The sequence below is a fragment of the Gillisia lutea genome, assembly GCF_021568705.1.
In the GTDB taxonomy this organism is placed as follows: domain Bacteria; phylum Bacteroidota; class Bacteroidia; order Flavobacteriales; family Flavobacteriaceae; genus Gillisia; species Gillisia lutea.
The window spans coordinates 115,344-346,029 of sequence record NZ_JAKGTH010000009.1; the positions used below are offsets into that span (position 1 = coordinate 115,344).

212 protein-coding genes, 1 tRNA gene and 1 riboswitch (2 of these 214 only partly in view) are annotated in these 230,686 nt (G+C 35.4%); of the genes, 163 read left to right on the forward strand and 50 right to left on the reverse strand.

The features are described from left to right. From L1I30_RS09950 to L1I30_RS09995, 10 genes are all read left to right on the forward strand, one after another. Positions 1 to 437, forward strand: the final stretch of a protein-coding gene (locus tag L1I30_RS09950) for a ferredoxin-like domain-containing protein (protein ID WP_236134138.1). The gene continues 1,657 nt to the left of window position 1, outside the view; the window shows 437 of its 2,094 coding nt (coding positions 1,658–2,094); its start codon lies beyond the left edge, outside the window; it ends in the stop codon at positions 435 to 437. Continuing rightward, on the forward strand, positions 430 to 1,227 hold the full coding sequence (gene cobA / locus L1I30_RS09955) for a uroporphyrinogen-III C-methyltransferase (RefSeq protein ID WP_236134139.1): 798 nt from the start codon (positions 430 to 432) through the stop codon (positions 1,225 to 1,227). Before L1I30_RS09950 ends, cobA begins: the two co-directional genes overlap by 8 nt. 2 nt (positions 1,228 to 1,229) lie before the next feature. Next, the gene (locus L1I30_RS09960) at positions 1,230 to 1,823 is read left to right on the forward strand and encodes a precorrin-2 dehydrogenase/sirohydrochlorin ferrochelatase family protein (RefSeq protein ID WP_236134140.1); all 594 of its coding nucleotides are present in this window, start codon (positions 1,230 to 1,232) and stop codon (positions 1,821 to 1,823) included. Next, positions 1,816 to 2,880, forward strand: a complete 1,065-nt coding sequence (locus tag L1I30_RS09965; protein ID WP_236134141.1) for an NAD(P)/FAD-dependent oxidoreductase — start codon at positions 1,816 to 1,818, stop codon at positions 2,878 to 2,880. Before L1I30_RS09960 ends, L1I30_RS09965 begins: the two co-directional genes overlap by 8 nt. A gap of 129 nt (positions 2,881 to 3,009) precedes the next feature. Further along, positions 3,010 to 3,432 (forward strand): OsmC family protein, encoded by a 423-nt coding sequence (locus L1I30_RS09970; protein ID WP_236134142.1) that lies wholly within the window; start codon positions 3,010 to 3,012, stop codon positions 3,430 to 3,432. Positions 3,433 to 3,511: 79 nt separating this feature from the next. Continuing rightward, a riboswitch (SAM riboswitch) is annotated at positions 3,512 to 3,616 on the forward strand. 47 nt (positions 3,617 to 3,663) lie between these two features. Beyond that, a complete protein-coding gene (locus L1I30_RS09975; protein ID WP_236134143.1) occupies positions 3,664 to 4,680 on the forward strand; it encodes a homocysteine S-methyltransferase family protein in 1,017 nt (338 codons plus the stop codon). A 4-nt stretch (positions 4,681 to 4,684) separates the two neighbouring features. Then, entirely contained in the window at positions 4,685 to 7,372 is a 2,688-nt protein-coding gene (gene metH, locus L1I30_RS09980; RefSeq protein ID WP_236134144.1) for a methionine synthase, read from the forward strand. Between the two features lie 7 nt (positions 7,373 to 7,379). After that, positions 7,380 to 8,336 carry a methylenetetrahydrofolate reductase [NAD(P)H] gene (gene metF / locus L1I30_RS09985; protein ID WP_236134145.1) on the forward strand — a complete coding sequence of 319 codons (957 nt, stop codon included), beginning with the start codon at positions 7,380 to 7,382 and terminating at the stop codon, positions 8,334 to 8,336. Between the two features lie 24 nt (positions 8,337 to 8,360). Next, the gene (locus tag L1I30_RS09990; RefSeq protein WP_236134146.1) at positions 8,361 to 9,464 is read left to right on the forward strand and encodes an acyloxyacyl hydrolase; all 1,104 of its coding nucleotides are present in this window, start codon (positions 8,361 to 8,363) and stop codon (positions 9,462 to 9,464) included. Between the two features lie 51 nt (positions 9,465 to 9,515). Continuing rightward, entirely contained in the window at positions 9,516 to 10,274 is a 759-nt protein-coding gene (locus tag L1I30_RS09995; RefSeq protein ID WP_236134147.1) for a head GIN domain-containing protein, read from the forward strand. 41 nt (positions 10,275 to 10,315) lie between these two features. On the opposite strand, the gene gldA is transcribed toward L1I30_RS09995, so the two are convergent. Continuing rightward, positions 10,316 to 11,215: a gliding motility-associated ABC transporter ATP-binding subunit GldA gene (gene gldA / locus L1I30_RS10000; protein WP_236134148.1), complete on the reverse strand. Its 900-nt coding sequence runs from the start codon at positions 11,213 to 11,215 to the stop codon at positions 10,316 to 10,318. Between the two features lie 334 nt (positions 11,216 to 11,549). Here gldA and L1I30_RS10005 point away from each other — a divergent pair, with 334 nt between their 5' ends. From L1I30_RS10005 to L1I30_RS10020, 4 genes are read left to right on the forward strand one after another with little or no spacing between them, the layout of a single operon-like run. Next, entirely contained in the window at positions 11,550 to 12,374 is an 825-nt protein-coding gene (locus L1I30_RS10005; RefSeq protein WP_236134149.1) for a prephenate dehydratase, read from the forward strand. Further along, positions 12,374 to 13,519: a pyridoxal phosphate-dependent aminotransferase gene (locus L1I30_RS10010; RefSeq protein WP_236134150.1), complete on the forward strand. Its 1,146-nt coding sequence runs from the start codon at positions 12,374 to 12,376 to the stop codon at positions 13,517 to 13,519. Before L1I30_RS10005 ends, L1I30_RS10010 begins: the two co-directional genes overlap by 1 nt. Next, complete coding sequence (locus L1I30_RS10015; RefSeq protein WP_236134151.1) at positions 13,516 to 14,364, forward strand: prephenate dehydrogenase; 849 nt, start codon at positions 13,516 to 13,518, stop codon at positions 14,362 to 14,364. Before L1I30_RS10010 ends, L1I30_RS10015 begins: the two co-directional genes overlap by 4 nt. Positions 14,365 to 14,390: 26 nt before the next feature. Continuing rightward, positions 14,391 to 15,473, forward strand: coding sequence for a bifunctional 3-deoxy-7-phosphoheptulonate synthase/chorismate mutase type II (locus L1I30_RS10020; protein ID WP_236134152.1), 1,083 nt, complete (start codon positions 14,391 to 14,393; stop codon positions 15,471 to 15,473). A 79-nt stretch (positions 15,474 to 15,552) separates the two neighbouring features. On the opposite strand, the gene L1I30_RS10025 is transcribed toward L1I30_RS10020, so the two are convergent. Further along, on the reverse strand, positions 15,553 to 16,200 hold the full coding sequence (locus tag L1I30_RS10025) for a hypothetical protein (RefSeq protein ID WP_236134153.1): 648 nt from the start codon (positions 16,198 to 16,200) through the stop codon (positions 15,553 to 15,555). An 87-nt stretch (positions 16,201 to 16,287) separates the two neighbouring features. On the opposite strand from L1I30_RS10025, the gene rsgA reads away from it, so the two are divergent. The 14 genes from rsgA (at position 16,288) to dnaG (ending at position 31,639) form a co-directional block, all read left to right on the forward strand. Further along, complete coding sequence (gene rsgA / locus L1I30_RS10030) at positions 16,288 to 17,241, forward strand: ribosome small subunit-dependent GTPase A (protein ID WP_236134154.1); 954 nt, start codon at positions 16,288 to 16,290, stop codon at positions 17,239 to 17,241. 2 nt (positions 17,242 to 17,243) lie between these two features. Continuing rightward, entirely contained in the window at positions 17,244 to 17,696 is a 453-nt protein-coding gene (dtd, locus tag L1I30_RS10035; protein WP_236134155.1) for a D-aminoacyl-tRNA deacylase, read from the forward strand. 50 nt (positions 17,697 to 17,746) lie between these two features. Next, positions 17,747 to 19,657, forward strand: a complete 1,911-nt coding sequence (locus tag L1I30_RS10040; protein WP_236134156.1) for a DUF3858 domain-containing protein — start codon at positions 17,747 to 17,749, stop codon at positions 19,655 to 19,657. Between the two features lie 6 nt (positions 19,658 to 19,663). Next, positions 19,664 to 21,712: a DUF3858 domain-containing protein gene (locus L1I30_RS10045; protein WP_236134157.1), complete on the forward strand. Its 2,049-nt coding sequence runs from the start codon at positions 19,664 to 19,666 to the stop codon at positions 21,710 to 21,712. Further along, complete coding sequence (locus L1I30_RS10050; protein WP_236134158.1) at positions 21,678 to 22,004, forward strand: nucleotide pyrophosphohydrolase; 327 nt, start codon at positions 21,678 to 21,680, stop codon at positions 22,002 to 22,004. The genes L1I30_RS10045 and L1I30_RS10050 overlap by 35 nt, the downstream gene beginning before the upstream one ends. A 3-nt stretch (positions 22,005 to 22,007) precedes the next feature. Beyond that, positions 22,008 to 22,268: a hypothetical protein gene (locus L1I30_RS10055; protein ID WP_236134159.1), complete on the forward strand. Its 261-nt coding sequence runs from the start codon at positions 22,008 to 22,010 to the stop codon at positions 22,266 to 22,268. Between the two features lie 44 nt (positions 22,269 to 22,312). After that, positions 22,313 to 23,542: a 3-phosphoshikimate 1-carboxyvinyltransferase gene (gene aroA, locus L1I30_RS10060; RefSeq protein WP_236134160.1), complete on the forward strand. Its 1,230-nt coding sequence runs from the start codon at positions 22,313 to 22,315 to the stop codon at positions 23,540 to 23,542. Positions 23,543 to 23,621: 79 nt separating this feature from the next. Continuing rightward, positions 23,622 to 24,677 (forward strand): tRNA preQ1(34) S-adenosylmethionine ribosyltransferase-isomerase QueA, encoded by a 1,056-nt coding sequence (queA, locus tag L1I30_RS10065; protein WP_236134161.1) that lies wholly within the window; start codon positions 23,622 to 23,624, stop codon positions 24,675 to 24,677. Positions 24,678 to 24,827: 150 nt separating this feature from the next. Beyond that, positions 24,828 to 25,871: a dual-specificity RNA methyltransferase RlmN gene (gene rlmN, locus L1I30_RS10070; protein ID WP_236134162.1), complete on the forward strand. Its 1,044-nt coding sequence runs from the start codon at positions 24,828 to 24,830 to the stop codon at positions 25,869 to 25,871. Between the two features lie 50 nt (positions 25,872 to 25,921). After that, a complete protein-coding gene (locus tag L1I30_RS10075) occupies positions 25,922 to 26,899 on the forward strand; it encodes a polyprenyl synthetase family protein (protein ID WP_236134163.1) in 978 nt (325 codons plus the stop codon). A 182-nt stretch (positions 26,900 to 27,081) separates the two neighbouring features. Then, positions 27,082 to 27,645, forward strand: coding sequence for an RNA polymerase sigma factor (locus tag L1I30_RS10080; protein ID WP_236134164.1), 564 nt, complete (start codon positions 27,082 to 27,084; stop codon positions 27,643 to 27,645). Beyond that, the gene (locus L1I30_RS10085) at positions 27,632 to 28,387 is read left to right on the forward strand and encodes a hypothetical protein (RefSeq protein WP_236134165.1); all 756 of its coding nucleotides are present in this window, start codon (positions 27,632 to 27,634) and stop codon (positions 28,385 to 28,387) included. Before L1I30_RS10080 ends, L1I30_RS10085 begins: the two co-directional genes overlap by 14 nt. A gap of 142 nt (positions 28,388 to 28,529) precedes the next feature. Further along, on the forward strand, positions 28,530 to 29,567 hold the full coding sequence (locus tag L1I30_RS10090; RefSeq protein ID WP_236134166.1) for a coiled-coil domain-containing protein: 1,038 nt from the start codon (positions 28,530 to 28,532) through the stop codon (positions 29,565 to 29,567). Positions 29,568 to 29,680: 113 nt separating this feature from the next. After that, positions 29,681 to 31,639: a DNA primase gene (gene dnaG / locus L1I30_RS10095; protein WP_236134167.1), complete on the forward strand. Its 1,959-nt coding sequence runs from the start codon at positions 29,681 to 29,683 to the stop codon at positions 31,637 to 31,639. Here dnaG and L1I30_RS10100 read toward each other — a convergent pair. Both L1I30_RS10100 and nadE read right to left on the reverse strand, forming a co-directional pair. Then, positions 31,632 to 32,270 carry a response regulator gene (locus tag L1I30_RS10100; protein ID WP_236134168.1) on the reverse strand — a complete coding sequence of 213 codons (639 nt, stop codon included), beginning with the start codon at positions 32,268 to 32,270 and terminating at the stop codon, positions 31,632 to 31,634. The two genes, dnaG and L1I30_RS10100, sit on opposite strands and share 8 nt — an antisense overlap. Before the next feature lie 132 nt (positions 32,271 to 32,402). After that, a complete protein-coding gene (gene nadE / locus L1I30_RS10105; RefSeq protein ID WP_236134169.1) occupies positions 32,403 to 33,194 on the reverse strand; it encodes an NAD(+) synthase in 792 nt (263 codons plus the stop codon). Positions 33,195 to 33,298: 104 nt separating this feature from the next. On the opposite strand from nadE, the gene gldB reads away from it, so the two are divergent. Together gldB and gldC are read left to right on the forward strand one after the other, a co-directional pair. After that, positions 33,299 to 34,258, forward strand: coding sequence for a gliding motility lipoprotein GldB (gene gldB / locus L1I30_RS10110; protein ID WP_236134170.1), 960 nt, complete (start codon positions 33,299 to 33,301; stop codon positions 34,256 to 34,258). Next, positions 34,258 to 34,593, forward strand: coding sequence for a gliding motility protein GldC (gldC, locus tag L1I30_RS10115; RefSeq protein WP_236134171.1), 336 nt, complete (start codon positions 34,258 to 34,260; stop codon positions 34,591 to 34,593). Before gldB ends, gldC begins: the two co-directional genes overlap by 1 nt. Before the next feature lie 71 nt (positions 34,594 to 34,664). Here the strand turns inward: gldC and rho are convergent, their stop codons facing one another. Then, positions 34,665 to 36,410 carry a transcription termination factor Rho gene (gene rho, locus L1I30_RS10120; protein WP_236134172.1) on the reverse strand — a complete coding sequence of 582 codons (1,746 nt, stop codon included), beginning with the start codon at positions 36,408 to 36,410 and terminating at the stop codon, positions 34,665 to 34,667. A 196-nt stretch (positions 36,411 to 36,606) separates the two neighbouring features. Between rho and L1I30_RS10125 the strand changes: the two genes are divergently transcribed. Beyond that, positions 36,607 to 37,017, forward strand: a complete 411-nt coding sequence (locus L1I30_RS10125; RefSeq protein WP_236134173.1) for a DUF4293 domain-containing protein — start codon at positions 36,607 to 36,609, stop codon at positions 37,015 to 37,017. 93 nt (positions 37,018 to 37,110) lie between these two features. On the opposite strand, the gene L1I30_RS10130 is transcribed toward L1I30_RS10125, so the two are convergent. Beyond that, entirely contained in the window at positions 37,111 to 37,599 is a 489-nt protein-coding gene (locus L1I30_RS10130) for a metallophosphoesterase family protein (protein ID WP_236134174.1), read from the reverse strand. Positions 37,600 to 37,712: 113 nt separating this feature from the next. Between L1I30_RS10130 and truA the strand changes: the two genes are divergently transcribed. From truA to L1I30_RS10145, 3 genes are all read left to right on the forward strand, one after another. Next, positions 37,713 to 38,459 carry a tRNA pseudouridine(38-40) synthase TruA gene (gene truA / locus L1I30_RS10135; protein WP_236134175.1) on the forward strand — a complete coding sequence of 249 codons (747 nt, stop codon included), beginning with the start codon at positions 37,713 to 37,715 and terminating at the stop codon, positions 38,457 to 38,459. Further along, positions 38,460 to 40,229, forward strand: coding sequence for an ABC transporter ATP-binding protein (locus L1I30_RS10140; RefSeq protein WP_236134176.1), 1,770 nt, complete (start codon positions 38,460 to 38,462; stop codon positions 40,227 to 40,229). It begins immediately after the preceding gene. A 299-nt stretch (positions 40,230 to 40,528) separates the two neighbouring features. After that, positions 40,529 to 41,842, forward strand: a complete 1,314-nt coding sequence (locus L1I30_RS10145; protein ID WP_236134177.1) for an OmpP1/FadL family transporter — start codon at positions 40,529 to 40,531, stop codon at positions 41,840 to 41,842. A 120-nt stretch (positions 41,843 to 41,962) separates the two neighbouring features. Here L1I30_RS10145 and cdaA read toward each other — a convergent pair whose 3' ends face one another. Next, positions 41,963 to 42,736, reverse strand: a complete 774-nt coding sequence (cdaA, locus tag L1I30_RS10150; RefSeq protein ID WP_236134178.1) for a diadenylate cyclase CdaA — start codon at positions 42,734 to 42,736, stop codon at positions 41,963 to 41,965. A 36-nt stretch (positions 42,737 to 42,772) separates the two neighbouring features. Continuing rightward, positions 42,773 to 43,597 carry a dihydropteroate synthase gene (folP, locus tag L1I30_RS10155; protein WP_236134179.1) on the reverse strand — a complete coding sequence of 275 codons (825 nt, stop codon included), beginning with the start codon at positions 43,595 to 43,597 and terminating at the stop codon, positions 42,773 to 42,775. A 97-nt stretch (positions 43,598 to 43,694) separates the two neighbouring features. On the opposite strand from folP, the gene L1I30_RS10160 reads away from it, so the two are divergent. The 7 genes from L1I30_RS10160 (at position 43,695) to L1I30_RS10190 (ending at position 48,610) form a co-directional block, all read left to right on the forward strand. Then, the gene (locus tag L1I30_RS10160) at positions 43,695 to 44,240 is read left to right on the forward strand and encodes a DUF1599 domain-containing protein (protein WP_236134180.1); all 546 of its coding nucleotides are present in this window, start codon (positions 43,695 to 43,697) and stop codon (positions 44,238 to 44,240) included. Positions 44,241 to 44,252: 12 nt separating this feature from the next. After that, positions 44,253 to 45,347, forward strand: a complete 1,095-nt coding sequence (locus L1I30_RS10165; protein WP_236134181.1) for a BT_3928 family protein — start codon at positions 44,253 to 44,255, stop codon at positions 45,345 to 45,347. Between the two features lie 164 nt (positions 45,348 to 45,511). Then, complete coding sequence (gene tpiA, locus L1I30_RS10170; protein WP_236134182.1) at positions 45,512 to 46,267, forward strand: triose-phosphate isomerase; 756 nt, start codon at positions 45,512 to 45,514, stop codon at positions 46,265 to 46,267. Beyond that, positions 46,267 to 47,103 (forward strand): 50S ribosomal protein L11 methyltransferase, encoded by an 837-nt coding sequence (prmA, locus tag L1I30_RS10175; RefSeq protein WP_236134183.1) that lies wholly within the window; start codon positions 46,267 to 46,269, stop codon positions 47,101 to 47,103. The genes tpiA and prmA overlap by 1 nt, the downstream gene beginning before the upstream one ends. A gap of 54 nt (positions 47,104 to 47,157) precedes the next feature. Then, on the forward strand, positions 47,158 to 47,436 hold the full coding sequence (locus L1I30_RS10180) for an ATP-dependent Clp protease adaptor ClpS (protein ID WP_236134184.1): 279 nt from the start codon (positions 47,158 to 47,160) through the stop codon (positions 47,434 to 47,436). Between the two features lie 139 nt (positions 47,437 to 47,575). Beyond that, the gene (locus tag L1I30_RS10185) at positions 47,576 to 48,412 is read left to right on the forward strand and encodes a M57 family metalloprotease (RefSeq protein WP_236134185.1); all 837 of its coding nucleotides are present in this window, start codon (positions 47,576 to 47,578) and stop codon (positions 48,410 to 48,412) included. Between the two features lie 124 nt (positions 48,413 to 48,536). Beyond that, positions 48,537 to 48,610 (forward strand) — tRNA-Arg (locus tag L1I30_RS10190). Positions 48,611 to 48,700: 90 nt separating this feature from the next. Here the strand turns inward: L1I30_RS10190 and L1I30_RS10195 are convergent. Beyond that, positions 48,701 to 49,861, reverse strand: coding sequence for a saccharopine dehydrogenase family protein (locus L1I30_RS10195; RefSeq protein WP_236134186.1), 1,161 nt, complete (start codon positions 49,859 to 49,861; stop codon positions 48,701 to 48,703). A 281-nt stretch (positions 49,862 to 50,142) separates the two neighbouring features. Between L1I30_RS10195 and L1I30_RS10200 the strand changes: the two genes are divergently transcribed. Further along, positions 50,143 to 51,219 carry an anhydro-N-acetylmuramic acid kinase gene (locus L1I30_RS10200; RefSeq protein ID WP_236134187.1) on the forward strand — a complete coding sequence of 359 codons (1,077 nt, stop codon included), beginning with the start codon at positions 50,143 to 50,145 and terminating at the stop codon, positions 51,217 to 51,219. A 65-nt stretch (positions 51,220 to 51,284) separates the two neighbouring features. Further along, a complete protein-coding gene (locus L1I30_RS10205; protein ID WP_236134188.1) occupies positions 51,285 to 52,670 on the forward strand; it encodes an alanine/glycine:cation symporter family protein in 1,386 nt (461 codons plus the stop codon). A gap of 60 nt (positions 52,671 to 52,730) precedes the next feature. On the opposite strand, the gene L1I30_RS10210 is transcribed toward L1I30_RS10205, so the two are convergent. Continuing rightward, positions 52,731 to 55,100 (reverse strand): S9 family peptidase, encoded by a 2,370-nt coding sequence (locus L1I30_RS10210; RefSeq protein ID WP_236134189.1) that lies wholly within the window; start codon positions 55,098 to 55,100, stop codon positions 52,731 to 52,733. A 154-nt stretch (positions 55,101 to 55,254) separates the two neighbouring features. Here L1I30_RS10210 and L1I30_RS10215 point away from each other — a divergent pair, with 154 nt between their 5' ends. Next, positions 55,255 to 55,770 carry an adenine phosphoribosyltransferase gene (locus tag L1I30_RS10215; RefSeq protein WP_236134190.1) on the forward strand — a complete coding sequence of 172 codons (516 nt, stop codon included), beginning with the start codon at positions 55,255 to 55,257 and terminating at the stop codon, positions 55,768 to 55,770. On the opposite strand, the gene L1I30_RS10220 is transcribed toward L1I30_RS10215, so the two are convergent. The 3 genes from L1I30_RS10220 to L1I30_RS10230 form a co-directional block, all read right to left on the reverse strand. After that, positions 55,767 to 55,919, reverse strand: coding sequence for an SsrA-binding protein (locus tag L1I30_RS10220; protein WP_236134191.1), 153 nt, complete (start codon positions 55,917 to 55,919; stop codon positions 55,767 to 55,769). The genes L1I30_RS10215 and L1I30_RS10220 overlap by 4 nt on opposite strands. A 112-nt stretch (positions 55,920 to 56,031) precedes the next feature. Continuing rightward, positions 56,032 to 57,813: a M56 family metallopeptidase gene (locus L1I30_RS10225; RefSeq protein WP_236134192.1), complete on the reverse strand. Its 1,782-nt coding sequence runs from the start codon at positions 57,811 to 57,813 to the stop codon at positions 56,032 to 56,034. Then, on the reverse strand, positions 57,806 to 58,174 hold the full coding sequence (locus tag L1I30_RS10230; RefSeq protein WP_236134193.1) for a BlaI/MecI/CopY family transcriptional regulator: 369 nt from the start codon (positions 58,172 to 58,174) through the stop codon (positions 57,806 to 57,808). The genes L1I30_RS10225 and L1I30_RS10230 overlap by 8 nt, the downstream gene beginning before the upstream one ends. A gap of 133 nt (positions 58,175 to 58,307) precedes the next feature. Here L1I30_RS10230 and L1I30_RS10235 point away from each other — a divergent pair, with 133 nt between their 5' ends. From L1I30_RS10235 to L1I30_RS10290, 12 genes are all read left to right on the forward strand, one after another. After that, the gene (locus L1I30_RS10235) at positions 58,308 to 59,252 is read left to right on the forward strand and encodes a calcium/sodium antiporter (RefSeq protein WP_236134194.1); all 945 of its coding nucleotides are present in this window, start codon (positions 58,308 to 58,310) and stop codon (positions 59,250 to 59,252) included. A gap of 122 nt (positions 59,253 to 59,374) precedes the next feature. Next, positions 59,375 to 61,561 carry a glutamine synthetase III family protein gene (locus L1I30_RS10240; RefSeq protein WP_236134195.1) on the forward strand — a complete coding sequence of 729 codons (2,187 nt, stop codon included), beginning with the start codon at positions 59,375 to 59,377 and terminating at the stop codon, positions 61,559 to 61,561. Between the two features lie 311 nt (positions 61,562 to 61,872). After that, positions 61,873 to 62,637: a hypothetical protein gene (locus L1I30_RS10245; protein ID WP_236134196.1), complete on the forward strand. Its 765-nt coding sequence runs from the start codon at positions 61,873 to 61,875 to the stop codon at positions 62,635 to 62,637. An 89-nt stretch (positions 62,638 to 62,726) separates the two neighbouring features. After that, a complete protein-coding gene (locus L1I30_RS10250) occupies positions 62,727 to 63,248 on the forward strand; it encodes a hypothetical protein (RefSeq protein ID WP_236134197.1) in 522 nt (173 codons plus the stop codon). A 48-nt stretch (positions 63,249 to 63,296) separates the two neighbouring features. After that, a complete protein-coding gene (locus tag L1I30_RS14340; RefSeq protein WP_236134198.1) occupies positions 63,297 to 64,019 on the forward strand; it encodes a CsgE family curli-type amyloid fiber assembly protein in 723 nt (240 codons plus the stop codon). Between the two features lie 12 nt (positions 64,020 to 64,031). Further along, positions 64,032 to 64,439, forward strand: coding sequence for a curli production assembly/transport component CsgF (locus L1I30_RS10260; RefSeq protein ID WP_236134199.1), 408 nt, complete (start codon positions 64,032 to 64,034; stop codon positions 64,437 to 64,439). Between the two features lie 8 nt (positions 64,440 to 64,447). Beyond that, positions 64,448 to 65,845 (forward strand): CsgG/HfaB family protein, encoded by a 1,398-nt coding sequence (locus L1I30_RS10265; RefSeq protein WP_236134200.1) that lies wholly within the window; start codon positions 64,448 to 64,450, stop codon positions 65,843 to 65,845. Positions 65,846 to 65,863: 18 nt separating this feature from the next. Beyond that, positions 65,864 to 67,351, forward strand: coding sequence for a carboxypeptidase regulatory-like domain-containing protein (locus L1I30_RS10270; protein ID WP_236134201.1), 1,488 nt, complete (start codon positions 65,864 to 65,866; stop codon positions 67,349 to 67,351). Between the two features lie 117 nt (positions 67,352 to 67,468). After that, on the forward strand, positions 67,469 to 68,647 hold the full coding sequence (locus L1I30_RS10275) for an AIR synthase related protein (RefSeq protein ID WP_236134202.1): 1,179 nt from the start codon (positions 67,469 to 67,471) through the stop codon (positions 68,645 to 68,647). A gap of 1,243 nt (positions 68,648 to 69,890) precedes the next feature. After that, positions 69,891 to 70,967, forward strand: coding sequence for a peptide chain release factor 1 (gene prfA / locus L1I30_RS10280; RefSeq protein ID WP_236134203.1), 1,077 nt, complete (start codon positions 69,891 to 69,893; stop codon positions 70,965 to 70,967). 78 nt (positions 70,968 to 71,045) lie between these two features. Then, positions 71,046 to 71,864, forward strand: a complete 819-nt coding sequence (gene pyrF / locus L1I30_RS10285; protein WP_236134204.1) for an orotidine-5'-phosphate decarboxylase — start codon at positions 71,046 to 71,048, stop codon at positions 71,862 to 71,864. A gap of 3 nt (positions 71,865 to 71,867) precedes the next feature. Beyond that, complete coding sequence (locus L1I30_RS10290) at positions 71,868 to 72,665, forward strand: ABC transporter substrate-binding protein (RefSeq protein WP_236134205.1); 798 nt, start codon at positions 71,868 to 71,870, stop codon at positions 72,663 to 72,665. On the opposite strand, the gene L1I30_RS10295 is transcribed toward L1I30_RS10290, so the two are convergent. After that, positions 72,638 to 72,826 (reverse strand): Lacal_2735 family protein, encoded by a 189-nt coding sequence (locus tag L1I30_RS10295; RefSeq protein WP_236134206.1) that lies wholly within the window; start codon positions 72,824 to 72,826, stop codon positions 72,638 to 72,640. The two genes, L1I30_RS10290 and L1I30_RS10295, sit on opposite strands and share 28 nt — an antisense overlap. A gap of 105 nt (positions 72,827 to 72,931) precedes the next feature. After that, positions 72,932 to 73,636: a DUF4197 domain-containing protein gene (locus L1I30_RS10300; protein ID WP_236134207.1), complete on the reverse strand. Its 705-nt coding sequence runs from the start codon at positions 73,634 to 73,636 to the stop codon at positions 72,932 to 72,934. A 130-nt stretch (positions 73,637 to 73,766) separates the two neighbouring features. On the opposite strand from L1I30_RS10300, the gene L1I30_RS10305 reads away from it, so the two are divergent. From L1I30_RS10305 to L1I30_RS10315, 3 genes are all read left to right on the forward strand, one after another. Then, entirely contained in the window at positions 73,767 to 75,254 is a 1,488-nt protein-coding gene (locus L1I30_RS10305) for a catalase (RefSeq protein ID WP_236134208.1), read from the forward strand. 139 nt (positions 75,255 to 75,393) lie between these two features. Next, a complete protein-coding gene (locus L1I30_RS10310) occupies positions 75,394 to 78,825 on the forward strand; it encodes a methylmalonyl-CoA mutase family protein (RefSeq protein WP_236134209.1) in 3,432 nt (1,143 codons plus the stop codon). Between the two features lie 134 nt (positions 78,826 to 78,959). Further along, positions 78,960 to 79,589, forward strand: a complete 630-nt coding sequence (locus L1I30_RS10315; protein ID WP_236134210.1) for a MarC family protein — start codon at positions 78,960 to 78,962, stop codon at positions 79,587 to 79,589. Positions 79,590 to 79,591: 2 nt separating this feature from the next. Here the strand turns inward: L1I30_RS10315 and L1I30_RS10320 are convergent, their stop codons facing one another. Continuing rightward, complete coding sequence (locus tag L1I30_RS10320) at positions 79,592 to 80,005, reverse strand: hypothetical protein (RefSeq protein ID WP_236134211.1); 414 nt, start codon at positions 80,003 to 80,005, stop codon at positions 79,592 to 79,594. 122 nt (positions 80,006 to 80,127) lie between these two features. Here L1I30_RS10320 and L1I30_RS10325 point away from each other — a divergent pair, with 122 nt between their 5' ends. Then, positions 80,128 to 80,571 carry an Lrp/AsnC family transcriptional regulator gene (locus L1I30_RS10325; RefSeq protein ID WP_236134212.1) on the forward strand — a complete coding sequence of 148 codons (444 nt, stop codon included), beginning with the start codon at positions 80,128 to 80,130 and terminating at the stop codon, positions 80,569 to 80,571. 55 nt (positions 80,572 to 80,626) lie between these two features. On the opposite strand, the gene L1I30_RS10330 is transcribed toward L1I30_RS10325, so the two are convergent. Next, positions 80,627 to 81,535, reverse strand: coding sequence for a class I SAM-dependent methyltransferase (locus L1I30_RS10330; protein ID WP_236134213.1), 909 nt, complete (start codon positions 81,533 to 81,535; stop codon positions 80,627 to 80,629). Further along, a complete protein-coding gene (locus L1I30_RS10335; RefSeq protein ID WP_236134214.1) occupies positions 81,513 to 82,784 on the reverse strand; it encodes a DEAD/DEAH box helicase in 1,272 nt (423 codons plus the stop codon). Before L1I30_RS10335 ends, L1I30_RS10330 begins: the two co-directional genes overlap by 23 nt. A gap of 289 nt (positions 82,785 to 83,073) precedes the next feature. On the opposite strand from L1I30_RS10335, the gene L1I30_RS10340 reads away from it, so the two are divergent. Both L1I30_RS10340 and L1I30_RS10345 read left to right on the forward strand, forming a co-directional pair. Next, positions 83,074 to 83,271, forward strand: a complete 198-nt coding sequence (locus L1I30_RS10340; protein ID WP_236134215.1) for a DUF1328 domain-containing protein — start codon at positions 83,074 to 83,076, stop codon at positions 83,269 to 83,271. Positions 83,272 to 83,371: 100 nt separating this feature from the next. Further along, entirely contained in the window at positions 83,372 to 84,787 is a 1,416-nt protein-coding gene (locus L1I30_RS10345) for a hypothetical protein (protein ID WP_236134216.1), read from the forward strand. Here L1I30_RS10345 and L1I30_RS10350 read toward each other — a convergent pair. Then, complete coding sequence (locus L1I30_RS10350) at positions 84,763 to 85,995, reverse strand: MDR family MFS transporter (protein ID WP_236134217.1); 1,233 nt, start codon at positions 85,993 to 85,995, stop codon at positions 84,763 to 84,765. The genes L1I30_RS10345 and L1I30_RS10350 overlap by 25 nt on opposite strands. Positions 85,996 to 86,161: 166 nt before the next feature. On the opposite strand from L1I30_RS10350, the gene L1I30_RS14345 reads away from it, so the two are divergent. Both L1I30_RS14345 and L1I30_RS10355 read left to right on the forward strand, forming a co-directional pair. Beyond that, the gene (locus L1I30_RS14345; protein WP_308444059.1) at positions 86,162 to 86,356 is read left to right on the forward strand and encodes a hypothetical protein; all 195 of its coding nucleotides are present in this window, start codon (positions 86,162 to 86,164) and stop codon (positions 86,354 to 86,356) included. Next, entirely contained in the window at positions 86,338 to 86,778 is a 441-nt protein-coding gene (locus L1I30_RS10355; protein ID WP_308444060.1) for a DUF1684 domain-containing protein, read from the forward strand. Before L1I30_RS14345 ends, L1I30_RS10355 begins: the two co-directional genes overlap by 19 nt. Here L1I30_RS10355 and crcB read toward each other — a convergent pair. After that, complete coding sequence (gene crcB / locus L1I30_RS10360) at positions 86,775 to 87,146, reverse strand: fluoride efflux transporter CrcB (protein WP_236134218.1); 372 nt, start codon at positions 87,144 to 87,146, stop codon at positions 86,775 to 86,777. The genes L1I30_RS10355 and crcB overlap by 4 nt on opposite strands. Position 87,147: 1 nt before the next feature. Beyond that, positions 87,148 to 88,206: an SRPBCC family protein gene (locus L1I30_RS10365; RefSeq protein ID WP_236134219.1), complete on the reverse strand. Its 1,059-nt coding sequence runs from the start codon at positions 88,204 to 88,206 to the stop codon at positions 87,148 to 87,150. A gap of 87 nt (positions 88,207 to 88,293) precedes the next feature. On the opposite strand from L1I30_RS10365, the gene L1I30_RS10370 reads away from it, so the two are divergent. Together L1I30_RS10370 and L1I30_RS10380 are read left to right on the forward strand one after the other, a co-directional pair. Further along, entirely contained in the window at positions 88,294 to 90,351 is a 2,058-nt protein-coding gene (locus tag L1I30_RS10370) for a dipeptidyl-peptidase 3 family protein (RefSeq protein ID WP_236134220.1), read from the forward strand. A gap of 308 nt (positions 90,352 to 90,659) precedes the next feature. Further along, on the forward strand, positions 90,660 to 91,046 hold the full coding sequence (locus tag L1I30_RS10380; protein ID WP_236134222.1) for a pyrophosphohydrolase domain-containing protein: 387 nt from the start codon (positions 90,660 to 90,662) through the stop codon (positions 91,044 to 91,046). Positions 91,047 to 91,100: 54 nt separating this feature from the next. Here the strand turns inward: L1I30_RS10380 and L1I30_RS10385 are convergent, their stop codons facing one another. Next, positions 91,101 to 92,171 carry a branched-chain amino acid aminotransferase gene (locus L1I30_RS10385; RefSeq protein ID WP_236134223.1) on the reverse strand — a complete coding sequence of 357 codons (1,071 nt, stop codon included), beginning with the start codon at positions 92,169 to 92,171 and terminating at the stop codon, positions 91,101 to 91,103. Between the two features lie 104 nt (positions 92,172 to 92,275). On the opposite strand from L1I30_RS10385, the gene L1I30_RS10390 reads away from it, so the two are divergent. From L1I30_RS10390 to L1I30_RS10400, 3 genes are all read left to right on the forward strand, one after another. Continuing rightward, positions 92,276 to 92,779 (forward strand): DUF4920 domain-containing protein, encoded by a 504-nt coding sequence (locus L1I30_RS10390; protein WP_236134224.1) that lies wholly within the window; start codon positions 92,276 to 92,278, stop codon positions 92,777 to 92,779. Continuing rightward, positions 92,779 to 93,453 (forward strand): tRNA (5-methylaminomethyl-2-thiouridine)(34)-methyltransferase MnmC2, encoded by a 675-nt coding sequence (gene mnmC2 / locus L1I30_RS10395; RefSeq protein ID WP_236134225.1) that lies wholly within the window; start codon positions 92,779 to 92,781, stop codon positions 93,451 to 93,453. Before L1I30_RS10390 ends, mnmC2 begins: the two co-directional genes overlap by 1 nt. Positions 93,454 to 93,525: 72 nt before the next feature. After that, entirely contained in the window at positions 93,526 to 94,428 is a 903-nt protein-coding gene (locus L1I30_RS10400; RefSeq protein WP_236134226.1) for a TIGR01777 family oxidoreductase, read from the forward strand. Between the two features lie 50 nt (positions 94,429 to 94,478). Here L1I30_RS10400 and L1I30_RS10405 read toward each other — a convergent pair whose 3' ends face one another. Continuing rightward, positions 94,479 to 95,147, reverse strand: coding sequence for a YceI family protein (locus L1I30_RS10405; RefSeq protein ID WP_236134227.1), 669 nt, complete (start codon positions 95,145 to 95,147; stop codon positions 94,479 to 94,481). A 156-nt stretch (positions 95,148 to 95,303) separates the two neighbouring features. Between L1I30_RS10405 and L1I30_RS10410 the strand changes: the two genes are divergently transcribed. From L1I30_RS10410 to L1I30_RS10435, 6 genes are all read left to right on the forward strand, one after another. Further along, positions 95,304 to 95,891 carry a nucleotide exchange factor GrpE gene (locus L1I30_RS10410; RefSeq protein WP_236134228.1) on the forward strand — a complete coding sequence of 196 codons (588 nt, stop codon included), beginning with the start codon at positions 95,304 to 95,306 and terminating at the stop codon, positions 95,889 to 95,891. Between the two features lie 36 nt (positions 95,892 to 95,927). Next, complete coding sequence (gene dnaJ, locus L1I30_RS10415; protein WP_236134229.1) at positions 95,928 to 97,049, forward strand: molecular chaperone DnaJ; 1,122 nt, start codon at positions 95,928 to 95,930, stop codon at positions 97,047 to 97,049. 227 nt (positions 97,050 to 97,276) lie between these two features. Then, positions 97,277 to 98,206: an ABC transporter ATP-binding protein gene (locus L1I30_RS10420; protein WP_236134230.1), complete on the forward strand. Its 930-nt coding sequence runs from the start codon at positions 97,277 to 97,279 to the stop codon at positions 98,204 to 98,206. After that, positions 98,199 to 99,497, forward strand: a complete 1,299-nt coding sequence (locus L1I30_RS10425) for an ABC transporter permease (protein ID WP_236134231.1) — start codon at positions 98,199 to 98,201, stop codon at positions 99,495 to 99,497. Before L1I30_RS10420 ends, L1I30_RS10425 begins: the two co-directional genes overlap by 8 nt. 3 nt (positions 99,498 to 99,500) lie before the next feature. Next, entirely contained in the window at positions 99,501 to 100,415 is a 915-nt protein-coding gene (locus L1I30_RS10430) for a mechanosensitive ion channel family protein (protein WP_236134232.1), read from the forward strand. A gap of 145 nt (positions 100,416 to 100,560) precedes the next feature. Continuing rightward, entirely contained in the window at positions 100,561 to 101,727 is a 1,167-nt protein-coding gene (locus L1I30_RS10435) for a sigma-54-dependent transcriptional regulator (RefSeq protein WP_236134233.1), read from the forward strand. A gap of 37 nt (positions 101,728 to 101,764) precedes the next feature. On the opposite strand, the gene L1I30_RS10440 is transcribed toward L1I30_RS10435, so the two are convergent. Continuing rightward, on the reverse strand, positions 101,765 to 102,352 hold the full coding sequence (locus tag L1I30_RS10440; RefSeq protein WP_236134234.1) for a hypothetical protein: 588 nt from the start codon (positions 102,350 to 102,352) through the stop codon (positions 101,765 to 101,767). Positions 102,353 to 102,429: 77 nt separating this feature from the next. Between L1I30_RS10440 and L1I30_RS10445 the strand changes: the two genes are divergently transcribed. From L1I30_RS10445 to L1I30_RS10465, 5 genes are all read left to right on the forward strand, one after another. Continuing rightward, the gene (locus L1I30_RS10445; protein ID WP_236134235.1) at positions 102,430 to 103,311 is read left to right on the forward strand and encodes a PPK2 family polyphosphate kinase; all 882 of its coding nucleotides are present in this window, start codon (positions 102,430 to 102,432) and stop codon (positions 103,309 to 103,311) included. A 41-nt stretch (positions 103,312 to 103,352) separates the two neighbouring features. Further along, the gene (locus L1I30_RS10450; RefSeq protein WP_236134236.1) at positions 103,353 to 104,744 is read left to right on the forward strand and encodes a M20/M25/M40 family metallo-hydrolase; all 1,392 of its coding nucleotides are present in this window, start codon (positions 103,353 to 103,355) and stop codon (positions 104,742 to 104,744) included. A gap of 93 nt (positions 104,745 to 104,837) precedes the next feature. Beyond that, positions 104,838 to 106,187 (forward strand): MATE family efflux transporter, encoded by a 1,350-nt coding sequence (locus tag L1I30_RS10455; protein WP_236134237.1) that lies wholly within the window; start codon positions 104,838 to 104,840, stop codon positions 106,185 to 106,187. Positions 106,188 to 106,220: 33 nt separating this feature from the next. Then, the gene (locus tag L1I30_RS10460) at positions 106,221 to 106,448 is read left to right on the forward strand and encodes a DUF8828 family protein (protein ID WP_236134238.1); all 228 of its coding nucleotides are present in this window, start codon (positions 106,221 to 106,223) and stop codon (positions 106,446 to 106,448) included. Positions 106,449 to 106,453: 5 nt separating this feature from the next. Further along, positions 106,454 to 107,026, forward strand: coding sequence for a phosphatase PAP2 family protein (locus tag L1I30_RS10465; protein ID WP_236134239.1), 573 nt, complete (start codon positions 106,454 to 106,456; stop codon positions 107,024 to 107,026). Here L1I30_RS10465 and L1I30_RS10470 read toward each other — a convergent pair. Together L1I30_RS10470 and L1I30_RS10475 are read right to left on the reverse strand one after the other, a co-directional pair. After that, positions 107,010 to 108,662, reverse strand: coding sequence for an ArnT family glycosyltransferase (locus L1I30_RS10470; RefSeq protein WP_236134240.1), 1,653 nt, complete (start codon positions 108,660 to 108,662; stop codon positions 107,010 to 107,012). The two genes, L1I30_RS10465 and L1I30_RS10470, sit on opposite strands and share 17 nt — an antisense overlap. Positions 108,663 to 108,717: 55 nt before the next feature. Then, the gene (locus L1I30_RS10475; RefSeq protein WP_236134241.1) at positions 108,718 to 109,437 is read right to left on the reverse strand and encodes a glycosyltransferase family 2 protein; all 720 of its coding nucleotides are present in this window, start codon (positions 109,435 to 109,437) and stop codon (positions 108,718 to 108,720) included. Between the two features lie 164 nt (positions 109,438 to 109,601). On the opposite strand from L1I30_RS10475, the gene L1I30_RS10480 reads away from it, so the two are divergent. Continuing rightward, positions 109,602 to 110,543, forward strand: a complete 942-nt coding sequence (locus L1I30_RS10480; RefSeq protein ID WP_236134242.1) for an NAD-dependent epimerase/dehydratase family protein — start codon at positions 109,602 to 109,604, stop codon at positions 110,541 to 110,543. Here L1I30_RS10480 and meaB read toward each other — a convergent pair. Continuing rightward, complete coding sequence (gene meaB, locus L1I30_RS10485; RefSeq protein WP_236134243.1) at positions 110,538 to 111,623, reverse strand: methylmalonyl Co-A mutase-associated GTPase MeaB; 1,086 nt, start codon at positions 111,621 to 111,623, stop codon at positions 110,538 to 110,540. The genes L1I30_RS10480 and meaB overlap by 6 nt on opposite strands. A gap of 101 nt (positions 111,624 to 111,724) precedes the next feature. Here meaB and L1I30_RS10490 point away from each other — a divergent pair, with 101 nt between their 5' ends. Then, a complete protein-coding gene (locus tag L1I30_RS10490; protein ID WP_236134244.1) occupies positions 111,725 to 112,153 on the forward strand; it encodes an organic hydroperoxide resistance protein in 429 nt (142 codons plus the stop codon). Between the two features lie 19 nt (positions 112,154 to 112,172). Here the strand turns inward: L1I30_RS10490 and L1I30_RS10495 are convergent, their stop codons facing one another. Next, complete coding sequence (locus L1I30_RS10495; RefSeq protein WP_236134245.1) at positions 112,173 to 112,766, reverse strand: DUF2911 domain-containing protein; 594 nt, start codon at positions 112,764 to 112,766, stop codon at positions 112,173 to 112,175. Between the two features lie 183 nt (positions 112,767 to 112,949). Between L1I30_RS10495 and L1I30_RS10500 the strand changes: the two genes are divergently transcribed. Genes L1I30_RS10500 through L1I30_RS10515 form a run of 4 tightly spaced genes read left to right on the forward strand, consistent with a single transcriptional unit; the run spans position 112,950 to position 116,189 of the window. Further along, positions 112,950 to 113,501 (forward strand): RNA polymerase sigma factor, encoded by a 552-nt coding sequence (locus tag L1I30_RS10500; protein ID WP_236134246.1) that lies wholly within the window; start codon positions 112,950 to 112,952, stop codon positions 113,499 to 113,501. Further along, a complete protein-coding gene (locus tag L1I30_RS10505) occupies positions 113,485 to 114,099 on the forward strand; it encodes a hypothetical protein (RefSeq protein WP_236134247.1) in 615 nt (204 codons plus the stop codon). The genes L1I30_RS10500 and L1I30_RS10505 overlap by 17 nt, the downstream gene beginning before the upstream one ends. After that, positions 114,080 to 115,474: a hypothetical protein gene (locus L1I30_RS10510; RefSeq protein ID WP_236134248.1), complete on the forward strand. Its 1,395-nt coding sequence runs from the start codon at positions 114,080 to 114,082 to the stop codon at positions 115,472 to 115,474. Before L1I30_RS10505 ends, L1I30_RS10510 begins: the two co-directional genes overlap by 20 nt. A gap of 7 nt (positions 115,475 to 115,481) precedes the next feature. Next, a complete protein-coding gene (locus L1I30_RS10515) occupies positions 115,482 to 116,189 on the forward strand; it encodes a peptidoglycan DD-metalloendopeptidase family protein (protein WP_236134249.1) in 708 nt (235 codons plus the stop codon). A 23-nt stretch (positions 116,190 to 116,212) separates the two neighbouring features. Here L1I30_RS10515 and L1I30_RS10520 read toward each other — a convergent pair whose 3' ends face one another. The 8 genes from L1I30_RS10520 to L1I30_RS10555 all read right to left on the reverse strand — a co-directional run bounded on the left by L1I30_RS10520 (position 116,213) and on the right by L1I30_RS10555 (position 125,107). Further along, entirely contained in the window at positions 116,213 to 116,695 is a 483-nt protein-coding gene (locus L1I30_RS10520; protein WP_236134250.1) for a DUF4199 domain-containing protein, read from the reverse strand. Between the two features lie 109 nt (positions 116,696 to 116,804). Continuing rightward, the gene (gene secA, locus L1I30_RS10525; RefSeq protein WP_236134251.1) at positions 116,805 to 120,170 is read right to left on the reverse strand and encodes a preprotein translocase subunit SecA; all 3,366 of its coding nucleotides are present in this window, start codon (positions 120,168 to 120,170) and stop codon (positions 116,805 to 116,807) included. 87 nt (positions 120,171 to 120,257) lie between these two features. Continuing rightward, positions 120,258 to 120,479 carry a DUF2795 domain-containing protein gene (locus L1I30_RS10530; protein ID WP_006989959.1) on the reverse strand — a complete coding sequence of 74 codons (222 nt, stop codon included), beginning with the start codon at positions 120,477 to 120,479 and terminating at the stop codon, positions 120,258 to 120,260. A gap of 153 nt (positions 120,480 to 120,632) precedes the next feature. Then, entirely contained in the window at positions 120,633 to 121,208 is a 576-nt protein-coding gene (locus L1I30_RS10535; RefSeq protein ID WP_236134252.1) for a cob(I)yrinic acid a,c-diamide adenosyltransferase, read from the reverse strand. 100 nt (positions 121,209 to 121,308) lie between these two features. Further along, complete coding sequence (locus L1I30_RS10540; protein WP_236134253.1) at positions 121,309 to 121,494, reverse strand: hypothetical protein; 186 nt, start codon at positions 121,492 to 121,494, stop codon at positions 121,309 to 121,311. Between the two features lie 105 nt (positions 121,495 to 121,599). Then, positions 121,600 to 122,313, reverse strand: coding sequence for an ABC transporter ATP-binding protein (locus L1I30_RS10545; RefSeq protein ID WP_236134254.1), 714 nt, complete (start codon positions 122,311 to 122,313; stop codon positions 121,600 to 121,602). A gap of 53 nt (positions 122,314 to 122,366) precedes the next feature. Beyond that, positions 122,367 to 123,083: an O-methyltransferase gene (locus L1I30_RS10550; RefSeq protein WP_308444061.1), complete on the reverse strand. Its 717-nt coding sequence runs from the start codon at positions 123,081 to 123,083 to the stop codon at positions 122,367 to 122,369. 152 nt (positions 123,084 to 123,235) lie between these two features. Then, positions 123,236 to 125,107, reverse strand: coding sequence for an ABC-F family ATP-binding cassette domain-containing protein (locus tag L1I30_RS10555; protein WP_236134256.1), 1,872 nt, complete (start codon positions 125,105 to 125,107; stop codon positions 123,236 to 123,238). 246 nt (positions 125,108 to 125,353) lie between these two features. Here L1I30_RS10555 and L1I30_RS10560 point away from each other — a divergent pair, with 246 nt between their 5' ends. The 33 genes from L1I30_RS10560 to L1I30_RS10720 all read left to right on the forward strand — a co-directional run bounded on the left by L1I30_RS10560 (position 125,354) and on the right by L1I30_RS10720 (position 161,955). Then, complete coding sequence (locus tag L1I30_RS10560) at positions 125,354 to 126,142, forward strand: polysaccharide biosynthesis/export family protein (protein WP_236134257.1); 789 nt, start codon at positions 125,354 to 125,356, stop codon at positions 126,140 to 126,142. 4 nt (positions 126,143 to 126,146) lie between these two features. Beyond that, a complete protein-coding gene (locus L1I30_RS10565) occupies positions 126,147 to 128,624 on the forward strand; it encodes a polysaccharide biosynthesis tyrosine autokinase (protein ID WP_236134258.1) in 2,478 nt (825 codons plus the stop codon). An 18-nt stretch (positions 128,625 to 128,642) separates the two neighbouring features. Then, positions 128,643 to 129,512 carry an ABC transporter permease gene (locus L1I30_RS10570; protein WP_236134356.1) on the forward strand — a complete coding sequence of 290 codons (870 nt, stop codon included), beginning with the start codon at positions 128,643 to 128,645 and terminating at the stop codon, positions 129,510 to 129,512. A gap of 425 nt (positions 129,513 to 129,937) precedes the next feature. After that, on the forward strand, positions 129,938 to 131,851 hold the full coding sequence (locus L1I30_RS10575; RefSeq protein ID WP_236134259.1) for a sulfatase-like hydrolase/transferase: 1,914 nt from the start codon (positions 129,938 to 129,940) through the stop codon (positions 131,849 to 131,851). A 64-nt stretch (positions 131,852 to 131,915) separates the two neighbouring features. Further along, positions 131,916 to 133,187, forward strand: a complete 1,272-nt coding sequence (locus tag L1I30_RS10580; protein WP_236134260.1) for an ABC transporter ATP-binding protein — start codon at positions 131,916 to 131,918, stop codon at positions 133,185 to 133,187. Beyond that, the gene (locus L1I30_RS10585; protein WP_236134261.1) at positions 133,180 to 133,929 is read left to right on the forward strand and encodes an O-methyltransferase; all 750 of its coding nucleotides are present in this window, start codon (positions 133,180 to 133,182) and stop codon (positions 133,927 to 133,929) included. Before L1I30_RS10580 ends, L1I30_RS10585 begins: the two co-directional genes overlap by 8 nt. 21 nt (positions 133,930 to 133,950) lie before the next feature. Next, positions 133,951 to 134,901: a glycosyltransferase family 2 protein gene (locus tag L1I30_RS10590; protein WP_236134262.1), complete on the forward strand. Its 951-nt coding sequence runs from the start codon at positions 133,951 to 133,953 to the stop codon at positions 134,899 to 134,901. A 6-nt stretch (positions 134,902 to 134,907) separates the two neighbouring features. Further along, positions 134,908 to 135,816 (forward strand): glycosyltransferase family 2 protein, encoded by a 909-nt coding sequence (locus L1I30_RS10595; protein WP_236134263.1) that lies wholly within the window; start codon positions 134,908 to 134,910, stop codon positions 135,814 to 135,816. After that, positions 135,813 to 136,649, forward strand: a complete 837-nt coding sequence (locus L1I30_RS10600) for a glycosyltransferase family 2 protein (RefSeq protein ID WP_236134264.1) — start codon at positions 135,813 to 135,815, stop codon at positions 136,647 to 136,649. Before L1I30_RS10595 ends, L1I30_RS10600 begins: the two co-directional genes overlap by 4 nt. Beyond that, entirely contained in the window at positions 136,642 to 137,775 is a 1,134-nt protein-coding gene (locus L1I30_RS10605) for a glycosyltransferase WbsX family protein (RefSeq protein WP_236134265.1), read from the forward strand. The genes L1I30_RS10600 and L1I30_RS10605 overlap by 8 nt, the downstream gene beginning before the upstream one ends. Positions 137,776 to 137,798: 23 nt before the next feature. Beyond that, the gene (locus L1I30_RS10610) at positions 137,799 to 138,653 is read left to right on the forward strand and encodes a glycosyltransferase family 2 protein (protein ID WP_236134266.1); all 855 of its coding nucleotides are present in this window, start codon (positions 137,799 to 137,801) and stop codon (positions 138,651 to 138,653) included. After that, positions 138,653 to 139,555, forward strand: coding sequence for a glycosyltransferase family 2 protein (locus L1I30_RS10615; protein WP_236134267.1), 903 nt, complete (start codon positions 138,653 to 138,655; stop codon positions 139,553 to 139,555). The genes L1I30_RS10610 and L1I30_RS10615 overlap by 1 nt, the downstream gene beginning before the upstream one ends. A 9-nt stretch (positions 139,556 to 139,564) precedes the next feature. Further along, a complete protein-coding gene (locus L1I30_RS10620; protein WP_236134268.1) occupies positions 139,565 to 140,785 on the forward strand; it encodes a glycosyltransferase family protein in 1,221 nt (406 codons plus the stop codon). 63 nt (positions 140,786 to 140,848) lie between these two features. Then, positions 140,849 to 141,868 (forward strand): glycosyltransferase, encoded by a 1,020-nt coding sequence (locus tag L1I30_RS10625; protein ID WP_262911049.1) that lies wholly within the window; start codon positions 140,849 to 140,851, stop codon positions 141,866 to 141,868. A 2-nt stretch (positions 141,869 to 141,870) separates the two neighbouring features. Then, on the forward strand, positions 141,871 to 142,767 hold the full coding sequence (locus tag L1I30_RS10630) for a glycosyltransferase family 2 protein (protein WP_236134270.1): 897 nt from the start codon (positions 141,871 to 141,873) through the stop codon (positions 142,765 to 142,767). Positions 142,768 to 142,882: 115 nt separating this feature from the next. After that, entirely contained in the window at positions 142,883 to 143,545 is a 663-nt protein-coding gene (locus L1I30_RS10635) for a class I SAM-dependent methyltransferase (protein WP_236134271.1), read from the forward strand. 2 nt (positions 143,546 to 143,547) lie between these two features. Beyond that, a complete protein-coding gene (locus L1I30_RS10640; protein ID WP_236134272.1) occupies positions 143,548 to 144,348 on the forward strand; it encodes a hypothetical protein in 801 nt (266 codons plus the stop codon). 12 nt (positions 144,349 to 144,360) lie between these two features. Then, on the forward strand, positions 144,361 to 145,041 hold the full coding sequence (locus tag L1I30_RS10645; protein WP_236134273.1) for an acylneuraminate cytidylyltransferase family protein: 681 nt from the start codon (positions 144,361 to 144,363) through the stop codon (positions 145,039 to 145,041). A gap of 17 nt (positions 145,042 to 145,058) precedes the next feature. Then, positions 145,059 to 146,102: an N-acetylneuraminate synthase gene (gene neuB / locus L1I30_RS10650; protein WP_236134274.1), complete on the forward strand. Its 1,044-nt coding sequence runs from the start codon at positions 145,059 to 145,061 to the stop codon at positions 146,100 to 146,102. A 13-nt stretch (positions 146,103 to 146,115) separates the two neighbouring features. Next, positions 146,116 to 147,246, forward strand: coding sequence for a UDP-N-acetylglucosamine 2-epimerase (gene neuC, locus L1I30_RS10655; protein ID WP_236134275.1), 1,131 nt, complete (start codon positions 146,116 to 146,118; stop codon positions 147,244 to 147,246). Continuing rightward, positions 147,243 to 148,652, forward strand: a complete 1,410-nt coding sequence (locus L1I30_RS10660) for a hypothetical protein (protein WP_236134276.1) — start codon at positions 147,243 to 147,245, stop codon at positions 148,650 to 148,652. Before neuC ends, L1I30_RS10660 begins: the two co-directional genes overlap by 4 nt. Continuing rightward, the gene (locus L1I30_RS10665; protein ID WP_236134277.1) at positions 148,639 to 149,709 is read left to right on the forward strand and encodes a glycosyltransferase family 4 protein; all 1,071 of its coding nucleotides are present in this window, start codon (positions 148,639 to 148,641) and stop codon (positions 149,707 to 149,709) included. The genes L1I30_RS10660 and L1I30_RS10665 overlap by 14 nt, the downstream gene beginning before the upstream one ends. Then, on the forward strand, positions 149,700 to 150,842 hold the full coding sequence (locus L1I30_RS10670) for a glycosyltransferase family 4 protein (RefSeq protein WP_236134278.1): 1,143 nt from the start codon (positions 149,700 to 149,702) through the stop codon (positions 150,840 to 150,842). Before L1I30_RS10665 ends, L1I30_RS10670 begins: the two co-directional genes overlap by 10 nt. After that, positions 150,839 to 152,374: a glycosyltransferase family 2 protein gene (locus L1I30_RS10675; RefSeq protein ID WP_236134279.1), complete on the forward strand. Its 1,536-nt coding sequence runs from the start codon at positions 150,839 to 150,841 to the stop codon at positions 152,372 to 152,374. The genes L1I30_RS10670 and L1I30_RS10675 overlap by 4 nt, the downstream gene beginning before the upstream one ends. A 10-nt stretch (positions 152,375 to 152,384) precedes the next feature. Next, positions 152,385 to 153,380 (forward strand): glycosyltransferase family 2 protein, encoded by a 996-nt coding sequence (locus L1I30_RS10680; RefSeq protein WP_236134280.1) that lies wholly within the window; start codon positions 152,385 to 152,387, stop codon positions 153,378 to 153,380. Between the two features lie 4 nt (positions 153,381 to 153,384). Further along, the gene (locus tag L1I30_RS10685) at positions 153,385 to 154,377 is read left to right on the forward strand and encodes a glucosamine inositolphosphorylceramide transferase family protein (RefSeq protein ID WP_236134281.1); all 993 of its coding nucleotides are present in this window, start codon (positions 153,385 to 153,387) and stop codon (positions 154,375 to 154,377) included. Positions 154,378 to 154,421: 44 nt separating this feature from the next. Further along, entirely contained in the window at positions 154,422 to 154,973 is a 552-nt protein-coding gene (locus L1I30_RS10690) for a serine O-acetyltransferase (protein WP_236134282.1), read from the forward strand. Then, positions 154,973 to 156,079 carry a glycosyltransferase family 4 protein gene (locus L1I30_RS10695; protein ID WP_236134283.1) on the forward strand — a complete coding sequence of 369 codons (1,107 nt, stop codon included), beginning with the start codon at positions 154,973 to 154,975 and terminating at the stop codon, positions 156,077 to 156,079. The genes L1I30_RS10690 and L1I30_RS10695 overlap by 1 nt, the downstream gene beginning before the upstream one ends. Then, entirely contained in the window at positions 156,076 to 157,158 is a 1,083-nt protein-coding gene (locus L1I30_RS10700; protein WP_236134284.1) for a glycosyltransferase, read from the forward strand. The genes L1I30_RS10695 and L1I30_RS10700 overlap by 4 nt, the downstream gene beginning before the upstream one ends. A gap of 190 nt (positions 157,159 to 157,348) precedes the next feature. Beyond that, entirely contained in the window at positions 157,349 to 158,539 is a 1,191-nt protein-coding gene (locus tag L1I30_RS10705) for an O-antigen ligase family protein (RefSeq protein WP_236134285.1), read from the forward strand. After that, the gene (locus L1I30_RS10710; protein WP_236134286.1) at positions 158,496 to 159,509 is read left to right on the forward strand and encodes a glycosyltransferase family 4 protein; all 1,014 of its coding nucleotides are present in this window, start codon (positions 158,496 to 158,498) and stop codon (positions 159,507 to 159,509) included. The genes L1I30_RS10705 and L1I30_RS10710 overlap by 44 nt, the downstream gene beginning before the upstream one ends. Then, positions 159,509 to 160,522, forward strand: coding sequence for a glycosyltransferase family 4 protein (locus L1I30_RS10715; protein ID WP_236134287.1), 1,014 nt, complete (start codon positions 159,509 to 159,511; stop codon positions 160,520 to 160,522). Before L1I30_RS10710 ends, L1I30_RS10715 begins: the two co-directional genes overlap by 1 nt. Positions 160,523 to 160,557: 35 nt before the next feature. After that, positions 160,558 to 161,955 (forward strand): exopolysaccharide biosynthesis polyprenyl glycosylphosphotransferase, encoded by a 1,398-nt coding sequence (locus L1I30_RS10720; protein WP_236134288.1) that lies wholly within the window; start codon positions 160,558 to 160,560, stop codon positions 161,953 to 161,955. A gap of 6 nt (positions 161,956 to 161,961) precedes the next feature. On the opposite strand, the gene lnt is transcribed toward L1I30_RS10720, so the two are convergent. Further along, a complete protein-coding gene (lnt, locus tag L1I30_RS10725; RefSeq protein ID WP_236134289.1) occupies positions 161,962 to 163,551 on the reverse strand; it encodes an apolipoprotein N-acyltransferase in 1,590 nt (529 codons plus the stop codon). A gap of 177 nt (positions 163,552 to 163,728) precedes the next feature. Between lnt and L1I30_RS10730 the strand changes: the two genes are divergently transcribed. Further along, on the forward strand, positions 163,729 to 164,493 hold the full coding sequence (locus tag L1I30_RS10730; RefSeq protein WP_236134290.1) for a CDP-alcohol phosphatidyltransferase family protein: 765 nt from the start codon (positions 163,729 to 163,731) through the stop codon (positions 164,491 to 164,493). Between the two features lie 73 nt (positions 164,494 to 164,566). Here the strand turns inward: L1I30_RS10730 and lptB are convergent, their stop codons facing one another. The 4 genes from lptB to L1I30_RS10750 form a co-directional block, all read right to left on the reverse strand. Continuing rightward, the gene (lptB, locus tag L1I30_RS10735) at positions 164,567 to 165,307 is read right to left on the reverse strand and encodes an LPS export ABC transporter ATP-binding protein (protein ID WP_236134291.1); all 741 of its coding nucleotides are present in this window, start codon (positions 165,305 to 165,307) and stop codon (positions 164,567 to 164,569) included. A 69-nt stretch (positions 165,308 to 165,376) separates the two neighbouring features. Further along, complete coding sequence (locus tag L1I30_RS10740) at positions 165,377 to 165,724, reverse strand: carboxymuconolactone decarboxylase family protein (protein WP_236134292.1); 348 nt, start codon at positions 165,722 to 165,724, stop codon at positions 165,377 to 165,379. A 4-nt stretch (positions 165,725 to 165,728) separates the two neighbouring features. Further along, positions 165,729 to 166,553 carry a twin-arginine translocase subunit TatC gene (gene tatC, locus L1I30_RS10745; RefSeq protein WP_236134293.1) on the reverse strand — a complete coding sequence of 275 codons (825 nt, stop codon included), beginning with the start codon at positions 166,551 to 166,553 and terminating at the stop codon, positions 165,729 to 165,731. Next, complete coding sequence (locus tag L1I30_RS10750) at positions 166,553 to 167,518, reverse strand: KpsF/GutQ family sugar-phosphate isomerase (protein ID WP_236134294.1); 966 nt, start codon at positions 167,516 to 167,518, stop codon at positions 166,553 to 166,555. The genes tatC and L1I30_RS10750 overlap by 1 nt, the downstream gene beginning before the upstream one ends. Before the next feature lie 82 nt (positions 167,519 to 167,600). Between L1I30_RS10750 and recQ the strand changes: the two genes are divergently transcribed. Together recQ and L1I30_RS10760 are read left to right on the forward strand one after the other, a co-directional pair. After that, a complete protein-coding gene (gene recQ, locus L1I30_RS10755; protein WP_236134295.1) occupies positions 167,601 to 169,799 on the forward strand; it encodes a DNA helicase RecQ in 2,199 nt (732 codons plus the stop codon). A 167-nt stretch (positions 169,800 to 169,966) separates the two neighbouring features. Beyond that, positions 169,967 to 170,899, forward strand: coding sequence for a peptidylprolyl isomerase (locus L1I30_RS10760; protein WP_236134296.1), 933 nt, complete (start codon positions 169,967 to 169,969; stop codon positions 170,897 to 170,899). A 77-nt stretch (positions 170,900 to 170,976) separates the two neighbouring features. Here the strand turns inward: L1I30_RS10760 and L1I30_RS10765 are convergent, their stop codons facing one another. Then, positions 170,977 to 171,618, reverse strand: a complete 642-nt coding sequence (locus L1I30_RS10765; RefSeq protein WP_236134297.1) for a peroxiredoxin — start codon at positions 171,616 to 171,618, stop codon at positions 170,977 to 170,979. A gap of 98 nt (positions 171,619 to 171,716) precedes the next feature. After that, entirely contained in the window at positions 171,717 to 172,274 is a 558-nt protein-coding gene (locus L1I30_RS10770; protein WP_236134298.1) for a thioredoxin family protein, read from the reverse strand. Between the two features lie 193 nt (positions 172,275 to 172,467). Between L1I30_RS10770 and L1I30_RS10775 the strand changes: the two genes are divergently transcribed. Then, complete coding sequence (locus L1I30_RS10775; RefSeq protein WP_236134299.1) at positions 172,468 to 172,803, forward strand: tRNA-binding protein; 336 nt, start codon at positions 172,468 to 172,470, stop codon at positions 172,801 to 172,803. A 98-nt stretch (positions 172,804 to 172,901) separates the two neighbouring features. On the opposite strand, the gene L1I30_RS10780 is transcribed toward L1I30_RS10775, so the two are convergent. Together L1I30_RS10780 and L1I30_RS10785 are read right to left on the reverse strand one after the other, a co-directional pair. After that, the gene (locus tag L1I30_RS10780; protein ID WP_236134300.1) at positions 172,902 to 173,285 is read right to left on the reverse strand and encodes a PUR family DNA/RNA-binding protein; all 384 of its coding nucleotides are present in this window, start codon (positions 173,283 to 173,285) and stop codon (positions 172,902 to 172,904) included. A 75-nt stretch (positions 173,286 to 173,360) separates the two neighbouring features. Beyond that, positions 173,361 to 175,118 (reverse strand): ABC transporter ATP-binding protein, encoded by a 1,758-nt coding sequence (locus L1I30_RS10785; protein ID WP_236134301.1) that lies wholly within the window; start codon positions 175,116 to 175,118, stop codon positions 173,361 to 173,363. Between the two features lie 131 nt (positions 175,119 to 175,249). Here L1I30_RS10785 and L1I30_RS10790 point away from each other — a divergent pair, with 131 nt between their 5' ends. The 4 genes from L1I30_RS10790 to yajC all read left to right on the forward strand — a co-directional run bounded on the left by L1I30_RS10790 (position 175,250) and on the right by yajC (position 178,203). Beyond that, positions 175,250 to 176,350 carry a Glu/Leu/Phe/Val family dehydrogenase gene (locus L1I30_RS10790; RefSeq protein WP_236134302.1) on the forward strand — a complete coding sequence of 367 codons (1,101 nt, stop codon included), beginning with the start codon at positions 175,250 to 175,252 and terminating at the stop codon, positions 176,348 to 176,350. Between the two features lie 81 nt (positions 176,351 to 176,431). Then, a complete protein-coding gene (gene nusB, locus L1I30_RS10795; RefSeq protein ID WP_236134303.1) occupies positions 176,432 to 177,376 on the forward strand; it encodes a transcription antitermination factor NusB in 945 nt (314 codons plus the stop codon). Between the two features lie 50 nt (positions 177,377 to 177,426). Next, positions 177,427 to 177,888 carry a DUF1573 domain-containing protein gene (locus L1I30_RS10800; protein ID WP_236134304.1) on the forward strand — a complete coding sequence of 154 codons (462 nt, stop codon included), beginning with the start codon at positions 177,427 to 177,429 and terminating at the stop codon, positions 177,886 to 177,888. Between the two features lie 21 nt (positions 177,889 to 177,909). Then, the gene (yajC, locus tag L1I30_RS10805) at positions 177,910 to 178,203 is read left to right on the forward strand and encodes a preprotein translocase subunit YajC (RefSeq protein ID WP_236134305.1); all 294 of its coding nucleotides are present in this window, start codon (positions 177,910 to 177,912) and stop codon (positions 178,201 to 178,203) included. Positions 178,204 to 178,288: 85 nt separating this feature from the next. Here yajC and L1I30_RS10810 read toward each other — a convergent pair whose 3' ends face one another. From L1I30_RS10810 to sqr, 3 genes are read right to left on the reverse strand one after another with little or no spacing between them, the layout of a single operon-like run. Then, positions 178,289 to 178,765, reverse strand: a complete 477-nt coding sequence (locus L1I30_RS10810) for a DsrE/DsrF/DrsH-like family protein (protein ID WP_236134306.1) — start codon at positions 178,763 to 178,765, stop codon at positions 178,289 to 178,291. Positions 178,766 to 178,784: 19 nt separating this feature from the next. Beyond that, positions 178,785 to 179,093 carry a TusE/DsrC/DsvC family sulfur relay protein gene (locus tag L1I30_RS10815; protein WP_236134307.1) on the reverse strand — a complete coding sequence of 103 codons (309 nt, stop codon included), beginning with the start codon at positions 179,091 to 179,093 and terminating at the stop codon, positions 178,785 to 178,787. A gap of 19 nt (positions 179,094 to 179,112) precedes the next feature. Continuing rightward, complete coding sequence (gene sqr, locus L1I30_RS10820) at positions 179,113 to 180,345, reverse strand: type III sulfide quinone reductase, selenoprotein subtype (protein WP_236134308.1); 1,233 nt, start codon at positions 180,343 to 180,345, stop codon at positions 179,113 to 179,115. A 1,114-nt stretch (positions 180,346 to 181,459) separates the two neighbouring features. Between sqr and L1I30_RS10825 the strand changes: the two genes are divergently transcribed. The 36 genes from L1I30_RS10825 to L1I30_RS11000 all read left to right on the forward strand — a co-directional run bounded on the left by L1I30_RS10825 (position 181,460) and on the right by L1I30_RS11000 (position 228,825). Then, the gene (locus L1I30_RS10825; RefSeq protein WP_236134309.1) at positions 181,460 to 181,933 is read left to right on the forward strand and encodes a UpxY family transcription antiterminator; all 474 of its coding nucleotides are present in this window, start codon (positions 181,460 to 181,462) and stop codon (positions 181,931 to 181,933) included. A gap of 449 nt (positions 181,934 to 182,382) precedes the next feature. Further along, positions 182,383 to 183,495, forward strand: a complete 1,113-nt coding sequence (gmd, locus tag L1I30_RS10830) for a GDP-mannose 4,6-dehydratase (protein WP_236134310.1) — start codon at positions 182,383 to 182,385, stop codon at positions 183,493 to 183,495. Between the two features lie 38 nt (positions 183,496 to 183,533). Continuing rightward, on the forward strand, positions 183,534 to 184,772 hold the full coding sequence (lhgD, locus tag L1I30_RS10835; protein WP_236134311.1) for an L-2-hydroxyglutarate dehydrogenase: 1,239 nt from the start codon (positions 183,534 to 183,536) through the stop codon (positions 184,770 to 184,772). Between the two features lie 60 nt (positions 184,773 to 184,832). Beyond that, complete coding sequence (locus L1I30_RS10840; RefSeq protein WP_236134312.1) at positions 184,833 to 185,945, forward strand: GDP-L-fucose synthase family protein; 1,113 nt, start codon at positions 184,833 to 184,835, stop codon at positions 185,943 to 185,945. Positions 185,946 to 185,992: 47 nt separating this feature from the next. Beyond that, positions 185,993 to 187,636: a hypothetical protein gene (locus L1I30_RS10845; protein WP_236134313.1), complete on the forward strand. Its 1,644-nt coding sequence runs from the start codon at positions 185,993 to 185,995 to the stop codon at positions 187,634 to 187,636. A gap of 17 nt (positions 187,637 to 187,653) precedes the next feature. Then, a complete protein-coding gene (locus tag L1I30_RS10850) occupies positions 187,654 to 189,210 on the forward strand; it encodes an ArnT family glycosyltransferase (protein ID WP_236134314.1) in 1,557 nt (518 codons plus the stop codon). A gap of 84 nt (positions 189,211 to 189,294) precedes the next feature. Further along, positions 189,295 to 190,335 (forward strand): Gfo/Idh/MocA family protein, encoded by a 1,041-nt coding sequence (locus tag L1I30_RS10855; protein ID WP_236134315.1) that lies wholly within the window; start codon positions 189,295 to 189,297, stop codon positions 190,333 to 190,335. A 16-nt stretch (positions 190,336 to 190,351) separates the two neighbouring features. Further along, positions 190,352 to 190,855, forward strand: coding sequence for an acyltransferase (locus L1I30_RS10860; RefSeq protein WP_236134316.1), 504 nt, complete (start codon positions 190,352 to 190,354; stop codon positions 190,853 to 190,855). 1 nt (position 190,856) lies between these two features. After that, positions 190,857 to 191,981: a DegT/DnrJ/EryC1/StrS family aminotransferase gene (locus L1I30_RS10865; protein ID WP_236134317.1), complete on the forward strand. Its 1,125-nt coding sequence runs from the start codon at positions 190,857 to 190,859 to the stop codon at positions 191,979 to 191,981. Next, positions 191,974 to 192,618, forward strand: coding sequence for an acetyltransferase (locus L1I30_RS10870; protein WP_236134318.1), 645 nt, complete (start codon positions 191,974 to 191,976; stop codon positions 192,616 to 192,618). The genes L1I30_RS10865 and L1I30_RS10870 overlap by 8 nt, the downstream gene beginning before the upstream one ends. A gap of 3 nt (positions 192,619 to 192,621) precedes the next feature. Continuing rightward, entirely contained in the window at positions 192,622 to 193,596 is a 975-nt protein-coding gene (locus tag L1I30_RS10875; RefSeq protein WP_236134319.1) for a glycosyltransferase, read from the forward strand. Continuing rightward, the gene (locus tag L1I30_RS10880) at positions 193,597 to 193,965 is read left to right on the forward strand and encodes a hypothetical protein (RefSeq protein WP_236134320.1); all 369 of its coding nucleotides are present in this window, start codon (positions 193,597 to 193,599) and stop codon (positions 193,963 to 193,965) included. Continuing rightward, positions 193,958 to 194,941: an NAD-dependent epimerase/dehydratase family protein gene (locus L1I30_RS10885; protein ID WP_236134321.1), complete on the forward strand. Its 984-nt coding sequence runs from the start codon at positions 193,958 to 193,960 to the stop codon at positions 194,939 to 194,941. Before L1I30_RS10880 ends, L1I30_RS10885 begins: the two co-directional genes overlap by 8 nt. After that, positions 194,938 to 196,083, forward strand: a complete 1,146-nt coding sequence (locus tag L1I30_RS10890; RefSeq protein WP_236134322.1) for a DegT/DnrJ/EryC1/StrS family aminotransferase — start codon at positions 194,938 to 194,940, stop codon at positions 196,081 to 196,083. Before L1I30_RS10885 ends, L1I30_RS10890 begins: the two co-directional genes overlap by 4 nt. A gap of 92 nt (positions 196,084 to 196,175) precedes the next feature. After that, a complete protein-coding gene (locus L1I30_RS10895; protein WP_236134323.1) occupies positions 196,176 to 197,768 on the forward strand; it encodes an ArnT family glycosyltransferase in 1,593 nt (530 codons plus the stop codon). Positions 197,769 to 197,860: 92 nt separating this feature from the next. Then, positions 197,861 to 199,165, forward strand: coding sequence for an MATE family efflux transporter (locus L1I30_RS10900; RefSeq protein WP_236134324.1), 1,305 nt, complete (start codon positions 197,861 to 197,863; stop codon positions 199,163 to 199,165). 17 nt (positions 199,166 to 199,182) lie between these two features. Beyond that, positions 199,183 to 200,160 (forward strand): hypothetical protein, encoded by a 978-nt coding sequence (locus L1I30_RS10905; RefSeq protein ID WP_236134325.1) that lies wholly within the window; start codon positions 199,183 to 199,185, stop codon positions 200,158 to 200,160. A gap of 73 nt (positions 200,161 to 200,233) precedes the next feature. Beyond that, on the forward strand, positions 200,234 to 201,238 hold the full coding sequence (locus L1I30_RS10910) for a glycosyltransferase family 2 protein (protein WP_236134326.1): 1,005 nt from the start codon (positions 200,234 to 200,236) through the stop codon (positions 201,236 to 201,238). A gap of 67 nt (positions 201,239 to 201,305) precedes the next feature. Next, positions 201,306 to 202,418, forward strand: coding sequence for a glycosyltransferase family protein (locus L1I30_RS10915; protein ID WP_236134327.1), 1,113 nt, complete (start codon positions 201,306 to 201,308; stop codon positions 202,416 to 202,418). Continuing rightward, positions 202,415 to 203,719 (forward strand): glycosyltransferase family 4 protein, encoded by a 1,305-nt coding sequence (locus tag L1I30_RS10920; protein WP_236134328.1) that lies wholly within the window; start codon positions 202,415 to 202,417, stop codon positions 203,717 to 203,719. The genes L1I30_RS10915 and L1I30_RS10920 overlap by 4 nt, the downstream gene beginning before the upstream one ends. Continuing rightward, a complete protein-coding gene (locus tag L1I30_RS10925) occupies positions 203,716 to 205,020 on the forward strand; it encodes a hypothetical protein (protein ID WP_236134329.1) in 1,305 nt (434 codons plus the stop codon). Before L1I30_RS10920 ends, L1I30_RS10925 begins: the two co-directional genes overlap by 4 nt. Before the next feature lie 5 nt (positions 205,021 to 205,025). Beyond that, positions 205,026 to 206,243: a glycosyltransferase gene (locus L1I30_RS10930; RefSeq protein ID WP_236134330.1), complete on the forward strand. Its 1,218-nt coding sequence runs from the start codon at positions 205,026 to 205,028 to the stop codon at positions 206,241 to 206,243. Further along, entirely contained in the window at positions 206,240 to 207,340 is a 1,101-nt protein-coding gene (locus L1I30_RS10935; RefSeq protein ID WP_236134331.1) for a glycosyltransferase, read from the forward strand. The genes L1I30_RS10930 and L1I30_RS10935 overlap by 4 nt, the downstream gene beginning before the upstream one ends. A gap of 13 nt (positions 207,341 to 207,353) precedes the next feature. Continuing rightward, entirely contained in the window at positions 207,354 to 208,316 is a 963-nt protein-coding gene (locus tag L1I30_RS10940) for a glycosyltransferase family 2 protein (RefSeq protein ID WP_236134332.1), read from the forward strand. A gap of 4 nt (positions 208,317 to 208,320) precedes the next feature. Beyond that, entirely contained in the window at positions 208,321 to 208,893 is a 573-nt protein-coding gene (locus L1I30_RS10945) for an LbetaH domain-containing protein (protein WP_236134333.1), read from the forward strand. Continuing rightward, positions 208,893 to 209,711 (forward strand): glycosyltransferase family 2 protein, encoded by an 819-nt coding sequence (locus L1I30_RS10950; protein ID WP_236134334.1) that lies wholly within the window; start codon positions 208,893 to 208,895, stop codon positions 209,709 to 209,711. The genes L1I30_RS10945 and L1I30_RS10950 overlap by 1 nt, the downstream gene beginning before the upstream one ends. After that, positions 209,708 to 210,679, forward strand: a complete 972-nt coding sequence (locus tag L1I30_RS10955) for a UDP-glucuronic acid decarboxylase family protein (protein WP_236134335.1) — start codon at positions 209,708 to 209,710, stop codon at positions 210,677 to 210,679. The genes L1I30_RS10950 and L1I30_RS10955 overlap by 4 nt, the downstream gene beginning before the upstream one ends. A 466-nt stretch (positions 210,680 to 211,145) precedes the next feature. Next, a complete protein-coding gene (locus L1I30_RS10960) occupies positions 211,146 to 211,331 on the forward strand; it encodes a hypothetical protein (RefSeq protein ID WP_236134336.1) in 186 nt (61 codons plus the stop codon). 42 nt (positions 211,332 to 211,373) lie between these two features. Then, on the forward strand, positions 211,374 to 212,144 hold the full coding sequence (locus tag L1I30_RS10965) for a glycosyltransferase family 2 protein (RefSeq protein ID WP_236134337.1): 771 nt from the start codon (positions 211,374 to 211,376) through the stop codon (positions 212,142 to 212,144). Between the two features lie 38 nt (positions 212,145 to 212,182). Then, complete coding sequence (locus L1I30_RS10970; RefSeq protein WP_236134338.1) at positions 212,183 to 213,526, forward strand: exopolysaccharide biosynthesis polyprenyl glycosylphosphotransferase; 1,344 nt, start codon at positions 212,183 to 212,185, stop codon at positions 213,524 to 213,526. A 98-nt stretch (positions 213,527 to 213,624) separates the two neighbouring features. Then, positions 213,625 to 216,018, forward strand: coding sequence for a GumC family protein (locus L1I30_RS10975; RefSeq protein WP_236134339.1), 2,394 nt, complete (start codon positions 213,625 to 213,627; stop codon positions 216,016 to 216,018). 175 nt (positions 216,019 to 216,193) lie between these two features. Further along, positions 216,194 to 221,104, forward strand: a complete 4,911-nt coding sequence (locus L1I30_RS10980; protein WP_236134340.1) for a DUF4082 domain-containing protein — start codon at positions 216,194 to 216,196, stop codon at positions 221,102 to 221,104. Between the two features lie 69 nt (positions 221,105 to 221,173). Beyond that, on the forward strand, positions 221,174 to 225,910 hold the full coding sequence (locus L1I30_RS10985) for a DUF4082 domain-containing protein (protein WP_236134341.1): 4,737 nt from the start codon (positions 221,174 to 221,176) through the stop codon (positions 225,908 to 225,910). 520 nt (positions 225,911 to 226,430) lie between these two features. Continuing rightward, complete coding sequence (locus L1I30_RS10990) at positions 226,431 to 227,381, forward strand: SDR family oxidoreductase (protein ID WP_236134342.1); 951 nt, start codon at positions 226,431 to 226,433, stop codon at positions 227,379 to 227,381. Positions 227,382 to 227,390: 9 nt separating this feature from the next. Then, entirely contained in the window at positions 227,391 to 228,302 is a 912-nt protein-coding gene (locus tag L1I30_RS10995) for a helix-turn-helix domain-containing protein (protein ID WP_236134343.1), read from the forward strand. Between the two features lie 4 nt (positions 228,303 to 228,306). Then, positions 228,307 to 228,825: a hypothetical protein gene (locus L1I30_RS11000; RefSeq protein ID WP_236134344.1), complete on the forward strand. Its 519-nt coding sequence runs from the start codon at positions 228,307 to 228,309 to the stop codon at positions 228,823 to 228,825. Between the two features lie 190 nt (positions 228,826 to 229,015). Here L1I30_RS11000 and L1I30_RS11005 read toward each other — a convergent pair whose 3' ends face one another. Both L1I30_RS11005 and L1I30_RS11010 read right to left on the reverse strand, forming a co-directional pair. Continuing rightward, positions 229,016 to 229,945, reverse strand: a complete 930-nt coding sequence (locus L1I30_RS11005) for an alpha/beta hydrolase (protein WP_236134345.1) — start codon at positions 229,943 to 229,945, stop codon at positions 229,016 to 229,018. Positions 229,946 to 230,283: 338 nt separating this feature from the next. Next, on the reverse strand, positions 230,284 to 230,686 hold the final stretch of the coding sequence (locus tag L1I30_RS11010; protein WP_236134346.1) for an SDR family NAD(P)-dependent oxidoreductase. It continues 416 nt past the right edge of the window; only the last 403 of its 819 coding nucleotides appear in the window; its start codon lies off the right edge, out of view — the gene reads right to left on this strand; the stop codon is at positions 230,284 to 230,286.

Consider the following 230,686-nt stretch of genomic DNA (forward strand, 5'->3'; position numbering starts at 1 on the left):
AGTTTGTAGACTGGGGACATGAAAAACCTTATATACAAGCCGTTGGAGTAGGAGAATGTGCGGGAGTGGTTATAGATCTTATTGCTACGCTTCTTTTTGAAAGTGAGGAGAAAATTGATAATGCCAAAAGTGCATTAGATAGAAAATCCTGGGCAGATAGTATTTACCATTCTTATACTTCTATAGTAAATTCAGCTAAAGCTTTATTGCTAGCCGATAATGTTTCAACCAATACACAAGCCGGCATCATTGCTCAGTTTGATGAACTATTTGTGCAAACTGAAAAGATCTCTCTTTCAACTTCTTTCAAAGAATTTGCATATCAGCTAAATGAAAGAGCGCCTAGTGAGGCATTTGCAATAAAATATTTAGAAGATGCGCATCTGTTCCTTAAAAAGGTAGATGCTTATAGAACAAAGGAGGTGCAAAATGTTTAGTATTCCAAAATTGAGCGTTGTTGGTGCTGGACCGGGAGATCCTGAACTAATAACTATTAAAGCTGTAAAAACTCTACAAGCCGCTCAGGTGGTGTTGTACGATGCACTAATAAATCGAGAATTATTAGAATATGCCCCACAGGCCAAACATATTTTTGTAGGAAAACGTAAAGATAAGCATAGATATAGTCAGGATGAGATTAATAAACTTATAGTGAAATATGCCTTAGAAGAAGGTCATGTAGTAAGATTGAAGGGAGGAGATCCATTCATTTTTGGAAGAGGATCTGAAGAAATTGACTATGCCAGAAGTCAGGGGTTGGAAACTGCAGTGGTTTCGGGTATTACTTCTTCAATAGCCGTTCCTGCCAATGTGGGAATTCCTTTGACAAAACGCGGAATTTCAGAAAGTTTTTGGGTGATCACGGGAACAACATCTCAGCGGAAACTTTCTGCCGACGTAAAACTAGCAGCCCAATCTACAGCTACGGTGGTGATATTAATGGGAATGGCAAAGCTTGCAGAAATCGTAGCGATATTTTCTGAGCTCGGAAAGCAGGATATGCCGGTGGGGATCATTCAAAATGGGACAACCTTAAATGAAACATCCGGTTTTGGCAGTATAAAAGATATCGAGAAAGTGGTAGCACATAAACGATTAACCGCTCCTGCTATTATTGTGATTGGTGATGTAGTTAGAGAAAGTCATCAGCTGCAAGAAGTTGTTCAGAACCTTCAAGCTTTGCCAAAGACTTCTGAAGTTAAAATATCTCAAACCGATGCCGCGTAGTTATGGAAGAACGAAATGAATTATATCCCATATTCCTGAAAGTAAATAAACTCAATGTGCTTATTGTAGGAGGCGGTAACGTAGGGCTTGAAAAATTACATTTTCTGTTGAAATCAAGTCCGAATGCAAATGTAGAAATACTCGCAAAATGGTTTAAACCAGAAACGATAGCATTGGCAAAAAAACATCAGGTAAAACTTACAAAGAAAAGTTATAAACGCAAGTGTCTAAAGGGTCGACATCTGGTAATTGCTACTACCGATAATCCTAAGTTGAACAAGAAAATATACGTACAGGCAAGAAAACGACATCTCTTGGCGAATATAGCAGACACCCCGGAATTATGTGATTTTTATATGGGAGGAATTGTAAATAAAGGTCATGTGAAGATCGCTATTTCAACTAACGGGAAATCGCCTACCACTGCAAAAAGATTACGTCAGTTATTTGAAGAAATCATTCCCGATGATATTAATTTAATGGTAGAAAATTTAAATGAATTCAGAAAGACCATAAAGGGTGATTTTGAAAGTAAAGTGGCACAAATGAATAAGATAACAGAAACATTAATTGAAAAGAAAGTTAAGAATGATTAAAACAGATATTTTAATAATAGGTGCAGGGCCAACCGGGCTCTTTACAGTTTTTGAAGCAGGATTACTAAAGTTGAAAACACATTTGATAGACGCGCTACCCCAACCAGGTGGACAATGCTCAGAGATCTATCCTAAAAAACCAATCTATGATATTCCGGCATTTCCCGAGATTCTAGCGGGTGATCTTGTAAGTAATCTAATGGAACAGATAAAACCCTTTGAGCCTGGGTTTACCTTAGGAGAACGTGCAGAGACCATTGAAAAATTGGAGGATAATACGTTTGTAGTAACCACTAATAAAGGCACTAAGCATCATGCTCCGGTAGTAGCAATTGCCGGAGGTTTAGGCTCTTTTGAACCAAGAAAACCACCCATTTCCAATATAGCAGATTATGAAGATAAAGGGATTAATTATTTTATTAAGGATCCTGAAATCTATCGAGACAAAAAAGTGATTATTGCCGGCGGAGGAGACTCTGCGTTAGACTGGGCAATATTTCTTGCAGATGTGGCATCAGAGGTTTCACTAGTGCACCGCCGAAATGAATTTAGAGGAGCTTTAGATTCAGTTGAAAAAGTTTCAGAATTGGCAGACTTAGGAAAGATCAATCTAATAACTAATGCGGAGATTGTTGGACTTACAGGGGAAGATCAACTTGAAAAAGTAGTAATTCGACATAAAGATGAGGCTAGAGGTGAGGAATTCAAGGATGTAGACGCATTCATACCTTTATTTGGTCTTTCTCCTAAGTTGGGGCCTATGGCAAATTGGGGCTTAGAAATCGAGAAGAACGCTATAAAGGTAGATAATTCATACGATTATCAAACCAACATTCCCGGCATTTATGCCATAGGCGATGTAAACACTTACAAAGGAAAATTAAAATTGATCCTTTCTGGGTTTCATGAAGCAGCAATTATGTGTCAGAGCGCCTACCAAAGGATAAATCCTGGTAAAAAGTACGTCTTGAAGTATACCACCGTGGGCGGTGTGGAAGGATTTGATGGCACCAAAAAAGAAGCTAAGAAGGAAGTGGTGCAAAGTATAGGAGTTTAAATCCTTCAGAATTATTAAAAAAAAGGCTGCATTATATTTCAATTAAAAATTGAATGTATAGTGCAGCTTTTTCAGTTAATGTTTTTCTGTATAAATTGTTTGACTAACTTTGTGGGAAACATATTTATAATGAAGATCAATTTAAAAAGGCTGAACAATAACTATCATTTTGAAACTAAAAATGAACGTGGCGATGTGGTGCATTTGGATAATAAATCTGAGCCAGATCCTCAAGGTGCAAGTCCGATGGAGCTATTGCTTATGGGTATTGCCGGGTGTAGCAGCATTGATATAGTTATGATCCTTAAAAAACAGCAGGTAGAGCTGGAAGATCTTCAGGTGGAAGTAGAAGGAACACGCGTAGATGGAGCTATTCCCAATGTTTTTACAGGCATTCATTTAAACATTTTTCTTAAAGGAGATGTTTCTGCAGCTAAAGCAAAACGCGCAGTAGACTTGTCTTTAGATAAATACTGTTCGGTTGCTAAAATGTTAGAAAAAACAGCTACAATAACCTATGGAATCACTTTAAATGAAGAAGTGATTAACTAATCAAATTTTTTAGGTATTCCTTGCAAATGCGTAAACTAAGCGTATATTTACAAGACTTAAGTTCATTTTTTATTTAAAATCGTTATCAAGAAAGGTTGAGGGATTAGACCCAATGACGCCTTGGCAACCCTCCGTTTGGAGAAGGTGCTACATTCTACTGCACTTTGTTGCAGATAGATAACAAAAGAATTCTTTTCCCGCTTCTTTTTTGATAATTATATAGTATATATCATGTCAAAATTAGAAGATTTACTCTCAAAAAAAATACTAATATTAGATGGTGCCATGGGCACGATGCTTCAGGAATATAAATTCTCAGAAGAAGATTTCCGTGGAAGGAGGTTTGCAGATTGGCATTTATATTTAAAAGGAAATAACGATCTACTGTCTATCACTCAACCACATGCCATTGCCGAAATTCATCGTAAATATTTTTTGGCGGGGGCAGATATTGTAGAAACCAATACTTTCTCTGCTAATACTATTGCCATGGCCGATTATGGCATGGAGGAGCTGGTGTATGAACTCAATTATGAGTCGGCTAAAATAGCCAAACAAGTGGCTCTAGAATTAACATTAGAAACTCCGGAAAAACCCAGATTTGTGGCAGGAGCTATGGGTCCTACCAATAAAACAGCGAGCATGTCGCCAGATGTGAATGATCCTGGCTATAGAGCTATTTCCTTTAAGCAACTTTTTACCGCATACAAGCAACAGGCAAAAGCGCTTATAGACGGAGGAGTTGATATATTACTTGTAGAAACAGTTTTCGACACCTTAAATGCAAAGGCTGCACTTTTTGCCATTGATGAATTGAAGGAGGAACTCAATTCTAATATTCCTGTCATGATAAGTGGAACAATTACCGATGCTTCCGGGAGAACCCTTTCCGGGCAAACGGCTGAGGCATTTCTTATTTCTATATCACATATTCCTTTACTAAGTGTGGGCTTCAATTGTGCGCTGGGAGCAAAACAACTTACTCCGCATCTAGAAGTGCTGGCACGTAAAAGTAATTTTGGAGTTTCGGCTTATCCAAATGCCGGGCTACCTAATGCCTTTGGGGAATATGATGAAACTCCGCAGGAAATGGCAGAACAAATTCGGGAATATCTTGAAAAAAGTTTGGTCAATATTTTAGGGGGCTGTTGCGGCACTACCCCGGCACATATTAAAGCCATTGCCAAAATAGCTGAAGATTACAAGCCTAGAATTCTTAAAGATCAACTTAATCCTGAAACAGTTTAGTAAAATGACAGAATTTAAAGCACTAAAACTTTCGGGCTTAGAACCACTCATTATAACGCCGGAAAGTAATTTCGTGAATGTGGGAGAACGCACAAATATGTCCGGCTCCAAAAAATTTCTCCGACTTATAAAGGAAGAAAAATATGAAGAAGCCTTAGATATCGCCAGAAATCAGGTTGAGGAAGGAGCCCAGATTATCGATGTGAATATGGATGATGGATTGGTAGATGGAAAAGAAGCTATGGTAAAATTTCTAAATCTAATAGTATCTGAGCCTGATATTGCAAGAGTTCCAATAATGATCGATAGTTCTAAATGGGAGATTATCGAGGCCGGATTACAGGTGGTTCAGGGAAAATGCGTTGTGAATTCTATCAGTTTAAAGGAAGGAGAAGAAGAATTTATCAAACATGCCAAAAAAGTAAAGCGCTATGGAGCAGCTGTGATAGTGATGGCTTTTGATGAAATAGGACAAGCCGATTCTTATGATCGAAGAATAGAAATTGCAAAGCGTTCTTACCAGATCCTTGTCGATAAAGTGAAATTTCCACCCGAAGACATAATTTTTGATCTCAATATTTTTCCGGTGGCTACGGGAATGGAAGAGCACCGCAAAAATGCGTTAGATTTCATTGAAGCTACCAAGTGGGTGAAAGCAAATTTACCGCATTGCAGTATAAGCGGTGGGGTGAGTAATGTATCTTTTTCATTTAGAGGAAATAATCCTGTGCGAGAGGCCATGCATTCCGTATTTCTTTATCATGCTATTAAAGCAGGTATGAATATCGGGATTGTAAACCCGGCGATGCTTGAAGTTTACGATAATATTCCAAAGGATTTATTAGAACATGTGGAAGATGTAATCCTGGATAGAAGAGATGATGCTACCGAGCGATTACTAACTTTTGCAGAAACCGTTACCGGTAGTATCAAGGAAAATAAAATAGATCTTTCCTGGCGTGAAAAAAGTTTGCAAGAACGCATAACCCATGCCATGGTGAAAGGTGTTGATGCATATATTATTGAAGATGTTGAAGCAGCTAGATTAGAAGTAGCTAAACCTATTGAAGTGATTGAAGGACCGTTAATGACAGGTATGAATGTGGTAGGCGATCTTTTTGGAAGCGGTAAGATGTTCCTGCCACAGGTGGTAAAATCGGCTAGAGTAATGAAAAAAGCAGTTGCTTATTTACTGCCTTTTATAGAAGCAGCGAAAGATGGAACTACTCAAAGCAGAGCAGCGGGTAAAATTTTAATGGCCACCGTAAAAGGGGATGTTCACGATATTGGAAAAAATATCGTGAGCGTGGTATTGGGCTGTAATAATTATGAGATCATCGATCTTGGAGTAATGGTTCCTCCCGAGAAGATCATCGAGGTTGCCAAAACTGAAAATGTTGATGCAATTGGCTTAAGCGGACTCATAACTCCCTCCTTAGATGAAATGGTGTATCTGGCAAAGGAGATGCAACGACAAAATTTTACGGTTCCTTTATTAATTGGTGGCGCAACAACCTCTAAGGCACATACCGCGGTAAAGATCGATCCTCACTATAAAAATGCCGTAATTCATGTGAATGATGCATCTCGAGCGGTAAATGTGGTGAATGATCTTTTAAAAGAAAGCTCTTCAAAGAAGTACCTGGAAGCTATTAAATTAGACTATGATATTTTTAGAACCAACTTTTTAAAGCGCAGTAAAGTGAAGGATTTTCTTCCCATAGATGTTGCGAGAGAGAATAAATATCAGATCAACTGGAAGACTTCAGAAATTATAAGACCTAATAAATTGGGAATTCAGGTAATTGAAGATTTTGATCTGAAGAAATTGGAAGATTTTATAGATTGGACGCCTTTCTTTAGAAGCTGGGATCTGCATGGGAAATATCCTGCAATACTTTCAGATGAGATAGTGGGCGAACAGGCCAGTATATTATTTGCCGACGGCCGGGAATTATTACATAAAATTTTTGATCAAAAATTGCTCAAAGCTAAGGCTGTCTTCGGATTGTTTGAAGCAAATGCAATAAATAATGATGATATAGAACTTGAGTATTTAAAAGAGGGCAAAGCAAAGAAAGCAGTATTTCGAACGCTTAGACAACAGCTGAAAAAGCATGAAGGCAAACCAAATTTTGCTCTATCAGACTTTATAGCGCCAAAAGAATCGGGAATTCAGGATTATATAGGGTGTTTTTGTGTGAGTGCCGGTTTTGGAACTCAGGAACTGGCTGCTAAATTTGAGGCCGAACATGACGATTACAACTCCATAATGGTAAAAGCACTAGCAGATAGACTTGCAGAGGCTTTTGCCGAATTCCTTCATAAACAAGTAAGAACGGAAGATTGGGGATATGCGGGTGATGAGCATCTTAGTAATGAAGATCTTATAAAAGAAAGTTATAAAGGAATTCGCCCGGCGCCGGGGTATCCGGCATGTCCAGATCATTTAGAAAAATTGACAATTTGGGAAGTTTTAGGAGTGGAAGAAACAATATCAGTAAAACTTACCGACAGTCTGGCCATGTGGCCTGCTGCGAGCGTTAGTGGGTATTATTTCGGAAATCCTGAAGCTAGATATTTCGGCTTAGGAAAGATCAAATCCGATCAGGTGAAGGATTTCGCCAACAGAAAAGAAATAAGTGTAGAAACCGCCGAAAAGTGGTTAAATCCTGCAATTGCAGATCAATAAGAAATAAATGAAAATTACCGAGCATATAAAAGCAGCTAAAGGAAAGACCCTATTTTCCTTTGAAATTTTACCTCCCTTAAAAGGGCAACATATTCAATCTATTTTTGACGGCATAGATCCCCTTATGGAATTTAATCCCCCTTTTATTGATGTTACTTACCATCGGGAAGAATATGTATATATAGAACAACCTAATGGGTTTCTAGAGAAGCGGGTAGTTAGAAAACGGCCGGGAACGGTAGGGATTTGTGCAGCCATTCAAAATAAATATGGAATCGATGCGGTACCACATATTTTATGCGGAGGTTTTACAAAAGAAGATACCGAGAACTTTTTAATAGATCTGGATTTCTTAGGTATTAAAAATGTCATGGCCTTACGAGGGGATGCTGTAAAAAGTGAAACTTATTTTAAGCCTGAGCCGAAGGGGAATAATTTTGCATCTGATTTGGTGATACAAATCTCGCAAATGAATGATGGAAAATACCTCGACACTCCTTTAGAGAAAAACCATACCACCGATTTTTGCGTAGGTGTTGCAGGATATCCTGAAAAACACATGGAAGCACCAAGTTTGGATAATGATATTGAAAAACTAAAAGCGAAGGTTGCAGCCGGAGCAGAATATGTTGTAACCCAAATGTTCTTCGACAATAAGAAGTATTTTGAATTTGTTGAAAAATGCAGGTTAAGCGGGATTACAGTTCCTATTATTCCCGGTTTAAAGCCTTTGGCTACAAAAAGACAGCTTACAAATATTCCGCATAGATTTCATGTGGATATGCCAGAAGCTCTTATTTCAGAAGTTACTAAATGTCACAATAATGAAGAAGTAAGAGAAGTGGGAGTAGAATGGTGTATCGCTCAAAGCAAAGAGCTCATAGCGTCTGGAGTAGATGTATTGCATTATTATTCAATGGGTAAAAGCACAAATATTCATAAAATAGCTTCCTCTGTTTTTTGATTAATAGGTTACATTTGCCCCCGTATGAAAAAAATTACCCTTTGGTTATTGCTTGTTTCCTGCTCTGTGGCTTTTAGTCAGAATGAGGTTAAAAAGTATTTTTCTTTGGAAGCCAATTATTTCTACGGAACGATAGTGGAGCATAATCCGGATATTGCGCATTTAATAACAGGGCATCCCACGGGTTTCATTTTGGGTATAAATAGAAAGACCTATGGTTTAGAAGCCTGGGAGAGAAGATATAACTATCCCGATTTTGGCTATTCATTCTCTTATCAGAATATGAAAAATCAATATCTAGGAGAGAATTATGCGCTATATGCTCATTTTAACTTCTATTTCTTGAAGCGCAATCTCATGTTCAGGATTGGTCAGGGAATTGCGTATGCTACTCAACCATATGATCCTGAGACTAATTACATCAATAATGCTTACGGTTCTAGATTATTAAGTTCCACGTATTTGATGGCCAATTATCAAAAGCAAAATATTTATAAGGGTTTAGGTGTGCAGGGCGGAGTTTCACTCATTCATTATTCTAATGCCGATTTTAAATCTCCCAATAACAGCACAAATACTTTTACATTCAACCTTGGGGTGAACTATCTCTTAGAACATGAAAATATTCCGCAGTATATTCCAAAGGATCCGGCAGAGAAAAGATATACTGAACCGATTCATTACAACTTTGTGCTTAGGAGTGGAGTGAATACCACCGGGGTTATTGGCTCTAAGCAATATCCTTTTTTAACTATATCGACTTATGCTGATAAGGTGATCAATAAAAAGAGCACGTTGCAGGCGGGAGCTGAGGTATTCTTTTCGAAAGCTTTAGAAGAATTCATTTATTATCAGTCGGTAGCCTTTCCACAGGGAAAAACAGAAGGAGATGAAGATGCGAAGCGAGTGGGTGTATTTGTAGGACATAAGCTAACCTTCAATAAAATGTCGCTTATTACTCAACTGGGATATTATGCGTACTATCCTTATGATAATTATGTGGAAAGAGTTTATAACAGATTAGGACTGGAGCGAAAAATATCTGAGCATTTATGGGCATCGGTAACAGTTCGTTCTCATGCTGCCAATGCTGAAGCAGTAGAATTTTCTCTCGGGTATAGATTATAGATCATGAGAAATAGCAAAGATAAAATGAAGCGCTTCAGTAAAATTTATACTATGAAAAAGCTGTACTTTATAATATTTTCTCTTTTATTCATTTGTAGTTGTGATACAGAAGATGCACCGGGTTGTTTTAAAAAAGCTGGCGATATTGTAATAGATGAAGTAGAGGTGGCGCCATTTAACGAAATTATTGTTTACGAAAGAGTGAAGCTTTTTATAGAGCAGGGGCCCGTTCAAAAGATAGTGATAGAGACAGGTAAAAATTTACGCAAGGATGTATCGGTAAGTGTTGAAAATAATCGCTTAAGTATTAGAAATGAAAATTCCTGCAATCTTTTTCGGGAGTATGATCTTACTAAGGTATATGTTACGCTTCCTAATTTAACCTGGCTTCAAAACAGCAGCGGGAGTGCGGTGGAGAGTATAGGACAGTTGAAATTAGATAATCTCTGGCTGCGCTCCGTGAATCAGGAAGACGATCTTTCCATTCATACCGATGGCGATTTTATTCTGGATCTGCATGTACAATCGCTTCGCATTACTAATGATAATGTGTCTAACTATTTTCTTAAAGGAAAGGCAGAGAATTTTAATGCGTTTTTTGCTGCCGGAGATGGCAGATTAGAAGCCACAGATTTAATAGTTCAGAATTATGAGATCTTTCATCGTGGAACCAATAAAATGATCGTGAATCCTCAAAAATCTATAAAAGGAGAAATTAGAAGCAGTGGAGACGTTATTGCTAAAAATCGTCCCCCAATAGTTAATGTGGAAGAATTTTATACTGGAAAACTTATTTTTGAAGTGCCTTGATAATTAGTCTCTTAGGTTGAATAATAAGCTTTTTTAAAAATCTATTGCCCGCTTGTCAATTCGGCGAAAAGCGTTTCCAGATTTTTTGTTTTTCGGTTGAGCTGAAGCGTTTTTAAACCGTTATCATGAGCAAAATCGAATACCGCCGGCCGCATATCTTTTGTAGTGTCAAATTTCAATTCATAATGAAAGCCGCCAATGTTCTTGGCAACTATTAAATGAGGTAAGGCATTTAAAGCAACTTCTTCAATTCGATAATCAAATTCAACTTGAATAATCTGTTCATTCTCATCTCTCAGCTCCTTCATCTTCTTATCGGCAACGATCTTCCCCTTATTAATAATGATCACCCTGTCGCAAATAGCTTCCACCTCCTGCATAATATGTGTAGAGAGAAAGATGGTCTTCTCTTTTCCAATAGTTGAAATTAGGTTTCTTATTTCTGTTAACTGATTTGGATCTAAACCAGTTGTGGGTTCATCTAAAATCAATACTGCAGGGTCATGTAATAATGCCGCAGCAAGTCCTACCCGCTGGCGATAGCCTTTAGAGAGCTGCTCGATCTTTTTATTTGCTTCGGGGAGCAATCCGGTAAGAGCAATTACTTCCTCTATTCTCTTTTTATCGATTTTATATACTGAAGCATTAAAAGACAAATATTCCCTCACATACATCTCGGTGTATAAAGGGTTATGCTCAGGCAAATACCCAATGTTTTGTTGAATAGCCTTTAGATCGTCCTTTAATGAAATATCATTTAGGCTCGCCGATCCTTCTGATGGTGAAATATAGCCTGTAAGTATTTTCATTAGAGTAGATTTTCCGGCACCATTTGGCCCTAGAAACCCAACGATCTCTCCCTTTTGAATACTGAAAGAAATATTGTCCAGCGCTTTTTGTGCTGCGTAGAACTTCGATATATTTTGGACTAAAATAGACATGAATTCACTTTTGTCAAAAGTAAGCAGATAAATATAAATTTCTTTATATGAAATTAAATATGATGAGCTTAAAGCTTTCTTTCTTCAAAATTAGAAAGTTGCCGAAACCGTTTTCGTATAAAAAGTATTTTTTTTGTACGATTATTAAATATAAATTATAAATTAGCTTTATTCAATTAGAACAATGAGCAATTTAATTACTTGGAACGCATTCTATTATTTTTATTTCTTTTATAGAGATAGAATCGGGAGCGCTGTGTAATTAAAATAATGAATTATATATAAAAGGTCCTGATTTTCTAAATCAGGACCTTTTTTTTATTTCAATTTTAAAATGGACAAAATTATAGGAATTCAGGGAGTACAAGGTTCTTTTCATCATTTGGTGGCACAGGAATATTTTGGGCCAGATGTGAACATTCAGGAATGCATGACGTTTCATGAACTGGTAAATAGACTTGTTGCGGGAGAATCTCAGGAAGCAGTTATGGCTATAGAAAATTCTATTGCAGGGTCTATTCTTCCTAATTATGCCTTGATTGATGAGCATAATTTAAAAGTCGTGGGGGAGCATTACATTCCTATTAATATGAATTTGATGGCACTTCCAGGTCAGGACATTGCCGCTATTAAGAAGGTATATTCTCACCCGATGGCATTACTTCAGTGTAAAGAATTCTTTAAAGGTTATCCTCATATTAAATTAATTGAAGATGAAGATACTGCCGAGGTTGCCAGACGAATTTCTCAGAAGCAATCGAAAGGAGTAGCCGCGGTTGCAAGTAAAACCGCCGCAGAGATCTTTGGATTAGAAATACTTGCAGAGAGTATTCATACCAAAAAAAGCAACGCTACCCGATTCCTCATTATAAGCACCAAGCAAAAAGAACCGAATGGCGTTAAAATAGACAAGGCTTCTTTAAAATTTGAACTGGAGAGTAAACGAGGAAGCCTTGTTTCAGTATTAAATATAATTAGAGATTTTAACTTGGATATGACCAAGATCCAATCCATGCCTATTATTGAAACTCCCTGGAAATATTCTTTTTTCGTGGATGTGACCTTTGAAGATTATAAAGAGTTTTTAAAGGCCATGGAAATCTTGGAAGTGATGACAGAACAATTAAAAATATTAGGAACCTACAAAAATAGCTTATAATGATTCAGGCCAATAGATTAAACCAGGTGCAGGAATACTATTTCTCTTCGAAGTTGAGAGAAGTGCGTGCGCTGGAGGCTCAGGGGAAACCCATTATAAATTTAGGAATTGGTAGTCCGGATCTGCCTCCACCACCTCAGGTTGTGGAAGGTTTAAATAAGGCGCTTACAAACTCGGCAGCACACCAGTATCAGCCATATAAGGGCACTACCGATTTTCGAAATGCCATTCAGGAATTTTACAAATCTCATTATAATGTAGCGCTGGATCCTGAAAATGAGATCTTGCCTTTAATGGGAAGCAAAGAAGGAATTCTGCATATTTCTATGGCTTTTTTGAATGAAGGAGATGAGGTATTAATCCCAAATCCCGGATATCCAACTTATTCTTCAGTAACAAAATTGGTAGGTGCCACAGCTGTTAATTACGATCTGGATGAAGCCGGGAATTGGCTGCCTGATCTTGAAAGCTTGGGGAAAAGAGACCTAAGTAAGGTAAAGCTGATGTGGGTTAATTATCCGCATATGCCAACCGGGGCCTCGGCTACAGATAAGGTGTTTAAAGACCTGGTTGCTTTTGCGAAAGAGCATCATATCTTAATTGTTAATGACAACCCTTACAGCTTCATTTTAAATGAACATCCAAAAAGCATTTTAGAAGTAGAAGGAGCTAAAGATGTAGTGTTAGAACTTAATTCACTTAGCAAGAGCTTTAATATGGCGGGTTGGCGTATTGGAATGTTATGCGGAAATGAAAAGTTTTTAAGCAATGTATTGAAAGTGAAATCTAATATGGATAGTGGAATGTTCTATCCTTTACAGGCGGGGGCTGCCATAGCTTTAAGGTTGCCAAAAGAGTGGTTTAATTCTTTAAATGAAGTGTATTCCACAAGAAAAGAATTGGTTTTAGAACTGGCTGCAGCTTTAAATTGCAAGCCTGCACCGGAACAAACAGGATTGTTCGTTTGGGCAAAAGTACCGGTGGGAACAACTTCCGAGGTATTTGTAGATCAATTATTACATACACATGATTTGTTTGCAACTCCGGGATTCATATTTGGAAGTCAGGGGGAAGGATATATTCGCTTTTCACTTTGTACACCCGAAGAAACAATTAAAGAAGCAATAAAAAGAGTTACAAAATGAGAGTTCATATAATTGGAGTAGGATTAATAGGGGGCTCATTTGCTTTGGATATTCGAAATGCATATCCAGATGTACAATTAGTGGGAGTAGATACAGAACCTCTTCATTTGGAAAAAGCCCTTAGTTTGGGGATCATTGATGAAATAGCCGATCTTGATGATGTTTCTACAAGCGATATTGCTATAGTAGCAGTGCCTGTAGATGTGAGTATCCACTTAGTTAAAACGATACTGGATAAAATTGGGGAGCAAACTTTGGTTATAGATACAGGTTCTACAAAAGGAAAGCTTTGCGAAGCGGTTATTCAGCATGAAAAACGAAGAAATTTCCTGGCGGCTCATCCAATTGCCGGTACAGAGTTCTCAGGGCCGGAAGCAGCAATTTCCAATCTTTATAGAAATAAGACCAACATTATTTGTGAGGTGGAGAAAACAGCTTTTAAATTTCAGGAGCGAGCATTAGATATTTTTCAGCGTTTGGGAATGAGAATCTGTTATATGGATGCAAAATCTCATGACAGGCATATTGCCTATGTGTCGCATCTTTCTCACATAAGCTCCTTTATGCTAGGGAAAACTGTGTTGGAAAAGGAAAAGAATGAGCGTAATATCTTTGATCTCGCAGGAAGCGGATTTGCTTCAACAGTACGACTTGCTAAAAGTTCGCCGGCAATGTGGTCACCTATTTTTGAGCAGAATAAAGAAAACGTAGTGGAAATATTAGATGAATACATTCATAATTTAACGAACTTCAAGAAGCTTATAGAAGAGGATGATTTCAAAGAGGTTTATAAGGAGATGGAGAGAACTAACCACATTAAAGCAATATTAAACGGAATTAACTAAAACATTAATTATAGAAATCGATTAAAATGGAAAATAAGAAAGAATTAGGGGATTGGTTAAAGAAATTCAATTTGGACCACCCATTGGTAATTGCCGGTCCGTGTAGTGCGGAGACCGAAGAGCAGGTAGTAAAGATCGCCCATCAGCTAAAAGACAGTGATGTAAGTGTGCTTCGTGCAGGAATTTGGAAACCACGTACAAGACCCGGTAACTTTGAAGGTGTTGGGGCTTTAGGTTTAAAATGGATGCAGACTGCAAAGGAGGAAACGGGGATGTTAACCACTACCGAAGTTGCGAATCCTAATCATGTTGAACTGGCTTTAAAACATGATGTAGATATCTTGTGGATTGGGGCAAGAACTACGGTTTCACCATTTATTGTACAAGAGATCGCAGATGCTCTGAAGGGCACCGATAAAACTGTCTTGGTGAAAAACCCGGTGAATCCAGATCTTTCATTGTGGCTTGGAGCTGTAGAGCGTTTATATACTGCCGATATTAAGAATTTGGGGGTTATTCACAGAGGGTTTTCAGCATATGAGAAAACTAAATACCGTAATAATCCGGAATGGCAGATCGCTATCGATTTACAAAATAAATTCCCAGATCTACCATTAATATTAGATCCTTCGCATATTGCAGGAAGAAGAGACCTTATTTTTGACCTAAGTCAGACAGCACTAGATCTAAATTACGACGGATTAATGATTGAAACTCATTACGATCCTGATAATGCCTGGAGTGATGCTGCACAGCAAATCACCCCAGCTACTCTTATCCAGATCATGAAAGATCTAAAGATTAGAAAAGAAGTAGGGGAGAATGAAGAATTTCAAAATAACCTAAAAAACCTGCGTGCTAAAATTGATATTGCCGATCATCAGCTATTGGAAACGCTTTCAAAAAGAATGAAAATTTCAGATGAAATTGGAAAGATCAAAAAGAACCAGAACGTAGCAATCTTACAGACTTCACGTTGGAATGAGATCTTAGGAAAAATGATTTTAGAGGGAGAACAACAAGGTTTGAGCGAAGAATTCGTTCTAAAGATGTTCAAGGCGATTCATCAGGAATCTATCAATCATCAGAAAAAGATTATAAGCGAATAGTAAAATTATTCATTTAGCAGAAATAAAAAAACCTCAACATATTTATGTGAGGTTTTTTTATTTACAATAATCGAAAACATTATTTGGTGTATGCCAAACGCCTGGAAGCTTTTCTCATTAGAGTGTTTATAAGAGAATCGGTGCTGCTTCCTAGACCTCCAGAAACGCGCTTGTTGTAGTTCCAAAGTAACTCTCCATTTGCTGCGTTATTTACGCTCATATTAATTGTGGCAGAATTGGTACTTCCCCAAAAACCTACAAGCAGTCCTAGCGCGATTGAAGCTCCATCAGACATTGGTTTATCTGTTTCAAACGTCCCCGTAATAATTGCATCAACTTCTAAAAGCTCGGCAAGTTCTTCGGGGGTATATAAAGAAAGCTTTTCCATTTCATTTTTACTTAATAAGGCATTGGTCTTTTTAGGGTCCTGAACACTAATAGTTAGAGATCCTCTTTTTTGTCTTTGTAAAAACCAGGTATACATAGATTGCTGTATAGCTAAACCTTCACTTTTCTCCATATCCAAAAGCTGCTCCGGAGTAATATCTTTCATTTGTTTAGGTCTTAAGGTAACCTTGGCATCAAAAGGAAGGATTGCAATTATTGTATGTTCTTTAGCTAATTCTTCAAAATTAGGATGTTCAAAAAGGTTGGTTTGGGCATACCCCGTAACACTAGAAATAACAAATAATGTTGCAATGAATAATTTAAGTGTAGTTTTGTACATAATTGATGTTTTTTTGATTGTAAAATCAAATATATGTTAAAAAGGATTTAATAAAGAGTTGAATTTTAAGATTTTTTTAAGAACGATATGAAGGGTGTAGTCTACAAATCTACTGGGAGTTGGTACCTAGTAAAAACTGCTGAAGGAAAAGTTTATAATTGCCGGATTAAAGGTAAATTCCGAATGAAGGGAATTAAAAGCACTAACCCTGTGGCAGTTGGAGATAAGGTGGAATTTGATCTTGAAGAAACCGGAGATGATGTTTTTGGAGTAATAAAAACTATAGAAGAACGTGATAATTATATTATTAGAAAGTCGGTAAACCTTTCTAAGCAAACACATATTATTGCTTCCAATATAGATCAGGCTTTTCTATTAGTCACCCTAAATAATCCTCCTACCTTCACTACTTTTATTGATAGATTTCTGGTTACAGCTGAGGCCTATCATATAAAAACCATCTTATTATTCAATAAAATTGATACGTATACGCCTGAAGAAACCGATGAAATAAAATATCTGGCAGCACTCTATAGAAATATTGGCTACGAATGTATTGGGATTTCGGCTAAGACAGGAAAGAATATAGATAAGGTAAAGGAGATGATGATAGGAAAGACGAGTATGTTCTCAGGGCATAGTGGCACGGGAAAGTCTACTTTAATAAATGCCTTAGAGCCTTCTTTAGATCTTAAAACCTCTCAAATTAGTGCGCAACATAAACAAGGTCAACACACAACTACTTTTGCTGAAATGTACGATCTCTCTTTTGATGCACGAATAATTGATACGCCCGGTATTAAAGGATTTGGAGTGGTGGAGATGGAGAAGGAAGAGCTGGGAAATTATTTTCCTGAATTCTTTGCGGTAAAACAGGATTGTAAATTCCATAACTGTCTTCATATTGAAGAGCCAAAATGCGCTGTGAAAGAAGGTTTAGAAAATGGAACAATTGCCTGGTCCAGGTACAAGAGTTACCTGCAAATTATGTCGGGTGAAGATGAGCAGCAATACCGAGTTGATAATTATAGTGAGGAATAGGAATGAGAATAGTTTTGCAAAGAGTATCTCAAGCGTCTGTCACTATTGAAAATAAAATCAATTCAGAAATTGGGACAGGTGTGCTGCTTTTAGTTGGGATTGAAGAAAATGATACTTTAGAAGACATACAATGGCTTTGCGGGAAAGTTGTTAAAATGCGAATTTTTAATGATGAAGCAGGGGTAATGAATCGGTCGCTTCTTGATATAGAAGGAGAAGCTTTGGTAATTAGCCAGTTTACATTGTATGCCAGTACCAAAAAAGGAAATAGACCCAGCTATATTAAAGCTGCGAAACCAGAAGTTGCTATCCCTTTGTACGAGCAGTTTATAAATGAGTTAGAAACGATACTTCAAAAGAAGGTGGGTACTGGAATATTTGGTGCCGATATGAAAATTAGCTTAATAAACGATGGTCCGGTTACTATTTTAATTGATTCTAAAAATCGGGAATAATTTGCAAATTGTTAATTAAAGTCTAATTTTAGGAAAATTTTTTTACTAAAATGAGATTTAAATTCCTTTTTATTCTGCTAATAGCAGGATGCACTACTATTTCCTATAGTCAAGATATTCAATTTCCGATTTCTGAAATTCCATTAAAATTAATACTTAATGCCAACACCGTTTTAAGAGCGGAAGAGGTTGTTGTTGATATCGATGATCTAGACAAAATGACCATCCATAGCAAAAAGGTGATCACAGTTTTAAATTCTTCCGGAGACGATCAAGTTTCAACAGGGGAGTATTACGATGAGAATTCCAGGATTAAAAAGCAAAAAGTTGTAGTTTACAATGCTAAGGGTGAGAAGATTAAGGAGTTTAAGCAAAGAGATTTTAAAGATGTTAGTGGGGTAAGTTCTAACGATCTGTATAGTGATAATAGAATTAGTTACCTAGATTATACTCCTTTAGAATATCCATATACCATAGAGTATAATAGTGAGATACTTACCAATAGTACCGTTTTTATACGTTCATGGACACCAATTGATAATTACTACCAGAGTGTCCAGTTTTCCTCTTACAAAATTAATAATCCCAAAAACATAGCCTTAAGAGTTAAAGAAGAAAATCTGGGCGATACCATAACCAGCTCCACTTCTAATTATAATGTTCATTATGAAGTTAGGAACTTAGCAGCTTATGAGGCTGAAGATTTAAGCCCTTCTTTAAAGAGCATTACTCCAAAAGTGAAAGTCGCCCTTAATCAGTTTTCCTTAGTGGGAGTAACGGGGGAAGCAGAAAATTGGTCAGATTTCGGAAAGTGGCAGTATGAAAATTTATTGAAGCACAGAAATCAACTTTCCGGCAAAACTATTTCAGATATAAATATGCTTACTAAAGGTGTAATAGACACACTTGAAAAAGCAAGGATCATTTATCAGTATGTTCAAAATAAAACCAGATATATCAGCATTCAGTTAGGAATTGGTGGGTGGATGCCAATGCTCGCCATGGAAGTTGACGATCTGGGTTATGGAGATTGCAAAGCACTCACCAATTACACAAAATCTATTCTGGAAAGTCAGGGAATCACTTCGTATTACACAGTGGTATATGCAGGCGAGGAGAAACGCGATATTGATGCAGACTTCGCTTCCATGCAGGGAAACCATGTTATATTGAATATTCCGCAGGAAAATGAAGATGTATGGCTGGAATGTACCAGCCAAACGCACCCTTTTAATTATCTGGGTGATTTTACAGATAACAGGAATGTGCTTCTTGTAAAGCCCACTGGTGGAGAGATTGTTAAAACTAAGAAGTATAATACCGAAGAGAATATTACTAAAACTCTAGCTACTATTACTTTAGAAAAAGATGGGCTTTTTACTGCAGAAGGAAGTAGAAATACTTTCGGGGTGGAATATGGAAATTATTATGGCTTACAGCAAATTACTGAAAAAAGACAGAAAACCTATTATAAGAATTTGCTAGGGCATTTAAAATACCTTGAAATTAAAGCGATCAATTTTAAGAATCATAAAAAAGAAAGGAGTTTTGAAGAAAATTTGAAGCTCTCAGGATCCCATTTTGGAACCAATGCAGGCTCGCGTATTCTGGTTCCTTTAAGCATTTTTAAAGTTGAAACGGAAAATGCACCGAGATATAGCACCAGACAGTACCCCTTGGAAATTTCACGAGGTAAGACGGTAATCGATGAATTTACAATAGAATTACCTGAGAATTACGGAATTGAAACACTTCCACAATCGAAGGAGATTGAAAACCAATTTGGTAGTTATAGTTTTAAGGTAGAACCTCAAGATCTAAATAAAATAAAAGTTTCCAGAAAGTACGTATTAAGAGATGGGGTATGGAAAAAAGAGGAATACGAAGCTTTCCGAGAATTCATGAATCAAGTAAACGTATATAATAATCAAAAAGCAGTTATAACAGTTATCAATAAATAATTCCCCATGAAAAAAATCTACTTAAGTTATTGTTTAATACTAGTTGCTCTTACCAGTAATGCACAGGATTTCCGTTATGGAAAGGTTTCCGAAGAGGAGGTGAAATCCACTTCTTTTGAAGCTGATCCGGAAGCGAATGCAGTTGTACTATATAGAGAACAAAACCTGTCTTATGAATTCTCCAAAGAAAAAGGTTTTGAACTGGTAGAGGAAATATATGAGCGCGTAAAGATTTACAATAAGGAAGGCTTCGATTGGGCTACCAGAGATATTGAAGTCTATGTCTCTGGAAATAGCAAGGAGAAAATAACGGGCTTAAAAGGAGAAACCTATAATATGGTAGACGGAAAACTGCGTTCGGTCAAGCTGGATAAGGATGGTATTTTTGAAGAAGAAGTCAACAAATATCGTAATAAGGTGAAATTTACCATGCCGGCGATACAGGAAGGGAGCGTAATAGAATTTAAATATACCAGAATATCCCCATTTATTACTTCTATAGATGATATACCATTACAATATACCATTCCTATTCAAAAATTGAATTTTGAGGTGTCAATTCCTGAATATTATAAATTCAATACTCATTTCAATGCAAGAAGTACTATTGCTTATAATTTGGATAAAAAATCTGGTAGAGGAAGTTTCACGATTACCGAAGTGAATAGAAGTGGTGGGAAAGTTGTCTCACATTCTACAAGTAGACAAAAAGTAGATTATAAAGAAGAGATCTATGAGATAAATAAAGAAAATATTCCAGCTTTAAAAAGTGAGCCTTTTTTGGATAATCTTAATAATTATGCCGGGTTTCTTAAAATGGAATTAGTATATATAAAGTATCCTAACTCTACCTTAGAAAATTATGCCGAAAGCTGGGAAAATGTAGTTCACAAGATCAATTTAGCTTCTGGTTTTGGAGGTCAATTAGATAAGACAGGCTATTTTGATGATGATCTTAAAACGGTTTTGGCAGGTAAAATAGGAGACAGGGAAAAAACGATTGCAATCCTCGATTTTATCAAGTCTAAAGTTAAATGGAACGATTACTTGGGATATTACGCTGAAAATGGAGTGAAAGACGCCTATAAAGATGGGGTTGGTAATGTTGGAGATATAAATTTGATGTTAACTGCAATGCTACGTTATGCCGGCCTAGATGCCAACCCGGTTTTACTAAGTACCAGGAATAATGGAGTTCCGGTTTATCCAACCAGAAAAGGATTCAATTATGTAGTAGCATCTGTAAAGGTGAATGGCCAAATTCTATTGTTAGATGCTACCGATGAGAATTCAGAACCTAATATTTTGCCTCAACATGCTAGTAATTGGTTGGGTAGAATGGTGAAAAAGGATGGGACTTCCGAGTTAGTCGATCTAATGAATTCAGGTATTTCAGATTCAAAGCAAATATTAAAAATTGAGTTTGAAGATAATTTAGACATTTCGGGAAGTTTTACAAAAATCGACAATGGGCATTTCGCAAAGGAATTTCGAGACACGTATTCAGAAATGAGCTCGGATGATTTTCTTAAAGAACTGGAAGAAGGAAAAGGTGACATTATTATTCAGGATGTTGAGGTAGAAAACAGAGATGCACTTTATGAAGATCTCACACAGAAATATCATTTTACACTTAAAAATGGAATTGAAAAAATCAATGAGAATATTTATATGAAACCCATGTTCTTTCTCGCTCAAAACAATAATCCATTCAAAGCAGAAGAAAGACTTTACCCAATCTTTTTCAAATATCCCTCGATGGAGTCGAAAACAGTTTATATTAAGGTGCCTGATAATTATGAGGTAACATCTTTGCCTGAAAGTAAAATGATTGAGCTAAATGGGGGGCAAGGATTATATAAATTCATAATTTTGCAAAGTGGAAATTATATCAGGATAACTTCAGAATTACACATGAACTCTGTGGTTTTTACAACAAATGATTATGAGTCTTTGAAAACATTTTACAGTGAAATGGTTTTAAAAAATTCAGAGACCATCGTATTAACTAAATTACAAGATGAAAATAAAGAACGCTCAACTGGAAGTAGATAACTGGATTAAGGAGCACGGGGTGCGCTATTTTAATGAGCTTACCAATATGGTCCAATTAACCGAAGAGGTAGGAGAGGTAGCTCGTATCATTGCTCGCCGATATGGGGAGCAAAGCGAAAAGGAAAGCGATAAGAATAAAGACTTGGGAGAAGAACTTGCAGATGTATTGTTTGTAGTGCTTTGTCTTGCCAATCAGACCGGGATAGATCTTCAGGATGCGTTTGATAAGAAATTGGATTTGAAGACCAAACGTGATCATGATAGACACCAAAATAACGAAAAACTGAAGTAGGCAATGTTCAAAGAAATTATCAATAATAAATCCTTCTGGAAATCGGTAGCTGGAATGGGCGTAGCTTTCGTTAGCATATATCTAATTGTGACAATACTTTTTTTCTACGGATTTAATTTTTCTGATTTTTATGATGAAAAACTGGCCGACGGGCAATGGGTGGGATTTGTAATTATATGTTTTTTATCGGCTTTAGTATATGGTTTTATAGTTTCTTTTGGACAGTTCATGTCTAAGATGAAAAAGGAGCAGAGAGACCAATAAAAAATCAGTAGTTTTGAATAAAGGTAACACCTAAGTCAAAATTCATGAACATTCAAATATCACATCCCGGAACTAAGTTATCGGGTGATCTGCAAATAACAGGCTCTAAAAGTGAATCTAATAGAGTACTTATTTTACAGGCAGTATATCCATCCATTAAGATAGAAAACCTGTCTAACAGTGATGATACCAAGGTGCTTAAAAAGGCTTTAAGCCAAGCCAGTGGTACAATAGATATACATCATGCCGGGACAGCAATGCGATTTTTAACCGCATACCTGGCCGTATATGAGGGAGGCAATTTTATTCTTACGGGGAGTGAGAGAATGAAGGAACGCCCAATTAAATTACTAGTGGACGCTCTAAGATCTATGGGTGCAAATATAGAATATGTAGTAAATGAAGGATTTCCTCCTTTGCGTATTCAAGGAAAGAAACTTACCTGTAATGAGGTGAAGTTAAAAGCAAATATTAGTAGTCAATATATCTCGGCTTTAATGCTTATCGCGCCATCCTTGCCAGAAGGTTTAGTTATCGATTTAGAGGGGCCATTAACATCGGCTCCCTACATCTCTATGACTATAGACATTCTTCAGCATTTTGGAATTGAAGCTAGGTTAGAACCACAGCGCATAGTAATAGAGCCAAGGGCAAAAGTTTTGAATAAAACCTTACATGTAGAGTCCGATTGGAGTTCGGCATCATATTTTTACAGCCTGGTAGCTTTAAGCGAAGATGCAGAGATCAAACTTTCCAATTATAGAAACGAAAGTTTGCAGGGAGATTCAAATGTAGCGAATATCTATAAGCAGTTGGGAGTTGAAACAACTTTCCATGAAAATGCTATCAGTTTGAAAAAGGTCTCTCATAAGAAACCGTTGCGGCTAGGGCTGGATCTTAAAAATACGCCAGATCTTGCTCAAACAATTGCCGTTACTTGCTTAGGTTTGGGAATAGAATGCAACTTAAGCGGACTTCATACTTTGAAAATAAAAGAGACTGATAGGCTTCAGGCACTTAAAAATGAAATGGAAAAGTTTGGAGCTACAGTAAATATTACTAACGATAATCTTCAATTACTGTCATGTGCCAGTTTAAAGGAGAATGTGCAGGTAGCTACTTACAATGATCATCGAATGGCCATGGCCTTTGCTCCCCTAGCTTTAAAAACCAGCTTACTGGTTAATGATGCCGAGGTGGTTTCGAAATCGTATCCCGAATTTTGGGAACATTTAAAAGCCTTGAAATTTGAGGTGAAACAGCATGATAACTAATCATTTATTAAATAAATAGGCATTTACTTGACAACCCCTATCTTGAGGTTGTATATTTGCAGCCTTTAAAAATTGAACTATGGGAATGAAACTTTCACAATTTGGTTTTGATCTGCCACCAGAACTTTTAGCCGAGTATCCTGCCGAAAACAGAGATGAAGCGCGCTTAATGGTTCTTAACAGAAAAGACCAGACAATTGAGCATAAATTATTCAAGGATCTTATGGATTATTTTGAACCGCACGATGTTATGGTTTTGAATAATACCAAAGTATTTCCTGCACGATTATACGGAAATAAGGAAAAAACAGGAGCGCGTATTGAAGTGTTTTTGTTAAGAGAACTTAATCCGGAAACAAAATTATGGGATGTACTTGTAGATCCTGCTAGAAAAATTAGAATTGGTAACAAGCTTTATTTTGGAGAAGATGAAAGCTTGGTAGCAGAAGTTATAGATAATACAACCTCTAGAGGTAGAACACTTCGTTTTTTATATGATGGTTCTTATCAGGAATTCAGAAAGAAATTACAGGAATTAGGTGAAACGCCGCTTCCTAAATATATTAAGAGAGAAGTACAGCCGGAAGATCAGGAAAGATATCAAACTATCTACGCCAAAAAGGAAGGTGCTGTAGCTGCTCCAACTGCAGGATTGCACTTTTCTAAACATTTACTGAAACGTTTAGAGATAAAAGGGATAGATTTTGCCGAAGTAACGCTACATGTTGGATTAGGAACTTTTAGCCCTGTTGAGGTTGAAGATCTTTCTAAACATAAAATGGACAGTGAAGAAGCATATATCGATTCTGCTGCAACTACTGTAATTAATAAAGCCATTGAAGAAAAAAGAAGAATTTGTGCCGTAGGAACAACTGTAATGAGAGTTCTTGAAAGTTCTGTTTCTTCTAATCATACTTTAAATGAATTTAGCGGATGGACCAATAAATTTATATTCCCTCCGTACGATTTCAGTATCGCAAATTGTATGATAACGAATTTCCATACTCCTAAGTCTACACTTATGATGATGGTATCTGCTTTTGCAGGTCATGATTTTATGAAGAAAGCGTATGCTGAAGCGATCAAGGAAAAATATAATTTCTATAGCTATGGAGATGCTATGTTAATTATCTAAACATATTCTTAGAATAATTTAAAACCACGAATTACAATTTGTAATTCGTGGTTTTTTTTTGAAACCATGTTGTATAGCCGGTTTTTCCATATTTAATTCTTCATTTTTAGTTTATTCTTTTAATCTTCTAATTCTTCTTACTTTTGCACTGTGAAAGATAAGAAGAAAGATATACGGGCTTTAACCAAACAGCAACTTCAGGACTTTTTTGTCGCTCAGGGCGATAAATCATTTCGTGGTTCTCAGGTTTATGAATGGCTATGGAGTAAGAGTGCGCATAGTTTTGAGGATATGACCAATATCTCTAAGGCTACACGCCAAATGATGGAAGAAAATTTTGTGATCAATCACATTCGCGTAGACCAAATGCAGCGTAGTAGCGATGGTACAATAAAAAATGCAGTTAAACTACATGATAACCTTACTGTAGAATCTGTTCTTATTCCTACACCTAAAAGAACTACCGCCTGCGTCTCTTCTCAGGTTGGATGTAGTTTGGATTGTAAATTTTGCGCTACTGCAACTCTAAAAAGAATGCGAAATCTGAATCCCGACGAGATCTACGATCAGGTAGTGGCTATAGATAATGAAAGTAGGTTGTATTTCGATAAACCTCTTTCAAACATTGTTTTCATGGGGATGGGAGAACCTCTTATGAACTATAATAATGTGATGAAGGCTGTAGAAAAGATCACTTCCAAAGAAGGTTTAGGAATGTCTTCTAAGCGAATTACCATTTCGACTTCCGGAGTTCCTAAAATGATCAAAAAACTGGCAGATGATGAAACCAAGATCAAATTGGCAGTTTCTTTACACTCTGCAATTGATGAAGTGAGAACCACCATCATGCCTTTTAATGAAACTTTCCCTTTAGCCGAACTACGTGAAGCATTAGAATATTGGTATGCTAAAACAAAGAGCCGGATCACGTACGAATATATTATCTGGGAAGGAATTAATGATACTCGTAAAGACGCTGAAGCGCTGGTGAAATTCTGTAAATATGTACCATGTAAAGTAAATATTATAGAGTATAATCCTATAGACGATGGTGTTTTTCAGCAAGCTTCTTCGGCAGCCACTGTTATGTATGAATCTATGCTGGAGCGTAACGGAATTACCGTAACAGTAAGAAGATCGAGAGGGAAAGATATTGATGCAGCTTGTGGGCAATTGGCAAATAAATCATCATAATAAATACAGACCTGTAAATAAGATAATCTTTAGCTATATTTGAAACCCTTATGAAGGTTATCTCACAAATAAAATTGCCGGTAGAGAAGGAAATGGAACTTTTTGAAAAAAAGTTCTTCGAATCCATGTCTTCTAAAGTAGCTTTACTTAACCGCATCACTCATTACATAGTAAATCGAAAAGGGAAGCAAATGCGACCTATGTTCGTGTTCTTGGTGGCTAAAATGGTATCGGAAGGAACTGTGAATGAACGTACTTATCGCGGAGCTTCAGTAATAGAACTTATTCATACAGCAACTTTAGTACATGATGATGTTGTAGACGATTCGAATAGAAGGCGTGGTTTTTTCAGTATTAATGCATTATGGAAAAATAAGATCGCCGTTTTAGTTGGAGATTATCTGCTTTCTAAAGGTTTATTACTTTCTATAGATAATAATGATTTCGATTTATTGAAGATCATTTCTGTGGCTGTTAAAGAAATGAGTGAAGGAGAATTACTTCAAATTGAAAAAGCCCGAAAACTCGATATTACCGAAGATATCTATTATGATATCATTCGCCAAAAAACCGCAACGCTTATTGCGGCTTGTTGTGCTTTAGGTGCAGCGTCTGTAAAACCAGATTCTGAAGAGATCGAAAAGATGAGAAGGTTTGGAGAGCTTATAGGGATGGCTTTCCAAATAAAAGATGACTTATTTGATTATGGTGGCGAAAAGATTGGAAAACCTACCGGCATTGATATTAAAGAGCAGAAAATGACCTTACCGCTTATCTATGCGCTCAATAATTCTGAACCAAAGGAAAAGAAGTGGATCATTAATTCAGTTAAAAACCATAATAAAGATAAAAAGCGTGTAAATGAAGTCATTTCGCTGGTAAAAGCTCGTGGCGGCTTAGATTACGCAGTGACTAAAATGAAGGAATTCCAGCAAGAAGCACTTTCTATATTAGGTAGTTACCCAAACTCTCCCTTTAAAGATTCACTTATTCTCATGGTGAATTACGTTATTGAACGTAAAAAATAATTTTTTAAGTTACCTCTGTTTTTTTTAAATGTCTTAAACCCTTGTAATATTTAGGCTACGAGTGTTTTTTTTGATTTTTATAAAAGAAATAATCAACTTTTTGGATAAAATAAAATACACCTAGGCAACCTTTTGTAACTTCTTTGCGTCTTTATATATAGAAGGCCTTTAATAGAAACTTAGTGAAAGTAATAGCTCTTTTTAAGGAGGAAACTCATTTAATTGACAGTGCTGCCAAGAATAACCGGCAGGCACAGCAGCAATTATATGATACTTATTCTGGAAAGATGCTGTCGGTTTGCAGAATGTATGTTAAAGATATACATCATGCCGAAGAAGTTATGTTGAATGGCTTTTTTAAGGTGTTCACACATCTCAATGATTTTAAGGGAGAAGGAAGCTTTGAAGGTTGGATTAGAAGAATCATGATTCGGGAATCGATCTCATTTCTAAGGAGCAAAAAACAGCTTGAATTTAGTGAAGAGGTCTTTGAAAAGAATGTGATGCACTCTAATAATGTGGTTTCACAACTGGAAGTAGATCACATACAGCAACTCATAGATGCTTTGCCCGAAGGCTATAAAGTGGTTTTTGTAATGTATGCCATTGAAGGTTATAAGCATCAGGAGATCGCTAATATGCTTAATATAACTGAGGGTACTTCAAAATCTCAATTATTTAAAGCTAGAAAGATACTGAAGGAAAAATTGGAATTAGAAAATAGTGCGGGTTATGGAATCAAATAAATTTGAAAATGCAGTGAAGCAGCAGCTTCAAGATCGAGAACTAACTCCTTCTGCCAATAGCTGGAATAAGTTGCAGGGAATGTTAGAAACTGAAGAAAAGAAAAAGCAGCCGAAACAGCGCATTTGGTGGCTTGGAATAGCTGCAACAATTTTAGCGGGAATCGTGGTGTTTAGTTTCTTCTTTAATAAAGTGGAACCAACTCCTCAGGTAGTGGAAACTCCGGTTGAAACTGTGCCCGAAACCCCCGTAAAAAAAGTTTCTGCTAATACCTTGTTAGTGTCTAAAGAAGAAATAGCAGTGGTTGAAGAGGCGAAAGTTTCAAAAGCAAATTCCATTAAGAAGAAGAATGAGGCGAAAACACCAATTACTGAAAGAGAACCTTTGTTGGCCTTGGTTGAAAGTGGTACACATTTAAAAGAAGCTAAGCCTTATCATCAAAATACCGATTCTATATTGCAAAATAGTTTGGAAAAAGCAGATCATGGACTCACAGAGAATGTTATTGAGACCAATAATACCGGAGATATTTCTGACGAAGAATTAGATATGTTACTGGCACAAGCGACTTCAAAAATAAAACAGGAACAAAATTTTAAACATCTGTTGAGTAAGGTTAACGCCAATAGTTTATTGGAAAATGCAGAAATGGAAATGGACGATTCATTTAGAGCAAAAGTCTTTGAAGTGCTTAAAGAACAATATTTAGCTGCTAAAACTGCAGTTACCACAAGAAATTATTAAGTGATAGAAACGCTTAAATCATAAAAAGTTTGAATTAGCCGAATTCATCAATCGTCTTTAAATAGACAAATCATTCATCAATCAAGTCCAAAAACTACCTCTCTTAAGGAGAGGTGGTGAGAGGACGTTAAAAACAATCATCATGAAGACAATTACTATTTATCTTACCCTTTTATTGTTGAGTATTGCAATGTACACCGCTCAAGCTCAAAATGATACTATTGCTAGCAAGGAATCGAGAATTCAAACTTTAAAGCAGAATATTATCGACGAGGAGAAAGCTGCATTAAAAATTAAACTAGAAGGGATCGAATACCGTTTAAAAAGAGAATACATCACCCAGGAAGAGGCAGATAAACTTAAGTCGGAAGCTGCAGAATATCATGCATTGAACATTGAGAATAGAATTGCTATCATGGAAAATGAAGCTGCTTTAAGACAACGAAAAGATGAAGAAGGAGGAGATTACATTGAGATTTTTGGCGATGGTAAGCTTATCCATTATTCACAAAGTAATCGCAAGATGAAGCGTCCTTACGACAGAAGAACTAGTAGTGATCTGGTATTGGCTGTGGGTCTTAATAATGCTATTTCTGATGAAAACTCTTTAGATGACTCCGATTTTAAACTGGCCGGTAGCAGGTTCTTTGAAATTGGTTGGGCGTGGAAAACGAGGGTTTTTGATAATTCGAACTGGCTTCGGGTAAAATATGGGTTTTCATTTCAATTCAATGGGTTGAAACCAACAGATAACAGATATTTTGTAGAGAATGGTGATCTTACTCAGTTAGAAGAATTTCCCCTAGATCTAAACAAGTCGAAATTTAGAATGGATAACTTGGTGATTCCTGTACATTTTGAATTTGGTCCCTCTGATAAGGATGAGCGAGAAGAATATTTCAGGTATTCTACGCACGATAAGTTTAAGATTGGAATTGGGGGATATGCGGGTATCAACATTGGGGAACGTCAAAAATTGAAATATAAAGAAGATGGCGATAAAGTGAAGGATAAATTAAAAGGTGACTATAATACAAATGATGTAGTCTACGGGTTAAGTAGTTACGTAAGTTTAGGGGGAGTGGCCCTATACGCTAAATATGATCTAAGCCCTATCTTTAAAGATCCTAATATTGAGCTAAGAAACATCTCTTTTGGACTAAGATTTGATATAGATTAATAACAATCTGCTAAGTTGTGAGAGAGAATAGTTTTCAGGATTCTGAAAATTGTTCTCTCTTTTTTTATTCTTACATTTGAAGATATCTTTCAATAATACATTTCCACAACACATTGATTTCAAAAAACACTATAGATCAGGTATTTGAGACCGCCCGGGTAGAAGAAGTTCTCGGAGATTTTGTGCAATTAAAAAAATCTGGTTCCAACTTTAAAGGTTTAAGCCCTTTTACCGATGAGCGTTCTCCTAGTTTTATGGTGTCTCCCGTAAAGCAGATATGGAAGGACTTTTCCAGCGGAAAGGGCGGCAATGTTGTTGCATTTTTAATGGAACATGAGCATTTTACTTATCCCGAAGCTATTAAGTATCTTGCCAAAAAGTATAATATTGAAATCGAGGAGACCGAACAATCTGACGAGCAAAAACAGCAGGCAGACGAGCGTGAAAGTATGTATCTCGTCTCTGAATTTGCTAGTAAATATTTTCAGAACACCCTTTTAAAAACTGAGCAAGGAAAAGCTATCGGTTTGAGCTACTTTAAAGAACGTGGCTTCACCGATGATACCATTAAAAAGTTTGAACTAGGATACTGTCTGGACGAGTGGGATGCCTTCACTTCTGAAGCGATAAGAAAAGGATATCAGCTCAACTTTTTGGAAAAAACAGGACTTACTATTGTTAAAGGTGAAAAGCAATTCGACAGATTTAAAGGTCGGGTAATGTTTCCTATTCACTCCATGTCTGGTAGAGTTTTAGGCTTTGGAGGAAGAATTCTTACCAACGATAAAAAGGCTGCTAAATATTTGAATTCTCCCGAAAGTGAACTTTACCACAAAAGTAAAGTTCTTTATGGAATTAATTACGCGAAGCAGGCGATTGCCAAGGAAGACAACTGTTATTTGGTAGAGGGGTATACCGATGTTATTCAGTTTCATCAAACCGGGATTGAAAATGTTGTTTCTTCTTCTGGAACGGCGCTTACCACAGAACAAATCAGGTTAATTAACAGACTTACCAAAAACATCACTGTACTCTTTGATGGCGATGCGGCGGGAATGCGTGCATCTATTCGAGGGATAGACCTTATTCTGGAACAAGGTATGAATGTGAAAGTTTGTATGTTTCCAGATGGTGAAGATCCGGATAGTTTTGCACGTAAGAATTCCTTAACCGAGTTACAAGAGTATTTAGAAGAAAATGCAAAAGATTTTATAGAATTCAAAGCTTCCTTACTATACCAAGATGCTAAGAATGATCCTGTGAAGAGGGCTACTCTAATTCAGGATATGGTGTCTAGCATAGCTAAAATACCTAATCAAATTCAGCAAGAAATATATATTCAGGAGTGTTCCCGAATCATGCATATTTCTGAAGAGGTATTGTTTTCAACACTTTCTCAAATCCTGGTAAAAGAGGGGAAGGCCACTCCTGCTGCTCCTTCTAAGCCTAAAGGTATGGAGGTTGTAAGAGAGCCTGAAATCCCTAAGACAAAAGTAGATGAGCAGTTTTTATTAGAGCGGAAGATAATTAGTCTTTTACTGCTATATGGAACAGTAGAAGAGGAGTTTGAAGATATGGTTTTAAAGGAGAATGAGAAAGGGGAGCTGGTAATGGAACCAGAATTACAGAAAGCTAAGGTATTTCAAAAAATATTTTTAGATCTCCAGGAGGATGAGGTAGCTTTTACCAACGGTCTTTTTCAGGAATTGTATACTATGGTAATTTCTACTTTAAATGAAGAAGGAGGGCTAAGTCTGGATGTTTTTGTAAACCAATTGAACTCAGAGCTTTCAGGAGAGGTTACTACAATTTTGATGGAGGAGGAGCAATATACGCTTCATGATTGGGAAAGAATGGAAATTATGGTAAAGACCAAAGACATGTCTGTTGCCCGATTAGTGGAAGAAACAATTTTAGCGTTGAGAAGATTTTTGATCAATCAGAAAATAGAAGAACTTTCTAATATCATTAAAGAAGCTGAAGAAGAAGATAGAATATCAGCTATTACAGATATTATGGATTATCAATCCTTGAAAATGCTCTTATCAAAAAAGCTGAATAGAGTTATGTAGTTCTAAGCTGTAAGAGTCGGGATTGATGAATTAAATCGGCCAGATTATCTACTTTTAATTTCTTCAGAAGTCGTGTTTTATATGTGCTTACTGTTTTCTCATTAATGTCCAGAGATTCGGCAATGTCTTTGTTTCTTTTTCCTGAGGAAAGTAAATTCAATACTTCGGCTTCTCTGGTAGAAAGTTTTTTAAACTTGGCAATTAACCCACTGTTACTTGATAGTCCGGAGTTTATTTTTTCTGAAATATTCTTATTCAAATAAATTCCTCCTCGCGCCACCTGATTGATGGCTGCTTGCAGTACCTGAGTGGAAGCTGTTTTTGAAAGGTATCCCGAGGCACCGGCTTTAATAGAACTTAAGGCATACATCTCTTCCGGATGACAACTTAAAATCAACATTTTTACTTTAGGAAATTCAGACTTTATATTTCTAAGTGCTAGAATACCGTCAATTTGCGGAAGATCTAATTCCATAATCAATACATCCGGAATTTGATTTCTTAGAAATTTATATAAATCATTTCCGTTGCTTACACTGCCCACAACTTGTAAATTGATGTTGTTATTGAACAATGAAGCTATTCCTTCCCGGGTTACAGGATGGTGATCTGCTAATAATACTGTGCTCATAAATCTTATTTAACACTAAAAAATTACGACAGTAGGGGATTAGGTAATTTAGCTGGTTATGAAAATGTTTATCTAAAATTAATCGATAAAATTTTCAATTTCGGTATAGATAAGATTTATTCGATAAAAAGATTATTTTTTAAGATGAACGGGAATGTTACACACAGGAATTGGAAGCATTTTATGTTGGTTAATAGTGTTTAAGCGCTTGTATATTTTGAAGACTTCCTGCTCTCTTCCTGTGAAGTGCGATGCGGTTTTATTCTGTTCGTCCATTATCATGGCCCACTCAAGCTCGTCGTAGCTAGCGCCTATCTGGTCTTCGTCGCTTCTGCCATCTCCAAAAAGTCCATCTGTAGGAGGAGCATTAAGAATTTCATTATTTACGTTTAAAAATCTTCCCAACTCATACACTTCACTTTTCATCAAATCGGCAATAGGACTAAGGTCTACCCCGCCATCACCATATTTAGAGTAAAATCCTACACCAAAATCTTCCACTTTGTTCCCCGTTCCAGCCACCAAATATCCATGAAGTCCTGCAAAATAATATAAGGTAGTCATTCTAAAGCGAGCCCGGGTATTGGCTAGCGATAAATGAAGGTTAGGATTTTCTTCGCCATCCGGAAGTGCTTTTTTAAAATCTTCAAAAGCGGAAGTAAGATCTACATGAAGGTTGGTAACATTGGCATAGTGTTCTTTAAGATAGTTGATATGTTTAAGACCTCTGCTTACCTGGTTGGGATCTTGGTGTATAGGCATTTCTAAACATAAGGTACGCATTCCGGTTTTGGCACAAAGAGCAGAAGTTACGGCAGAGTCTATTCCTCCACTAATTCCTACAACAAAACCATTTAAATTGGCAGAAGTTGCATATTCCTTTAACCAATTTACTATATGATCTACCACCTTTTCCGTTTGCATAATTTTTGGGTGTTTAAGTTTGTAAGTAATACCTTTGCAAACAAATTTAGCATATAAACTGAGTTATAAAAATTTCACCTCATAAAAGCTTTATAAAAACTCCTATGTTTAGAAAAATATGTTTCTTTCTAATTTTACTTTCTGTTTTCTCTTGTGAGAAAAAGTCGGAAGTTGAACGTGAGATCGAAAAAATTCCAATAGAATTCAATTTGGTGAGGTTTGATAAGGAGTTTGCGGCTGTAAATGCAGAGAAGTTACCTGCTCTAAAAAGCAAATATCCCTTTCTATTTCCTAGTAACTATCCTGATAGTTTATGGTTAGTAAAGATTAATGATAGCATCCAACAGGAATTAAATACGGAAGTTTTATCGGCGTTCCCTAATTTTGATAAGGAAGAAGAGGAGTTGCAATCGCTTTTTCAACATATAGAATATTACTTCCCTTCTTTTGAGAGCCCGGAAGTATTCACCATCACTTCGGAAGTAGATTATAAGAATAAAGTCTTATTAGCAAATAATTACCTGTTCATTTCATTAGATACTTATTTAGGAAAGGAACATCCATTTTATATGGGTATACAGGAATTCTTAAAGAAGAATTTTGAAAAAGATCAAATTTTGCCAGATGTTGCCAATGCATATGCAAAAAAATATGTGCCTCAACCTACCAGTAGAGTGTTTTTAGATCATATGTTATACTATGGGAAGATTCTTTATTTGAAAGATAAATGGCTTACAGAAACTCCCGACTTCAACAAGATTGGTTATACTTCAAAGGAAATGGACTGGGCAGTGGCTAATGAAGATCAAATATGGCGCTATTTTGTAGAGCGCAAGCTTATCTTCGATTCAGATACACAGTTATATACCAGGTTTTTATATCCTGCGCCCTTCTCTAAATTCTATTTAGAGCTGGATAATGAAGCACCGGCAATGCTGGGACAATTTATTGGGTGGCAGATCGTCCGGGCGTATATGGATAAAAATGATGTCGGGCTTCAGGAATTATTGGATACCGATGCGGAAACAATTTTTAATAAAGCAAATTATAAACCAAAGAAATAATGGCAGAATATAAAAAATCTGAAATAAATATAGAAGTGGTTCTAGATGAGAACCGAGTTCCGGAAGAGTTGTATTGGAGTGCAGAGGACGGAGACATTTACAAAGAGGAGGCGAAGGCAATGTTACTTTCTATGTGGGATAGTAAACAACAGGAAACTTTACGCATAGATTTATGGACGAAAGATATGCCTGTAGATGAAATGAAGAAATTCTTTCACCAGACCTTAGTGGCTATGAGCGATACTTTTAATAGAGCCACTCAGGATGAAAAAATGACGGCGACCATGAAGGATTTTTGCGATTATTTTGCAGAAAAGTTAGAATTAAAGAAGTAAGGAGTTTTTTAATAAAAAAAAGCCCGGTAATTTTAAATTACCGGGCTTTTTAATTTATAAAATGAGAGAATTTATCCGTTCATTGAAATTAAAAACTCTTCATTGTTTTTCGTTTGTTTGAATCTTTCGTTAATGAATTCCATAGCTTCTACAGGATTCATGTCTGAAAGATATTTTCTCATTACCCACATGCGTTGTAAAGTGTTATCGTCTAATAATAGATCGTCACGACGCGTGCTTGAAGAAGTAAGATCGATTGCAGGGAATATTCTTCGATTTGCAATTTTTCTATCCAATTGAAGTTCCATGTTACCAGTACCTTTAAATTCTTCAAAGATCACTTCATCCATTTTAGAACCGGTATCAGTTAAGGCTGTTGCGATAATAGACAAGGAACCACCGCCTTCAATATTACGCGCAGCTCCAAAGAAACGCTTAGGCTTATGTAATGCATTTGCATCTACACCACCACTTAATACTTTTCCACTGGCAGGTTGTACAGTGTTATATGCTCTGGCTAAACGAGTTATAGAATCAAGTAAGATAACTACATCATGTCCACATTCCACCATTCTCTTGGCTTTTTCCAAGACGATATTGGCAACTTTCACATGTTCGTGAGCTTCTCTGTCGAAAGTGGAAGCTACAACCTCTCCTTTTACATTACGCTGCATATCGGTCACCTCTTCCGGGCGTTCATCTATTAATAAGATGATCTGGTACACTTCAGGATGATTGGCTGCAATTGCATTGGCAATATCCTTAAGCAACATTGTTTTACCTGTTTTTGGCTGAGAAACAATCATTCCACGCTGTCCTTTCCCAATGGGAGAGAAAAGATCGATAATTCTGGTAGAAATAGTGCTCTGTCTTTCAGCTATATTGAATTTTTCATTCGGAAAAAGTGGAGTTAAATGCTCAAATGAGATTCTATCTCTAACTACCTGAGGATCTAAACCGTTGATTTTGCTGATCTTTATTAATGGAAAATATTTTTCACCTTCTTTAGGTGGTCTAATTTGTCCTAAAACAGTATCCCCGGTTTTAAGTCCGAATAACCTGATCTGAGATTGAGATACGTAAATATCATCAGGAGAAGAAAGGTAGTTGTAATCAGATGATCTCAGGAAACCATAGTTGTCCTGCATGATATCCAGTACTCCTTCGCTCTCAATAATAGCATCAAATTCATAATCCGGTTCACGATACCTGTTGCGGTTATCACGGTTGCCGTTGCTTTTTGAATCCGATTGTTTGCTGCCACGAGATTCTTTACGACTATCTCTAGGATTGCGTGGATTATCTTTATTAGAGTCTTTAGAAGAGTTTCCGTTGGCATCCTCTTTTCTGGAAGTATGAGGAGGTCTTGGGGTTGGACGTTTTTTATCGTCTCCCGATCTGTCACCTTCAGGCCGTTTCTTAGGATCTTCTGTTCTTTTTGAAGGGGGACGCTGTTGGTGTTCTCTTTTATTATCGGTTTTGGATTCTGCTGTTACATCAGGATTTTTCCTATCCTGTCTTGGTTTGTTTTGAGGAGAACCTATTTTTTTTGAAGGAGTTCTCTCTGGAGCAGATTGTTCTTTAGTTTTTTTAGAAGCTTCGTCTTTAGGAGTATTAGGGGGAGTTGTTGCCGCTGGCGCAGCTTTTTCTTCACTTAAAACCTCCTTAACTTTACCTGGGTTTGCAGCTTGATAATCTAATATTTGATATACCAGATCTAGTTTTTTAAGCGTGCGATATTTTGGAACATTTAAAGATTTAGCAATGTCCTGAAGCTCAGGCAGCTTCTTAGCTTTTAATTCTGAAATTTCAAACATGTATGAGTATGAATAAGTTTTGTGTTTGTTAAGTGTAAACTTCTCGAGGAAGAATCGAAAAAAAAAAGGAGACTTAAGTAACCTATATTGAAGTGGTTACGAATTCTTAATGCAATAATACAACTTTATTTTAAATTTTATGATAAGGTTTCTAAAAAGAAACTCTTATTTTTGCCCTCATAATTACCAATTTTACATGTTACAACGAATTCAAACCATTTATTTATTTATTGCTGCTTTACTTAGTGGTGTTTTAATATTTTTTGTTTCTTTGTGGAGTAATGAGGCTGGAGAACCTGTAATTGTACAGGATGTTTTACTGGCTTTCGCAATGTTCCTTGGTTCTGCAGCGTTATCGCTTATAACCATATTTTTATTTAAAAATAGAAAGCTTCAGTTTGTGCTGGGGCGTATCAATATATTATTAAACTTTTTTTTACTAGGAGTTTTCGTGTATTGGTCACTAACTGTACCTGGAGAGATGCAAATCTCTGAGAAAGGTATTGGGATGTTTATTCCTGTTCTTTCTATCGTTTTTTTAGTTTTAGCCAATAAGGCTATAAAAAAGGATGAAGATCTCGTAAAATCTGTAGACCGATTTCGTTAAACCTATTATCTTAGTGTTATTAGTGCGTAAAAAACCCAAAGTGAAAACTTTGGGTTTTTTTATTGTTAACTTTAACTATCAAATAAAAGATACTTATTCCAATTCTATAACTTCAAGGTCGTAGATGTTCTTGTCTTCAATTTTAAACCTTAGCATAGTTCTTTTTTTATGAAAGCCGTGTTTTCCTGCTGCGCCGGGATTCATGTGTAATAGCTTTAACTGTTTATCATTCATCACTTTTAAAATATGGGAATGACCGGAAATGAAAAGCTGTGGCGGATTTTTATAGATATCTTCTTTTACAGCCGGGGAGTATTTGCCGGGATATCCCCCAATATGTGTTATCCATACATCAACACCTTCACAAAAAAAACGGTTATTAAGTGGGAATTCCTTTCGTACTTCATGGTCATCAATATTTCCGAACACCGCTTTTAATGGCTTGATTTTCTTTAATTCATCAGTGACATTTATTTGTCCAATATCTCCGGCATGCCATATTTCATCTGCTTCGCCAGCATAATGTAAGATTCTGTCGTCAATATGGCTATGGGTGTCGCTTAATAATAATATTTTCTTCAAATCGGTATTAAAATTTATTTCATGAAACTTTTTAAATCTAGTTTGCCGCAGCTGTGAGGCTTATTAAGTTTGCCGTATCTTTGCGAACAATCACGTAAAAGTATCAATTTAGATTGAGATATTTTATAGAACTGGCTTATAACGGCAAGGCATATCATGGGTGGCAGAACCAGCCCGACGCTATTAGCGTACAGGAAACTTTGGAAAAAGCCTTGAATATTTCTCTACAGGAACATACTCCTGTAGTAGGAGCTGGAAGGACAGACGCCGGGGTTCATGCTACTAATTATTTGGCACATTTTGATTCTGGAAAACATATAGAAAAAGAGAAGTTTATATTTAAACTGAATTCTATTTTGCCAGATGATATTGCCGTGTATGATTTGTTTGAAGTTAACGACGAAGCTCATGCGCGTTTTGATGCCACAAGCCGAAGTTATGAATATCATGTGGTTCAAAAAAAGGATCCATTTGAATTTGAGACGGCTCATTACGTTAAGAATGAGTTGGATATAGAAAAGATGAATACCGCAGCACAACTTCTACTGCAGTATACAGATTTCAAATGTTTCTCAAAATCTAAGACTGATGTGAAAACCTATAATTGTAATATAGTTTCGGCATATTGGGAAAAGCGTGATAATAAATTGGTATTTCATATTACTGCAGATAGGTTCTTGCGTAATATGGTTCGGGCAATTGTAGGCACGTTACTTCAAATTGGCTTGGGGAAAATGCCGGAAGCCCGATTGCATGAAATTATTGCCAGTAGGGACAGACAAAATGCGGGAACTTCGGTGCCGGCAAAAGGTCTTTTTTTAACAAGAATTGAATATCCAACATCTATTTTAAATAAGTAAATGGCTTCAGCTTCAGGAAATGCTTTTGATTTTAGTCTGTTTAAAAGACTGATTAGATATACGAATCCTTATAAATGGACATTCTATTTTGTTGCCGTTGCAGCAATCTTGTTGTCCTTCTTCGCGGTGCTTAGACCGTATTTATTGCAGGTTACTATAGATGATTCTATCGTGCCTAAGGATAATGACAATCTTATATTTTACATCAGTATGATGTTGATTGCATTGTTCCTGGAAGTCATCTTTCAATTCCTTTTTATCTATTTCGCAAACTGGTTGGGGCAGGAAGTAATTCGGGATCTAAGAGTAAATCTCTTTGAGCATATGCTTCAATTCAAAATGAAGTATTACGATAAATCGGCTGTGGGAAGGTTGGTAACACGAGCGGTTAGCGATATTGAAACCATTGCAAGTATTTTTAGTGAAGGTTTGTTCATGATAGCCAGCGATCTTTTAAAGATGTTGGTAGTGTTAGGATTCATGTTTTATAACAGCTGGCAACTAACGCTGTTGGTGCTAACGGTACTTCCATTCATTCTATATGCAACAAGGGTTTTTCAAAAGAAGATGAAAATAGCTTTTGAAGATGTTCGAAATCAGGTAGCCAACCTCAATACTTTCGTGCAGGAACGTATCACGGGAATGAAGATCGTACAACTTTTTACTCGTGAAAAGGTAGAGTATGAGAATTTTAAGGAAATTAACGATAAACACCGTAAAGCCTGGGTGAAAACAGTGTGGTATAACTCTATCTTCTTTCCTATTGCTGAAATGTCTACTTCTATCACTATCGGTTTAATTGTGTGGTATGGAGGTTTGCGAGTAGTAGATAATGATGCGATTAGTTTAGGGATTATTATCATGTTTATAGAACTCTCACAAATGTTATTTCGCCCATTACGCCAGATTGCCGATAAATTTAATACCCTGCAAATGGGGATGGTAGCCGCAAACAGAGTTTTTGGGATCTTGGATACAGAATCTAGCATTCCTGATACTGGTACTGTAAAAATAGGGAAGCTAAAGGGGGCTATTGAATTTAAAGATGTTAGGTTTGGATATATTGAAGAGGAAGAGGTTTTAAAGGGCGTTTCTTTTAAAGCGAATACTGGTGAAACCATCGCGATTGTGGGGGCAACAGGAGCCGGAAAATCTACGATAATCAATTTGCTGAATCGTTTCTACGAAATTAACAGCGGCCAAATTCTGGTTGATGGAATAGATATTACAGATATTCCTTTAAAATCTTTACGTTCTGAAATTGCTGTAGTACTTCAAAATGTGTTCTTGTTTGCAGACACCATTGTGAATAATATTACCCTGAACCATCCCGAAATTACTGAGGAAGACGTGGTAAAGGCAGCAAAGGAAATTGGGATTCACGACTTTATAAATTCTCTTCCAAATGGCTATCATTATAATGTAAAAGAGCGTGGAGTGATGCTCTCCTCAGGGCAGCGACAATTGATCTCCTTTTTAAGAGCCTATGTAAGTAACCCTAGTATATTGGTGTTAGATGAAGCAACTTCTTCAGTAGATTCTTACAGCGAGCAGCTAATTCAAGATGCAACCGATAAAATTACTGAGGGGAGGACCTCAATAGTAATTGCTCACAGGCTTGCTACTATTAAAAAAGCAGACAAGATAATTGTAATGGATGCAGGTAGAATAGTAGAAATGGGAACTCATCGTGAATTATTAGCCGTAGAAAATGGATATTACAAGAATTTATACGAAGTTCAGTTTATGGCTGAGGAAAGTATGAGATAACTTTTACGAATTTCTCTTTACAAATTATTAATCGGGCTGCGATAGCTATCAATGCCCGACATCATTTATTTACATAATTTTTTTCTTCCCTGGAATAGTTGAACCTAGCTATTCCTGAATCAGAGTATTGGTTAATATGTTCAGTTTCTCTTTCTAATTAACCAAAATATAACCATCGTCATAATTGTAGAATATTACGGAAACTACCTTTGATAAAGGCTTTTAGCTTTCAATATAGCAGATTGAGAAGTGTATTACCTTCAATTTTTGCATCTAACTATTCTTTAAAATTTTCAATTATGAGAAATTTTTTAATAATCAGCAGTTTATTGCTTTTTTCGACCTTTGCATTTTCACAGGCAGGCCACATTATGCAGGGAGTAGGCGCAGTTAATATGTCTATGGGAGGTGCTTCTACAGCGCAACCACTCGATATTTCGGGGGCATTGCAATGGAATCCGGCAACTATTTCGGTTTTCAATGAAAATACCATCAAATTTGATTTGGGAATGTTTTTTTCTTCTCCAGAACTAAGTTCTACTGCACCCGAATTTGATGAGACCGGCAATCCCACCGGGAATTTCTTTAGTGGTTCCACTAAAGATGATAGAGGGGTTTCCCCGATGCCGGCATTAGCAATGGTTTGGGGTAAAGAAGATAGCAAACATACTTTTGGTGCTTTTTTGTTTGGTATTAGCGGATTTGGGGTTGATTTCCCTGAAAGTATGAGCAACCCAATAAACATGCCTCAAAGCATGGGTGGTTTTGGACATATTGAATCTGATTATATGCTCTTGCAAGGTGGTGTAACCTATGCCTATCAATTAACAGATAATTTAGCGATAGGTATAAATCCAACTATTAACTATGCAGCACTGGAATTATTACCTAATCCTACTGCGAATCCTACCATGGCTGGATATCCAGGAACCGATAGAGCATCGGCTATTGGGTTTGGAGGACAGATTGGATTATTTTATACTACAAAAACAGGATTCAAAGCCGGAGTTTCTTATAAAACCACACAGCATTTTAGTGACTTTGAATTTGATAATACTTATTTGGATAGTTCGACTTCATCAAATAAGTTTAATATGGATTATCCCTCCATACTCTCTTTTGGATTAGGGTATTCCTTGGGTAATATTGACCTAGCTTTAGATTATAGAATTGTAGATTATGAAAATACCGATGGCTTTTCTGAAACAGGTTGGACACAAACAGCCTCCGTAAAAGGATTTGGCTGGGAAAACATCTCTATTCTATCAGCTGGTATTCAATACAAAGGATTTGAAAAATTCCCTATACGATTAGGCTATACGTATAGTTCAAAGCCTATTAATGAAGATGTTGCATTCTTCAACATTCCCGCGACTGCAGTTATAAAACATGCTTTTCAGGCAGGCTTTAGCTATAAAGCTGGAAAGAACCTGTCTTTAGATGCTGTCTATCATCACGGGGCTAGTGATGGAACAACTTCCGGTCCCTTGCTTAATCCTGCCTTTATTCAGAACTACCCTCCTTACGGAGCTATCCCGGGTAGTGAGGTGGCCTATGATATGACTACAGATATGATAATGCTAGGTATTTCCTATACTTTTAATAAGCCATAAAAATTGAAAAGTAACTTTGAGCTATTATCTGCGTTTTCCTACTGATATTGCATAGTAGGGTCTATAAGATTGGTGGGGAGACAAGGGTAGTAAACTAAGAGAAGATTTAACTCAATTTAATTAAGTTAGGTCTTCTCTTAGTTTATTAATAAGCTCATCGGTATCTTCAAAAATCACAAATTCTCCATCTTTTACGTAGGAAATCTGTCCGGTTTCTTCACTTACTACTAAGGCGAGTGCGTCCGTTTTCTCAGTAATTCCAACTGCCGCCCGGTGTCTCAATCCAAATCTTAAAGGGATGGATCTATCATTGGATACTGGTAATATCACTCTGGTAGCTGATATCTTATTATCTGCAATTACAATGGCGCCATCATGTAAAGGAGAGTTCTTGTAAAATATAGACTCGATGATGGGCTGATTAATCTCAATATTCATCGTATCACCTGTATTCTTAACAAAATCTAGGTTGGTGCTCTTTTCAATAATTATAATAGCACCGGTATAATCTCTTCCCATACTCTCACAAGCTTTTACTATAGCATTGATGTTGGTGTTGATCTGGGTTTCATCTTTAACAAATTTGAATTGTCTCAAGAATTTTTTTCGTTGGGTAAAGTTGGTCGAGCCAATCATCAATAGGAATTTCCTGATCTCTTGCTGAAAAACAACTATAAGAGCGAACATCCCTACGCCTATAAACTCACCAAAAATTCCGCTAAGCAGTTCCATTTGAAGAAGGCGGGTAATTTGCCACATAAAATAAACCATTCCCACCCCAATAAAAATATTAACGGCTACAGTACCCTTTACAAGTTTATATAGATAATAAAGTAGAATGGCAACAAATACAATATCTACAATATCGAGTATGCGGAGGTTTAGGAAATCCAAATTTTGAGACTTTATGTAAAAATAGAAAATATAAGTTTAGTTTGTAAGTTGAGATGTTAATTTGACAACTTCCATGGCTTCTTTAACGTCGTGTACCCTTAAAATATGCGCTCCTTTAGAAACAGCAAGGGTATTTAAAACAGAGGTTCCATTTAAAGCATCTTCAGCATTAAAACCAAGCGTTTTATAAATCATAGATTTTCGAGATAGGCCAGCTAATATGGGGAGATCTAACATTTTGAAGAGTTCTAAATGCGATAAAAGCTCAAAATTTTGAGCGATGTTCTTCGAGAATCCAAATCCGGGATCTATAATAATGTCGTTTATTCCCGCAGCTCGGGCAAGTGTAATCTTTTCTGAAAAATAATATAAAATATCCTGCGTAAGGTTGTTGTATTCATTTAAATCTTTCATGGTTTCAGGAGTGCCCCGCATATGCATCATGATATAAGGCACCTGATATTTCGCAACGGTTTCCATCATTTTTTCATCTAAATTTCCTGCTGAAATGTCGTTGATAATCGCAGCGCCTGCTTCTATTGCTTTTGCCGCCACCTCGCTTCTAAAGGTGTCTATTGATATAATGCTTTCCGGAAAATTTTTCTGAATAGCTTCAACTGCAGGTACAACTCTGGATATCTCTTCAGTGATGCTGATGTTATCTGCTCCCGGCCTACTACTATAACCTCCAATATCCAAAAAAGTAGTGCCTTGTTCCAGCATTGTTTCCGCAGATTTTATCAGTTCTTTTAAAGAGCTGCTTCTACTGTTTTCATAAAAAGAATCCGGGGTAATGTTCAAGATTCCCATTACTTTGGGAGTAGAAAGATCTATAAGCGTTCCTTTACAATTAATGGTCATGTGAATGCGATTGATTTCAATAGCCGGTAGGTTATGAAAAATTAACTTTGACTATCTTAATTATTTGCCCGAAATTTACGCAAATTAGAATGTTTTTATGAAGGATACTTCAAAACAATACGATGCGGTCATTAAAACCTGCCGAGACTTGTTTGTCAATAAAATGAAAGATTACGGAAGTGCTTGGAGAATTTTAAGACTTCCTTCCCTTACCGACCAAATTTTTATCAAGGCACAGCGAATTCGCAGTCTTCAGGAAAATGCTGTAAGAAGAGTAGATGAGGGGGAAAAGCCGGAATTTATTGGTATCATTAACTATTCGGTTATGGCGCTCATTCAGTTAGAAAAGGGAATTGCTACTCAGCCGGATCTCTCTCCAGAAGAAGCTTTGGAATTGTATGACCTGAAAATCGCACAAACCAAAGAACTTATGGAAAATAAGAACCATGATTATGGAGAAGCCTGGCGTGACATGCGCGTAAGCTCTCTTACCGATCTTATTATTCAGAAATTACTACGGGTAAAACAAATAGAAGATAACAAAGGAAAGACCTTGGTGAGTGAAGGAATTGATGCTAATTATCAGGATATGATCAATTACGCGATTTTTGCCATGATCTTAATGAATGATTCTCCAGAATAATAAAGTGTATTTATGAAGTTACTTGTTGGGATTGCCAGAATATTTGTCGGGATATTATTTATTATTTCCGGATTTATCAAGTTAAATGATCCCATAGGCTTTTCCTTTAAGTTACAAGAGTATTTTGGAGCAGAGGTACTTAATTTAGAATTTTTAATTCCCTTTGCCTTAGTGATTGCCATTATTTTGGTGGTATTTGAGTTGGTATTAGGAGTGATGCTTATAATAGGGTATCTGCCAAAATTCACTATGTGGAGTTTGCTGCTCATGATTCTCTTCTTCACCTTTCTCACATTTTACTCGGCATATTTTAATAAAGTAACCGATTGCGGCTGTTTTGGAGATGCCATGCCTTTAACGCCTTGGCAATCTTTTACGAAGGACGTGATTTTGCTTGTTTTAATACTGATACTTTTTTTTAATCAAAAAATGATCACTCCCATACTGGTGCCCGCTTCCCATAGATGGGTGATATTCCTGGCATTTATGCTTTCTTTCCTTTTTGGCTACCATGTATTAATGCATTTGCCATTTTTTGACTTTAGAGCATATAAAGTGGGAAACAACATTTTGGAAGAAATGGAACTGCCCCCGGATGCTAAAAAAGCTGAATATGAATACAGGTGGAAGTTCCTTCAAGACGGAGAAGAGATAGTAATTATCAATAAAGGGGCTTATCCACAAGTTAAAGGTGAATATATAGGTGTTGAAACTGTTACCATTTCTGAAGGAGATGTGCCCGCGGTTCATGATTTTATTATTATGCACAATGATCAAGATGTAACCCTAGAACTACTTAATGAACCTAAGCTGCTATTGATAGTTGCCTATAATTTAAGAAGTACTGAGCTGGAAGGATTTAAAGCTGTTAAAAGGCTTGCATCGAAAGCGCAAGCTAAAGGTTATAAAGTTGTGGGATTAACTTCCTCGGGAAAAGAATTACAGCAGGAATTAATAGCGAAATTCAATTTAACATTGGATTTTTATACAAGTGATGAAACCACGCTGAAAACCATTGTAAGGGCAAATCCGGGAATTTTGATTTTGAACAGAGGAACCATTACTCAAAAAGTTCACTGGTTTGATGCAGACGAGATTCAGCTGTAACAGTATTTCTGACGCTTAGATTATTAATGGATGTTAATCCTTGTTACTTTCTTTAAGCGAATCAATATATTTGTGAAACATAAAAAATAAGTTTAGAATTTAATCATTAATTGACTACAAAGCTCAATTTAAAGGAGTTAATAAAATCAACTAAAATAAAAACCATGAGAAAGAATATAGTTGCAGGAAACTGGAAAATGAATAATGATCTTGCTGAAACTCAAGAATTATTATCACATATAAAATTACAGTGGGTGAAAGAACCAAAGGCAGAAGTTATCGTTGCTCCGTCCTACATCAGCCTGTATAACACCTTTCAATCTCTAAAAGATACTCCTATAAAGGTAGCTGCCCAAAACATGCATTTTGCTGAAAATGGTGCCTATACAGGGGAAGTTTCAGGAAAAATGTTGAAGAGCGTTGGTGTGGACACTGTAATAATTGGCCATAGTGAGCGTCGTGCTTATTTTAATGAAACTGATGAAGTTTTAGCTAAAAAAGTAACTTCTGCAATTAGTCAGGAAATGACCGTTATCTTTTGTTTTGGAGAAGAATTAAAAGACAGAAAATCTGATAATCATTTTGAATTGGTAAAAGAGCAGTTAGAAAACGGACTTTTTCATATTTCTAAAGACGACTGGAAAAATGTAGTATTGGCTTATGAGCCGGTTTGGGCCATAGGAACAGGAGAGACGGCTTCTCCAGAACAAGCTCAGGAAATGCATGCTTACGTTAGGAAATTAGTAGCCGATAAATTTGATGAACTTACAGCAAGCCAAGTTTCAATATTATATGGTGGAAGTGTAAAACCGAATAACGCTAAAGAGATATTTGTGAAAGAAGATGTAGATGGCGGCCTTATTGGAGGTGCTAGCTTGAATGCTGTAGATTTTTTAACCATTGTAAATTCATTTGAATAATGCCCTTAAATTATATTGAATTCGACTTTAAGATCAGTCCGCTTCAGCCTGCTAGCGAAATATTGATAGCTGAGCTGGGTTATGCTGGTTTTGAAAGTTTTGTGGAGAATGAAGATGGTGTAACGGCCTATATTCAGGTAGAGGAATTAGATGAAGAGCAATTAGCAGGAATTCATATTTTACATTCCGGGGAATTTGATATTAGCTATACTTCGAAAGAAGTAGAACAAGTTAACTGGAATGAGGCCTGGGAGAAGAATTTCTCTCCTATTGTGGTAGACGATAATTGTTCGGTGCGTGCACCATTTCATGAAAAACCGGCAACGGAATTTGATATTGTTATCGAACCTAAAATGTCGTTTGGAACCGGGCATCATGCTACAACACATATGATGTTACAATTTATCTTAAAGGAAGACTGGGAAGGAAAATCGGTGCTGGATATGGGCTGCGGAACAGGTGTCTTGGCTATTTTAGCTGAAATGCGAGGAGCTACACAAATAGATGCAATAGACATTGATAATTGGTGTTTTTTGAACACTGAAGAAAATGTTGAGCGAAATAATTGTAAGAATATATCTGTGTATGAAGGTGCAGCAGAATTGCTCGAAGGAAAGTATTATGACAGTATTATAGCTAATATCAATAGAAATATTCTTTTAGAGGATATTCGTATTTATAGTAAGTGCTTAAGCACTGGCGGTAAGCTGTTTTTAAGCGGGTTTTATACAGAAGATATTAAATTGATAGAAGCAGAGTGCAACAAACACGGGCTTAGCTTAGAAGCAGAATTGAATCGAGATAATTGGGCGGCAGTAAGCTTTTTAAAGAACTAAATTTTATAAGATTTTGTATCTTTGTAACTGAATTTCAATAGATAACATAGGAAGATGAGCACGAAAGAAGAAGTATTAGAAAAGGTGAAAACCAAATCTGAAAAGCAGCAGAACTACGAAATTGTACTTTTTAATGATGATCACAATACGTTCGATCATGTTATTGACACCCTTATCAATGTCTGTGATCATACTCCAGAACAGGCAGAGCAATGCTCTATTTTGGTGCATTACAAAGGGAAATGCACCGTAAAAACAGGGGCGTATCCAGACCTCAAGCCAAAGTGTTCTAAATTATTAGACGCAGGACTAAGCGCGGAAATTGTTGGATAATCTTCATGTTTTGTAAGAAAATCATTAATTAAACGTAAATAAATTCTTACAATTATAAATATTTTGTTAAGTTTAGGTCAGAATTAGTTCAGATTTTGAAGCACCCAAATTAAAATCAACTATCTATTAAAACCTACTTATGAAATTAAACAAACTATTTTTATTCCTTGCTGGTACAGGAATAATTTTCACCTCTTGTGAAAAGGAAGAATTAACAACTACTGATGAAACCATGGCAGTAGAAACCCAATCAAAAGTACCACAATCTGTATTAGATCAAATAACTGCGCTTCACTTCAACCCCGAGGGTGCTGAAGTAGGAAAGGTATTACTTCCCGATGGCAGTTTTGAAAAGACCTACATAGTGGAAGGTGATATTATTCTAAGTGCTGATCAACTTAATAATTTGAGCCCGAGTAATATTACAGATAAACAATACCGAACCAACAATCTTGTTAGTAATAACCGCACTATCAACATTATTGGCTATACCGGAGGTTCTCAAGCTTTAACATCTAAGCAACGTACGGCACTTCAATATGCCGTGGCAAACTACAATGCCTTAAATATTGGATTGGATTTCACATTGACTTTTGGAACCAATTATACTCCTTATGATATTGTGGTTTATCAAACCAACAACGGTCAGGCTGGAGGAGTGGCAGGTTTTCCAAGTGGAGGAAATCCTTATAAATACGTTCAAATTTTCAACGGAATGGAAAATTACAGCGTAGATACCAATGAGCATGTAATGACTCACGAAATTGGACACACTTTAGGAATGCGTCATACCGACTGGTTTAGCCGTCAGAGCTGTGGACAATCTGGAGAATCTGCTGGATCTGATGGAGCTGTTCATATTCCTGGTACCCCAACCGGATATGATGCTACTTCAGTAATGTTAGCTTGTTTCTCTGCTAGTGAAGATGGAGAATTTGGAGCTAATGATGTCACCGCATTCGAATACTTGTATTAAAATAAATGGGTGTTTCAAAATCATATACAATGGGCGCTTTTGCGCCCATTTCTACTTTTTATAAAAAAAATGAAATTATGCTTTCATATAGTGAAAATATAGCATATATTTGCACCCGCAAAACGGCCTCGTGGCGCAACTGAATAGCGCACTTGATTACGGCTCAAGAGGTTCCAGGTTTGAATCCTGGCGAGGTCACAAAATTAAATCCTAATTACTTAGTAATTAGGATTTTTTTATTTTATAAAAATTACATCTTTATCATTATTCGAAAATGCAACGGATATATTAGTGAGTATCTTTTTCAAGTACCTTCCCATAAACAGGAGTAATAAAATTACCATTTAAAAACTGCTTAGGGTCTATTTGACTTTGGAGTATAATTCCCTTTTTAGAAGATTCCAATAAAAATTGAGCTGCCTGAAGCAAGGGAGTAGCGGTTGTAGTTTGAATTGCCCGTAAGATATGTTTACCAACTTTTTGAGGTAGTATGCGTTTAGAGATTTCCTCTCTTCTCAATATTCCTTGTGAATCCTTACCTTCCACAGCGGCATATAATACAATTTGATCATATTCTATATTAGGAATTAAGATTTGCATTTTTTGCTGTAGGCCTTTAATATTACCATATTTGTTTCCCAAGCTTGCTATTTGTTCTTTTATCCACGAGTAATGGCCTGGCCATCGAAGCGTTTTATAATCGAGTGTTTTTACCTTCCCAGACAAAGCATCAGGAAGATCTGCCGCACCGCCTGAAGTTAGATCTTCTTCATAGGTGATACCATCAATGATAATTTGTGACCTTTCAGATAATGCAGGGAGGCTTGTTTTTTCAGAATTCCTCAGCGCTACTACATCCTTTAAATATTCGGTAGCGACTCCCACGGGGCTCCAGGTAAAACCATAATAATGTGGTGCCACGGCATTCATAGTTAGAGCACCTACTTTCATCTCTAGTTTATCAACTTTTCCTACTTTATAATCATTGCAGAATTGTTGAAAAAGGCCATTGGCCAAAACATCTATATACCCAGGGGCAAGACCGGTTTGAAGAATAAATCCTGTTTCGGCATCTTTTGCCACAGCCATTATTTGATTGGTCTCGTTTACATATTCTGTGAGATTCACATAATGTAAATGATAGTCTTTAGCAAGCTTGGCGATTTTTGGTGCTAAACTACCGGGTAAACAATCAAGAATTATATCTCCTTGGTTGAGTATCGTTTGCATCTCTTCGGTAATGCCTTCCGCGGGAAGATGAAAGGCAGAAATAGAACAAGCTTGGGTAGTACCTCTTTCAATCCACTTTGCCATAGCATAAGCATTCTCAAGAGTTCGATTTCCAATAAAGAGATTGGGAGGAGTAGTACTCCACTCCATAAGAATTAGACCGGCAGCCTGGGCTATTCCCCCGGCGCCGACAATAATAATATTTGCCCGCTTAATCATACCTTAAGTTAGTACTTTTTTGTCTATAATGGATTAGGTTATATTAAAAAACGTAGTAGGAATGTTTCCTTTTTAATTTAAAATTGCTGCTTCTAAATGTTATAACACTTCTATATCTTGTTTTATTATATGTGTAAGATTTTGTGGAGGGGTAAAATGAATTATGAAAATTTTAGAAGATTGGATAAAAACATTTAATCTAAGTAACTTAGCAGGATTGAATATTAAAGAAACTACAAATCTAGATGGAATTCCTCTATCTATAATTTTCACCCTTAGAAATGACTAAAAGATCATTTAACGTCATTGGCCTAATGTCAGGAACTTCTCTTGACGGATTAGACCTCGCTTATTGCAAAATTTTTAAAGAAGAAAATGCTTGGAACTTTAAGCTGTTAAAATCCAGGAGTATAAATTATACCGAAGTTTTTCGGAATACCCTGAAAGCAAGTGTAACTCTTTCTTCCGTTAATTTACTCATTTTGAATAATAGTTTTGGAACATATCTGGGTGAGCAAGTGCGTGATTTTATAAATGAAGAGCAATTGGAAGTCGATTTTATTTCCAGTCATGGACACACTGTTTTTCATCAGCCTGAGAAAGGACTTACTTATCAAATAGGTTCCGGTCAACATATTGCAACTGCCAGTAATCTTAAAGTGATTTCCGACTTCAGGACAAAGGATGTGACATTAGGGGGTCAGGGAGCACCGTTTGTTCCCATAGGGGATCAACTTTTCTTTTCGGACTTTGATTTTTGTCTTAATCTGGGAGGAATTAGCAATATTTCCTATTCCGAAGAGGGCAAGAGGATAGCCTTTGATATCTCTCCGGTGAACATGCTTTTGAATCACCTTACCAATAAAATAGGAAAAGCATATGATGACAATGGAAACCTTGCGAGAAAGGGAACTTTAAATTCAGAACTATTGAAGGAACTGAATGAGCTGGAATTTTATAAACTCCCTTTTCCCAAATCGTTAGGTTATGAATGGTTTCAGGAGAAAGTTATTCCAATTATAGATGCTAGTAGTAATAGTATTGAAGACCTTCTCCATACTTCCGTGCATCATATCGCCTATCAAATAGCCGAATGTGTAAATAGTACTGCTAAAGATGCTTCTTCCAAACTTCTTGCAACGGGAGGGGGCGCTAAAAATGGTTTCTTTATTGAAACCTTACAGCAATACTTACAAACCACTAAATTGATTGTGCCTAATGAAGAGCTCATAGATTTTAAAGAAGCTATCGTATTTGCTTTAATGGGAGCTTTGCGAGAAACAGAAGAAATAAATGTTCTTAGTTCAGTAACAGGTGCGTGTAGGAATTCGTGCTCTGGAGTTATCTATTTACCGTAAGTTTTGACATTTTACACATTATTCACTAAAATTTGTTCACTTAACACCTTTAGCTATATTTGCTTATGACCACACTTGACAGTTTTATTGCCGAATTTGCCTCTTTTGTTTGGGGATTACCACTTTTAATTTTGCTTATCGGCGGCGGATTCTATCTTCTAATAATTTCAAAATTTCTTCCTTTCAGGTATTTAGGACATGCCTTGCAGGTGTTACGAGGAAAGTATGACAATCCGGATGATCCCGGAGAGATAAGTCATTTTCAAGCTTTATCTACTGCCTTGTCTGCTACCGTGGGAATGGGGAATATTGCGGGAGTGGCAGTGGCCATAGCCATTGGAGGTCCCGGAGCGATATTTTGGATGTGGGTGAGTGCAATTATAGGTATGGCGACCAAATTCTTTACCAACAGTTTGGCGGTAATGTACAGAGGAAAAGATAGCGATGGTAAAATCCAGGGAGGTCCTATGTACTTTATAATGGAAGGTTTAGGGAAAAAATGGAAGCCAATGGCTATTATGTTTAGTGTAGCAGGTCTGGTGGGAGCATTACCGGTGTTTAATGTGAATCAATTAACTCAGGCTATCAATTATATTTTGCTTGAGCCTAATGGAGTAGAAGTAGGTTTGACAACTAATTTAATGATTGGGCTCGTACTAGTAATTATAACGTCTATTGTAATTTTTGGCGGGCTTAATAGAATCAGTAAAACTGTATCTAAGTTAGTACCTGGGATGGTTGCTCTTTATTTCTTTTCGGTTTTGATCATACTTTTTATCAATCTAGATCAAGTACCCTATTATTTCTCCTTGATCTTTAAAGAAGCTTTTGCAGCCAAATTTTATACCGGTGAACCGTTTTTAGGTGGGGTTCTGGGTGGTTTGATCATTCTTGGAATTCGACGTGGTGCATTCTCTAATGAAGCGGGGATTGGAACAGCGCCTATGGCTCATGGTGCGGCAAAGACCAATGAACCTATAAGAGAAGGTTTGGTGGCTATGCTAGGACCTGCCATCGATACCATTGTGGTATGTACTCTTACGGCTTTGGCGATATTGGTTACCGGAGTTTGGCAAACTTCTGAGCAGAATGGGGTGAGTTTGACTGCTGCAGCATTCAACGATTCTATCCCTGTTTTTGGAAATTACCTGTTGCTAATTTGTATTGCCATATTTAGTATTTCTTCCTTATTTTCTTATTCATATTACGGAACAAAGTGCTTGTCATTTTTAATAGGTGCCGATAAAAAACACTACTATAACTATTTCTACATCCTTAGTATTTTGATGGGGGCAACTACAACGCTTAGTATGATGATCAACCTAATTGATGGATTCTTCGCCTTGATGGCAATTCCCACCATGGTATCTACATTAATTTTAGCGCCTAGCGTGCTTAGTGCAGCTAAAGATTATTTTAAGAGAATGAAGGCTAATAAACAAAGGGCGTAACCAATATATACAAACAAAAAAGAATCCCGGTATTAGCCGGGATTTTTGATTTTATAACTCTTATTTATTGAGAAGTGTTTCATTAAATAAGTTAAGAATACGTTTGTATTCATCGGTCCAACTGCTGGGTTCTATGAAACCGTGATCTTCTACAGGGTATAAGGCCATTTCCCAGTTTTCTTTTTTAAGTTCTATTAAACGCTGAGAAAGACGAACTACATCCTGAAAGTGTACATTTACGTCGAGCATTCCATGTGCAATTAATAAATTCCCTTTTAGGCCTTCAGCAAAATAGATAGGAGAAGATTGTTTGTAGGCAATAGGGTCTTGTTCAGGAGTATTCAAGATATTCGAGGTGTATCCGTCGTTATAATGAGCCCAATCGGTTACCGAGCGTAAAGCTGCTCCAGATTTGAAGGTTTCTGCTTCATTGAATAAAGCCATTAATGTAATGAAGCCACCATAACTTCCACCATAGATCCCAATGTTGTCTTTGTCTATACCATGTTCTGCAACCAGGTATTCAGCCCCATCCACTTGGTCAGATAAATCTTTACCGCCCATATGTCTATAAATACCTGTTCTCCAATCTCGGCCATACCCGGCGCTTCCCCTGTAATCGATATCCAGAACAGTATAACCCAAGTCGGTTAATAAATTATGGAACATATATTCCCTAAAATAACTGGACCACCATTTATGTGCGTTTTGAAGGTATCCTGCGCCATGAACAAATATTACTGCAGTTCCATTTTTATTAGAAATTTCGGGTTGATAAATTCTAGCAGGTACCATTGTTCCATCTTCAGCTTGAAATTTTATTAAATCGGGATCTCTCCATTTATAAGCTGTAAATTCTTCCGATTGCCCGGAAGTGAGTTGTTTTGCTATAGAATTGGAAGAAGTCTTTTTAATGTATAACTCCCATGGTTTGTTGCTGTATGAATAAAGAATTACCATTTGTTTTTCATCTGGCGATAGGTATACATCGTTATTCCCGATCACTGTGGTAAGTTTCTCCATTTTTCCTCCATACAACGGCATTTTATAAAAATGACGTTCTCCCGGTCCTTCCTGTGAGGTAGTTAGGTACCAGGATTTTTTATCTGAAGAAATAAAAGGTTCAAAAACTTCATACTCACCTGCAGTAAGAGCCTGTTTGTTGGTTGTTTCAATATTCAATAAATATAAATGGGAATAACCACTTTGTTCAGATTGAAAATAGATCGTTTTATTATCTGGCAACCAGCCCAGCGTCCCACTGCTATATGAATAACCTATTCCCGGACCAGCGATCCAGGCTTCATCTCTTTGCCTGTCTAAATTTTTAAGCTTACCAGTATCTAAATCTAATAAAGTGATCCATCTGTCCTTATTATCGGTAGAACGAATATTCACAATAGCATTCTGGCTATCATCCGAAAAAATTGTACTCCATGGAATTACACTTCTATCAGATTTCTCCCAGGTTCTATTCGGATAATATTTAACATAATCTGGCTGGTCTTGTATCCCCGGAAGATTATTTGTTTGAGCAGGATAAACAGTATCTTTTTCAATGTTGTATATCAGCAAATCTATTTTTCCAGGCTCATCTCCCACCTTACTTCTGGTGTTGAGGTCCTGGGTATATCCGGAAGCATCTACATAATTGGGAACTATGGTATTTTTATTGTCGCTTCTGGTAATTAAGTTGAATGTAGCATATTTACCCGAAGGTGAAAGTTGAAGATTGCTAATAACTTTGCTCCCGGTGTAAAAGACGAAAGGATCCTTTTTGACCATTTCCTTATAAGCATCACTTTTTTCCTTCTTCTCTTTTCTTTCTTTTATGATCTGAAGTAAGCTGAGGTTTTCATTTTCAAGCCATTCATCTTTTTTAGTTTTTTTTGTATCATTTTCCTTTTTCTCTGTGTTTTTGATGTTGGTCACCTTTTTAATCGAGCCAGAGGAAAGAGAGTATATATAAATGTTGTCGTTAAAATTAAAGGAAACCAGATCCTCATTTTCCATAAATTGCGGATTGCTTATACGCTCCCCAAGATCTATCAGGGTACTGCTGGAATTTGTTTTAGTGATTAACATTTTTAAGTGACCATCTTGAGTGTATATCCTCTTCGAACGTTTCGAATTATAATCCCCATATACAGACTCTAGTTTTTGTTCTTCAGAAAAAGAAGCTTTTATAATTTCATCAGGATTCTTTAAGTTGATCTTATATAAAGAATCAGCAGGGTCTTTCTGAAGATTATAATTGAAATAAATAGTCTTACTATCGGCGCTCCATTTTATATTAGAAGGAAAAGTCCCCATCCAGCTGGGGTCCTGCATTATTTTATCGACACTTAATTCGCTGGTTTGCGCGAAGATTATTTGAGTGTTTAATACTAGAAATAGTACAATAGAAATTTTTTGTAAAGATGTGTGCATAGATGAAATTAGTTTAATAATCAACAAATTGATTGTAGCAAGATAAATAAAAAATTGTCCTAACAGTCCACTCTCTGGTCGTCCTTGAAAAAGAGAATTAAAAAAAGCCTGTGTTATTTCATAAAGGAAAACCTATGTTTTTTATCTTGCAGATATGATTCACCTAGATAAATTTATTCGTGACATTCCAAATTTCCCAAAAGAAGGAATTCGGTTCAAGGATATCACGCCTTTGCTGAAAGACCCCAGAGCTGTAAAAGAAGCCTTAACACAACTATTGGAACTTTTAGGAAACCATACAATTGATAAAGTTGTGGGAATTGAATCTCGTGGGTTTTTCTTCGGAATGCTTATAGCGCAAGAATTGGGCGCAGGATTTGTACCCATGAGAAAACCCGGAAAACTTCCATATACCACTTTTTCTGAAAAATATGAATTAGAGTATGGTTTCGACGCTTTGGAAATTCATGAAGATGCCATCGCAAATGGAGAGAGGGTTTTACTTCATGATGATGTTCTTGCTACTGGGGGCACGGCTAAAGTTGCCTGTAACTTAATTGAAAAACTGGGTGGGGAGATCGTGCAATGCAACTTTTTAATGGAACTATCTTTTTTGAATGGAATTGAAAAATTGCAGGGTTACGAAGTAAAGTCGGTATTGAAATATTAATCCAATGCGTTTTTGGTAACCCACAATTTCCAGCCAATTATGGCCATTTGAACTTTAGTTGCTTTCTGTAGGTCCAAGCGCTTTTTAGAATAGCTTGGCAGTACAGCTTTGTTAAATTTAGAAAGAAATCGAAAGAAACTCTTCTTCATATAGAAACCAGTTTTTTTCAAAGATATTGAAAATGAGAATATAATGAACTAAAAAGTGGATAGGCACTAATAATAGCGCCTATCCACTTTCGTTAGCTAATAAAGTTTTCTATTATTCTTTCTTTGTCTTTGTTGTGATCTCTATAACTCCATGCATACCTTTTTCTCCGTATTTTTTTGTAGCCGCATCACCTTTTAAAACATCGACTCTTTCGATGTCTTGGGGGCTGGTAGTATTAATAATTAGATCGGATGCTTGTTCCTGTCCATCTATAACTACTAAAGGTTTTTCGTTCTTATTCTGAAAGACGATCTCTGTTTTGGTGTCTTCAGGAGCTTTTCCTTTTTCAGCCTTGTTCAGTTTTATAACTTTTGTAGCTTTATTTGTTTTCCAAGTAAGGGAATCCTTAGAGGTAAATATTACTTTGCTACTGTTATTACTATATGCTCTAATCACCTTAACTGTTCTTTCGTTCTTCGGCTTAAGATCTACTATAACAACGCCATTTTTTCCTTTTGTTCCGTACTTTGTTGTAGCGCTCTTTCCTTTTAATACATCTACCATTTTTATAATGTTAGGATTTAAAGTATCTATTGCAATTGCGTCCACAATCTCATCATCAATAATATAAAGTAAGTCATTGTTTTCATTCTCGTCCTGTTTGTAAAATACAGTAGAAGAATTATTAGTCGTTACTTTTATATGTTTGGTGGCAGATTGGATATTCAGTTTCTCATCTTCATTTAACGTTATGGTGAAAGTTTCTATGCCTTTAGAATCATTTACAGCATAAGCGCCAGATTCTTCGTTCGTCTTGTGTTTGTATTTAACCTTGATACCGGTAAGCTGCCCTTCATTAGAATATTTTACGTTTTTAAATTCAAGCTTAATTCCTGCTTTTTCAAACTCAGACTCATATTCTTTCAGGGTTTTTTCTGAAGTATTTTTATTAACAACTACTGAAATTAGATCGTTACTTTCGTACTCTACCTCTACCACTTCAATATTGCCGGAAGTTTTAACCTGTGCAAGCGTTTTTACATTGAAGCTTAGCATTAATGCGATAATAACTGGAAAAATTAAAGCAGCTTTCCAAGAGTTGTTAGTTTGTTTCGATTTGTTGTTTAACATAACTATTCGTTTTTTGATAAATGATTGATGAAAATTATTAGTAAGGGCAAGATTGAAATTGCCTGTAGAAACTTTAATAAGAGCTTTTTGATATTCTTTAATTGACGCGGGAACTTCGCTGGCGGTTTCATTATCTGCGATATATTCTAAATTTTGTTGAATACCTTTAATATAAAGCCATGCTAAGGGATTAAACCATTGGTATATCAAGTGGAAATTTGCAATTAGAATATCGGCAGTATGCCATTGTCTTACATGTGTTTTTTCATGTTTCAAAATAAAATCTAATTCGGTTTCAGAATGTAAATCAGGATTATAAACCACATAGTTCATAAATGAAAAAGGGGCGATTTCTTTTTCTGTGAGCACAAATTTTATATTTCCATCCTGATGGTAATCTTTCCCCAATATCAAATTTAAGAGTGACGAGGTTTGAAGAAGGAACCTGATTATCATGAAGCCTACTCCTAATAAATAGATCGTTAAAAGGACGTTCTCCCAAGTAAAATAAGAGTTCATGTTAGCAGTGCTTATATCTGTATAATTTACAGATGAAAGCTCTAATGGCTGTATAGGTGTTTCTATTAATACTGTCTTTGTGAAATAGATACCTGGTAGAATTGCAGCAGCAAATATTCCGCTCATCAAAAAACGTCTGTTTAAATTAAAAGTGATATCCTTTTTCAGCAGAAAATGATATATTCCGTAAAACAGGCTAATTAAAAAGCTGCTTTTCGCTAGGTATATTAAAAGATCATTCATTAGAATCTTTATTTTCAATAATATCTAAAATCTCTCTCAGCTCTGCTGCACTTATCTTTTCTTCCTTTGCGAAAAACGATACCATGCTCTTATAGGAGTTGTCAAAAAACTTCTTGCTAGCGGTCTGCATAAATTGCTTTCTATACTCTTCTTTACTAACGGCAGGGTAGTACTGATGCGTTTTACCAAACGCGGTATGAGCTATATACCCTTTTTCTTCTATATTCCTGATAATAGTAGAAACAGTATTATAATGCAGATTCTTCTCTGGAATTTCGGCTAAAACTTCCTTAACGAAAGCTTTTTTGAGCTTCCATAGCACATGCATTATTTCTTCTTCTTTGTTGGTGAGTTTTTCCATATTTAAAGAGTAATATTCTTTGTGATCGGTTCAAATATAACTATAAAAATCGTTTCAAAACTATTTTTATAGTTAAAATTAGAGAAGTGCACATAGTCCTAACTTTCTTTATCTTCGCCAAAAAATAGAATAAATGAGCATTTTATATATTTTACTAGGTTTTGTATTACTGGTTGTTGGGGGAGAATTCTTGGTGAGATCTTCTGTGGCTTTATCCTTTAAATTAAAGCTATCTAAAATGGTGATAGGTTTAACCGTAGTGTCTTTTGCTACTTCGGCGCCAGAATTACTGGTTAGCTTACAAGCTGCTTTAAATGGATTTTCTGATATCTCCCTGGGAAATGTAATAGGATCCAACATAGCTAATATAGGATTGGTATTAGGAATTACTGCTATCATTGCCCCGCTTACGGTAGATAAAGATTTCTATAAATTCAACTGGCCGGTAATGATGGTCTTTTCTATGATGCTCTATTTCTTTTTAAGCAGTGGAGACAATTTATCCAGATTAGAAGGCATTGCATTGCTCTTAGGTATTGGATTATACCTTATAATATTGATTATGCGATCTCGTAAAGCCCATGTAGAGGTAGATGGGGTAGACGATTCTTTGCTGCAAACCTCTAATTTTAAAATGATTGTTTGGTTACTTATTGGAGGAGTTGCCCTGTATGCAGGATCTGAGTTTTTAGTAACAGGAGCGGTAGATCTGGCTGAAATGATGGGGGTGAGTGAGCGCGTAATTTCGGTAACTATGATTGCTGTTGGAACAAGCGTTCCAGAGTTGGCAGCTTCGGTAATAGCCGCTTTAAGAAAGGAAAAAGCAATTTCTCTGGGGAACCTGATAGGTTCCAATATCTTCAACATTGCATCTGTATTGGGAGTGACAGCTCTTATTCAGCCTATAGCTGTTAAATCGGAAGCTATCCTAACCAGCGATATCTTTTGGATGATAGGTTTCGCATTTATATTAATTCCGTTAGTTCTTATTCCAAAGAAATTTGTTTTAAATCGCTATAAAGGCATTTTTTTGTTCGTTAGCTATGCTGTTTTTGTGGGATTAGCATTTTTAGGATAATTTTAAGGGCATATTCTTATTTTAAGTATATTTTAATAATTTTCACCCCTTATTTTTAGGGGGTGTATTGGTAAAACGTGTATTTTTGCGGGAATTAATCTTTAATTTTCAAACAACACAACATGTCTACCTTAAGATTTCAAGCTTTAAAAGAAACCCTGAACCGTAAGCCAGTTCAAATTGATGAAACCCTAAGAAGATCAGAGCTCTTTGGAAAAAACGTTTTTAACGAAACGGTAATGAGACAATTCCTTACTAAGGAAGCTTACCAAAGTGTCGTTGATGCTAATATCAAGGGAACTAAAATTAGCCGTGTAATTGCCGATCATATTTCTACCGGAATGAAAGAATGGGCGATCTCCAAAGGAGTTACTCATTATACTCACTGGTTTCAACCATTAACAGGTTCAACTGCAGAGAAACACGATGCTTTTTTTGAAACCATTGGCGATGGATTAGCTATTGAAAAATTTGCAGGTAGCCAATTAGTACAACAAGAACCCGATGCTTCTAGCTTTCCAAATGGAGGTATAAGAAATACCTTTGAGGCTAGGGGGTACACTGCATGGGATCCAACATCTCCTGCATTTATTTATGGTACAACTTTATGTATTCCTACGGTATTCGTGTCTTATACCGGAGAGGCCTTAGATTATAAAACTCCTCTATTGCGAGCTTTACAAACGATAGATCAGGCAGCAACCGATGTAGCTAAATATTTTGATAAAAATGTTACTAAAGTAACCGCAACCCTTGGTTGGGAGCAGGAATACTTTCTTATAGATTCTGCATTGGCAGCTTCTCGTCCCGATTTACAATTATCGGGTCGTACCCTTTTAGGTCATTCTCCTGCTAAAGGACAACAGTTGGATGATCATTATTTCGGGTCTATTCCTTCTCGTGTTCTTTCTTTTATGAGAGATTTAGAGATCGAATCTATGTTATTAGGAATACCTGTGAAAACCCGTCATAATGAAGTGGCTCCAAACCAGTTCGAGTTGGCACCTATTTTTGAAGAAGCTAACTTGGCTGTAGATCATAACTCCTTATTAATGGATGTGATGGATAAAGTTGCTGAAAGACATAATTTTAAAGTGCTTTTTCATGAAAAACCATTTAAGGGAATTAATGGAAGTGGTAAACATAACAACTGGTCGTTAAGTACAGATACGGGAGTTAATTTATTAGGGCCTGGAAGTACACCAATGAAGAACTTGCAGTTTCTTACGTTCTTTATCAACACTATTAAAGCAGTGCATGATAATGAAGAATTGTTAAGAGCTACTATTGCAAGTGCGTCTAACGATCATAGATTGGGAGCTAATGAAGCACCACCAGCAATTATTTCTGCCTTTATTGGAAGTCAGTTAACAGCGGTTCTGGATGAGCTTGAAAAAGTTACCGATGGAAAACTTTCTCCTCAAGAGAAAACAGACCTTAAACTGAACGTTGTAGGGAAGATTCCTGAAATATTATTAGATAATACAGATAGAAACAGAACTTCTCCTTTCGCATTTACTGGTAATAAATTTGAATTTAGAGCTGTTGGTTCCACGGCTAACTGTGCGAGCCCAATGACTGTTTTAAATACTATAGTAGCGAAACAACTTATAGAATTTAAAAAGAGTGTAGACAGTCTTGTGAAAGACAAAAAAATGAAGAAGGATGATGCCATCTTTAATGTGTTAAGAGAGTATATCAAAAAATCTAAGAAAATTCGTTTTGAAGGAGATGGTTACGGTGATGCATGGCAAGAAGAAGCAGCTAAAAGAGGATTAAGTAATAATAAGACAACTCCGTTGGCTTTACAGGCCCAAGTCTCTAAAAAGGCGATTGCGCTTTTTGAAGAAATGGGAGTAATGAATAAAAGGGAACTTGTAGCAAGACATGAGATCGAGCTGGAAGATTATTCTATGCGCATTCAAATTGAAGGACGTATTTTAGGTGATATTGCTCGAAACCATGTAATTCCAACAGCAATTAGATATCAAAATATCTTAATTGAAAACGTACGTGGACTTAAAGAAATCTTCGAGTCTGATTTTGAAAAACATTCTAAAGAACAGTTGAGCATTATTAAAGAGATATCTAATCATATTGAAAACATTAATGCTGATGTTACCGATATGATTGAACAGCGTAAGAGAGCAAATGTTATTGAAGATGCCGAAAAACGTGCGTTTGCATATTGTGATGATGTGAAACCATTCTTCGAAAAGATAAGATACCACTGTGATAAATTAGAGTTATTGGTAGATGATGAGCTTTGGCCATTAACCAAATATAGAGAGCTATTATTCACAAGATAATGTGGATATTGTAGGAATATTCCTGTTAAAACCCTGATGCTATCAGGGTTTTTTTGTTTAAAATGAGAATATGTTAAAAAGATTAAGGTCTTTTAACAAATATTTCAGTTGTTAGTCGAAAAGAATTTATTGTAAGTACTCTTTTTTATACATTAGCTATGCGATTCAGTGGAACCCTCACTCCAACCCCCTTACAAATGGATCGTACATAAATCACATACACCCCTTTATTGAATACCCGCCCCATAACTACGGATTAATTTCCGAGTTCAAATATGTAATTTTTATTAACCATTTAAATATTTACAATTATGAAAAAAGTTATGTTAAGCGCTCTAGCGCTAATGTGTGGAACTATGGTCTTTGCTCAGTACAATGCAAATGACAGTGACATTAACCAAAACGGGTATTACCATACCGCTACTGTTAGTCAAGTTGGTACGAACATTCATACCTCCGTTATAAATCAGGATGGATTTAGCAGTGATGCAATGGTGACTCAAACCGGAGAATGGCAGAATTCGAACATTGATCAGCAGGATGAACAACAGCATGCTGAAGTGACTCAAAGCGGTCATGGAAATGACTCTCAAATTACTCAGGTTGGTGATAATGATAATTTTTTCTGGTGGTTGGATCCAATTAATAATGAAGCTTACGTAACTCAATCAGGTCGTCATGATACTTCTGAAATCAATCAAGATGGAGATGACAATAAGGCTACTGTTACTCAAAGTGGATTTTTTGATTATTCTGGTGTAGAGCAAGATGGAAGTAACAACGAAGCAACTGTATCTCAAAGTGGAAGATTTAATTATTCTGATGTAACCCAAGATGGAGGTTATAATGATGCCACAGTAACTCAAAGTGGATTCCGTCAACATTCTGAAGTAACTCAAGATGGTTGGAGAAACGACGCTACTGTATTACAATCTGGTGGTATTAACTACTCTTGGGTATTACAAGATGGTAATGATAACATGGCTAACGTAACTCAATCCGGTTATGGAGATGTTAGTAATGTAGATCAAATTGGAAATAACAACGCTTCTACTGTAACTCAGTCAAGTTTCTAAAGATCACTTTAAACATTAAAAATGTAAAGAAATTAAGAGTTGTTTTTAAGATAAAACAGCTCTTAATTTTCTTAATTAAAACTCGTATCATGAAAAAACTAGTTTATTTTAGTTTCGTTCTGATGTTGTTTCTTGTCTCTTACTTCCCCTCAAATGCACAAATAATAACTACAATATCAGCGGAAGGTTATTCAACGACAAATTTACAGGAGTGGACACTTTTTTCTCAAAATAGGCCAGCCGATGCTCTTTTGGCTAACAGGTATCAACAGGGGAATCAAATCTATATCCAACAAATTGGTGATGGAAATATAGTGGAATCAAACATCAATGCTAAAAAAAGTGATGTTGAATTTTCACAAGATGGTAATGATAATTTTATTAACTTAACTGCTAATGTTAAAAGCTTAGTGGCTGATGTGGAACAGAATGGGAATAATAACTACTTCTTAGACAGTGTTAATTCTCCCACCAGTAATATCTCTATTAACTTAACACAAAATGGAGATAATTTGCTTTTTGAAAGATATGGATCAAATTCCATAGGCGATAATATCAGGTTTAATATGACCGGAGATTCAAAATCGATTATTGTAAGAAATTATAAATAAAGAATGGGATTCGTAAAGAAAATATTAAAGTTTAGATGCTTAATTACTGTGTCATTCTTATTTGTTTTTTTTACCGGAGTTTCTCAAAATTTTAATTCAAAAGTGGAGGCTATAATTACAGCTTCCAATGTTAATGATGGAATCTTAGAACTTATTTCATCTGCAAAAAATTTAACTGAGGCTAACTATAGTTTACGTTATGAATTTTCTGTAATAACCTATGATGAAAATAATAACTCTTCTAAAAACGCTCAGTCCGGCCGCTTTACCTTAGAACCATTTGAAGTGAAAAGCCTGTCTACAACCTCAGTTTCTATAGGTTCAGGCCAAAAGACAATCATACTACTGGTAATCTACAATCAGGATGATGAAGTTATAGGAACCGCCAGAGAAGTATATAATGACAAGGAGGCGGAAAGTAAACCTGCTGAAGAAAAATTATCTTATCAAAGGCCTAACGAAGGAATAGAATTAACGGGAATGGTAACCGAGAACACCAAAACTAAACCGGGAAAAGATTTTTATGGTTTTTTCTATCAGAAATATAGTTTAAGCCCGGAACAGGGAAATAAGATTATTTCTATAGATGAGGTAATTAGTTTTGGGAGAACCACCAAAATAATGGTGAAGGTGGAAGATAAAATTGTTTTTCAATTTTATGCAAGACCTAAACTGGATTACCTAGAGGAAAAAGCCGATCAGGCTTTAAGGCAAGTAAATCGGTATTTTGAATATCTCAAAAATAGAAGTGAAAGCATTAATCATTACTAAATACAAGCGCCTATGAAATCTATAACTTTACTTTTCTTTCTTATTATTGCAGGTTGTTTTTATACCCAGGCTCAGGAATTGGTGTATAGACCTGTTAATTCTGCTTTTGGTGGGAATCCCTATAATTATCAGTGGCTTCTAAGCTCTGCACAATCGCAAAATGGATTTAAGGATCCTAACGCCTCGGGTAGTGAGGAGCTCACAGAATTAGAACAATTTACTAAAAGTCTTAATTCCCAACTTTTAGGTCAGGTTACCCGGCAATTATTTACCGATCAATTTGGAAATTCAGGCTTACAACCCGGAAGTTATACTTTTGGGAGTTTGGCGGTAGATATTTACCCGTCAGACCAAGGTCTCGTTATAAATATATTAGACACTAATACAGGCGAACAAACCCAAATTATAATACCAAACTAACCTATCTTATGAACGTTAACAGACTTATTTGCATGGTTGTTTTAGTAACCATGTTCACTTCCTGCGGGGCGGTTTTTAACCAACCTGTAGATGTGAAAGAAGCCAGAATTGGCGAAACCTCCGCCGTCACGGAAAGACTTCAAAATTTACCTCTCCCGGAAGAACCGGTAGTTGTAGGAGTCTATAATTTCCGAGATCTCACCGGGCAATACAAACCTTCGGAAACCGGAAGCACTTTTAGTACAGCTGTAACTCAGGGGGCTACTTCAATTTTAATTAAAGCTTTAGAAGATTCTCGTTGGTTCGTTCCTATAGAAAGAGAGAATATAGGAAACTTACTTAACGAACGTAATATAATTAGATCTACTCGTCAGGAATATAGAGCATCTTCCAATCCTTCTGAACCACAACTGCCACCGTTACTATATGCTGGTGTACTTTTAGAAGGAGGGATCGTTTCTTATGATACCAATATTATAACGGGTGGAATGGGAGCTCGCTATTTTGGTGCGGGAGGAAGTACTCAATACCGTCAAGACAGGGTTACAATTTACTTAAGGGCCATTTCTACCTCAAGCGGTAAAATCTTAAAGAATGTGTATATATCTAAAACCATTCTTTCACAAGCCTTAGATGCAAGTTTGTTCCGGTATGTAAACTTCCAAAGGTTATTGGAGGCTGAGATAGGTTTTACTCGTAACGAACCTGTGCAACTGGCTGTTAAAGAAGCCATAGAAAAGGCTGTAGAATCTCTTATTGTAGAAGGCGTTAAAGATGACCTGTGGAAAGTAAAGGAAGGAGAGGGAATTGAAGCGCAGTTAATAGCCAATTATGATGCAGAGAAGGAAGAGGCTGAATTAACTAAGCTCTATGATAGAAAATTTATTGAAAGGAACTATTCTAACTCCTTTGGGCTTAGTATGGGAACCTCTTTATTAAGTGGAGATTATTCTAAACAAGATGTAGGACCACTAGTAAAGATTGATTATGAGCGCAATGTTATTCCCTCATTTTCTTTAAATATTTCAGCTAGTGCCTTCGAGTTGAAAAGCGGAGAGAATTATTCTCAGAAATTTGTAGGTCTTGAGGCTAATGCAAAATATTTGGTCTTACCTAACGATGATCTTGGTCCATATCTATACGGAGGCCCCGGTGTAATTTTAGGTTTAAATGGAGGAGATGTTCCTGATGGAATGAGCAATTCCCATTTCAAATTACAGTATGGACTGGGTCTGGAATATATGCTTACTGAAAAGTTAGGATTGAAGGCATTTGCCGAGCATAATATCCTTTTTGATGATGAGTTGGATTATGTTATCAATGGAAAGAGGGATGATCACTTCTTCAATTTCGGACTTGGCGTAAACTTCTATCTTGGTAAATCCAATCAGGAGAAAAACAATTAAACTTAAAAGATTCATCCTATGAAAATAGTAAAATATATATTCGTCTTTTTATTTATCTCCCTCCTTGTTGGATGTAGTGAAGATACAATAGATTCATTTGGGGTAGGTAAAATTACAGGTACTGTAGTTTCTCAGGGAGACAACGAACCAATCCAAAATGTGAAAATTTCAACCAATCCTGTTACTTCTACCGTTTTTACCGATGAAAACGGAGATTTTGTAATAGAGAATGTGCCTGCAGCAGAATATTCAATTCAAGCTAAAAAGGACGGCTTGTTAACTAAATTTGAAGGTGCGACAGTGCTCTCAAATGCTGAAATAAATGTTATTTTTGAAATGTTACCTGATACAGGAAACAATCGGGAACCTACTACACCTCAGGCAATTTTTCCTGAAGATAATTCTACAGATCAAGATGTAACAATAGATTTTTCCTGGAGTTCTAGCGATCCCGATGGAGATGAGCTTGTATATGAACTACAATTAAGGAATAACGTAAATAATGATATTTTAAAGTATTCCAGTATAGTAGACACTACCTATACGGTTGAAGGTTTGCAATTTGGTTATAAGTACTTCTGGCAAATTAAGGTTACAGATAGTATAAACGAACCTGTTTTAAGTCCGGTTTACTCATTTCAAACTGCGCAATATCCAAAAAGCAGGTATTTGTATGTGAAAAAGGTGGCTGGGAATAATGTTATATACTCCTCCGATAACGAGGGAAATGAGTATCAACTCACTTCGTCTAATTTAAATAGCTTTAGGCCAGTTAAAAATAACGCATCCAATAAGATTGCATTTCTAAGAACAGTAGGAGGACAAACCCATTTATTCACTATGGATCCTGATGGAGCAAATCAAATTCAGGTCACATCCAATATTCCGGTGAATGGATTTAATCTGGATAAGATAAGTTTCTCTTGGGCTCAGGATGGTGCCACATTAGTCTACCCGAATTACTCTAAATTATATAGCATTAATGCAACAGGGGGCGGAACCGCATTAGTTTATCAAACTCCTAGTGGTAAATTTATTACCAATGTAGCTGTAAGTAAGGATAATAGCATAATAGCATTACTCACTAATAATGCAAATGGTTATGATGCATCCATTTATACCATTGACTTTAGCGGAGCGCAGTTAACAACAATTATAGACAATGTTACCGGTGCACTTGGCGGTTTAGATATATCTGTAGATAAAAAAACACTTTTATATACTAGAGATATATCTGCATATGAAAGTGATGATTATAGACAACTCAATTCTCATATCTTCCTGTATACTTTTGTAACAGGCGCAAGTTTGGATATAAGCACTTCTAAAGAAAATGGAACAAACGATTTTGAGCCGAGATTTTCACCTAATGAAGCCTTAGTTATCTTTACCAATACATCTAATGATGGCTTATCTGCCAGAAATATATTTACCACCGAGATTGGCGGGGAAGATTCTGAACGGACTTTGATATTTGAAAATTCAATGATGCCAGACTGGGAATAAAATTAAAGATTCTATTTAAGCAAAAAGGGGCAGCTATAAATTAGTTGTCCCTTTTGCTTTTGTAATACTTCACTAAGAATTGAAATCTGCTTATATTTGAAATCTCAAAATAAGTCCATGAGCCAGGAAATAAGTAAAAGATATGCCGGTCGCGGTGTCTCAGCAGGAAAAGAAGACGTGCACAACGCTATAAAAAATGTTGATAAAGGATTGTTCCCGAAGGCATTTTGTAAAATAGTGCCAGATTTCCTTACCGGTGATAATGAGCATTGCTTAATTATGCATGCCGATGGAGCAGGAACTAAAACATCTTTGGCTTATATGTATTGGAAAGAGACTGGAGATATTTCTGTATGGAAAGGTGTTGCTCAAGATGCTCTAATCATGAATATCGACGATCTTCTTTGTGTGGGAGCCACAGATAATATTATGCTCTCCTCCACTATTGGGAGAAATAAGAATTTAATTCCGGGAGAAGTTATTTCAGCAATAATTAATGGTACCGAGGAATTGCTTGCCGATTTAAAAAAGTTTGGAGTGGAGATCCATTCTACTGGTGGTGAAACAGCCGATGTTGGAGACTTGGTTAGAACAATTATCGTCGATTCCACAGTTACCGCTCGAATGAAAAGGGAAGATGTTATCGATAATGCCAATATAATTCCCGGTGATGTGATTGTGGGGCTTTCTTCTTATGGTCAGGCCAGCTATGAAAGAGAATATAACGGAGGTATGGGAAGTAATGGTTTAACCTCTGCAAGGCACGATGTTTTCTCCAAGATATTAGCTAAAAAATATCCAGAAAGTTTTGACGCTACTATTCCCGAAGAACTTGTTTATTCAGGGTCGAAATCACTAACAGATAAAGTTGAAAATTCTCCATTAGATGCTGGTAGATTAGTATTATCACCAACAAGAACTTATGCTCCAATTATTAAAGAGGTGCTTTCAAAATATAATAGTAATCAAATCCATGGTATGGTTCATTGTAGTGGAGGAGCGCAAACTAAAATCTTACATTTTATAGATAATTTACATATTATTAAAGATAATATGTTTGAGGTACCACCATTATTCAAGCTTATTCAACAGGAAAGTAAAACCGATTGGAAGGAGATGTACCAGGTTTTCAATATGGGGCATCGTATGGAGTTGTATGTAGACCAGAGTATTGCTCAAGACCTAATTGAAATATCTAATTCTTATAATGTAGAGGCTAAAATTATTGGAAAAGTAGAAGCTTCACAGTCCAAAAAATTAACCATTAATAGTGAATTTGGAACATTTCAATATTAGTGAATATTATTTTCTCGTGCCGACTGGCAGTTCATTTTACGAAGTATTATAAATGAGTATAACTTAGCACGGCCGCTTTATACTTATTTATAATTTCTTTGTACGAAATACAGTAAAATAGAATAGCTAATATTATTAGTACTACAATTGTATTATTTTTTCTTCTATAATATTAAATTTTGTCGTTTTCACCTGTTGAAAACGAAATACCTCAAATTGAAAAGTTGCTTTTTTGTAATCATATTTTCTTATCTAGCTTTCATCATTAGTGTTGGACCAAATAAATGGCCTTACATATTTTATAAATTAGATAAATCGGAAGATAGTTAGAGGATTTTTGCGATTTGCAGGTTTAACGTTCTTTAAACATATGTTAAACTCATATTGTTCTAACTTGAAAGAAAGATACCTAAATGAAGAAGTCAAAGTATTTTTTGTGGTTATTGGCTATCATCTTAATATGTCTGAATGCCTTTGTAATTATTTTTTTAGATGAAATAATAAACAGATGGATTAGAGCTATTACCATGTTACTGTTTTTTGTGCTTTTTCTAAGCTCGAGATTCTACAACAAAAAGGGACTCATTGTATTTGCTCTATTACTTTTGTGTGACTTCTTGCTTATAAAATACGAAAATCCAATTTTCAATAATTTGATCTTTGTAATTAGATTGATTTGCTACCTTTTACTAGGCTTCATGGTAATTGGTTATATAAAGAAGCTTCAACTGAAGCTTTTACCCTCCATCATTTTTATAAGTGCCTTAGTCTTAAATCTATTTTTGCTCAATTACCTAAATGATACAATAAGTATGGGGAATGCCTCACCTATTCTAAATATCTTATTTCTAATTTATGGTATTTCTATAATATTTTGTGTGACTGCGGCGGTAACTTATAATAACAGATACGACAATGATACATCACTGTTTTTTTTAGGAGCAGTTTTAGGTCTGGTCTTATCAGATTTAAGTTTTTTTATAGCATTCTACTTGGAGTTTTTCGAATTCTATTTAGTGGATAGAATAACAAATATTCTTGGGATAATTTTCCTATTAAAGTTCATGCAATTACAAAGAAGCTATAAAAAAGCGCTACTTGATTAATATCGGTTCGGTTAAAAGACTTCAGTGATGCCTTCTTAAATCTAATCTTATAGAGAGCCGCTATCTTTGTTTAAATGCTATTCTAATAATTCGGACAAATTATCGTAAATTCGCCTTGAAAAATCATCCTAAAATTTATGATTGAGAAGTTGAATATAGTGAAGCAGCGCTTTGATGAAGTGAATGATTTAATCATTCAACCAGAAATTATTTCTGATCAAAAGCGTTACATAGAATTAAATAAAGAATATAAAGATTTGAAGGCACTAATGGATGTGCGTGAGAAATATGTTGCATTAACCGATAATATCAAAGAATCTGAAGAGATCATTGCCGACGGTAGTGATGCTGAAATGACCGAGATGGCCAAGATGCAGATGGAAGAAGCTAAAGGAGAACTCCCTGCTTTGGAAGAAAAGATTCGAATGATGTTGGTGCCCAAAGATCCTGAAGATGCCAAGAATGTTGTAATGGAAATTAGAGCTGGAACCGGAGGAGATGAAGCGAGTATTTTTGCAGGAGACCTTTATAAAATGTATACCAAATATGTTGAAAGTAGAGGCTGGAAATCTACTATTGTAGATTTTAACGAAGGTACCAGTGGTGGTTTTAAAGAAATTATCTTTGAAATTGCAGGAGAAGATGTATATGGAACTTTAAAGTTTGAAGCGGGAGTACATCGTGTACAGCGTGTTCCTCAAACCGAAACTCAGGGTAGAGTACACACTTCAGCAGCTACAGTTATGGTATTGCCGGAAGCTGAAGAATTTGATGTTGAGATTAATCCTAAGGATGTAAGAGTAGATTATTTCTGTTCTTCCGGTCCTGGGGGTCAGTCGGTGAATACAACTTATTCTGCGGTTCGTCTTACCCACGTTCCAACAGGACTGGTAGCTCAGTGCCAGGATCAAAAGTCACAACATAAAAATAAGGAGAAAGCTTTTAGAGTTTTACGTTCTAGACTTTATGAAATGGAACTTGCCAAGAAACTTGAAGCAGATTCGGCTAAGAGAAACTCAATGGTTGCAAGTGGCGATAGAAGTGCAAAAATTAGAACATATAATTATTCTCAAGGAAGGGTTACCGATCATAGAATAAACTTAACTTTGTATGATCTTTCCAATATTATAAATGGAGATATACAAAAGATAATTGATGAATTGCAGTTAGTAGAGAATACTGAAAAACTGAAGGAGAACAGTGATGTTTTCTAAATTGATACTATCAAAATCCCGCTTTTGCGGGATTTTTTGTGCCTTTTTACCAAATTAAAATTCTTAAAACCTCATTTTATGACCACCAAGGCCCTTATTGAGCAGATACATAAGAAAAAATCTTTTTTATGCATAGGTCTGGATACCGATATGGATAAAATACCAACCTATTTATTATCTGAGGACGATCCAATTTTCAGCTTCAATAAAGCTATTATAGACGCTACGCACAAATATGCTGTAGCCTACAAACCTAATATAGCATTTTATGAAGCTTATGGCATAAAGGGATGGAAATCTTTGAAGAAAACAATTGAATACATCAATCATAACTATCCTGAGATCTTTACCATTGCCGATGCAAAACGAGGTGATATCGGGAATACCTCTGCCATGTATGCAAAAGCATTTTTTCAGGAGTTGGCTTTTGATTCGGTTACTGTAGCGCCATATATGGGAAAAGATTCTGTTGAACCATTTTTGGAATTTCCAAATAAGCACACTATCATGCTGGCTTTAACTTCTAATGAAGGCGCCTTCGATTTTCAAACCTTGAAAACCAATGAGCAGGAATTGTATAAAACCGTGATAGAGAAATCTAAATCCTGGAAAAATTCTGATCAGCTTATGTATGTAGTTGGAGCTACTAAAGCTGAATATTTAGGCGAAATCAGAAAAATTATACCAGATAGTTTCTTGCTTGTTCCGGGAGTTGGGGCACAGGGCGGCCGCCTGGAAGAAGTTTGTAAATATGGGATGAATAAAGATGTAGGTTTGTTAATAAACTCATCACGAGCTATTATCTACGCTTCAGAAACTTCAAATTTTGCTGAGATCGCTGCTGCAAAAGCTGAAGTGATACAAGGGCAAATGGCTGAACAGTTGGAAAGTCTTTAAATTATGCAATTTTCTGATCAGATAGGAAGATCATTTCATTTAGCAAAAACCCCGGAACGAATAGTTTCCTTGGTTCCTAGTCAAACTGAATTGCTTTCCTATTTGGGGTTAGAAGATAAGATTGTAGGTGTAACTAAATTTTGTGTACATCCTGAAGCCTTAAAGAAAAATAGCACAGTTGTTGGAGGTACTAAAAAAGTAGACTACGAAAAGATAGAAGCCTTAAAACCCGATATTATTCTTTGTAATAAAGAGGAAAATACCGAGGATATGGTTCTGGCATTGGAGAAAATCGCACCCGTTCATGTTTCAGAAGTCATTACTTTTAAAGACGCATTACAACTTATTGGTTGTTATGGAAAGATATTTGGAAAAGAGCAAGAGGCCTCGTTGCTAACATTACAAATACAAAAGGAAAAAGAAGCCCTTTTGAAGGTGTTGCCCCTCAACAAGTTAAAAGTAGCATATCTTATATGGAGGAAACCTTGGATGGGGGCGGGTAAAAATACTTTCATTAATACCCTTTTAAGTATCAATAATTTTGAAAATGTTCTATCGGAAAAACAGGGGCGCTATCCTGAGGTGAATTTAAAAGACCTCAAAAAATCATCAGCAGATATTATTTTTCTTTCTTCCGAACCTTATCCTTTTAAAGAAGAACATATACGGGAAATTCAGGAAGAACTGCAAATTCCTGTTATTTTAGTAGATGGGGAATATTTTAGTTGGTATGGTTCCAGGCTTTTATCCTCAATCAGCTATTTTAAAGAACTTCAAACTAAATTATCTACCTTATTGTAATTTCTTTGCTTGATATAATCAAGTAATTTTTTAGCTCTCGCATTTAATTTATCACTTTTCTCTTTATCGAATAAAGCAACCTTATAGGCTTGATTCATCAACCTTGTATATTTATCGCATAAACCATCTTCTTCGGTTTTAAAAAATATCTTTTCCAGCATCATCTTTATTTTGATGCAAAGATATTCTACATGAGTTTTAAATTATATTAACCTCAGGTTAAAGCTTTTATAAAATTAAGGGTATCATTGGTTTAGGCGCGGGTGTTAATCTTGAAGAGCAAATACTCGTTGTAGTAGTTGTGATGATCTTGCTGCAAAGTTGGTTCTTATTTCCTGTTCCTCAATTCCAATCATCGTAAAAACTCCAGCCAGAGCTTCCTTAGTAACATAATCGGGTAGATCTGGATTCACTTTAGAAGTTAAAGGTAACGTGTTATATTTATCAATAATATTTGCCCAAACCTGTGTGGCTCCAACCTTATTCAACGAATTGGATATTACAGGATTGAATTTGTTATAAAGTTCAGTTTCCGTTTTATTTCTCAAATAGAAAGTTGCAGCTGTGTCATTTCCTAATAAGATATTTCTCGCATCAGTAAAAGTGATTTCTTTAACGGCGTTAACAAAAATAGGAGTCGCTTCTTTCACCGCATCTTCAGCTGCATTGTTTAAGACTTTTAAACCTTCATCAGCCAAAGCGCTTAAGCCAACATTTCTTAATGTCTTGTCTACTTTTTGAAGTTCTGGTGGAAGTGTAATTCTTACTAATTCATTGCTATAGAATCCGCCTTCTTCAGTTAATTTCTTAACCTGCTTATCTATGCCCATGTCTAAGGCCTCTCTAAGACCGGAAGCTATTTCAGTATTGGTAATGCTGTACCCGCTCTCTGGAAACTGAGTTGCTATTTGTTGTAATTCGGCACAACCCGTTAATAAAGGTAGAAGGATGATAGCAAGTAACTTTTTCATAAAATATTTTTTTCAAAAGTAAGTATAAAAGACCAGTTAAATCATCAATAAAAATTATATTAATATTAAAACAATCGATTTTTATTATAGTTCATCTAGCTGTACCTTCACCAATCTAAAAACTATACCAATGAGTGATAAAAAGAAATTAACTACGGCTTCTGGAAGACCTTATGTAGAAAATGAGGATACGCTAAGTGTTGGAAGAAGAGGGCCATTATTATTAGAAGATTATATTCTTCATGAGAAAATGGCACATTTTAATAGAGAAAGAATTCCCGAACGTGTAGTTCATGCTAAGGGTTCTGGAGCCTATGGAACATTTACTGTAACTAACGATATTACCAAATATACCAAAGCAAAAATATTTTCAGAAGTCGGAAAGAAAACAGACCTAATAGCTCGTTTTTCGACAGTAGGAGGAGAAAAAGGTTCGGCAGATACCGAGAGAGACCCTCGTGGTTTTGCAATTAAATTCTATACAGAAGATGGGAATTGGGATTTAGTGGGGAATAATACCCCCGTATTTTTTGTGAAAGACCCTAAAAAATTCAGTGATTTTATACATACCCAGAAAAGAGATCCATACACAAATATGAAGTCTCCAACTATGATGTGGGATTTTTGGTCGCTTCGTCCCGAATCTTTACATCAGGTCACTATTCTTATGAGTGATAGGGGAACTCCTTTTGGAGTGCGCCACATGAACGGATACGGGTCGCACACTTTTTCATTGATCAATAAGGATGATGAGAGAGTATATGTGAAATTCCACTTTAAAACAGCTCAGGGAATTAAGAATTTTACCGATGAAGAGGCGATGGAAATGCGCGGTAAAGATCCGGATTTCTCGCAACGGGATCTCATGAAAAGTATAGAAGAAGGAAATTATCCGAAATGGAATCTGAAAATTCAGGTAATGACCGAGGAACAGGCTCAGAATTATCATATCAATCCTTTTGATCTAACTAAAGTTTGGCCCCATGGAGATTACCCTCTTATTGATGTAGGAGTGATGGAATTAAATAGAAACCCAGACAATTATTTTGCAGAGATAGAACAATTAGCAACTTCTCCTGCCCATATTGTTGATGGAATTGGTTTCTCTCCAGATAAAATGCTACAAGGTAGGTTACTTTCGTATCCTGATGCTCATAGGTATAGATTGGGAGCAAATTACGAGCAGATTCCCGTAAACAGATGTCCGTTTATGACAGAAAGCAATAATTATCAGCGAGATGGTTTGATGCGTATTGATGGGAACCAGGGACGTAAACCTAATTATTATCCGAACAGTTTTGATGATATTGAAATAGATGAAAGCTACAAGCAGGTGCCACCAACAGTGGTAGATGCTGAAGCGGACTGGTTTGATAGAAATGCACCGGGGGAGGATGATCATTACACTCAGCCGGGTAATTTATTCAGAATTATGGATAATCAGGCTAAGACGAATTTGATAAATAATATTGTTGGTGCAATGAGTGGAATTGAAGGACCTAAAAAGGAAGAGATTACAAATAGGCAATTGTGCCATTGGTTTAGAGCCGATCCTCAATTAGGTGCCGGGGTTGCTAAAGGCCTAGATATTGAAATTGATATGAAAATGTTCAATTAAGCTATTTTTAAATGTTTATTTTTGGAACGTCCCTTTTTGAAGGGGCGTTTTTGTTTTACGATATCTTTAAAATAAAAATGATTATCCTATAGTTTGTTGCGAAATTCTTAAATTGCGACTATAAAATTTAGTATATAAAATGGAAATACAAGCTCCTTATAAACCCAAGAATAAAGTCAGAATTGTAACAGCTGCTTCGCTTTTTGACGGACATGATGCTGCCATAAATATTATGCGCCGAATTATACAATCTACAGGAGTAGAAGTAATTCACTTGGGGCATGATCGTAGTGTAGAAGAAGTTGTGAATTGTGCAATTCAGGAAGATGCCAATGCGATAGCAATGACGTCTTATCAGGGCGGACATAATGAGTATTTCAAATATATGTACGACTTGCTGCAAGAAAAAGGAGCCGGACACATTAAGATATTTGGTGGAGGGGGAGGAGTTATCCTTCCAGAAGAAATCAAAGAATTGATGGATTACGGGATTACGCGTATCTATGCTCCAGATGATGGTAGAGAAATGGGATTGCAGGGAATGATCAACGATTTGGTTAAAACTGCCGATACTCCAACACCTGCGTTGCAAAATGAGAAAGAGGTGCAGAAGCAACTGAAAGAAAAGGATGTAAATACCATTGCCAGGTTAATCTCTCTAGCCGAAAACAGACATGAAGATTTCAAAACGCACTTTTCAGAGGTTTCTCTTGAAAACAACATTACTCCGGTATTAGGAATCACTGGAACAGGTGGCTCAGGGAAATCCTCGTTGGTAGATGAACTGGTTCGTAGATTTTTAATTGACTTCCCAGAAAAAACTATTGGGATTATTTCGGTAGATCCTTCAAAAAGAAAAACCGGAGGGGCACTTCTGGGAGATAGAATTCGGATGAATGCTATTAACAACCCCCGCGTGTATATGCGTTCTCTTGCTACTAGACAATCAAATCTTGCTTTGTCTAAATATGTTGCTGAGGCAGTAGAAGTATTAAAAGCAGCCGAATATGATTTGATTATTCTTGAAACCTCAGGAATTGGGCAATCGGATACCGAAATTCTTGAACATTCTGATGCTTCTCTTTATGTAATGACTCCGGAATTTGGGGCTGCAACTCAGTTGGAAAAAATAGACATGCTGGATTTCGCAGATCTTGTGGCCATCAATAAATTTGATAAGCGTGGTGCTTTAGATGCCTTAAGAGATGTGAAGAAGCAATTTCAGAGAAATCATGGCTTATGGCATGAAGATCCCGAATCACTTCCCGTGTATGGTACCATTGCTTCACAATTTAACGATCCGGGGATGAATACCCTCTATAGAAAATTGATGAACAAGGTGGATGAAAAGACCGATGCCAGGTTGAATTCAGAATTTCATATAAACGATGAGGTGAGTGAGAAGATATATGTTATTCCACCAAGTCGAGTGCGCTACCTCTCTGAGATCTCTGAAAATAACAGAAATTATGACAGTGTAGCAGCAACTCAAGTAGACGTTGCACAGAAGCTCTATGGAATCTACAAAACCTTAGAGACCGTTGTAAATACCACATTAGAACTTTCGAAATTTGGAATAGAAGAAGAACCTTTAGAGAACTCTCAAACTGAAGAGAATAAAGATTTTGTTGATCTTCTTAAAAAAGAGTTCGATAAAGTTAAAATGGACCTTGACCCTTATAACTGGGAAGTTATTACAGGCTGGAGCGAAAAAGTAGATAAATATAAGGAGCCTATTTATAGCTTCAAAGTTAGAGATAAAGAGATAAAGATAGAAACACATACCGAGTCACTTTCTCACACACAAATTCCTAAAATTGCATTACCAAAGTATCAGGCTTGGGGGGATATCCTTCGCTGGTGTCTGCAGGAAAATGTTCCGGGAGAGTTTCCTTATACTGCCGGTTTATATCCTTTTAAACGTTCAGGAGAAGATCCAACCAGAATGTTCGCAGGAGAAGGCGGACCGGAAAGAACGAATAGACGCTTTCATTATGTAAGCGTGGGGCTTCCGGCAAAAAGACTTTCTACTGCTTTTGATTCGGTAACATTATATGGTAACGATCCGGATTTCAGACCAGATATTTATGGAAAGATAGGAAATGCGGGAGTTTCTATTTGCTGTTTGGATGATGCCAAAAAGTTATATTCAGGTTTCGATCTGGCAGATGCATTAACATCGGTAAGTATGACTATTAATGGTCCAGCTCCTATGCTACTCGGGTTCTTTATGAATGCAGCTATCGATCAGCAATGCGAAAAATATATAGTAGAAAACGGTCTAGAAAATGAAGTAGAGACCAAGATCAAGAATATCTATAAAGAAAAAGGAGTAGAAAGATCTGCTTATCAGGGGAAATTACCTGAAGGAAACAATGGTCTTGGATTGATGCTACTGGGAGTGACAGGAGATCAGGTTTTACCTGCCAATGTCTATGCCGATATCAAAAAACATACTTTAAGTGTGGTTAGAGGTACTGTACAGGCCGACATCTTAAAAGAAGACCAGGCACAAAATACCTGTATCTTTTCAACTGAATATGCCCTGCGTTTGATGGGGGATGTTCAAGAATATTTTATAGATGAAAAAGTAAGAAATTTCTATTCGGTATCTATTTCAGGATATCATATTGCTGAAGCAGGGGCCAATCCGGTAACACAATTAGCACTTACCCTTGCTAACGGGTTTACCTATGTAGAATACTACCTAAGTCGAGGTATGGACATCAATAAATTCGGGCCAAACCTTTCATTCTTTTTCTCAAATGGAATAGATCCTGAATATGCTGTAATTGGAAGGGTGGCCCGTAAGATATGGGCGAAAGCTCTAAAACACAAATACGGTGCAAATCCCAGAGCTCAAATGTTGAAATATCATATCCAGACATCTGGGAGATCATTACATGCTCAGGAAATCGATTTTAATGATATTAGAACCACTTTACAAGCATTATATGCGATTTACGATAACTGTAACTCTTTGCATACCAATGCTTATGATGAAGCTATTACCACGCCAACAGAAGCTTCTGTAAGACGCGCAATGGCTATTCAGTTAATTATAAATAAAGAACTAGGCCTTACAAAAAATGAAAATCCTATTCAGGGAGCTTTCATTATTGAGGAGTTAACCGATCTGGTTGAAGAAGCAGTTCTATTAGAATTTGATAGAATTACAGAGCGAGGTGGGGTATTAGGCGCCATGGAAACTATGTATCAGCGAAGTAAGATACAGGAGGAAAGTCTTTATTATGAAACTCTAAAACATAATGGAGAATTCCCAATTATCGGAGTGAATACCTTTCTTAGTTCTACCGGTTCCCCAACGGTTACACCGGGCGAAGTAATTAGAGCCACCGAAGAAGAAAAGAAATATCAGATTACTACCCTGGAAAATCTTCATAATGCCAATAAGGATGAAGCCGAAAAAGCATTGCAAGAAATTAGAGAAGCTGCTATTAAGAACGAAAATCTATTTGCTGTACTCATGGAAGCAACCAAAGTTTGTTCGTTAGGGCAAATTACTTCAGCGATGTTTGAAGTAGGAGGGCAGTATAGAAGAAATATGTAAAGTTAGAATACCATTATAGTTTAATAAAGCCTTCACGACTGTTTGTGAAGGCTTCTTTTTTTACAAAAATCACGATTAGATTAACGACTTCAAAAAAATAAATTAACTTCGCAGCTTATTAAATTAAGATTAGTATGGATCACCTATGGTTATTTGCTATTGCTGTTTTTACGGGGTTCTTTGCTATTAATAGTCCTGCAGGGAATATTCCCATCTTTTTAAGTCTTACCCGGCAAGCCGATCAAAAGACCAAAAAGAAGATATCTAAAAAGGCCACCTTCACAGCTTTTATTATAGTAACCGGATTTATTATTTTAGGAAAATATATTTTTGATCTTTTTGGACTTACCATCCCCGCCTTTAAAATAACCGGGGGAATACTTATATTTTTTGTTGGTTTTGAAATGATCCGTTCACAAGAGTCGAGTATAGATAATCAAAGTGAAGTAAATTTTAATGAAGGGATTTCCATATCCCCTCTGGCAATACCAATTTTGGCAGGTCCTGGTACCATAGTTACGGCTATGAACTACACTACCAATGCAAATTACCTCCAATTAGGCATTATTATTTTAATGTTAGGGCTTATTATGTGGCTTAATTATTTGGCTTTTATTTCTAGCGAATATTTAGTGAAATATATTGGAGCCAATAAAATTGTTGTTATTGAAAAGATCATGGGATTGATAATAGCTATTATAGGTACCAATATGTTCATACAAGGTGTGAAATTGGCATTTTTCGTTACCGAAGAAGTCCAGTAAAATTAATTATCTTTTCTAAATTGAAGATGGTGCACCCATTCAGAAAATAGATGATCAAATTGGTGAATCTCAGCCTTTAATAAGGAAATAAATTCTTTTTCCTTTATTCCACTAAATTCTAGTTTTCTACATTTTAAAGCTATATTGTTTATTGCTCTTCTAATATTTTTAGCTCTTTTTAATCGAATAGTAGGGTTGCTTGCATTTTGAAGAATAGCCAGACTTGGTGCAAGTCTCAGGGTGTCAGACATCAGATCACCCGCGTATTGCTGATGATAATTTCCAGACAGGTTCATTTCCCAAACATTCTTATTGTCACTTATACTACAGGCAATTGCTCTCGAAACTTTAAATAGCTCCAGGGCTTTCTTGTAAACAGGCAAGTTAATAAAATCTGTAGTCTCTAAATGATTCATAAAAATTCATAATTCAATGATCATAAAATTAATCAGATTGTATCGCTCTTATCTTTTGAAATTAATTTGAATATGTATATTAGCTTTTAATTGATAGATTTTTTTAGTTAAAAACTTTAAATATGCAGGTAGATAGATTAAACTGGCAGATTTTAGAATCACTTCAAAGTAATGCGCGTATGTCTTTTGCTGAAATCGGGCGGAAAATTGGATTAACATCTCCTGCAGTAGCCGAGCGTGTTAAGAAAATGGAGGATATGGGAGTGATTAAAGGATATAAGGCACAGGTTTCGTATCACAAAACAGGTCATCAACTTAAAGCGGTAATCACTTTAAGAGCATTTATGGGAAGATTAAAACCCTTCTTAGAAAAAGTAAAGGAGTTTAAAGAAGTGATCAATTGTTATCGCATCACCGGGAATGAAAATATTATCATGGAAGTGGTGCTGTATGATCAATCCCATTTAGAAGAGTTTATAGATAAACTAATTACCTATGGCGAAACTAAAACGCACATCATTTTATCAGATGTAGTAGATCAAGGTCCAATTAAAAGAAGAGGATAAAGAAACCGATGAAACAACAGGTGTTCATCGGTTTATTCTAGAATATATAACCTGTTTATTTCCTACCACTCACCAAGTACATTAAAGAACCACCTCCGGCATGATACTGCTCCCGTTTTAATGCCCCCATTACATGTTCACTTCTATTGGCATATTTTTCCTGATAATCGAAATAAAAAGGCATGTATTCTTCTCCAGCTGCACTAAAGAAATCGATATCCTTTTGTGTGTTGGACTTCCATGAACTACCCTTCATCCACTGTTTAAGCGTTGCCACCTGTTCTTCATTATCATAAGGTGGATACATTGCTATAGCTTTATCTGATAGTCGCACTTCAATATTCTTCAATTCCTCAAGAGCGAACATACCAGGTAAAAGATCGCCTAATGAATTATCCCCCCTCCCCATATTTTTCTTGCCTTTTTCTATAATAAGGCGGTATTTTATATGATCTAGAGTTTCTTCAATAGAGTCATTTTTAGAAAGCGAGGTCTTAGTAAGACTTTGCACGATATTATTAGGTTCTACACACAATAAGATCCCTCCTGGTTTTAGCACTCTTTTCATTTCTGAAATTGCTTTTTGTGGATTTGGAACGTGAATTAGAACTGTCTGGCATGTAACCAAATCAAAACTATCATCTGGAAAAGGAAGATTTTGAGCATCTCCTTTAAGCAAATTGAAATTATGACCGGTAGTTGAGAAATAAGTACTTAGATCTGTGCTTTCAGAAAACCATTGAATATCATTATCCACTGCTGTGATCTCTGATGCCGGCGCAAGATATGGAGCAAGAATACGGGTCCAGTGTCCCTGCCCGCAACCTACATCCAACATAGATGTACATTTTTCTAGATCTAACCTTTGTGCGGTTAGATCTAAAAATGCTTTATTCCACCAGAAATCCCGGTAGTCACCAAAATATTCTTCAGAATGTCCTTTATTTATTTTTTGATCTTTCAACGTTTCTTCTTTTAGAAGTATTTCCTGAGTTGGTTCTCTTTGAAGTGCTAGATCGGTTGTTGTTTCTGGACGGTCTTCTTTGTTGCGGTTTTTTCTCTGGGATCTCGAAGAATTCCATAGGGTAGTCATGATCTTCTACCACAGGAACTTGTTGATCTATCAATTTCTGAATATCCTTCAAATATGCTTTTTCTTCATAATCACAGAAAGAAATAGCAACTCCGCTAGATCCCGCTCTTCCTGTCCTTCCAATTCTATGTACGTAGGTTTCAGCGATATTAGGAATTTCAAAATTAATAACAACCGCAAGTTCGTCTATATCTATACCACGAGCAGCAATATCGGTAGCAACTAATACTCTGGTTGTTTTATCTTTGAAGTTTTTTAAGGCCTTCTGACGAGCATTCTGCGTTTTGTTACCATGTATAGCTTCTGAAGTGATTCCGGTTTTTATGAGATCTTTTACCACCTTGTTTGCACCGTGTTTGGTACGGGTAAAAACAAGAATTCTATCTGCGTCAGACTCTTTAAGGATATCTACAAGAAGTTTTTTCTTATTTGTTTTATCAATAAAATATACTTCTTGGCGAATGCGCTCTGCAGTTGATGATACAGGGGTTACTTCTACTTTAAGAGGATTGTTTAAAATACTGTGTGCAAGATCTAAAATAGCATCAGGCATGGTTGCCGAAAAGAAAAGAGTTTGTCTTTTTGCAGGTATTTTTTTGATCACTTTCTTTACGTCATGAACAAATCCCATATCCAACATTCTGTCGGCCTCATCTAAAGTGAAGATCTCCAGTTTAGATAAAGAGATGTACCCCTGGTCCATAAGATCTAATAGTCTTCCGGGAGTAGCAACTAAAATGTCAACTCCATTTCTAAGCGCTTGAACTTGAGAATGCTGTGATACTCCACCAAAAATAACCAGGTGCTTTAAATTACTGAATTTCCCATAATCGGCTAAACTTTCGCCAATTTGAATGGCAAGTTCTCGAGTAGGGGTAAGGATAAGACTTTTTATAGCAACTTTTCCTCTGCCGGTTTCTTGGCTATTGTTAAGTAATTGAATTGTTGGTATGGAGAAGGCAGCGGTTTTTCCGGTACCGGTTTGAGCGCAACCTAAAATATCTCTTCCGTTTAAAATAGCCGGGATAGACTGGGCTTGTATTGGTGTAGGATTAGTATAACCTACTTTTTCAACTGCCTTTTGTAAAGGTTCAGTCAATGCTAAATCGTTAAATGTCATTTATGAATTATATGTGCTGCTCCTGTAAGAATATCCTTCGGGCAGTCTTAATGTGTAAATTGTTGCCTAGTGGAGAAGTAGCAACCGGCTGCAAATGTAATGAATTATAATTAAATGAATTTAGATGAAGATATGTAAGCTTAATTTTATTTTTAAGGTCCTGGAAATCAGGCTATATATTAACATTACATTACGGTTTTTTATTTTTTTAGTTAAAATGAATCTAATTGTAATTTTTTTAATAAAATAACGACTACAGTCAAGTTATCTTTGATAAAAATAAAACACGATGAAAAATTATACTTTACTTTTCTTGATAATGACTGTGGTAACAGGTTTGATAGGATTTGCCGGATTAAATTTTTATGGAATTGAAGTGGTGAGAGTTTTATTTTTGATTTTTGCTGATCTTTTAGTGATATCAGTAATTTCAAAATTATTTTTTCCTACAACCGATGATATGAGATTGCAAAGAGTTAAAAAATAATCCCCATATACATTTTAGTTAATTTAAAGCCTCTAAGTTTAGAGGCTTTTTTATTTCCGGTAAATTCTTCTACTTTTAGAGAGTAACTAAATGAACTTAGGTGAATCGTATATTATTTATATTCTTAGTTTGTGCCTTTAATGGCATGCTGGGGCAGGAAATGTCTTTAAAGAAAGGAGCCGTGGTTAATGATTTGAAAATTAACGACAGTATTCAGGAAAGCTTTTCCCTATATCTTCCCACCAATTTTGATAAAGATAAAATGTGGCCCGTAATATTTGTATTTGATCCCATGGGCCGGGGCAGAAATACTGCACATTTATTTCTACCGGGAGCAGAGCAACAAGGGTATATTGTAGCTTCTTCAAATAATATAAGCTTTAAAGACTCTCTATCTGCCAATGTGGATGTAGCTTTAAGGTTGATGAATAAAACTTTCAATTATTTTCCCATAGATAATAATAGAGTTTACACAGCTGGTTATAAAGAGGGAGCTGTTGTTGCAAGTGCAATACCAGCTATCTATCCAAATATTCAAGGGGTATTGGCAGTAGATGATTTTTGGAGTACGCAGAATTACTTAGGAAAAGATTCTAATTTTTCTGTGGTAGCACTAATAGGAGAGAAAGATGCTAATATATATAAGCTTCAGCAAGTACAATATTTCTTGAATAAATCGGGGCATACGGCTAGTCTATATAGTTATAATAGTAATAACGAATGGCCCGGGGCCGAAATGATCTCCCAGGCATTGGCAGAATTTAGTTTACAGTCAATGTCTAAAGGATTAAAGCATATAAACAATGAACTGATTAACGATCTCTACAATCAGGATGTGGAAATTTCAGAACGCTTAAGAAGAAGCCTGCAACCTTACAAAGCATATCAGTATTTGGAGAAGATGGAGATGAAATATGCCTTATTTGATAAAAAGGATGACATTAGAAATCTTCAGAAAGAAATCAAAAAAGAACATCTTTTTAAAGAACAGCGCAGGGAATACAATCGGGCAAAAATAAAGGAAAGTCAGCTTAAAGAAGAATATATTTATTATTTTGAGGAAGATGTATATACTGTAAACTTTGAAAATATCGCCTGGTGGAAAAATCAGGTTAAGGAATTAGAAGAAATGCAGAAATCCAAAGTTGAGGCCCAAAGCGAAATGGCTTACAGAATCCAAGGCTTCTTACAAGTAATGTCTTCAGAAAATTTCAGCAAAATAAAGCAGGAAAGGGCAGGAATAGATAGAAAGATTTATAGCGCTGTTTTGCAAACCGTCTTCAAGAAAGATGATCCCGAAGCGTATTTATATATCATCTCACAAAGTGCCAACGATGGCGATTATTATACTGCTCTTTTATATTTAGAGGACCTATTGAAAACCGGTTACAAAGACCTTGAAGAATTGTATAATATTCCCAATACCTTAGATCTTAAACTAAGCCCAGAATATAATACACTCATAAAAAAGTATACCGGTACCTCAAAATATTATAATATAGGCGTAGAAGAATAAGAAACAGCTTCTTTCTTTAGAATTCGAATAAGCCATAAAATTAGGGCGCAGGCAACTACCCCAAGAAATACCATGATGTACCAGGTAAGATTAAATCCAAATTCACCTATTAACTGCATTCCTGAGTTATGACCAAAAATATGGCTGATGGAAAATGCAATACTATACAATGCCATATAAGAACCTTGTTTACCTCTCTCTGCACGTTTTAGAGCGAAGGTATTGGAAAATGGAAAAGCGATCATTTCTCCAATTGTCATAAACAACATTCCAACTAAAAGTGCCCCGATCCATCCGGTTAGATTTAAAACCAGAAAGCTTATAGCTACCAGGAAAGTACCCAATATTACATTTTGGAGGGCAGAACTGTTCTTAGTTTCCATATATTTTATTAACGGCATTTCTAGGAGAAAGATCAAAAACCCGTTTATACCTAAAAGAAGGCCGATATCCGACTCAGGAAGTAAATGAACTTCTGAATAATACAGGGGCATAGTTGAAAAATACTGAATGAAGATAAAGCCAAATAATATCATTGCTCCAATAAAGAGAAGATAGGGTTTATCGTTTAAAACTGCCTGCGGATTTAAATTTACCTCCTTTACATTCTCTTTCGCTTTTTTAGGGTGCAGCAACTTTAATAGAAGCAAACCTGCTAAAAAACAAGTGATTCCATCTACCCAAAACAATCCACTATAACCGCTATTTGCTATTATGAGTCCGCCAACCGCAGGGCCGGCAGAAAACCCTAGGTTTATTGCGAGTCGAATTAGAGTTACCGATCGTGTTCGGTTCTCGGGTTTACTATAAGCGCTAATGGCCACGAAAACGGCAGGTCTAAAGGCATCTGCTACCAACATTACCAAAAATATACCCGCACAAATTGACCAGAAAGATACAGGGAATTGTAAGAGTACAAATAGTACGGCAGATAAAAGTAAGCTTGCAGTCATGGTTTTATAATGCCCTATGGAATCTACCAATTTTCCTCCTACCCATGATCCGGCTACCGAGCCCAGTCCGAAGAATGTTAATATCCAGCCCACTTCCTCAAGTGAAAATCCTCGGCTTTTAGTTAGGTATAAAGAAAGGAACGGGATTACCATGGTTCCCGCTCTATTTATAAAAGTGATGAATGCCAAGAGCCAGACCTCACGTCTTAGATCGCTAAAGGAATTAATATATGAGCGGAATATCTTTTGAAACATATGCATTTATCTACCCATCAAAATTAAATTATATTTAATTAGAAAGGTGTTTCTATGTTTACTTTAGTGTAACTTTTTAATTAAAAGTTTTTACTTCGTGTCGCTTTTGAAGAATTCATCCTGATTATTCCTAAATTGGATCCAATAACATTCAAATTATAGAAATATGGTTAATTCGTTGAAATCACTTTTCACATTTTTAGTACTTATAAATTTCAGTTTAAGTTTTGCTCAGGCATCAAAAGTGGAAAGTATCAAGGAATTCCAGGATAAAATAAATTCGGAATTTAAAGATCCTGAAGAATCTCCTTTAACCGCAGAGGATTTAAAACTTTTCAAAGCTTGGATTTCTTTAAAATAGATACAAATTATGTGGTTGAAGCTCAATTTGTTCGAACCCCGGCCGAAGCTCCTTTTACCATGCCAACTTCTACAGATAGATTGCCATTATATGTAAAATATGGAGAAGCGTATTTTACAATTCACGGTAAGAAGTTGAAGCTTAATATTTATCAAAGTCAGCAACTATCGACTAATCCTGAATATTTCGATTACTTATTTTTACCTTTTACAGATGAAACCAATGGTGAGACCAGTTATGGAGGAGGAAGGTATATAGATTTAAAATTGCCATTGGGTAAAATCATTGAAATAGATTTCAATAAAGCCTATAATCCTTATTGTGCTTATAGTGGGAGGTACTCCTGCCCAATTCCACCCAAGGAAAATGATCTAAAAGTGAAAATACCGGTAGGGGTGAAGAAGTATGGTAATAAACATTAAATAAATTTCGAGAAATACAATCCAACGCTTACAGCTAGAATTCCTACTACAATGCTACCAAATGCATACAATACAAAATTGAGATAATCTCCTGAGCGTAATAAACTTTGATTTTCAACTGCGAATGTGGAGAAGGTGGTAAAGCCGCCACAAAAACCGGTTGCTAAAAAAAGCATAGTGTTGCTGGATAAATAATTATTCTTCAGGCTAATTCCCAGAATTAAGCCTAGAAGTAAACTCCCAATTATATTTACCGTAAAAGTTCCTAACGGCAGCGAATGTTCGTTTTGGATAATAAACTTGGTGATCAGGTAACGAAAAACGCTCCCTAGACCACCACCCAAAAAAACCATAAGAGCTGCCTTCATATTAATTGCTTGCTTCTGGTGCTTGTGTTTCTCTTAATGGAATATAGATCTCGGTAATAAAGTTTGCCGGGTTAGCTACATCATTAGGGTTGGTCTTGTATAATTCGAAAGAAGCTTGTTCTTCTGAAGCAAGTAGGGCATTATCGTTAAGATATTTATAAGCTTCATTCCAGGCATCTTTTAAATACTTATAATCTCCTTTTAGAGTTACTTTTAATACTTTTTGCATTGGCATCATCCCGTTGAGCACATTACTATCTGCCGGAGTAATAACAAGACTTTCTGTGAAAATACCTGTAGAATAGATGGCGGTTCCATTCTCTTCATCCCATTTATTATAAAGAACAAATGGATTTCCAATCTTTGGGATGTTGTTCGATTCCATGTAATTGGATACCTCGGTAAACATTTGCTGCATTTTTACCTGAATTTGTCCAATTTTCGTAGCTGTGGTTGTATACATATAAAAGCCGCCTCCAAATTGAGTTATTCCATCAACGTTTATACTGTGAACATCCATTTTATTAATGGTTACCGTATTCAATTTATCCAAGCCTTCCGTGAACATTGGCCGCATCATCTCTGTAAATGAGCTATCTTTAAAGCTGAAAGCCAGTTTTTCCATGAAACTTTGCTTTCCTTTCATTCCCCAGGTTACTTTTGTGCCTTCTTCTATTTCCTCGAAGTTCCAGTAAACATCGCTTTTAGAGGTCCCGTAAGGAGTGATAAAAGTTATTTTTTGATCTATTGAAGAATTTGGAATTACTTTTTGAGTGCGTATTTTTCCATCGCCCATTTCTTCACTTTTCCAGGAATAGTTGGCACCTTCTCCACTTAAAGTGTCAGAGTAAGTAATAATCATATCATCGCTGTCATCCATCCAAGGACCCCAATTTTCCCAATTCTTGAAGTTATTCACTTCATTAAAAACTACAGAAACAGGAGCAGCGATCACTGCGCTTTCTTCAACCTGATAATTTCCATCTTTGGTAGCTATATATATTGCTCCGGCTATTATGGCAATTAATAATAGAAAAAATAAATACTTTAATATTTTCATCTAAAATGAGGCTTTTGTTATTGAAAGTGCTAAGATAGTTAATTTACAAGATGCTAATTAGTACATTTGTGGTAAAAATAAACATATATGAAACCTAAATTTTTATTGATGCTAGGTTTGGCATCAACCTTATTTTTTTCATGTAACAATGAAAAGAAAGTTGAACCTCAAGCTGAGGTAGCTGTTACTGAAAACGACTTTGATTATACCGTTGAAGAGTTTGCAGATATTAAAGTATTGCGTTATCAAATTCCGGGTTGGGAAAATTTGAGTTTGAAAGAACAAAAATTAGTATATTATTTGGTGCAAGCAGGTTTGAGCGGACGTGACATTATGTGGGATCAAAACTACCGTCATAACTTAGCGATAAGAGCTGCTCTTGAGAATATCTATAAAAATTATAATGGTGATAAGGAAGCTGAAGATTGGCTGGCATTTGAAACTTATTTAAAACGAGTTTGGTTCTCTAACGGAATTCATCATCATTATTCAAATGATAAATTGAAACCGGGCTTCAGTAAAGAATATTTCGACCTTTTATTGGCTGATACTAATACCGACTTAACCGGAGAGGCTTATGAGGTAATCTTTAACGATAAAGATGCTAAAAAAGTAAATCTAGATCCTACAAAAGGTTTATTAGAAGGTTCTGCAATCAATTTCTATGGACCGGATGTGACCGCTGCAGAAGCTGAAGCTTTTTATAAGAAAAAAGTGTCTGTGAATGGAGAAAAACCACTTTCTTTTGGTTTGAACTCTAAACTTGTAAAAGAAAATGGTAAGCTGGTTGAGAAAGTATGGAAAAGCGGTGGCCTATATGGTGCTGCGATAGATGAAATAGTAAAATGGTTAGAAAAAGCTAAAGGTGTTGCAGAAAATGAAAAGCAAGCGAACGCCTTAGGTTTACTAATTGAATATTACAATAGTGGAGATCTTCAAACTTGGGACGACTACAATGTAGCTTGGGTAGAAGCTACCGAAGGAAATATAGATTATATAAACAGCTTTATTGAAGTATATAATGACCCATTAGGATATAGAGGTTCTTATGAGTCTATTATCCAGATTAAAGATTTTGAAATGTCTGAAAAGATGAAGGTTCTTGAAGAGAACGTTCAGTGGTTTGAAGATAATTCTCCACTGATGCCCGAGCATAAAAAAGAATCGGTTGTAGGAGTTACCTATAAAACAGTAATAGTTGCGGGAGAAGCTGGAGATGCCTCACCTAGTACGCCCATTGGAGTGAATTTACCAAATGCTAACTGGATAAGAGTAACGCACGGAAGTAAATCTGTTTCTTTAGGAAATATCATCGATTCTTATAATAACGCCGGAAGTACCGGAGTGTTAAAGGAATTTGCAAATGATGAAGAAGAGATAGCTTTAGAAGAAGCTTACGGGAAACAAGCCGATAAACTCCACACTGCATTACATGAAGTTGTGGGGCATGCTTCAGGAAAGATCAACAAAGGAGTGGGTGAGACTAAGGAAACGCTTAAAAATTATGCTTCTACTTTAGAAGAAGGACGTGCCGATCTAGTAGGTTTATACTATTTAATGGATCCAAAGATTCAGGAATTGGGGTTGACCGATGATTGGAAGAAAACCGGAATGGCAGCGTATGATGGATATATTAGAAATGGTTTGCTTACTCAGTTAAGAAGATTGAATATTGGTGATGATGTAGAAGAAGCTCACATGAGAAATCGTCAGTGGGTGAGTGCCTGGGTATTCGAAAAAGGAGAAGAGGAAGGAGTAATAGAGAAAATTTCCAGAGATGGAAAAACCTATTATGATATCAAGAATTACGATCGTTTACGTGAATTATTCGGCGAACTTTTAAAGGAAACACAACGTATTAAATCTGAAGGAGATTTTGAAGCTGGTAAGAAGTTGGTTGAAACCTACGGTGTTAAAGTAGATCAGGGGGTTCATAAAGAAGTTCTCGATAGAAACAAACAATTTAAGACCCCAGCTTATAGCGGGTTTGTGAATCCGGTTCTTGTTCCCGAAATGGATGAAAATGGAGAAATCGTTTCAATTAAAGTAGAACAGCCAGAAGATTTTGCATCACAAATGCTTAAGTATTCAAACGAGTACAACTTTTTAAAAGAAGAAGAGAAAGAAGCAGCAATTGCAAATTAAAAGCTTATTCAAATATAATGAAGAGCCTCATCTTAAGATGAGGCTTTTTTTGTGAACGGTATTTTGGCCGTTTTAATGCTTTAAATATTGTTTAATAAGGAATAGTAACCCAATGAAGGCAAGAAAACCAATTAGCACAAATAGGCTGCCCTTATAATATTTTTTATGCAAGGCAATATCTTTTCTATAGCTGTATATAATTACAATTACAAAGCAAATAAAAAAGATTGTTCCAAAAATCAATTGGCCGTTACTAAACATTTTCGCTATTTTTATGCAAAGTTAACTTTTTAAAACTCTTTTTTATAATGAAAAAAAGAATAGACGCAGTGAAAGAATTCCATAGCGCCTTTGGATTAGGGATCAATGAAAGGCCGATAGCCAACCTTGGGGAAGCAAAAAATATGCTTCGTTTCAATTTGATGAAAGAAGAGAATGAAGAATATTTGGAAGCTGCGAATAATAATGATCTAACTGAAGTAGCAGATGCATTGGGCGACATGCTATACATTTTATGTGGCACCATTATAGAACATGGTATGCAGCATAAAATAGAAGAAGTGTTTGAAGAGATTCAGCGAAGTAATATGAGTAAGCTAGGAAGTGATGGAAAACCAATTTACAGGGAAGATGGAAAGGTATTGAAAGGCCCAACTTACTTTAAACCAAACATAAAGGAGATTCTTGATAAATAATAAAATGCCTTACTTTGTTAAGTAAGGCATTTTATATTTAATGTGCTATAATAGTTATTCAACCAGATATCTCCAGTCGAATTTGTCTTCGGCTAAATTATATTGAATTTTCATCAAAGCATCTTTTAAGAAGCTAGCATAAGAATCGGTTAGTTTAGGTAATTCATATTTTTTACCCTGATATCCAAAACCTGCAATTGGATTGATAACTGCGGCAGTTCCTGTTCCAAAGATCTCTTTTAAAGTTCCATTGTTGGCAGCTTCAATAATTTCTTTTACTGCAACTTTTCTTACTTCTACATTAATATTGTTTTCTTCAGCCATTTTAATGATACTTTTTCTAGTTACTCCGTCCAAAATTCTATCATTCGTAGGAGCAGTAATAAGAGTGTCATTTATTCTGAAGAAGATATTCATAGTTCCTGCCTCTTCTAAAAACTCATGTGTGCTTGCATCTGTCCAGATAATTTGCTGGAATCCTTCAGCATTTGCTAATCCGGTAGGGTAGAATTGCGCTCCGTAGTTACCTGCTGCTTTTGCAGATCCAACACCACCATCGGCCGCACGACTAAATCTTTCAGAAAACTGTACTCTTACCTCACCTGTGTAATAAGATTTTGCAGGAGAACAAATAATCATGAATTTATAATTTTTACTAGGAGATGCTGAAACTCCGGCTTCTGTAGCAATTACGAAAGGACGTATATAAAGTGAATTTCCAAACCCTTTTTTGATCCAATCTTTCTCCAGCTTGACTAATTCTTCTAAAGCTGGCATGAAATATTCTTCCGGGATTTCCGGAATAGCCATTCTGCTAGAAGATTTGTTTATCCTCTTAAAATTCTCTAGAGGACGGAACATCCAGATTTTATCATCTTTATCCTTATAGGCTTTCATTCCTTCGAATACAGCTTGCCCATAATGGAATACTTTAGCAGCTGGCTCTAAGGTGATTGGCCCGTAAGGAACAATTTTAGGACGTTTCCATGCTCCATTTTCATAATCACAAACCATCATATGATCTGTAAAAATATGCCCAAAACTTAAATTCTCGAAGTCTACTGAGTCAATTTTAGAGGTAGGGGCTTTTACAATTTCTATAGCGACGTTAGCATCGTTTTTCATATGGTTGTGTTTAGATAGCAAATTTACCGAAATATAAATAGAATCAAAATCCAAAGTTTTGATAAATTTGTAGAAATGTTAATTAATTTCTTAAAATTTAAAAAATGAAATATCTATTGATTTTATCGCTATTGCTTACAGTAAGTTTAACTTCGTGTAAAGATAAAGAAACGAAAGAGGAACCTCAAGCCGAAATGGCAGAAGAAATGTATGATTCCTACGGGGAAAATATAAGCTCGGCCACAAGTTTGTCTGCAATAGAAATGGAAGAGAAATATCAAAACCTTAAAGCCGGTGATACTGTTGAAGTAAGTTTTAAAACCGATGTAACCTCGGTATGTAAAAGCAAAGGTTGTTGGATGACCTTGGAGCTTCCCGGAGAAGAAGATGTAATGGTGAAATTCAGGGACTATGGTTTCTTTGTACCTAAAGATATTGAAGAAAAAGAAGCTGTAGTAAGAGGAAAAGCGTATGTTACTGAAGTCTCTGTTGAAGAGCAGCAACATTATGCTGAAGATAAAGGGAAAACCGAAGAGGAAATAGCAGCAATTGTATCACCTAAACGAACATTGTCATTTCTTGCAGATGGTGTTCTAATAAAAAAATAGTGAAAAGGGAAATAATCAAAACTGGCGACGGATCAACAACTATTCATATTCCGGAATGGAATGAGCAATACCATTCCAAGCATGGAGCAATTCAAGAGGCTAGACATGTCTTTATTAACATGGGATTGCTTCCTGTAATTTCCAGTGTTAGAAATGAGGAGCTAAGTATCTTGGAAATAGGTTTTGGCACCGGATTAAATGCACTTGTTACTTGGGAAGTTTCACAGCGTGAAAAGGTTTTAATACACTATACCGGAGTAGAAGCCTACCCTGTGGAACACGAAGAAGTGAAGCATCTAAATTTCTCACATGAAGTTAAGGTGCCCGAAGCGGTAGATTTTTTTGAAAATATTCATACTGCTTCCTGGGAGAATACTAATAAGATAGATTCACATTTCACACTCATCAAACAGAAAAAATTCTTTCAGGAAATTAATGATGTAGATCGTTATAACCTTATTTATTTTGATGCATTTGGAGCAAGAGTTCAGCCCGACCTTTGGACGGTAGATATCTTTTTAAAGATGTATAATGCTTTAAAGGTGGATGGCGTTTTGGTTACTTACGCGGCTAAAGGAAGTGTGAGAAGAGCACTACAAGAGGTTGGATTTTTAGTTGAAAGACTACCTGGTCCGCCAGGAAAGAGAGAAATGTTAAGGGCAACAAAAAAATGATATTAAAGGCTGTTAAACCTGTAATAAAGGATGATTGGCTCTGCATTTCTATACTTACCTTGTAAATAAAAAATGAGAGTATTAATCACAGGAGCAACTGGGCTGGTTGGGTCTCATATAGTTAAGGAATGTCAGGAAAAAGGTATTGCTGTTAATTATCTAACTACCAGTAAAGATAAAATAGTAAGTGAGCATAATTATAAAGGTTTTTATTGGAATCCCGATTCTCAGGAAATAGATGTTTCTTGTTTTGAAGAGGTAGATGCTATTATAAATCTCGCCGGAGCTACTATTTCAAAGCGGTGGACAAGCAGTTATAAAAAAGAGATTATTGATAGTAGAGTTGATAGTGCAGCATTACTATTCAATACATTAAAAACTTCGAATTTTAATATTACCCGATTCGTTTCAGCGAGCGCAATTGGCATATACCCGAGTTCACTTGAAAAATTATATTTTGAAGAGGATACTCCAAGCGACGATTCTTTTTTACAAGAAGTTGTTATTAAATGGGAGAAAGCTGCCAATCAATTTGAAGCACTGGGTATAGAAGTAGCCAAGATACGAATAGGTTTGGTACTCGCAGAAGAAGGAGGTGCATTGGAAAAAATGAAGGAGCCTGTTTCTTATAGTGTTGGTGCAGGTTTAGGGAGTGGGAAACAATGGCAGTCTTGGATACATATTAACGATCTCGCCAAAATGTTTCTTTATTTAATTGAAAATGATCTTAGCGGAGTTTATAATGGTGTAGCACCTTCTCCGGTAACAAATAATGAATTAATTAAAGAAATCGCCAAACAGTTGAATAAACCCTTGTGGATGCCAAATGTTCCAAAGTTAGTTTTAAAAGCCGGGTTGGGGGAGATGTCTACAATTGTACTGTCTAGCCAGTTAGTTAGTAGTAATAAAATTGAAAATGCAGGTTTTGAGTTCCAGTACAGGAATTTAACTAAAAGCCTACAGGATTTATTATAATCAAAAAAGGCTGCCATTGGCAGCCTTTTAAATATATTATACTATTCTAATTAAGCCTTCTTAGCTTTCAAATTGATAGTAAGTTCGATCTCATCGTTGATAAACTTATCACCTAAGCCGTCAAATACAGATTTAGAACCGTAGTTCACATTCCATTTTGTGCGGTCTATAGTAAAAGTTTCACTTGTTAGTTCAATCATATCACCATTCATAGAAATTGAAACAGGGAATTCAACATTCTTAGTCTCTTCTTTCAAAGTAAGGTTTCCTTGTAACATAGTTTTTCCTTCTTTTTCAGTAACTCCAGTTACTTCAAATTTAGCTTCAGGAAATTTATTTACGTTAAAGAAGTCACCTTCTTTTCCTTCAACAGTTCCTTTTAAGTGTTTTTCAAGGTTTGTTTTTTCGTCACCTTCAAGATCTGTAACTTCAATAGAGTTCATATCAATTACAAAAGTTCCACTTTCAATAATACTATCATTAGCTTTAAAGGTTCCGTTAGTAACCTTGATAGTTCCGGTGTGGGTTCCTGTAGGTTTAGCTCCTGCCCACTCGATAGTTGATGCGGTAGTATCTACTGTAAATTCTATAGCTTCAGCATTTGCAGCCGCTACTTCTTTAGCATCTTCAGTAGAAGCTTCTTTGTTATCATTTTTACAACCTACAGTAGCTATTGCTAAACCTGCGATCATAAAAACATTTAAAATTGATTTGTTCATGTTTAATAGTTTTTGTTGTTAATGATCGGCGAAATTACTACATCTATCATTTTCTTATCTTAAATATATATTAAAATATTGTTGTGACATTTTGACATTTTTCTATTATTGGCAGAAATTTTGACCATTTAGGAAGAAATCAAATTTCGCGTTAAAATGAACGAAGATAATAAAGACATACACGCTGAAAATAGCGAGAACAATCAGGATAACTCTGTTAAAGATAAAGTGGAGGATTTTTTAGATGAGGTGATAGAGGAAGTAGATGGGCAGGAAAGCAATGGCGATCAGCCTTCTGAAACTGAAATTCTAAAATCGGATCTTGAAAAGGAAAAGGATAAATTCTTGCGACTTTTTGCTGAATTTGAAAATTATAAAAGACGTACCTCTAAAGAGCGTATTGAGCTTTTCAAGACAGCCAATCAGGAAGTTATGACAGCAATGTTACCTGTGTTAGATGATTTTGACAGAGCCTTGAATGAGATCAATAAGGCGAAGGATAAGAATTTATTGAAAGGTGTAGAGCTTATTCACAATAAATTCAAAGAAGCTTTAAAGAGCAAGGGTCTTGAAGCTATGGAAGTGAAGCAAGGAGATGCTTTTGATGCCGATATTCACGAAGCAATAACCCAAATTCCTGCTCCTTCCGACAAACTTAAAGGTAAGATTGTTGATGTGGTGGAGAATGGATATAAATTGGGAGAGAAGATAATTCGATACCCAAAAGTAGTAACAGGTCAATAATAAGGCAGTTACTTTAGAAATTTACAAAAATACGAGATGAAACAGGATTATTACGAAATACTTGGTTTAAGCAAAGGTGCTACTACAGCAGAGATTAAGAAGGCATATCGAAAGAAAGCGATAGAATTCCACCCCGATAAAAACCCGGGAGATACTCAGGCTGAAGAGAATTTTAAAAAAGCAGCTGAAGCTTACGAAGTATTGAGCAATGAAGATAAGAGAGCTAAGTACGACAGATTTGGACATCAGGCATTTGATGGAGGATTTGGCGGCGGTGGCGGCGGAATGAACATGGATGATATTTTCAGTCAGTTCGGTGATATTTTTGGTGGCGGTGGCTTTGGCGGCGGTTTCTCAGGATTTGGCGGCTTTGGCGGCGGCGGTCAGCGTCGTGCTAAAGGAAGTAATTTGAGAATTCGTGTAAGTCTTACCTTGGAGGAAATTGCCAATGGTACTGAGAAGAAAATAAAAGTAAGACGTAAAGTTCAGGCCCCGGGTACTACTTATAAAACATGTACAACCTGTAATGGTTCGGGACAGGTTACCCGAATTACAAATACTATTTTGGGAAGAATGCAAACCGCTTCCCCTTGTACTACTTGTGGTGGAGCAGGGCAGATGATAGATAAAAAACCGGCTGATGCAGATGAACAAGGTTTAACATATCAAGAAGAAACGGTTTCTATTAAAATTCCTGCGGGAGTTGAAGATGGTATGCAGTTAAAGGTTACTGGAAAAGGGAATGATGCTCCCGGTAATGGTGTAGCCGGAGATCTTCTTGTTGCCATCGAGGAGAAGCCTCATGACAGTTTGCAAAGAGAAGGTGACAACCTGCATTATGATCTTTATATAAGTTTTTCGGAAGCCGCTTTAGGTGCGTCTCGAGAGATCGATACCGTTACCGGAAAAGTTAGAATCAAGGTAGAAGAAGGTGTGCAGTCTGGTAAGATTTTGCGCTTAAGAGGTAAAGGTATCAATAACCTGAATGGATATGGAAAAGGAGATTTATTGGTTCATGTAAATGTATGGACTCCTAAAACTCTAAACAGAGAGCAAAAAGAATTTTTCGAGAAAATGGCAACCGATGAGAATTTCCAGCCTGCCCCAGAGAAGAGCGATAAATCGTTTTTTGAGAAAGTAAAAGATATGTTTTCTTAAAAAACAAAGGTTTTAAGATAATTTTTATATATTTGAGTATCACTAAAATCTTTAGTGATACTTTTTCTTTTTCATAGCAATTTTTTTCCCGTCCTTAATTAATTTTAAGGTCGGGTTTTTGTTTTAAAGAAATCAGGAAAGCTATTTTTCTTCCAATCAAAATTAATAGCTTTAATTTATTAGCCTTTAAGTGCTATTTCAATATCTTTACCCAATAAAAATTATGTATGGACAATCTTCTGGTAGCAGAAAATATTCATAAGAAATTTGGAAATTTTACTGCCCTCAATGATGTTTCTATAACCATTCCCCGAGGAAGTATTTTTGGCTTATTGGGGCCGAATGGAGCAGGGAAAACCACTTTTATTAGAATAATCAATCAAATTACAATGCCCGATTCAGGCACTGTGCTTTTTGATGGAAGGCCACTTCATCCAAACGACGTTAGCAATATTGGCTATTTACCTGAAGAAAGAGGCTTATATAAGTCGATGAAAGTTGGAGAACAGGCACTTTATCTGGCGAGATTAAAAGGCTTAAGTAAAGCTGAAGCGAAGGAACGCCTTAACTATTGGTTTGAAAAACTGGAGATCACGCATTGGTGGGATAAAAAAATACAAGAGCTTTCCAAAGGGATGGCTCAAAAGGTACAATTTGTTATAACCGTCTTACATCAACCTAAATTATTAATATTTGATGAGCCGTTTAGTGGCTTTGATCCGGTTAATGCCGAGCTTATTAAAAATGAAATCCTTCAATTGAGAGATGAGGGTGCTACCATTTTATTTTCTACCCATAGAATGGAAAGTGTAGAAGAGCTATGCGATTATATGGCGCTTATTAATGAATCTAATAAACTCTTGGACGGAAAAGTAGATGATATTAAAAGACAGTTTAAATCCAATACTTTCGAGGTTGGTTTGTCTGCTGTTGATGAAGTTGCATTGTTAAAGGAGTTAGAAACTAAATTTACCATTGGGAAAGCCAATTTTAAAAGTCTCACAAAAGATTTAAAACTAAGTATTCAAATTAAGGAGCACGAATCTCCAAACGATTTGTTGCAATATTTAATATCTAAGAGTGTGGTAAATCACTTTGTGGAAGTGGTGCCATCTGTAAACGATATCTTCATTAAAACCGTTACTAAAAATGCGTAATTTAAAACTCATTATCCAACGGGAATACCTGGCGAGAGTTAGAAATAAAACCTTTATTGTCATGACTTTTTTAAGTCCGTTGATATTGGTGGGTATGATCTCTCTTATCGCATATCTAAGCATGCTTAACAATAGCGAGAAACATACTTTTGGAATAAAGGATGATAGCGGAATTTTTTCGAATGAATTTAAGAATACAGAAGAAATAACATTTATCGACCTTACTAGCATTTCTTTAGAAGACGCTAAAGATCTGGTGGTTGAGAAAGAATATTCGGGGGTGTTGTATATCCCTGATATGAATAATAATTTTGAATTGGCCCGCAACGTACAGTTCTTCGGAAAAGAATCTCCGGCCTTAGGTATACTTCAAAAGTTGGAAAATGTTATTACTGAAAAGTTAACAACCAGAGAGCTTGTAGATAGAGGAATAGATATTTCTAAAATAGAATCGGCTGAAACCAAGGTGAATATTCAAATTCAGAATTTTCAGGGAGTACACACCTCGAAGATGTCTAATTATATTAAAATGTTCTTTGGGGGAGCTGCTGGCTATTTGCTAATGATGTTTATTATCATTTATGGAAATATGGTAATGCGAAGTGTTATCGAAGAAAAGACCAATAGAATTATAGAGATTATAGTGTCTTCTGTAAAGCCAATTCAGCTTATGCTTGGTAAAATATTGGGAACTTCTTTAGCGGGGATTACCCAGTTTTCAATTTGGGTGGTACTAGGAAGCATTCTATTATTTGTGATATCTTCATTTACGGGGGTAGATGTAATGACTAGTGCACCCCAAACTCAACAAGGTTTAGAGCAGTTAGGAAACAGCGAAATACAGCAGCTTTTGGTAGATATTAGTAATCTTCCAATGGCCTTATTAATAGTATCATTTTTAGTTTATTTCATTGGAGGTTACTTCTTGTATAGTGCTATATATGCGGCTATTGGTGCTGCTGTCGATTCAGAGACCGATACTCAACAGTTCATGTTTCCTATTATTTTACCTCTAATGTTGGGTATTTATGTTGGCTTCTTTTCTGTAATTGAGAATCCTCATGGTTCGGTTTCCACCATATTTTCCATGATACCTCTAACCTCGCCAATTGTAATGTTAATGCGAATTCCATTTGGGGTGCCGTGGTACGAATTATTAATATCAATTGTTATTTTAATTGTAACTAACATTGCGGTACTTTGGTTAGCCGCCAAGATATATAGGGTAGGTATTTTAATGTATGGTAAAAAGCCTACCTATAAAGAATTATATAAATGGCTTAAATATTAATAGATGCAGGGGAAAGTAGAGCAAGTAAAGGAGGTTATAGAGGAGAATGTATGGGGAACTATTCTCGATTTTTTAAACCTTACAATTATTCCTTTAAGAAGCGGTGAGAAAGAAATTAACATTACTGTAGGTCAGATTTTACTTGTTATAGCTGCATTTGTAATAACAAGTATCGCACTAAGGTTACTTCGCTCCTTCTTTACACGCAAGCTGCAGGAAAATGATAAAATAAAATTTATTAGTGTATTTAAATTTATAAAATACATCGTTTATTTAATTGTTATTATCGTTACCCTGAGCTCTGCTGGAATAGATATCACCATTCTGTTAACGGCGTCGGCAGCACTATTTGTAGGTTTGGGGCTTGCTTTACAAGAACTTTTTCAGGATGTTATTGGGGGACTGTTTATAATTGTAGATAAGTCGTTACTGGTGGGAGATGTTATAGAGATTGAAGGCAGAGTAGGTAGGGTAATTGATATAAAACTTAGAACAACCCGAGTTTTAACCAGGGACGACAAGGTTATGATTATTCCTAATCATAAGTTTATTAGCGATGTAATTTATAATTATACGCAAAACCATAAGACCACCCGAGAATTTGTGAAAGTGGGGGTTGCCTATGGAAGCGATACCGATAAGGTTAAAAAGATACTTCTGGAGTGCGCCAGGGAACAAACAGGAATAATTAAAAAGCCTGAACCATTTGTATTATTTGATGATTTTGCAGATTCGGCTCTTGCGTTCTCATTACATTTTTTTGTAACAGACAGTTTTGTAGATCCAAAAATCAAGAGTCAGTTAAGATTTAATATCGATAAGAAATTCAGGCTTAACAATGTCTCTATTCCTTTTCCTCAAAGAGATGTTCATATTATCGCTCAAAAGAATTTTGAAGATCCTTCTGCCACAAGTTAGGTTATAGGCCTGAAATTTGCTGACTCAAGGAACAGAGAAATTACACGGGATGGATTTTATATAAAATCTATAATATCTGTTAATGTTTGTGTTTGTTTAATTGAGTTGTTTTATTTTAAACAGACCTTAAAATTAAAACTTTATAATGGCAAAAATTTTAGTAATTGAAGATGAAGCGGCAATTCGCCGCGTACTTATAAAAATACTTTCCGAAGAAAATGATACATATATTGTAGAAGAAGCTGAAGACGGCTTGCAGGGAATAGAAAAAGTGAAGGAAGACGATTTTGATCTGGTACTATGCGATATCAAAATGCCTAAAATGGATGGAATAGAGGTGTTGGAAGCTATAAAAGTTTTGAAGCCTGAAGTTCCGGTGGTTATGATATCCGGCCATGGTGATCTTGATACTGCTGTTAACACTATGAGGTTAGGGGCTTTCGATTATATCTCAAAACCACCAGATTTAAACCGCTTGCTTAATACGGTTCGTAACGCTCTGGACAGGAAGGAACTTGTAGTTGAGAATACCAGGCTCAAGAAAAAGGTAGGGAAGAACTATGAAATGATAGGAGAGTCTCCGGCGATCACTAATATTAAAGAGATAATTGAAAAAGTGGCACCTACCGATGCTCGTGTATTAATTACGGGGCCTAATGGCACAGGTAAAGAATTGGTGGCGCATTGGTTACACCAAAAAAGCGAGCGCTCTAACGGTCCTATGATAGAGGTGAATTGTGCGGCTATCCCATCAGAACTTATTGAAAGTGAGTTGTTTGGTCATGTAAAAGGTGCTTTTACTTCGGCAAATAAAGATCGTGCCGGTAAATTTGAAGCAGCCAATGGTGGAACCATATTTTTAGATGAGATAGGAGATATGAGTCTTTCTGCCCAGGCTAAAGTATTACGGGCGTTACAGGAAAACAGAATTTCTCGTGTGGGTAGCGATAAGGATATAAAAGTGGATGTACGCGTGGTAGCAGCTACCAATAAAGATCTTAAAGAAGAAATAGCAAATAACAGATTTAGAGAAGATCTTTTTCACCGTTTGGCAGTTATTTTAGTAAAGGTTCCGGCCTTGAACGACAGGAGGGAGGATATTCCGTTATTGGTGAATTTCTTTGCCGATAAAATAACTGAAGAGCATGGAAGTAACAAAAAGACTTTTACACCAGAAGCCATAGAACTGCTTAAAGAGTACGACTGGACGGGAAATATTCGTGAACTTCGAAATGTCGTAGAGAGACTAATCATTTTAGGAGGCAGCCCGGTCACTGAAGAAGATGTGAAGCTTTTTGCGAGTAAGTCATAAATTAAAAAGGCCTATCTAAATGAAGATAGGCCTTTTTTTATTTTCTTAATTTGTGGGGTATGTACTTAAGGAAGTACATGGTGTCTCCACTGGGGTGTTGCCATTCATTGAATAACTCAAAACCAAAACGTTGATATACCAAGGCATTTTGTCTCATTCTGGTTTCTGCAAAAAGTGGTAGTTCGTATTTTTCAGCACGCCGGTAAAACTCATCTTTCATTTCCTTTCCCACTTGGGTGTCAGCCCCCCTGGCATCTGCCAAAATTCCCCAGAACCAGCAATATAAGTATTCGCCTTCTTGCGGACGCTGCATTTTTATATGCTTCTGTGTTTTTAAAATTTTAATCGCATTCTTAAAGCCGGTCACATTCCATAATAAACCTAACTGAGTAGGTAATTCTTTCCAGAAATTTTCATCTTCTTTGCTGGTCTTAAATAAGATTGCAATTCCTTTTCCATTTTCGGAAATAATTAAAGCATCTTTTTCAATAGCCTTATTTACCATATGAGTAGCGAGATAATGGAATCTCTTATCCCTTTTTGAGTCGTCTTTCACTACTTCCATAGATGAAGGGATCTCCTTAAGTAAAATAGCTACTTTCTGTATAATTTCTTCCTTGTTCAAGCTCGAATATTTAATGGCGAAGATAAAAAAAATATGTGTTTTAAAGATTGTATATTTAGCTTTCAGTAGCTTCATAAATGAAAAAAATCACAGCCTCTCAATTTAAAGTAACAGAAGATATAAATCTCCAAAATATTCCCACTACTATTAATTTAGGTGAAAACGGCGATAGAATTGAAGATGAAATGGTGAATACCCGTGAGAAATTGGGGAAATGGCAGGATAAATTATATGCGCATGGTAAATACTCGGTATTAATTTGTATCCAAGGAATGGATACTGCCGGAAAGGACAGCCTGATTAGGGAAGTATTTAAAGACTTTAATTCTCGCGGGGTGGTAGTACACTCCTTTAAAGTTCCTACCCCGTTAGAATTAAAACACGATTATTTATGGAGACATTATATTGCATTACCTGCCAGAGGAAAATTTGGAGTTTTTAATCGCACTCATTATGAAAACGTGCTTGTAACAAGGGTTCATCCTGAATATATTTTAGGAGAGAATTTACCTGATATTCAAAAAATAGAAGATGTAAATGAGGATTTCTGGGGAAACCGATTTGAGCAAATCCAAAATTTTGAAAAACATATAGCCGCTAACGGAACTATCATCTTTAAATTTTTTATGCATATTTCCAAAGAAGAACAACGAAGCAGATTGTTACGACGGTTGAATAAACAGGAAAAGAATTGGAAGTTTTCTCCAGGCGATCTTGAAGAGCGAAAACTATGGGATAAATATCAGTTTTGCTATGAAGAAGCAATTAATAAAACCTCAAAGGAGCATGCGCCATGGTATATAATTCCTTCAGATGATAAAGATACGGCGCGCTATTTGGTAGCAAAAATATTATATGAGCAATTAACGAAATATACCGATGTACAAGAGCCTGAATTAGCACCTGAAATATTGGCAAACCTAGAACAGTACAAAGAAGAATTATCTAAAGAAAAATAGTTTATCATCAATAAAAGTTAAAAGAATAAAAGTTACACCTCATGAAATATATTGCTTTATTGGCACTCAGCCTTTTTATAAACCAAGCTACCTACGCACAACTTTCCAATACCGAATTAGACTCTCTAGAAATAAGGAAGATATATGATATGTCTTTGTTAAATGGAAAATCGTATAAATGGTTAGATCACCTTTCAAATGAAATTGGAGGTAGATTATCGGGATCGGTCGATGCGCAGCGTGCGGTAGATTACACCAAGAAGGAGTTAGAATCTTTAGGTCTGGATAAGGTGTGGTTACAGCCAGTAATGGTCCCCAAATGGGTGAGAGGTGCAAAAGAATTTTCTTACGTAGAAAGCGCCCCGGGAAGTACCAGAAATATAAATATTACAGCATTAGGTGGGTCTGTTTCAACTCCTGAAGGAGGTACAAAAGCGCAGGTGATCGAAGTGCAGGGAATAGAAGATCTTGCTCATTATGGGGAAGCCCAGATTAAGGGCAAGATCGTATTTTTCAACAGACCCATGAGAGCAGATCTTATCAATACTTTTGAAGCTTATGGCGGATGCGTAGATCAGCGTTATGCCGGTGCGGCAGAGGCAGCCAAATATGGAGCCGTGGGAGTTTTGGTAAGATCTATGAATTTAAGATTAGACGATTTTCCGCATACGGGAAGTATGGGTTATGGAGATACTCCCGTAAATAAAAGGATTCCGGCAGCAGCAGTAAGTACGAATGATGCAGAGTATTTAAGCGGACTCTTGAAAATTGTGAAAACTACAGAAGTTTATATGAAGATTAATAGTTCTCAGTTGGAAGATGTAAAATCCTATAATGTAATTGGAGAGATCACTGGGAGTGAATTTCCAAATGAATATATTATTGTGGGAGGACATCTTGATTCCTGGGATCTGGGTGATGGTGCGCATGATGATGGAGCAGGAGTGGTGCAATCTATGGAAGTGTTACGACTTTTAAAGGAAATTGGATATAAGCCTAAAAGAAGTATTCGAGTGGTTCTCTTCATGAATGAAGAAAATGGATTAAGAGGAGGAAACGAATATGCTGCAGTAGCCAAGAAAAATGGAGAAAATCATATTTTTGCTTTAGAAAGTGATTCCGGTGGATTTACGCCCAGAGGCTTTTCATTTCAAACTGAGAAATCTAAATTTCAGCAATTCCTTGCCTGGAAACCTTTATTTGAACCTTATTTGATACATTCTTTTACCATAGATCACGGAGGGGCTGATATAGGGCCTTTAGAAAATGGAAATATTGTTTTAGCAGGTTTACGCCCAGATTCACAACGTTATTTTGATTATCATCATGCCTCAAACGATACCTTTGAATTTGTAAATAAAAGAGAACTGGAACTCGGCGCAGCATCCATGACATCGTTAATTTACCTAGTAGATAAATATGGACTTGAATAGAGTTCATTAAAAACAATATCGGCTTAAAAATATAATCAATTTCAATTTTGAGCCGTTCAAATCCTGCTATCTTTGCAGCTTAAATTTTAAGAAGTGCAATTATCTGCCTATACCAAAGAATTCCAAACCAATTTAACTATTGCTTTTCCTGTAATGATGGGGCAACTAGGTCACGTACTTGTGGGCTTGGTTGATAATATAATGATTGGTCGATTGGGAGCAGCGCCTCTAGCAGCAGTTTCTTTAGGAAATAGTCTGGTTTTTATAGCACTTTCGTTAGGAATAGGTTTCTCATTTGCAATTACTCCTTTAATTGCTGAGGCAGATGGTTCTGGAAATATAGAACAAGGAAGAAGTTATTTTCACCACGGAATCATTTTATGTGGGGTAAATGGAATATTGCTCTTTTTGTTACTTCTATTGGCTAAACCCATTTTGAATTATATGGATCAACCGCCAGAGGTGGTGGCACTTGCTATTCCTTATTTGGAAATAGTTGCATTTTCAATGATCCCATTAATGATATTTCAGGCCTATAAACAATTTGCAGATGGATTATCGCAAACAAAATATGCCATGTATGCTACTCTTATTGCTAATGTAGTTAATGTAATCTTCAACTTCCTGTTAATATATGGAGTATGGATCTTCCCAAGATTAGAATTGCAGGGAGCAGCGATAGGAACACTGATTTCCCGTTTTTTCATGCTATGGTTTATATGGGAGATCTTAAGACGAAAAAAGAAGTTCAAATCTTATTTTATATGGAGTAAGAAAGAATTGTTTAAATCGGCCATTTTTAAAAGGATTCTGGCATTAGGCTTTCCTACTGCTCTTCAAATGTTATTTGAAGTTGCTATTTTTGCGGGAACAGTCCTTCTCGCCGGAACACTAGGAACCAATCCGCAGGCAGCAAATCAAATTGCATTAAATTTGGCTTCCATGACGTTTATGATAGCTGTAGGATTGGGAGTTACTGCGACTATACGTGTAGGGAACCAAAAGGGATTAAAGAACTATAAGAATCTGAGAAGAGTAGCCCTTTCCACATTCCTTCTCGTTTTTGTGATAGAAGCTGTTTTTGCTGTTGGTTTTATTTTATTGAAAGATATATTGCCAATAATGTATATTGATAATGCAGAGGTTATTGCATTGGCTGCACAATTGCTTATTATTGCGGCATTATTTCAATTAAGCGATGGTTTACAAGTCGTGATTTTAGGAGCGTTACGAGGTTTACAGGATGTAAAAATTCCCACTATAATTTGTTTTATCGCTTACTGGATTATAGGTTTCCCAGTTTCAATTTATTTTGGAAGTGCAGATAATATGGGAAGTATGGGGATATGGATGGGATTGCTGGCAGGTTTAACCGCCTCTGCTGTCATGCTGTATTTCCGCTTCAATTATTTAAGCAGAAAACTAATTGTAGAGCAGCCTTAAATAAAAATCAAGAATTTTAAAAAATATAAAAATATGGAATTTCCGAAATTTCTTTTAGGTGATAACACCGATTTTCCCGATGCTATTTTCGTTGTACATACTGAATACCCTCGATTTATAATCAATTTGCAAAATGATGACGTAGAGTGGTTGGAAGATTTTGATCAAAGTGATGAGAAAGAACTGGCTACTCTGGCTGAAGATCTCATAACTCAGGCAAATGAGTTCTACGATAGAGAAGTTTCGCGCTACGACGATTAAGCATTATGTTGGATAAAATATTAGCATACGATACCGAACTATTCCTTTATCTCAATAATCTGGGAAATTCTACCTGGGATCCGTTTTGGTTATTAATAACTGATAAATGGACAGCTATACCTCTATATGCTTTTCTTTTATTCCTGATTTTTAAACGCTTCGGCGTTAAAGGAACTTTGGTAACTATAGTTCTTATAGCTTTACTCATCACGGCAACAGATCAGCTGGCTAATGTTTTTAAGCATGGTTTTGAAAGACCAAGACCGTGTCGGGCAGAAGGGGTAATGGAATTTGCCAGATATATTGCCGAGCGTTGTGGTCGCTTTGGGTTCTATTCTGCTCACGCCTCAAACTCTACCGCATTGGCCCTATTTATAGGTTTGATGCTTAAAAAGGTGTATCCTAAACTTCTTTGGTTTCTATTAATATGGGCCTTGGTGGTCTCTTACAGTAGAATATATGTTGGAGTACATTATCCATTAGATGTTCTAACGGGAATGACTATGGGAGCGATTATAGGATATTTAATATCCTTATTACACCCCGTTTTAATGAAGAAATTTAAAGTGCCTTTTTAGTTGCAATGTAAAGATCTCTGGTCAATCTTGAATTTGAATCCTTTGCGTTATTCGGATTGAGATCATAATGAGCAACATATTCTAATTTATAATCTTTAAAGAATTCCTTCCAATGCGCTAAGCTTTCTTCTTGAAGTAAAACTCCGAATTTATCTTCTTTCAAAGAGGTGAGATCTTGAGCTGTTTCAAGAAAGGGGATAGGTTCGCCATATGCCCACACCAGTTCGGGTAATACTCCTATCGCCTCATAAATTTGTATTTCATTTTGGGTAGAAAATGATTTTAGTTCATTAATATTTGGTTGATTTCTACTGGGATGAATCAATTTTAACAAAGGGAAACCCAGAGAAATAATAATCAGGATCATTCCCACTTGTAGCATAAAGAGTTGCTTTATCTTCTTTCTGAATAAATAATACGCAAAGCATGATCCTAAAATTATCAGCGCACTGCTAAATATGATATAAGTAACGGGCATTTCCCAAACAACTTCTCCTAATCCTATATATAAACCAATTGGTGTTGCAAAAGCAACTATCGTAAGAATGACGAAGTTTAGATAAACCGGTACAGCTTCAAGTTTAGAGAATTTATGTTGAAATGCTTTTATTACATATTCTACATAAAAAGCTGTTGTCATTGCTAAGGGAACTAAAACAGGAAGCAGGTATCGACTCTTTTTTTCCGGAATTATAGATAATAAGAATAGGGATATAAGAGTCCATAAAAGATAAAACTGGTAGACTTTCAAATTTGAAACTTTCGTCTTCAGGTACCAATAAAAAAGACTTATTAATGCAGGGATCGTCCATATTCCGCTTTGTGTGAAAAAGCTCCAGTAATACCAGAAAGGTCGGACATTATAATTAAACCACCTGCTGCTTTCCTGTGCGGCTATTTCTCTGAAAGCTTCAGCATCATAATAATGTACGAGTAGTGTCCACCAACTTCCACTTACAATTCCAATTAGAATGAAAAGAAGCAAGGCCTTCCATTTAACTTTTAGATCTTTTGGTTTATAAATAACGAGGTAGCTAATTAAAAATGGCAAGAATAAGGTATATAAGGAAACTGGACCTTTACTTAAAAGTGATGCTCCAAATAGGAGTCCGGCTATAAGAGCATTTTTATATATATGATGTTTAGAGTCTATCAGTTTCAGCAAAAAATAGCAGGATCCAAGCATAAAGCTGTGGGTAAAGATATCCCATTGCCCATCTCTCCCTGAAAAGAGAATGTAAAAGGAGGTAATAAGTATAAGGCTACCCATAAAAGCCAAACTCTTATTTAAATGTAATCTCAGCTGTACTTTGTAGAAAACAAACGACAGGAATATTGCTGTTAGTGCCGCAGGCAACCTATATGCAAAAACACTCTTGATGCCAAATACTGCGGCTGATATTGCAGAGAGCCAAGTGGGTAATGGGGGCTTCTCGTATCGCGGTAATTCATTTAAGGTGGTAAATATCCAGTTGTTGTAGGTGATCATTTCTCGGGCACTTACAAAATTTCGTGCCTCCATGATATTCACGAAAAGCGCATCAAGATTTACCTGAAAAATTAGAATACCCAGACCTACCAGTAAATAGATAGCGTTATTCTTATAATTAAGAAATCTAAAAAGAGAGTCTATCACTAGTAAAACAGTTTAAATGAATTTCAGTAGTTAAAAATAAAAAAAGAACTTAGGTTTAAAAATTGTCTTTTTTGGCCACCTGATAATTGATGTAGTTTCTTTTCATCCAAAGATATGCGAAGCAATCTAGAAAAGGCCCTACCAACCTATTCATTAAATGGAATTTTGCTTCCCCTGCAATTCTGGGATAATGTCTTACAGGAATTTGCACGATTTTTCCACCTTGTAGTAATATCATTGCGGGTAAAAATCGGTGTAGTCCTTTAAACATTGGAATGCGCTTGGCATAATCGGTCTTAATCACTTTAAGAGGGCAGCCGGTATCATCCATACCATCATGTGTGAAACTTCTTCTTATGCCGTTGGCAATAAGGGAAGATAGGTTTTTCTTAAAGGAATCTTTTCTATTGGTGCGCATTCCGGTAACCAGATCAAACTCGCCAATATGTTCCAGGAGTAGGTTAAAATCTTCGGGATCGGTTTGCAGGTCGGAATCTATATAGCCAACTAAAGGCGCTTTACAATAATCTATTCCTGCTTTAATAGCTGCACTTAAACCTCGGTTTCGATCGAAGGATATGAAATGAAAGGCTTCATTTCTTTGGCAAATATCTTCAACTAAAGTGAGGCTATTATCCTTAGAACCATCATTCACGAAAAGAACAGATGTTTTTATAGGTGCTTTCTGAATGTAACTTGCTAATTTTTCTTCAACCCGAATCAGGTTTTCTGCTTCATTATATAGCGGAACTATAATGGTAAATTCGTACTCCATGAGGTAGTTTAGTAGTGACTGCAAATGTATTAATTATTATAAATAAAAAATAATGAGCTTAGGCATAAGAAACTCGAAATATTTTCCAGAATCATCGTAATTTGCGACGCATAATATTTCCAGCTCTAAGGCTGTTTATATACTAATTAGTTCAATTGAAAAGAATGAAAGTTTTAATTACCGGTGCAGCGGGTTTTATTGGTTCACATACCGCAGAGAAGTTACATGACAATGGTTACGAGGTAACAGGAGTAGATAACTTTTCAGATTACTACGATGTTTCTCTTAAAAATCTTAATGCAACAGCCTTAGCTAAAAAAGGGATAAGCATTCATAAGCTTGATCTTAGAAATGCACTGGCATTAGAGGCGCTAGATCAGGATTTCGATTTTATTATACATTTTGCTGCGCAGCCCGGAATTTCTGCTACAAGTACATTTGAAGAGTATCTAACAAATAATGTTATAGCTACTCAAAATCTGTTAGAATTTGCACATAAGAATAGTGGGTTAAAACATTTTTTTAATATAGCAACTTCATCTATCTATGGATTGGAAGCTACATTTCCTGAAGATGTTGCTCCGCAGCCCGCCTCACATTATGGGGTGACAAAACTTGCAGCCGAGCAATTGGTGTTGGCTGAAGCTCGAACCAACAAACTAAAAGCTTCTTCTTTGAGATTATATTCTGTATACGGCCCAAGGGAACGCCCGGAAAAATTATATACAAAGCTTATTGCTTGCGCCTTTAAAAATGAAAGTTTCCCTTTGTTTGAAGGTAGCGAAAAACATTTGCGAAGTTTTACCTATGTGGGAGATATTGTAAATGGTATTCTTCAGGCTTTATTGGTACATGAAAAGTTAAACGGAGAGATAATCAACCTTGGAACCGAAGAGGAACATACCACACAGCAGGGGATAGATCTTGTTGAAGAACTACTCGATCAAAAAATAGCAATTGACGTAACTGAAAAACGGTCAGGAGATCAGTGGAGAACCTTGGCTAACATTGATAAAGCTAGACGACTATTAAATTATAACCCCAGCACAACATTAAAAGAGGGTTTAAAGCAGCAAATAGACTGGTATAAGGAAAATTTCTTATAAGCTATTATATTTTTCAATAAGGTATTCAGCTGCTGCAAAAGGGGTGATTTCATTATTATCTAGTGCCTTTAATTGCTCTTTTAAGGCGAGTTTAATTTCAGGGTGTTGGTAGAACTGGTTCTTTAAATGCTCGTTAATGGTTTGAAGCATCCAAAATTTATTCTGTTCGCTTCTGTTATGCTCGAAATGATTGTTTTTTTGTGTGAGGTTAAAATAATCTTTCAGTAAGTCCCATATCTCCTCAATACCAGTGTTATTTAGTGAGCTACAAAGTAGAACCTTTGGTTCCCAAGAACTCTTTTTTGGCGGGTATAGATGAAGCGCGCGTTTAAATTCTAATCGGGCATTTCTGGCTGCCTTCAAATTTTCGCCATCCGCTTTATTAATTATTATAGCATCGGCCATTTCAATGATACCTCGCTTAATTCCCTGTAATTCATCTCCGGCACCAGCCAGTTTCAATAATAGGAAAAAATCTGTCATGCTGTGTACTGTAGTCTCACTTTGCCCTACACCTACTGTTTCAATTAGAATTACATCAAAACCTGCGGCCTCACATAAAATGATGCTCTCCCTAGTTTTTTTTGCAACTCCTCCTAGTGAATCTCCCGACGGGGACGGGCGAATAAAAGCATTTTTCCTGGTGACTAACTTTTCCATTCTGGTTTTATCACCCAATATACTTCCTCGAGATACACTACTGGTGGGATCTACCGCAAGTACGGCAACCTTTTTACCAAGGTCTACCAAATAACTTCCAAAGGCTTCAATGAAAGTGCTTTTTCCAACTCCTGGAACACCTGTTATCCCTATTCTAATAGATTTGGATGCATATGGGAGGCATGTCTCCACTAACTTCTGAGCTTCTTTTTGATGGGTGGCCTGGTTGCTCTCTATTAAGGTGATCCCTAAACTCAGGGCTGTTTTATTACCTTCTAATAATTGTTTTGATAATTCTTCTCCTTTTAACTGCTGTCTTCTATAGGCTTTTATCTTATTGATGGAAACAGGGTTAATGTTAGGAGAAGCTGGGGTGCTTTCCGATTTATTTAATGCCGATTTTTCGGGTTGTTTAGACAAAACGCTTTTAATTTATGACAAATTTATGAATACATTTTTTGAAGCAGTATCCTTAAGGTGGTATCTTCAAATTTCTATAAAATTAATCAAAAATAAATAAGATGAAGACATTGTATAAAGCTAAAGTTACTACTACCGGAGGTCGTGAAGGACACCTGAAAAGTGATGATGGAATTTTAGATTTGAACCTTAGTATGCCAAAAAGTATGGGTGGAAAAGGTGAAAAATACACCAACCCGGAACAGTTATTTGCAGCCGGGTATTCAGCTTGTTATGGAAGTGCTCTGCAATTAATTGCTAAAAAACACAAAGTAGACATTGGCGATTTTAATGTGACTGCTACTGTGAAATTGGGAACAACAGACGATGGAGATCTGCAGCTTTCTGTTATCCTAGATTCATATCTACCGGGAGTAGATGTGGAAACCGGAGAAAAATTAGTGAACGAGGCACATGAAATTTGCCCTTATTCCAGAGCAACAAGAGACAATATTGATGTTACTCTAAATTTAATGTTAGACGAAGAATAAATTTGGTTGATAATAATTGTTAGTTAGTAGGTGAAAGGAGTGTTTTAGACACTTCTTTCATCATTTTTATGGGAAGGCTAACCTTAGTCCTGTCCCAGGCTATATTTAAAAAAACAAAGTCATTTCGCTCTTCAAAATAAATGCTGAATTGCTCTAATTCTTCATTTAAAATCTTCACAGGTACTTCTAATACCAAAACATCAAACTCCGCTTCTCTATAAGCTTTTTTCTCCATATCAATTCCCCAGGGATACATTTTTGAGTTGAAAATAACTTTCCAGGATTCTTCCATAGGGACAGTCCATAAAGTATATTTTCCGGCTTTCAGCAAAGAACCATCCACCATAATGTCATAATTTGTAGTAAAGGTAGTGGCTTCATTAGCCCCGGTTCTCCATACTTCATTATAGGGGACTAAATCTCCAAAAATTCTTCTTCCTTTTTTAGACGGTCGGTTATAAAAAACTTCCATTTTGAGCTCTTCACCTTCATAGAAACTTATATCCTCCGGGCTGTGGGCTTTAGTGGCATAGCGTACCAGAAATATAATAACCAGAATTACAAGCAGGATAAGCCCGGCAATTTTCAGAAGTGTTTTATTTGAAGCTCTCATTTGTAATTAGGTATGTGTTCAGAATTCTAAAATTATGTCAAAGGATTTTAATGGATACAGCAATTTGTGGGTATTTTGATAGTAATCTCTTAAAAAACTTAATTTTATAGAAAATAATGAAAATTTTTGCAACACACCGTTTTTTATGACGTCTTTTAAATAACCAGCTAACTAAAACCAATTTTGTCAGTACATCAACTCATAATAGATTGTCGTGCCAATAATAGGAAAGCACAACTTCAACTTTATAATAATTATTGTGAAGGAATGTTTATAGTGGCAAATAGATTTTTAAAAGATTCTTATGAAGCCGAAGATGCAATGCAGGAGGGTTTTATAAATGCCTTTTCGAAGTTACATCAATTCCAGGGAGAAGTAACTTTTGGAGCCTGGTTGAAGCGAATTGTGATAAATAAATGTCTCGATAAGCTGAAAGCTAAAAAGTTAGAATTTGTGGCTTTAAATGAGCAGATACTTACTAAAGTTGAAGAGGAAGACACTGGAGGTTGGCATGTAGATGAAGGTATTGGGATCGCTGAAATAAAAGGAACGATTGAAAAGCTTCCTGAAAAATACAAATATCCTATAATGCTGTTTTTAATTGAAGGATATGATCATGAAGAAATTTCAGAAATATTAAATATTACACAAGTGGCGTCCCGCACGTTGATACATCGTGGGAAAAAGAAATTATTAGAAGCATTAAAAGTATTAAAAAATGGCACGGGATATTAGAGATATGTTCAGGGAAGACGAGGCGTCATTTTCTCCTCGATTGAAAAAGGGGCATGAAAAGCGCTTTTTAGATAAATTAGATAATAGGAAAGAAGGAACCGTTTTCCTAAAAGATAGAGGAAATAGCTATTTGCTCTTGAAGATTGCCGCTGTTATTGTGGTAGCAGTGGGGATAGGTTTGTTCTTTTTTATGCAACCGGCTATAACAGCTGAACCTTCTGTAGTGGACGCTTCATCAAAAGAAAATGTAGAAAAAGAGACAACTTCTGAAGAAGAATTTCAATTAAGAGATGTTTCTCCTGAATTCAGAAAAATAGAGAATTATTATCTGGCAAACATCAATGTAGAATTGGCGAAACTGGACATTACCAAAGATAATAAGTTACTAATAGATTCTTTTATGGAAGAATTATCAGCTCTAGATAAGGAATATAAAAAATTAAATATTGAAGTAAAGGAGGTTGGGCTTAACGAGCAAACCATAGAGGCTATGGTAGCAAATTTACAGTTAAGAATGGAACTGCTTTATAAATTGAAAAACAAACTTAAAGAAATAAAACAATCTAATAATTCATCACATGAGAACCTTCAAGCTTAATACAATCCTGTTATTGTTGTTGCTGTGCTCAACAGCCCTCTTTTCACAAACCAAAAAATTGGATAAAACCTATAAGGTTAATAGCGATGCAAAAGTAAATATTGATACAAAGTACACTAATGTTATTATTGAAACCTGGAATAAAAATGAAGTGCATATAGAGGCATTCATAGAAGATGCTGCTACTAATGAAGTTTCTAAGAAAGAACAATTGGAGAATTGGAAACTTCAAACTAATGCTGCCAACGGAGATATTTCTATTATATCGGGTGGAGGAACTCCAATTCAACAACAATTTGATATGTCTTCTATGCAGGAGAGTATGGGAAAGATGCAAGAGATGCTTGGTCCCCTTATGAATAATCTGGTTACGCCTTTAGTAGAAAATATTTCTAAAAATCCGTTGCCGCCAGAATTTTATGCTAAAATAGGAGAGCTTGATTTTGATTATGAAGCATATCAAAAAGACGGCGATAAATACATGGAAAAATTCGAAAAGAAAATAGAGAAGAGTTTTGGGAAGGATTTCGAGAAATCTATGGAGAAATGGGCTGAACAGTTCGAGAAGAACTCAGAAGTTTGGGAAAAGGATTTTGAAGTAAAAATGGAAGCCTGGGGTGAAGACTTTGGAGCCAGTATGGAAAAATGGGCAGAGAATTTTGAAATGGAAATGGAAGAATGGGGAACGAAGATGGATGAAAAAATGAAATCAAAATATAAGGATAAGGATAAATCGGTAAAAACGAAGGTGATAAAATTTGAGAGTTCAGGCAAGGCTAATCGAAGTCTCAAAATTAAAGTTCCGGTAAATGCCAAACTTAATTTAAATGTTAGGTATGGAGAGGTGAAATTAAATCAAAAAGTGAGTAATATAAAAGCAAATTTAACACATAGTAAGTTAACAGCTAAAACTATAGATGGAGAGAAAACCGATATAAGTATTGCTTATACGCCTATTAAAATAGACCAATGGAATTATGGTGTGCTAAAGGCTAGTTATGTAGAGGATTGTGTGATAAATAAAGTTAAAAGCATAAAACTTATTTCTAATTCCAGTGACGTGGAAATATCAGAAATTCAGGAAACAGGAATCCTTTCGGGGACTTTCGGGGCACTAAACATTGGGACTCTGGCTACAAATTTCAAAACGCTGGATATTAATTTGGAAAATAGTGACCTGCGCTTATCTCTGCCTCAAACAGCCTTAAATTTTAATTATAATGGTACTCAAAGTACGATTCAGTATCCACAGGCCGCTACGGTAAAATCAACAAAGTCATACGATAATGAATTGCTTACTGGATATTACAAAACCAGGAATGAAAATGGTAGCATTTTCATAAAGGCAAGTTTTAGCGATATTGTGGTAAAATAGATTATTTTTGGCCAAAATTATCGCTATGGCTACCACGAAATTTGCTGATTTTATTGAAGCGTGTACAACTAGGTTCACTCCTGTTATTGATGTAAAATTCAAGAAGCAGGATTTCGTGCATATAGACCTTTCTGAAACCAATAAAGAGGTTCGAGAAATGGAAATTCCTTCTGCTTCTCTCGTTAAAAAGTTTATTGAAGGTTACGTGACCCAAGCCCGTGCGAAAATTGCATATGGCGGTTATAATGAAAAGAGAAATCTTTATAGAAGAAGTGTAATTTTTAATAACAATGAAGAAGCATCCCAAAGGGACATTCATATAGGTCTGGATATTTGGTGCAATGCAGGCACTTCGGTACTTGCCGCTCTAGATGGTACTGTGCATAGTTTTCAGGATAATGAGGGGTTTGGAAATTATGGTCCCACCATTATTTTGGAACATAATATAGATGAAAGAACCTTTTATACTTTATATGGGCATTTAAGTAAACAGTCTATAGCCAATCTCAGTTTTGGGCAGATCGTGGAAGCAGGAGATAAGATTGGTACATTGGGTTCGCCCAAAGTAAATGGCGATTATGCTCCGCATTTACATTTTCAGATAATGGAAGATCTTCAGGGGAATTCTGGGGACTATCCCGGAGTGGCTGCGAAGGCCGATCTTGAGTATTATTTGAATAACTGCCCTGACCCTAATCTTCTATTGAAAATTTAATAGGTGCAAGGGCAGTCTTATAGTTATATTTTTTTCGATTTTACGAAGAACGCCACAATTGCGGAAGTTACTACGCCCATTGCTAGAGCTCCAAAAATAGCCTGTATCACATATGATTTCAAATTAAAATAGGCCTCCGCCTGTTCTTGTGACATGGTACTATTGTCTACGCTATACGCAATCATGTTATTGAAATATTCAGGAGAAATGTAAGTAGCTGTTACATATTGGGAAATTGGAGCAAATAAAGCAACAATGGCGGTTATTACTACACCAGAAATAAATCCCTGCTGCCAGGTCATGCGGCCGTCATAAAAATTCTTCTTTTTATCCTTTAATGCCAATACATAAATAAGGATGGCTACAAAAGCGAACAAGTTGGTATACCATGCATGATCAGCTATTAGCGCATCATGCCATCCCATGCTTTTTTCAAACAGCATCCATAGAAGTCCCGCTAATACAAACAGTAAACCCCATTTAATTTCAATTTTAAAGTTTTTCATATTTAGTCTGGTTTAGTTGGTCTAAAATATAAAAATCTTCTTTAGAAATAAGTTTTAAATAAAAATCCCGGCTAATTGCCGGGATTAAAAATATGTGATGTTGTAAATACTATTCTTCAGTACCGGTTAGCACCCAGTCTCCTTTTTCAATAAGAGGAATGGCTTGCTTATACTTCATAGATTTGCTTTCACCTGTCATTACATTCTTTAATGTAACTCTGTCATTTCTATTTATTTTGGCATGTTCTCTAACTATGGTCTCTGTTACGGCAGGTCTTTGTTGAGCGCTTTGACCCGCTGCACGACTTTGAGCTGCACGTTCATCCAAATTAGGAATTTCTTCTTTAGAAGTCTCTAAATTCTCTTTTTTCCTTACCTGGCGAGCTTCGTGTATGTTAGAGGTGTTACCTTCAGGGATTTCACCTTTAAATAAGAAAGAGATCACATCTTTATTTACATTTTCAAGCATTGCTTTAAACAACTCAAAAGCTTCAAACTTGTAGATAAGTAAAGGATCTTTCTGCTCGTGAACTGCCAACTGAACACTTTGCTTTAACTCATCCATTTTACGCAAATGCGTTTTCCAGGATTCATCAATAATTGCTAAAGTGATGTTCTTCTCAAAATCCTTAGTTAATTGCTTCCCTTCGCTTTCGTAGGCTTTTTGAAGATTTGTAACAACTTGAATACTCTTAGTTCCATCGGTAAAGGGAACAGAGATGCGTTCAAAGTTATTTGCTGGATCTTCATAAACCTGCTTAATTATTGGAAATGCGGTTAACGAGGTACGCTCGATTTTGTTATGATAATGCTCGTAAGCAGCTTTGTACACAATACCTGCAATTTTCTGGGCATCCATCTTTCCAAATTCTTCTTCGGAAATAGGAGAACTCATAGAGAAATATCGAATGAGTTCGAACTCAAAATTCTTATAGTCGGATGCGGCTTTATTTCCTTCTGTAATCACTTCTGAAGTATCGAAGATCATATTGGCGATATCCACTTTCAATCTGTCACCAAAAAGTGCATGGTAACGACGTTTGTAAATTACCTCTCTTTGAGCGTTCATTACATCATCATATTCCAATAGACGCTTACGAACTCCAAAATTGTTCTCTTCTACTTTTTTCTGAGCACGCTCAATAGATTTTGAGATCATGGAATGCTGAATCACTTCACCTTCTTCCAAGCCCATTCTATCCATCAATTTTGCAATACGTTCAGATCCAAATAAACGCATTAGGTTGTCTTCCAGAGATACATAGAACTGTGAACTTCCCGGATCTCCCTGACGACCAGCACGACCACGTAACTGCCTGTCTACACGACGTGAATCATGACGCTCCGTACCAATAATGGCCAAACCACCAGCTTCTTTTACTTCTTTACTCAGTTTAATATCGGTTCCACGACCTGCCATGTTTGTTGCGATCGTAACAATCCCGGCATTACCGGCTTCGGCAACAATGTCAGCCTCTTTTTTGTGAAGCTTCGCATTTAATACGTTGTGAGGTACGTTTCTTAACTTCAACATTCTACTCAGTAATTCTGAGATCTCGACAGAAGTTGTACCTATAAGTACAGGTCGCCCTTCTTGTGAAAGTTTAGTTACCTCATCAATAACCGCATTAAATTTTTCACGTTTGGTTTTATAAACAAGATCTTCTCTGTCGTGTCTGGCAATTGGGCGGTTAGTAGGAATTTCTACCACATCTAATTTATAGATCTCCCATAATTCTCCTGCTTCTGTAACCGCTGTACCTGTCATACCTGAAAGCTTGCGGTACATTCTAAAGTAATTTTGAAGGGTAACCGTGGCAAAGGTTTGTGTAGCATCTTCGATCTTCACATTTTCCTTAGCTTCAATTGCCTGATGAAGTCCGTCGCTGTAACGACGTCCGTCCATAATACGTCCGGTTTGTTCGTCAACAATTTTAACTTTATTCTCCATTACCACATATTCCGTATCTTTTTCAAATAAGGTATATGCTTTTAGTAACTGGCGCATGGTGTGAATACGCTCACTTTTTACGCTATATTCTCTAAATAAATCTTCTTTTTTCTCGGCTTCTTCTTCTTTGGAAAGACCTTCATTCTCGATCTTGGCAATCTCCATTCCAATTTCCGGCATTACAAAGAAATCGGGGTCATCTTTTCCAGAAAGGAATTCAATCCCTTTATCGGTAAGATCTATTTGATTGTTCTTTTCTTCAATAACAAAGTATAATTCCTCATCAACCTTTGGCATCTCACGATTGTTATCTGCCATGTATTGATTTTCGGTCTTTTGAAGTAATTGCTTTATTCCTTCTTCACTTAAATATTTGATAAGTGCCTTGTTTTTAGGTAATCCACGATGAACACGTAGTAATTGCAACCCACCTTCTTTTGTATCTCCTGCGGCTATCAATTTCTTAGCTTCTGCTAATACCTTATTAAGGTGCTGCCTTTGAATATCTACAATGTTGGAAATAGCAGGTTTTAACACCTCAAATTCATGAATGTCTCCTTTTGGAATTGGACCTGAGATAATTAACGGAGTTCTGGCATCATCCACTAAAACAGAATCTACCTCATCAACAATGGCATAGTTATGAGGACGTTGAACTAGATCATCTGGAGAATGAGACATATTGTCTCTTAAATAATCGAAACCAAATTCGTTATTGGTTCCATAAGTAATATCAGCGTTATAAGCTTTACGTCGGGCTGCCGAATTTGGACGGTGGTAATCTATACAATCTACACTTAAGCCGTGAAATTGAAAGATAGGAGCCATCCAGGCGCTATCACGCTTAGCTAAATAATCGTTCACCGTAACTAAGTGAACTCCATTTCCGGTTAATGCATTTAAATAAACAGGAAGCGTTGCAACTAAGGTTTTACCCTCTCCGGTTTGCATCTCTGCAATTTTACCCTGGTGCATGGCAACACCACCTATAAGCTGAACATCGTAATGAATCATGTCCCAAACAATCGGTTTTCCGGCAGCATCCCAGGAGTTGCTCCAAATAGCATAATCATCTTCAAGTTCTACATAGGCTTTTTCGGCAGAGAGCTCTCTGTCAAAAGCAGTAGCTTTTACTTTAAGTTTCGGGTTGTTTACAAAACGTTTTGCGGTTTCCTTTACAGTAGCAAAGGCTTCGGGAAGTATTTCATTTAAAACATCTTCTGTAATACCGTAAATATTATCCTTAAGGGTGTCTATCTCAGCATAGATATCTTCATTTCGAGTGATATCATCGGAAGCATCTGCCTCTTTATTTAACTCTTCAATCTTCGTTCGGAGTTCAGCCGTAGCATCGGCGATCTTCTTTTTAAAAGAGTGGGTCTTTCCTCTAAGATCATCAATAGTTAAGGCTTCAAATTCTTTTTCAAATGCCTTTATCTTGTCTACAATAGGTTGTATTTCTTTGACGTCTTTTTTGGATTTATCGCCTACAAATACTTTCAATACAGAATCTAAAAAACTCATAGTTTTTTGTGGTTTATTATGTTTCAAATGTACGCAAAAAAAAAGCCTCAAGATTGAGACTTTTTACTATTTACGTGTTATGTTTTTCTAATATTCATCCTCATTCCAAAGATAATCTTCGTCGGTAGGATAATCGGGCCAAATTTCTTCGATAGAATCATATGAATCTCCTTCATCTTCAATAGACTGAAGGTTTTCCACTACTTCAAGTGGGGCACCTGTTCGAATAGCGTAGTCAATTAACTCATCTTTTGTTGCCGGCCAGGGAGCATCGCTTAAATAGGATGCTAGTTCTAAAGTCCAATACATTGATTAATCGGGTTTTATTTTTTGCAAAAATAATTTTTTTGTCGTAATGGGCAAGTAAAAAATCTATTATTTCATCAATAATTTTAAGAACATATGCTAATTTCCGGTTTCCTTTAAGAAATTTGAAAGAAACTGTGTGAATCTTACAGATAATTAATCCTCCTTTTTTGGAGTCCATTTTACTTCCTCAGCGTGTAAATCTTTGGACAATTTTCGTGCCAGCACAAATAAGTAATCCGACAACCTGTTTAGGTACATTAAAACCATATCGTCGAAAGCCTCTATTTCGTAAAGTGCTGTAGACATGCGTTCTGCCCTTCTACAAACACATCTTGCTATATGACAGAATGACACAGATTGGTGGCCCCCAGGAAGAATGAAATGCGTCATTTCCGGTAATTGTTCATTCATTTTATCCATCTCACGCTCCAAAAGTGAAATGTCTTCTTTAGAAATCTTGGGGATATTCAAGCGTTGTTTTCCACTCTTTAAAGTAGCCTTTTCAGGATCGGTAGCTAAAATGGCACCTATGGTAAATAAGCGGTCTTGAATGCCGTTTAAAATTTCTTTGGTTGGAGTATCGATATTTTGATCTTTTACTAAGCCAATATGAGCATTGAGCTCGTCTACAGTTCCGTAGCTTTCAATTCTAATATGATGCTTAGGAACACGTGTACCACCAAAAAGTGCAGTAGTACCTTTATCTCCTGTTTTTGTGTATATTTTCATAAGGCCCATTTTCAGAATCAAATGTACAAAAAGATAGAGAGGGGAAAGGAATTTGTAAGTGGGGAATATTTAATTGGTAAGGATTAAAAGCACAACTTAATTATATCTGCTTTGTCATGTTCTTTTTTTCTGATTTTTTCTTACGCTCCATATATCTAATTCGGAAATTCCTGTTTTTACGGGCTTTCCGATTACGTTTATTTCGGTTGGAACTCCAAAGGAAATAGATGATAACTAAGGTAATAATGCCTAAGTAGATCCAGGTTTCCTGGTCAAAATCGATCATTATAAAACGAATTTATTACAAGATAATAAAAAATAAGGCCACGCTCAAGCAGCTTGTTAAAGATTTTAGTAGGCTATTTTAGCTGGAATAAAAATAAAGTCTGTTTTATAAACTTGAATTGGTTACTGTTTTAGGAGCTTTTCGTTCATCACTTTCCACAATACCATCTCGTAATCTTATTATTCGGTGGGCGTGTTCTGCAATTTCTTCTTCGTGTGTTACCAGAATTACGGTATTTCCTGCAGCATGAATGTCATCAAATAAATTCATGATCTCCACCGATGTTTTAGAATCTAAGTTTCCTGTAGGTTCATCGGCAAGAATAATGGAAGGCTTATTTACCAAGGCACGTCCCACAGCAACTCTTTGTCTTTGTCCTCCGGAAAGTTGATTTGGTTTGTGGTCCATTCTATCGGCTAGTCCAACATTGGTAAGCACTTCTTCGGCTCTGGCAATACGTTCAGCTTTGGTAGCTCCGGCGTAGACCATGGGTAAAGCCACATTTTCTAAGGCGGTGGTTCTTGGAAGCAGGTTGAAAGTTTGAAATACAAAGCCAATCTCTTTATTTCTGATTTCAGCTAACTCATCATCTGTCATCTGACTTACATCTTTTCCATTCAAGATATATTGCCCGGAGGTTGGTGTGTCTAAACAGCCTAGCAAATTCATTAAAGTAGATTTTCCGGAACCGGAAGGCCCCATGAAGGCAACATATTCTCCACGCTCAATCTCGAGATCGATACCTCTTAATACTTTTATTATTTCCTGACCCAATGGAAAATCACGGGTGATATTGTGTATTTCTATAACCTTGCTCATAAGATAAACCGGTAATTTAATTCTAGAGGTAAGACGCTTACTTTTAAGGTTTGTTACAGTCGGAGTGCAAAATGCTCTTTTTCTTGTTCTTTTCTGAAAAATATAAGCCCCCAAAAAAAAGCATCAATACTAACCTTAACTTTAGGATTTAATTTAATCTCTTCCCAAGCTTCTTCCATCTCTTTAGACCAATGAATGTCATCAAAGATGAAAACACTATCGTTATGGGCTAGGGGAAGTAATTTATTAAAATAATGCAATGTGGGCTCTTTTTGATGATTTCCATCAAAATAGATGAGATCAAAAGTATTGTTTTGAGAAAGAGATTTTTCTTTAATAATTGCATCTATATTGCTTTCAAATTCGCCTACTTTCAGTCGAATATTACTTAGATCAAATTGCTTAAAACCTTCTTTAGCGGTTCTCGCTGTTTCAGGGCAACCTTCCAAACTTATTAATTGCACGGGGTTATTTGCAGCGATTGCAACAGAGGAAATTCCTACTGAAGTTCCTAATTCTAAAGCTGTTTGAAAATTGAAGTAGGAGGTTATTTTATTTAGAAGAACAGCTCTTTTTTTGCTAATGCCGGCATTTTTTGCAATTTGTGAAACTCTACGCAGAGGCGATTTAAAAACGCGACTTCCTGCGCCAAAATCAATAACAGAGATTGTTCTATTATCACTTAACATAAAATCTCTAAAGTCAAAAAGGAGGTTGTAATCCCTCTTTCTGTACTTCTTGTAAATGCATTTTGTTAAGAGGTTGTACACAAATGGAGAGTGAACACCATGTTGATTGGTAGACCTAAATAAAAATTTTATATAAGCTATTATTTGAAACACTTTCTGGTATACATTAAAAATTCACATATAAAATAGCAGCCGGGCAAAACTTTTGGTTTTCCCGGCGGGCTATAAATTTGTTATTCTATTTTTGCTCCCAGCTCAAACCATCGTTCTGTTTTAGCTTCAATTGCATCCAAGATTTTTTGAAGCTCTACAGAATGTTTTTCAATTTCTTCTACAGAAAGATCGGAGAGGAATTTTTGTTGAATCTTTTCTTTTTCTCTTTCAAGTTGAGCGATATCCTTTTCTAGTCGTTTAAATTCCTTTTGCTCGTTAAAAGTCAAACTACTATTAGCATTGCTAGTACTCTTTTGTTTTTTCTCTGAAGATTGCGAAACCTCTTTCGCTTTTGAATTGGTGTCCTCAATCTGGCTGGCTTCGTATTCTCTATAATCGGTATAGTTTCCGGGGAAATCTTCAATTTCTGCATTTCCTTTGAATACAAAGAGGTGGTCTACGATCTTATCCATGAAATACCTGTCGTGAGAGACCACTACCAGACAACCTGGGAAATCTAACAAAAAATTTTCCAGAACATTTAAAGTAACTATATCAAGGTCGTTAGTAGGCTCATCCAGAATCAGGAAGTTTGGATTTTGAATAAGAACTGTACATAGATAGAGTCTTTTTCGTTCACCACCACTTAATTTCTCTACAAAGTCGTATTGTTTTTTACGGTCGAATAAAAATCTTTCTAATAATTGCGAAGCAGAAATCTGTCTTCCTTTAGCCAGTGGAATGTAATCACCAAATTCTCTAATAACATCAATTACTTTCTGCCCCGGCTTTATCTCGATACCAGCCTGGGTGTAATATCCAAATTTTATCGTATCTCCAATAATAACTTTTCCTGAGTCTGGTTTTATTTTTCCCGCTAAAAGGTTTAGGAATGTAGATTTCCCTGTACCATTCTTTCCAATAATACCTATTCGTTCTCCTTTTTGGAAATTATATTCAAATTTGTCAAGAAGCTGCTTATCTTCAAAACTCTTAGAAACTTTATGGATCTCTACTATCTTACTACCAAGACGTTCCATATTGATCTCTAACTGAACCTGATGATCTTTTCGTCTTTTAGAAGCTCTGTCTTTTATTTCATGGAAATCGTCTATACGAGATTTAGATTTGGTGGTACGCGCTTTTGGCTGGCGACGCATCCAGTCTAATTCCTTTTTGAAAAGTTGCTTTGCCTTATCAGTATTGGTTTGTTCAACTTCAATTCGGGCATCCTTTTTATCAAGATAATAAGAATAATTCCCTTTGTAGGTATAAAGTTGACCGTCTTCTAATTCTACTATTTCATTACATACATTTTCAAGGAAGTACCTATCGTGCGTAACCATGAAAATGGTGAAATTCTCTTTTCTGAAATATTCTTCCAGCCATTCGATCATATCCAGATCTAAGTGGTTGGTAGGCTCATCCAGAATAATGAAATCAGGTTTATTAAGCAGCATCATAGTTAACGCTAAACGCTTCTTTTGCCCTCCGGAAAGTTCACCAACTTTTTTATCCAGTTGATCCAGTTTCATCTTGAAAAGGATCTGTTTGTATTGTGTTTCAAAATCCCAAGCCTGATGCATTTCCATCAATTCAAAAGCTTTTTGATAAGCTTCAGCATCATCGGGATTTTCTAAGGCCTTTTCATAACGAGCAATCACTTTTAATATCTCGTTATCGGCTGCAAAAATGGTTTCTTCAACACTTAATTTTGGATCAAGATCTGGTTCCTGTGCAAGAAAGGCAACGGTAATATCTTTTCTATATACAATTTTACCTTCATCTGGCACCTCTGTACCGGCCAACATATGCAATAATGTAGTTTTTCCTGTACCATTTTTGGCTACAAATCCTACTTTCTGACCTTCATTAATACCGAAGGAAATATTGGAGAATAATTTACGTTCGCCAAAAGATTTGGCTATATTTTCTACTGATAAGTAATTCACTGAGAATTTTTTTGCAAAAATAGATAGAATTTATGGAGTTAAAACAGGATTAGTTTTATTATTAGCATACAACAGTTATATTTGTTTGCAATACTTGTCTCTTGCTTGGTTAATTATAGGATGATTAATGATTGAGATTTCAGGAAGAATCGGTTGCTTTTTTAACTTGGATGGCAAAAGAAAGAAGGTGAGCTTAAAACTACAATGCTCTTTTTTACGTAAGAATTAATAATATTTGGGTCCCTTATGAGATATAAATCTGCGTTATGCATTCTTCTGGTTATTTTGAGCTTTACAGCTTGTATTCCCACGAAGAAAATTACTTATTTGCAGAAGAGTGAAAGCACTACTGACAGTATTATTGCTGTGAAACGTCTTCAAAAACCATATAGAATTCAAATAAACGATCTTTTGAGCATTCGGGTGAAGGCCCTTGATCAGGAATTGGTAGGAATGTTTAATCCCATAGATGAAAACAATTTAAATGCTACAGGAGAGGAAAGGCTTTATTATGATGGCTTCACTGTAGATCTTCACGGTAATATAAGGGTTCCTACTCTGGGAGAGATTAATGTGCTTGGATTTACTGTAGAAGAGGTGAGAGAAAGGATTGAAAAAGAACTTTTAGATAACTATTTTAAAGATGAAGCTAATATATTTGTTACTGTTAAATTAGCCGGAATTAGATATACAACTTTGGGAGAAATAGGATCTGGAAGCCAGGTAATTTATAAGGAACAAGTAACCATTATGGAAGCTGTTGCAAATGCAGGTGGAATTACTGAATTTGGTGATATGACCAATGTGAAGATAATACGTCAATATCCTGCAGGTGAAAAAGTACACAGTATTGATCTTACAACTATTGAAGCTACTCAAAGTCCGTACTATTACATACAACCTAACGATTTGATAATTGTAGATCCGTTACCTCAAAAGGCTCTAGGAGTGGGTACAACAGGGCTGGCTACATTAAGAGATGTGGTGGGCGTGATCACCTTATTAACTTCCATAATCTTAATAGTTACACGATAGCTCTATGGCGCACGAAGAAGATCATATTTCGGATGTAGGATCCACTTTCGACTTTAAGGGTTTTGTACTAAAAGTATTTAGTTACTGGCAGTTAATCCTTATTTCGGTAGCTATAAGTCTAGGTGTAGCTTATTATAATAATGTTAGAAAATTACCGGTATATAGGTTGGGTAATTCTATTTCAATAAAAGACGATCAAAATCCATTTTTTACTTCTACTACAAGTTTAACCTTCAACTGGGGAGGAACTTCAGATAAGGTGAATACCGCCATCACAATTTTGCGTTCAAGATCGCACAATGAAGAGGTGGTAGAGCGGCTGCAATATTACCTTCAGTACCTTTCAGATGGGGAATATCAGCGAATAGACGCTTATGGAAGTACACCTTTTAAAGTACAAGTAGATACATCTCGATTCCAGGTGGTGGGATTGCCAATAACCATAACTTTTAAAGACGAAAATACCTTTAATCTAAAGGCGACTTTAAGAGAAAATATGGGCACTCAAAATTATGCTACCAAAGAAAAATCTTCGGTGAGTTTGGAAGCACAGGATTTTAGCAGAGATTTTAGAGTAGGAGAACGCATCCAGTTACCATTTTTTAGTGGAGTAATCAATAGAACGGAGAATGGTATACAGGCCGGAAAACCATTTTATATTCAATTCCTAAATTTTGATTCGGTAGTCTCCGGTTATAAAGGAGTTTCGGTATCTCCAGAATCTCAGAATTCTTCTGTTTTAAATTTGGGACTCACCGGTGGTAATAAAGCTCGAATTGTAGATTACTTAAATGGTACTATTGCGGTACTTAGTGAGAATATGCTGGAGCGAAAGAATCTTTTTGCCACTAAGACCATTCGATTTATAGACAGCAGTTTGGCGGTGAAATCCAGAGAATTGAAACTGGTAGAAGATGAATTGAATCAATTCAGAAATGAAAATTCGGTTTTAGATATATCGGCAGAAAGTTCAGAGATATCAGGGAAACTTTCAACACTGGATGTGCGAAAAGAAAATCTTAGAAGGCAACAGGCATATTATCAAACTTTAGAATCTTACCTGCAAACCAAAACCGATTATAGCAGTGTTCCAGCGCCATCTGTAGCAGGGATCAATGAGGGAAGTATCGTAAGTGGGGTAGGAAGAATATTGGAACTCTCCCAGGAACGAAGTAAATATCAATATTCCTTAAAAGAGAATTCTCCAGTATTTGCAGATATCGACCGACAAATAAATTCGGTTAAAACCGTTTTGCTGGAAAATATAAGTTCCTCCAAAAGTTTACTTCAAAGAGAATTGGGGGATATTAACAGGCAAATCGCTCAAGCAGAATTAGAGATCAGGAAATTGCCACAGGAAGAACAAGACCTATTAAAAATTCAGCGTAAATACAGCCTAAGTGAGAAAACCTATAATCTATTTTTAGAAAAGCGAAGTGAAGCAGGATTGATAAAAGCTGCCAATGTAAGTGATGTGATGGTAATTGACAGTGCTAAAGATACCGGGGGAGGAAAGATTGGGCCTAACACCCAATTGAACTATGTGATGGCGCTTTTAATAGGGGGGCTTATTCCTTTGGTCTTCGTATTCTTGTTAGTTTTCTTAAATACCAATATTCATAATGCCCAGGAGATTTCTAGATTGTCACCAATTCCAATTTTGGGGCTGATAGGTAAGAATAAATCGGATGATAATTTGGTGGTATTTAGCAATCCAAAATCGGCAATAGCTGAAAGTTTTAGAGGTTTGAGAAGTAGTTTACAGTTCATGTATAGAAAGAAAGGGATTACCGGTTCCAAAACTGTAATGATCACCTCCTCGGTTTCTGGAGAAGGAAAGACGTTCTGCGCTATGAATCTTGCCACGGTATTCGCCTTGAGTGAAAAAAAGACTGTTTTAGTAGGACTCGACTTGCGTAAGCCAAAGATATTTGATGATTTCGATTTGAATAATGAATTTGGGGTTGTAAATTATCTGATTGGTAATAGTACTGCTGATGAGATCATTCAAACCAGTAAAATTCCATATCTGGATGTAATCACCGCCGGACCTATCCCACCAAATCCTTCAGAATTATTGATGTCTGATCAAATGGAGGTATTGATAGAGGAGTTGAAATTAAAATATGATTATATAGTGCTTGATACCCCGCCGGTTGGAATTGTTGCCGATGCAATGAATATGGTAAAACATGCCGATGCTACTTTGTTTTTAGTGCGTCAGGATTACACTAAACGCGGAATGCTGGAAAGTATTAATGAAAAATATAGTAAAGGAGAGATCAAGAATATAAGTTTTGTACTCAATCACTTCATTCATAGAGCAAAATATGGCTATGGTTACGGCTATGGTTACGGATACGGTTATGGCTACGGCTATGGTTATGGTGCAAATAGATATGGACAAGGCTATTATGGTAAAATTACACCGACTTCAAAACTGAAAAAAATTTGGAGAAAAGCTAAAAGGAATTTTGAGTAAGAAAGTTTTAAGAAATAAATATTGGAAGTGAATAACACGAATGAAGACTGGCTATACGAGATAACTCCAAAGAGAAAACTGATTGATTTAAATTATAAAGAAATTTGGAGATATAGGGATTTATTAATTCTCTTTGTGAAGAGAGATATTATAACCGCTTATAAACAAACTATACTTGGTCCTCTCTGGTATTTTATTCAGCCTTTATTCACCTCGGTAATTTTTACTTTAGTGTTTAATAATATTGCTAATATTAATACTGGAGGAGTACCACCTTTTTTATTCAATTTAACCGGGATAACTGCCTGGAATTATTTTAGTACATGTCTAACAGGAACCTCAAATACTTTTGTTAGTAACCAAGGTTTATTTGGTAAGGTATATTTTCCAAGAGTAATTATGCCTCTAAGTACCACAATTTCTAATTTATTGAAATTTGGAATTCAGCTCATTATTCTATCTTTTTTTTACGTTTATTATTATATAAAAGGCGCAGAGATTTCACCAAATTTGAATTTATTATTATTCCCGCTATATGTATTAATGATGGCATTAATGGGGTTAGGACTCGGAATGATTATTTCGGCTTTAACTACTAAATACAGAGATTTAACCGTACTTGTAGGTTTTGCAGTGACTTTACTAATGTATATATCTGCAGTTCCATATCCCTTGAAAGAAATAATAAATAACAAGCCTCAATTTGCTTGGGTAGTTCAGTACAATCCGATAACTCATATTATTGAGGGGTTTAGATTTATGATTTTAGATACGGGAATTTTTACTTGGTTTGGATTCACTTATACCCTAGGGTTCTCTATTTCAATTTTTCTATTAGGCTTAATCATTTTTAATAGAACAGAAAAAACTTTCATTGATACCGTTTAGTGATAAATTCCTAAATATTCAAATATTCGGTTTTTATAAATCACCTTATTTGTTCATATAATATAGAAATGCTAGAGTTCATCAATATTCTTATAAATCAATTTGGAGGCAAAAAGGATGTCCTAGTCATCTTATTATTTCTCATTTCCTTTTTTATCATTAATTCATTTATAACGAATAGAATACTAAGACTTTCTTTAAGTATCATATCGACCTGCTTTGTTCTTCTTCAGTTAATTTCTCTGTTTTTCACACAGGCATTTATTGGTTATAGGTTTTATGTGCATCTAAATCTTAGGGATATTAAGGGGTTATTCTCATTATATTTAGCACATACGCCAATTGTAGTTCTTCTGTTCATATTTCTCACACTACTATTTTATAATTCCAATTTGATTTTAGCCAGATGCAATAAATTATTCTTAATGAAGAAAGGAGTTAATATTAGAAGCGTATTCTTAACAAAAGTCATCTTATTATTTTTAAGCATTTCGCTTACTGCTACTATAGGTAACTTTGTTACAGATAGCCTTACTCTCAGTTCAGTTTTTAATCAACCAAACAATGTGAATTTTAAAGAGATATTACGGGAAAATGGAATGTCTAGTTATATTTCTCCATCTCAAATAAAAGCTTCACCCGGTAAGAATATAATTGTTATTTCTCTTGAATCTTTGGAACGTGGATATTTAGAAAATAAATATTCAAGTTTAACTCCAAATTTGAATAAATTAAAGAAAGAGTGGAATTATTCAGAAATGAAGCAAAATTTAGGAAGTAACTGGACTAGTGGATCTATTTATACTTCCTTAACAGGATTTCCCGCCTTTTTTGGTGTAGAAAGAAATAGTGTATTTCAGAAAGCTTATTATTCTCAAATTTCCAGTATTTCACATGCATTGAAGAAGGCTGATTATAATACGGTTTATATGAACGGAAATGCTGATTATGCAGGATTGAAAGAAATGCTTTTCACTCTTCAATTTGATGAAATAATTGATAAAGGCAATGTTGAGAAGAATGGATTTGAAAGTCAATATGGATTAAGAGATAAAGATCTGGTGGAGCAGGCAAAGTCAAAAGTTAAAGAATTAGCTAAAATAAATAAACCTTTTGCCCTATTTATCTCTACTACAGATACACATTTTCCTAACGGAATCTATGATGCTAGAATGGAGAAATTTATCTCTAAAAAAAATTCTGATATAGAATTTACGGTTGCTTCTATAGATTATTTAATGGGAGATTTTATTGAATTTTTAAAATCTGAAGATCTGCTAACAAATACGGTTGTTTATATTTATCCAGATCATCTTAAAATGGGAGACCCTAACATGTTTAAAGATAGTGGTGAAAGGAGCCTCTTTATAATAAGTAATTCAAACAATGAATTAATAAACCAGAATAAATCGACACCTATATACCAGATAGATTTACCTAAGATAATATTACAGGGTGCAGGAGTAGATAATAATTTAAAATTTTTAACCGACTTTATAAAAGGCGACAAAAATAAATTCATAGAAGAGAATATTGGTTTAATTACCACCATAAATACTAATGGTATTTCGCGAATTAACAGTAATCCAATTAATATTTCTTCAGTATCAAAAAATTATTGTGACTATAAAGTAGACACATTAAGATATATTGCACATGCAGGAGGTGAAATAAAAGGTTATACCTATACAAACTCCAAAGAAGCCTTAGATCACTCATATGCTAAAGGTTTTAGGTTGTTTGAACTTGATATCAACAAATCAAGTGATGGGAGTTTTGTAGCTGTTCATGATTGGAAGCATTGGGCAGATATTACAAATAATGTAACTGACGTTGCAATTTCCAAAAATGACTTTTTAAGTCACAAGATCTATGGGGAATTTACCCCCTTAGATATGGAAAGGATTAATAAATGGTTTGCAATACACAAAGACGCTATTTTAGTTACCGATAAGATTAATGACCCTGTAAAATTTGCCAATGAATTTACAGACCCAAGTAGGTTGATGATGGAGTTATTCGATATGAAAGCAGTAAAAGAGGGAATAGGGCAGAATATAAGGTCGTCAATGCCATCACAAAATGTCATTCAAAAAATGCGGGAGAGCGATATTGAGTCATTGCGAAAAATTGGAGTAAAAAATGTTGCTATTTCAAGAAGGTTTATAGCAGACAATAGATCGTTATTGAAACTGTTGAAAGAAAACGATATCAAACCTTATGTATATCATATAAATTTCGATGATGGAATAGACGAAGACTACGTGGTTAAATATGAAATGGATTATATATATGGAATATATGCAGATGATTGGATATTTTCAAATAAAAAGAATTAAGGATAATGTTTGTGTCTAATTTTTTTTGAGTTGCTTAAGTTTCATCATTTAGAGTATTAAAAATATGAGTATTATTTTAAAAGCGGAAAATATATCTAAACAATATCGCCTTGGAAGTGTAGGAACGGGTAGTCTACAGCATGATTTTAATAGATGGTGGCATTATTTAAGAGGTAAGGAAGATCCTTATTTGAAAATTGGTTCTATAAATAATAGAACTGATAAAGCTCAAGGAGATTATGTTTGGGCTTTAAAAGATATTAACTTTGAGGTCAATTCCGGTGAAGTTTTAGGAATAATTGGAAAGAATGGGGCAGGAAAATCAACTTTATTAAAAATACTTTCTAGGGTTACCTCTCCAACTACGGGCAGTATTAAAACGAAAGGAAGGATAGCCTCCTTACTAGAAGTGGGAACCGGATTTCATGGAGAACTTTCCGGTCGAGAAAATATCTATATGAATGGCGCCGTGCTAGGAATGACAAGAAAAGAAATAACCTTAAAATTGGATGCAATAATTGATTTTTCTGGTTGTGAACTTTATATAGATACTCCCGTGAAAAGATATAGTAGTGGAATGACAGTACGTTTAGGCTTTGCGGTAGCCGCTCATTTAGAACCTGAAATTCTAGTAGTTGATGAGGTATTAGCCGTGGGAGATGCCGAGTTTCAAAAAAAAGCTATTGGTAAAATGCAAGATCTATCTCAAGGAGAAGGAAGAACGGTTCTATTTGTAAGTCATAATATGGCGGCGGTTAAGAATTTATGTACCCGAGCTTTATTAATTGATAACGGTTTGTCTAACTTAGAAGGCGATGTGGAGCAGGTTATTGAAAAATATCTGGAAAATAATTATAAAATTGAGGATAGTATCTCTTTAAGTAATCATGAAGATAGAAAAGGAAATGGGGATGTTATTTTGTCTTCTGTATCTGTATATGGGGAAAATCGAAATAAATTCCCTAAGAGTGGAAATCCTATAAATTTTGAATTCTGCTTCGAAAATAAATATAATTATTCTTCGAAAGACATTATAGTTGAATTTAGGATAGATGATAATATAGGTCAAAGAATTTTATGGAATAGTTCTGAAATGTCTACAGAAAATATCGAAGAACCTCTAAGATCAATAAAAGTCTCCATGAATAAATGTATTTTAAATAAAGGTAGTTATCAGGTAACCACACATATTAAAGCAAAAGGAAATGTTACAGATTGGATACAAAATGCCTTTAGTTTTTATGTAGAGGCAGGAATGTTCTATACCACAGGAATTGAAGTCCCTACAAGTCAAAGTAAGATTCTTGCAAATTTTGAATATCAGTTCAATGATTAAAAAAATAAAATTTAAGATTAAAAGATTTATTGATTATCGTGTTCGTCTACTAAGAGATCAACAACATCAAAATCAACAGATAAATTTTGATTATAATCAACTGTCACATCTTTTTAAAGAAGATTCTTTTATTCCTTTTTCAGCTTGGGCAATTTCTCCTAGCACTATTTTACATGTGCTTAACGATATTAGCATCAACAAAAGGAACAGAATTATTGAATTCGGTTCTGGGGCATCTACCTTCTATATAGCTAAATTGATAAAAACTTTGAAATTAAAAGCTTCATTTTATAGTGTAGAATCTGATAAAGAATGGGCCAATGAATTGGAAAGTTTACTTAAATTATATGAAATTTCAGATTTTGTGAGAGTTATTTATGCTCCGCTTTCTACAGTTCCAAATGAATATAAATTGAAAGAGCAATCCGTTTGGTACGATGTAAATAAACTCGATGAAGCATTAAAAGATGATGCTAAATTTGATCTAGTTTTAGTTGATGGTCCTTTTGGAGGAAGTACGCCCTATGCAAGATACTCAGCAATTCCTTATCTTAAATCTCTATTATCTAAAAATGCATCTATTTATTTAGATGATACAAATAGAAAAGACGAAAAGGAAATTATAGTTCAATGGCTAAAAATTTTAGGATTTGATAGGTTTGATTTTGAAAGATATTCCTGCCTAAAACCGAGTCAAAATTTTGACGTTTCCCCATTTCAATTATCCAAACCAGGTATTTAGGTTAAAATTAATTTTAGTTTGATGTCACTTGTCTCCATCATTATACCTACATATAATCGAGCTCATTTAATTGGGGGAACTTTAGATTCCATAATTTCACAAACATATACAAACTGGGAATGTATAGTGGTTGATGATGGGTCGGATGACTATACGACAGAATTATTAGAATTTTACTCCTATAAAGATCCACGAATTCAATATTTTCAAAGGCCTAGCCACCTAAATAAAGGGGCAAATGCCTGCAGAAACTTTGGATTAGAAAAAAGTAAAGGTGAATATATAATGTGGTTCGATAGTGATGATCTTATGTTACCCGATAAAATTGAAGATCAAATATTACCTTTAAAGGGAAAACTTTTTGGTTATTCAGTTTCAAAATTTGATAATCTCATAAATGGAGTTCTGTGTAATGAAAATGCGTATAAGAATAATGAATTCCTTGTTTTAAATGGGGAAAATTATTCTATGATGAATGTGTTTTGGGGTACAATTGATATGTTGGTTTCAAGACATTTAATCAAAGATATTAGATTTAATGAAAAACTTAAGTCTGGTCAAGAGTATAATTTTTTCAGCAAGCTCACCTTATCTTCTAAATTTGAAGGTATTTACATTAATAAAATATTAAGTTATAGAAGAGTACACCCTGATTCTATCCAAACCTATCAAAACAATAATAAGCAGGATTATCTGTTGAATAAATATTCTCTTTTTTATAATACTTATCTAGAGTGTAATTTTTTTGCTCCTAAAAAGGTGAAATTATATATGCTCAAGAATTCTCAATCATTTTCCTTTAGACTGGCATTATCAAGAAATAGAATCCCTTATTTCTTAAATCTGATTCAATTTTTATATAAGGAATTAGGTTTGTTTAAAACCTTACTGTTTTTGAGCAGTATAACAGCTGCTTATAGCACAGGAAAAGGATATCAATTATTGAAATCCAGCTTTCCTATAAAATTATAGAAAAATATGAAATTTTCTATTCTCATTGCAAATTACAATAATGGTCAATTTTTCAGGGATTGTTATAATTCAATTATCCAGCAAACTTATGATGATTGGGAAGTTATTATTGTAGATGATGGTTCTACAGATAACTCTGTAGAGATAATTCATAATCTAATTGAAGAAGACCCAAGATTTAAATTATATCAAAACCCAGTTAATAAAGGGTGTGGGTTTACGAAAAATAAATGTGCATATAAATCTACCGGTGATTTATTAGGATATTTAGATCCTGATGATGCTTTATATCCTGATGCTCTAGAAAGAATGATAAATGCTTTTAGGGAAAATTCTAAAACTGTCGTAATTACCTCTAAGTATAAAATGTTTGATGAGCAACTGAATTATATTGGAAAGGGTGAGCATGGAGAAGGTATTCCTGAAGGTCAATCTTATCTAACCTATGGCAAGGGAGCTCTAACGGCTTTTGCTGTATTTAAAAAAGATGCATTCCTTAATATGGGAGGTTTAGATGTTAAAATGAAAAGAGCTGTTGATCAAGATTTATATTATAAATTAGAGGAACAGGGAGAGCATGTGTTTTTGAACAAATTCTTATATAAATATAGATTACACGCAAATGGTATATCACAAGATATTAATAAATTAAAGGCAAAATATTGGCATTGTTATGCCATAGAACAAGCATTTAAAAGAAGAAAGCTTAATAATGTTAAAATCAGAAGTATATCAAAAAAGGTTAGAGATGACCATTGGAGTAATTATTATTATGAACTGTTAGAAAGCTCTAATATAAATAATAAGATAGCACAAAATCTTTATGCTCTTTATAATCTAATTAAGATTAGACCATTTAACAATATCAAATTTAAATTGAAAAGTTTAATATTTGCAATTTTTCAAAAAAGATGAAAGACCCCACTATATCAATTATTGTTCCCTGCTTTAATCAGGCAGAATATTTGCCAGATGCCTTAGAATCTGTTTTAAATCAGAATTATGACGAATGGGAATGCATAATTGTTAATGATGGGAGTACCGATAATACAGAAGAGATTGCACGAGAATATGAGAAAAAAAATTCAAGATTTAAATATTGCTACCAAGAGAACGCAGGTTTAAGTGTGTCTAGAAATTCTGGAATACAGTTAGCTAAAGGTGATTATATTCTCCCATTAGATGCTGATGATGTTTTGGGTAATAATTATATACTTCACGCCTTAGAAGAATTTAAAAATGATGAATCTTTAAAATTGGTTTATTGTAATGTTTGCAAATTTGGTTTAGTTGATACGTTTTGGAATCTTCCAGATTTTTCACTTTTAGAATTGAGTAAAAAAAATATGATCATTGCCTCAGGCGTGTACAAGAAGGAAGATTGGAAAGAAATAGGAGGATATGATAAAAATATGATATATGGATGGGAAGATTGGGAGTTTTGGATTTCTTTACTGAAGAATGGAGGCAATGTGAAAAAAATTGAAAATGTAGAATTTTACTATAGAATAAAATCTGAATCCATGTTAAATGCTATAACTTCTTATCAACAAAAATATCTCTTTGAATATATAAGTATTAAACATTCAGATTTTTTCGTGGAATTATATGGTTCATTTCATCATTTAAATCGGAGAATATGTGTTGAAAAGCATGAAAAAGAATTGATTTTGAAAAGTAAGAAAATGGCTTTTAAATTATTGATTAATAGTTTGTTTGGTTTGAGAAAAAATGAAGTTCATGGATAAGACTGTTTGTAAAATTGAATTTCTTGCTTACTACTTACCTCAGTACCATCCAATACCTGAAAATGATAAATGGTGGGGTAAAGGTTTTACTGAATGGACAAATGTAACCAAGGCTAAACCATTATTTAAAGATCATAAGCAACCAAAATTACCTGCGGATCTTGGATTTTACGATTTAAGATTACCAGAAGTGAGAAAGCAACAGGCGGAATTGGCTAAAGATTATGGGGTAGACGGATTTATTTATTACCAATATTGGTTTGGAAATGGTAAAAAGTTACTTGAAAAGCCAGCAGAAGCAATGCTAAATGATGATAAAATTAAAACTCCATTTTGTTTTTGTTGGGCAAATGAAACTTGGAAAGGGATATGGCATGGGTTGGACAGTGCAAAAATTTTAATTGAACAGAAATATTTAGGGATTGACGATTATAAAAAATATTTTAAATATTTACTGCCATTTTTTACTGATAACAGGTATATCAAAGTTGACAATAAACCAATGTTTCATATTTATAAAATTCAGGATATTCCTAATTTAAATGAATTTTTAGAATTATTCAATAAGTTGGCTATGGATGCCGGATTTGACGGTATTTATTTTATATCATCTGTAGTTTCCCATCCAGACGTTTTTGTGAAAAATGATAACATATATGGACAGGTTGGTTTAGACATATTTCAAAAGCTCAGATACGAGCAAGATTTTTTATTTTCAAATAATTACTTGAAGAAAGTTGAGAAGAAATTATGGAATTACTTAAAGTTTAAGAAACCAGATATTCAAAATAAACCAATTATATGTGATTATAGAGAAGGAGTGTCCCGTTTAGAAATAAAATTCCCTAATAAAAAATACATACCTTGTGTCTTTCCAAATTGGGATAATTCTGCACGTAGCGGAAAGAAGTCTCTTATTTTTAAAAACTCGAACCCTAATGAATGGAAAAAACATTTAAGAAATAATTTAGATGAACTCTTGGAAAACCCCAACAACCCTCAATATGTTTTTATAAAATCGTGGAATGAATGGGCAGAAGGTAATTATTTAGAACCAGATAGAGAATACGGATTAAAATGGTTAGAAGCCATAAAAGAAATAAAAGTAGAATATGGTCTATCTTAATTTGAAATAATCCAAATAAATAAATGCTTATATCTATAATTGTAACCTGTTATAATCAGGAAAAATATATTAGTAAAGCTTTAGAGTCAATTTTATTACAAACTTATGAGGATTGGGAATGTATCGTGGTAGATGATGGTTCTACAGATAATTCATTTTTAAAAATTCAAGAATTTGTAGATAAGGATTCTCGCTTTAAGTATTTCTTTCATGAAAATTCTGGAGTTTCAACTACTAGAAATAAAGGCATTGAAGCGTCTCAAGGCTCTTATATTCAATTTTTAGATGGTGATGATTTCTTGGAGAAGACCAAATTAGATAAATCAATAGAAGTAATAAAACATAATTCTAAAATTGATGTCGTTTTTTCAAATTTTAAGTTATATGATGATAAGAAAAACAAATATCTGTCTCCTTATTGTGATTTTCAGTTAGATAAGTTTAATTTTAATTATGTACTATATAAGTGGGATGATGGTTTTTCCATACCTATACATACTGGATTAATAAAATCCTCTATCCTTACCGATTTTAACTTTCCTGAAAATATCAGATCTAAAGAGGATTGGCTCATGTGGGTTTATATATTTAATAGAGATCCTATAGTTTTTTTTATAGATAAACCTTTAGCGATATATAGAATACATAAAAGGAGTATAACGATGTCTACTAGTATGTATAATGATCATATGGAAGCTTTAGCATATTTAAAATTTAATTTGACACAAGCCGAGTATGAAAATTTATTGTTGGTTTTTGTTAAGCGATATTACCAAAGAAGCTTAAAGTTTAAAGGTGAATTATTACAATTGCAGAATACGTTATTTTTTAAAGTGTATAGGTATATACATAGAAAGTCTAAAACACTTTTCAAATAATGAAATTAGCGATTGTAATTCCTTATTATAAAATAGCCTTTTTGGAAGAATGTTTAAATTCCTTGGTTGCTCAAACCAATAAAAATTTTCATGTTTATATTGGAAACGATTCTAGTCCCGATGATCCGGGAGAACTAATAAATCAATATAGAAGTTCTTTAAAGCTTATATATACTGGATTCAGTAGTAACTTAGGAAAAACTTCTTTAGTAAAACAATGGGAGCGATGTATTGATCTTGTAAATGATGAAGAATGGATATTATTAATGGGTGATGATGATGTATTGGGAAAAAATTGTGTCAGAGATTTTTATAATAATTTGGAGGAGGTTAATTGCCGAAACATAAACGTTTTTCGTTATTCTTCACAAGTTATAGATGAAAGTGGTATAGCTATTTCAAGTACTTATTATCATCCCGTAATAGAAAATAGCATAGATTTTTTATATAGGCGGTTGGCAGGTTTAACACGTAGTTCTTTAAGCGAGTATATTTTTAGAAAGAAGCAAGTAGCAAAAATAGGGTTTAAAGAATTTCCACTGGCTTGGCACACAGATGATTTAGCAATTTTGGAATTTTCAAATTTTCAGAATATATTCTCTGTAACAACGAGTACGGTTTTCTTTAGGAATAGCGGTCATAATATATCCAGCAAGAATGATAATACAATTCAGAAAAACCTTGCGAACTTTTATTTTTACCATTATTTAATAAAAGAACATTCAAAAATATTCTCTGAACATCAAATTTTGATTTTATGGGATAAGATGGAAAAGGCTTTTTTGGATGATAAGAAACATGTAGGTTTAGCAATAAAATATAGTTCGCTTTCCTTTAAAAATTTTAAATTTATAAGATTTTTAGATTTCAGCAGGAGATATTTGCAAGCCATTTTAAAATAATATACCTAGATGCGTATTTTAATTGTTGCCCAAGATCTAAGAATTTCTGGAACAAGTGAAGGCATTGTGTCTCGTTCTTTTGTAACAAAAATACGTGAAGCTTATCCATTAGCCACAATAGAAGTTCAATATCTAAAAAACCATAATAAGAATATTGAGGCTAATTTACTTCCAATCAACAGCTATAATGAAATTTTTATTAAGCAAAAAATAAATAGGTGGATTATTTTTTTGAATAGAATATACTGGCGATTAACAGGCATATCATTAAAGGAGCTATATATTGAAAAGCAATACGGTAAGGAACTTGAAAAAATTCAAGTTTCAAATTTTGATCTCATATTTTTAAGGAGTTCAGGAACAGGCTATGAATTGTTATTAGGCGCCTTATGTACTCCAGAACTTTTGAGAAAATCGGTTATAAATTTTCACGATCCATTTCCAGTGTATTGGGATACAGGATCTAATTTAGAAATGACTAATTTAGAACTTCAGCGTTTAAAACGTATGAAAAAAGTAGTAGATCTTGCTTATAAATGTATTACACCATCAAGGCTTTTATCTCATGACATGGAGTTCTTATACGGAACAAATAAAGTTTTTCATACCGTTCCCCATCAATTCGATATCACTTCATTTTCTCAACCTAACATGCAACGTATAAGAAAAAAAAGGAAAAATATTTGTATATCATATCATGGAGCAGTGCAGTTTAAAAGAAATATTGATATTTTAATTGATGCTTTTATTGATTTATCTAAAGAAGAGATTTTTATAAATAATAATGTGGAGTTAGTACTAAGAATTAGAGGCAATCATACTGCTAGATTAATTGAAAAATACCATTTGAGTTCTAATGTTTTTATTTTGGATACGCTACCATTTATTGAATCTTATTATGAGCAAAAAGAAGAAGCAGATATATTAGTGTTATTGGAGAACTGCTCGCCTCATAGTAATATTTTACCCGGTAAAACCCCGGTTTTAGCATCGTTAAATAAACCAATTATGGCTATTTCCCCTAAAAGAAGTGAACTTAGACGTATTTTGTTAGATGATAATATTGCAAATTGCAACAATCCTGCAGAGGTGAAATTGAAACTTCTAAGAATGATTAAAAATTTGAGATACCGAGATATTAATACATCATCTTTTACCCATGACTATCTTAAAAGTGACTTTTTGGATTACCTAAAACTTGTAGTAGCTAATAATGAATGGGATAATTAAATTTAAAAGCAAACTTGATTTTTTCAATTTAATTGAGAGTGATAAACGACTGAAAGATAATTTATGCGCAAAGGTCTTAACCCCAATAAGGATGTTAGAAATGAAAATAGTTCTTTTACGCATCAAATAATTTTACCGGTTTATATTCCTTATCATAAAGAGTACTTTCAAGAATCTTTGGATGTTTTAAAATCTTGTATAGGCTCACTCCTTAGCACAGTGCATAATAAAACCTATATTTCCCTTGTCTCAAACGGAAGTTCAAGGACTACAGAGGATTACTTACATCAGCTTTATAATGAGGGAGTAATTCATGAACTAATTCTTACTAATAACATAGGTAAGCTTAATTCCATATATAAGGCAATAGCAGGTAATAATATCCCATTAATTACTATTTCGGATGCTGATGTTTTTTTCTTAGCGGGTTGGCAGGAAGAAACTTACAAGGTGTTTAATAATTTTTCAAAAGCCGGAACAGTTGGCTTAATTCCTCAATTTCTTAGTTATCAAAGTTATTCTCAAAACCTTTTGTTTGATAATTTCTTCTCAAATAAACTTAAGTTTGGTTTAGTCAAAGATCCTGATGGATTGAGAAATTTTTATGAAAGCCTAGGCTGGAAAAATGATTATCCAGAAAGCAGATTGAAATATATTTTATACTTAAAGAAGAATGGAGTGGAGTCTATTGTTGGTTCAGGACATGTAGTTGCCACTTACAGAAGAGAGTTGTTTGGCAATTTGAATTATTTTAATCCATATAAAATGGGGGGGGATAGTGAACGTATATTAGATGAATTAGCTGGGAGATATGACATGTATCGCTTAACAACCCCTATAAATAAAGCTTTCCATATTGGTAATAAATTGCCGAAGGAGAAATTTAAGAAATTGAATTCTGACCATAATTTGGTGGATATCAAAATAGAATTCCCAAGATTTACTAACGAAATAAAGAGAACACCCAAATTTTTATACTCTTTTAAAAAAAATATTATTCGTACAGTTTTAAAATCCTATAAACTCAGAATGCTTTTTTTAAAGCAATTAGGTTTGCCAAAACCTGCAAGAAAATCATTTTAAGGATGGGAGAGAGTTTCAGTATTTTAATAACTACATTTAATCGAATACAAGATTTAAAATTTACATTAAATTCTCTTCAATTTTTTTTAAATGAAGGAGTGAAAATTATAATCTGCGATGATGCTAGTACCGATGGAACTTCAGAAGTTATCAAAAAAGAATACCCTAGCATTAAATTATTGGTTAATTCAGTTAATAAGGGCCTTATATACAGTAGAAACCTTTTAATGAATCAGGTTCAAACTTTGTATGCTATAACTCTAGATGATGATGCCAACTTCTTAAGTTTATATCCATTAGAAAATATTATTGAGCATTTTCAGAAGGAGCCCGAATGTGGTGTAATTGCTTTTCGTATATTTTGGGGGTTAGAAATACCCAAAAATCTAAATTCTGATGATGAGTCAGAAATTGTTAAAAGCTACGTTGGTTGTGGTCATGTATGGCGTATGGAAGCTTGGCATGGCATACCAAATTACCCAGAATGGTTTATGTTCTATGGCGAAGAGGAGTTTGCATCTTATCAGTTATTTAAAAAAAGTTGGCAGGTGCATTATGTTCCCAAAATTCTGGTGCATCATAGGGTAAAGGTTAGTGATAGAAAATCTCAAAATGATTATGGTTTACGTTTAAGAAGATCGTTACGTTCAGGTTGGTACAACTACGTGCTGTTTTTACCTTTGCCCCAAATCCCCAAAAGATTTTTCTATACACTTTATATACAGTTAAAACTTAAAGCTTTTAGAGGTGACTTTAAAGCCGCGATAGCCATTTTTCAAGCTCTGTTGGATCTAATATATCATTTGCCAAAATTGATTTTAAATAGAAACCGTCTTACTAAAGTTGAATATAAAGAATTTGAGAATCTCTCAAATACAAAGATATATTGGAAACCTTAAACTAAAATGAATGCTTAATTATTTGAAAAGGCAAGTCTCAGTTCAAAACCGCCTTAAAATAAAATATAGGCTAAGGCACTTAAAAGCTATGGCTTTTCCTTATAATTTATCCAAAATGGCGTTAATTCATAAGACTGATAAATTTGGATATCATTTTTACACACCTCATTATCAAGAGCATTTTAAAAAGTTTAAATATAAGAAGATTAAAATGTTAGAAATAGGGGTGGGAGGTTATAAAAATCCATATCTGGGAGGAAACTCTTTAAGAATGTGGAAATCATATTTTCCCCTTGCTAAAATTTTTTCTTTTGATATATATGATAAATCCTTTCTTCAAGAAAGAAGAATTAACATTTTTAAAGGGAGTCAAATTGACGAAGCTTTTTTAGATGAATTAATGCAAAATGTAGGAGAGCCCACAATTATCATTGATGATGGTAGCCATATTAATAATCATGTTATAAAAACATTTGAAATCTTATTCCCAAAACTGAAATTGGGCGGAATCTATGTAGTTGAGGATATTCAAACTTCTTATTGGGAAGAAAAGGGAGGTTCCAGCTTAGAACTGAATAGCAGCCAGACGATTATGGGATATTTTAAAGGATTGATCGATGGCTTAAATCATAAGGAATTTAATAATCCTGGATATGATCCCAATTATTTTGATCTTAATATAATTTCCATGCATTTTTATCATAATTTAATTGTAATATATAAAGGCCTGAATAATGAACCTTCAAACTTTATGGTTAATAATGAAAAGCCTCAATAGATTTGAAAATTTCACTAAATAAAATAGCTATACTTACCACTGTAGCTAATTTTGAGCTTTACAATAAAACTTCTAATTTATTTCCTGATGGTATACGGGTATACGTTATAGATGGTAGAAATGGGATGCATGGATTGCATAGTATTCTGTATATGTTTAAGAAGCTTAAAGGAGAGGGAATTGATTGGTTAATTATGGCAGATGAGGATGTTATATTTAAAAAACCTCAATCGGTTTTTAGTTTAATTGAATTTATGAATCATAATAATTATAGTGCCTGTGGGGTTCGTGATGGGGGAGTGATTAAGCATCGTAATAAAAATCCCTTCGCTATAAACACCTTTTTTTCAATACTTGATTTTAAAAAAATTTCTCTTCTCTTTAAAGCAAGAGAAATATTAGGAAATCAGTTTATATACAAGAATGAATTCCCTGATAATTTAAACCATTTGGAATTTGAATTTGACAAATTGAGCCTTTATGAACCTTATTATTGTTTTTATTTTTGGTTAAGAAGGATGGGTGAAAATATATTATTCCTTAATTCCAAAACTTTTGAAAATGAAAGCGACAAAATAAGTAACGAGGTGTTTCATCCAAATGGTACATCCTTGTTGATTCACACTTGGTATGCTCGTTCTTATGGTATAAATAAAAAACATACCTTAAGAATAAATAGAATTTTAAATGAAATCGAGTTTAAATCAAACGTTAAGAAACCTATTATTTATAAAGATTCTTTTTTTTATTTAAAAATGCAAATTTTAAAAACAGCTAAGAAAGTTATAATGAAAATACCTTAGCATTCCGAAATTATGCAAAACAAGTTAAAGCAGAAGACTATCGCCATTATCCCTGCCCGAGGAGGATCTAAAAGATTTCCGGGGAAGAACATCCGTTTATTGAATGGATTGTCTCTAATTGTACATAGTATAAATTATGCCAAAGCAAACAGCGGTTTAATTGACAATATAATTGTGTCTACAGATGATGAGGAGATTAAACAAATAGCATTGGCTGAAAACGTTGATGTAATAGATAGGCCCGCTACTATTTCAGACGATCATTCTACCACACTTTCAGCATTAAAGCATGTAGTTGACAACCTTAAAGAAAGGGTTGAGAATATTGTATTACTACAACCAACAAATCCGTTAAGACCTAAAAATCTTTTAAGAGACGCTTTTCAGGAATTTCAAACCGGAGAATATGAAAGTTTAATGACAGTTAGTTCAAGTCACAAAAAATTGGGTAAAATTGAAGAAAATAGATTTTCACCTTTTAATTATAAAATAGGCCAGAGAAGTCAAGACCTTGAACCTCTCTACTTTGAAAATGGATTGCTTTATATTATTAAAGCCGACATAATAATAGAAGGGAGACTGCTTGGAGATAAAAATTTACCTTTTATTATAAATCATCCTTATGCATCTGTAGATATAGATTATCAACAAGACTTAGAATATGCTGAGTTTTTGATGAAAAAAGGAGAATAGAAATTTAGAATATACAAATGAAATCATATATTGAAATAGCTGGTAGAAAGATTGGGGAAGATTATCCTCCTTTAGTAATTGCAGAAATTGGAATAAATCACGAGGGTTCCCTGGAAACTGCCAAAGAAATGGTAGATGCAGCCCACAGGGCAGGTGTAGAAATGGTAAAGCATCAAACACATATTGTTGAGGATGAAATGAGTTCTGAAGCTAAAAAAGTAATTCCCGGTAATGCCGATATTTCCATTTATGAAATTATGAAACGCTGTGCTTTGAATGAATATGATGAGAAGTGTTTAAAAGAATATGTAGAAAGTAAGGGGATGATATTTATTTCAACTCCATTTTCTAGAGCAGCAGCAAACAGGTTAGAGAATTTTGATGTTCCAGCATTTAAGATAGGTAGTGGTGAGTGCAATAATTATCCGCTATTAGAGCATATAGCAGGTTTTGGAAAGCCTGTAATTTTAAGTACTGGTATGAATACTATTGAAGCTGTAAAAAAAGCAGTTTCAATCTTTGATAGGTATAAAATTCCTATAGCCTTATTACATACCACCAATTTATACCCAACTCCAATTCATTTAGTGAGATTGGGTGCTATGCAGCAATTAAGTGAGGCATTTCCAGATAAAGTTTTTGGGTTGTCAGATCATACTTTAAATAACAACGCCTGCTTAGGTGCAGTGGCATTGGGAGCTTCAATTTTAGAAAGACATTTTACTGATCATATGGCTCGAAATGGTCCGGATATTATTTGCAGTATGAATGAACAGGCCTGTAAAGAACTTATTACTTCTAGTGCTGAGATCGCTTTAATGAGAGGCGGTAAAAAAGAGGCTGCAAGAGAAGAAAAAGTAACCATAGATTTTGCTTTTGCTACTGTATGCAGTATCCGAAGAATAAAAAAAGGTGAAGTTTTTTCCAAAGAAAATATTTGGGTAAAGCGTCCTGGAACCGGGGAGATCATGGCTGAGAATTATGAGGAGATTCTGGGTAAGAAAGCAAAGCTGGATATAGAAAATGATAAGCAATTAAAATGGTCTGATATAGTTAGTTAGAAGTTAAATAGAAATGAATAGAAAAAGAATCCTTTTTTTAACTGGTACCAGAGCAGATTTCGGGAAAATAAAATCTCTTATTCAAGTACTTGAATTCAATAAAGATTTCGAAGTATTCGTTTTTGTGACGGGAATGCATCTTCAACACGAATATGGATATACCGTACTAGAAATCGAGCGCTGTAATTTTTCTCACGTTCACACCTTCGAGAACTTTACTCATGAAACCACCATGGACCTTACTTTGGCTAAAACAATTGAAGGCTTGTCCAGATATATTAAAGAAAGTAAGCCAGATATGATAGTAGTTCATGGAGATCGCGTAGAGACACTAGCTGGAGCAATTGTTGGATCATTAAATAACATTTTAGTTGCTCATATAGAAGGAGGAGAAGTATCCGGGACCGTAGATGAATTAATTAGACATAGCGTTAGTAAGCTTAGTCACATTCATTATGTGTCTAATAAACAAGCAGAAAAAAGATTGATTCAAATGGGGGAGTTAACAAACTCAATTAGAATAATAGGTTCCCCAGATATTGATGTTATGTTCTCTGAAAAATTGCCAAGGCTTGATACGGTTAAAAGTTATTATGATATAAGTTTTGATACTTATGCTATCGCCATGATTCATCCAGTGACAACTGAGTTTTCTCAAATACGTACTTATGCTAAACAGTTCGTAAAGGCAATTTTAGATGATCATCATAATTATATAATTGTTTACCCAAATAATGATTTAGGGAGTAAGGTAATTCTAGAAGAAATTATGTCCCTAAAGTCAATGTCAAGATTTAGACTTATACCTTCCTTAAGATTTGAATACTTTCTTACACTATTAAAAAACACCAAATTTATAATAGGAAATAGTAGCGCCGGAATTAGAGAAGCGCCCTACTATGGAGTTCCTGTAATAAATATAGGTACCCGTCAAAATAATAGATCTAATGGTTCTCAAATAATAAATGTAGATTACAGTTATAGCGCCATAACAGGAGCTCTGCAAAAAACTCATTTTAAAAATAAAGAAAATCTTACTAAAGAATTTGGTGAAGGGAATAGTGCGGATAAGTTTTTAGAATCTTTAGAAAATAGGGATATTTGGACACTTAACAAACAGAAACAGTTTAGAGATTTAGATTGAAAAAAAAAAGATATATACTAGGCCTAGTAATTACAGATGGGGTAGGGTTACGAAATTTTATATTAAGTGATTTTTTAACCGAAGCTGAACAGAATTTTGATGGCATCAGGATATTTTCAGGATTACCTAGTTCTGCCTATACTATTGATGATTTTAAAAAAGTGAAGATTCTTGAGCTGCCGGTATTCAAAGAATCATTCCATACCTGGTTTTGGCGAAAATTTAAAGAAATAGCCCATCTTCAAAATCATAAAGATAATTTTGGAATAGCTGATAATTTAAAGGCTAATCATTCAAAAGTAAGGTCCAATAGGGGATATGCCACCAGATTTATATATAAATTCACTCAATTCTTTCATTCAGAGGGAATCATCCAGTTTTTAGATAGAAAACATATCAATTCACTAAAAAATGATCCTGTAACAAATTTTTGTCTTGAACAATTAAAAAAGGAATCTCCAGATTTGTTATTCTTTACTCACCAGCGCCCACCCTATGTTGTACCTCTTGTCGCTGCGGCAAATAAATTAGGTATTAAAACCGGTTCATTCATATTTAGTTGGGATAACCTTGCCTCTAAAGGGAGAATGGCAGCAAACTTTCAATTCTTCCTTGTATGGAGTGAATTAATGAAAGAGGAATTATTACATTTTTATCCTTCTGTTCAACCTGAAAATATAAAAGTTGTAGGTACTCCACAGTTCGAGCCTTATGTTTTAGAAAGATATCAAAGTGAGAGGAATGATTTTTATGAGAAATTTGGCCTGAACCCTGAGTTCAAAACACTTTGTTTTAGTTGCGGTGATGTTTCTACTAGTAAAAATGATAATTTATATATTGAATACCTTGCGAATGCTATAGAAAAAAATGACTTTGGTGAAAAGCTAAACTTCCTTGTGAGAACTTCTCCGGCAGAAGAACCCTCAAGATTCTCATATTTAAAAGATAAATATTCTTTCATAAAATGGAATTACCCTAAATGGGTATTAGCAAGAGAAAATCACCCAGAGCCATGGTCTCAACGCATTCCTTCAGTTGAAGATATAAAAGATTTGCGAATGATTTTGGAATTTTCTGATGTGGGAATCAATATGTGTTCTACTATGAGTCTTGATTTTATGACTTTTGATAAACCGGTAATTAATCCTGTGTTTGGTAATATGGAAAATGGACTTTATAATGATCAGCGATTCTTAAATTACGCTCATTATAAAAGAGTAATAGAGAGTGATGCTGTGGTTATAGCCACCAATGAAAACACATTAATTCTTGCGGTTAAAGAGAGCCTTTTGTCTCCTGAAAATAGAAGTACAGAACGAGAAAACCTTCTAAAAGTTCAAATATCTTGTGAGCTGGAAGGAACAGGAAAACGCATGGCAAATATCTTACTGAATGAAGCAAAATAAAAATATTGCTGTTATATGTAATTATGAACTTCATGCGAACCGAATTGGAGGAATGGATCGATTTTTTGTTGCTTATGATGAAATATGTAAGAAAGCAGGATTTACTATTGTATGGTTTTTTTCAGGAGGTAAGAAATATGATTTCTATAGAGCTTTAAACCTTCATATTGCTTCTGGGGATTTGGAAAATTATTTTATCGAATTTCAAAAGGAGTACAAATTTGATGTAGTAATTACTCATTTTATGGAATTGTGTACTTCTTTTTATAAGCAGATAAAGACCCATGGAAACCCTCAACTAATTGCTGTAGATCATAATCCTCGACCTATAGAAGGATTTACCTTGAAAAAACAATTAAAAAATAAAATAAAAGGTTTTTTATATTCAAGATATGTCAATCAATTTATTGGAGTATCTCAGTATACAGCGGAAAGTATTATCACCGATTTTGGACACCACCTTAAAAGGAAGACTCGGGTTATTTACAATGGTGTGGAAACAAATGTTTATCTGAAACGAATCGCAGAGAATAGTGCTAAATTTATTGTGGCTTCTCACCTGCGACCTTCAAAAGGAATTCAAGATCTTATTAAAGCAGTAGCTGAAATTCCGCCGGCACTAAGACATGATCTGCAAATCGATATTTATGGGGAAGGCCCTATGAAACAAGAATTGACACAATTAGTGAAATGTTATAAACTTGAAAAGAATATAATATTTAAAGGAAGTGTTTCAAATTTATATGAATTATATAAGCACTATTCTTATTTGCTTCATCCCACGTATATGGAGTGTTTTAGTCTATCAATCCTTGAAAGCTTGGCATCTAACGTACCTGTAGTTACAACCCCGGTTGGTGGGAATGAGGAAATTATAGAAGATGAGGTGAATGGTTATATTTTTCCTACCAAAGACATAAGAGCTTTAACACAGATTCTATCTGAAATCCTATCTAAAAAGCGTGATATTAAAAAAAATGTTTCTTTAAAGATAGAGAAAGATTTTACCTTACAAATAATGGTTGAAAATCATTTCAAAATTTTAGAATGCATATAGGTTTTATAACTACTGAATATCCTCATAATGAGCTACCTAGTTCTGGTGGTTTGGGGACCAGTATAAAGAATTTGGCTGAAGCTTTAGTAGTAGAAGGTGTGAAAGTTTCGGTATTTGTAGTGGGTACAGAAATTAAAAATTCGTTTCAAGAAAACGCTATAAATTTCCATTTTATAAAAAGGTATAAAGTTCCCTTGTTAACATGGTTCGTTACCAGAAAGCATTATCAAAAGGAAATTTCGAAAATTGTTAAAAATGATAAAATAGATATTCTAGAAGCTCCTGATTGGACCGGAATTACAGCATTTATGAATTTTAAAATTCCGCTAATTATTAGATGTAATGGAAGTGATGCCTATTTTTGTCATTTGGAGGGTAGAAAACAAAAATGGAAGAATTATTGGTTCGAGAAAAATGCTTTAAAAAATGCTGATGCTGTTCTGGCGGCCAGTAATTTTACAGGCAAAATTACCAGCCAACTCTTCAGCTTAGATAATGAAATAATTACTATTTATAATGGAATTGATACCAAGGTCTTTAACCCTTTATGTATTGAAGTTAAAGAAAATAGTATTCTGTATTTTGGTACCATTATTCGAAAAAAGGGAGTGTTTGAATTAGCAAAAGCGTTTAATATACTTAAAGTTAGAAATCCCGAGGTTGTTTTAAAGTTAATAGGAAAGGATAGTGAAGATATTTTTCAAGAAGAGTCTAGTTTGGAGTTATTTTACAAGATGATAGATTCAAAATTTTTAAAAGATATATCATATTCTTCTCATTTGCCTTATGAAGAAATTAAAGCTGAGATAAGTAAAGCCGGCGTGGTGGTATTACCAAGTTTTGCTGAGGCATTTCCAATGACATGGCTAGAGGCAATGGCAATGGGGAAAGCTCTGGTAACTTCTAACATTGGATGGGCAAAGGAAATGATGTTAAATGGAGTAACTGGTTTCATGGTAGACCCGAAAGATCATGAAGTGTTTGCTGACAGAATCAATACTTTATTAGTTGATGATAATTTAAATATAAATTTGGGTAAACAGGCTAGAAGCCGGGTTGTTCAGCATTTTTCTTCTGAAATAACTACTAAAAGGAGTATGGATTTTTATAAAAAACTAATTGATAATCAATGATTTTTAAGGAATTTATTACTTCCCAAGGAGAGATACTTATATATACGGGATCCCCAGACTTACCCCTAGTCGACAGCTTATCCCGAGGGCCTGGTGATCTTTGGCATAGCTCATTAGATCAAGGTTATGCGAGGGTATTTCCAGAATTGGTTTATCAAACAGCAGTCTTTTGGTGGTTTTTAAATGATTTTGAAAACTTGGATACATCTATTAACTGGAGAATAAATCCTTCGAGTTTTGTGGTGAGAAAATCGGTTTGGAATGTATTTAATGGCTTTTCGTCTGATTATGAATCTGAAGATATAGCCGCCTTTGAGATGGGATATAGAATGTTGCGCCATGGAGGTGCAATCCCATTATATGTAAAGGAACTTTACCCTCCTCAGAAAAGCAAAATAGAATTTTCAATACGAGATCGTTATAGGTTTTATAAGAAGAATTTCAAAACACAACATTCGGTGTATATGTTTTTAAAGCTATTAAAGGTAAATGCTTTAAAGGAGTTTAAAACGTATTGGGGAGTCGATAAAGAAATACTCGTAAAGAATACTTTTCCGAGTATTCCGGCTAGAACTTTATCGGGAATTAAAGGGAATCCTACTGTAAGTGTGGTTATTCCTACTATGTATAGGCAAAATTACACCTTACAATTATTAAAAGATTATAATTCTCAAACTTATCCAGTAACTCAAATAATTGTCGTGGATGCTACGCCCGAGGACAAAAGGGATGATACTATTTACAGCCGGCAGGATTTTAATTTTAAATTAACTGTAAGATGGCAGAAATCTACCGGAAGCTGTCACGCAAGGAACGAAGCGATTCAACTTTGCCGAGGAGATTATATCATTTTTGCCGATGATGACACCCGTATTTTACCCGACTTTGTAGAAAACCATTTAAAATTCCTTCAAAAGTATAATGTAGAGGCATGTAATGGCTTAGATATTTCTGCTCCCATACATACTGATGGCTTGGATAAACTGAAGGAATTATATAAAAGATCTAAAAAAAACACCCTTATAGCAGGAGCGGCTATGTCTTTTAGTAATGCCAATTCATGTGTAAAAAGAGAATTAGTTGAAAGCATTATCGGTAACGATATTAATTTTGATGGGGGTTATGGTGAGGATACCGATTTTGGATTTAGGTTATTAAAGACAGGTGCAATATTAATGCAAAACCCTTATTCGCCCATTCTCCATTTAAAGCCTCCTTCGGGAGGGTATAGACATTGGGGGCTACAAGCATCATTAATAGGGAAAGCCAGAAAAAAACAAGCTTGGGAATTAGATCATCCTGTTAAATATATAAAACCTGTTCCTAGTCCCACAATTTTATATGGAATCTTAAAACATTACCCTGAGAACCAAGTTAGAGAATATAGATCGAAATACTTTTTTTTGTATTTGTTTAAAGGAAAGAAAGGTAATATCTTTTTAAGATTATTAAAGCTACCATATAAACGACTTCAATTCAATAGGTCACTTTTTTATGCTAAGAACCTCCTGAAACTTGGAGAAAGATTTTAAATAGAATGCTATGAATTTCAGCCTTATTGTTTGTACATACCAACGTTCTGAATCTTTACTAAAGTTACTTATTTCAGTTCAAGAACAAAGTCTTTACCCTGATCAAATTCTTATCATTGATGGATCTGAAGATGATAAAACTTCTAAAATATTAGAAGGTCGAAAGTTCTTAAATCTTGAATATTTTAAAGTAGGAGCAAAGCACCGTGGACTTACAAAGCAGCGTAATTATGGTGTGTGTCAACTAGCGGAAAGTACAGAGATAGTTTGTTTTTTAGATGATGATATAATTCTGGAAAAGGACTATTTCAAAAATCTCATACAAACCTATCAATTATACCCTAATGCGGTAGGTGTAAGTGGATATATCATTAATGAAGCTGAATGGAAAAGAAAGTCAAAATCGGAGGTGAGCTCGAAGGAGTTTTATTTTGCTGGATATAGCAGAATTGAAGGGTCCAGATTTCAATTCAGAAGAAAATTTGGTTTGGCTCCAGATTGTGCTCCGGGATATATGCCTGATTTTTCTCATGGATATTCTGTTGGGTTCTTACCTCCTTCCGGAAAGATCTATGAAGTTGAGATGCTTATGGGAGGGATTGCTTCTTATAAGAAACATCTCTTTAAAACCATTAGGTTTTCCCCCTATTTTGAAGGTTATGGCCTGTATGAGGATGCCGATTTTTCTTTAAGGGCTTCAAAACTTGGTAAATTATACGTGAATACTTCAGCCCAGCTTGAACATCACCATGATTCTTTAGGAAGACCAAATCAATTTAAGTACGGTAAAATGGTGGTGAGAAATGGATATTATGTATGGAAAGTTAAATATCCACAACCTGGCGTAAAAGCAAAATTTAAATGGCATGCCACTTCCTTTTTGTTAACACTCATTAGGTTTAGTAATTTTTTAACCGGCCCTAATAGAAAAGATGCTCTGTTTGAAAGCTTTGGTAGATGTATAGGTTTGTGGAGTTTATGGTGGAATTCTCCAAGCATTAAGTAACGTAATGAGAAAAAGCTGTATTATTTTTGGAAGTATCATTTTGATTATACTTAGTTTAAGTTTCTTCAATTATAACTATCCCTTTATTACACCCAAAGTTGGAAAATGGTCGGTAGGCTTTCAAAAGGTAGGTCATATATTTCCATCCGTTATTGTAGATTCAAAACAATTAATTCCCTACACAAGGCTTGATAGCATTTTAAAATCAGAAGATAATTATATCGCTGATCCTTTTTATATCCAAGAAGCTGGAATTTATTATTTATTCGTTGAACTAAAAGGCAGAGAGAATGCCGATATAGCACTTTTTACCTCTAATAATGGTCAGGAATATTCGTATCAAGGAATTGTTCTAAATGAGTCTTTTCACCTCTCTTATCCGCAAGTATTTAAGTATAAGAAGGAGTATTATATGTTACCCGAAACCAATGAAACAAATCAGGTTCTATTATATAAGGCTCAAAACTTTCCTTATAATTGGATTATAGAGGATACTTTGATAAAAAATACCCGATTAAAGGATCCTACAATCTTATTGAGTAAAGATCGAAATCTTATTATTGGAGTAGACGATAAATTAACCCAGTTTATATATGAAGCCGATTCGTTGAGAGGGAAGTGGAATGAAGTGGAAAACTATAAGCAAGGATGGGGCAATGAAACCAGACCGGCAGGTCGGTTTTTTCGATTGGATGAGAACTGGTATCTTCCGGTACAAGATAGGAGCTTAGGATACGGATCGGGAGTGAGTATCTATAAACTACAGTTAAAAGATAGATTGGAATTGGTAAAGGAAAAATCTCGTTATCTGGAAGCACAGAAAAAGATAAAATGGTTTAATAGAGGGATGCATCACTTAGATATTCAGGCAGATGGAAAATCTTATTATATGGTATACGATGGTGATCATAATATAAACGATGAAGAATATTTTCAAATGAAAAGAACCTTTAAATTCAATCTTATAGATATTTACAACTATTTTAGCAAAAACTAAGTTAAACGAAGTTTTAAACCTCAAATAACTCGTAAAGAAATATAATGCTGAAGGCCTTTAGAACCGACCTTATTAAGTATAAACGTTATAGCGGGAAATCTGCTATGCGATTATTGCTTACACAGCAAGGGTTATGGGCAATTCTTGTATATAGAATTAACAATTCCATATTCAACACCAAACTTCCTAACTTGTTTAAAAATATACTTTTATTTTTTGGTTTAGTTTCTCAAAAATGGATAGAGATATTAACAGGAATTTCACTTCCGTATTCAGCAACTATCGGATCACAATTTTACATTGGGCATTTTGGAGGAATAATTATAAACTCGAAAGCTGTAATTGGTAAGAACTGTAACATTTCGCAAGGAGTTACCATTGGAGTTAGCGGTCGTGGATTAAAAAGAGGTATTCCGGTAATTGGAAATAACGTTTATATTGGAGCAAATGCCGTTATTGCTGGTGAAATACAAATTGGAGATAATGTAGTTGTGGCGGCGAATTCTCTTGTTGTTAATTCAGTGCCAGATAATTGTACCGTAGTTGGAGTTCCGGCAGCTGTGGTAAGTCAAAATAATTCTGAAGCCTATTTGTGATGAAGTTTTTAGTAGTTACCAATGCTCCCTTACTAAAAGCTGAAAATAAATTTTCGGCGTATGCTCCCTATGTAAAGGAGATGGATATTTGGTTTAGAAATGTTGATGAGGTTGGAATAATAGCGCCAAAAAGTTATCCGCAAAAAATTTTCTCTAAGGATTTTCAAAACCAAAACATAAAATTCTTTTCTATTCCCTTTTTTCAATTAAAAGGAATTTTAAATTTTCTAAAGAGCATATTTATTCTTCCTTTAATATTTTTTAAAGGTTTTCGTGCCTTTTTATGGGCCGATCACATACATCTGCGTTGCCCGGGAAATATTGGTTTAATTGGTAGTGTCATTCAGATATTTTTTCCAAATAAACCCAAGACAGTTAAATATGCGGGAAATTGGGATCCACATTCAAAACAACCTTGGAGTTATAAACTTCAGAAATGGATTTTGAATAATACCTTTTTAAGTAGAAATATAAAAGTATTGGTATATGGGAACTGGCCAAAACAATCAAAGAATATAATTCGCTTCTTTACCGCCTCTTTTTCCAAAGATGCGATAGTCGAGAGTGATAAGGATTTCAGAAAGCCGTATAAATTTATTTTTGTAGGTAGTTTGACTGCAGGGAAACGACCATTATTTGCCATTCGGCTTATGGAAATTCTGATGAGAAATAATATACCCGTTACACTCGAACTCTATGGTGATGGAATTCTGAGAGAGGAAATTTTAGAATATATTCAAGTCAATAACTTGGAACCCTTTGTGAAAATGATGGGCAATAAAGACTTGAACGAATTGATAGAAGCTTATAAATCTGCTCATTTTCTAATATTAGCCTCAATTTCTGAAGGTTGGCCTAAGGCCATAGCCGAGGCTATGTTCTATGGGTGCATTCCAATTAGTACTGCAGTTTCCTGTATACCATGGATGTTAGATGAAGGTGAGAGAGGCATTTTAATTGATGCTGATCTTGAGAGTGCATCTAGAAAAATAATGAATGCTCTTGAAGACAAGGCTAACTTAGGTGTTATGAGCCAACGAGCCCAAGAATGGTCTGCTTCATATACGTTAGAAAGATTTGAATCAGAAATTCAGAAATTCTTATGAGGGTTTTACAGCTAATTGATTCTTTACGTCCCGGTGGAGCAGAGAGAATGGCTTTAGCATATGCCAATGCACTAGTTCCCTTTGTAGAGCGATCATTTATTTGTTGTACCAGGATTGAAGGAACCTTAAAAGAGGAGATATCCAGTGACGTTGGATATTATTATCTTAACAAAAGGAATAGCATCGATATACGGGCCTTCTTTAGGTTTTATAAAATTATAAAGGAGAACCATATAGATATCGTTCATGCCCACTCTAGCTCATATTTTATGGCTTCAGTTTTAAAAATGCTGGGAGTAAAATTTAAATTAGTATGGCACGATCATTATGGTGAAAGTGAATTTTTACAACGCAGAAAAACAGCATTTCTTAAACTTTTTTCAAATTATTTTGATGCCATTTTTTCTGTGAACTCGAAACTACAGGAATGGGCTCAATATGAATTGCAATGCAATTTGGTAAAGGTTAAATCTAATTTTGTTATTCCCGAAACTACTATAAATAAAGATGTTACGTTAAAAGGTGGAGACGTAGATTTTAAAATAATATGTGTAGCAAATTTGCGTCCTCAAAAAGATCATCTCAACTTAATTAAGGCGTTCGAGGGACTAAGGTCAGACAGGAGTATTAGTTTGCATTTAATAGGAACCGATTTTAATAATGAATATTCTAAAAGACTTAAAAGCTATATTGCGACTTCACCTTGTAGGAAAAATATATATGTATATGGCGCTCAACAAAACGTTTCATCCCTCTTGCAACAGGCAGAGCTAGGAGTGTTATCATCCAGATCAGAGGGTTTGCCATTAGCCTTGTTAGAATATGGAATGGCAGGTTTACCTGCTGTTGTAACCGATGTAGGAGAGAACAAATATGTTCTCAAAAATATGGGTAGATTGGTTCCTCCTGCAAACACTAATGCTTTAATTTCAGCAATTGAATATTACATGCTTAATGAGGATATAAGAACATCAGATGCTCGAAATTTTAAAAAGCATGTCACAGAAAATTATGCTTCAGATGTCGTTATTTCAGAAGTAATTGAAAATTATAAATATTGTATGTTGAATAAAAATTAATTGTAACGTTAAATCACCCCATATTAAAGAGATAAATTACATAACATACTTACAATTAATTTTGGCCCATGTCCTTTTAGGATATTTAGTTTATTTATATAGACCTCTGGCGCAATTCTTATTACTCGGGACTTTAGTCTTTTTCTTATTTTTTATAATAATAAGAGATAATAAAAAGAATGAAGCGCTTATGGCTGCCGCTTATATCGCAGGAGCAGAAGTTTTTTATAGAATGACCGGTGCTATGATCTTCTATGAAACCGGGAAATACACTGTTATTCTTCTGCTTTTAATTGGGATGTTTTATAAAGGTACTTCTGCTAAAACAGTCCCATATTGGATATATCTCCTCATTTTAGTCCCCGGCATTGTCGTGGCTTCTGTCACTCTAGATTATGATGTAGTTTTCAGAAAGGCGATTGCCTTTAACTTAAGTGGTCCTGTGTGTTTAGGTGTTGCAGCCTTATATTGTTATTACAAGAAAATAACCAAAACAGAGTTTAATTACCTGTTGCTAATGCTACTTTTACCACTGGTCACCAATATGGCCTATTTGTATTTTTACACTCCAAGTATTGGAGAAGCTTTAATGAGCGGAACAAACTCTAATTATGCTGCCTCTGGTGGTTACGGCCCCAATCAAATCTCCACAGTAATGGGCTTGGGGGCATTTCTCGTATGTACCAGGTTATTTGTTATTAAGGATAAAATAATAAATAGTGTAGACCTTCTACTTCTTGCCTTAATGAGCTATCGTGCCATGGTTACATTTTCAAGAGGAGGCGTAATAACAGGGCTCATATGTGTTGTTGCTTTTCTTGTTATTTTTTATGGGAAGCAAAGCTCCAGAGACCAGTCAAAACTATTTAGTAAAATGCTTATTTTATTGATATCTATCGTCGCCATTTGGGGTTATACTGCATTGCAAACCCAAGGTCTTATAACCTATAGATATACCAATAGAAATGCAGCAGGAAAACTGGAAGATGATATTACTACTGGTAGGGCCGAACTGATAACCACAGAACTACAGGGATTTTATTATAATCCGGTAATTGGTGTAGGAGTTGGGAAGGCTAAAGAAGCAAGATCAGCCGAAACCGGTACAGAAACTGCCTCTCATAACGAAATTAGTCGATTATTATCTGAACATGGATTATTAGGTTTGGTTGCATTACTTATTCTTATATTTGTGCCAATTGTTTTTTGGACAAAGTTTAGGAACAACTATTATTTCCTTGCATTCCTGGCATTTTGGTTTTTAACTATCAATCATTCTGCCATGCGAATAGCACTGCCAGCCTTCGTTTATGGGTTGGCTTTATTATATATTGTTGATGAAAAAAAAGATCCTATATATAGGAAACGACTTAAACATTAATAGCTTCACAGCTACCTATATTTCCTTTTTCAGCAAAGTGCTAAAAAAGGAAGGCTATCAGGTACGTACTGCTTCTAACAAGAATAATAAAGCCTTACGCCTAATTGAAATGCTTGGATTAATTGCAAAATACCATAAGACCACCGATATCGTGCTTATTGATACGTACGGTGCTATGAACTTTTATTACGCATATCTGGTAGCAAAGGCTTGTCAGCTATATAATCTGGACTACATCCCAATTCTACATGGGGGTAATTTGCCTACACGATTAGAAGAATCTAAAAGTTTTAGCGATAATTTATTCGGAAATGCTAAAATGAATGTAGCTCCCTCTCAGTTTTTGTATAGCATCTTTAAAAAATCTGGATATAATAATTTACAGATCATTCCTAATGCTATAGAGTTAAATAAATTTCCCTTTAAAGAAAGAACCGGTTTTACCCCAAAACTCTTGTGGGTAAGAAGATTTCAGGAGAGATATAATCCTATGATGGCATTAAAGGTTTTGGAATCTCTTAAAAAGAGCTTTCCAGAAGCCGAATTATGTATGGTGGGTCCGGAAAAGGATGGTTCCCTTCAAAAATGTAAGATATATGCCGAAAAGAATAATCTTAATGTGAAATTTACCGGAAAACTTAAGAAAAAAGAGTGGGCAAAAGTTTCTGAAGACTATGACATTTTCCTGAATACAACCAATATTGACAATACTCCTATTAGCGTTATCGAAGCTATGGCTTTGGGCTTAGTGATTGTTTCAACCGATGTTGGAGGAATGCATCATCTTATCGAAGATAAAAGAGAAGGTTTTCTAGTCCCATCCAGAGATGAAGCGGCTATGACCGCAGCTATAATCAAGATTTTAGAAACACCTGCTTTGGGCGCCCAAATGGCAAGCCAGGCCAGAGCAAAGGTTGAGAATTTTGGTTGGAACGTGGTTAAGGAAGAGTGGAATAAATTATTAGAATAATGGGTATCTCTATATTGTATATAGGCAACCAAACTTCAACGTCTTTAAAAAATCCTACTACTCACGAAGCGCTTACTGAAGCTTTAGATTCGCAGGGATATAATCTTCGAACCGCATCTCATTTTCAAAATAAATTCTACAGGTTACTCCACATGATCTGGATGTTCTTTAGAAACCTAAGAAATTCTAACTACATTTTAATCGATTTTTATAGCACCCAGAATTTCTGGTATGCAGTAATTATTGGATTTCTTTCTAAACTATTCTCGAAAAAGTATATTCTCATTTTGCATGGAGGGAATTTGAATCAACGATTTGTATCTACTCCACGAATCTCGAAATACCTCTTGTTAAATGCTTATCATGTGGTATCTCCTTCCGGATACTTGGCAAGTATTGTTGCTAAAATTGGCGTGCAGAGGGTTACTCATATTCCCAACCCTTTTAGCATAAAAGCATACCATTTTAAGAAACGATGTAATATTCAGCCAAAGATATTATGGGTTCGTGCTTTTCATAGCATTTATAATCCTCTTTTGGCAGTCAAAACCTTAGAGCTTTTAAAAAGGGAATTTCCCAATGCTGAAATGTGCATGGTAGGCCCCGACAAGGATGGAAGTCTAAAGCTGTGCCGGGACTATGCTGACAACTTAGGTTTATCGGTTAAGTTTATGGGAAAGTTGGAAAGAAAAGAGTGGCTACAATTATCTACTAGTTATGATGTTTTTATAAATACTACCAATATAGATAATACCCCAATGAGTGTTATTGAAGGTATGGCACTAGGATTGCCTGTTGTTTCTACCAGGGTGGGAGGGATGCCTAGCCTTATAGAACATAAAAACACAGGTTTACTTGTTCCTTTTAATGACCCTGAGGCGATGTACTTAGCTTTAAAAAGTCTGTTAGAAAATGCGAGCTTGTCAGAAAGGTTATCTTCTGCTGGCCGAAAGAAAGTAGAATCTTTGGATTGGGACCTTATAAAACATAAATGGAGCAGTATTCTCATTTGATTTTTTCTATATTTAAGCTATAAATTATTTTAAAAATGTCCCCTAAGCCCCTAGTACATTTTGATATTTCTGAACGTAAAGTTTTACTGCGTTCTATGGACATATTTATTGTGCTATTTACCTTGAGTATAGTGGGGATAATCTTTCAATTCGATTATTTTCAGATTAATTCAAATAATTGGGTATGGACATTGGTATTGGTTGTTTATCTAAATGTTTTTGCCAGTATCTTCGAATTATATGACCTGCAAAAAGCTGCTAATTTTGAAAAGGTGGTGCAAAATGTGATACTTACTGTGTCAGTAACTATTTTGTTCTTTATGTTAACGCCTTTCTATACGCCTAGTCTTCCTGAAAACCGATTGCAAATACTATTCTTTTTCCTCTCTATGATCGTAGCGCTTTTGGTGTGGCGATATGCTTATATCACCTTGATCTCATCAGCTAGATTTTATAAAAAAGCACTACTTATTTGCGATGTAACCGAGTTAGATATCATGGTGAATGCTCTGCAACAAGCCGATCCCAACTACACGGTGGTGGGATATATCAATACAGGTATTATTGAAGTCAATCCCGATGTGATAAGTATTCAGGAGTTTCAGCCTACAAATCTTACGGAAACCATAAAAGAGAAACATATCAATGAAATTGTAGTTGCTAGTTCAGCCACAAGAAACAACAAATCTGGAGAGTTGCTTTTGGCTCAGTTAAACGCATTGCTTATTGAAGGCTTTTCTATAAGGGATTATACCCAGGTTTATGAAGACATTACGCATAGGGTTCCAGTTCATCATAAGGATAAGGACTTCTATAAATTCTTTCTTTTTAGTAGAAGCAATCAGAATAAATTCTATCTTTTCTTCAATAGGGTCTTTGATATTTTTATGAGTATTCATGGATTGATAGTTTGTGCTTTCCTGATCCCTTTTATGTGGATTGGGAACCTCTTTTTCAATAGAGGTAAATTATTCTATATTCAGGAAAGGGTGGGTAGAAATGCTGAGGTTTTTACACTTTATAAGTTTAGGACCATGGCCGCCAATGCTGAAAAAAATGGTCCACAATGGACGGTTCCAAATGACAGTAGGATAAAAGGATTTGGAAAATTCTTGAGAAGAACCCGTTTAGACGAATTACCTCAGTTTTACAATATTCTAAAAGGAGATATGAGCATTATTGGCCCTAGGCCGGAACGTCCTGTATTTGTAAGGGAACTTTCAGAAATGATTCCTTTTTATAAAACTAGGCATATAGTAAAACCTGGTCTAACCGGCTGGGCTCAGGTGAAAGCTAATTATGGTGGCTCACACACTGCGAGTTTGGAAAAATTACAATACGATCTGTATTACATAAAACATAGAGGCTTATTTTTAGATTTTAATATCCTTCTGAAAACTTTTAGTACTGTTTTATTCTTTCGAGGTCAATAAAAAACATCACATTCTATTACGCTTATATTTTATAATGGCAAAAAGAAAGATGAAAAGAGCTAAAAATTGTGCAATACGGGCTAGATAATCGCCATGTTTCACGTAAAAGGTCTGTGTAGAATTAAGACTTACCGCGTGTTTAATACTTCCCAATTCAGTATAACCTAAACTTTTTATAATATCACCTTTCTCATTAATAAAAGCAGAAACCCCTGTATTTGCGCTCCTCACTATAGATCTTCGGGTTTCAATAGCTCTCAATTTGGCGTAACTTAAATGCTGTTTATGACCTTGAGTATGATCCCACCATGCGTCGTTAGTAATAATGCTAAGTAAATTGGCTCCATTCTTCACATAACCTGTAACATATTCCCCATATACAGATTCGTAACAGATTATAGGCGCGGTGCTGTAACCATTATTCAGTTTAAAAACACCTCTATCCTCCTGGGTTGTTTTCATGGCCACTGTTCCTCCAAGATCAATCATAACATCTCCTAGAAGTGGTTTTAAAAAGCTTTGGTACGGAAAGTTTTCAACTCCCACAACTAGTTTCGATTTGTGATAGAGTTGTGGTGCTTTTTCGTTATTAATTAAAAAAGCCGAATTATAATCATTAAACCAGTCGTTAGGCCCGATATAATTACTCTGCCCACTTACCTTGGTGCTGTCATGAAATCTTTCATAAAAGGAAATACCACTAAGGAAATTAAGCTGAGGAGAGGTGCGTATTAATTGCCTGGAGAAATATGCCGCTTCCGAATGATCGAATCTGGATAAAACAGTTCCGTCTGCAAAAACCGTCTCCGGTGCTACTAATAGTTGTGTATTGGGAGTGACCTTTTCGGCACTTAACTGTAGTAATAATTCCCCAATTCTGGTGTCGTTAGTATTGTACTTTTCGGTGTAAGGGTCTATGTTTGGCTGAAGAATAACCGCCTCAAACTTCTCGTCGCTTTCTTTATAGGTGTTAAAAATTAAATAAGAGATAGCAATTGGCACTACTATTAATAGACCCGTCTTTAAAAACATTCTATATAAAATGTTCTTTTCTTTATGCTGAACATATAAAAGAACTGCTTTAAAAACCGAAATATTAACCATCCATATCCATAATGTTCCTCCAAAGGTTCCTGTGTATTCGTACCACTGTACCCAGCGATGGTATGTGGCAAAACCATTTCCTAAATTTAGCCAGGGCCATGAAAATTCCCAGCTAAGATGTAGCTTTTCAAAGACCATCCATATACATATTAAAAAGACAGAAGCGGCTTTAAAATCGGTTCTTTTGGCTACTATATGATATAGTAAAAATACCAAGGCCATGAGTAGGGAATTCACTAAGATTGCGAAAGCCGCGCCAAATGGGGTAGAGAAGTATAGCCAGTAGGTGGTAATTACATTCCAGATTATAAAACTTAAATAGGAGTAACCTAAAATTTTGGTTTTAATAAATCTTTCTTTTGAGGTCCTTAATTTGAATTCCAAATAGAGAAGAGGAACAAACCCGAAAAATAATAATAGGGGAAAGCCGTAAGTGGGCCAGGCAAATGCAAGAATAATTCCGCTTAGTAAGGCGTAAAATAAGTTCTTCATAGATTTCAATTCTTTTCAAAAATAATAAAACAGAATTCGATAGGGTGGCAATTAATAGGAAATCTTATAATGAATATGAAACCACAACTTTTAAAATATTGAACGAAAAATTGCTTATTTTGGTAAGCTTTTGTTCAACTCTCATTTACTTTATTAATTTTACCGAAAATACTTTATATGCAAGTTAAAAAGCACATTCCTAACTTTATTACTCTATTAAATCTTCTATGCGGCAGTATTGCCGCTATATTCGCAGTACAGGGCAACCTTATAATGGCGGCCTTATTTGTAGGTTTAGGGATCTTCTTCGATTTTTTTGATGGACTTGCAGCCCGGGCTTTAAATGTGAAAAGTGAAGTTGGATTGCAGCTTGACTCCTTGGCAGATATGATTACCAGTGGATTAGTTCCGGGAATTGTAATGTTTCAATTGCTAAGAAAAGCCTTGCCAGGTGAAACTATAATTTCGAGTGGGGAATGGGAGATATCCCAATCTTCTTCGTGGTGGGAATGGAATTTTCCACTATTAGCATTGGTTGGGTTATTTATTGCCGCCGCTTCGGGATATAGGTTAGCTAAATTTAATGTAGACGATAGACAAACAGATTCTTTTATAGGCTTGCCTACCCCTGCAAATGCGCTCTTAATTTTAAGTTTGCCTTTAATTTTGGTATTCCAACCTCACCCAGTGGCTGTAAATTTGATCTTAAATGAATGGTTTTTAATAGGATTGACAATTATAAGCTGTTTTATGCTTAATGCGGAAATTCCTCTTTTCGCGCTTAAATTTTCGAACTGGTCGTTTAACAATAACAAACTGCGTTATCTTTTTCTTGCTTATTGTTTAGTATTAATAGTAATTTTTCAGTTTATAGCTATTCCTATAATTATTGTGAGTTATGTTCTTCTATCGCTAATTTTTAGACAGAAGCCTACTTATTAAAATATTCTTTAATGTAAAATGCCCGCTCGTAATTAATACAGGCGGGCATTTTTGATTTTTATAAGTATCGCTTTTAATCGAAGATCTTTTTCTTTCGAAGTTCAAAGTTCTGACCGAGATAGACTTTCCTTACCATTTCATCTTCCGCAAGCTCTTCAGGCACACCATGCTTTAATATACTTCCTTCAAACATTAAATAAGTTCTATCGGTAATAGCTAAAGTTTCCTGAACGTTATGGTCGGTAATCAATATTCCAATATTCTTGTTTTTAAGCTGCGCTACAATACGTTGAATATCTTCTACCGCCACGGGATCTACTCCTGCAAAAGGCTCGTCTAATAATATAAAATTTGGGTCGGTAGCCAAAGCTCGGGCAATTTCAGTTCTTCGGCGTTCTCCACCACTAAGAAGATCTCCTCTGCTTTTTCTTATATGCCCTAATCCAAATTCTTCAATTAACGACTCCATTTTATCATGACGTTCTTTTTTGGAAAGCTTAGTAAGCTCTAGAACACTCATGATATTATCTTCAATACTCATTTTTCTGAAAACAGAAGCTTCCTGTGCCAAATAGCCAATACCATGCTGGGCACGTTTATACATTGGAAATTTAGTGATCTCCTGATTGTCTAGATAAATATTACCGCCATTAGGTTTTATTAATCCCACAATCATATAGAAAGAGGTCGTTTTTCCTGCGCCATTAGGTCCAAGAAGTCCAACGATCTCTCCCTGATTCACTTCTACAGAAATCCCTTTTACAACCTTTCGGCCTTTGTAAGATTTTATTAAGTTATCGGCAATTAATTTCATGAAAATATTTGAATCTCAAAGATAAGCTTTTTATCAAAACGCATTTATTGCGTACTATTGTTGATATAATTATTCTGCAGTCTCTAAAGCATCCCAGTATTCGTATGCTCTTCGTAAATGAGGTATTACAATAGTTCCTCCAACTAGAGTTGCAATACCTAGAGCTTCTACCACTTCTTCTTTTGAAAGACCTATTTTGTGAGAGGTCTCTAAATGATACTTTACGCAATCATCACACCTTAAAACAGTAGATGCAACCAGGCCTAATAATTCTTTTGTCTTTACATCCAAAGCTCCCGGTGCAAAAGCATTGGTATCTAGATTAAAAATGCGTTTTATAATTTTATTGTTATCCTTTAGGATAACATCATTCATGCGAGCACGATATTCGTTAAACTCTTCTACTTGATTTGACATAGCTTTATACGCTTAAATTTTTCTCTTCTTTTTTGTAAATAATACTTGAAATAATTATACTCACTTCATATAGAATAAGAACAGGTATGGCTACTATAATCTGACTTACAATATCTGGTGGAGTAATAATTGCCGATAGAATTAGCACCCCGATCAGGGCGAATTTTCTGTAGGTTCTTAATATTGTTGGGGTTAGCACTCCTACTTTGGTTAAGAAAAATATGATGATAGGCAGCTCAAAAATAATTCCGCAGGCAAGAACCGAGGCTCGCACCAAACTTATGTAACTGCTTAGATCGAAGTCGTTAAAAACCTCCTTACTAACCTGGTACTTACCTAGAAAGTTAATAGATAGAGGGGTAATTACATAATATCCAAAAAGAACTCCTAAAAAGAATAAGAAAGAGGAAATAAAGATAAATCCTTTGGCATTTCTTTTTTCTTTCTCTTGCATGGCGGGAGCTACAAATTTCCAAAATTCATAAATAACATAAGGGAAAGCAATTACAAAACCGGCTGTTAATGCCACCCAAATGTGAGCTGAAAACTGACCACCCATGGTTCTACTCTGAATTCTGAATGGCATTTCATTATTACAAAAACCACCATCTACACCTACCCAATTAGTAATGCGGCAAAGTATATCATATGTCCAAAAATCAGAATGGCTGGGCCCGAAGAGCAATACATCAAATATAAATCCTTTTGCTAAAAAAGCGATCGATGCAGCAATAACCACAGCAAGTGTGGCTCTTATTAAATGCCATCTTAAATCTTCTAAGTGATCTAAAAACGACATTTCATCGTTTGGTGATTTTAATTTACCCATTATAAGATACCTTCTCTAATTAAATTATGTATATGTACCACTCCGGCATAATGGCCATTTTCCTCAGCAATAAGCTGTGAGATCTTATGTTTCTCTAATAAATCCAACGCATCAACAGCCATAGCGTTTTGAGCGATCGTTTTCGGCTTACTGCTCATAATATCTGCGGCAGTAAGGTCTAAAAACGCATCGTTATTACGTAACATTCGTCTAATATCTCCATCTGTAATTATGCCTACAACCTTTTCATTGTCTATAACAGCCGTAATTCCAAGCATTTTTTCAGAAATCTCTACAATTACATCTTTTACATTTGTAGAAAGTGAGACTTGAGGTTTAGAATTTTGAGCCGTAATATCACTAACTCTTAAATATAATTTTTTTCCTAAAGCACCACCCGGATGATATTTCGCAAAATCTTTACTTGAAAAACCATGTAGGTCGAGTAAACATACCGCTAATGCATCTCCTATTACCAGTTGAGCCGTGGTGCTTGTGGTAGGAGCCAGGTTATTAGGGCAAGCTTCTTTCTCTATATACGTGTTTAATACAAAATCGGATTGCTGCCCCAAGAAAGAATCTATATTTCCTGTAATGGCGATAATTTTATTCTTAAAATTCTTAATAAGAGGAATAAGCACTTTTATCTCTGGCGTATTTCCACTTTTAGAAATGCAAATAACTACGTCATTTTCCTGAATTGTACCAAGATCTCCGTGTATGGCATCAGCGGCATGCATAAAAATAGCAGGAGTTCCAGTAGAATTAAAAGTTGCGACTATTTTATTGGCAATAATGGCACTTTTACCAATTCCTGTAATAATTACCCTTCCTTTTGAGTTATATATACATTGAACAGCATCAGACAGATCTTTATTAACTAATTTAACAAGATTTGAAATGGCGTTTGCTTCAATGGATATGGTTTCTTTTGCTACGGAAAGGATTTTTTCTTCTAGGTTCAAATTAGTAGAATTATGATTGCGAATACTAAAGAAATATGTATCTTTATTAATGCAAATGTATGTAAAATTGTAACACAATTGAATGAGTTCTACGGAAATCGATTTACACCAGCAACTTAAAAAGTACTTTGGATTCAGTCAGTTCAAAGGGCTCCAAGAACAAGTGATTACCAGCATAGTTAATGGACACAATACCTTCGTAGTTATGCCTACTGGAGGAGGGAAATCTTTATGCTATCAATTACCTGCTTTAATTGCAGATGGCACAGCCATCGTGGTGTCCCCGTTAATTGCCCTAATGAAAAATCAGGTGGATGCCATTCGTGGAATTTCTTCTGAGCATGGTGTGGCGCATGTTTTAAATTCTTCTTTAAATAAATCTGAAGTAAAACAGGTGAAGGAGGATATTGTAAATGGAATTACCAAATTATTGTATGTCGCTCCGGAATCCCTAACAAAAGAAGAGAATGTAGAGTTTTTGCGTAGCGTGGAAATTTCATTCATGGCTGTAGATGAAGCTCACTGTATAAGTGAATGGGGGCATGATTTTCGACCGGAATACAGGAATTTAAGACAGATAATTAAAAGGATAGGAGATAATATTCCAATTATTGGCCTTACCGCTACTGCTACCCCAAAAGTACAGGAAGATATTCTTAAAAACCTTGGTATTACCGATGCTAATACATTTAAGGCAAGTTTTAACCGTCCCAATTTGTATTATGAGATTCGTCCAAAAACCAAAAATGTAGATGCCGATATTATTCGTTTTGTTAAGCAAAATGAAGGAAAATCTGGAATCATTTATTGCCTAAGTAGAAAGCGAGTAGAAGAACTGGCCCAAACACTGCAGGTAAATGGAGTTTCCGCTGTTCCTTATCATGCGGGACTAGATGCAAAGACCAGGGTGAAGCATCAGGATATGTTCATCATGGAAGATGTAGATGTGGTTGTGGCGACCATTGCTTTTGGAATGGGGATCGATAAACCTGATGTTCGTTTCGTAATTCATCATGATATTCCAAAAAGTTTAGAAAGCTATTATCAGGAGACCGGCCGAGCAGGAAGAGATGGAGGAGAAGGTCATTGCCTGGCATTCTATTCCTATAAAGATATAGAGAAACTTGAGAAGTTTATGAGTGGTAAACCTGTCGCAGAGCAGGAAATTGGTCATGCCTTGCTGCAGGAAGTGGTTGGATATGCCGAAACTTCCATGTCTCGAAGAAAATTCTTGCTGCACTATTTTGGGGAAGAATTCGATGAGGAGACAGGCGAAGGTGCTTCTATGGATGATAATGTTCAAAATCCGAAGAAAAAGCATGAAGCCCAAGAGGATGTTGAATTGTTACTTAAAGTTGTAAAAGAAACCAAACAAATATATAAAGCCAAGGAATTGGTTAATACTCTTATTGGTAAAGCCAATGCACTTATCTTATCTCATAAGACCGATGAGCATGTGCTGTTTGGGAAAGGGAAGGATAAGGATAATAAATACTGGATGGCTCTAATTCGTCAAGTATTGGTTGCGGGTATGCTTAGGAAAGATATTGAAACCTATGGGGTGGTGAAACTGACAGATAAAGGAAAAGAGTATTTGAAAGCTCCTGTTTCTTTTATGATGACTGAAGATCATATCTTTAATAGTATTACCGAGTCTGAAATTAAAATTCCAAAAGCAGGTAGCTCTGAAGTAGATGCTCAACTTGTGAAAATGCTGAAAGAGCTGCGTAAAAAAGTTGCTAAAAAATCTGGAGTACCGCCATTTGTAGTTTTTCAAGATCCATCTTTAGAAGATATGGCTCTTAAATATCCGGTAAACCTGGAAGAATTAAGTAATATCCACGGAGTAGGAGAAGGAAAGGCTAAAAAATTCGGGAAAGAGTTTGTGGAATTAATTAGTAACTATGTTGAAGAAAATGAAATTATTCGTCCGGATGATTTAGTTGTAAAATCTACCGGAGCCAATAGCGGACTCAAATTATACATCATTCAAAACATTGACAGAAAGTTGCCTTTAACAGATATAGCTTCTGCAAAGGGAATGGAAATGCCCCAATTTATAAAGGAGATGGAAGCTATTGTTTATAGTGGAACTCGTTTGAATATTGATTATTGGCTGGATGATATTCTGGATGAAGATCAGCAAGAGGAGATTCATGAATATTTCCTAGAAGCTGATACCGATAAAATTGAAGATGCTATGGAAGAGTTCGATGGAGAGTATGACGATGAAGAATTACGACTTTATAGGCTCAAATTTATTAGTGAAGTTGCAAATTAGATATAGATTATAATTTATTAAAAAAGCATCCAAATAGGATGCTTTTTAGTTTTAAAAAGTTTTCTGTGAGTGAGTTGTAATATTATTTTTCTTAAAATGAGCTTAAGTGTATTAAGGTTAGCTATTCAAATCGCTATCTTTGCAGCTTTAACTATTAAACAAGCGACATGCAAGACGGATTATATGCAAAATTCCACACTTCTAAAGGTGCAATTTTGGTGGAACTGGAATTTGAAAAAACTCCCGGAACAGTTGGGAACTTTGTAGGATTAGCCGAAGGGAACTTAGAGAATAAGGCAATTCCTCAGGGAAAACCTTATTATAACGGACTGAAATTTCACAGGGTTATCGAAGATTTCATGATACAAGGGGGAGACCCTAAAGGAAATGGAACCGGCGGACCGGGTTACAACTTCGAAGATGAAATTCACCCTTCTTTAAAGCATGATGCTCCAGGAAAATTATCTATGGCCAATGCTGGTCCTGGAACCAATGGAAGTCAGTTTTTTATTACTCATATTGCTACTCCATGGTTAGACGGAAAACATACCGTATTTGGAAGTGTTGTTGAAGGACAAGATGTGGTAAATGCTATTGTACAAGGGGATAAAATTGAAGAACTTGAAATTATTAGAGTGGGGGAGACTGCTGAGAAGTTTAATGCTGTAGAGGAGTTTCGAGTATTTAATGGGTCGAAAGCTGAAAGAGAAGCAGCTGCTAAGAAGCAACAAGAAGAACTTTTAGGAGAACTATCTCAAGGTTTTGAAAAGACTGCTAGTGGGTTACGCTATAAAATTGAGCAAAAAGGGAATGGTGCAAAAGCTGAAAAAGGTAAGACAGTTTCTGTTCATTATAAAGGAATGTTACCTGATGGTAGCGTATTTGATTCTTCTTATACAAGAAATCAACCTATCGATTTTCCATTAGGGAAAGGTCATGTCATCTCAGGATGGGATGAAGGTATTCAATTATTACATGTAGGTGATCAGGCTCGATTCGTGATTCCTTCACACTTAGCCTATGGCGAACGTGGCGCAGGTGGGGCAATACCTCCTAATGCTACACTTATATTCGATGTGGAATTGGTAGCTGTTAGATAATAACTAACATTTATCTTTATATAAAAAAAGGGCTGACAGATATATCTGTCAGCCCTTTTTCCTGTAATACAATCAAATTAATCCAAATTAGGTTGTGGAGTCAATCTCAAATAAGATTTCACCTCTTTAAAACCTTTTGGGAACATTTTAGTAGCATCTTCATTAGAAATAGAAGGGCTTATTACAACTTCTTCTCCATGCTTCCAATTAGCGGGAGTTGCCACTTTATAATTGGCTGTTAACTGTAAGGAATCTATAACTCGTAATAATTCTTCAAAATTTCTACCTGTACTTGCTGGATAAGTAATCATTAATTTAATGCTTTTATCTGGTGCAATCACATATACCGATCTTACAGTGAGAGTATCACTCGCATTCGGATGGATCATATCATATAGATTTGATACCTTTTTATCTTCATCTGCTATAATTGGAAAGTTCACTTCCGTATGCTGAGTTTCATTTATATCCTTTATCCAAGCTTTGTGAGATTCTACTCCATCAACACTTAGAGCCATCACTTTTACGTTTCGCTTGGCAAATTCATCTTTATACTTCGCCGCTGCCCCAAGTTCTGTGGTGCAAACTGGAGTATAGTCTGCAGGATGAGAAAATAGAATCCCCCAACTGTCTCCTAAATACTCGTAAAAATTTATTTTACCTTCTGAGGTTTCAGCATCGAAATTTGGCGCTTTATCTCCTAATTTTATAGTACTCATTTTCTGTTTTTTAAAAATTATTAAGTTTAAAATTAAGGAATTAAGAATGCTTCTGTGTTAAATAAATATCAAAAAGGAAACTTGATTTTTTAAGAGAATTATTTTTTCCATTTAATACTGCATCCCATACTTGGCTTTTGATTCTCAGGAATCTTGTCGTTCTTTAAAATAGCATCTAGGGCTTCTCTTAAATCCCTTCCATTTGTGGGAATTCCATTTCCTGGACGGGAATTATCCAGTTGTCCGCGGTATACAAGTTTTAAATCGGTATCAAATAAATAAAAATCAGGAGTGCACGCTGCCTGATAGGCTTTTGCTACTTCTTGGGTAGCATCATATAAATAAGGAAAGGGATAATGATATTTTCTGGCTACATTTTCCATAAAATCAGGATGATCCTGCGGGTAGGCTTCTGTATTATTGCTCATAATTGCAACAAATCCAAAACCAGCTACTCTATAATCATTGGCCAATCGAACTATCTCTTCATTTATATGAATAACATATGGACAATGATTGCATATAAACATAACCACCGTTCCTTTTTCACCTCTTAATTGATCTAGGCTTAAGGGTTTCTTAGAAACCACGTCAGGCAGTAGAAAGTTTGGAGCAATGGTTCCTAAGGCTAGCATATTTGAAGGAGTTTGACCCATAATTAATAGAGGTTATAAAATTGATTCTAATACTACAAATTTAATATCTTTAATACTAAATCTATTATACAAGTTTGAATGATTGGTTATTAGAGTAGGCAGTAAAGCAGCCACATATATCATTTTATAAAAGATAGGTGATTTTTATTAGAAAACAGATTCCACAGAGGAAATACACGAGATTTAAGTAAACATGGAAATTAATTGGAATGATTTTGAAAAGGTTGAAATGCGAATAGGAACCATCTTGGAAGTTGAAGATTTTCCTGAAGCCAGACAACCGGCTTATAAGCTGAAAATAGATTTTGGTAGCGAATTGGGAATTAAAAAGTCTTCAGCTCAAATTACATTAAGATATAATAAAGAAGACCTCCTTAATAAACAGATAGTTGCGGTGGTGAACTTTCCTAGGAAACAAATTGCTAATTTAATGAGTGAATGTTTGGTGCTAGGTGCAGTGGGACAAAAAAATGACATAGTACTGCTAAATCCCGATTTTAAGGTTGAGAATGGATTGAGAATAGGTTAACGGAATGATTTAATATTTTTATATAATGAGTAAAAACATTGTAAAAAAAAACCGCTTCAAAAATTGAAGCGGTGCAAGTTTTAAATTGAATCTATCTCTTAGATATCTTCAAAATTGATGTCTGTAAATTTCTCTGGAGAAGGTGCTGTAGTTGTTTCCAGCTCTCCTTCTTCCTGATATTCTTTCTTGAAATCCTTTTGGTGACGCTCACTTATTACTTCTTCGCCTTTTTCATTAACGATATAATCTGTCATTTCATTTAAGATCTCTGTGAAACCTTCGAAATCTTCTTTGTACAAATAAATTTTATGTTTTTTGTAATGAAAAGATCCATCTGCATTGGTGAATTTCTTACTCTCTGTTATGGTAAGGTAATAATCATCAGCTTTGGTGGCTCTTACATCAAAAAAATAAGTGCGTCTTCCCGCTCGTAATACTTTTGAGAAAATTTCATCTTTCTCCATCATTCCATTTTCACTCATAAAATAAATCTTATATGGTTCGTTTTTATGTACTGCTCAAAAATCCAAAAATTTTTAACATTTCACAACATATTTTCACATTTCTTTTTCACTTAGTTGCTTTGCGTAAAGCTCTTTGTAATAACCTTCTTTTTGTATTAGGTCTTGATGTGAGCCTTGCTGCGCAATATACCCGTCTTCCAGAATAATAATTTTATCGGCATTCTTGGCAGAAGAGATCCTGTGACTTACAATTATCGTGGTTTTATCTTTAGATATTTTAAAGAGGTTACTCAAAATTTCCTCTTCTGTCTCGGTGTCTACAGCGGAAAGACAGTCGTCAAAAAGGAGAATTTGTGGGTCATGAATAATTGCCCTTGCAATAGAAACCCGTTGTTTTTGCCCTCCTGAAAGGGTAATACCACGTTCTCCCAATACGGTGTCGTATCCTTTGTTGAAGCCAATAATGTTTTTATGCACCGATGCATTTTTAGCAGCTTCCATCACCTCTTCATCGCTTGCATTGGTCTTTCCAAACCTGATGTTATTTCTAATTGAATCGCTAAATAGAAAAGCGTCCTGTGGAACATAACCTATACTATTTCTAAGATCGTAAAGATTTAAATCTATAATGTTCTTTCCGTCTATTTGTATTTCACCACCGCTTACATCGTATAATCTTCCAATAAGTTCAAGAATGGTAGATTTTCCAGACCCGGTTTTTCCTATAATTGCAAGTGTTTCTCCCCGATTTACTGTAAAGGAAATGTCTTTTAATGCAGTGATATTGGTGTCTTCATAGGTAAAGCTCACATTTTTAAATGACACATCGCCTAAAATGGGTTCACTTTTAGGTTGTAAATTCTTTATTTGAGGCTCTTGTCTTAAAAATTCGTTGATACGTGCTTGGGACGCTTCAGCTTGCTGAATGATAGAAGTTACCCAACCTACCGTTGCTACAGGCCAGGTAAGCATATTTACATATAATAAGAACTCTACGATAATTCCTATATTCTCAATTTCCCCGCTAATAACCTGTCTTCCGCCAATAAAAATTACAAGGGTATTACTCACTCCTATAAGAAGGACCATAAGAGGAAAGAAGAAGGCCTGTACTTTAACCAGGTCCAAATTCTTTTGTTTGCTGCCGTTTGAAAGTTCAACGAAATTGGTATTGGTTTGTGGTTCTAACCCGTAAGATTTTATAACAGATATCCCACTAAAACTTTCCTGGGTAAAAGTATTTAGTTTAGATAGGTATTGTTGTACAATAGTACTTCGTTTATGAATTGCTACACTTAATTTATAGATAGCAAAAGACAAAATTGGCAATGGCGCCAAGGTATATAAGGTAAGGAGAGGGGCTGTATTTATCATATACCAGATAACAACAACAAATAAGGTAAGAGTAGTAACACTATACATTATTGCCGGACCTAAATACATCCGTACTTTAGATACATCTTCACTAATCCGGTTCATCAAATCCCCGGTTCTGTTTTTCTTATAGAAATTGAGCGAAAGGTTTTGATACTGCTGATAAACCTCATTTTTAAGGTCGAATTCCATATGCCGAGATACCACAATAAAGGTTTGTCTCATTAAAAAGGTTAAAAAGGCAGAAATCAAGGTGGCACCAATTATAAGAGTGATGTTATAGAATAATTCACTTCTAAGGGTGGCAGCACTGCCAATTTCTCCACTTACATATTTTTGAATGATGTTAGTAGAATCTCCAATAAACTGCACAGGATATAAAGCAAATATCCGGGCCACTATGGTTATGAGAAACCCTAAAATAAGTTTCCATTTGTACTTATAAAAATATTTATTAACGTGCTTTAATTCCTTCATATAATTCTGAAACCCTATTAATTATGAAATTCGCATTTTAACAACCAAATTAACCGCAAACTTTAAAATATTAATTATTTTTGCGCATTGATTTTCGTAAAACTGAAAAATCTAAATTTAAATTTAAACGTATGCAAGTTGACGTTCTAAACGCAAACGACCTTAAAAAAAATGCGCCTGTCTTTGGCCAGTTGTCATTTGATAACCACGAACAAGTGGTTTTTTGTAACGACAAAGATACAGGTTTAAGGGCAATAATAGGTATTCATAACACGGTTTTAGGACCTGCTTTGGGTGGTACCAGAATGTGGAATTATAGCACAGAATGGGAAGCTGTTAACGATGTTCTTCGTCTATCACGAGGAATGACATTTAAAAGTGCCATTACAGGTTTAAACCTAGGTGGTGGAAAAGCGGTGATACTTGGAGATGCAAAAACTCAGAAAACACCTGAGTTAATGCGAAGGTTTGGAGAATTTGTTCATTCCCTTAGCGGAAAATATATTACTGCAGAAGATGTAGGAATGGATACAGAAGATATGGACACTGTAAGAGAGGTTACTCCGTATGTTACCGGAATATCTGAATCTAAAGGAGGAGCTGGAAATCCATCTCCTATTACAGCTTATGGGGTTTTTATGGGAATGAAAGCTGCTGCTCAACACAAATACGGAAGTGATCATTTGGATGGGAAGAAAGTTCTTGTTCAGGGAATCGGACATGTTGGTGAATCTTTAGTAGAGCACATTACAAATGAGGGAGCTGAAGTATTTATAAGCGATATCAACCAAAGCAGATTAGAAGAAATAAGTAAAAAATACGGTGCTAAAATATACACAGATGATGTATACGGTGCCGATGTTGATATTTATGCTCCATGTGCTTTAGGTGCTACTATTAACGATGATACTATTGGAAGAATTAGAGCTTCAATTATCGCTGGTGCGGCAAACAATCAGTTAGCCGATGAAATTCGTCATGGACAGATCTTACAGGAAAAAGGAATTGTATATGCTCCAGATTTCTTGATCAATGCCGGTGGTATCATAAATGTATATGCCGAATTAGAAGGATACGGCAAAACAGAGATCATGAGAAAGACGGAAAACATCTTTAATACAACTCTTGAAATCCTCAAAAGCGCCAATGCGAACGGCATCACCACGCATCACGCAGCTCTTAAAATCGCTCAACAACGAATTGACGATAGAAAAAGAGAGAATTTGAACTAACAAGTTTGAAATAAATACTATTTTTGCAGGGCGGAAGAGAATTCTTTCGCCTTGTTAATTTTCTAATGTTCTTTTACACCTATGTTAACCAGAAGACATATTCGCGTTAAGGTAATGCAGTCACTTTATGCATTTCACCAAAGTCAAGACAAAAACTTCAATGTTGAGGAGAAATTCCTGAAAAAAAGTATGCAGGAAATGTACGACCTGTTCTTACTACTTTTGAAGCTGAAAGTCGAAATTAAATCCTACTCAGAGAATTATCTCGAGAAATCACAAAAAAAGTTTCTGGCAACACAGGAAGAGATCGATCCCAATAAAAAATTTATAAATAACAGGGTTTTCCGAATTCTGGAAAACAATATCCAATTACAGGAGGCTTGGGAAGACAGGTCTGTCAATCAATGGAGCAAAGACAGTGAATATGTAGCACTTCTTTGGGAGGAGATCATGAAAAGTGAAGCTTTTCAAACCTACATGAGCAGTGGGGATTCTAGTTTTAAAGAAGACAAGGATTTTGTGATCTTACTTTTAAAGGAATTTATTGCACCTAACGATAAAGTGTACGATTATTTAGAAGACACTAAATTAACCTGGCTGGATGACCTTCCATTGGTTAATACTGCTATCCTGAAATTCTTGAATAAATTAAAGGAAAATACCGCACAAGATTCTAAGCTTCCTAAACTCTATAAAAGTCCGGAAGATGAAGAGTTTGCAATAAATCTCTTTAGAAAAGTACATTTAAATGAAGAAGAACTTTCTAATGAAATGCTAGGTAAAACTCCTAACTGGGATAAAGAACGAATAGCCGACATAGATACGATTCTTATAAAAATGGCATTGTGCGAGTTTTTATACTTCCCGTCCATCCCGGTAAAAGTTACTATTAATGAGTATTTGGAAATTGCTAAAGAGTATAGCACACCAAAAAGTAGCATTTTTATCAACGGGGTTTTAGATAAATTATCTAAAGAATATAAGCAGGATAATCGCCTTAATAAAATAGGTCGTGGGCTTATGTAAGAGTTCAGAAAAATTAGTATTTTTAGCTTTTAATTAAAATCTGTTTTATTATGAAAAAAGGAATTTTGGTGGTAGCAGCCATTGGAGCAATATTTTTTACTTCTTGCAAAGATGATGCTTCCAGTAAAGTGAATGCTGCAAATGTTGAAACTGCTGCAGAACGTGATGCGCAAGCTGTATATTATCCTGAAATGACATTTGAAGAAAGTGAATTCGATTTTGGAACTATTGCAAAAGGTACCAATGTAGAACACGTTTTTAAATTTACCAACACTGGAAAAGCACCACTTGTAATTACAAATGCTAGTAGCAGTTGCGGTTGTACCGTACCTTCTTATCCAAGAAACACTTCAATTGCTCCTGGAGAAACCGGAGAAATGACCGTTAAATTTAATGGATCGGGACAAGGGCAGGTAACTAAAACAGTTACAGTTTCTGCAAATACAGAGGCTGCAACAGAAAAATTAACAATCAAAGCTTTTGTTGAAGCTGATGCTGAACCATCTGTTTAATAAACGCTTTCAAATCAATTTATGGAACAATTAACGCAATTTGCCCCAATTATATTAATGTTTGTAGTGGTGTATTTCTTTATGATACGCCCTCAAATGAAAAAAGCTAAACAAGAAAAAAGTTTTGCCTCTTCTTTAAAAAAAGGAGACCGTATTATCACTAAAAGTGGAATGCATGGTAAAATCGTCGATTTTAGTGAAAAAAACAATTCTGTTATTATTGAAACCGGAGCAGGTAAAATAACTTTTGATCGTTCTTCTATTTCTATGGAGATGAGCAAATCCCTGAACGAACCATTAATAGAGAAAAAATAGTTTTTCTTTTATATAATAAAAAAGGTCTGTTTGAACTATCAAACAGACCTTTTCCTTTTTAATGGTAGATTAAAGTGATTTTTATCTAAATGTAGAGGAGTTGACACCCATCTTGATCGGCCTGATTATAGAAGTCGCCAATGGTTAATATTCCATCAAGATCATCAATAAGCTCTTTTTCTTCTAAGTGAAACATATCTACTGCAAGCTTACATGCCCAAAGTTTCACACCCGAGTCGGATAGTATTTCTAAAAATTCATCAACCGGCGGAATGTCGAGTTTATCCATTTCTTTTTTCATCATTTTAGAAGCTATGGCTTCCATTCCCGGTAGACCACCTACCATGGTTGGAATATGCATTGCCGGATTTCCTACCGTAGCAACATGTAGCTTGTTGAGCTTTTTTTTCTGAACTGCTTCTAATCCAAAGAAAGTAAAGAAAATTTCAGCCTCAATCCCTTCCATTCTGGCACCATTGGCCATTATAAATGCTGCATACACGTTTTCTATAGTTGCCTTAGATAGTACAAAGAGCATTTTTTTAACTTTAGACTTTGTCATGATCTTATAATTTTAATTTTTAAATACAGCTTTTTGGTTTTGGAACTCCCGCAATTTTAGTAGAGAGTTTCAAAGGGCCTCCGGGAAATAGAGCGTAAAATTCTTTAATATCAAGCACTCCGCTTTTCTTAATACCACGAATAGACAAAGCTTCCCCAGCATTTACTCGGTCCTGTATCCATTTTATGATTTCCCAATGACGGTCGGTTAATTCAATTTCCTCATTTTTTGCAAGTTCCTTTGCTATTTCGGGAGTCCATTGCGAGAAATCGGTTAGATACCCATCTTCGGTTACATTGATTTCGGTTCCTGAGATTGTAGTTGTCATAGTTTTAGTTTTTATCTTGTTAATCTAATTTTTTTCCTGCCGTGGTCATGTTTCTGCTAACAAATGGAATGGAAATTCCTTTTAATAACATATTCCAATAGATCCATCTAAAGGCCAGCTTCCCCCAATGGTTAAAGACACTTTCTTTAAGTAATTTTAATGGGCCTATTCCCGGAAATGGAAATGTACCTTCTACTGGTTCTTGCTTGTAATTGAAATCTATTAGAAGGGCTTTATTCTTTCCTGTTTCAATAAAGCAATTAGCATGACCATCAAATTCTTCTTTAAGTGGTTTACCGTCTATATATAATAAGATGTTATCGGTTAATGTCTCTGATTCAAAATGCGCCACTGAGCCTGCCTTAGAAGCGGGCACGTTAGTAGCATCTCCAATTACAAAAACATTCTCATGATCTTTAGACTGCAATGAATTCTCGTGGGTAGGAACAAAATTGAGATCGTCACCCATACCTGATCTGGCAATTACATCGTCACCCATATTAGTTGGAATGGTTACCAATAAATCGAAATCAATTGCTCTTTCGCCATAATCTACTATTTTATTGTTTTCATTATCTACACGCTCAATTGCAAAATCTGTTTCCAACTTAATGTTTTTCTCTTCAAGTAAATATCCTAGAGTAGCCGCGCTTTTTTCTTTAGTGAAGGCTCCGGAAAGTGGAGTTACATAAGAGATCTCTACTTTGTCTCTCATCCCTTTCTTTATAAAAAAAGAATCAGCTAAAAAAGCAAACTCCAAAGGAGCAACTGGACATTTAATAGGCATTTCAGTTAAATGAACTAATAGTTTTCCACCTTCCCATTCTCTAAGCTTGTTTCTAAGCGCTAGAGCTCCTTCATAAGTATAGAAATCGAATACGTTTTTATGCCAGTTTTTACCTTTCATACCTTCAACTTCTTCAGGGGCAATCTTAGACCCGGTGGCAATAATTAAAATGTCGTAGCTCAAGGTTTCATCTTCTAATTGAACTTTATTTTCTTTTGGGAAAATCTGCTCAATTTTTTTCTGAATGTAATTCACTCCTTTCGGAATGAATTTTTTTCCTACTTTCTTAACCTGTTCTTCGGTATATGTATCAAAAGGCAGAAATAAAAATCCGGGCTGGTAGTAGTGGGTTTTATATTGATCTACGATTGATATATTCCATAGATCCTTGCTGAGTTTAGGACGAAGGTGGTTCGCCATCATAGTTCCGGCGGTTCCTGCTCCTAATATGACTAAGTTTTTCATAATGAATGGCATTTTTTATTATGATGTAAAATTATAGTACTCATACAGTGAATTTTATGATAACCATCATAAAACCATCAATATTCACCCTGCGCAGGTGACATCGCGCTTGAAATACTACGTTTTTAAAAGAGGAATAGAAAGGGCCGCCAATTTAAGAGGATTTGAAAAGATCTATTATAAGTATATATTGTATTTAGTACGCTGCTGTACTTATAATGAAAGCGACTTAACTTAAATATTAGATTTACAAGTACTTAGGGTGCACTTTCAATCATATTTTTTACTCTTAGTATGAATTAACATTTATTTCGTATTTAATGTTAATTAGATGATGGTTTTATAGAAGGGTTAAAGAGCTCTTTTTTTGATGATTTTTTAATTGAATTTACTTCAACTTGACGTTTTGTGCATTTTAAAATGTTAATTTCAAGGATGTTGTTACTTATTCCATGTGAGGCAATGTCTGTTAAAAGTTAAAACCAAACCTTTCATCGATGAAAAATCTTAGTAAAATTTTAAGAGTTGTAAAAGCTATAAAATCTCTAAAACAGAGGATGGTTTAAATTGTTAAAAAAAAATCTACTAATACTGGGTAAAATAATTAAATTCTCATTTAAAATCCAAAAATTTTAAAGATAATCTAAAAAAATGAAGTTATATTATATTTTCACTTCTTGATATTTAGGTTTTTTAAAAAATTTTAACATTTCCACATTGTAGAAATTAACCGAAATTCCTAATTTAATCTTAATGAAAGTCATAGTTTTTTAGTAGGCTAATATTTTTTATTGAATATTATCCCTATTTAAAATTTAAGCTTTGTAAGAAACATTTAATGTGACTTACTTGGCGAAGCCATGACCAACAGCCTTCAAAACTCATAAAAATCCTACTTGCACTACCCCCAATTAGTGACGGTTACATTATTAGAACTTAACTATAATGACCCGGAGTTATCAATATTCTTCTAAAGATTGGGGAAGACAATAAAAGGTAGTATTCTTCCCGGCATATTCAAGCCATAATCTTCAGAATTTAATACTCCGCTTCTGTGGGAAATACTCTGGGATTTTTTATCCCAGAGCAAGTTTTAAATTTAAATGTATAAGGTATGTCATGGTATGTGTTATATACGAAGCCTCGAGCGGAAAAAAGGGTGGCAAAAAACCTGGAATCGGCGAAAATAGAGATTTATTGTCCTATTGTCACTGAGGTTAGACAATGGAGCGACCGGAAAAAGAAGGTAGAAGTGCCCTTATTCACGTCGTATGTCTTTGTAAAATTAAAAGACAAGGAGCGACAAAAGGTTTTCGAATTTCCTGATGTTATAAGATATCTTTATTGGTTGGGTAAACCAGCCGTTGTTAGAGATCATGAAATTGAGACTATTAAGAATTGGCTTGATACAGATAATTATGATGATTTTGTTATAAAAAATCTGTCACCGGGAGATAGGGTTAAAATTACCTCAGGTGCTCTTAAAGACCAAGATGGTATCATAAGGCATATAGGTACGAAGAGATTATCACTGGTGCTAACTGAAGCTGGTTGCACGGTTAGTGTAAAACTTAAAGAAGTGGTTTAAAGTAGGCCTTACCGTTACCTTTCATAATATTTTAAAACATTACAATCTTATTGTAAGTATACTATACCCCTAATACACTCCAAAAATGATTTTATGTGCCCCTAAAAGCACCCTGTAAAATCAAATTAAAGTAGTTGCCGACCCCTAATAAGCAACGGATTCATTAAAGATATTTTAAATGACCGGAGTTTTAAAAATTCTTCAAATTAGGGATGGGCAGGTTCTAGCCAATATTACTGGCATTTCGAACCTCAAAAATTTCTAAAATCTTATTGATACTTGATCTTTCGAAAAGGATATTCTATTATATATCTCTTTCCCGGAACGGTTTAAGAATATTCGAAATTTAAATTTCTGAATTTTTCCACTGTGAGCTCCATAGAAAATAATACGTGTTCTATCAATATAATATGCAGGATGAATTATAGTAATAATTAATAATGGCAAATATGAAAGTAGCGCTAATAACAGGAGTAACAGGTCAAGATGGGGCTTATCTAAGCGAATTCTTATTAAGAAAGGGGTATTTAGTTCACGGTTTAAAAAGAAGGACTTCCCAATTCAATACAGATCGTATAGACCATCTTTACCAGGATCCTCATATAGAAAATAGAAATTTCATTCTCCATTATAGTGATATGACAGATGCCGCTTCTGTGATTGGTCTAATAAAGCAAATACAACCAGATGAGATATACAACTTGGCGGCAATGAGTCATGTGCAGGTTTCTTTTGAAATTCCGGAATATACAGCCAATACCGATGGGTTAGGCACATTGCGAATTCTGGATGCTGTAAGATTATTAGGGTTGGAGCATAAAACCAAAATATATCAGGCATCTACCTCCGAGTTGTATGGGAAGGTACGAGAAGTTCCGCAATCGGAGACTACTCCGTTCTACCCTCGAAGTCCCTATGCTGTAGCCAAATTATATGCTTACTGGATGACAGTTAATTACCGGGAAGCTTATAATATGTTTGCTTGTAACGGTATTTTATTTAATCATGAGTCTCCCGTTAGAGGAGAAACCTTTGTGACGCGAAAAATAACAAGAGCAACAGCTCGAATTGTATTGGGTTTACAGGATAAGTTTTACTTAGGAAATCTGGATGCCATGCGGGATTGGGGACATGCCAAAGATTATGTACGTATGATGTGGATGATCCTCCAGGCTGAAGAACCGGAGGATTGGGTAATTGCAACAGGAAAAACCACCAGTGTACGGGACTTTGTAAGAATGGCATTTGCTCAAGTTGGAATAGAATTAGAATTTCAAGGAAATGGAGTAAATGAAAAAGCTGTGGTAATAGAGTGCACACATCCAGATTATCAATTAGAAGAAGGGAAAGAAGTTCTGGCGGTAGATCCACGTTATTTTAGGCCTACAGAAGTTGATGTTTTGGTGGGAGATCCCACAAAAGCAAACACTAAATTAGGATGGATTCCTGAATATGATCTTACTACATTGATTAAGGAAATGATGGAAAGCGACCTGGAAATTATGAGAAAGGACCGGTATCTCAATGAGGTTGGTTTTAAAGTGCTTAATTATTTTGAATAGCATTCATTAAAATGTTTTACTCCTTTAGATAATATACAATGGAAGCGTACAAAGAATATGATTATCTGCTTATTGGCGCAGGAATTATGGGATTAACGATATGTTTTGAGCTTCAGAAAAAATATCCGGATAAAAGAATTGCTATAATTGAAAAGGAAAACGATGTAGCCAAGCATGCCAGTGGTAGAAATAGTGGCGTTTTACATGCAGGCTTTTATTATACTTCTAATTCCTTAAAAGCTAAGTTCACCAAAGATGGTAATATGCTTATGAAAGAATTTTGTGATTCTAACGGAATATATGTGAATCATTGTAAAAAAGTTGTTGTTGCTAGTAATGAAGAGGAGTTAAGGGTGTTGTATGAGCTGTATGATAGAGGTAAGCAAAATGGTGTGGATATTAGTTTAATTGATGAGGAAGAATTATACCAAATCGAACCTAACTCAAAGACCTATAAAAGAGCACTTTTTTCACCAACTACAGCCAGTGTGAATCCGGTAGAAGTATGTAAAAAACTTAAAGAGATCTTGATTGAAAAGAAGGTTGATTTTTTTTTCAATACTAAATACTTAAAAAGGAAGGAAGATATTATAGTAACGAATAAAGTTAATTTTAAGCCTAAACTTTTAATTAATGCTGCTGGACTTTATGCTGATGTTATAGCTAAAGATTATGGGTTTTCCAGAGACCGTATTATCATTCCATTTAAAGGTATTTATTTAAAGTATACCGGTTCAGATCAACTAATAAAAACAAATATTTATCCGGTGCCTAATTTATTAAATCCATTCTTAGGAGTTCATTATACTGTTACTGCCGATAATCATATAAAAATTGGACCTACCTCTATGCCCGCATTTTGGAGAGAGAATTATGGAGGATTGAGAAACTTTAAACTAGCAGAATTTTTACAAATAAGTTATTTTGAAATATTGCTATTTATTACTAATTCCTTCAATTTTAGAAAATTGGCAATTAGCGAGATAAGGAAGTACAATAAAGCTCATTTCGCAGGTTTGGCTAAAAAACTTACAAATAACCTAGAGATCAGGAAATTCAACCAATGGTTAAAGCCCGGGATAAGAGCCCAGTTATTAAATAAAAAAACACTGGAACTTGAAATGGATTTTATTATAGAAGGTGATAGCAAATCAATTCATCTATTAAATGCTGTGTCTCCCGCATTTACATGTAGTTTTTCTATAGCAAAATATTTGATGAACACTGAAAATTTAAGAGAACCAGAACCTAAAAGTGAGACAATTACATATTCATAAAAAGATATACAAAAACACTTAAGCCATAGTAATTAATAGAACCAACAAAAAGATTGAAAGATGCAAAGGGATTCTAAAATTTATGTAGCGGGTCACCGTGGATTAGTTGGCAGTGCCATACTTAACAATTTAAAGATAAAAGGCTATACCAATATTGTAACAAGAACTCATGAAGAATTAGATCTTATTAGTTGTGAAGAGGTGGCCAATTTTTTTATGGAAGAAAGACCCGAATATGTGTTTCTGGCAGCAGCAAAAGTAGGAGGGATAGTGGCTAACAATACCTATAGAGGAGATTTTATCTACCAAAATTTAATGATTCAAACCAATGTAATTCATCACAGTTATCTCAATAAGGTAAAGAAATTACTGTTTTTGGGAAGTACTTGTATCTATCCCAAGAACTGTCCACAGCCCATAAAGGAAGATTATCTTCTTACCGGAAAGCTGGAGTACACCAATGAGCCTTATGCAATAGCCAAGATAGCTGGAATTAGAATGTGTGAAAGCTACAATCTTCAGTATGCAACTAATTTTATTGCTGCTATGCCTACAAATTTATATGGCCCGAAAGATAATTTTGATCTTGAAAAATCCCACGTATTACCGGCCTTATTACGTAAAATGCATTTGGGAAAGGCATTAGAAACGGGAAATTGGGAAGACATAAGATCTAATTTAAGTATAATGCCAATAGAAGGGGTGAATGCTAATTCAGATAAACGCGCTATTCTAGACATTTTTAGGAAATACGGAATAGAAGCTAAAAATGGGAAGGTACAAATTGAAATATGGGGTAGCGGAAGACCAATGAGAGAATTCCTTTGGAGCGAAGAGATGGCTGATGCATGCGTATTCTTAATGAAAGAAATTGATTTTGAAGATATAAAACGCGAAATAAATTCGGCAGAAATTAGAGATACACATATAAATATTGGTACAGGAAAGGATATTTCTATAAAGGATTTGGCGTATTTAATAAAAGAACGGGTTGGTTTTGAAGGTGAGCTTTTTTTCAATACAAATAAGGCCGATGGTACTCTTAAAAAAGTCACTGAAATTTCCAAGTTACAGAAGTTGGGATGGAATAGTTCTATAAGTCTCGAAGAAGGTATTGCAAAATTTTACGTAGAATTTCTCAAAATATCTTCGGCTTCTGAGATATGGAAATAAGTATCCTAATATAAATTTCAAGCACTCTTTTATATAAAACTTCAATAATGTTAAAGATACCATTGTCATTTCATACCTATTTTGACAGGAAATATTGGTGGATATGGTTTGCTGTATGCATTATAGCATTATGTATACAACTGCTAACATTAGATGTCTTACCTCACCTTCAACAAGATGAGGCTCAAATAACGGATTACGGCAGGCTTGCCCTTAACCCTACAAGCGATTGGGCAATCACCTGGTGGATGAGAGAAGGAAAGCCCCTATTACTTTGGTCATACTTAGGGCCATTACTTGCTGAGGTTAGTTATCAGGTTACCGGGGCTTCAGGGCTAGGTCCTAGAATAGCGGGTTTGCTGGGTGGGATGTTTGCCGGAACCATGTGCCTTGGATGGTTGCTTTCAAAACGAGTACAAGGTTTTGCAGCATTTGGTTTAAGCCTGGCATTAATGTTAGACCCCCTTTTTGTGTTATCTCAACGAATAGGAAGAGTAGATAGTTGGGTAATAGGATTATGTCTGGCCTGTTGTTGGCTGTTACAAGTTATTTCAGAAAAGAAAAGTACCTCTATAAATAAGGGGAATATGATGGCAGCTGGAGGTGTCGCTGCTATAGCTACCCTGGTATGGCCGTCGGCATTTTTTCTTTATCCTCTAATAATATTGGAACTGGTTCGAATTGGTAAAGCAAAAAAAGCAATAGCCAGTAAGTCTAAATTTTTAGCGAAAAAGCTTTTCTACTTTGGATTAGGGGGAGGTATAGTGACAGTTTTATTGTTATTACCAATACTCGAAAATGTGCTGATCATCTTTGGCGATATGTCCAGTATGGTAGCACAAAATGTGGACACCACAAAAGGGGGGGGCAGTAGGTTGTTTGCCTTAATAGATATTCAGGTCTGGTTAAAAATGATTAAAGCATTTGTAAAGACCTTTACGCCCATACTTCCAATTTTAGCAATTTTGGGCGTTATGGTACGCCGGGATAAAGGCGGGATTCTGGTTACAATAATAACTATATCCTTAATTTTTACATCTCTAGTATATGAATTCAGAGTTCTATATCTACTCCCATATTTCGTGTTATTAAGCAGTGGATTATTTATTAAAGGTGTAGAGAGCACATCAAAAAAATGGATAAATAAAACAACAAAATTTGGCTTAGGCTTATTGGTTGTTTGGAGCATAGGAATATCACTAGGGGTAAGAACCTTCTTGGGGTGGGAAGCAAAAACTGAGCTTAATAGAAACAGGTTAGCCAAGCTTGCTACTTCCTCCATAGGCGCGGGAAATTACAAAGTGTTTTTAGGATTTACGTACGAACTGTATTTTGTTGGGAGATCGCTAGGATGGAAATTATATACGCCAACTATTCAGTTTTCATATGATGAACAAGGGAATTGGATAAGACATAATGATTATGAACCCAAGGATAAGTTTTTACAACTACTTTCAGAAATGGATTATGCCATATTTCCAGTTGGTTCAGTAAACAGTGAACTGGAAAAGCAATTGAAGATTTCTGGCCTGGGTTTATGTGGTAATATAAGCTCCAGTATAGATAATCAGTTTAAAGGGGATGAAGTTAGTGAAAACAGAGATAATAAGGAGATTTTTCTCTGGTTTCTTCAGGGTAAAACGAGCTATGGCTCTTACGTATTATACAAACGTGATAATTGCCCCGACTAGGATAGATTTTATAAGGAATGCAATCAAAAAGCGAGATTAATCAAATTATCGGTCAGAGCTCAGGTTTTTTCAAAAGAGCCTATAATTTGGGGCCGTGGTTGTTCATTGCAGCTGGAATTATATATGTTGTATTTCATTTGTTAACTCTAAAAATATCTCCTATCCCGTGGTTTGATGAAACATTCTTTGCGAGTTTAACCTCAAGTTACACATCGGTAGGAGAGTTTAATTTGGATATTGCGCCCTACGAACATAATGATGAGTTACTTTTATATGGTCCCATATATTTCTGGATCACCTCTTGGGTAACAAGAATTATAGGCTTTGGCATTTTCTCTTTTCGGCTTACCGGGTTAATCGCTAGTTTTTGCTGCATTTTTATATTCTATAAGATTCTCAGTTTATATTTAACTAAGCGAAATTTAGTTTATTTAATAACGGCAGCATTTGCGTTAGATTCTCTATTTAATTCCAATATGCATACCGGGAGGATGGATAGCCTGGCATTGTTTTTTGCACTTTCGTCTATCTATATTTATTTAAAGACCATTCAACAAAATAATTATAAGAACAAAGTAAAACTCATTGCATTCAGTTTTTCAGGATTGCTATTTTCATTAGCCTTATTAACCACACCCCGAATTGGAATATTATTACTAGCCTTAGCAATAATGCAGTTTATCCAATTAATAAAAGTATTTAGCATTAAAAATGTTACACGGCTCCTGGTTTTTTGGAGTACGATCTTAATCACTTATATTATATGGATATTCTATGCCTTCGGAAGTATTGAAGGTTTATTGAGCTATTATTCAGAATTTACAGAATACGTGAGCAGTGGCCTGTTCTTTCCTAAGCAACAAATACCCCTGGTTATAATAACTTTTCTAGCTTTTATTGCGGGTGCTGTTGTTAATTATAATAAGTATTTATCGAAACCGGTAGTATTATCTACACTTTCAGTTTTATGTTTTTATTTTTTGGTAAGTGACAGAGGTCAGTATTCGGTTATAATTGCACCATTTCAGTACTTACTAATAGGGATGACAGTGGTGTTACTCTTATCCTATTTAAGAAGGGAATCATCTGCGTTTAAAAAGCTATTATATTATTCGCCCTTGGCCCTTATACTTATATATAACCTGGCATTTTTTTCTTTGAAGGGTTTAACGCTATACATTGCTCATGAAACAAGGAACCCCGAATATGTTACAAGTTTTATGAAAAGCCAGCTTACCCCAGACAGTAAAGTGGTAGGTGATGAAGCTTATTATTATGCGGTAAAGCATGCCGGGGGAGATTTTCAGTATATAAGTATTTTCAAAAATGTTACCGAGAGAGAGCATTACCAGAGAATGGTGTACGATTACGATTATATTGCCTGGTCTGATAAGCTCCAAAGAGAGCATCCCTATATCTTAGATACGTATCGTAAGAATTCAAAACTTATTGAAATAGCCAGGTTTAATCATTACCAAAATAAAGATATGCCCCTAGTAACATTATTTCTCACATCGCTTAATGTCCCCGTAAAACGCTCATATAGTGGCACTCTTTACAAGAGAATTAAATAATCCCCCTTCGTACATATACAGAGAATTAAATACTCTAGAACGATCATTCAAGTATATAATCAGAAACATATAAATATATAAGTCATGGTAAATGTAGGTATAATTGGTTATGGGTATTGGGGGCCCAACCTTGTAAGAAATTTTTTTGCGGCTAATGGCTGCACAGTAAAAATGGTAGCCGATGCCCGCCCAGAAAGGCTGCAACAGTTAGCAAAAGTGTTTCCCTCTATAGATGCTGTAAATAGCGCAGAGGATATTATTTATGATCCTAAAATTGATGCGGTAGTAATTGTTACACCTGTATGCACTCATTTTAATTTGGCCAAAAAGGCATTATTAGAGGGAAAACATGTTCTTATAGAGAAACCAATGGCATCTTCTACTGAAGAAGCTGAAATGCTTATAGATCTCGCCGAGCAAAAAGGAGTACTGCTCATGGTAGATCATACTTTTTTATACACCGGGGCCGTACAGAAGATGAAGCAATTGGTGGACAGCAAGGAATTAGGATGTATTAAATATCTGGATTCTACCAGAATAAATTTAGGTCTTTTTCAATCTGATATCAATGTACTATGGGATTTGGCGCCGCATGATTTATCTATTCTGAGTTATATTGTTAACGAACGCCCTTATAGTGTAAATGCCAGGGGAATCACCCATACTCACAATAAAATAGAAAACATTGCTTATCTCACGGTTAATTTTGAATCGGGCCTGATAGCTCATTTTAATTGTTCATGGACCAGTCCCGTAAAGGTTAGAATGATGTTGGTAGGTGGCGATGAGAAAATGATACTTTATAATGACCTAGAGCCTACTGAAAAAATTAAAATATATGATTCTGGCTATAGTTATGAGAATGACGAAGAAAAAAACCAGGTTATGATAGATTACCGGGTGGGGGATATTCACGTTCCTAAACTTGCAACCACAGAAGCACTACTTGGAATGGCCAACGATTTTATTTCCTGTATTCAGGAAAAAAAACAACCTAGATCCTCCTGTTATTTAGGTTTGGAAGTGGTGAAAATTTTGGAGGCTTCAAATAAATCAATTAAGCACGAGGGAAGGGAAGTAGTTTTGGAAAACTCACATATTCCTGTTACTCAAAGTGCTTATTAAGAATTAAAAATCATCTATGGAAACCATTACTATTGATAATAATAAGCAAAGCTTACATAATGTAAGAATAGGTAAGCAGGTAAAGATATACAACTTTGTGAATGCCTATGGCTGTAGCATTGACGATGGTTCTAAAATTGGAACGTTTGTGGAGATACAAAAAGGAGCTAGCATTGGTAAGCACTGTAAAATATCCAGTCACAGTTTTATTTGCGAAGGAGTGCATATCGCCGACAATGTTTTTATCGGGCATAATGTCACTTTTATAAACGATAAATTTCCACGGGCGACTAATGAGGATGGCTCTCAGCAAACAGAAGAAGATTGGAAGTGTATTGAAACCTATGTAGAAGAAGGAGCGTCTATAGGCTCTAGTGCCACAATTCTTTGTGGGGTTCGAATATCTAAAAAAGCGATCATTGGAGCAGGCTCTGTAGTTACAAGGGATGTTCCTGAAAACGCTGTGGTGGCAGGCAATCCTGCCAAAATAATTAAGTACTTGGATCAAAAACTTGTATGATATGTATAATTCAGCAATTCAGGAGAAGATCTCCTGCCTGGACCTAAAAGGTCAACATCAACAAATTAAAGATGAAATATTCGAAGCTTTTGAAAAGGTATATGAAAATACTGCTTTTTCGGGAGGTACTTTTGTTGAAGAATTTGAGAATAACTTCGCTGCTTTTTGCCAGACAAAATATGCGGTAGGGGTTAATAATGGTACTTCGGCATTGCACCTAGCGATGCTTGCTTTAGGTATCGGGAAAGGGGATGAGGTAATAGTTCCTGCAAATACTTTTATAGCTACGGCCTGGGGAGTATCTTATACCGGTGCTACACCCGTATTTGTAGATTGTACATCTGATACCTGGCAATTGGACGCTTCAAAAATTGAAGAAAAAATCACATCCAATACAAAGGCTATTGTAGGAGTTCATTTATATGGTCAGCCCTTTGATGTAGATTCGGTAAAAGCTATTTGCAAAAAACACAACCTCTATATGCTGGAAGATGCGGCCCAAGCACATGGAGCTACCTATAGAAATAAGCCCGTAGGTGGGTTTGGTGAAATGGCATGTTTTAGCTTTTATCCAGGAAAGAATTTAGGTGCTTGTGGAGAAGCTGGAGGGATTGTAACAAATAATCCAACATATCAGGAACATCTATTTAGCTTAAGGAATCACGGCACTAAAGTTCGCTATTATCATGATGAACTTGGCTTTAATATGCGAATGGGAGGACTTGAGGCTGCTTCCCTCGATATAAAGTTGAAATATCTTCCAGAGTGGAATAATCGAAGAAGATCGATAGCACAAAGATATCAGCAGGAAATTAAAAATGTCGATATACAATTGCAAACTCAGCCGCAATGGTCAGATTCTGTTTATCATCTATTTGTGGTTACTACTCAAAATAGGGACAGGTTCATTAAATACCTTAATGAAAATGGAATTTTTCCCGGTTTGCATTATCCTGTTCCCTGTCATTTACAAAAGGCCTATTCTAATTTGGGCTATAGGGAGGGAGATTGCCCAGAGGCAGAATATTTAGCGGCACACTGTGTTTCCCTGCCTATGTATGCTGAACTTACCGATAAGGAAGTAGATTATGTGATCAGCATGGTAAATGCCTATAAAAATGGCTAAGAAGAAGCTTGTTATCTTCCCTTATAATGGCAATGGAATAGAAGCATTAGACTGTATCGATTTTGATGTATATGAGTTGATAGGGTTTATAGACGACGATCCTCACAAAACATCAGGACATTATACCATTTACTCTCGCGATATTCTTCAAAATCATAAGGATCTATTTGTATTGGCGGTTCCAGGTAGTCCCTCTTCCTTCCATAAAAGGGAAGAAATTATAAGTTCATTAGGAATTAATATTAGCAGATATATTACTGCTATTCACAAAAATGCATCTATTGGAAAGAATGTAATAATAGGGCGGAATTGCCTTATTATGGCAGGAGTGGTACTAACTAGCAATGCCAGGATTGGAGATCATATATGTGTACTGCCAAATTCGGTAATTCATCATGATTCTACAGTAGGTAATTATACATTAATTGGTAGTAATGTGGTGGTGGCAGGAAGTAGCTCAATAGGACATAATTGTTATATAGGAAGTGGCACCACCATTATAAATAATATAAATGTGGGAGATTTTAGTTTAGTAGGTTTAGGGAGCAATATTCTTAAAGATGTTCCTACTCATTCCAGAATGGTGGGTAATCCTGCAAGAAATCTCAATTCGTTTAGCCAGCAAAAAATGATATAACTTATGAAAAAGGTCTCCGTAATTATTCCGGCATTTAATGAGGAAGAGAATATCGATCGGCTCGTAGAAGAGTTAAATTTATATTTTAAAGAAGAGGTGCGCTTTTCTACAGAGATCATATTTGTGAATGATGGTTCTTCTGATGCGACCATGGAAAAACTTAAAACGGCACGACATACATACTACTCTTATAAAATAATTGGCTTTTCTAGGAATTTTGGTTCACATGCTGCACTAAGAGCCGGAATATTGCAGGCAAAGGGAGATTATATAACTTTTATGTATGCCGATCTACAGGATCCATTAAGCCTGGTAAGTGAGCTGTTTGAAGAAATAGAGAGCAAGCGCGTAGATATTGCATGGGCATTTAGAAGTAAAACATCAGCAGGAACTACCGAAAAATTGTTCTCTTCAGCATATGCTGCGCTTATGCGTAAATATGCAATTCCTAACTTTCCGAAGAAAGGTTTCGATATAGTGATGTTCAGTAAGAAGGTCAAGAATTGCCTAGATCATAATGTTGAAAATAATTCATCCATTTTTATTCAAATCTTAAGTCTTGGCTTTAAACAATCTGGGATAACCTATGAGAAGCAAGAACGTATTCTTGGAAAATCTAAATGGACCATATCAAAAAAGATCAAATTACTAATAGATTCCTTTGTAGCTTTTTCCTTTGCGCCAATTAGGTTGGTTTCATTTATAGGTATCGCCTTTTTTGTTTTAGGAATTTGCTGGTCGGCCTATATTATTTACAGGAAGTTCATGTATGATGATCTGGCAAGTGGATGGCCGGCATTACTTTCTATTTTGATGGTAGGGTTTGGAGTAACAAATATTTGTTTAGGCATAATTGCCGAATATTTATGGCGTACACTCGATGCCAGCAGGAAAAGGCCCGTCTTTGTGATAGATGAAATTGTAGAAAAAGCTTTTGAACTTGAGCTCGAAGAAAGATTAATTATAAGCGACAAATAAATGACAAGGACGATAGTATATATTTTGTTATACGCAGCCTTTAATGTTACGGGAGCAGCCTTAATAAAATGGCAGTTAAAAGGAAGAAGCCTAGAAACAATGGAGGAATGGTTAAAATTAATTTTAAACATCCCCTTTGTCATGGCATTCCTGTTAATAATTCTTTCTGCACTTGCATTTTTTAAAGCCTTGTCTACAAACAGTTTTTCTTTAATAATACCAATTGCAACCGGGATCAATTTTATTTTAACAATAGGAGTAGGGTACTATTTATTTCATGATAAGTTATCTACACTATCCTATGTGGGTTTTATACTCATAATAGGCGGAATTATTTTATTAAGTCTAAACACTCAAACTCATGCGTAACAAGATTTACAACAGCAAAATATTAGTAACTGGAGGGGCCGGTTTTATAGGGTCTTATGTGGTTGAAGAACTTCTTAAAAGCGACCCTAAAAAGGTTATAATAATTGATAATCTAATACGAGGAAGCTTCGAAAATATGAAATCGTTTATAGACAATCCTTTGGTGCATTTTATAGAGGGAGATGTTAGAGATACCGCTTTAATGGAGAATTATGTATCAGGTACAGATTATGTTTTTCACATGGCGGCATTGCGCATTAATTCTTGTGCTGCCAATCCTGAGGAGGGATTCGAAGTGATGCTGAGATCGACTTTCGATTTGGCTCAACTTTGTGTTAAGTATAAGGTGAAAAAGGTTATTTACAGTTCCAGTGCTTCTGTGTATGGATTAGCTCAGCACTTTCCTACTCCAGAAACCGATACTCCATACGATAATCAAACATTTTATGGTGGTGCAAAACTATGGGGAGAGCAGCTATTTAAAAGTTATAAATTCATGTATGACTTAGACTATGTTGCGCTTCGATATTTTAATGTATATGGAGCAAGAATGGATACCGATGGGAAGTATACCGAAGTAATGATACGCTGGTTGGATTGTATACACGAAGGCAAAGCGCCTCTTATTTATGGAGATGGTAGTACTACTATGGATTTTGTTTATGTAAGAGATGTTGCTAAGGCCAATGTTGCAGCATTGCTTTCTAATGTAACCGATGAGGTTTTTAATGTAGGAAACTGTGAAGAAACCAGTCTTAAACAACTGTTGGACGTTTTACTTAAAGTTAATGATTCCAGGCTAGTTCCCGAATATAGGGAAGAAAATTCGGTAAATCCGGTGAGCAGAAGATTGGCCGATAATACCAAAGCTAAGCAACAACTAAATTTTGAACCCTCAATTAGTTTAAAAGAAGGTCTTAAAGAGCTTAGTGAATGGTACTTTGAAAAGAAAAAATCAATAAACTTACGTGTATGATACCTATAGCAAAACCTTATTTAACAGTCGAGGAAGCACAAGCTGCTTATGACACGATACTTTCTGGATGGATCACTCAGGGACCAAAAGTGCAAAAATTCGAGGAAGATTTTGCAGCTTATACCGGTGCGAAATATGCTGTAGCAGTATCTAATTGCACTACCGCACTTCATCTTTCTATGATTGTTGCTGGGATAAGTGAGGGAGATGAGGTTATCTGCCCTTCATTGAGCTATATTGCTACAGCGAATTCTATACAATATGTAGGAGCTACACCCATATTTGCTGAAGTTCAGCCAGCTAACTATAATCTAGATCTTGTAGATGTAGAAAGTAAAATCACAAATAAGACTAAAGCCATTCTACTGGTTCATCAAATTGGAATGCCTGCGAATATTGATGATTTTAAAATACTATGTGAAAAATATAATTTAAAATTAATAGAAGATGCAGCCTGTGCGGCAGGAGCGGCTTATAACGAACAAAAAATAGGCTCGCATTCTGAGTTGGTATGTTTTTCTTTTCATCCGCGAAAAGTAATTTCAACCGGAGATGGTGGCATGATTACAACAAATAGAGAAGATTATTACAATAGATTAAAACTTTTGCGCCAACATGGGATGTCGGTAAACGATAGGGTAAGACATGTATCAGATAAAGTGATTTTTGAAGACCATCTAGAAGTAGGTTATAACTATCGTATGACAGATATTCAAGCTTCGGTAGGTATCATGCAATTAGAGAAACTTGATTGGATTGTAAATGAGCGCAGGAAGATAGCCCAAGCATACAATAAAGCTTTTAAAGATTTGGATTATATACGATTACCTCTAGAAGGCAGCGGTGTTTTTAGTAATTATCAGTCATACAGCATTTATTTAAAACCATCCTGTCCAATAGATAGAAACACCATTATGCAAAAGTTATTAGATAAAGGAATTGCTACAAGAAGAGGAATAATGAATACTCATAGAGAAACGGCCTATACACGCAACCACGAAGTTTATAATTTACCGGTCTCAGAAGATCTTCAAGACAGGTCTGTCATCTTACCTTTATTTGTTCCCATGTCAAAAGATGAGGTTGATTATATTATAGATTCTTTCATCGAAATAACCCATCCCACGGCAGTCTCTGTTTGAAATTTATTACATGGAATTTTAATGAATTATTTGCTTATAAAATTTGTGGTTTTGAGGATTATAGGAGAAGAAGGAAACAGCTATTTATGCATATGAGAATAAATTCTAGGCGTTATTTTTGGAAAATTTGGATGATATTCGTTTTTATTATCGCAACCATATTTTTCACAGTTCTTGATTATGCCCCGTTTCTTCATATTGATGAATTTACAATTGTAGATTTAGGGAGAACAATACTTAACCCAAGGTCCGATTGGTCAATAACCTGGATGATATCAGAAAATCACCCGGCCATAAATGTGTTCTATCTGGGTGCTGTATTTCAGGAATTAACATTACAAGCCTTGGGAGAATATGGTCCCAGAATATCAGGAATTATAGGAGCATTAGTAGCAGCAACAGTATTGATGGCCTGGCTTCTTAAAAGAAGAACTCCTCATAAAATAGTTCTAATTTTAGGATTGGTCTTTTTATTAGACCCCATCTTTGTTCAGGCCTATACCGTTGGACGCTTAGATGGATGGGCTATGGCGTTTTGTTTTTTATCCTGTCTAAGTTTACGACAAGATATTTACAGGTCATTTACAGGGTTAAGATCGAAGCTTTTTATAGTATTTGCTGGGATAGCGGCCGCATTAGCTATATTTATTTGGCCGTCGGCTGCTTTGTTATATCCTTTAATTTTAATGGAACTATTTTTAGTGACAAAGAAGTATAGACTGGAGGGTAAAAATATAAAAAACACATTGCGTCCTTCAATACTATTCAGTTTTGGTGCATTGCTAGCGGTTATTTTATTAACTATTCCCATTGCTTCTTTATTGAAAAGTTCTCTTAGTAGTATACTTGACGGCATATTACTGAATTTGCATTATGGAGCGGCCAATGGCGTAGAACAACAATCATTCTTAAGTTCAGATGGTATTATCACCCTTTTAAGAATTTTAAAATTCAGTCCTTTTTTAGTAATACTGGCCCTTACAGCCGCTGTTATTAAAAGGAATAGCGAATTGATCGTTGCAGGAATACTTGCAACTATGGTAATAGTACTCAGCTTAGTATATCTAAATAGAGTATTGTACCTAATTCCTTATATGATTTTATTGGTTGCTGCGTTCTATTCAAATTATTACAAGTTAAGCTGGAAGTCGGGGGCTTCTTCATTTAAAATTATAGGTTTAATTCTTTTATTAATTTGGCCAATCTCAATTTCGATTATTGGAAGAACGACACTTGCGGTTCAAATACGAAATGAAGATAACAGGAAATTAATGCATCTTGCCGCAAAGGAAATGATAGGTCCGGGAAATTATTCGGTATACCTTCCCGGGCCCGAATTCTACTATGCAGGCCGTGCTTTAGGCTGGAAAATGTATAGGCCTTATGCTGCATTTGGAGACACTCTTTCTTCAGCTATGTTAAAGGAAATGATACCGAAATTAGACTATGTAATCATGCCTGAATGGGAAGAAGATAAGGTGTTTGATAGCCTGCTTACTAAAAAAGGGATTGTAGGAAATGGTTGGTATGCATTATACGAGAAACAAGCGCAACCCCAAACTGTTAAAACAACTAATCTTCATAGACTTAGAAATCTTTTTTTTATTCACCCTAAAGCATATGGACCTTATAAATTATACGCAAGAAGAAAAAATACAGGATTACAGATAGGACAAAGAGATTAGAAGGTGGGTTGATATTAAAGGTCTAAAGAATAAAAAAAATATTTCGAGATAAAATTTAAAATGAATTACGCGCTCCTCTCGAAAACATTCTTATGAAATTATTAACCAAGGTACTGGATAGGCCTTTCTATGCAAAGGCATGGGAATGGGGTAGATTGATCACCATAACCGGTGCCGCACAAGGTTTAATTCAAATAATAGGATTTATAAGTGGTATCCTTATAATTAGGCTACTACCTACACAGGAATATGCTTTATATATTTTAGCAAACACCATGTTAGGTACAATGACGATTCTTGCCGATGCTGGAATTTCTACAGGAGTAATGGCACAAGGTGGAAAGGTTTGGCAGGATAAGAAAAAATTAGGCTCTATTTTAGTTACCGGATTTGATTTAAGAAGAAAATTTGCGTTTTATTGCTTACTAATTTCTATTCCCATACTCCTTTATTTATTGAGGCATCATGGAGCAAGCTGGTTAATGTCTATTTTAATAATAGTTTCCATTATACCTGCTTTTTTAACCACTCTTTCGGGAAGCCTATTAGAAATAGCTCCTAAGTTAAAGCAAGATATACATGCCCTTCAAAAAATTCAAATTGGAGGAAATTTTGGACGCTTATTACTTCTTACCCTAACACTTTTTATTTTTCCATGGGCATTTATAGCAATATTTGCTGCGGGATTACCTCAATTCTGGGTAAATATCAAGCAAAGGAAATTAGCTTCAGGCTATGTAGATTGGAAACAGATTGTAAGCCCTGTTGTTAGAAAAGAAATTCTATCATTTGTTAAATTGATATTTCCCGGAGCCGTTTATTACTGTTTATCGGGGCAAATTACCATATGGATACTTTCGTTATTTGGAACAACAACTGATGTAGCCAATATGGGAGCTTTAGGAAGATTAGGAATGGCCCTTAGTGTTTTTAGTATGCTTTTTGGAATATTAGTACTGCCTCGTTTTGCCAGGCTACCTAGTGTTGCGACCGTTTTGTTTAGCCGGTTTGTAATTATCAATACTGTATTTATTATTTTGAGTGTACTTATTATTGGAGTCGTATGGGTGTTCCCTTCTCAAGTATTATGGATTTTGGGAAAAGACTATTCCTATCTGCAATATGAGCTTATTTTAAGTATTATAGGCAGTTGCACTGGTTTACTGGCTGGCGCATTATTTGGATTATTTACTAGTAGAGGCTGGGCTATAAAACCCTATATTTCTATACCCCTAAGTATTTTATCACTAGTCTTGGGAGCTGTGATTTTTGATGTGTCAAATTTACGAGGAGTTCTAATGTTCAATATTTTTATTATAGGATTTCAGGCATTAATGAATGGTTCATATTGTTTACTTAAAATAATGTTTGTAGAAAAAAAGATTAGCATTAATTAGAAACTTTATTAGTAGGTATGAGCTCAGTTATATGCACCCTTTTTGAAGGCCATTACCATTATGGAGTAGCAGCCTTAACAAATTCTTTATTCCATCAGGGCTTTAAAGGGGAAATATTTGCCGGCTATCGTGGTGAGTTGCCACAATGGGCTCATTCAGCTAAAGAGAATAAAACTCTGAGATTTCCTAATGCCAGTACTTTTGCTATAAATAATGTTATTCAGCTTCATTTTATTCCGTTAGAAACAAGTTACCACCTTACTAATTATAAGCCAGATTTTATGTTAAAGCTTATAGAGGGTGTTACCAGGGATGCCGAAAGTATATATTATTTTGATCCAGATATTGTAGTAACAACTTCCTGGACATTTTTTGAAGAATGGATTACATATGGTGTAGCATTGTGTGAAGATGTTAATTCTCCACTATCAAAAAATCATCCTAGAAGAAAAGCCTGGCGTAAATATTTCGGGGAAAAAGGTTTAACGCTTTCCTATAAAGATGTTGGATATGCCAATGGAGGCTTTGTAGGATTATCAATCAATAATAAAAGTTTTCTTGAATCATGGAAACATATTCAGGTAAAAATGGCTCCGGCAGTCGGGGGATTAAGTAGATCCCAATTTAAGGAATATGCAGCTTTACCAAAAGAAGCTCAGGGAGCATTCGCTCCTTTTTCAAGAACCGATCAGGATGCGTTAAATGCCACGATTGAAGCATGGAATGGCGATATAAGTCTGATAGGGCAGGAAGGAATGGCCTTTAAATCGGGCGAACCTCTCATGCCACATGCATTAGGCCCCATGAAACCGTGGTTATTGAAACCTATTTCTCGAGCTTTAAAAGGAAGTCCTCCAAGGTTAGTAGATAAAGAATACTGGAAATATGCCAATAATCCTATTTTTTCACAACCTCCCAAGCTCATTAAAACTAAATTGATGGCTATTAAAATAGCAGCTCTCTTAGGTAGGTTTTATAAACGTAAGGAATTTTGAAATACAGCTATTAGTACTCCAGAGCGATTGGATTATAAGTCTGTGAAAAATCAACCCATATCATATACGCCTAATGAAGCCATTGGTCTCAATAGTTATTCCTGTATTTAATTCGGACGAATATTTAGCTGAAACAATTGAATCGGCCATACATCAATCATACCCGAATACAGAAATTATTATTATCGATGATGGCTCGACAGATAGATCGCTTCAAATTGCTAAAGGATATATAAAACATGGTGTCAATGTTAAATCTCAACCCAATAAAGGTGCTAGTGCAGCAAGAAATCATGGGATTTCACTGGCAAAGGGAAGCTATATTCAGTTTTTAGATGCCGATGATTTGTTGCATCCCGATAAAATAACTCATCAAATACAAACTATTCAGGAGTATTCAAATTTAATTTTAATAGGTAGTACCTGGCAAAGGTTTGATGAAAATATAAACAAAGCATATAAAAAAAGACCTTATACTGAAAATGAAACGAAATTTTTTGAGAAGGAGGAATGGTTAATTGATCGGCCATACATGATTCCCCATACCTGGTTAGTTTCCAGAAAACTTATCTCACTTGCAGGCCTGTGGAATGAAAAGCTATCTTTTAATGATGATGGAGAATTTTTTTACAGAATAGTTGCGGCCTCAAATGGAGTGGTAATAGATCATAGAGCTTCCGCATATTATAGATCAGGCAATTTGAATAGTTTATCTCATAAACGTGATCGGGCAGCTATGATCTCTTGGTTACAATCTGTAAGATCTTATAAATTTATAGTAAAGCAAGTTGTAGGGGAAAGAGGAAATGATGCAGTTGATAAGAGTTTCTTTGAGCTTAGTTACAACTGCATAGATACATTCCCCGATCTTATAGAAATTTGTAAGCGAGAAATGTATAATCCTAATAAACAATATTATCTAAGTGATAAGTTAGTTTACAATCTCACTAAAATTATTGGTTTGAGAAAGGCTAAAAAGGTACGAAGTATTATTAGCGGGATAAGAGATATTGGTGTTGTAAGTAAAGTTATTTATAAAACAAAGAATCTCATTGGCTGGTCATCGTATTGCTTATAAATACAAACAATTAGAGGGTAGAAAACTTAACAATAGACTTGTTAGTATAATATGTAATTCTCACTTCATGAAAATTGTATTTATATGTGGATCTCTTGAACCTGGACGCGATGGGGTAGGCGATTACACAAGAAGGCTTGGAATTGAACTTGTTGGACAAGGCCATGTAGTAGTTCTAATTGCAATCAATGATTTTCATATTAAGAAGGATATAGTCTCAAATATCGATAATGGTGATGGAATTTCAATTCTTCGCTTAGCTCCTGGGAAGAGCTATAAAGAGCGATTTGCAAGAGTAAAGCACCGCATAGACAAATTTGATCCCGACTGGCTAAGTTTACAATATGTTCCTTTTTCCTTTCAAAAAAAGGGAATCCCCTGGAATTTGGATGCACAACTAGAAGAATTAGGCGTTGGAAGAAAATGGCATATCATGTTTCATGAGCTTTGGGTGGGAATGGATGTTGAATCTCCTGTAAAACATAGAATATTAGGAATAGCTCAAGAATATATTGCAGGAAAAATCATAAAGAGGTTAGCACCTAAAGTAATTCATACACAGTCAAATTTATACCGATTATATTTAGAACGGTTTGGATGTAAAATTGAAGTTCTGCCGTTGTTTAGTAATATTCCGGTTTTACATAAGAGTAAAAATTTTAAGAATGATTCTGTATTAACATTGGTGGTTTTTGGAATGATCCAGCCGGGGGCTCCAATAATGCAATTTGTTAATGATCTCTCTATTTATAGGTTAAAATCTAATAAAAAAATTAAAATACAATTTATCGGGCGTTTAGGGAATGAGCTGGGTACTTGGGTAGAAGCCTTTCAAAAGGAGAATTTTAATGTGCATGTTCTGGGAGAGCAAGGTGCTGAAAATATTTCTGAAATTTTAAGTAAGGCAGATTGGGGAATTAGTTCTACCCCCCTATATCAAATAGAAAAGAGTGGTACTGTGGTAGCAATGAGAGAACATCAACTTCCTGTTTACTGTGTTGCAAGATCTTGGAAGCCTAGAAAAATAGCGCAATCAATTGTACAAGATTTAGTTAAAGAATATACCCCGGGAGAGCTGGATTTTTCACTTACAGCTGACTTTAAAGAACAATCTAATAACCTGAAAAAAGTAAGTAAAGTATTTAGTGAAAGCCTGCAATACCAAAAACAATATTTATGAAGATTATTCTTTCTCACCCATCTGGAAATTCTAATGTAAGAGCCATAGCAAAAACTATGGTAGATAAAGGTGTGTTAGGTAAATTTTATACCTCTATAGCTACTTTTCCCAATAGTTTTTGGTATACCTGTGCTGCCAGAGGACCATTAAAAGATTTTAGACGACGCACTTATCATAATGATCTTAAATCGGTTACAAAATGTTATCCCTGGAGAGAACTAGGCCGTTCCTTTTCTTCAAAATTTGGGTTGGAGAACCTAATTAAGCACGAAGAAGGTCCGTTTTGCGTAGATAAAGTATACCAGGAACTGGATAGGTATGTGGCCGCTAGGTTAAAAGATGAACAAGAACAAGGGGCTACTGCAGTATATGCTTATGAAGATGGGGCTTTAGAAACTTTTTATAGAGCTAAAGAACTTGGATTAACGTGTATATATGAACTTCCCATCGCTTATTGGAAAACCGGGCGCAGGTTAATGATGGAAGAAGCAGTTAGATTGCCACAATGGTCGGAAACCTTAGGGGGAGGGATTATTGATAGCAAATCAAAATTACAACGAAAGAAACTAGAACTTCAATTAGCTGATGTGGTAATTGGTCCGGGGTCTTTCGTAATGGACTCTTTACCGGAATGGGCAAAGAATAAAAAGCAAGTTATTTCTCCATTCGGTTCCCCACCTATTACTCAGGAAACTGATTTATACAAACCTTATAAAGTCGATATTAATTCGCCATTAAGAGTACTTTTTGTTGGCTCTATGGGACAGAGAAAGGGATTGGGAGATTTGTTCGCTGCCATGAAATTATTAAAGAATAAGAATATCGAATTAGTGGTTTTAGGCTCTATGTTGTCTTCCATGGAATTTTACAGAAAAGAGTTTCCAGATTTCACATATGAGACCTGTAGAGAACATTCAGAGGTTTTAGCATTGATGCTTAGTTGTGATGTTTTTTGCCTGCCATCGATTGTTGAAGGTCGCGCGTTGGTATTGCAGGAGGCAATGAGTCAAGGACTTCCATTAATAATTACACCTAATACCGGTGGAGCCGATTTAATAAAGGAAGGAAAAACAGGTTTTTTGGTTCCTATTAGATCTCCAGAAAAAATAGCTGAAAAATTGGAATGGTTTCTTAATAACAGGTTGAAAATTCCTGAAATGGGGGAACATTCACGTACTCTGGCAAAAAGCTATAGCTGGGAAAAGTATGGTACTACCATCTACCGGGCATTGCTACAATATTTTGATGCTACATCAGGTACCGAAAAATCTATGAATTTAGGGCTAATTCATGCAAAATGAAAGAGGTAGTTTTAGAAAATTATTATGAAGATTTAGTGATCTCTAAACTCAAAAAAGGAGTTTGGCTTTATTTCTTTCTGTTAATTTTTGAAGGAGCTTTAAGGAAATGGGTTTTACCAGGATTTTCAGAATCCCTATTAATTATACGAGATCCACTTGCTATCTGGCTGCTATATATGAGCTTTAAATATGGTGTATGGAAAATAAATTTATACGTTTTCCTTATTTGGGAGGTAAGTATTTTAGCGCTTATTCTAACACTGATAATAGGTCATGGTAATTTACAAGTTGCCATTTATGGATTACGAATGACAATTATTCACTTCCCGTTAATTTTTGTTATTGGTAATATTTTCAATAAATCGGATGTATTAATCTTAGGAAAAATAATGCTGTGGTTAACAATAGCAATGACGTTATTGGTTGCTGTACAATTCTATAGCCCACAATCAGCATGGGTAAACAGAGGGGTGGGAGGAGATCTTACCGGTTCAGGTTTTAGTGGGGCGGGAGGATTTTTTCGGGTACCGGGAACTTTTTCCTTTACAAATGGCTTATCCCTCTTCTATGGATTAGCTACCGCATATATTTTCTATTTCTGGATAGGCGAGGATAGAAGATATGTTTCTAAAGCCTTATTATTAGTTTCAAGTTTTGCTCTTTTAGCCGCCGTTCCCCTAAGCATTAGTAGAACAGTATTGTTTGAAATTGCATTATCTGTGGTGTTCATGATGGCTATTATAGCTAGAAATCCCAGAATTATTAAAAATATTATTGGGGTTGGACTAATTAGTATTTTTCTATTTCTAATTATGGGCAACTTTTCTTTCATAGAAGAACCAATTATTGCCTTTACCGAGCGGTTTACCAGCGGAAACCGAACAGAAGGCGGATTGGTGGAAGGTGTGTTTATCGATCGATTTTTAGGTGGTATGTATAGTGCTATTGTTAATGATAAGTTTCCATTCTGGGGCATGGGATTGGGCATGGGTACCAGTGTTGGTGCAAATATTTTGGTAGGTAATTCTGGAGCTTATTTAATTGCTGAAGAAGAATGGCCCAGGGTAGTGGGAGAAATGGGAATGGTCTTCGGGATGATGGTCATATTCATCAGGATTGGGGTAGTGCTAGAGTTTTTGCAGAAGGGGTGGAGAGCCATTAACAAAAATAATATTTTACCCTGGATGTTAATGAGTTTTGGCATGTTCAATATCCTTCAGGGACAATGGTCTCAGCCTACAACTTTGGGGTTTAGCATTTTAATTGGTGGCTTGGTAATGGCTTCGCATAATGAAGAGTGAAATTTATGGAAATAGTTATTTTCACACACCCGCCTTTCTCTGCTTCGTATAGTATGCCCAAGTATGCCAATATGCTGGCTGAAGGTTTACGAGCAAAAGGGCACTTGGTCCAGCTGTGGACAGCTCAGCCTTGGCTATATAACTTACCTCTTCCCAAACTATGCAGGAAATGGCTTGGCTATATAGATCAGTTCATAATATTTCCAATTAATGTAAGGAAGAAAATCAAAAAGTCGCCTTTACAAACTTTATTCGTTTTTGCCGATCAGGCATTGGGTGCCTGGGTGCCTTTGGTTGCAAATAGGCCTCATGTTATTCATTGTCATGATTTTTTAGCACAGATGTCTGCTTTAGGAGAGATTCCTCAAAATAAAGTTGGACTGTCTGGAAGATTATATCAAAAGATGATTAGAAAAGGCTATAGAAAAGGTGAGAATTTTATTTCAATTTCAAAAAAAACACAAGTGGATTTACATAGGTTTTTGAACAAAACTCCTCAAATTTCAGAAGTAGTTTACAATGGGCTCAATCAAAATTTTGAACCTATAAAAGATAAACAAGTACTAAAGCGGCTAAATTCGGAATTAAAAATAGATCTCGAAAACGGCTATATACTGCATGTAGGGGGAAATCAATTTTACAAGAATAGAATAGGAGTTATCCAGATATACTTGAAATGGAGAGAAAATTCAAAGATAAACGCTAAGCTGTTAATAGTTGGGTCTTTACCTACGCCTGCACTAAAAAATATTCTCGATACAAGTGATTTTTCTAAGGATATCCATATTTTAAATAACGTTTCTAATGAGGTGCTTATAAAGTTATATCAGGGTGCGTTTGTTATGTTATTTCCTTCGTTGGCCGAGGGATTTGGCTGGCCAATTGCAGAAGCCATGGCGAGTGGCTGCCCGGTAATTACTACTAATAAAGCACCCATGAATGAAGTAGGAGGGCAGAGTTGTTATTACTTAACTCTGCCACCTTCAGAAGATAAAGCCTATGAAAAATGGATAATACAAAGTGCGGCAAGCTTAAATGAATTAATTGAATTGTCTCCTGAGGAAAGACAAAATCTTATTGATGCAGGCATAGAGAATGCAAAAAGGTTTAATACAGGACATTCCTTAGAGCAAATAGAGAAAACTTATAAGGAAGTTTTAAAAATGTATTCACTTCAGGTAGGCATACAAGATATACCACATGCAAAAGCAAAAGCTTTATGAAAGTTATACATTACATAGGTTCTATAGACCAGAATTCTGGAGGAACAGCTTCATATATGCAATTATTGACAGCAGAATTAAAAAAATGGGTTGAAATTGTAGTGGTTACCAACGTTACGGCAAATCCTTTGAAATTAGAGGGTGTAAAAATTCATTTTATCGACTTGGCATTGTTGCGATGGTTTCAAATAAAAAAGGAATTTAAGAATATACTGAAACTTGAAAAACCAGATGTTTTACATATAAATGGAATTTGGAATCCGCAAAACTTCTTAGTTCAAAAAGAAGCACAGCGAATGGGGATTAAGGTGGTCATATCTCCTCACGGTATGCTGGAACCCTATATTGTAAATAGGCATTCTACAAAAAAAAAGATTGCACTTACCCTATATCAGAACAACGCCATAAACACTGCCGATTATTTACATGCCACCGCAGCATCAGAACTTGATAATATTAGGAAGTTAGGATTTAAGAAACCGGGAATGATTATTCCTAATGGTTTAAATGTTTCAGAAATACTTAAAAAGAAGATTGTAGAAAAAAATACACCTTCTAAAAATATCTTATTTCTGTCTCGTATTCACCCCAAAAAGGGAATTGAGCTATTAATAGAGTCTATTAGTGAGCTTAAAAATCAAAATGTGAGGGTGATAATAGCGGGGGAGGGTGAGCGCGAATATATAGAAGAGTTGATACAGCTTACTAAATTAATGGGAGTTGAAAATAAGATCAAATTTTTGGGAGGCGTTTATGGGAGTGATAAGTGGGAGTTGTATGAGCAGGCTGATGTTTTTGTACTGCCAACTTATAGCGAGAATTTTGGTATTGTAGTTATAGAAGCCTTAGCAGCTGGTATTCCTGTAATAACAACGAAAGGTACTCCATGGGAAGAGTTGATCACTTTTAATTGTGGTTGGTGGATAGAATTAAGCGTTGCAAATCTAACACAAGCCTTATTCGAAGCTATTAAAATGTCTACTGTAGAATTGGAAAAAATGGGAGAAAGAGGTAGAAAACTGGTAGAAGAAAAGTATGATAATAAAGCAATAGCTAAAGGTATGTTTCAGCTTTATAAAAATGTTCTAACCAAATAATTCAATGTATAATATGAAAGTATCTGTAATTATTCCTGCCTATAATGCGGAAAAATGGATAGGCAAATGCTTGGATAGTATTATTATCCAATCTTATAAGGATATTGAGATTATCGTGGTTAATGATGGTAGCCGTGATTACACCTTGGAAATACTTAGTTCTTATGAAAAAAGAGACCCTCGAGTAATCATTATCAACAAAAAAAATTCAGGTACTTATTTAACACGTAAACAAGGAGTTGAAAGCGCTAAAGGTGAATTTATTTTTCATTGCGATGCTGATGATTATTTAGAACCTAAGGCGATAGAATTATTGGTTAAGAAACAACTACTAACCGGTGCAGATATAGTGATAGGTAATGGCTATAGAGTTCAAAATGGAAAGCGAAAAATTATTACCAATCATATACCCAAGCAACAGAATAAGATCAGTTTAATTAAAGCTTTATTCAATAATGAAATAAAAGGCTATGTGTGGGGCAAATTGTATCGAAAAGATTTATTTAAAGATATCGATTATAATTTTACAGATATGCTATATGAAGATGTATTGGTTAACCTTCATATCCTCACCCATTATAATGTGAAAATTGAAGTTGAAAATACTCCCATTCACAATTATTTGATTCATGGTAAAAGTGCCAATTCTTCCAAAAATCCGGTGTTTATAGAAAATATTATTGGCTCGGTTGCTATTGCAAAAAAAATGCTGAAGAATACTAATAATTTTGAACAGGTGCAAGATGAGTTTAAATTGATGAACTGCCGAACCTGGATCGTGTATTCGCGGCTTGGTGGAAAGCTTGCAAAAAATAAAGGCTTTAGAACTAATTTTAAAAAAGAAAATTTCACGCCATACAGTAAGACTAATCTTGCCTTATATCATCGTTTAGAAATGATAACCTATAACTATAACTATGTTTTGGGAAAATTATTAACTAATTCGATGAAACAATTGAATAATTTAATAGGATAAAAGCATGTCTACCTATACAAAAGATAAAGATTTTGTAGATCTAACTACTTATAGCTTTAGTTTCAGTTTCTCAAACAAAGCAGGTAGATTAGTGTGGAATTTTTGTTACTGGATTTTCTTCCGACCCTTTTCCTTATCTCTGTTTAAGAAATGGAGAATCTTTGTATTACGCACCTTTGGGGCAAAGATTGGAACCAATTCAGACGTACATTCTAATGTAAAGATTTGGGCTCCATGGAATTTAGAATTGGGAAGTTATTCCAGTATTGGCCCTAAAGTAGATTGTTATAACCAGGGAAAGATACGTATTGGTAATCATAGCATTATATCACAAAAAACCTATCTCTGTGCATCCAGCCATGATTTTACATTACCAAATTTTCCTTTAATCCTGAAGCCTATCAATATTATGAATCAGGTTTGGATTGCGGCAGATGCATTTATAGCTCCTGGAGTGACAATTGGGGAAGGCGCTGTTATTGCCGCGAGAGCAGGGGTATTTAAAGATATTGAAGACTGGACTGTGGCAGGAGGAAATCCCGCCAAAAGAATTAAAGAGCGAATTATAAAGAGATAATGAAAAAGATTCCTGTTACAGTAGTGATTCCGGTAAAGAACGAAGAACGTAATTTGCCACATTGTTTAAGTCTATTATCCGATTTCGATCAGATTATGGTAATAGATTCAAACAGCACAGACCGTACTGTGGAAATATCTGAAAAGCAAGGGGCAGAAGTACATCAGTTTAACTGGAATGGAAAATTTCCAAAGAAAAGAAACTGGGTTCTTCGTAATTTAAATATTCGAAATAACTGGGTATTGTTCCTTGATGCAGATGAATATATTACCGATGTTTTTAAAAAAGAACTTCAGGAAAAAATTAAAGATCCCAATATTTCTGGTTTTTGGATCACTTTTGAAAACTTTTTTATGGGTAAGAAGTTAAAATATGGCGATCCATTTAAGAAACTTCCATTATTCAGAGTTGGAAAAGGCGAATATGAACAAATAAATGAAGATTCCTGGAGTCATTTGGACATGGAAGTGCATGAACACCCCATTTTAGAAGGGAAGGTAGGAAAAATGAAAGCTCCGGTAATACATAATGATTATAAGAATTTAGAATGTTATATAAATAGACATAATGCCTATTCTACTTGGGAGGCAAAACGTTTTCTAACATTGAAATCTAATGGGTTTAAAAATTTGAACTCTCGTCAACTTTTAAAGTATAGGCTTATGGAATTAGGTTTATTACCTATTTTCTATTTTTTAGGAAGCTATTTGATTAAATTTGGGTTTCTGGATGGAAGTAAAGGTTTTTATTTTTCACAATATAAAGCTCATTATTTCCTGCAAATTCAGACTAAAATTAAAGAACTGGAGCAATTATGAAGAGAATATTAGTAACCGGAGGAGCGGGATTTATAGGTTCACACCTTTGTGAGCGTTTATTGAAGGAGGGGAATGAAGTAATATGTTTGGATAATTATTTTACAGGGAGTAAGCAAAATATAGTACACCTGTTTGATAATCCATATTTTGAGATTGTAAGACATGATGTTACCTCTCCATATTTTGCAGAGATCGATGAAATTTATAATCTGGCCTGTCCGGCGTCTCCCGTTCATTACCAGTATAACCCCATTAAAACTATAAAAACTTCGGTAATGGGAGCAATTAATATGTTAGGATTAGCCAAGCGTGTTAAAGCTACTATGTTGCAGGCCAGTACCAGTGAAGTTTATGGAGATCCGGAAGTCCATCCACAACCTGAAGAATATTGGGGAAATGTAAATCCATTAGGTCCTCGGTCGTGTTATGATGAAGGAAAGCGATGTGCGGAAACGTTATGTATGGATTATCACGATCAGAATAATGTAGATGTCAAAATTATTAGAATTTTCAACACCTATGGACCAAACATGAATCTTAATGATGGTAGGGTTGTATCTAATTTTATTGTACAGGCTTTAAATGGTGAAAACATAACTATTTTTGGGAATGGAGAACAAACTAGATCCTTTCAGTATGTAGACGATCTAATTGAGGGGATGATACGAATGATGAAAACTAAAAAAGGCTTTATGGGGCCTATCAATATAGGAAACCAGAATGAATTTACTATGTTAGAGTTAGCGCAGACTATTCTTGACATTACAGGATCTTCTTCTAAATTATCATTTAAACCCCTACCACAGGATGACCCTAAGCAGCGCCAGCCAGATATTACGTTAGCGAAGAAACATCTTGATAATTGGGAGCCAAAAATACAATTAAGAGAAGGGCTTATTAAAACAATTGAATATTTTGAAAGCTCTCTTAATATGGCAAATAATAAAAACTTAATAGATAACTTCTAACTACCAGTAGATTATAAATAAGAAAATAACTAAGTGTTTTTATTTAACTGAAAATTAATAGATTAAGGCAGATGTTTGTTAATTTTTTTACTTAAATTAATTATGTTAAAATTTAGATAATTCAATTTTTGGAACTGTTTTTTATTTAAATTAGTTCTTGTTAAATTTCTTTGTTATTTATAAGAAATTTTGGCTTTCTCTCTACAGTTAAGCAAAAGAAATTACCCCATTAGTGTTTCGCATTCTATAATTAATTACAGCTTTTGTGTTGATTATAGTTTAATTACCCCAATAAAATAGATACCCCAAATTATTTAAACGTTATAACCCCATCGTTATAATGTGCGAAAGTATCTTCGCCGCCCGCGAATCTATTTTGTTGCATCCTATTATGTTCGGTTTATCGTATTCGATAATCCAGTATGGTTTAAAATTTAAGTATTAATAACATTTTAAACAGCATAATATGAAACGGTCAGCTTCACTCATCTCTCTTTCGGCTTTAGTGCATTTATGTATCATCGATGCTCTTTTCTTTTTACTGGCGCCGTATCCTTCATTAAACTCTCTGGTAATAATTAGTTACAATGCCATATGGCTGGTTATAGCTTTTATGATATGGCATCATAGTTATGATGAAAGCAGAGGGTAAAATTACATGCGCACGTTGTTCAGTTTATTTTAAGTATTGTCTATGAAAGTTTCAATTATCACCATAGTTTACAACCGGGAGCGTTGTATTTCAGAATGCATCAAATCGGTGTTATCTCAAACCTATGATAATATCGAATATTTGGTTATAGATGGTGGCTCTACAGATGGTACACAACAAAGAATTGAGTCGTACAGGGATACTATCGATTATTATATCTCAGAAAAAGATGAAGGGATTTTTGATGCTTTGAATAAAGGAATTAAAAATGCAACCGGAGATGTAATAGGTATTCTGAATTCGGATGACTTTTTTTACCAGCCTTCTACCATCTCAAAAGTGGTAGAGGCATTTAATATTTCCGGGGCCGATCTGGTGTATGCAAAAGGGCTTTTTGTAGATCAGGAAAATACTAAAAAAGTAAAAAGGATGTATCCATCCAACCCTTTTAAAAAAAGCTTTCTGAACTTCGGGTGGATCCCGTTACATACTACCATTTTTGTGCGTAAAAAAGTTTTTGAACAATATGGTTTATATAATTCGGGCTATTCTATTGCAAGCGATTATGAAATATCACTAAGATGGTTCACTAATGATAATATCAAAAAATACTTTCTTAACGAGTGGGTGGTTAAAATGAGATTAGGAGGTTTAAGTACCTCCCCTAAATTACAGATTAAGAAATCTAAAGAAGATCTAAGGATAATGAAACTTTACCATCTAAATGGCCTTTTTACACTGGCGTTTAAAATAGGTAGAAAAATACCCCATTACCTTATACCACAGGTTTTAGGATTTAAAGCGATGTCATAGATAGATATAATAAAGAAATAATGAAATGATAGAAAATTATGAAAGGGGCTCATTTTATTATTCCATTTTCGGTAGGTGCGCACTTGCTCACTATTAACGTTACCCTATATCTGTTAACGCCAGATACTTATTTAAATTTTATTACCATTATTGGGTACAATGCGGCGTGGCTTCTTATTGCAGTTGGACTCAATTTTTATAATGTAGACAGAAAGGAACGGTTTATAACTAAGTTTCATAAATTCTTACGGCATTATTTCATTTTTAGTCTTGCGTATTTTGCCCTTTTTTCGATATTAAAAATTCAATTTTCTTTAGGACATCAGTTATTTGTATTAGGGTTTTTACTCTTTCTACTTGTTTTTTATAGATGGTTTTTCTTTTCGGTTAGACGACTGTATAGGTTGGAAGGTGGGAATTTTGTGAACGTAGTAGTAATTGGAAGGGATAAGAATATTAAATCGATTCAAAAAATTTTTGAGGAACCCGATTTTGGGTACCGCTATAAAGGATATTTTCATAGCAATCAATCTAATGACAAAGATTACTTAGGAAAGATCGAGAACAGTTATCAATTTATTCTTAATAATCGTATTGATGAGCTTTACTGCCTGGTTTCGCAAGTATCCGGGGAAGAGCTGCAAAAGCTTATCTCCTTTGCTGATAATAATTTAATCCGGTTAAAATTAGTGCCAGATAATAAGGGCATTTTTACACGAGCTATGCACGTAGAACATTTTGGGAATGTTCCGGTATTAAACCTACGAGATTCACCTTTAGAACGTAATTATGCTAAATATGGTAAACGCGCATTTGATATAATATTTTCCTCTCTGGTAATTATATTTATTCTCTCATGGCTTATTCCAATTTTATTCATAATAACCAGATTAGAATCTAAAGATTCCTTATTCTTTAAACAGTTAAGGCATGGCTATAATAAAAAATCCTTCTGGTGCTACAAATTCAGGTCAATGGCGGTAAATACCAATGCAAATATCCAAATGTGCACAAAAAATGATTCCAGAATTACCAGAGTAGGAAGGGTTCTACGAAAAACCAGTATAGACGAGTTACCTCAATTTTTTAATGTTTTAAAAGGAGAAATGAGTATTGTTGGTCCCAGGCCACATATGGAAATGCATACTTTAGAATATGCAGGCTCTGTAGATAAATATCTTGTACGGCATTTTGCTAAACCGGGAATTACAGGTTTGGCCCAAATTAAAGGATATAGGGGGGAGATTACCAAGCAGGCAGATATTATTAATCGTACAAGATTTGACATTTTTTATCTGGAAAAATGGTCACCCTTGTTGGATGCAAAAATAATATATGATACCATTTTTAACTGTATAAAGGGAGAAGAGAACGCATTTTAGATAGAAACTAACCCCTTAGTTATTGGTTCTAGGAATTAGTAAATACAGAGCCGGGGTTTTTATCGGTGCTTATATAGGTTTTTATAATAAACAAAGCTATGGCGATTTCAAAAAAGCGAAAAAATAACATTACACATAACTTTAGTGTGAGAGAAGAACTGGCCAAATACCTTAAACATTGGCCTTGGTTCCTGTTAAGTATAGTTCTCTCTTTGGTGTTAGGATATTTTTACCTGAGATATACCACACCAATATACAGTGCTACTGCCAGTATAATAGTTAAAGATGCTGGTGATGGTGGTGGAGGTGACGCAGCATCCTATGCCGATCTAGGTGTTTTTAGCGGCATAGCAACACATAGTATAGAGAATGAAATAGCTATTTTACGTTCCCGAAGACTTATGGAGCAAGTAGTAAAAGCACTAAATGTAAATATTCAGTATTTTCAGGAAGGCAGTGTTCGTACTGCAGAAATATATAAAGACCTTCCATTTTCTTTAAAAGTGCTGAAATTGAATGAAAGCAGGTTAAAGGAGCTTGGAGGAGCTCAATTTAAGTTAGAATATGCTGAAGGGAAGTTTAGACTAACCAACCTTCAAACTTTAAGTTACTATACTGTTGAAGGTGGCGCACCATTTAATATTGGATTTGCAGATATAGTGATAGTGCCCAATTTTTCAAATGATACCCATCAATTTGTGCCAATTATAGTCAACTTCTCCCAAGTAGAAAGTGTGGCTTCTCATTATAGAAACACTGTAGTGGTAGGCCTTTCCAGCAATAAATCAAGCGTTATAGAATTGCTGCTAAAAGATCCTGTACAGGATAAGGCAAGAGATATCCTTGATCAGTTAATTTTTGAATATAACAGGGATGCTATTGATGATAGAAACCTTATTGCTGAAAATACCGCTAACTTTATAAACGATCGTTTAGCACTTATTAACGGGGAATTAGATTCGGTTGAAAGCGGAAAAGAGAAATTTAAAGAATATAATCGTCTTACAAATATAGATGCTGAATCTCAGCTTTTTATTCAAAATGCCAGCGATTATAATAAAAGTAGACATGAAGTAGGCATGCAGTTGGAATTAGCAAATGCCATGCTAGATTATATCACATCAAATACACAATCTGATTTACTCCCTTCAAATTTAGGTATTGATGAGAATGGGATAAATCAGTTAATAGGAGATTATAATAATCTGGTTATCCAGAGAAGTAAAATATTAAATAGTTCAACCGATAAAAATCCTGTAAAACTACGATTAGATACTCAAATAGACCAGCTAAAGGGAAACATTTTACAAAGTCTAAGGACCATGCGTTCCAATTTGATTATTACACAATCAAGTTTAGACAGACAGTCATCTAATATCGGGTCTAAAATTCTTGCAGTTCCATCCAAAGAGCGTGAATATAGGGGGATCGAGCGTCAACAAAGTATAAAAGAAGCTCTTTATCTATTCTTATTGCAAAAACGAGAGGAAAATTCTTTATCCATGGCGGTAACGGCACCAAAGGCGAAGATTGTGGATAGGGCATATAGCGCAGGTAATATTGTTTCTCCAAATAGGAGAAGTATTTTATTAGGAACCATGGTTCTGGGGTTTATGCTTCCTTTTACGGTGATATATATGAGTAATATATTAGACAATAAAGTAAGGAATAAAGCGGATGTTGAAAATATTGATCATGAAATACCATTCCTAGGAGAGTTACCAAAAGTGCAGCATAAAAAAGATTTATTTATTTCAGAAAATGATAGGTCCATCTTAGCAGAATCTTTCAGAATTTTAATGGCGAATTTGCAATGCCTATTATCAAATTTTGGAGATAAAAAAAAGGCTACCACTATTTTTGTTACTTCTACCGTAAAAGGGGAAGGAAAGACGTTTACCTCTCTTAATCTAGCTATTACATTAGCAAATACAGGACATAAAGTTTTAATAATAGGTGCAGATTTAAGGAACCCAAAATTACAAAACTTTAAAGTAGAGAATAGTCAGAATCTCGGAGTGAGCGATTTTTTGATGACGGGAGGCATGGATATAAAGAATCTAATTGATAAGTCTAGATTAAATGAAAATTTATCGATTCTCTCTTCCGGTAGTATCCCAACCAACCCAACTTTTTTATTAAATCAAAAGAAAGTGGGTGATATGTTCCAGGAGTTAGAGGGCACCTATGATTACTTAATTGTAGATACTGCGCCTTCTATGGTTGTAGCCGATACATTTTTCATCAGTAAATTTGCTCATCTCATTGTGTATGTAATAAAGGCGGGTTTCACCGAAAAAAAATTGCTCGATTTTGTTAAGGGTGCTAAAAATGAAGGTATGCTTAAAAAAGTAGGTTTTGTATTAAACAATGTCACCTTCACCCATTTCGGTTATGGAAGGAAATATCCTTACGGATACGGACAAGAGAAAAAAACCTTATGGACTAGAATAAAGAGAAAAAGAACTCTTCAAAACGATAAAATTAATTAATTAAACACTATTTGTATAACTCCCCCTCCCAATGTACAATTTGTGCATATTTAAAAAATTTTTAACTACAGTTTAAAATAGCGTATTCCTCACATGCGCGCAATTATATTTAGGTTACAGGTCTTGCTACCCCATAGGCTTTAAATAATAGAAATAATAATTAAAGATTAAAGAAATGGCAAAAGCATTACTTTCCAATTCCCTGGTGGGGGGAGTTGAGACTTATTCCGATGGATTACAAATCAAAAAAAGGACAAGCTCTACTATAAAATTTTTAGGTGTTCCAATTTCGGCTTCAGCACTCATATTTTTTCTGTTAGTTCTAAGTTTTACAAATATGTTTTCTCAAAATGAAATCGTAATAGAGAACGCTAAACCGGGTAATCCTGATTCAGAATGGCAGATAAACGGCTCGGGAGATTCATCTATCCAAGGATTCGCAACCGATATAAGTTATAATAAGGGAGAAACGGCCCGTTTTAAAATAAAAACCAATGCTTCTAATTATAATATTAAAATTTATCGGCTTGGATACTATCAGGGAAATGGTGCTAGGTATCAAGGTGATGGCAACATTACCGCTGCTTTACCACAGTCTCAACCCGCTTGTATAACCGAATCGGCTACTGGTCTAATTGATTGTGGAAATTGGGGAGAATCTGCAAATTGGCAAATTCCAACTACTGCTGTGTCAGGTATATACATTGCGAAATTAACCCGCAATGATACAGGAGACTCAAGTCATATCACCTTTATTGTTAGGGATGACACCAGCAATTCCGATTTATTTTTTCAAACCTCAGATGCCACCTGGCAGGCGTATAATGTCTACGGTGGGAATAGCCTTTACGTAGGCTCTGTTTCCGGTTTTCCTTCCGGTCACGCTCCTAAGGTTAGTTACAATCGTCCTTTTGTTACACGAGATGGTGGAGGAGGTGGGGGAGCTTCTGAAGATTGGATATTCAACGCAGCATATCCTATGATACGTTGGTTGGAATCTAATGGTTATGATGTAACCTATACTACCAATGTAGATAGCGATCGTCGTGGAAATCTTATACAAAATCATAAAGTATTTCTATCGGTAGGACATGATGAATATTGGTCGGGGCCTCATCGTACTAATGTAACCGAGGCCCGGAATGCAGGTACTCACTTAGCCTTTTTTAGTGGTAATGAAGTTTATTGGAAAACACGATGGGAAAACAGCATTGATGAAAACGGAAATCCTTATAGAACTTTGGTTTGTTACAAAGAAGGCAGCATGGGAGAAAACACTTGTGGAGGTAAATGTGATCCAACTATAGAATGGACAGGTACATGGAGAGACGGCTGTGATTTTACTGATGCCGGGGGATGTTCGCCTGAAAACTCATTATCTGGGCAAATTAGCTGGGCAGATTCTGAATCAGCTATTCAGGTTCCTGATGATTATAAGAACCTGCGTTTTTGGAGAAATACCAGTATTGCTTCATTATCGAATGGACAAACCGCGACCTTAGGGGATGGTACCCTTGGCTATGAGTGGAACCCAGAACAGGAAGAGTTTCAATCCTCTTATCCTTCCGGAAGAATTATCCTTTCTAAGACCGTTGTAGATGGCGATGTTCATCATCTTTCTTTATATAAACATGAAAGTGGAGCTTTGGTCTTTGGTGCGGGAACAGTACAGTGGTCTTGGGGTCTTGACGGGGATCACGATCGTGGTATTTCGGCTCCCGATCAAGATATGCAACAGGCTACAGTTAACCTTTTTGCTGATATGGGAGTGCAGCCCGGGAGCTTAGTTCCAGATTTATTACCAGCAAGCATATCTACCGATGTAGATGCTCCTATAGTAATTATTTCATCTCACGCAGATAATGAAATCGTTCCGTCAGGGGCTGCAGTGGTAATTACCGGTACAGCCATAGATGAAAATGTTACCGCTGGTGTAGAAATATCTACTAATGGTGGTGTTTCCTGGGCAATTGCCGAGGGATCTTCTAATTGGACATATAGTTGGGTGCCAAATACAAATGGAACTATAAATTTAAAGGCAAGGGCATTTGATGATTCGGGTAATATGAGTCAGGCAGTTACTATTAATTTAACTGTATCTGGTACAGCACCTCAAAATTGCCCCTGTACAGTATTCAAGACATCTGATGCTCCTTCCAGTCCTCTATGGAGTGATGGACAAGGATTGCAGCTGGGTATGAAATTCCAATCTGTAGAAGATGGTTTTGTAACAGGAATCCGTTTTTATAAACAAAGTGGCAATACAGGAACCCACACGGGTCAACTTTACAGCAGTACAGGTACGTTATTAGCGGAGGTTATTTTCACGAATGAGACTGCTTCAGGCTGGCAGGAAGCATCATTTTCAGCACCGGTGTCAGTTACAGCCAATACCACCTATGTGATATCTTATCATAGTGCTGACGGATATTATTCAGCAGACAATCCATATTTCAATAATGCTGTAGCAAATGGTCCGCTAATGGGCTTAGCAAACGGAACAGATGGTGAAAATGGCGTATATCGTTATTCCAGTAATCCAGTGTTTCCAACTCAGAATTACGACAGTAGTAATTATTACGTAGATGCGATATTTAATACCAGTGCCACTACTAATAGTTCTCCTGCTATTAGTATAACTGCTCCTTTAGAGGGAGCAGAGTTTGAAACTTCTACCAATATTAGTATTGAAGCTACGGCTTCAGATGCTGATGGTAGTATTAGTAAAGTGGAATTCTACCAGGGCATAGAAAAATTAGGAGAAGTTTTAAGTAGTCCCTACACTTTTACTTGGGAAAATGCTACGGTGGGAACTTATATTCTTACTGCCAAAGCAGAAGACGATCAGGGAGCTATCACTACCTCTTCCGTAGTGCATATCAGTATAATTGATCCCAATAATAGTTCACCAACAGTTTCCATTAGTTCTCCTTCAAATAATGCATCATTCACAGCCCCTGCAACCATAAATATAGATGTAACCGCTGCAGATGCTGATGGTAGTATTACTAAAGTGGAGTTTTATGAGGGTACAACAAAGCTGGGGGAAGATCTTGATACGCCATATACTTTCAATTGGGATAATGTTGTAGCAGGTAGTTATTCCTTAACGGCCATAGCTACCGATAATGCAGGAGCTAGTACTACTTCTTCGGCAGTGAATATTACGGTAGATAGTCCGGCATCTATATGTCCTTGTACAGTATTCAAGACATCTGATGTTCCTTCCAGTCCTCTATGGAGTGACGGACAAGGATTGCAGCTGGGTATGAAATTCCAATCTGTAGAAGATGGTTTTGTAACAGGAATCCGTTTTTATAAACAAAGTGGCAATACAGGAACCCACACGGGTCAACTTTACAGCAGTACAGGTACGTTATTAGCGGAGGTTATTTTCACGAATGAGACTGCTTCAGGCTGGCAGGAAGCATCATTTTCAGCACCGGTGTCAGTTACAGCCAATACCACCTATGTGATATCTTATCATAGTGCTGACGGATATTATTCAGCAGACAATCCATATTTCAATAATGCTGTAGCAAATGGTCCGCTAATGGGCTTAGCAAACGGAACAGATGGTGAAAATGGCGTATATCGTTATTCCAGTAATCCAGTGTTTCCAACTCAGAATTACGACAGTAGTAATTATTACGTAGATGCGATATTTAATACCAGTGCCACTACTAATAGTTCTCCTGCTATTAGTATAACTGCTCCTTTAGAGGGAGCAGAGTTTGAAACTTCTACCAATATTAGTATTGAAGCTACGGCTTCAGATGCTGATGGTAGTATTAGTAAAGTGGAATTCTACCAGGGCATAGAAAAATTAGGAGAAGTTTTAAGTAGTCCCTACACTTTTACTTGGGAAAATGCTACGGTGGGAACTTATATTCTTACTGCCAAAGCAGAAGACGATCAGGGAGCTATCACTACCTCTTCCGTAGTGCATATCAGTATAATTGATCCCAATAATAGTTCACCAACAGTTTCCATTAGTTCTCCTTCAAATAATGCATCATTCACAGCCCCTGCAACCATAAATATAGATGTAACCGCTGCAGATGCTGATGGTAGTATTACTAAAGTGGAGTTTTATGAGGGTACAACAAAGCTGGGGGAAGATCTTGATACGCCATATACTTTCAATTGGGATAATGTTGTAGCAGGTAGTTATTCCTTAACGGCCATAGCTACCGATAATGCAGGAGCTAGTACTACTTCTTCGGCAGTGAATATTACGGTAGATAGTCCGGCATCTATATGTCCTTGTACAGTATTCAAGACATCTGATGTTCCTTCCAGTCCTCTATGGAGTGACGGACAAGGATTGCAGCTGGGTATGAAATTCCAATCTGTAGAAGATGGTTTTGTAACAGGAATCCGTTTTTATAAACAAAGTGGCAATACAGGAACCCACACGGGTCAACTTTACAGCAGTACAGGTACGTTATTAGCGGAGGTTATTTTCACGAATGAGACTGCTTCAGGCTGGCAGGAAGCATCATTTTCAGCACCGGTGTCAGTTACAGCCAATACCACCTATGTGATATCTTATCATAGTGCTGACGGATACTATTCAGCAGATGACTCTTTTTTTAATGGAGAAGTTAACAACTCTCCTCTCATAGGTTTAGCAAACGGAACAGATGGTGAAAATGGCGTATATCGCTATTCCAGTAATCCTGTGTTTCCAAATTTGAGTTATGATAGTAGCAACTATTATGTTGATGTAATATTCGAAACGCAGGTTGTCACTTCTATTAAAACTGCCAGCCAGCTGGAGAAAACCACTCCTGAGAATGCTCAGAAAGCACAATTGGGTAACCAAGACAGTATTCAGGTGTATCCCAACCCTTTTTCCAACATAACTACACTAGCGTTTGTGTTACAGGAAGGAGGAGAATATGTTGTTAGTCTGTACGATTCGAAAGGCTCGTTGATATCGGTAATCCAAGAGGGGAAAGCTGAAGCTGGTCGGCAGAAGCTTGTTGAAATCAATGGAGAGCGTTTAACTAACGGTATCTATCTGGTTAGGTTGCAAAGCCGTAATGGCATACAGACTTTTAGGATACTTCATATTAGGTAGGACCGTTTTATTTAAAAAATGGGTTTTATTCATATGAATATCAATTAATAATTTTAAAATTTCATTCTTATGGTACCTTTATTTTTACGCATTTCTTTAATTAGTACCAGCATCTTTTTAGCATGTTCTTTTTCAGTGTTTGGAGAGGGGAAATTGATGGCGTCGACCTTAGAAGGGGTTAATAATTACAGAAATAACAGCAAGAACACTGAAATCTATACAAATTTTACTGAAGGATTTATTGGGAAGCCAAATGAGGTAAAGGTAATTGAAAGTGTAGATGAGGGAATGGACGAGGAAGGTGTGATAAACCTTACTTCAAAAACTGCTTCACCTTCAAATATAGCAGAATTCAGTCCTAAATTAGATTTATATTCAACAAGCGCTTCAGCTTATATAGCAGGGGAACCAATTCTTGTAATAACCTCTGCAACCAATCCTTTCAGCACTTATTTATCTGAGATCTTACTTGCCGAAGGGCTTAATGAGTTTATTACATCTGATATTTCTACTATAACATCGAATATGTTAGACCTGTACGATGTTATATTAATTGGAGAAATACCGGTGACAGATGCGCAAGCACTTCTTTTAGGAAATTGGGTAGATGCAGGGGGAACTATAATAGCTTTTAAACCGGATACCAGGTTAGCACCCTATGTTGGTTTAACTGCGGTTGGAGGTTCTTTATCTGATAAATACCTTTTAATAAACACTACTTCAGGACCTGGGAAAGGTTTGGTGAGTGAGACTATACAATACCACAGCGCGGCCGACCTATATACCTTGAATGGGGCTACCAGCCTGGCAACATTGTATTCTGATGCCAATACAGCAACCATTTATCCTGCAGTAAGTAGCTATGAGGTGGGAACAAATGGTGGAAAAGCTGTTGTTTTTACTTACGATTTAGCTCGCTCGGTTGTATATACACGACAAGGAAATCCATTATGGGCAGGGCAGGAAAGAGATGGGTCCAGTCCTATTCGTTCTAATGATATGTTCTTTCCAGATTGGATAGACTTAGATAAAGTAGCTATACCGCAAGCCGATGAGCAACAACGATTATTAGCTAATATTATAATTCAAAACAATAAAAAGCCTCTACCGCGCTTTTGGTATTTACCAAGAGGCCTGAAAGCAGCTGTTGTAATGACGGGTGATGATCATGCCAGTGGTGGAACAAAAGCCAGGTTCGATCATTATTTAGAATTAAGTGATGATAATAGTGCTGCTGCCGTTGCCGATTGGAGAGCTATTAGAGGGAGTTCTTATATTTATCCTAATTCCCCAATTACTAACCAGGAGGCAAAATATTTTGAAGATCAGGGTTTTGAAATAGCACTGCACTTAAGCTCTAATTGTGCAGATTATACATATCAATCCTTAGAGAATGATTTAACATCACAACTGGCTACGATGCAATCTAATTATCCAAGCCTGTCCGATCCGGTTACCAATCGCACTCACTGTATCGCTTTTAGTGATTGGGCGTCACAACCCAAGTTAGAAGTGGCTAATGGTATTCGTTTGGATGCAAATTATTATTACTGGCCGGAGACATGGGTGCAGGATAGACCAGGATTGTTTACAGGGTCGGGAATGGCTATGAGGTTTGCAGATCTTGATGGTTCTTTAATTGATATTTATCAGTTAAATACTCAAATGACAGATGAGTCCGGTCAAAGTTTTCCAGAAACGATCGATGAATTACTTGATAAGGCATTAGGGGTTGAAGGATATTATGGGGTGTTTTGTGCCAATATGCATACAGATGCAGATACCTCTGAGGGTTCAGAATATATTATAGCCTCAGCAAAATCTCGAGATGTACCTGTTATTTCTTCAAAACAAATCCTTACCTGGCTGGATGGACGAAACGAATCTACGTTTCATACTCTTAGCTGGAATCAAAATATACTAAATTTTTCTATGAGCGTAGCAAATGGAGCTCATAAATTGGAAGGAATGCTTCCTTTTGTAAAAGATAATTTACAGGTTTCAAGCATAACTTCAAATGGTAACCCGGTGACCTTCAGAAAAGAGAATATAAAGGGTATGGAATATGTGTTTTTTCCTGCATCGACAGGTGAATTCAATGCGGTCTATGGCTTAAATGAACAGCCATCTATCGCTATAACTGCCCCTAGTAATAATGCTGATTTTACCGCTCCTGCACAAATTATCATTGAGGCAGATGCCTTAGATACCGATGGCTCTGTAACTAAAGTTGAATTTTATGAAGGTGTAAATAAGCTCGGGGAAGTTTTAACAAGTCCTTTCAGTTTTAACTGGGAGAATGTACCGGAAGGAGCTTACGCTATAACTGCAAAAGTAATTGATGATCAGGGCGGATCCTCGGTATCCTCCATAGTGAATGTAAATGTGAAGGGAGTTTGCCCATGTACCGTATTTGAACAAACAGATATCCCTGACAATGAGCTTTGGAACGATGTTCAAGCACTTCAACTTGGTATGAAATTTCAAACCATGGAAGATGGATATATTACCGGAGTGCGATTTTATAAGCAAAGCGGTAATACCGGTACGCATACGGGACAATTATATAGCATTGGAGGGACTTTACTTGCTGAAGCTGTTTTTACCAATGAAACGGCATCGGGTTGGCAGGAAGTGGCATTTTCAAATCCAGTAGCTGTAACAGCAAATTCATCATATGTTATTTCGTATCATAGTAGCGAAGGGTATTATTCTGCCGATACACCATTTTTTATCAATGATGTATTAAATGAGCCCTTAAGGGGATTGGCAGATGGAGAAAACGGATCTAACGGAGTTTACAGATATTCTAATACTCCTGTTTTTCCCACTCAGAGTTATCAAAGTAGTAATTATTGGGTTGATGCAGTTTTTAATTTCGGTGAAGATATAAGTATCCCGCCGGTAGTTACAATTGATTCTCCTGTAGAAAATACAGAATTTACATCGCCAGCTGACGTTCTTATTGAAGTATCTGCTTCAGATGCTGATGGATTTATTACTAAAGTTGAATTCTTCGAAGGTACAACCAAACTGGGGGAAGTTTTAGATAGTCCATATAGCTTCAACTGGAACAATGTTTCTTCTGGAAATTACTCTTTAACTGCCATAGCTACTGATAATGAAGGTGAAATTACCACCTCAGAAGCAATAAATATAACTGTAGCCGATCCTCCTTCACCAGACTGCCCATGTACAGTATTTCAGTCAACAGATTACCCGACCAACAATTTATTTAGTGAAGGACAGGGGTTGCAATTAGGGATGAAGTTTCGAGCCATAGAAGATGGTTATATTACAGGGGTACGGTTTTATAAACAAATAGGAAATTCTGGAGTACATACGGGGCAATTGTATAGCTTAGGTGGTATTTTACTTGCTGAGGTGGTTTTTGCAAATGAAACATCTTCAGGATGGCAGGAAATGGCATTTTCAACACCGGTTCCCATTCTCGCAAATACCACTTACATTATTTCGTATCATACTAATAATGGTCATTATTCGGCAAGCAATCAATTTTTTAGTAGTGCGGTGGAAAATGTAAAATTGAAAGGACTGGCAAATGGCGAAGATGGACCTAATGGAGTGTACAGGTACGCCACAAATCCAAGTTTCCCAAATCAGAGCTATCAAAGTGGAAATTATTGGGTTGATGCAGTTTTTAATACAAGTACCGCTCTTAATATAGAGCCATCAATTACTCTTTCTTCTCCTATAAATAATACTGATTTAACAACTCCAACAGATATTATTTTTGAAGCTTCAGCTTCTGATGCTGACGGATCAATAACAAAGGTAGAATTCTTTCAAGGATCTACTAAGCTGGGAGAAGATTTAAGTAGTCCATACAGTTTTAATTGGTCAAATGTTGCAACGGGGAATTATATTCTAACTGCTGTTGCTACCGATAATGAGGGAGCCACTACCACCTCGGTTGCGGTAAATGTAAGCGTAGTAGATCCTCAGGTACCCGTGTGTCCGTGCACGGTGTTTGAACCCACGGATATTCCAAGTAATATTCTTTTTAGCGATGGACAGGGACTACAGTTAGGTATGAAGTTTAGATCTACTCAGGATGGAGAAATTACAGGAGTTCGTTTCTACAAACAGAGTGGAAATACGGGAACACATACCGGACAATTATATAGTGGAACAGGTACGCTATTGGCAGAAGCAGTTTTTACTAATGAAACTTCTTCCGGATGGCAAGAGGTGTCTTTTAGCAGTGTGGTACCTATCACTGCTAATACTACTTATGTGGTATCCTATCATAGTAGTAATGGATATTATTCGGCAGATAATCAATATTTCAATTCAGCCGTAGTTAATAATCCACTTAGGGCATTAGCAAATGGAGAAGATGGGGGCAATGGCGTTTATAAGTATTCAGGAACACCCAGCTTTCCAGATCAAACCTATCAAAGTGGTAATTATTGGGTAGATGTGGTGTTTAACACTCCACAGGTAGCCTCCTTACAAGCAACACTATCATTAGACCCTTTAATGAAAACCAGTATTTCTACTCAAAGTACAGAAGAAGCACTAAGCGATGTACTTTCAGTATATCCAAACCCATTCTCGGCGATGGCTACTTTAAATTTTGTAGTACAGGAGGGAGGGGATTATATAGTGAGCCTATACGATTCAAAAGGAGCTTTTATTACTCAAATTAAGCAGGGAAGTGCTGCACCAGGAGATCAATATTTTGTAGAAATCGATGGGGAAGGAATGGCTCCGGGAGTATATCTTCTTCGATTGAAAACACAAAGAGGAACTAAAACATTCCGAATAATATTAAACCGATAAACTATAGGCTTCTTAGAGATATAGCATTTAGTTATTTTTTTAAACTTACTATCTAATAAAAATCCGCCAAGTTCTCTTGAGCGGATTTTTTTATTCTAGTTTTTAAGTATTACTCATTCTTCTCGATTTTGATCAATATTTCGCAATAATAGGAAAGCGCATTCTTTTGTATTGTGTCTACCGGCCAAAGCTATCACGAGTTGCGGGAATTAGTATGCGCATTAGTCGGCTTAATTGTTTAATAGTTGGTCTCTAAAATAGTAATTTTCAGCAAACTACCCGTTATTTTCGATGAGGCGTTGTTTTACACAGTAGCGACACATTCAAAAAAAATTGATCAAATAGTAAAATTGATTGTATATTTTGAGGAGGGATGTTTTATTCATATTTACTATTTAATGAGTTGGACATTTTTTATATAAACCAGAATGTATACAACATTCGAAAATCTGTATAAAGAGTTAAGCTTACTTCCGCCTGACCTTTGTCTTATAATTTTAATCATTTAAAAATAGACAAGATGAAGACACATCAATTTGGTAAAAAAGGTTGGACACCTGATAGAATTGGAGATTTGAAAGGTAAAACATACGTCATAACAGGTGCTACAAGCGGAACGGGATTTGAAGCAGTAAAAATATTGCTATCAAAAGGCGGAAAAGTTGTGATGCTTAATAGAAACCCGAAAAAATCAGAAGGAACTATTACAGCTTTAAAACAAGAACTCGGGAATGACATTGAAGTGTCTTCAATAAAAATGGATTTGGCAGAACAAGCATCAGTGAAAAAAGCAGCTGAAGAAGTTCTTAAAAAAGTTTCTCAAATTGACGCACTAATCTGTAATGCTGCTATTGCTCAAGTACCAAAACAAACTCTTACGATAGATGGATGGGAAAGTCAGATGGATACAAATCACTTTGGAAATTTCACTCTTCAAACTTTATTGTTTCCGCTGATTGAAGAATCCCAAGGACGTATAGTTGTAGTAGGTAGTATGGGTTATAATTTAGGGATTAAAACCATACAATTTGACGATATGAATTGGGATGAAAAATATAGCCCAAATGGTGTATATAGTCAAAGTAAATTAGCGCAAATAATGTGTGTTTATGAATTACAAGACCGCTTAAGAAATGCTGGAAAGTATGATGTTAGGACTTATGCCTGTCATCCAGGTGCTTCCAGAACATCATTAATAAAAACAAGTGGTAATTTAATAACTCGCTTAATTTGGCAAATAATGAAATTAACACCAATGGTACAATCAGCTGACAAAGGCGCTTATCCGCAATTAATGTGTGCAACTGAGCCGGATCTTGACGAAAGTGGTTTTTATGGGCCAACAGGAAGAAACAATTGGACAGGTCCAGTGGGAGACCACAAGATAGAACCACACGCAAAAGATAAGGCTGTGGCTAAAAAACTTTGGGAGCATACAGAAAGAGAAACAGGTTTAAAATGGAATATTTAAATTAGTATTATGCAACACTTTAAAACTCTATCATCTTATTTAGATTACTTACGTCTGCCTCGACCGGAGCATCCTATGTTGAGTGTTTTCAATTCCAGAGGTGATGGTTATCTTCCTTGTCCAAGGGAAAGCTCACCACCAATTACAAATGATTGTTATTCTATTAGTTTTAAAAAATATGTCGAGGGAAATTTAAATTATGGTCGAACTAAATATGATTTCACAAATGGCGCATTGATTTTCATTTCGCCAAGACAAGTCTTAAAATGGGATAATAGCGTGATTTTTGAGCAAAAAGGTTTTTCAATAAACTTTCATCAAGATTTTTTGAAAGGGACAGGGTTAGCCCAACAAATTAAGAAATATGGTTTTTTTTCATATTCAACTAATGAAGCATTGCACCTTTCTCCCAAAGAAGACAAGCAAATGGAATCAATAGTAGAAAATATTGAAATTGAATATCAAAACAACCAAGATGCCTTTAGCAAAGAGATCATTATTTCTCAATTGGAAACGCTGTTAAAATATGCCAACCGTTTCTATGAAAGGCAGTTTTTAAATAGAAAAGAAATATCTAACGATTTATTGGAGCAACTTAATCAGTATTTACTCAAACATTCTGAATCAGGACAACTTCGAGAAAAAGGTATTCCAAGCATAGAACAAATTGCTGATACATTATCAGTCTCGCAACGTTACTTAAGCGATACTCTGAAAAAAGAAACAGGTAAAACTACAACCGAACATGTGCACTTGTATTTAATTGATGAAGCAAAGCATATACTATTGCAACCAAATAAAAGTGTTTCGGAAGTTGCATACGAATTAGGGTTTGAATATCCACCCTATTTTTCGAGATTGTTCAAGAAAAAAGAAGGAATCACTCCAACCGAGTACAGGGAGAAATTTAAACTAAATTAAAAAAATGGAACTACAAAAAATAGCCACAGAATGGGCGAAAGCAGAAGTATTCTCAACACGCTTTTTTATCTTATTTGCAATTTTATTTTTAATTGCAAGCCTTGGATTTTGGCAGTTGGGGAAAACAGATCTAGCGAAAGCCTATATTATTCCAACCATGGTTGCAGGTTTATTACTTCTGACAATAGGTCTCGGGCTTTTCTACACCAACAAATCAAGAATTATCCAATTTGAAAAAGCATATAACGATGACGCACCTGCCTTTTACCAATCTGAGATTGAACGTTCTGAAAGTACATTAAAGGAGTACACCATTGTATTTAAGGTCATTCCCATTTTAATTATTATCGCAGCATTATTAATTCTATTTATTAATACTCCAACTTGGCGCGCAATTGGTATCACAACAATTACAATGCTCATAGTAATTTTATTAATTGATGGAACTGCCCATGCAAGAATAGAAGTCTACCACGAAGAATTGAAATCTATAATGAATCTGGATAAAATTAAGAAAGTTTGAAACTCTTTAAACTTAATTTTATATTCAAGCCTTCACCCCCGCGATAGAACTAGTCTTTTTAATAAAATCGATTATCTTCAGTTGCGAGAGCGAGAGGACGATTTGAGAGAACTTACAGTTTCATTCTGAGTTTTTGAATTCATACAATTTCGATTAATTGAAAATGGAGATGAATCGTAATTGGTAGAAGTTATTTTTGTAATAAAAATCTAAACGGGATATGAATTCGTTTTGACCAGGCATTCTCACTATGCCCTTCTCCTGGAAAATATTCGGTCTTCCAATTACTGGAGTTAAATCCATTTTTAATTAAGATTCTATCTACTCTTCTTTGAATAGCTGGATATAAACTATCCAGAGTTTGATCTCCGGTATCAAAATAAATTTTGTGATTTTTTGGATTCGGCAAATTCTGTTCTAAGTACTTCAGAAATGATTGCGGAACCGGATTGTTATTTGGTGTAAAAGTACCAGTCCAATGAGTAGACAGACAAGCTGCGCCTCCGAAAATGTTTGGATACTCACACATAGCATAAATGGATATGAGGCCTCCCATACTACTTCCAGCAATAAAAGTATTTTTCATATCTGAATGAACTGAAAAATTTTCATCTATATAGGGTTTTAATTCTTTAACAATAAAACTTAAATATTTATCAGATTGAGGTTTAAAAGCATGCTCTATATAAACATGGGAATTTTTTAAATGATTTGAAACCGTATCCTTTTCTACCTTTGAGAGAGTTTCAAAAGGTTTCTGTGGAAAGTAGTCGGCATGTCTTGTACTTCCCCCATTCCAAATCCCAATTATTATAAATTGCTTAACAGAACCTGATTCTAATAATTTTGAAGCTGCTTCCTCAACGTTCCAGGCTTGTTTGTTCCAGGAATTTTCAGCATCATACAACATTTGTCCGTCATGCATATATAGTACCGCATATTTGGTATGAGGGCTGTATGTTTCTGGTAACCAAACATCGATATTTCTTGCTGTGACGTATTCTGACTGAAAATTCTCGATCCTCTCAATTTTGCCCTTGCCGACATGGGGTAAAGAATTTTGTGCAATCAGTGTTGAGTTAAATGCAATAAATAGAAATAAATTAATTTTTAAAATCATAAACTTGATGTTTCATCCATGAATTACAATAATTTAACGACTTGGTATACTAAACATGACTTGTGCATATATGATTGCAGTTATGTCGATTTAAATGTTTTAGTAAGTTCTGAACCTAAATTTAGTGCTTTTATATATAAGTTGTAAGCAGAGATATGTTATTGGCATATGACTATTAAAAAAATCTAATAGTTTAACTTTTAACTCAATTAAACTAGATCAAAATCTTCTATGATTCAGTTGCCCATGTTATTGCTATACTCCAGTTCAAAAACTGGATAAATGCTTATTGCTTTAATTCGATTCCGAAATTATTTCTTGAAGCAAACCTAGCATGATTAATTGTAATTCTTATCGTATTGATCATCTAATTTGTTTTTTGTTGTTGCTAATAAGTTTGTAATCTTTTTCCGGTCATAAGCATCCTTATGTGCCTCATTATAGCCACCCTGATCGTTATCATAATACTTGCCGCTGCTATTTTTGTACTTTTCAGATGAAGCGATTTCATATAGAATAGAAGCTCCCTTATCTGCAGGAGACCAATGATGACCAAAGGTTTCTTTTACCATTTTTGTATTTAATAGGGAACCAGGATTTACTGCAATTGTCGTAATTTCTGGATATGTTTCGGCAAAATTAAAACTCCACATAGTCAAAGCTAATTTACTTTGGGCATAGGCTTCTTGCATAGATATGGTTTCAATTCCTTCAAGTGCTCTTAGAGAAACTGTAGCCTGT

What these genes read in the sequence shown, in the direction of transcription:
- cobA (WP_236134139.1), top strand. Translation starts at nt 430, where the DNA reads ATGTTTAGTATTCCAAAATTGAGCGTTGTTGGTGCTGGACCGGGAGAT.
- L1I30_RS09960 (WP_236134140.1), top strand. Translation starts at nt 1,230, where the DNA reads ATGGAAGAACGAAATGAATTATATCCCATATTCCTGAAAGTAAATAAA.
- L1I30_RS09965 (WP_236134141.1), top strand. Translation starts at nt 1,816, where the DNA reads ATGATTAAAACAGATATTTTAATAATAGGTGCAGGGCCAACCGGGCTC.
- L1I30_RS09970 (WP_236134142.1), top strand. Translation starts at nt 3,010, where the DNA reads ATGAAGATCAATTTAAAAAGGCTGAACAATAACTATCATTTTGAAACT.
- L1I30_RS09975 (WP_236134143.1), top strand. Translation starts at nt 3,664, where the DNA reads ATGTCAAAATTAGAAGATTTACTCTCAAAAAAAATACTAATATTAGAT.
- metH (WP_236134144.1), top strand. Translation starts at nt 4,685, where the DNA reads ATGACAGAATTTAAAGCACTAAAACTTTCGGGCTTAGAACCACTCATT.
- metF (WP_236134145.1), top strand. Translation starts at nt 7,380, where the DNA reads ATGAAAATTACCGAGCATATAAAAGCAGCTAAAGGAAAGACCCTATTT.
- L1I30_RS09990 (WP_236134146.1), top strand. Translation starts at nt 8,361, where the DNA reads ATGAAAAAAATTACCCTTTGGTTATTGCTTGTTTCCTGCTCTGTGGCT.
- L1I30_RS09995 (WP_236134147.1), top strand. Translation starts at nt 9,516, where the DNA reads ATGAAAAAGCTGTACTTTATAATATTTTCTCTTTTATTCATTTGTAGT.
- gldA (WP_236134148.1), bottom strand. Translation starts at nt 11,215, where the DNA reads ATGTCTATTTTAGTCCAAAATATATCGAAGTTCTACGCAGCACAAAAA.
- L1I30_RS10005 (WP_236134149.1), top strand. Translation starts at nt 11,550, where the DNA reads ATGGACAAAATTATAGGAATTCAGGGAGTACAAGGTTCTTTTCATCAT.
- L1I30_RS10010 (WP_236134150.1), top strand. Translation starts at nt 12,374, where the DNA reads ATGATTCAGGCCAATAGATTAAACCAGGTGCAGGAATACTATTTCTCT.
- L1I30_RS10015 (WP_236134151.1), top strand. Translation starts at nt 13,516, where the DNA reads ATGAGAGTTCATATAATTGGAGTAGGATTAATAGGGGGCTCATTTGCT.
- L1I30_RS10020 (WP_236134152.1), top strand. Translation starts at nt 14,391, where the DNA reads ATGGAAAATAAGAAAGAATTAGGGGATTGGTTAAAGAAATTCAATTTG.
- L1I30_RS10025 (WP_236134153.1), bottom strand. Translation starts at nt 16,200, where the DNA reads ATGTACAAAACTACACTTAAATTATTCATTGCAACATTATTTGTTATT.
- rsgA (WP_236134154.1), top strand. Translation starts at nt 16,288, where the DNA reads ATGAAGGGTGTAGTCTACAAATCTACTGGGAGTTGGTACCTAGTAAAA.
- dtd (WP_236134155.1), top strand. Translation starts at nt 17,244, where the DNA reads ATGAGAATAGTTTTGCAAAGAGTATCTCAAGCGTCTGTCACTATTGAA.
- L1I30_RS10040 (WP_236134156.1), top strand. Translation starts at nt 17,747, where the DNA reads ATGAGATTTAAATTCCTTTTTATTCTGCTAATAGCAGGATGCACTACT.
- L1I30_RS10045 (WP_236134157.1), top strand. Translation starts at nt 19,664, where the DNA reads ATGAAAAAAATCTACTTAAGTTATTGTTTAATACTAGTTGCTCTTACC.
- L1I30_RS10050 (WP_236134158.1), top strand. Translation starts at nt 21,678, where the DNA reads ATGAAAATAAAGAACGCTCAACTGGAAGTAGATAACTGGATTAAGGAG.
- L1I30_RS10055 (WP_236134159.1), top strand. Translation starts at nt 22,008, where the DNA reads ATGTTCAAAGAAATTATCAATAATAAATCCTTCTGGAAATCGGTAGCT.
- aroA (WP_236134160.1), top strand. Translation starts at nt 22,313, where the DNA reads ATGAACATTCAAATATCACATCCCGGAACTAAGTTATCGGGTGATCTG.
- queA (WP_236134161.1), top strand. Translation starts at nt 23,622, where the DNA reads ATGGGAATGAAACTTTCACAATTTGGTTTTGATCTGCCACCAGAACTT.
- L1I30_RS10075 (WP_236134163.1), top strand. Translation starts at nt 25,922, where the DNA reads ATGAAGGTTATCTCACAAATAAAATTGCCGGTAGAGAAGGAAATGGAA.
- L1I30_RS10085 (WP_236134165.1), top strand. Translation starts at nt 27,632, where the DNA reads ATGGAATCAAATAAATTTGAAAATGCAGTGAAGCAGCAGCTTCAAGAT.
- L1I30_RS10090 (WP_236134166.1), top strand. Translation starts at nt 28,530, where the DNA reads ATGAAGACAATTACTATTTATCTTACCCTTTTATTGTTGAGTATTGCA.
- L1I30_RS10100 (WP_236134168.1), bottom strand. Translation starts at nt 32,270, where the DNA reads ATGAGCACAGTATTATTAGCAGATCACCATCCTGTAACCCGGGAAGGA.
- nadE (WP_236134169.1), bottom strand. Translation starts at nt 33,194, where the DNA reads ATGCAAACGGAAAAGGTGGTAGATCATATAGTAAATTGGTTAAAGGAA.
- gldB (WP_236134170.1), top strand. Translation starts at nt 33,299, where the DNA reads ATGTTTAGAAAAATATGTTTCTTTCTAATTTTACTTTCTGTTTTCTCT.
- gldC (WP_236134171.1), top strand. Translation starts at nt 34,258, where the DNA reads ATGGCAGAATATAAAAAATCTGAAATAAATATAGAAGTGGTTCTAGAT.
- rho (WP_236134172.1), bottom strand. Translation starts at nt 36,410, where the DNA reads ATGTTTGAAATTTCAGAATTAAAAGCTAAGAAGCTGCCTGAGCTTCAG.
- L1I30_RS10125 (WP_236134173.1), top strand. Translation starts at nt 36,607, where the DNA reads ATGTTACAACGAATTCAAACCATTTATTTATTTATTGCTGCTTTACTT.
- L1I30_RS10140 (WP_236134176.1), top strand. Translation starts at nt 38,460, where the DNA reads ATGGCTTCAGCTTCAGGAAATGCTTTTGATTTTAGTCTGTTTAAAAGA.
- L1I30_RS10145 (WP_236134177.1), top strand. Translation starts at nt 40,529, where the DNA reads ATGAGAAATTTTTTAATAATCAGCAGTTTATTGCTTTTTTCGACCTTT.
- folP (WP_236134179.1), bottom strand. Translation starts at nt 43,597, where the DNA reads ATGACCATTAATTGTAAAGGAACGCTTATAGATCTTTCTACTCCCAAA.
- L1I30_RS10160 (WP_236134180.1), top strand. Translation starts at nt 43,695, where the DNA reads ATGAAGGATACTTCAAAACAATACGATGCGGTCATTAAAACCTGCCGA.
- L1I30_RS10165 (WP_236134181.1), top strand. Translation starts at nt 44,253, where the DNA reads ATGAAGTTACTTGTTGGGATTGCCAGAATATTTGTCGGGATATTATTT.
- tpiA (WP_236134182.1), top strand. Translation starts at nt 45,512, where the DNA reads ATGAGAAAGAATATAGTTGCAGGAAACTGGAAAATGAATAATGATCTT.
- prmA (WP_236134183.1), top strand. Translation starts at nt 46,267, where the DNA reads ATGCCCTTAAATTATATTGAATTCGACTTTAAGATCAGTCCGCTTCAG.
- L1I30_RS10180 (WP_236134184.1), top strand. Translation starts at nt 47,158, where the DNA reads ATGAGCACGAAAGAAGAAGTATTAGAAAAGGTGAAAACCAAATCTGAA.
- L1I30_RS10185 (WP_236134185.1), top strand. Translation starts at nt 47,576, where the DNA reads ATGAAATTAAACAAACTATTTTTATTCCTTGCTGGTACAGGAATAATT.
- L1I30_RS10195 (WP_236134186.1), bottom strand. Translation starts at nt 49,861, where the DNA reads ATGATTAAGCGGGCAAATATTATTATTGTCGGCGCCGGGGGAATAGCC.
- L1I30_RS10200 (WP_236134187.1), top strand. Translation starts at nt 50,143, where the DNA reads ATGACTAAAAGATCATTTAACGTCATTGGCCTAATGTCAGGAACTTCT.
- L1I30_RS10205 (WP_236134188.1), top strand. Translation starts at nt 51,285, where the DNA reads ATGACCACACTTGACAGTTTTATTGCCGAATTTGCCTCTTTTGTTTGG.
- L1I30_RS10210 (WP_236134189.1), bottom strand. Translation starts at nt 55,100, where the DNA reads ATGCACACATCTTTACAAAAAATTTCTATTGTACTATTTCTAGTATTA.
- L1I30_RS10215 (WP_236134190.1), top strand. Translation starts at nt 55,255, where the DNA reads ATGATTCACCTAGATAAATTTATTCGTGACATTCCAAATTTCCCAAAA.
- L1I30_RS10220 (WP_236134191.1), bottom strand. Translation starts at nt 55,919, where the DNA reads ATGAAGAAGAGTTTCTTTCGATTTCTTTCTAAATTTAACAAAGCTGTA.
- L1I30_RS10225 (WP_236134192.1), bottom strand. Translation starts at nt 57,813, where the DNA reads ATGAATGATCTTTTAATATACCTAGCGAAAAGCAGCTTTTTAATTAGC.
- L1I30_RS10230 (WP_236134193.1), bottom strand. Translation starts at nt 58,174, where the DNA reads ATGGAAAAACTCACCAACAAAGAAGAAGAAATAATGCATGTGCTATGG.
- L1I30_RS10235 (WP_236134194.1), top strand. Translation starts at nt 58,308, where the DNA reads ATGAGCATTTTATATATTTTACTAGGTTTTGTATTACTGGTTGTTGGG.
- L1I30_RS10240 (WP_236134195.1), top strand. Translation starts at nt 59,375, where the DNA reads ATGTCTACCTTAAGATTTCAAGCTTTAAAAGAAACCCTGAACCGTAAG.
- L1I30_RS10245 (WP_236134196.1), top strand. Translation starts at nt 61,873, where the DNA reads ATGAAAAAAGTTATGTTAAGCGCTCTAGCGCTAATGTGTGGAACTATG.
- L1I30_RS10250 (WP_236134197.1), top strand. Translation starts at nt 62,727, where the DNA reads ATGAAAAAACTAGTTTATTTTAGTTTCGTTCTGATGTTGTTTCTTGTC.
- L1I30_RS10260 (WP_236134199.1), top strand. Translation starts at nt 64,032, where the DNA reads ATGAAATCTATAACTTTACTTTTCTTTCTTATTATTGCAGGTTGTTTT.
- L1I30_RS10265 (WP_236134200.1), top strand. Translation starts at nt 64,448, where the DNA reads ATGAACGTTAACAGACTTATTTGCATGGTTGTTTTAGTAACCATGTTC.
- L1I30_RS10270 (WP_236134201.1), top strand. Translation starts at nt 65,864, where the DNA reads ATGAAAATAGTAAAATATATATTCGTCTTTTTATTTATCTCCCTCCTT.
- L1I30_RS10275 (WP_236134202.1), top strand. Translation starts at nt 67,469, where the DNA reads ATGAGCCAGGAAATAAGTAAAAGATATGCCGGTCGCGGTGTCTCAGCA.
- prfA (WP_236134203.1), top strand. Translation starts at nt 69,891, where the DNA reads ATGATTGAGAAGTTGAATATAGTGAAGCAGCGCTTTGATGAAGTGAAT.
- pyrF (WP_236134204.1), top strand. Translation starts at nt 71,046, where the DNA reads ATGACCACCAAGGCCCTTATTGAGCAGATACATAAGAAAAAATCTTTT.
- L1I30_RS10290 (WP_236134205.1), top strand. Translation starts at nt 71,868, where the DNA reads ATGCAATTTTCTGATCAGATAGGAAGATCATTTCATTTAGCAAAAACC.
- L1I30_RS10295 (WP_236134206.1), bottom strand. Translation starts at nt 72,826, where the DNA reads ATGCTGGAAAAGATATTTTTTAAAACCGAAGAAGATGGTTTATGCGAT.
- L1I30_RS10300 (WP_236134207.1), bottom strand. Translation starts at nt 73,636, where the DNA reads ATGAAAAAGTTACTTGCTATCATCCTTCTACCTTTATTAACGGGTTGT.
- L1I30_RS10305 (WP_236134208.1), top strand. Translation starts at nt 73,767, where the DNA reads ATGAGTGATAAAAAGAAATTAACTACGGCTTCTGGAAGACCTTATGTA.
- L1I30_RS10310 (WP_236134209.1), top strand. Translation starts at nt 75,394, where the DNA reads ATGGAAATACAAGCTCCTTATAAACCCAAGAATAAAGTCAGAATTGTA.
- L1I30_RS10315 (WP_236134210.1), top strand. Translation starts at nt 78,960, where the DNA reads ATGGATCACCTATGGTTATTTGCTATTGCTGTTTTTACGGGGTTCTTT.
- L1I30_RS10320 (WP_236134211.1), bottom strand. Translation starts at nt 80,005, where the DNA reads ATGAATCATTTAGAGACTACAGATTTTATTAACTTGCCTGTTTACAAG.
- L1I30_RS10325 (WP_236134212.1), top strand. Translation starts at nt 80,128, where the DNA reads ATGCAGGTAGATAGATTAAACTGGCAGATTTTAGAATCACTTCAAAGT.
- L1I30_RS10335 (WP_236134214.1), bottom strand. Translation starts at nt 82,784, where the DNA reads ATGACATTTAACGATTTAGCATTGACTGAACCTTTACAAAAGGCAGTT.
- L1I30_RS10340 (WP_236134215.1), top strand. Translation starts at nt 83,074, where the DNA reads ATGAAAAATTATACTTTACTTTTCTTGATAATGACTGTGGTAACAGGT.
- L1I30_RS10350 (WP_236134217.1), bottom strand. Translation starts at nt 85,995, where the DNA reads ATGTTTCAAAAGATATTCCGCTCATATATTAATTCCTTTAGCGATCTA.
- L1I30_RS14345 (WP_308444059.1), top strand. Translation starts at nt 86,162, where the DNA reads ATGGTTAATTCGTTGAAATCACTTTTCACATTTTTAGTACTTATAAAT.
- crcB (WP_236134218.1), bottom strand. Translation starts at nt 87,146, where the DNA reads ATGAAGGCAGCTCTTATGGTTTTTTTGGGTGGTGGTCTAGGGAGCGTT.
- L1I30_RS10365 (WP_236134219.1), bottom strand. Translation starts at nt 88,206, where the DNA reads ATGAAAATATTAAAGTATTTATTTTTTCTATTATTAATTGCCATAATA.
- L1I30_RS10370 (WP_236134220.1), top strand. Translation starts at nt 88,294, where the DNA reads ATGAAACCTAAATTTTTATTGATGCTAGGTTTGGCATCAACCTTATTT.
- L1I30_RS10380 (WP_236134222.1), top strand. Translation starts at nt 90,660, where the DNA reads ATGAAAAAAAGAATAGACGCAGTGAAAGAATTCCATAGCGCCTTTGGA.
- L1I30_RS10385 (WP_236134223.1), bottom strand. Translation starts at nt 92,171, where the DNA reads ATGAAAAACGATGCTAACGTCGCTATAGAAATTGTAAAAGCCCCTACC.
- L1I30_RS10390 (WP_236134224.1), top strand. Translation starts at nt 92,276, where the DNA reads ATGAAATATCTATTGATTTTATCGCTATTGCTTACAGTAAGTTTAACT.
- L1I30_RS10400 (WP_236134226.1), top strand. Translation starts at nt 93,526, where the DNA reads ATGAGAGTATTAATCACAGGAGCAACTGGGCTGGTTGGGTCTCATATA.
- L1I30_RS10405 (WP_236134227.1), bottom strand. Translation starts at nt 95,147, where the DNA reads ATGAACAAATCAATTTTAAATGTTTTTATGATCGCAGGTTTAGCAATA.
- L1I30_RS10410 (WP_236134228.1), top strand. Translation starts at nt 95,304, where the DNA reads ATGAACGAAGATAATAAAGACATACACGCTGAAAATAGCGAGAACAAT.
- dnaJ (WP_236134229.1), top strand. Translation starts at nt 95,928, where the DNA reads ATGAAACAGGATTATTACGAAATACTTGGTTTAAGCAAAGGTGCTACT.
- L1I30_RS10420 (WP_236134230.1), top strand. Translation starts at nt 97,277, where the DNA reads ATGGACAATCTTCTGGTAGCAGAAAATATTCATAAGAAATTTGGAAAT.
- L1I30_RS10425 (WP_236134231.1), top strand. Translation starts at nt 98,199, where the DNA reads ATGCGTAATTTAAAACTCATTATCCAACGGGAATACCTGGCGAGAGTT.
- L1I30_RS10430 (WP_236134232.1), top strand. Translation starts at nt 99,501, where the DNA reads ATGCAGGGGAAAGTAGAGCAAGTAAAGGAGGTTATAGAGGAGAATGTA.
- L1I30_RS10435 (WP_236134233.1), top strand. Translation starts at nt 100,561, where the DNA reads ATGGCAAAAATTTTAGTAATTGAAGATGAAGCGGCAATTCGCCGCGTA.
- L1I30_RS10445 (WP_236134235.1), top strand. Translation starts at nt 102,430, where the DNA reads ATGAAAAAAATCACAGCCTCTCAATTTAAAGTAACAGAAGATATAAAT.
- L1I30_RS10450 (WP_236134236.1), top strand. Translation starts at nt 103,353, where the DNA reads ATGAAATATATTGCTTTATTGGCACTCAGCCTTTTTATAAACCAAGCT.
- L1I30_RS10460 (WP_236134238.1), top strand. Translation starts at nt 106,221, where the DNA reads ATGGAATTTCCGAAATTTCTTTTAGGTGATAACACCGATTTTCCCGAT.
- L1I30_RS10465 (WP_236134239.1), top strand. Translation starts at nt 106,454, where the DNA reads ATGTTGGATAAAATATTAGCATACGATACCGAACTATTCCTTTATCTC.
- L1I30_RS10475 (WP_236134241.1), bottom strand. Translation starts at nt 109,437, where the DNA reads ATGGAGTACGAATTTACCATTATAGTTCCGCTATATAATGAAGCAGAA.
- L1I30_RS10480 (WP_236134242.1), top strand. Translation starts at nt 109,602, where the DNA reads ATGAAAGTTTTAATTACCGGTGCAGCGGGTTTTATTGGTTCACATACC.
- L1I30_RS10490 (WP_236134244.1), top strand. Translation starts at nt 111,725, where the DNA reads ATGAAGACATTGTATAAAGCTAAAGTTACTACTACCGGAGGTCGTGAA.
- L1I30_RS10495 (WP_236134245.1), bottom strand. Translation starts at nt 112,766, where the DNA reads ATGAGAGCTTCAAATAAAACACTTCTGAAAATTGCCGGGCTTATCCTG.
- L1I30_RS10505 (WP_236134247.1), top strand. Translation starts at nt 113,485, where the DNA reads ATGGCACGGGATATTAGAGATATGTTCAGGGAAGACGAGGCGTCATTT.
- L1I30_RS10510 (WP_236134248.1), top strand. Translation starts at nt 114,080, where the DNA reads ATGAGAACCTTCAAGCTTAATACAATCCTGTTATTGTTGTTGCTGTGC.
- L1I30_RS10520 (WP_236134250.1), bottom strand. Translation starts at nt 116,695, where the DNA reads ATGAAAAACTTTAAAATTGAAATTAAATGGGGTTTACTGTTTGTATTA.
- secA (WP_236134251.1), bottom strand. Translation starts at nt 120,170, where the DNA reads ATGAGTTTTTTAGATTCTGTATTGAAAGTATTTGTAGGCGATAAATCC.
- L1I30_RS10530 (WP_006989959.1), bottom strand. Translation starts at nt 120,479, where the DNA reads ATGTATTGGACTTTAGAACTAGCATCCTATTTAAGCGATGCTCCCTGG.
- L1I30_RS10535 (WP_236134252.1), bottom strand. Translation starts at nt 121,208, where the DNA reads ATGAAAATATACACAAAAACAGGAGATAAAGGTACTACTGCACTTTTT.
- L1I30_RS10540 (WP_236134253.1), bottom strand. Translation starts at nt 121,494, where the DNA reads ATGATCGATTTTGACCAGGAAACCTGGATCTACTTAGGCATTATTACC.
- L1I30_RS10545 (WP_236134254.1), bottom strand. Translation starts at nt 122,313, where the DNA reads ATGAGCAAGGTTATAGAAATACACAATATCACCCGTGATTTTCCATTG.
- L1I30_RS10560 (WP_236134257.1), top strand. Translation starts at nt 125,354, where the DNA reads ATGAGATATAAATCTGCGTTATGCATTCTTCTGGTTATTTTGAGCTTT.
- L1I30_RS10565 (WP_236134258.1), top strand. Translation starts at nt 126,147, where the DNA reads ATGGCGCACGAAGAAGATCATATTTCGGATGTAGGATCCACTTTCGAC.
- L1I30_RS10575 (WP_236134259.1), top strand. Translation starts at nt 129,938, where the DNA reads ATGAAGAAAGGAGTTAATATTAGAAGCGTATTCTTAACAAAAGTCATC.
- L1I30_RS10580 (WP_236134260.1), top strand. Translation starts at nt 131,916, where the DNA reads ATGAGTATTATTTTAAAAGCGGAAAATATATCTAAACAATATCGCCTT.
- L1I30_RS10585 (WP_236134261.1), top strand. Translation starts at nt 133,180, where the DNA reads ATGATTAAAAAAATAAAATTTAAGATTAAAAGATTTATTGATTATCGT.
- L1I30_RS10590 (WP_236134262.1), top strand. Translation starts at nt 133,951, where the DNA reads ATGTCACTTGTCTCCATCATTATACCTACATATAATCGAGCTCATTTA.
- L1I30_RS10595 (WP_236134263.1), top strand. Translation starts at nt 134,908, where the DNA reads ATGAAATTTTCTATTCTCATTGCAAATTACAATAATGGTCAATTTTTC.
- L1I30_RS10600 (WP_236134264.1), top strand. Translation starts at nt 135,813, where the DNA reads ATGAAAGACCCCACTATATCAATTATTGTTCCCTGCTTTAATCAGGCA.
- L1I30_RS10605 (WP_236134265.1), top strand. Translation starts at nt 136,642, where the DNA reads ATGGATAAGACTGTTTGTAAAATTGAATTTCTTGCTTACTACTTACCT.
- L1I30_RS10610 (WP_236134266.1), top strand. Translation starts at nt 137,799, where the DNA reads ATGCTTATATCTATAATTGTAACCTGTTATAATCAGGAAAAATATATT.
- L1I30_RS10615 (WP_236134267.1), top strand. Translation starts at nt 138,653, where the DNA reads ATGAAATTAGCGATTGTAATTCCTTATTATAAAATAGCCTTTTTGGAA.
- L1I30_RS10620 (WP_236134268.1), top strand. Translation starts at nt 139,565, where the DNA reads ATGCGTATTTTAATTGTTGCCCAAGATCTAAGAATTTCTGGAACAAGT.
- L1I30_RS10625 (WP_262911049.1), top strand. Translation starts at nt 140,849, where the DNA reads ATGCGCAAAGGTCTTAACCCCAATAAGGATGTTAGAAATGAAAATAGT.
- L1I30_RS10630 (WP_236134270.1), top strand. Translation starts at nt 141,871, where the DNA reads ATGGGAGAGAGTTTCAGTATTTTAATAACTACATTTAATCGAATACAA.
- L1I30_RS10635 (WP_236134271.1), top strand. Translation starts at nt 142,883, where the DNA reads ATGGCGTTAATTCATAAGACTGATAAATTTGGATATCATTTTTACACA.
- L1I30_RS10645 (WP_236134273.1), top strand. Translation starts at nt 144,361, where the DNA reads ATGCAAAACAAGTTAAAGCAGAAGACTATCGCCATTATCCCTGCCCGA.
- neuB (WP_236134274.1), top strand. Translation starts at nt 145,059, where the DNA reads ATGAAATCATATATTGAAATAGCTGGTAGAAAGATTGGGGAAGATTAT.
- neuC (WP_236134275.1), top strand. Translation starts at nt 146,116, where the DNA reads ATGAATAGAAAAAGAATCCTTTTTTTAACTGGTACCAGAGCAGATTTC.
- L1I30_RS10665 (WP_236134277.1), top strand. Translation starts at nt 148,639, where the DNA reads ATGAAGCAAAATAAAAATATTGCTGTTATATGTAATTATGAACTTCAT.
- L1I30_RS10670 (WP_236134278.1), top strand. Translation starts at nt 149,700, where the DNA reads ATGCATATAGGTTTTATAACTACTGAATATCCTCATAATGAGCTACCT.
- L1I30_RS10675 (WP_236134279.1), top strand. Translation starts at nt 150,839, where the DNA reads ATGATTTTTAAGGAATTTATTACTTCCCAAGGAGAGATACTTATATAT.
- L1I30_RS10680 (WP_236134280.1), top strand. Translation starts at nt 152,385, where the DNA reads ATGAATTTCAGCCTTATTGTTTGTACATACCAACGTTCTGAATCTTTA.
- L1I30_RS10685 (WP_236134281.1), top strand. Translation starts at nt 153,385, where the DNA reads ATGAGAAAAAGCTGTATTATTTTTGGAAGTATCATTTTGATTATACTT.
- L1I30_RS10690 (WP_236134282.1), top strand. Translation starts at nt 154,422, where the DNA reads ATGCTGAAGGCCTTTAGAACCGACCTTATTAAGTATAAACGTTATAGC.
- L1I30_RS10695 (WP_236134283.1), top strand. Translation starts at nt 154,973, where the DNA reads ATGAAGTTTTTAGTAGTTACCAATGCTCCCTTACTAAAAGCTGAAAAT.
- L1I30_RS10700 (WP_236134284.1), top strand. Translation starts at nt 156,076, where the DNA reads ATGAGGGTTTTACAGCTAATTGATTCTTTACGTCCCGGTGGAGCAGAG.
- L1I30_RS10705 (WP_236134285.1), top strand. Translation starts at nt 157,349, where the DNA reads ATGGCTGCCGCTTATATCGCAGGAGCAGAAGTTTTTTATAGAATGACC.
- L1I30_RS10710 (WP_236134286.1), top strand. Translation starts at nt 158,496, where the DNA reads ATGAAAAAAAAGATCCTATATATAGGAAACGACTTAAACATTAATAGC.
- L1I30_RS10715 (WP_236134287.1), top strand. Translation starts at nt 159,509, where the DNA reads ATGGGTATCTCTATATTGTATATAGGCAACCAAACTTCAACGTCTTTA.
- L1I30_RS10720 (WP_236134288.1), top strand. Translation starts at nt 160,558, where the DNA reads ATGTCCCCTAAGCCCCTAGTACATTTTGATATTTCTGAACGTAAAGTT.
- lnt (WP_236134289.1), bottom strand. Translation starts at nt 163,551, where the DNA reads ATGAAGAACTTATTTTACGCCTTACTAAGCGGAATTATTCTTGCATTT.
- L1I30_RS10730 (WP_236134290.1), top strand. Translation starts at nt 163,729, where the DNA reads ATGCAAGTTAAAAAGCACATTCCTAACTTTATTACTCTATTAAATCTT.
- lptB (WP_236134291.1), bottom strand. Translation starts at nt 165,307, where the DNA reads ATGAAATTAATTGCCGATAACTTAATAAAATCTTACAAAGGCCGAAAG.
- L1I30_RS10740 (WP_236134292.1), bottom strand. Translation starts at nt 165,724, where the DNA reads ATGTCAAATCAAGTAGAAGAGTTTAACGAATATCGTGCTCGCATGAAT.
- tatC (WP_236134293.1), bottom strand. Translation starts at nt 166,553, where the DNA reads ATGGGTAAATTAAAATCACCAAACGATGAAATGTCGTTTTTAGATCAC.
- recQ (WP_236134295.1), top strand. Translation starts at nt 167,601, where the DNA reads ATGAGTTCTACGGAAATCGATTTACACCAGCAACTTAAAAAGTACTTT.
- L1I30_RS10760 (WP_236134296.1), top strand. Translation starts at nt 169,967, where the DNA reads ATGCAAGACGGATTATATGCAAAATTCCACACTTCTAAAGGTGCAATT.
- L1I30_RS10765 (WP_236134297.1), bottom strand. Translation starts at nt 171,618, where the DNA reads ATGAGTACTATAAAATTAGGAGATAAAGCGCCAAATTTCGATGCTGAA.
- L1I30_RS10770 (WP_236134298.1), bottom strand. Translation starts at nt 172,274, where the DNA reads ATGGGTCAAACTCCTTCAAATATGCTAGCCTTAGGAACCATTGCTCCA.
- L1I30_RS10775 (WP_236134299.1), top strand. Translation starts at nt 172,468, where the DNA reads ATGGAAATTAATTGGAATGATTTTGAAAAGGTTGAAATGCGAATAGGA.
- L1I30_RS10780 (WP_236134300.1), bottom strand. Translation starts at nt 173,285, where the DNA reads ATGAGTGAAAATGGAATGATGGAGAAAGATGAAATTTTCTCAAAAGTA.
- L1I30_RS10785 (WP_236134301.1), bottom strand. Translation starts at nt 175,118, where the DNA reads ATGAAGGAATTAAAGCACGTTAATAAATATTTTTATAAGTACAAATGG.
- L1I30_RS10790 (WP_236134302.1), top strand. Translation starts at nt 175,250, where the DNA reads ATGCAAGTTGACGTTCTAAACGCAAACGACCTTAAAAAAAATGCGCCT.
- nusB (WP_236134303.1), top strand. Translation starts at nt 176,432, where the DNA reads ATGTTAACCAGAAGACATATTCGCGTTAAGGTAATGCAGTCACTTTAT.
- L1I30_RS10800 (WP_236134304.1), top strand. Translation starts at nt 177,427, where the DNA reads ATGAAAAAAGGAATTTTGGTGGTAGCAGCCATTGGAGCAATATTTTTT.
- yajC (WP_236134305.1), top strand. Translation starts at nt 177,910, where the DNA reads ATGGAACAATTAACGCAATTTGCCCCAATTATATTAATGTTTGTAGTG.
- L1I30_RS10810 (WP_236134306.1), bottom strand. Translation starts at nt 178,765, where the DNA reads ATGACAAAGTCTAAAGTTAAAAAAATGCTCTTTGTACTATCTAAGGCA.
- L1I30_RS10815 (WP_236134307.1), bottom strand. Translation starts at nt 179,093, where the DNA reads ATGACAACTACAATCTCAGGAACCGAAATCAATGTAACCGAAGATGGG.
- sqr (WP_236134308.1), bottom strand. Translation starts at nt 180,345, where the DNA reads ATGAAAAACTTAGTCATATTAGGAGCAGGAACCGCCGGAACTATGATG.
- L1I30_RS10825 (WP_236134309.1), top strand. Translation starts at nt 181,460, where the DNA reads ATGTCATGGTATGTGTTATATACGAAGCCTCGAGCGGAAAAAAGGGTG.
- gmd (WP_236134310.1), top strand. Translation starts at nt 182,383, where the DNA reads ATGAAAGTAGCGCTAATAACAGGAGTAACAGGTCAAGATGGGGCTTAT.
- lhgD (WP_236134311.1), top strand. Translation starts at nt 183,534, where the DNA reads ATGGAAGCGTACAAAGAATATGATTATCTGCTTATTGGCGCAGGAATT.
- L1I30_RS10840 (WP_236134312.1), top strand. Translation starts at nt 184,833, where the DNA reads ATGCAAAGGGATTCTAAAATTTATGTAGCGGGTCACCGTGGATTAGTT.
- L1I30_RS10845 (WP_236134313.1), top strand. Translation starts at nt 185,993, where the DNA reads ATGTTAAAGATACCATTGTCATTTCATACCTATTTTGACAGGAAATAT.
- L1I30_RS10850 (WP_236134314.1), top strand. Translation starts at nt 187,654, where the DNA reads ATGCAATCAAAAAGCGAGATTAATCAAATTATCGGTCAGAGCTCAGGT.
- L1I30_RS10855 (WP_236134315.1), top strand. Translation starts at nt 189,295, where the DNA reads ATGGTAAATGTAGGTATAATTGGTTATGGGTATTGGGGGCCCAACCTT.
- L1I30_RS10860 (WP_236134316.1), top strand. Translation starts at nt 190,352, where the DNA reads ATGGAAACCATTACTATTGATAATAATAAGCAAAGCTTACATAATGTA.
- L1I30_RS10865 (WP_236134317.1), top strand. Translation starts at nt 190,857, where the DNA reads ATGTATAATTCAGCAATTCAGGAGAAGATCTCCTGCCTGGACCTAAAA.
- L1I30_RS10870 (WP_236134318.1), top strand. Translation starts at nt 191,974, where the DNA reads ATGGCTAAGAAGAAGCTTGTTATCTTCCCTTATAATGGCAATGGAATA.
- L1I30_RS10875 (WP_236134319.1), top strand. Translation starts at nt 192,622, where the DNA reads ATGAAAAAGGTCTCCGTAATTATTCCGGCATTTAATGAGGAAGAGAAT.
- L1I30_RS10880 (WP_236134320.1), top strand. Translation starts at nt 193,597, where the DNA reads ATGACAAGGACGATAGTATATATTTTGTTATACGCAGCCTTTAATGTT.
- L1I30_RS10885 (WP_236134321.1), top strand. Translation starts at nt 193,958, where the DNA reads ATGCGTAACAAGATTTACAACAGCAAAATATTAGTAACTGGAGGGGCC.
- L1I30_RS10890 (WP_236134322.1), top strand. Translation starts at nt 194,938, where the DNA reads ATGATACCTATAGCAAAACCTTATTTAACAGTCGAGGAAGCACAAGCT.
- L1I30_RS10895 (WP_236134323.1), top strand. Translation starts at nt 196,176, where the DNA reads ATGAGAATAAATTCTAGGCGTTATTTTTGGAAAATTTGGATGATATTC.
- L1I30_RS10900 (WP_236134324.1), top strand. Translation starts at nt 197,861, where the DNA reads ATGAAATTATTAACCAAGGTACTGGATAGGCCTTTCTATGCAAAGGCA.
- L1I30_RS10905 (WP_236134325.1), top strand. Translation starts at nt 199,183, where the DNA reads ATGAGCTCAGTTATATGCACCCTTTTTGAAGGCCATTACCATTATGGA.
- L1I30_RS10910 (WP_236134326.1), top strand. Translation starts at nt 200,234, where the DNA reads ATGAAGCCATTGGTCTCAATAGTTATTCCTGTATTTAATTCGGACGAA.
- L1I30_RS10915 (WP_236134327.1), top strand. Translation starts at nt 201,306, where the DNA reads ATGAAAATTGTATTTATATGTGGATCTCTTGAACCTGGACGCGATGGG.
- L1I30_RS10920 (WP_236134328.1), top strand. Translation starts at nt 202,415, where the DNA reads ATGAAGATTATTCTTTCTCACCCATCTGGAAATTCTAATGTAAGAGCC.
- L1I30_RS10925 (WP_236134329.1), top strand. Translation starts at nt 203,716, where the DNA reads ATGAAAGAGGTAGTTTTAGAAAATTATTATGAAGATTTAGTGATCTCT.
- L1I30_RS10930 (WP_236134330.1), top strand. Translation starts at nt 205,026, where the DNA reads ATGGAAATAGTTATTTTCACACACCCGCCTTTCTCTGCTTCGTATAGT.
- L1I30_RS10935 (WP_236134331.1), top strand. Translation starts at nt 206,240, where the DNA reads ATGAAAGTTATACATTACATAGGTTCTATAGACCAGAATTCTGGAGGA.
- L1I30_RS10940 (WP_236134332.1), top strand. Translation starts at nt 207,354, where the DNA reads ATGAAAGTATCTGTAATTATTCCTGCCTATAATGCGGAAAAATGGATA.
- L1I30_RS10945 (WP_236134333.1), top strand. Translation starts at nt 208,321, where the DNA reads ATGTCTACCTATACAAAAGATAAAGATTTTGTAGATCTAACTACTTAT.
- L1I30_RS10950 (WP_236134334.1), top strand. Translation starts at nt 208,893, where the DNA reads ATGAAAAAGATTCCTGTTACAGTAGTGATTCCGGTAAAGAACGAAGAA.
- L1I30_RS10955 (WP_236134335.1), top strand. Translation starts at nt 209,708, where the DNA reads ATGAAGAGAATATTAGTAACCGGAGGAGCGGGATTTATAGGTTCACAC.
- L1I30_RS10960 (WP_236134336.1), top strand. Translation starts at nt 211,146, where the DNA reads ATGAAACGGTCAGCTTCACTCATCTCTCTTTCGGCTTTAGTGCATTTA.
- L1I30_RS10965 (WP_236134337.1), top strand. Translation starts at nt 211,374, where the DNA reads ATGAAAGTTTCAATTATCACCATAGTTTACAACCGGGAGCGTTGTATT.
- L1I30_RS10970 (WP_236134338.1), top strand. Translation starts at nt 212,183, where the DNA reads ATGAAAGGGGCTCATTTTATTATTCCATTTTCGGTAGGTGCGCACTTG.
- L1I30_RS10975 (WP_236134339.1), top strand. Translation starts at nt 213,625, where the DNA reads ATGGCGATTTCAAAAAAGCGAAAAAATAACATTACACATAACTTTAGT.
- L1I30_RS10980 (WP_236134340.1), top strand. Translation starts at nt 216,194, where the DNA reads ATGGCAAAAGCATTACTTTCCAATTCCCTGGTGGGGGGAGTTGAGACT.
- L1I30_RS10985 (WP_236134341.1), top strand. Translation starts at nt 221,174, where the DNA reads ATGGTACCTTTATTTTTACGCATTTCTTTAATTAGTACCAGCATCTTT.
- L1I30_RS10990 (WP_236134342.1), top strand. Translation starts at nt 226,431, where the DNA reads ATGAAGACACATCAATTTGGTAAAAAAGGTTGGACACCTGATAGAATT.
- L1I30_RS10995 (WP_236134343.1), top strand. Translation starts at nt 227,391, where the DNA reads ATGCAACACTTTAAAACTCTATCATCTTATTTAGATTACTTACGTCTG.
- L1I30_RS11000 (WP_236134344.1), top strand. Translation starts at nt 228,307, where the DNA reads ATGGAACTACAAAAAATAGCCACAGAATGGGCGAAAGCAGAAGTATTC.
- L1I30_RS11005 (WP_236134345.1), bottom strand. Translation starts at nt 229,945, where the DNA reads ATGATTTTAAAAATTAATTTATTTCTATTTATTGCATTTAACTCAACA.